Below are 222,824 nucleotides of genomic sequence, written 5' to 3' on the forward strand. Positions count from 1 at the left end.
ACGCCCGGTTACATTCCGAACCCGGAAGCTAAGCCTTTCAGCGCCGATGGTACTGCAGGGGGGACCCTGTGGGAGAGTAGGACGCCGCCGAACAAATTGTGAAGCCGCAGGCCCTGAGTCTTTGACTCGGGGCCTGCGGCATTTTTGCGTTCAGGGCCCGTCATGCCAGCCGATCGAGGTCCTCTCTCCGCACCTCGCCCCGTAGCCGATGACCGCGCGCCCAGCGTTCTACCTCCTCCACCGCGTACGCGCCCAGCCGGCGGACCTCGCTGCCCTGTGCCCCGGCAATATGCGGGGTGATCAGCACGTTCGGCAGTCCGAACAGCGGATGTTCTGCCGTGAGCGGCTCGGGGTCGGTGACGTCCAGAAGGGCGTCCAGGCGCCCCGAGGCGCATTCCCGCGCCAGGGCCTCCGTATCCACGAGCGTGCCCCGTGCGGTGTTGATGACTGTGCCGCCGTCCGGAATGAGAGCCAGCCGTGCGGCGTTCAGCAGCCCTCGCGTCTCCGGCAATTCCGGTGCGTGGAGAGTGACGATCGAGCTGTTGCCGCACAGGGTGTCGAGATCGACCGCCGTGGCCCCCAACTGCGCCGCATCCGCTGCCGATACGTATGGGTCGTACAGCAGAATGCGATATCCGGCATCCGCCGTGCGCAGGCGGTCGATCACCAGGCGGCCGATACGCGAGGCTCCGACGACACCGACCGTACGGGCATCGGCGCCCGTACGTTCCCCGAACGCCGGCCACCGGGACCTGGTGGAGTACGCCGCTGCGCTGGGCAGGGCCTTTTTCGAGGCGAGGACGATCAACGCGTAGGTGTAGTCCGCGACCGGGCCCGCGTTTGCGGCGGCGGCAGCGGAGACGATGATTCCCCGCTCCCAGGCAGCCGGCGTGAGCAACCACTTGACCGAGCCCGCGGCGTGAAAGACGGCTCGTAGCCGGGGAGCCCCGGCGAGGAATTCCCCCGTGAGCCGGGGGCTTCCCCAGCCCGTGAGGAGGGCGTCGGCCCGGGCCAGTTCGTCCTGTCCGGCCACGACGCCGAATTCCGCGAGCCGGGCCCGTAGATACGGGGGGAGCACGGCTGCGGCCTCGTCCGTACGCATGGCGATCACGATGGTCCGGGCATCGTCCGTCATGCGCTGCCCTCTGCCCGCCGCGTGATGAGCGGAAACACCGCGAGCACACGTTGTCCGCGCCCTACTGACAAGCGACGATCGGTGAATGCACGAAACGCACCACACCGTCACGGCCGTTCGGGCCGTTCGGGCCGTCCGGCCTGTTCGGGTCGTCCGGTCGCCGAGGGCCTGATGCCGCCTTCGATACTCCGGCTCCGGCCTTCCCAGCCCTGGGCCGTCGACGCCCTGATCGCGGCCGTCGTTCAGTGTGCGGTGACGATTCCGTTCGTCGTGCCGCGCTCGGCCGATGTCCCGCCCGCCACCTGGCTCACGTACGGCATGACCACACTGATCGTGCTGCCTCTGCTCTGGCGTACGCGCGCGCCGTTCACGGCGCTGATATGCATTACGGCCGCCGGTTTCGCGTATCTGCCGCTGGACGGGCCGGGACAGCCGCTGCCGTACAGCCCGGTGGTGGCAATCTTCAGCGTTGCCGCCCACGCCGGGCTGCGACAGCGGCGATTCACCCTCGCGCTCGGCATTCCGCTCGTCGCGGTGGCCGTGGCCCTCCGGACGAACACGGCACGCGAGTACCTCTTCTCCTACTTCCTCTTCAGCATGGTGTACGCACTGGGGGTGCTGGCCCGTACCCGTCAGGCCTATACGGAGACGGTCGAACTGCGGGCGGCCGAGCTGGAGAAGGCACGGCAGGTGGAGGCGGAGCGGGCGGCGGAGCGCGAACGGGCGCGGATCGCACGCGAGATGCACGACATCCTGTCCCACGCCGTCAGCCTGATGATCGTGCAGGCGGAGGCCGGGCCGCTGGTCGTACGGTCCGATCCCGAACGGGCGGAGGCGGCCTTCGACGCCATCGCGGGGGCGGGCCGGGACGCGATGGTGCAGTTGCGCCGGATGCTCGGGGTGCTCAGGGACGATCCACCGGCCGGGGGCGCACCCGGCGCGTCGCGCAGCCCGCAGCCGACGCTGGCCGGCATCGAGGACCTGGTCGAGGCGGTCCGGCGCACCGGGCTGCCGGTGGACCTCGTGGTGGAGGGGAGCCCCCGGCCCTCGGCCCCGGACGTCCAGGTGACGGTGTACCGGGTCGTGCAGGAGGCCCTCACCAACGTGCTCAAGCACGCCGACGCCTCATCCGTCTCCGTACGCCTCACCTGGACGCCGGACGGTCGCCTCGGCGTCTGCGTCGAGAACGACACCGCCGGCCCGAGGGAGCGGCAGGCGGAGGCCGGCGCGGGCGCCGGGCCGGGCGCCGGCGGCGGCCGTGGGCTGATCGGCATCCGTGAGCGTGCCACGGCCCATGGCGGGACGGCTTCCGCGGGTCCCGGGCCCGGGGGCCGGGGGTTCCGCGTTGCCGTGGACCTGCCCGTCGTGTTCTCCTCTGGCGCGGAGGTATCAGGGTGACGATCCGTGTGGTGGTGGCCGACGACCAGGAGCTGGTGCGTGGCGGCTTCGCGATGATCCTGGCGGCGCAGCCGGACATCGAGGTGGTCGCGGAGGCCGGCGACGGGGCCGAGGCGGTCGCAGCGGTGCGGCGCCATGCGCCGGATGTCGTGCTGCTCGACATCAGGATGCCGCGCATGGACGGCATCGAGGCGGCCCGGACGGTGTGCGCGGAGACCGCGACCAAGGCGGTCATGCTCACGACGTTCGATCAGGACGACTATGTGTACGAGGCGTTGCACGCCGGCGCGAGCGGCTTCCTCCTCAAGGACGTGCGCCGTGACGACCTCGTGCACGCGGTACGGGTCGTGGTCGCCGGTGACTCGCTGCTGGCCCCCTCGGTGGCCCGGCGCCTGGTCGCCGATTACGTCGGGCGTGGTCCGCGGCGCGGGCCGGCGCCCGAGCTGGGGGCGCTGACCGCGCGGGAGAGCGAGACGCTCGTCCTGCTCGGTCGGGGGCTGTCCAACGCGGAGATCGCGGCCGAGCTGGTGGTCAGCGAGCACACCGTGAAGACCCATGTGAGCAATGTGCTGTCGAAGTTGGGTCTGCGCGATCGGATACAGGCGGTCATCTGCGCGTACGAGACCGGTCTGATCGCGCCCGGTCGGATCTGATCCGGCTGCGCCGGTGGGGGCGCGGGCGATGGCGATGTGCTTGCGCCCGTATCCCTCGCGCGGGGGATACGGACCGGCCGCAGGACCGCTCGCGTCGGCGATTCGCCGGGTGCCGCCGGTCTTCAGGATGGAACACGTCAGCAAGTGCTCCATCGAGACCTGGGGGAACCGCCGTGCACCGAAGCACCGGGAGAGCCGTCGTCATCGCCGCCGCAGTCGTCGCCATGAGCGCCGGTGCGGTCACTCCGTCCCTTGCCGCGCAGAGCGCGGGACGAGCGCCCGGGTACGCGCCCGGTTACGCTCCCGCGCACGCGCAGAAGTTCGCTCCGTCGGCCGCCGATGCCGATGCCGCCGCCGATGCGGATGCCGATGCGTTGCGGAAGGCCATAGCCGGGCTCCCGGACCCGGCTGTCGCCACCGCCGCGCAGGTCCGGCTCGGCGGTAGGGAGGCGAGCTGGCGGGGGACGTCCGGCGAGGCCGACATCCGGACGCACCGCGCTCCGGAGGGGGACGAGCGCTTCCGGGCGGGCAGCATCACCAAGACGTTCACGGCGGCCGTCGTGCTTCAGCTCGTGCACGAGGGGAAACTGAGCCTGGACGGCACCGTGCAGCAGTACCTGCCGGGCCTGTTGCCCGCCCACTACCCGGACGTCCGGGTCCGGCACCTGCTGAACTACACCAGCGGCCTGCCGAGCGCCGACGGCTCCACGGTCTCCGACTTCGCGCACCGGTTCACCAGCTGGGACCACCGGGAGCTGGTCCGGCGCGGCTTCGGCAAGCCCATGGAGTTCACCCCCGGCACGCGCCAGCACTACTCCAACGTCGGATACAACGTGCTGGGCCTGCTGATCGAGAAGGTCACCGGCCGCTCGTACGAGAGCCAGATACGGGACCGCGTCGTACGCCGTGCCGGTCTGACGGACACGTACAGCCCGGGCTACGACCCCACGATCCGCGGACGGCACACGCGCGGCTACCAGATCGTGCGGACCGGGAGCGGACCTGACGCCTCCGCATCCGCCCACCGGCTCGTCGACGTCACGGAGTGGAACCAGTCGATCACCTGGGCCTCGGGCGATCTGATCACGACCGCCTCCGACCTGGAGCGCTTCACGTCCGCGCTCTTCCGGGGCCGTATCGTGCCGAAGCCCGAACTGAGGCTGATGTTCACCGTTCCCGACGTCCCGTCGTACGAGGACGGGGGGAAGGCGTCCCACTCCAGCGGCATGAGCCGCATGGAGATCGGTGACAGGGTCGTCTGGGGCAAGTCGGGCGGCCGCTACGGCTACGTCAACGGGTTCGGTGCCACCGAGGACCTCTCCCGCACGCTCGTCTACTCGGTCAACGCTACGGACGCGAAGGGCGAGGGGCGGAATCCGGTGGTCGATCGGATCATCGCCGCGGCGGGGTTCTGACCGACGCGGGCGGGACCGTGGTGTGGCCGTGGTCAGGGGCCACGCCGGGTCCCGGCCGCGGACCGACCCTCCCCCAGGCCGGGAGCCCCCCCCAAAGCCGGTTCCCCCAGCCCGTCAGCTCCCTGCCCGATCCGACCGTGGGCCTGGATGCGCTCCCCCGCCGTGCATCCGGGCCTGATGGCCGCTCAGAGGCCACTCTCTCCCGGTTCCCCGTGTGCCGGGTAGTGGCATATCCAGGGGCAAGATGGGTTCTGTGGTGATTGGAGAGCTCATCAGGGACCTGCGCACGGCACGGGGGTGGAGTCAGGGCCAGGCTGGCGACGGAGATCAATGACGCGTTCGCGTCGAACCTCACGCGGGAGTACATAAGCGGCTGGGAACGGTCCAAGGTCCGGCCCGGGCCGTTCTATCTGCGTTGCCTGTCGACGGTGCTGGACGTGCCGCTCGCCGTCCTGGAGGGGGAGGCGGGGCAGGCGGGCGTGCCGAGCGGCGCTGCCACTGTCCTGGCGCCGTCGGTGGCCGCCGATCTGCTCAGCGTGGGCTTCGCGGTCCGGCTGCGGGGCGGGCCGTCGGTGGACGACTGGGAGGCCAAGCTGGCCTCCTACGGCGCCGATTACATGTCCGTAGCGGCAGCCGACATCCAGCGCAGGGTGGTCGGGGACCTGATCGTCGTGCAACAGCAGGTCGACGATCCCCGGATGTGGTCCGTGACCGCGCGGCTGATGACTCTGTACGCCACGACCTTTCCGCGGGCGGAGGCGGCGAAGGCCGTCACCTGGTTCCGGACGGCCGCCGAGGCGGCGGACCGGTCGGGGGACCGTGTCGTCCGGGTGTGGGTACGGGGCCGGGCCGCCCTCTCGCTGGGCTACGGAGGCACGTCGCTGGGGCTTGCCGAGATGCTGGCCGACCAGGCCGTGGCGATCAGCGACAAGCCGTCCATGGGGCTGCTGGGCGCCACGCTGGGCAAGGCCTATGCGGCCGCCATCCGCGGCGACAAGGCCACGGCCCTGCGGCTGGCCGAGCACGGGCGCCGGGTGTTCGACGCCTCCGGTCCGGGCGGCCCGGTGGGTACGGCGGGTACGGCGGGTTCCGGCGGCCCGGCAGGCTCCGGTGCCGCTGCTGAGCGGGTGAGCGACTACGTGATTCCCGCCTGGCGCATGAACGGCTTTCTGTCCCTGCTGTCGGCGCGGGTCGGCGACGAGACGGGGGCGCTGCGGGCCCATGAGGAAGCCCGCCGCGAGCTGCCCGAGCGGCTGCCGCGGTTCGCCGCGCATCTGGAGATGCACAAGGGGCTCATGCTGACCCGGGCCGGCGACAAGGCGGGGGGTCTGGCCCATGCCAGGGCCACCCTGGAGGCGCTGCCTGTGGAGAAGCAGTGCAGCACGCTGCACATGCTCATGGACGAGATCAGGGCATAGGCGGGGGCATGGGCGTAGGCGTCGGCTCGGTCGGGGCGTCGGGGGTGCATGCCTCGCCGATCGCGTAGCTGTCCTCGTAGAGGTGGTACCGCGTGATCAGCCCGTCCTCGACCGTCAGCCGCACCGCGAACGGCGACCGGAAGGTCTTGCCGGTCGTCTGCACGGCACCCGCGAGGTGCCCCGTCAGCACCGCTTCGGCGCCGTCCACCACGAACGCCTCGATCACGAGTCCGCTGTCCACCGGAACCATGCCGTCGGTCAGTTCGCGGAAGTGCCGCTCGACGTCCGCGCGCGTGGAGCGCGGTCGTAGCCAGGGGACGACGGGGTTCCCGGCGATCATCCAGTCGACCGTTTCCGCGAACAGGGCGGCGATGCGGTCCGGAGCCCCTTCCCCGAAGCGGGTCAAGAACTCCCGCACGACAGCACGTGTGTCGTCGCTGGGGCTGCCCATCCGTATGTCCGCCCTTTCTGCCATTTTCCGGAACGCGTCCATCCAAATTAGCTTGCCGGGGGCGTCTACCGGGTCATGAGGGTGTGGCGGGGCCAACGGGCGCGGGCCTGTTCCTCGGAGCGCATCAGGGCGAACGTGCGCAGCCCCTGCGCGTCCCCGCTCTCCAGCAGCTCCGGGAGGGCGGGGAGCGGGGCCACGGCCGCCACGTCGTCGAGGACGAGGGTGAGTGGTGGGTCGAGCCGGCCGGAGGATGACCGTTCGGCCATGCGGCGGCCGCGCTCGACCACGCTCGAGGCGAGTGCGGTGAGCAGCGGCATCGCACCCGGGCGGGTGCGGGGATCCTCAATCGCCTCACCCACCACGTACAGCGTTCCCCCTTCGGCGATGAATGATTCCGATGCCGCTGAATTGGCTCGATTGGGGTTGCACGCGTCGCGGATGTGGACGGAGGCGAGCGCGCCGAGGGCCCGGGCGGCCAACTCCTGGGCCATGTCGCGCCGCTCGGGGTGGCCGGTGAGGGCCGACTCCAGTTCGCCGGCCGTGCCGCCGGTGGCCTTGGGGTTCGTACGGAGGATGCGGACGGGCTCATGGGCCGACGTTCCCTGCGCCCAGCGGTGCACCTGGCGGAAGGGACGGCCGTCCACGGCGGCGGCGTGCAGCCAGCAGCGCAGCAGGGTCTCGGCCGTGTCGGCGGTGGCCGAGTCCAGGGCGCTCGGCGGGCGTACGGGCGTGAGCAGGGCCGCCGCGCGGGAGGCGGCCACCCCCCGGGACTCGCAGCCGGCCACCGGGTTCCAGCGGAGGCGGTCGGGGGTGTCGAGCCGGTGGGTCGGGTCGAAGACGTGAACCGGGCCCAGTTTGCCGCGGGGCGCCTTGGTGTCGGCCCAGAGGCCGGGGTCGCTGGTGACCACGAGCACGGGTCCAGTGGCTTCGAGGACCGCGCGGGTGGCGGGACCGCGGCGATCGGTGGTGTAGACGAGGCGCTGGGGGGCTTCGGGGGTCTCGGGGGCGGTGGGGGCTTGCGCTTGGGGCTGGGGCTGGGGCTGGGGCTGGGGCTGCGGCTGTAGCTGTGGCGTGGGTTGGCCGGGAATCGGGGCTGCCGGTTCCTGAGACGCGGCCGCAACCGGCACTGCTGCTGCGGCCGCCGCTGCCGCCGTCGCCGCGGTCGGCGCGTGCCACGGGCCCGGGGCTGCCGGGGCCACCGCCATCGGGGCCGGGCCCGCGGCCAGTCGGCTCTGGCTTTGGTCCGTGGCTTGGCTCTGCCCTTGGTCCGGCCCCTGCCCGTGCCCCGGCCCCTGCCCGAGCCCCAGTCCCGGACCCTGCTGTCCCTGCTGACGCGCCCGCACCCCGCGCCACCGCGCCACCGTCCCGATCACGAAGGTCATCAGGACCACCGTCACCAGTACCTCGCTGACGAGGATCCCCCAGAACAGCCCGTACCCCGACAGCGCGTCCGGCGAGGTCTCCGGCCAGGCGGCGGGCAGGTCGCGCGGCTGGGTCATGAGGTGCCGCAGTGCCTGGGGCGTACGGGTGAGGGAGATGCCCTCCGGCCAGGCGCCGTGCGCCAGGAGGGCCGCGAGGCCGGTCGCCGTCCAGACCAGCAGGGTGAGGCCGAGCAGGAAGGCGATGATGCTGACCAGGAGACCGTCCGAGATTCCACGTTCCGGCGCCGGCTCCCGGTCCCGTATGGGGGCCATGTCACGCCACCGTCGGCTCGGACGAGGAAGGGGAGGAGGAAGGGGAAGCGGAGTGGGAGGAGCCGTACGGTTCCTCCGCCGACCGCGCGTCCAGGGCCGCGGCCGCCCGCTCCGCGGCGGCGGCCTCCGCCGCGAGCTCGCGTGCGAAGTCGCCGTCCTCCGTCATGGCGCGGTCGGTGTAGACCAGCGGGCGCTCGGCGTCCGTGATGAGGTGTTTGACGACCTGGACGTTGCCGTTGACGTCCCAGACGGCGATGCCCGGCGTGAGCGTCGGAATGATCTCGACCGCCCACCGGGGCAGACCCAGCACCCGGCCCGTGGCCCGGGCCTCGTCCGCCTTCTGGGCATAGACCGTTCGCGTCGAGGCCATCTTGAGGATCGCCGCGGCCTCCCGCGCCGCCGCCCCGTCGACGACGTCGGACAGGTGGTGCACCACCGCGACGAAGGACAGGCCGAGCCGCCGTCCGAACTTGAGCAGTCGCTGGAAGAGCTGGGCCACGAAGGGCGAGTTGATGATGTGCCAGGCCTCTTCCACCAGGAAGATGCGCTTCTTGCGGTCCGGCCGGATCCAGGTGTGCTCCAGCCAGACGCCGACGATCGCCATCAGGATGGGCATGGCGATGGAGTTGCGGTCGATGTGGGAGAGGTCGAAGACGATCAACGGGGCGTCGAGGTCGATGCCGGCCGTCGTCGGGCCGTCGAACATGCCGCGCAGGTCACCGTCGACCAGCCGGTCCAGCACGAGCGCCACGTCCAGGCCCCAGGCCCGTACATCGTCTATGTCGACATTCATCGACTCGGCGGACTCGAGCTCGGGGTGGCGCAGCTGCTCGACGATGTCCGTCAGGACCGGCTGGCGGTCGAGGATGGTGTCGTTGACGTAGGCGTGTGCCACCTTCAGGGCGAAGCCGGCCCGTTCGTCGAGGCCGCGGCCCGTGGCCACCTCGATGATCGTGCGGAGGAGGGCGAGCTGGCCGGTCGTGGTGATCGCCGGGTCGAGCGGGTTGAGCCGGATGCCGCCGTTGAGGGCGGCCGTCGGGTCCAGCCGGATGGGGGTTATGCCCAGCTGCTGCGCGATGAGGTTCCACTCGCCGACGCCGTCCTCGCCCTGGGCGTCCAGGACGACGACCTGCCGGTCGCGGAAGCGCAGCTGCCGCAGGACGTACGTCTTCTCCAGCGCGGACTTGCCGTTGCCGGACTCGCCGAGGACGAGCCAGTGCGGGGCGGGCAGTTGCTGACCGTAGAGCTGGAACGGGTCGTAGATGTAGCCCTTGCCGGAGTAGACCTCACGCCCGATGATCACGCCCGAGTCGCCGAGGCCGGGGGCCGCGGTGGGGAGGTAGACGGCTTGCGCCTGGCCCGTTGAGGTACGGACGGGCAGCCGGGTGGTTTCGACCTTTCCGAAGAGGAAACTGGTGAACGCGTCGGTGACGGCGGCGAGCGGATCGAGCACGGCATTGCCCCTATCGTCGGATGCCGGTCGCGAACGGCAGCGTGTTGACGAACGCCCGGTGGTGCTCGCGGTCGCACCACTCGAGCTTGAGGTAGCTCTTGCCTGCCGACGCTCTGATGGTCCGCTTGTCGCGCGCCAGCGCCTCCGGTGAACGCGACGAGACGGTGATGTACCCGACGAGGTTGACGCCGGCCGCGCCGCTGGCGAGGTCCTCGCCGCGCTGGTCGACGCGCGAGTGGTGGGCGACGTCGCGCGGGTCGACGACCCGGTTCATCTTGGCGGCGCGGGAGGCGTCCGCGTCGTCGTTCGTCTTCTCGGTGAGCATCCGTTCGATGGCCACATCGGTCGGTTCGAGGTCCATGCAGACCGCGACCGTACGGATCACGTCCGGGGTGTGGACGAGGAGGGGGGCGAGGAAGTTGACGCCCACGGGAGTCATCGGCCACTCCTTCACCCACGCAGTGGAGTGGCACCAGGGTGCGCGGGTGGACGACTCGCGCGTCTTCGCCTGGAGGTAGGTGGGTTCCATGGCGTCGAGTTCGGCCGGCCAGGCGTTCCGTTTGGTCATCGCCTGGATGTGGTCGATGGGGTGGTCCGGGTCGTACATGGAGTGCACGAGCGACGCCAGCCGCCCCTGCCCCAGCGGCTGGCGCACCCGGATGTCCGCCTCGGCCAGGCGCGCGCAGATGTCCGTCAGTTCGCGCGCCATGACGACGGCGAGCCCGGCATCGCGGTCCAGCCGGCGCTTGCCGGCCTCCTGCCGGGACGCGCGGGCGATGGCCTGCGCCTCGGCGGCCAGCTCACGGCCGTAGTGCATGCAGGCGACGAGATAGGCGCGGTGCTGCTCCGAGGACGTCGACACCATCGACTGCAGCTGGTCGTACGAATCCTTGAGCCACTCCGGTGCCGTCCCGTCGCCGCGCCGCTCGACGTCCTTGGCGTGCGCGTCGGGGTCGGCGGGGAGCGTACGGGCGAGCATCTGGATGCGGGTGACGTAGCCGTCCCCGTTGGCGACGTGCTTCAGGAGCGTGCCGAACCGCTCGACCAGTGCCTCCTGGTCCTCCGAGTCGCGCAGCCCGACGCCAGGGCCCTCGATCTCGATGGCGGCGGTGACGGTACGGCGGTCGGCGTGCAGCAGCACGGCGATCTCGTCGGGCCCGAAGGGCGCCGAGAGCCAGTTGATCCGTCCGATGCCGGGCGGCGGCCCGACCTCGACCTCCCGCCCGTCCAGGCGGGTGCCCGCCTCCATGGTGCCGGAACGGTACGCCGTACCCCGACGCAGCGTCCGTTTGTACGACCGGTTGATTTCAAACCACTTGTAGAACGTGCGGTTCTTGTACGGCACGTAGACGGCGGCCAGCGCCAGCGCCGGGAAGCCGGTGAGGGTGATGATCCGCAGGGGCAGGATCGGCACCAGCAGCCCGGACATCATGCCCAGGAACGCGCCCGCGATGATCAGCGCGATCTCGCCGGTCTCGCGGTTCTTGCCGACGACCGCGTTGGGACGCGCGCGGCCGATCAGATACGTACGGCGGGCCGCGATCGGCTGGGACTGGGCCGGGACCGTCAACTCCGCTCACCTCCGGATGAATTGCTCGTGCTGTTGTTCTGCGCGCGGGGCGCGGGGGCCGGTGCTGCGGAGGGAGCGCTTCCATTGCCGCCGTGGCCGCCGCCGGTGGCGGCGGGGCGGGCACTGTGGGCGGCGACACCGCCGGAGACGGGGTTGGCCGGTCGGGCCTGCTGGGGTGCGCCGCCGTTGCCGCGTGCGCTGTGGGTGGTGATGCCCTGCTTGACGAGGGCCGCGGGGGAGGAGATCACGGCGGCGGCCTGGCGGGACGCCGCGTCGTTGCTGGCGTTGCGGCTCTTGACGATCTCGTCGCCGAAGCCGGGGACGAAGCGGTAGATCATCGCGCTGGCGAAGATCGCGAGGATGATGATCGCGAGCCCGGACACGACGGCGGAGAAGGCGGTCGGCCCGTCACCGGAGGAAAGCGCTCCGGCGAGCCCGAGCACGATCATGATGATGGGCTTCACCAGGATCACCGCGATCATGATCCCGGCCCAGCGGCGCACGTGCCCCCACATGTTCTTGTCCACGAGCCCCGCGTACACGGCCGTGCCGAGCAGCGCGCCGACGTAGAGCAGGGCGGCCCTGATGACCAGCTCCAGCCAGAGCACGCCGGCGGCGAGGACGGACACCAGGGAGACGACGATCAGCATGATCGGCCCGCCGCCGATGCCCTCGCCCTTCTTGAGGGCCTCGGCGAAGCCGCCGAAGAAGGCGTCGTTGTTGACCCCCGAGCCGCTGGCGATGACCTCGGTGACGGCGTCGGTCGCCGATACGACGGTGTAGAGCACGAGCGGGGTGAACGCGGACGCCAGCACCGTCAGCCACAGGAACCCCACGGCCTCGGTGATCGCCTCCGTCATGGGCACGCCGCGCACGGCGCGCTTGGCCACGGCCAGCAGCCACAGGATGAGCGTCAGGATGGTGGAGGCGGCGAAGACGACGGCGTACTGGCGGAGGAAGGGCGCGTTGGTGAAGTCGACATTGCCGGTGGAGCGGATGGCTTCGGAGAGCTTGCCGATGATCCAGGCACCGGCGTCGGCACACCCTTTGGCCAGGGAGGCGAGGGGGTCGAGGGCGGCTTGGTCGGCGGGGGGCGTGTTCTTCGCGTTGCCGCTGCCGTTGCTGCCCTTCTGGCCTGTGCAGTACTCCTTGGCCAGCCCGACGATCAGGTCACAAGGGTCGTTGCCCTTGGACGCCGAAGGGCTGGGGCTCGCCGAAGCCGATGGGCTTGGCGTGGTGGAGGGGGCAGGCGTGGGTGTTGGCGAGGGCGCGGCAGTTGCCCGGGAGGCCAACGCGATGACAGCCACCTGAATGGACACGGCGATCGCCGTTGCGGAACAGGCGCGCGGGCGGCGGCTACCTGGCATAAGTGAACCCTCCGTATCCGCTTACCGCGTTCGAGATCTCGTCTGCTGTCGACGCGCGGTTGTCGCCGCCGACCGGCGTCGGCCCCTGCTTCTGACTGGACGACACGATCTTCCAGTCGTCGTTCACCCAGCTGAGCTTCTCGGTCACGGTGAACCAGGTCTGGGCAACCGGCTTCGTCGAGCCTTCTCCGGCAAGGCCCACGAGGCCCGTACACCAGACCTCGACGGTTGCGGCGTCGTTGGTGTACGCCGTGGTCTTCGACCCCACCGGTACGGAGCGCGAGACGAAGGTCAGGCCTTTGGGAGCCGAGCCGTCAGGCTGCAGCCCGACGTTCTTGAGGAAGTCGGCGGAGTAGGCCTTGTCAAGGTCGCCCTTGAGGCCGGCAGCGGCCTCCGGTGTGTGGGTCGCGTCCACGATCGCGTGCCGACTGCTCGCCTTGAACATGCCGTCACCGCCCAACGCCACCGCGAAATTCGCCGCGGCGGACTGCGCCCCCTGCTCCGTGTGAGCGAACCCGGAAGCGATTCCTCCGGTCTTGCCGTCCACCGGCTTCACGCCCGACGGCGCGGTCGCCTCGCTGCGGGGGCCCTTGCCGGTGTCGCCGCCGGCATCCGTGCCGTCGGAACCGGAGCCGCCGTCTCTGTTGGCGAAGGCGATGGCGGCGATGAGCAGCACGACGACGCCGACGACCGTCATCAGGCTCCGGCTGGAGGACCGCCCCGCCCGGCCGCCGCGGCCGGCGCCGCGGCGAGGTGGTGCGTACGGGTCGACCTCACCCTCGGGAAGCCGCGTACGCGTCACGTGCTGATCGCCACCACTGCCGTATCCGTCGTCGCCGAGACTCATCGCTCGCCTGCTCCCTCATACGTCGTGGCTGGCTTGCCGCCCGTATATGACGGTAGCGGTGTGAAGGGATTCCGGGGGGAGGATGAGGGGGTGTGAGGGGGCATCAGGTGGCTGCCTCGGTGCGGGGGGAATCGGGGGCGAGGGGGTCTGCGCGGGGATGATGCGCGGCGGGGCAGACGGGGGCGGAAGGGGGGCGCGTGGGGCGGCTCAGACGGCCATGCCGTAGACGATGGTGAACAGCGTGCCGAGTGATCCGATGATGAACACACCGGTGAGACCGGCGACGATCAGGCCCTTGCCCTGTTCCGCGCTGAAGGTGTCACGAAGCGCCGTGGCGCCGATCCGCTGCTTCGCCGCTCCCCAGATCGCGATCGCCAGGCACAGGAGGATCGCTGCTGCCATGATGACCTCGATCATCACGCGGGCCTCCTGGCCGAGTTGGCCAAATGGACCCCATTTCGGGGCGATTCCCCCAATGATGAGGTTGATGTCGCCCTTGCCGGCAGCCAAAAACATTTCTAACTCACCGCCCCTTATGGGTAGTTGTATCCCCTCTGCCGCACGGCAAAGGTCAGGACCTATCTTCGCCGACGATGCCGCCCTCGGATGTCGATTTGGCGGCAATTTTTGTCGGAACCCGTATGGGTGAGCGGTGGTACCGCTCTGACCTGCGGCGAAGCCCGTTGTCAGTGGGGAGCCCTAGGGTGACTCTGTGTATCACGCGTATGGACGCCGAGCAATGTTCGGTGGGGCAGGGGGGCGCGGAGATGTTCAAACGACAGTGTGTTCGGTGGGTACTCTTCCTGATCGGCGCATGGGTCGAGATCAAGGGTGGTTCGGGTGCTGGTTGCCGGTCGTTACCGGTTGGGGGAGCCGCTCGGCCGGGGCGGAATGGGCGAAGTCTGGCAGGGCCACGACGAGGTGCTGGGCCGTCAGGTGGCGGTCAAGCTGCTGCTGGGCGACGACGGCGACGAGTCGGCCGCGATGCGCTTCCGGATGGAGGCGCAGACGGCCGCCCGCCTGAACCACCCACAAGTCGTCGCGGTGTACGACTTCGGCGAGTGGGAGGGCCGCTTCTACCTGGTCATGGAGCTCGTCCAGGGGCCGAGCCTGGCCGCCGAGCTGTCCGCGCAGGGCATGCTCCCCGTGTCCCGCGTCGCCGACCTGGCCGCTCAGACGGCCTCCGGTCTGGCGGCGGCCCACCGGCAGGGAGTGGTCCACCGGGACGTGAAGCCCGGCAACCTCATGGTCGACGCGTCGAGCGGCGCGCTGAAGATCGGCGACTTCGGCATCGCCCGCTTCGTCGACGAGACCTCCGCCGGGCTGACCCGGGCGGGCCAGATCGTCGGTACGAGCACGTACCTCGCTCCCGAACGGGCCCTGGGTCGGACCGCGGGTCCGGAGTCGGACGTGTACGCGCTGGGATGCGTGCTGTACCAGCTGCTGGTCGGCCGGCCGCCGTTCTGGTCGGACAGCCCGACCACGTTGCTCTACATGCACGTGGACACCCCGCCCGAGTCGCCGCGGCTGCGGCGGGGCGAGGTGCCGTACGCCTTCGAGGCCTATCTGTTGCGGATGCTGGCAAAACAGCCGGAGGAACGCCCGTCGGCGCAGGAAGTGGCGGACTTCTTCGCGGGCACGTCCTGGCAGGACACCCCCCAGCCGCTGCCGCCGCCTGTCGCACCCGTCCCGGTGCCGCAGGCGCCGTTCACCGCACCGGTGGCGGCGCCCCCGCGCCCCGTGGTGCCGCCGCCGGCGGCGCGGCAGGAGAGGACGACGACGTACGCGGCGGTGCCGGCGGCGAAGCGGAAGAAGAAGGTACTGCTCGGCGCCGTCGCGGGGGCGGTGGCCTTCGTGGCGGCGGCACTGATCGGCGCGTCCCTGTTCGCGTCGGACAGCGGCGCCGGCGGCCCAGGACCGGTCCCGGGACCGAGCACCGCTCCGCACGCCGACCTCGACCCTGGCGCCGATCCGGCAGCCGGCCCGGCAAAGGAGACGAGGCGGCCCAAGCCGGGGGCGGTGTCACCGTCGCCGAGCAAGCTCAGGAAGCCGTCGAAGTCACCGAAGTCGTCGAAGTCCCCGACCTCGTCGAAATCGCCGAAGCCGTCCAAACCACCGAAGCGGGAGGACGACGATGACGACGACTGACGCCGCTGGGTCGACTCAGTCGTCGATGCCCTCGACGAAGTGGTCGAACTCCCCGGCCTTCACGCCAAGGACGAAGGCGTCCCACTTGGCGTCCGTGGTCACGACGACCTTGCCGGGATTGATGTTCTCCCGGATGTAGACATTGCCGTCGTCACCGAAGGCGACCTCCAGATACTCGGTGACCGTCTCGTCGTCGGTGGCCGGGATCCAGTTGAGCTCGGGCACGTAACGCCCCCTCGTGGGATGGGATGTTCGGATGAACGCCGCTGCTCACGATAGTGGGGGAGCCTGTGTCCGGGGGTGGATCACCGGATCTGATCCGTCGGGCCCCGGCCCCGCATTCGTACCCAGGACCGGCGGCGGACCCGCTCGAGTCCGCCCCCGAGAATGGGATCATCGGTGGCTGTGAACAGAAACGGATTCCTGGCCTGCGCGTCGCAATACTCGACCACTGGCGAGCTTCTGTCGGCCGCCGCGCGGCGGCGAGGCATGGATGTGGAGGTGCTTCCCGCCCGTGGAGGTGCGCGCGCTTGGAGGGGAAGACCGGGAGGCCACTACTTCGGTGGGCCACTGTTCGCGACGGGAGTCGTCGACGATCTCGAAGTCTCTCTTCTGGAGCCCGAGGATGACTGGCTTACGTCCCTGCCTTACGAGTGGGTCCTGAGGAACATCCAGTCCTCCACCCTGGGCGAGGCACGGCGCCTGTCCCGCCCCGCATTCGTAAAGCCGCCCACCGACAAAAGCTTTCCCGCTGCGGTCTACGCCGATGGCGTCCGGCTGCGAGCAGAGCCGGGACTGCCGTCGGACACACCGGTGCAGATCAGCGATGTCGTCACCTGGGTCAGGGAGTTCCGCCTGTTCGTGCTGGACGGGGAATGCCGCACGGGAAGTCAGTACGCCGTATTCGGCCACCTGGACTCCGCCCCGCTGCAAGGCCATCCGGACGAGGGCGCTGTCCGGGAGTTCGCAGGGGCCTTCCTCTCCGCCCAAGGGAGCACCCTGCCCAGCGCCGTCGTACTCGATGTGGGCCTCTCGGCGGCACCCGGGAGCGGCACGGAGGACTGGGCCGTGATCGAGGCCAACCTGGCCTGGTTCGCGAACTGCTACGCCGCAGATCCGGACCGCGCCCTGGACGTGGTGCTCCGTGCGGCGGGGCCACGGACGCGGATGGCAGAAGCAGATCTCCGTTTCTGCCGCCATCTCAATGACGTCCGAGCGGGTTAGTCGAGTACCGACTCCAGCCAGTCGGAATCGTCTTCGCCCCGTGCCACGCGAGTGGTGAACGACAACGGGACGCCCAACTGCTGAACAAGGGCCAGGGTGCTGGCCTCCAAACTGCACACGGAATTGGTTTTCACGAAGCCGGAGATTTCCATGCGCATGTGGTATCCCTGCCCGAGGAGCTCCTCCAGTGCACCTCGCATTGGGAGCAGCTCGTTGGCGAGGTCGAGGAGTTGCCGTTCGACCGCCGGGGACTTCTCGAGTGGCTGATAGACCCGAGTGCTTTCATCGGTGGAAACCGCTTCCACTCGGAGCATGTCCACGGCCTTTCCCCTCACTTCGAGTGCGGCGTCGACTACTTCGGGTGCGAGGTCCGGCTTGGTGACGATGAGTGAAGCGCGTGGCGATTCCCAGCCCAGTTTCTTATGAGGCATCAGTCGTTCACCTGTGTGTCCGTCGGGTTCATCCGGTCAACGCTCATTAACGTTCGGGATCACCTTGAGCGGAATGTTCAAGTGCGTGATCCGGGTGAGAAGGGCGTGGGGGATCACGAGTGTCGCGCCGTCGCCTGCGTATCCGCGAATTTCGAGAGAGACCCGATGGCCGCATGTCTGGAGGGCTGCCAGCTCGGCCGATTTGGGTTCGACCAGCGACAGCACATGGCTCAGCTGCTCCACGGGATCCTCTGCGGTGCGTCGATCGCATTCCAGCATCCACAGGCCATCCGTATCGTCGGCAGGACGCCAGCGGCTCGGCCCCGGCATGCGAGTGCAGGTCGGCTTGATTCCGAGTGCCGAAGTGACGGTGCCGGGGTCGAGGTCTGGCTTCTCGATCGTGAGAGAAGCTACGGTCAACACCCAAGGCCCCTCGACGCGTGCCGCATTGCTCTCACAGTCGTGGACTTCTCAAATACACTGAACCCGCCGCCCATACCTGCGGCCGGTGCGTCCAGAGTGTAGTCAGGAATGCGCTGGCCCGGGTGGAACGTCTCCACATAACCCCCGGGGTAGATGCCGGCCTCGACCGTCAGACCGTTGGGGCCCGGCAGCATATCCGCATGCGGAACATAGAAGGAGATTGTTGTGCCGGGCGGTACCGTCATCTCACCAGATCCCCTTCGCAGGTAGCCGTGACCCGCGAAAACCGTTTCACCGTCGGGGCGACCGCCCTTGAAGACGCGAGTCGCGTAATAGTGTCCGTCCTCAGGTGTGTAGCGAGCCTTTTCGATCATCTGAGGCCGGAGATTCATGATCGCCTGCTTCACGTCCTCCGGTGCGGGCATCGCGTCTCCTGTGCCGCGGTGCCCGTCCTCGACTTCGTGGCCGTGGTGACCGGCGTCGTCCGCGTGACGGCCGACATCGTCTCCGTGTGAGCCCGAGTGGGCGTGGCCGTGGCCGCCAGCAGGGTGGCCGTCGGCGCCGTGTCCGCTCGAACCAGTGCCCGGGGTGTCATGGCCCGGATGGGCCGAGGCGCCGTGGCCGTGATCAGTGGCCGGGGTGTGCGTACCGCTGCCGTGACTGCCGATACCGGTGCCGTCCGCGGGGCCGTCTGTGCTTCGGGCAGCCGTGGACGGGGCCCCTTCCGATACTCGGCTGACCATCTGGCTAGCGGCGCCGCCAGCTCTTCCATCAATGGAATGAGCGGCATTGTCCGTACCACCGCCTGCATGGACATGGACCCTGTGCTCCTGCGAAGTCCTCGCCAACTCGTGCTTGCTGGGCTCCTTCAGGGCCTGCGTGCCGGGCTGTTCCACCTCGTGGCGGGAGCGGCGGATCGTGCCGTCCAGGTCCAGGTATCGGGTGGTGCCGTTTGGCATGGGGAGTTTGACGGAGTTCGGGGTGTGGTCGGTCGGGCGGACCAGGTTTTTCAGTTCGGATGCGAGGTCGCCCACCCTCGTTGCCGCGAATTTCGTCGCCTCCACGCCGAGGCCGGTGGCCTTCGATACGTACGTCACCGGGTCGGCGAAGAGGCCCACCTTGCCGAGCGTCGTGGCTGCCTTCGAGCCCAGGCCGGTCTTGCCCACCGCGCCCGCCTTCAGGAAGGCGCCGGACGTGATGGTGATGGCGTTGAAGCTGACCGCACCGAGCGCGCGACCGGGGTTCTTCTGCCATTCGTCGTAGGCGACGAATGCCTTTCCGAATTCTCTGGCCGCCTTCTTCGCCCGGACCTCGTCAGCGCTGTCCTTGTCCTTCATGCCCATGGAGTCCATGGCCCAGTCGAAGGGCTTGGCCGTGTAGATGCCGACACCGGTGACCGTGTCGCCGAGCTTGCCCCATGCCTCGCCGGCCTTGTCCTTGCCGTCCCAGCCGAAGAGCGTGGCCAAACCCCGGGCGCCCGCATACGTGCCGTCGATCACGAAACCCTTGACGAAACCCGTGGCGAAGTTCGACACCGTGTGCCAGGCCGCTTCCGCCCCCTCGTACTCACGTGCTTCGACCTCGCCCCACGGCGTCTTCGTGGCCTTCGCCGCGTCGCTCGGCTTGTAGCCGTACATCCCCTTCTTGTGGCTGCCGTCGTCCACGACCAAGGCGAGGCTCTTGTCGAACAGGCCGGTAATTTTGTTGAACGCGGTGCGTTCCGCCGCGTGGAACTTCTCCTGTGCGGCCGCCACCGCCTGGATAAGGTGCCTGTTGCGGTCGACCTTGCCCTGGTCCTTGAGCCAGCGGTCGCTGTCGCCTATCTCCGCGCGGAATGCCGTGGCCTGTTCCCGGAGGCGGTCCAACTCCTCCACGATCGGGCGGATTTCCGACGCGTACGGGGACAGCGCGGACTTCACCTTCTCCAGGTTGTCCGCGAAATGGTCCGCCCGTTGGCGCACAGGGGGGTGGAGTCCAGCAGCTGCTTGGCCTCGGGGGCCTCGTAGCAGGCCGACAGACCCTGGAAGGTGGAGTGGGTGTCGGCGCCCGTGGTGCGGATGGCGGAGGCGTCTTTCGCCAGGGCAAGGGGCTCATGTTCCGTGAGTGGACCGGCACATGGGTCGGCCCGGCGGCGCCTGTGGCACAGTCTCACCCCGTGGAAGCACTACGTCCTCAGGACCCCGCAAGCATCGGTACGCACACTGTCCTCGCCCGGATCGGGGCCGGGGGGATGGGGCAGGTGTATCTGGGGCGGTCGCCCGGGGGGCGGCAGTTGGCTATCAAGGTCATCAGGGAGGACTTCGCCGAGTCGCCCGAGGCCCTGGCGCGCTTCCGGCGTGAGGTCGAGACCGTACGGGCGGTGCGCAGTGCGTTCACCGCGAATCTGATCGACGCCTCGCTGGACGTGGCGCCGTACTGGCTCGCCACCGAGTACGTGCCCGGCCCGACGCTGGTCGAGGCGGTGCGTGAGCGGGGGCCGGTCCCGGCCGCCACGTGTTTGCGGCTGTTCGCCGCGCTCGCCGAGGCGCTGGCCAGTGTGCACGCGTACGGCGTCATGCACCGGGATCTCAAGCCGCACAACATCATTCTGTCCTCGGTCGGGCCCAAGCTCATCGACTTCGGCATCGCGCGCGGCGCCGAGCAGACCGCGCTGACCCAGGCCGGCACCGCGCCGGGTACCCCCGGCTACACCGCACCCGAGATCATCACCCGCAATGACGTCACGGCCGCCGCCGACGTGTTCGCGCTGGGTGCGACCATCGCCGCCGCGGCGACCGGGCGGCCACCGTACGGCGAGGGCTCGTCGGAGTCCGTCACCTACCGCGTGGTGCACGGCGAGGTCGATGCGGCGGGTGTGGAGCCGGAGCTCGCCGCGCTCATCGCGGCGTGCGTGGCCGCGGATCCGGGGCAGCGGCCCGATCCGGCCGAGATCATCCGGCGCTGCGCGGTGACCTCGGCGCTGGTCGACGACCCGGTCTACCAGGCGCTCAGCGGGGCGGGCGGCATTCCGTCCGCGCCCCCCGGACCCGTGGCGACCCCCACCTACATACCCACCCTCATACCTTCGGCGCCCACCGCCACACGCTCCCGCTCCAAGGTCGCCCTCACGGTCGGCGCGGCCGCCGTGGCCCTCGCCGTCACCGTCGGTCTGATCGCCCTGTTCGACGGGGACTCGAAGGGCGGCGCCGCCTCGGCCGGCGGCGGCAAGGATGCGGCCGGACCCGCGGTCACCCCCTCAGCCGCTTCTTCCTCAGCCCCCTCCGCCGCCCCCTCCGGCAAGGAGCCCGCCCACCTCGAGGCGACCGCTCCGAACCGTGACTACTGGACGCCGCAAGAAGGGTCCACCCATGGCGAGGGCGCCTGTCAGCTCCCTGCGGAGGAGCGCGCCGAGCAGTTCCAGTTCTCGGTCGTGAACGCCGAGAACCCCAATGCCGGTGAGATGTCCGGCAAGGTGAACATCTCATTCCGTTTCAAGTACGCCACCCCCGCGCCCGGCAAGCCCTACTACGTCTCCGTGGCCGTCAAGCCCCCGCACGAGATCGACGCGAAGACCGGCAAGCCGTTCGAGGGGCTGCGCCAGCAGAACCTCGACCTGGGCTACACCAGCAAGCCCGTGGACCTGATGGCCAGGACCGACGGCTACGGGTCGTCGTACGTCGAGCTGACCTACCCCGACGACTTCCAGCAGTACGTCCAGGGCAAGCCGTACGCGGCGGGCATCCCCGTCACCAACGACCCGGGGAACTGGACGGTGCTCTTCGAGCACGTCAAGGGGCCGAAGGAGTATGCGAGCATCGCCTGTTACGGCTTCACCGCGAAGTAGAAGGAGAAGTAGAAGGAGAAGTAGGCGAGTGGGGCCGGGAACACAGGACATTCCGGAAACGGCAGTGCACCGGCCCCGCGGTGGGGGAAAGTTGACGGGTGCGGAAGTTCTGGGTGGGCGTGGGTGTCGGCATCGGGATGTGCCTGTGTTTCCTCGGGCTGCTCGTGGTCGGGGTGTACGTGGCCGCTGGGAACATCATGGGCGGCGGTGGCGGGGGAACGGTCGGGCTGGCCAAGGGCGCGGTGCCGGACCAGTACCGGGCGCTCGTCGCCAAGTGGGGCAATCTCTGTCCCGCCCTCAATCCCGCCATCCTCGCCGCACAGCTGTACACCGAGAGCAACTGGGACCCGACGGCGGAGAGTCACGCCGCGGCACAGGGCATAGCGCAGTTCATCCCCGAGACGTGGGCGTCGCAGGGCATGGACGGCAACGGTGACGGCAAGCGGAACGTCTGGGACCCCGCCGATGCCATTCCGTCAGCCGCCTCGTACGACTGCCAGTTGGCCAAGGACGTCAAGGGCGTGTCCGGTGATCTGACGGACAATATGCTCGCCGCGTACAACGCCGGCCCGTACCGGGTCATCAAGGCCGGCGGTGTGCCCGCCATCAGCGAGACCCAGGGCTATGTGAAGTCCATCCGCAGCCTGGAGAAGAGCTTCGCCCGGCCCGTCGGCAGGGTGGCGCCCTCGCAGGCGGCGGCCGGGGCGATCTACTTCGCCCAGGAGAAGCTCGGCACCCCCTACCTATGGGGCGGTGACGGGACGAAGGAGGACGGCGGGCGGTTCGACTGCTCGGGGCTGACCAAGGCCGCGTACGCCTCGGTCGGGATCGAGTTGCCGCGCGTGGCCAACGACCAGTGGAACGCCGGAGCGCATCCCAAACGGGAGGAACTGCTGCCGGGGGACCTGGTCTTCTTCGCGCACGACCTGAAGGATCCGCGGACCATTCACCACGTGGGGCTGTACGTCGGGGGCGGATACATGATCCATGCGCCACGTACGGGAGCGGTGATCCGGTTCGAGAAGATCGACGCGCAGCCGGACTACATGGGGGCGACCCGGGTGACGGCTGACGGTGCGAAAGCTCTCCCGAAGCCGGACAGGGCCTGAACCGCGGACCCTGGGCCCGGTCGATCGGTCACCCTTCGGTAACGTCCTGGTGATCATTGGGTGGAGAGTGGAACGGCCGGCTGGAGTCGGGCGTTCCATGGAAGTGTCGAAGCAGCGCCGCGGCTGCGGCGCACGGACCACGGGGGTCGGTAGCTGGACGTAGTGACGGGCGACAGATAGGGGCCGGGGCGATGGCTGGACTCGTGACGGGAGACTCCATGCCGACGGCCGGGGGTGAGTCGAACCCCGACGTCAGCCTGCTCTACGAAATCAACGGCATCGCCAGGTCCGCGCCGAACTGGGCGGACCGGACGATGGAGTTCATCGGCGAGTACGGGATCGTGTTCGGGCTCGCCGTCCTCATGCTCTGCGCCTGGTGGAGCGTGCGGAAGACCGCGGACGCCCCCGCGGGCGTCGCCGCGCTGCTGTGGGCGCCGCTCGCGGCCGGCATCGCGCTGCTCGTCAACATCCCCATCCGGGACTTCGTCCGGCGGCCACGGCCCTTCCTGGACCATCCGGGGCTGGAGGTCCTGGTCGACGGCAAGAAGGACTACTCCTTCGTCAGCGACCACGCCACCCTGACGATGGCGCTTGCCGTCGGCTTGTTCGTAGCAAACCGGAAGTACGGGTTCATCGGCATCGGCCTGGCGCTCCTGGAAGGCTTCTGCCGCGTCTACATGGGCGTGCACTATCCGACCGACGTCGTCGGCGGGCTCGCCCTGGGCACGGCCGTGGCGCTGCTCCTCGCGCCGCTGGCCATGATGCTGCTCACCCCGCTGACGCGGATGATCGCGGTCTCCCGCGCCGGCCGGCTCGTACGGTCCTCCGACGCGCCCCTGCCCGTGGTGCCGGCCGCCGGGGACCAGGCGCTGCCCGGTCAGCAGTCCTTCCACCACGACCGCGACCTCGCCGCCTAGCCGGGCCGGGGCCTAGACCGGCGGCGGCGTCGCCCGGCGCCGGACGGGCAGGCCGCCGCCCGCCGTCGTCACATGGTTCTCGGCGTCCTCGCGGGCCAGCGAGCGGGCCCGGCGCGCCGGGCCGTACCAGCCGCAGCTGCAGCGGGCCGTGCAGAACGAGCCGCGCTCGTTCGTCGTCGTGCTGTGGTCGGCGCCGGACGGCGCGCGGGCTGGTTCGGACACGGGACCACGCTACCCCGGCCGTGACGGCGACCCCGGGGCGGTCGTTGAAGAGAACGGGTTCCACTAGCGTGCGGCAGGGGGCTTTCCTTTATGGCGGTGCAGCGGCACAAACGCAAAGGCGCGGTCGTCGCCGGCGCGGTGGCGGGCGGCCTGGCCCTCGGGCTGCTCGTGGTGTCCGGCTGCGCGGAGCCGCCGCAGGGCGAGGAGGGCCGCGGCGCGGGCGCCGCCCACGGGCGCGGCAGCAGCCAGGTGCGGCAGGTCCGGGAGGCGGCGGGGCCCGCGGCCGCCGACCCCACCCGGGCGCTCGCCGCCGTGCGGCACGCCCCGCGGGCCCTGGCGCGGGTGGGCGGGGCGCGGGTACGTACGTCCATGGAGACCGTCAGCGGCGGCACCCGGCTGACCATCCGCGGCAAGGGCGTCTACGACTTCGACCGGCCGGTCGGGCGGCTGACGGTGATGCTGCCGGAGGACGCGGCCGGCCGGGCCGGACACCGCCCGATCACCGAGGTCTTCGCGCCCGGCGCCCTGTACATGAAGAACCGCGGCGCCGGCGTGCCCGCCGGCAAGTGGGTACGGATCGACACGGGCGCCCTCCCCGACGGCGATCTGCTCACCAGCGGGGCCACCGACCCCCTCGCCGCGGCCGAGCTGCTGGGCGGCGCGCGCGAGGTCGCGTACGCGGGGGACGAGCGGATCGGCGGCGACCGGGTGACGCACTACTGGGGGACGATCGATCTCTCCCGGGCCGCGCGCACCGCGCCCGCACGGGACCGGGCGGCGCTGGCTGCGGCGGCGAAAGGGTTCTCCAGCGGGACGGTGGGTTTCGACGCGTATCTCGACGAGCGGGGCAGGCCGCGCCTGCTGCGCTACCGCTTCGGGGTCGCGGACCGGGTCGCCGGCCGTGAGAGGACGCCGGTGAACGGCCACCGGCCGGTGACGGCCGCGCCCCCGGCGATGGCGCCGGCCGCGTCCGTCTCCCCGGCCGCGTCGTCGGCCGCCGGGGCCCCGGCCGCCGCCGGTTCGGCCCCGCCGTCACCCATGACGGTGGTTTCGACCGTGGAGCTGTTCGCCTTTGGATTCCGTCCGGTCATCGCGCTGCCCGCACCGGCCGAAATCTATGCGGGCACGGTCGCTTCGCCGCAGAAATAGCGCGGCAGGGCGTAGTTGGCCATGGAAATGGTCCTTCTGTGCCATGCGCGGAGTGTGTACCGATCACTACGCTGGAAAGCCGTGGGCGAGGTGACCCGAGGAGGTGAATCACGTGGTTTCGCGACGCGGTTCGTCCGGCGGGCCGGACCCCGTGGCCCTCATCGAGATCGATCTCTACGGGGATTTGATGATCGCGGCGTCCAGTGCGGTGGAGGAGCGGCTGAGCTTCGACCGCATCGATGAGGTTTTGCGGGTTCGGCGTGGCGGGACCGGCGTGGAGGCGGCTGAGCCCGACGGGTGAGGGTGCGGGTCCGCTGTTCCGTTGTGCCCACCCGTTCCGCCCTGCGGAACGATTGCCCACAACGGGGCGCTCAGGTCCTCAGCAGGCGGGCGATTGCTGCGCTGGCCTCTTCTACCTTGGCGTCGATCTCCGTGCCGCCCTTCAGGGCCGCGTCGGCCACGCAGTGGCGCAGGTGTTCCTGGAGGAGTTGGAGGGCGAAGGACTGGAGGGCCTTGGTGCCGGCCGACACCTGGGTCAATATGTCGATGCAGTAGACGTCCTCCTCGACCATGCGCTGCAGCCCCCGGATCTGTCCCTCGATCCGGCGCAGTCGCTTGAGGTGCTGGTCCTTCTGCTTGCTGTAGCCGTGGGGGCCCGGATGGGCGCTTGCCGCCCCCTGAACGGCGGTGTCGCCGTGGCAGGAACCGCCCGCCGGGTCAGTGGCGCTGGTCACTGTGGCGTCCGTGGGCGTCATGGCGTCCTCCGTAGTCCCTGCCGGCGCCTCCGCGCGCTGGTCATCAGCCCGTGGCCGGGGCGTCGCGGCGCGTGGTGGCCGCATGTCGGCTATCCGTCATTCGTATACCCCCGGCGGGTATATGGTACCGAAATTTATCGCCGGAGGCCCGTACCGCCTTCATGAGCACTCTGCCCGATGGGCGACACTGATGGAATGCCAGTTAGCTGTGGCTGGATGATGCGCCTAGCATCAACGAGACCGAATCCGCTGCACCCCGAGGATCCCACGTGCGCTTTCGTCTGACCCCCAGGGAGACGAGCTTCTACGACATGTTCGCCGCCTCCGCGGACAACATCGTCACGGGCTCCAAGCTCCTGATGGAACTGCTCGGAGCGGAGACCTCCGCCCGGGCTGAGATCGCCGAGCGGATGCGTGCAGCGGAACACGCCGGAGACGACGCGACGCACGCGATCTTCCACCAGCTGAACTCCTCTTTCATCACGCCGTTCGACCGCGAGGACATCTACACCCTCGCGGGCTCGCTCGACGACATCATGGATTTCATGGAAGAGGCGGTCGACCTGGTCGTCCTCTACCAGATCGAGGAATTGCCGAAGGGCGTCGAGCAGCAGATCGAGGTCCTCGCGCGGGCCGCGGAGCTGACCGCCGAGGCGATGCCGAATCTGCGGACCATGACGAACCTCACCGAGTACTGGATCGAGGTGAACCGGCTCGAGAACCAGGCCGACCAGATTCACCGCAAGCTCCTTGCCCAGCTCTTCAACGGCAAGTACGACGCCATCGAGGTCCTCAAGCTCAAGCAGATCGTGGACGTGCTGGAGGAGGCCGCCGACGCGTTCGAGCACGTCGCGAACACGGTCGAGACCATCGCGGTCAAGGAGTCCTGACCCCCGGTGGATACGTTTGCGCTTGTCGTGACCATCGGGGTCGCGCTCGGATTCACCTATACGAACGGCTTTCACGACTCCGCGAACGCCATCGCCACCTCGGTCTCCACGCGGGCGCTGACCCCGCGGGCGGCCCTGGCGATGGCGGCGGTGATGAACCTCGCCGGTGCCTTCCTGGGCAGCGGGGTCGCCAAGACCGTCAGCAAGGGCCTGATCGAGACGCCGGTGGGCGACAAGGGGATGGGCATCCTCTTCGCCGCGCTGGTCGGCGCGATCGTCTGGAACATGGTCACCTGGTACTTCGGCCTGCCCTCGTCCTCCTCGCACGCCCTGTTCGGCGGCATGGTGGGCGCGGCGCTCGCGGGCGGTACGACGGTGATCTGGTCGGGCGTGATCGAGAAGATCGTCATCCCGATGTTCCTGTCGCCGTTCGTCGGCCTGATCATCGGCTATCTGGTGATGGTCGCGATCATGTGGATGTTCCGTAAGGCCAATCCGCACAAGGCCAAGCGCGGCTTCCGCATCGCCCAGACGGTCTCGGCCGCCGGCATGGCGCTCGGCCACGGTCTGCAGGACGCCCAGAAGACCATGGGCATCGTGGTGATGGCCCTGGTCATCGGCGATGTGCAGGACAAGGACGCCGCGATCCCGCTGTGGGTCAAGCTCGCCTGCGCGATCACGCTGTCGCTCGGTACGTACGCGGGTGGCTGGCGGATCATGCGGACGCTCGGCCGCCGCATCATCGAGCTGGACCCGCCGCAGGGCTTCGCCGCCGAGACGACGGCCGCGTCGGTGATGTACACGGCCTCGTTCATGTTCCACGCGCCGATCTCCACGACGCATGTCATCACCTCCGCGATCATGGGCGTCGGCTCCACGAAGGGGCCGCGCGCCGTGCGCTGGGGCGTGGCGAAGAACATCGTGATGGGCTGGTTCATCACCATGCCGGCCGCGGCGATCGTCGCCGCGTTCAGCTTCTGGATCGTGAACCTGGCATTCGGGTGACCTGCCCGGATCCCGTCCGTTGAACAGATCGGGCCCGCCCCCTGGTACGAACAGGGGGCGGGCCCTTCGCCTTGCGGCGGCACCGCCATGCAGCACCGCAAGGCGGCTGGGGGAGGCGGCTCAGCCGAAGCGGCCCGAGATGTAGTCCTCGGTGGCCTGGACGGAGGGGTTGGAGAAGATCCGCTCCGTGTCGTCGAGCTCGACCAGCTTGCCCGGCTGGCCGACGCCCGCCAGGTTGAAGAAGGCGGTGCGGTCGGAGACGCGGGCCGCCTGCTGCATGTTGTGGGTCACGATGACGATCGTGAACCGCTCCTTCAGCTCGCCGATGAGGTCCTCGATGGCGAGGGTGGAGATCGGGTCGAGGGCCGAGCAGGGCTCGTCCATCAGCAGGACCTGGGGCTCGACGGCTATCGCCCGGGCGATGCACAGGCGCTGCTGCTGGCCGCCGGACAGGCCCGCGCCCGGCTTGTTCAGGCGGTCCTTGACCTCCTTCCAGAGGTTGGCGCCCTTGAGGGACTTCTCCACGATCGCGTCCAGCTCGGCCTTGCGGATGCGGCCGCCGTTGAGGCGGACGCCGGCGGCGACGTTCTCGTAGATGGACATCGTGGGGAAGGGGTTCGGCCGCTGGAAGACCATGCCGACCGTGCGGCGCACGGAGACGGGGTCCACGCCGGCGCCGTAGAGGTTCTCGTCGTCCAGCATCACCTTGCCCTCGACGCGGCCACCGGGGGTGACCTCGTGCATGCGGTTCAGGGTGCGCAGGAAGGTGGACTTGCCGCAGCCGGAGGGGCCGATGAAGGCGGTCACGGAGCGGGGCTCCACGGTCATCGAGATGTCCTCGATGGCCTTGTGGGAGCCGTAGAAGGCGGTGAGGCCGCTGACGTCGATTCGCTTGGCCATGGGGATCACTACTTCTTTCGGAAGAAACCGCGTCAGCGGCCGGTCTTGGGGGCCTTCCAGCGGGCGATGCCGCGGGCTCCCAGGTTGAGGATCATGACGAAGGCGATGAGGACCAGGGCCGCCGCCCAGGCGCGGTCGTAGCTGGCCTCGTTGCCCGCCGCCCACTGCTCGTAGATGTAGTACGGCAGGGAGGACTGGGCGCCTTCGAAGGGGTTGTTGTTGATCAGCTGGGAGCCGAAGACCAGCAGGACGATCGGGGCGGACTCGCCGGCGATGCGGGCCACCGCGAGCATCACGCCGGTGACGATGCCGCCGATGGCGGTCGGCAGGACGACCTTGAGGATCGTGCGCCACTTCGGCACGCCGAGGGCCAGGGACGCCTCGCGCAGCTCGTTCGGCACGAGCTTGAGCATCTCCTCCGTGGAGCGGACGACCACCGGCATCATCAGGATCGCCAGGGCCATGGAGCCGGCGAATCCGGAGTAGCCGTTGTCCAGCATCAGGATCCAGAAGCTGAGGATGAACAGGCCCGCGACGATCGAGGGGATGCCCGTCATGACGTCGACGAAGAAGGTCACGGCCTTGGCGAGCCGCCCGCGCCCGTACTCCACCAGGTAGATCGCCGTCAGCAGGCCGATGGGGGCCGCGATGGCGGTGGCGATGCCGACCTGCTCCAGGGTGCCGATGATGGCGTGGTAGACGCCGCCGCCGGGCTGGATGGTCAGGACGCCGTTCATGGAGTGGCCGAGGAAGGCGCCGTCGAGGACCTTGCTGCCGCGCGCGACCGTCTCCCAGATCAGGGAGACCAGCGGCACCACGGCCAGCAGGAAGCAGACCCACACCAGGCTGGTGGCCAGGCGGTCCTTGGCCTGCCGGCGGCCCTCGACGCGGGCCGCGAGCACGTACATCGCGGCGACGAAGAGCACGGCCGCGATCAGGCCCCACTGGATGCGGCTGCTGAGCTCGGCGGCCAGGCCGGTGCCCACGCCGACGGCGGCCGCGGCGGCCGCGAGGGCGGCCGGCGCCCAGCGGGGCAGGCGGGGCTGGCGCAGGCTGTACGAGGGCTGGGGGGCGCGGTCGGCGACGGCCGGCTTGTCCAGGGTCATGGGGCTCATGCCGTGTACTCCTTGCGGCGCGCGATGATCAACCGTGCCGCGCCGTTGACCAGCAGGGTCAGGACGAACAGCACCAGGCCGGAGGCGATCAGGGCGTCCTTGCCGATCTCACCGGACTCCTTGAAGCTGCTCGCGATGTTCTGAGCAAACGTTCCGCCGCCCGGGTCCAGCAGGCTCGTGCCGATCTCGAAGCTGGGGGAGAGGACGGTGGCGACGGCCATCGTCTCGCCGAGCGCGCGGCCCAGGCCCAGCATCGAGGCGCTGATGACGCCCGAGCGGCCGAAGGGCAGCACCGACATCCGGATGACTTCCCAGCGGGTCGCGCCGAGCGCGAGCGCCGCCTCCTCGTGCATCTTCGGGGCCTGCAGGAAGACCTCGCGGCTGACGCTGGTGACGATCGGCAGGATCATGATCGCCAGCAGGATGCCGATGGTGAAGAGCGAGCGGGCGGCACCGTCGTGGTAGGCGAAGAGGCCGGTCCAGCCGAAGTAGTCGTCCAGCCAGCTGTAGAACCCGCCCAGGTGCGGCACCAGGAACAGGGCGCCCCACAGGCCGTAGACGATGGACGGCACGGCGGCGAGCAGGTCGATGACGTACGACAGCGGCGTGGACAGCTTGCGCGGCGCGTAGTGCGAGATGAACAGCGCGATGCCGATCGCCACCGGCACGGCGATGACCATGGCGATGAGCGAGCTGACGATCGTGCCGAACGCCAGCACGGCGATGCCGAAGACCGGCGGGGTGGCGTTGGCGCGCCACTCGAAGGTGGTGAAGAAGTCGCCCTCGTTGTGGGAGAGGGCGTTCGCGGCCCGGATGGTGAGGAAGACCGCGATGGCGGCCATGATCACCAGAAGCAGGATGCCGGAACCGCGGGAGAGCGCGAGGAAGATCCGGTCACCGGGGCGGGTGGCCGCCTTCGCCGGGTCGGCGGGGGCCGGGGCGCTGCCCTGCGGGGGCGGCGGTGCGGCTGCTGTGGCTGGGGTTATGTCCATGGGTTTCTCCGGTCTGCGGAGCGGCCCCCGCCGGGGGGTGGCGCTCCTGGCGCGGCGGTGCACCGGATGGTGCGGCCGGGCCCCCTGCCGGGGTGGGCGGGGGCCCGGCCGCACACGGTCAGGAGAGGTTCGCGATGCTCTCGCGGACCTTCTTGGCGATCTCGGCCGGCAGCGGGGCGTAGCCGAGGTCCTTCAGGACCGACTGGCCGTCCTCGCTGGCGATGTAGGTGAGGAAGGACTTGGTGGCGGGGAGCGTCTCGGCCTTGTTGCCCTTGTCGCCGACGATCTCGTACGTCACCAGGGTGATCGGGTAGGCGCCCTCGGCCTTGGTGGCGTAGTTGAGCTTGAGGGCGAGGTCCTGGCCGGTGCCGGTGATCTTCGCCTCGGCGATGGCCTTGGAGGCGTTGTCGGAGGTGGCCTCGACCGGGGCGGCGGCACCGGTGTTGAGCTTCACCGTGTCGATCTTGTTGGCGGTGGCGTAGGACAGCTCGAAGTAGGAGATGGCGCCCGGGGTCTGCTTGACCTGCGAGGACACACCGGCCGAGCCGTCGGCCGACTGGCCGCCCTTGGCCGCCCAGGCCTTGGCGGGGGCGTAGGGCCAGGACTTCTCGGCGGCGGCCTTGAGGTACTTGGTGAAGTTGTCCGTGGTGCCGGACTCGTCGGAGCGGTGGAACGCCTGGATCTTGAGGTCCGGGAGCTTGGCGTCCGGGTTGAGCTTCTTGATCGCCTCGTCGTTCCACTTCTCGATCTTCGAGTCGAAGATCTTGGCGAGGGTGTCCGCGTCCAGGACCAGGTTGTCCACGCCGGGGACCTTGTAGCCGATGGCGATCGGGCCGCCGAGCAGCGGCAGGTTGATGCCCTGGCCGCCCTTGACGACCTCCTTGGACTTGGTGACCTCTTCCGGCTTGAGCACCGAGTCGGAGCCCGCGAAGGCGGTCTTGCCCTGGAGGAACTCCTGGATGCCGGCGCCCGAACCGGTGGGCTTGTAGTTGACCTGGATGTCCTTGCAGGCCGCCATGAAGTTCTTGACCCACAGGTCCATGGCGTTCTTCTGCGCGGACGAGCCGGAGGCCAGCAGCTGTCCCTTGCCCTCGCACTTGATGTTGCCCGCGGCCTTGGTCGAGCCGCTGCCGCCGCCGGAGCCGTTGCCGCTGTTGTCGTCCGAGCCGCACGCCGTGAGGACCAGGGCGCCGGAGACGGCGATGGCGCCGAGGGCGACGGTGCGAAGCCGGTTGGTGCGCTGAAGCTTCACTTTCGGGTGTTCCTTCCGGGAGCCGCCGCGCGGGCGGCGTGCGAGAGGTGGGATGAGGCTGTTCCGCTGCATGCGGGCGGGGACCGTTCGGACGGCGTGGCCCGCACCCTCTACGGCCGAAATTAGGCAGATGAGATGAAGCGGTCGATGGGTCAGAGTGAACGGAGGGTGAACCTCGGCCGTCAGGGTGGTGGCCCCTGGAGGGGCCGGTTCCGACCGAAGTGTGACGCAGCTCTCTGTCGATTTGCGAGCGGACATGACAGCATCCGATCCTTGCGTGACGGCGCGTCAGGCGCGGGGGCGGAGTGGTGGAGGTGTCCTGTGGGGTGTCCTGAGAGGCGGACCGGCGGCGTCGGCGGAGCGATGGTGGGCAGACGGTGGCGGCTGGCCGCCGCGACCGCGCTCGCGAGCGCGGTCATCGGTGTCCTGGGCGCCCCGGGCGTCGCGTACGCGGACCCCGGACCCCCCTCGCCCGGCCCCTCGCAGAGCGCCTCGCGGAGCCTGGAGGACGTGCACAGGGAGGTGGAGAGCCTCTACCGCAAGGCGGAGGCCGCCACGGACGCGTACAACGCGGCCGGTGAGCAGCTGCGCCTGCAGGAGAAGTCGGTCGCGGAGATCACCCGGCAGATGGCCGCCGCGCAGGAGCGCATGGACCGGCTCCGCAACCAGGCCGGGGCCCTGGCCCGCGCCCAGTACCGCAGCGGCGGGCTGACCCCGCAGACCCAGCTCTTCTTCAGCGCCTCGCCCGACACCTTCCTCAACGGTGTCGCCCTGGCCCGCAAGGGCGAGCAGGCCACGCGCGGCGTGCTGGCCCAGGTCGAGGCGCTGCGCGGGGAGCTGCAGGGGCATGCCAAGGCCGCGGACGAGCGCCGGAAGGCGCTGGACGCGGAGCGCGGGAAGAAGGAGGCCGCGAAGAAGGAGATCGAGGCCAGGCTGGAGGCCGCGAAGAAGCTCGAGTCCCGCCTGGAGGAGAAGGAGCGGGAGCGGCTGCGGCAGCTGGAGGAGGAGCGGGCCCGCCGGGCGCAGACGGCCTGGCTGGCCTCCGACGCCGGCAAGGGCCTGGCCGGGCAGGGCTCGGCCGCCACGGGCGAGGGCAAGCGCGCGGTCGACTTCGCGACCGCCCAGATCGGCAAGGACTACGTCTGGGGCGCCGAGGGCCCGCAGTCCTTCGACTGCTCCGGCCTGACGCTCAAGGCGTGGGCGGCCGCCGGCCGCGCGATACCGCGTACCTCGCAGGAGCAGTGGCGGCAGCTGGCGAAGGTCGACGTCAAGGACATGCGCGCCGGGGACCTGGTGATCTACTTCTCCGACGCCAGCCACGTGGGCATGTACGTGGGCGACGGAAGGATCGTGCACGCGCCCCGGCCGGGCCGCCAGGTCACGCTCGCGGGCGCCGGTTCGATGCCGATCCTCGGGGTCGTACGGCCGGGGTAGGGGCCGGCCGGCGCGCGGACCGCCGCGCCGGGCATCCGGGGCGGCGGCCCGGGAACCGGTCGGCCACTGATCGGCTACAGCGCGTTTATTCATACGCTTGTACGATGTGACGCTCGTCATCGCGCGGTCCCCCGTCCGGGGGTATTCCGCCGCCAATTCCCTTTGTGGCTAGGGCATATGACAGAGGCGGGTGGCTCCGTACCATTCCGTTGGGCCGGGCTCTGGCGCTAGGGTCACCCTCGGTGCCCGCCCCTCGGCGAGGTGCCGTGCCCCTCGGGGGGTGGGGGCACCGCCCAGCGGTAGCTGGGGGAGGAAGGAAGCCGACGTGATGCCCGTACCCGCGCCGAGGCAGGCGGAGCCGCCCGCCGCGCTGCCCGACGGCGGGCTGACGCTGCTGGTGATCGAGAACGACCCCGGCGGCTCGCTGTCCGGCCCGGACATGGCGGAGATGACCGGAGCGGCCGGCCGGCCCGTACGCATCCGTACCGCCCGCAACCTCACCGAGGCGGAACGGTTGCTCACCGACGACGTGCAGTGCATCCTCCTCGACCTCGCCCTGCCGCCCATGGACGGCCCGCCCGGGAAGCCGCCGCGCGGCGCGGACGGGCCGGGCGGTACAGGCGGGCCGGACGAGATGGACGGGCCGGATGAGATGGACACGCTGCGCCAGGTGCTGCGGCTCGCCCCGCACCACGCCGTCCTCGCCCTGACGGCCCGGGCGGACGCCGAGCGGGCCGCGGAGGCGGTGCGCGTCGGGGCGCAGGACTACCTCTCCCGCGACGAACTCGACGGACGGGTCCTGAGCCGGGCCATCCGTTACGCCGTCGAGCGCAAGCGCGCGGACTTCGCGCAGCGGCAGCTCACCGAGACGCGGCTGCTCACCCAGGAGAACGCCCGCCTGGAGCGCGGCCTGCTGCCGCACCCCCTGCTGGCCGGCTCGGAGCTGCGGTTCGCCGCCCGTTACCGCCCCGGGCGCAGCCGCGCCCTGCTGGGCGGGGACTTCTACGACACGGTCCGCACCGAGGACGGCACGGTGCACGCGATGATCGGCGACGTGTGCGGTCACGGCCCGGACGAGGCGGCCCTGGGCGTCGAACTGCGCATCGCGTGGCGGGCCTTGACGCTGGCCGGGCTGTGCGGCGACGAGCTGCTGGCCACGTTGCAGCAGGTGCTGGAGCACGAGCGGGCGGACGAGGAGATCTTCGCGACGCTGTGCACGGTCGACATCGCCCCGGACGGCCGCACCGCGGCCCTGTGCCTGGCCGGGCACCCGGCGCCGCTGCTCGTGAGTCCCGGCCGGCCGCCCGCGCTGCTGCCCCAGGGCGACGGGGGACCGGCGCTGGGCCTGCTGTCGCACGCCCGCTGGCCGCACCGCGAGGTCGAACTCGGCGACGCCTGGAGCCTGCTGATGTATACGGACGGCCTGATAGAGGGCCGGATCGGGGCGGGGACGCGGCGGCTGGGCCAGGAGGGCATGATCGAGCTGATTGCCCGTCAGGTGAAGGAGGGTCTGGGCGGCGAGGACCTGCTGGACGCGGCCGTCACGGAGGTGCGGGCGCTCAACGGCGGGGAGCTCACGGACGACTTGGCCGTGATGCTGCTGGACCGCGGCTAGGCGCCGGGGCGTCCGACGGCCGGCCGGTCGCGCTACCGGCCGCCGTTGTACGGACCGTAGGGGCCGTCCGAGCTGGAGCCGCCGCGCCGGCGGGGGCCGCCGCGACCGGTGACCTGCCGCAGGGCGGGGCGGACGTCGACCATGTAGACGATCGTGGCGATCAGGCCGAGGACCGGCAGGAAGGCCAGGATGCCGAAGAAGAGGTTCACGGCGACCGCGATGGCCAGGATGATCAGCCAGAAGCCCTTGCTCTGCTTGTCGGCCGCCCGGTAGGCGTCCTCGCGCCGGACGGCGGCGTCGACCAGCGCGACCGCCGAGAAGACGAGCAGGCCGATCGAGACCCAGGACAGGACTTCGCCGAAACCTTCAACCAGCATGCCGTCCACCTCTTGTCAGTGCGTCTGCTGACCACCGTACCGGGAGAACGATCCGGGCACGCGAGGCGTGCCCGGATCGCCCGTGGTCGCCGGCCCGGCATCCGCCGGGTCCGGCCCCTTGCTACTGGTCGCCGGTCTTGGCGTCCGCCTTCTTCGCCGCCGCGGGCTTGCGGGCGGCCGGCTTGCGGGCGGCGGCGGGCTTGCCGTCGGCGTCCGCGTCGGAGGTGCCGGCGTCGGCCGGCCGGTCCTCCTCCTTGGCCTTCGGCTCGTCCTTGGCCGCGGTCTTCTCCGGCTCCGGGTCCGGCTCGACGGCGACGGCGATCTCGGAGATCTCCTCGGCGGCCTCGCCGCGCCAGGTCTTCACGGCCGTACGGCCGCGCTCGACCAGCTCCTCGAACTTCTCGCCGGCCTGCGCCGCGACGGTCAGGACCTGCCCGACGCCCTGGCCCGCCAGGTCCTGAGCGGTCTGGCCCAGCTTCTTGGCGTCGGTGTCGATCGTTCCGACGATCTCGGTGAACTTGGCGGTGACCTGCGTCTGGACCTGCTTGGCCTGCCTGCTCACCCGCTCGCCCAGGACCTTGGGGTCGGTGTTGCGCAGCTGCTCGAGGCGCTCGGGGGCCTCGGTGACGAACTGCCCGATCTTCTCGGCCGCCAGGTCCGCGGCGCCCGCGGCGGCGTAGGCGGTGTCGGTGGCGGTCTTACGGATGTCTTGGGTGATGGCCATGTCGATGGGTCTCCCGGATCAGCTCGAAGGTGTGCTGCTCGAAGATTTGCCGTGGTCGTCCGGTACGTCCGTCGCGAGCGCGTTCTCCTTGCGGAAGGACTCGTAGATCTGGAGCAGCACCTGCTTCTGCCGCTCGTTGATCGAGGGATCGGCGAGGATCACGCTGCGGACCTCCGCCTCGTCCCGGTCCCGCTCGTCGAGGATCCCGGCCTGTACGTACAGCGTCTCGGCGGAGATCCGCAGCGCCTTGGCGAGCTGCTGCAGGATCTCGGCGCTCGGCTTGCGCAGGCCGCGCTCGATCTGGCTGAGGTACGGGTTGGACACTCCGGCGGCATCCGCGAGCTGCCGCAGGGTCAGCTGCGCGGTGCGCCGCTGCTCACGCAGGTACTCGCCGAGATTGCCGACGTTGAGTGATGCCATGGGGGCGATGCTGCCCCATCCTGCTAACTTTTGCAAGCAGGTGCTTGCAAAAGTTTGAGCCAGGCGGGTGTCAGCTCCGGAGAGCGCTCAGGTCGATGCGGGCGAGGCGCTCGGGGTCGGTGAGGATGTCCAGGGCCGTGACCCTGGCGTTGTGGATGGTGAACGCCATGACCGAGAGCACGCGGCCCTCCGCCACCGCGACCACGCCGGGGGAGCCGTTGACCAGGGCCGGGAGCGCGGCTTCGGCGAAGCGGGCGAAGGTGATCGCCTGGGCGGCGACGGCGGCGGCGCCGTGGCGGATCAGGCCGGGGCGCAGCACGCCACCGTCGGAGCGGGCCACGATTCCGGGGTCGAGGACGGCGACGAGGGCGTCGAAGTCCCCGCCGCGGGCCGCGGCGAGGAAGGCGTCGACGACCGAGCGCCGGGCGGCCGGGTCGGAGTCGGGTGCGGGCGCCGCGCCCTGGACGCGGCGGCGGGCGCGGCTGGCCAGCTGCCGGGTGGCCGCGGGGGTGCGGCCGAGGACGGCGGCGATCTCGTCGAAGGGCACGGCGAACATGTCGTGCAGGACGAAGGCGAGCCGTTCGGCCGGGGCGAGCGTGTCCAGGACGACGAGCAGGGCGAGGCCGACCGCGTCGGCCAGGAGTATCTCCTGCTCGGGATCGAGGCCGTCCGGGCCGCTGACGACCGGGTCGGGGAGGCGGATCCGCCCGTCCTGGTCGTGCAGCGGATCCTCGCGCCGCGTGGTGCGCGAGCGCAGCATGTCCAGGCAGGTCCGGCCGACCACCGTGGTCAGCCAGCCCCCCAGGTTCTCCACCGCGCCGGCGTCGGCGCGGCTCAGCTTGAGCCAGGCTTCCTGCACGGCGTCCTCGGCCTCGCCGAGCGACCCCAGCATCCGGTAGGCCACCGCCCGCAGATGGGGGCGGTGCTCCTCGAACCGCCGTGCCAGCATTTCCTCTTCGCTCACGGTCACATCCCCGCGTTCTGGTCCGTCGCCGCGCTGACGGACGCTCCTGACGACGGAGATTACGATCAAGAACGCCCGGGCGGCGGAAAATGCCTGGCCATCCGCGCGATCTGCCGTGATGATGCGGTTATGTCGCACACCTTCGAAGAGCTCGTGGCCGAGGCCGAAGCGGTGTCCGTGGAGGGGTGGGACTTCTCCTGGCTGGAGGGACGGGCCACCGAGGAGCGCCCGTCGTGGGGGTACCAGCGGCTGATGAGCGAGCGGCTGGCGACCGTGTCGGCCGCGCTGGACATCCAGACCGGCGGCGGCGAGGTGCTGGCCGGGGCGGCGCGGCTGCCCGCCACGATGGTCGCCACCGAATCGTGGCCGCCGAACGTGGCCAAGGCGACCAGGCTGCTGCACCCGCTGGGCGCGGTGGTCGTCGCCGACCCCGACGAGCCGCCGCTGCCGTTCGCCGACGCGGCCTTCGACCTCGTGACGAGCCGGCACCCGGCGACCGTGTGGTGGCCGGAGATCGCCCGCGTGCTGCGGCCCGGCGGCACCTACTTCGCCCAGCACGTCGGCCCCGCCACCGTCTTCGAGCTGGTCGAGTACTTCCTCGGGCCGCAGCCCGAGGCGCGCCGCAAGCGCCACCCGGACGACGAGTGCGCGCAGGCCCGGGCGGCGGGCCTGGAGATCGCCGACGTCCGCTCGGAGCGGCTGCGGATGGAGTTCCGCGACATCGGCGCCGTCGTCTACTTCCTGCGCAAGGTGATCTGGACCGTGCCCGGCTTCACCGTGGACCGCTACCGCGACCGGCTGCGCGACCTGCACGAGCGGATCGAGCGGGAGGGACCCTTCGTCGCCCACTCGTCCCGGACCCTCATCGAGGCCCGCAAGCCCGCCTGAGGGCGTACGGACACACCTGAGGGCGTACGAGCGCCTGAAGGCGTGCGCGCTGCTACGCCGCCGGGGCGCCCTCGCGCGTCCAGTGCGCGGGGCGGGTGAGCGCGGGCGGCAGCTTGGTGGCGGCGTCGCCCTTGGCGGAGTTGAGCTGGGGCTGGGTGAGGAAGAGGGACCCGGTGAGGTCCGCGCCGCTCAGGTCGGCGTCCCGGAAGTCGGCGCCGATGAGGTCGGCGTCCCGCAGATCGGCGCGGCTGAGGTCGGCGGCGATCAGATAGGCCCCGCGCAGATTGGCGCCGCGCAGGTCCGCGCCCTTGAGGCGGGCCCCCATGAGGTCGGCGCCCCGGCGGTCCTTCTGCTTGCGGCCGGCCGCGGCCTTGGCCCGGACGAGTTCGCTCGTGCGCAGCAGCAGGGTGTTGACCTGCTGCCGGTGTGCCGCCACGTCCACGTCGGCGAGCTGCCCGGCGTCGAGGAGGGTCAGGCGCTCGGTCTCGTCGAGGGCGCGGCGCAGGTCCGCGTGGACCGGGCGGGCCGGGGCCAGCGTGAGGGCCTCGCTGAGGTACCAGAGCAGCTCGTGCAGCTGTCGTACGACCGGGAACACGTCGAACATCAGCTGTGCCGTCTCCGGGGCCTGCCGCCAGTCCCGGCCGCCGAAGGTGACCTGCGAGACCTTCTGTCCCGCCCCGAAGCAGTCGTACACGGTGCAGCCCCGGAAGCCGCTCTTGCGCAGGCGGGTGTGGATGCCGCAGCGGAAGTCGGTCCGGAGATTGGCGCAGGGCTTGCCGGCGTTCTTGTCGGCCGCGAAGTCCGCTGACGCGGCGAAGGGCAGTGCGACGCAGCAGAGGCCGAAGCAGTTCTCGCAGTCGCCCAGCAGGTCGAGGTGGCGGCGGCCGCCGGTGCTCGCGTTCGCGCCCTGGCCCGCGCCCGCGCCTGCGTTTCGGTCTTTCTCGGACACGGTGTGCCGCTCTCCCCGCGCCCGAGGGCGACTCGACTGCTTCTCCTACAACGACGTAGCAGTCTAACGTTCCGGGCATATGGAGTGACCAGGCATTTTCGACCGGCCCACGGGCGGCCGGACGCTACGCCGCCGCGAGCCCCAGCGCCTCGCCCTCCGCGAACGCGGCCCCGAACCCCGCCGCGCCCAGCGCCGTCCGCGCCACCGCGCCGATCCGCTCGACGTCACCGCGCTCGGCCGGCGGCAGGGGCGCGCCCGCCGAGGCGCGGGCGGCGGCCGCGGCGCCGAGCAGGCGGGCGGCCCGCGCGGGGTCGCCGGACAGGGCCGCGGCGCCGGCGAGCCCTTCCAGTGACAGGGCCGCGGCCCGCGGGTCGCCGAGCTGCCGGGCCACCTCCAGGGCATGCTCGTGCCGGGCGCGGGCGGCCCCGGCTTCGCCGCGCAGCTCCGCGACGAAGCCCAGCTCGGCCAGGACCAGGGAGTTGCAGGACTCGGAGGAGACCTCGGCGTACCAGGCGTGTATGCGCAGCAGCAGGGCCTCGGCGCCGGAGAGGTCGCCCTCCCGGCGGGCGGCCAGGGCCAGGCCCAGCTCCGCGTGGATCTCCCCGAACTTGAAGCCCTGTTCGGCCGCGATGCGCCGGGCTTTCTCGTGCAGCTCGCGGGCCCGGGCACCCTGTGCTGTCAGCAGGGCGAGCCTGCCGAGCCGGGAGAGGACGACGGAGACCTCGGTGGCCAGGTCCAGCTCCTCCGCGATCGCCAGGGCGTCGCGCAGCAACCGCTCGGCGCGGGCGTAGTCGCCCCTGATCTCGGCGAGCGCCGCCAGGGGCCATGTGCCCTGCAACTGTCCCCAGCGGTCGTCCAGTTCCCGGAAGAGGGCGACGCCGCGCTCGCCGTCGCGCTCGAGGGCGGCCAGGTCGCCGCGGATCAGCGCGTGCGTCGCCCGCAGCGCGAGGGCCGCCGCGACGCCCCAGCGGTCGCCGTGCTCCCGGAAGCCGGCCAGCGCACGGCCGGTGAGCTCCTCGCTCGCGGCCACATCGCCGGTGTTGAACAGCGCGTACGCCCGGAACCACCGCGTCCTGGCCCGTATGCCGGGATCGGCCGCCTCCGCCCTCTCCTCGGCCGCCGGCTTGGCCCGATGGCCCGTCAGGAGGGCGAAACCGTCGTACAGGGCGCGCACTTCGCCGCTCTCGCCAAGGGACAGCGCGGCCTCGGCGCGGCGGCGGGCCTCGCCCAGCCGGCCGCGCAGCAGCCAGTACCAGGACAGGGCGGCCACCAGCCGCAGCGCCTCCCCGGCCGCGCCGTCGCACACCGCCGTGTCCAGCGCGGCCCGCAGATTGCCGCTCTCCGCGTCCAGCCGCCGCAGCGCCTCGCCCTGCCCGGGCCCGTGCAGCAGCGGGCGGCAGGCTTCGGCGAGGGCGGTGTAGTACCGCAGGTGCCGCTGCCGGACGCGGGCGGCGTCCTCCATCTCGTGCAGGCGCTCGGTCGCGTACGCGGCGACCGATTCCAGCAGCCGGTAGCGGGGGCCCCGGGGGCCGTCGGCCATGACGACCAGGGACCGGTCGACCAGGCGGGACAGCAGGGCCGGCACATCCTCCGCGGCCACCCCCTCGCCCGCGCACACCGCCTCCGCCGCGCGCAGCGTGCAGCCGTCGGTGTGCGTGGCGAGGCGGCGCAGCACGATGCGCTCGGGAGCGCTGAGCAGCTCCCAGCTCCAGTCGATGACGGCCCGCAGCGTCTGCTGGCGCCGCGGCGCGCCCCGGCGGGGGCCCGACAGGACGCGGAAGCGGTCGTCCAGCCGGTCCGCGAGCGCGCGCACGCCCAGGGCCCGTACGCGCGTGGCGGCGAGTTCGAGGGCGAGCGGCAGTCCGTCGAGCCTGCGGCACACGACCTCTACGGCCGCCTGGGTGGCGTCGTCCAGGACGAAGCCGGGCGCCGCGGCCGCCGCGCGCGCCGCGAACAGCCGCACCGCGTCCTGCGGCGGCAGCGGGTCGACCGGCCGCACCGTCTCGGCGGCCAGCGCGAGCGGCTCCTGGCTCGTCGCCAGCACCCGCAGGCCGGGGGCGGCCCGCAGCAGCCGGCCGGTGAGCTCGGCGACGGCCTCGACGACGTGCTCGCAGTTGTCGAGGACGAGCAGGGCCGAGCGGTCGCGCAGCGCCGCGGCCAGCCGCTCGGCGGCCGTCAGCGGCGCCCCGGGCGCACCGTCGTCGCGCACCCCCAGCGTTTGCGCGACGACCTCGGCCAGGGCATCGGCGTCGCCCTGCCGGCCGGCCAGCTCCACCAGCCACACCCCGTCGGGGCACTCGCGGGCGAAGCGGCCCGCGACCTCGCCCGCCAGAACCGTCTTGCCGACCCCGCCCGGGCCGGTGAGCGTCACCAGCCGGCCCGCCCTCAGGAGCGCGGCCGTCTCCTGTGCCGCCCGCTGCCTGCCGATGAGCTCGGTGAGCGGCGCGGGCAGGTTCGTGCGGCCGGCGGCGGGGCGGGGGCGGGCCGCCAGCTGGGGCGACTGGGTGAGGATCGCCTGGTGGAGCGCGGTCAGCTCCGGCCCCGGGTCCAGGCCCAGCTCCCGCGCCAGCCGCTCGCGCAGCTCGGCGTACGAGGCCAGGGCCTCGCTCTGGCGGCCCGCCCGGTACAGGGCGCGCAACTGGGCGGCGCGCAGCCGCTCGCGCAGCGGGTGCCGGGCGACGAGGGCGGTGAGCTCACCGGCCAGGCGGCCGTGCTCGCCCAGCTCCAGCCGGGCCTCGGCCTGGTCCTCCAGGGCGGTCAGCCGCAGCTCTTCCAGGCGCAGCGCGGCCGCGCGGACGGTCTCCTCGCCGGCGGGCTCGGAGAGGCCGGAGGGACCGGAGGAGTCGGTGAAGTCGGCGTAGGCCGGGCCGCGCCACAGGCCGAGCGCCTCCGCGAGGAGCCCCGCCCGCTCGCGGGGGTCCGCGGTGGCGCGGGCCCGGGTCACCAGGGCCTGGAAGCGGTCCGCGTCGGTCTCCCCGGCGGCCAGCCGCAGGCGGTAGCCGGGCGGCTGGTGCGGGACGCGGTCGTGGCCGAGGGCGCGGCGCAGCTGGGAGACCTTGGACTGGAGGGCGTTGGCGGGCCGGCCGGGCAGCGCCTCGCCCCACAGGTCGTCGACGAGCCGGGCGGTGGAGACCGGCCGGCCTTCGTGCACGAGAAGCAGGGCCAGCAGCGCCCGGACCTTCGTCTCGCGCACCCTGACCGGATCCCCCGCCTCGTCCCACACCGTCAGTGGGCCGAGCATCCCGAACCGCATGCCCAGACGGTAACCCGGCCCACTGACAACGGCCGCCGGCCCCGGGGTGCGAAGGGCCACGGCAAACCGTCAGCACACCCCCAGCGAACCGTCAGCGCCGCCTCGCAGAGTGCGGGGCATGACGAAATACACGAACAAGAAGGCCGTGGTCATCGGCGGCACCATCGGCATGGGCCTCGCCATCGCCAAGCGCCTCGTCGAGGGCGGCGCCGAGGTGCTGCTGACGGGCCGTAACGAGAAGAACCTGCGGGACGCCCGCGACGAACTGGGCCCCGCCGCCCACGCCGTACGCTCCGACATCACCAGCCTCGAGGACATCGCCGCGCTGGGCGACACGGTCCAGGAGCGGCTCGGGCACGTGGACTATCTCTTCGTCAACGCCGGCATCTCGGAGCTGGGTCCGGTGGCGGAGGTCACCGAGGAGTCCTACGACCGGCAGTTCGCGGTCAACACCAAGGGCGCCTTCTTCACGGTGCAGCGGATGCTCCCGCTGCTGCGCGAGGGCGGGTCCATCGTCTTCACCAACTCCGTCGCGGACGAGATGGGTTACCCGGGCATGTCGGTCTACTCGGGTTCGAAGGCGGCCCTGTGGTCGTTCGCACAGGTGCTGGCCTCCGAGTTGGTGGGCCGGGGCATCCGCGTCAACGCGGTCTCGCCCGGCTTCATCGACACCCCGACGATGGGCGTCGTCTCCTTCACGCCCGAGGAGCAGGCGCACTTCCGGGCCGTAGGCGACGCCTCCACCCCGATGAAGCGCCACGGAACCAGCGACGAGGTGGCGCGGGCGGCCCTCTTCCTGGCCGCCGACGCCACGTTCACCACCGGGGTCAAGCTGGCCGTCGACGGCGGCCTGGGGCAGCACGTGGCCGTACCGGAGTAGGTCAGGCGGCGGAGCCGGCCGCCGCCCGCAGCCGGGCGAGGCGGCGGCTGCCCCAGGCGCCCAGCGGGGCCAGGGCCCGGTGCAGGTCGTGGCCGTCCCCGGTGAGGGAGTACTCCACCTTGGGCGGCACCACGTCGAACACCTCGCGGTGCACGATGCCGTCGGCCTCCAGCTCCCGCAGCTGCTGGGCCAGCACCTTCTCGCTGATGCCCGGCAGCAGCCGCCGCGTCTCGCCGAAGCGGCGCGGACGCTCGTGCAGTGCCCACAGGATCAGCACTTTCCACTTGCCGTCGATGACATCGACGGCGGCGTCCAGTCCACATTCGTACGACGGCTGTTTGTTCATGTCCCCACGGTAAACGGGTTACTTGCCGTACGGGCGGGCCGCGCGCGCCTCGCGCAGGGACAGGGCCCACCAGCCGAGCTGGTCGAGCATCGCCTTCGCGGCGCCGGCGGCGGAGGTGCCCGCCTCCTCGTCCAGGTGGCGGCCGGACTCGTCCAGCTTGCCCCACGGGCTGTGGAAGCTGACGGTCTCGCGAATGGTGACGGCGTGCAGCTCGGCGAAGACCGGGCGCAGGTGCTCGACCGCGCGCAGGCCGCCGGAGAGCCCGCCGTAGGAGATGAAGGCCACCGGCTTGGCCTGCCACTGGGTGTAGTGCCAGTCGATGAGGTTCTTCACCGACGCGGGGTAACTGTGGTTGTACTCGGGGGTGATGATGATGAAGGCGTCCGCCTCCGCCAGTCGCGGGGTCACGGTGGCGAGGGCGGCCGTCTCCTGCGGGCCGGGCTCGCTGCTGAGGTTGACCGGCAGCGGGTGGTAGGCAAGGTCGATGACGTCGACGTCGATGTCGTCGCGCTGAGCGGTCTGTTCGGCGAGCCACTTGGCGACAGTGGGGCCGAAGCGGCCCTCACGGGTGGAGGCGACGACGACGGCGAGGCGGTACGGGGACTCGGACATGACGGAGCTCTCTCCTCGGCAAGGGATGGCAAGAGGTGTTCGTGACGTCCCCGGTCCGTGGACCGCGGGGCCGTTGGGAAGAACCCTCTTACCTCAACCGCACTTGAGGTCAAGGGCGGGCCGGCGAGCACGGAGAGAGCCCGTACCGGCGGGCCTCAGAAGTGGTCCGGGCACCATGGCCGGCGCGCCGTGCGCAGCATGAGCTCCGCGCGCTGCGCGGCGCCGGCCCGCTCCTCGTCGATCCACCCCAGCGTCGCGAGCCGCACCGCCGACTCGTCCCCGAGGTAGAGGGCGGCCAGTTCGGCGACGCTCAGGGAGAGTTCGGCCGGCCGCTTCGAGGGCGTACAGCTCGTACCGCCCGGGTCCACCTCCAGCAGGAAGCGCCCGCCGGCGTGGCCTGCCGGGTCCGTGACGTCCAGGACGAGGGAGCCGGGGCAGGCGTACGTACGGGCCTCCAGCAAGGCCGGCACGTCGAGGGGGCGCAGCCACAGGTAGTCGGAATGCAGGGTGAGCTTGGCGGCGCGCGGGTCGGGCAGCAGCATCGGCAGGAGGTCGTCGGGGGCGCGGCGGCCGGAGGCGACCTTGGTGACCCAGTCGACGGACAACAGGAAGTGCCACAGGGCGCGTTCGGCCTCCGTAGAGACCGCTATCAGACCGTGCACCGTGGCGGTGTTCTGCGGCCTCTTGCCGTCCCACACCTCGTCGGAGGTGTACGTCAGCAGCCCGTCGACGCTGCCGCCGGGGGAGCGGTAGAGGGCGTAGTAGGGCTCTGTCCACGGGGGCAGGCCGGGCTGGGGGATGTCGCCGGTGGCCAGCCGCCACCAGCGCTCGGTGCGGTCGACGACGCCGTGGCGGACGGCCCGCAGCCGCTCGTGCAGCGGGGGCCCGAGCCGCCGCACGGTCTCGGCGTCCACGAAGTCGACACGGCCGCCGTCCGCCGGGCCCGCGTAGCGCTTGTCCAGCCCGGCGCGGGCCACCTCCACCTCCCACTCGCAGACCCAGGCGGCCGGCCCGAACCCGTACCGGCCGTAGATGAGCCACTCGGACGCCAGGAGCGTGGCGGCCACCTCGCCACGGTCGCGGGCTTCCCGCAGGTCGCGCTCCATCATGCGGCTGAGCAGGCCGCGCCGGCGGTGGGTGGCCGAGACGGTGACGTTGGAGATGCCGCTCGCGGCGACCGCCGCCCCGCCGGGCACGGTGATCCGCTGCGGGAAGCTGCGGAACGTTCCGACGCACTGTCCGGCGTCGAAGGCCCCCTGCACGCGCTCGAGGTCCATGCCCGCGCGGCGGGTCTCTATCTCTTCCTTGGCCACTGCGGGAGGCCGCAGGAAGCCGGTGTGCATGGCTCGGATCCAGTCGGGCAGGTCGGGGTCGCCGATCGTACGCACCTCGAGGCTCATACGAGCACGCTAGGGGCCCTGCCCGGCCGGACGCATGCCATTTGTGAGGGCTATCGGCTCCTTACGGGCGTCAGCGGTACGTCACAAGGATTGCTGTCTCCGGCGCCCGTCGGCGGTCACGAGAGGAGGTCGTCCACTTGCGCTTCTCCTTCACGGTACCTGCGGGCGATCTCCGCACTGCAGTCGTCCGCCGTGTGCTGCAGCCCCGCACGCCGTACGGAGACCTGCCGCTCGTACGCCTCCAGGCGCCCCATGCCCTCGCGCAGCTCCCGGTCCGTGCGGGCACCCAGATCCGACAGCTCGACCTCCGAGAGCATGTCCTCCGCCAGCCGCCGGTACTCCTCGCTGTGCGGCGTCCCCACCGTCACATGGCGGGCGGACGAACGGTGCGCGGAGGGGCCGTCCGCGAGGATCTCCGACAGCCGCTCCACCAGCAGCCGCTCCACCACCGGCGACCCCGGGGCCGCCCGGCGCGCCAGCTCGGCCCGCAGGATGTCGATGCGGCCCTGCAACAGCCGCCGCACATAGCTGAGGTCGGCCTCGTCCCGCTGGGCGTCCCGGCGCAGCGCCCGCAGCTCCGCCAGGCGCAGCTCGTTCAGCCGCCGCCCGGGGACGTCCGCCATCCGCCCGGAGCGCTGGCTCGGGGGTCTGGCGTGCAAGCTGTCCACTGCCTTGAGGTCCTTCAACTTCTTGAGGTCCTTCAGCTCCGTGGCCGTGCGGTCGGCCGCCGTGAGCATGGGGCCATCCTCGGTGGGTGTGGTCATGCGGTTCCGTCCCCTCGGGCGGTGTGCGGCCGGATCACGTTCCCCTTGCCCGCATAAGGCACCGCCTGCACGCATCGTGCCATTCGGTGCGCCCCGGGCGCAGGGTCTCTCCACCCGAACAGCCCCTTATGGCCGCAGGGCATCATGGTCCGTATGCGTGCAGTGGTGCAGAGGGTGAACGGCGCGAGCGTCGCCGTGGACGGCCGGGTGACGGGCGAGATCGTCGGCGAGGGCCTGTGCGTGCTCGTCGGTGTGACACATGACGACACGCCGGAGCGCTGCGCGCAGCTGGCCCGCAAGCTGTGGTCCCTGCGGGTGCTGCAGGACGAGAAGTCCTGCAGCGACGTGGGCGCACCGCTGCTGGTGATCTCCCAGTTCACTCTCTACGGTGACGCCCGCAAGGGGCGCCGCCCGACGTGGAACGCGGCCGCGCCGGGCCCCGTGGCCGAGCCGCTCGTCGACGAGGTCGTCGCGCAGCTGCGCGCCCTGGGCGCGCACGTGGAGACGGGCCGCTTCGGAGCGGACATGAAGGTCTCGCTCACGAACGACGGCCCGTTCACGGTGTTGCTCGAGGTCTGAGGGCCTACGGCTCGACGACCGTCTCCTGCGAGGCCGCCGTGGCCTCCCCCACCAGCAGCGGCGCGTCCACCGGCACGTTCCGCTTCACCAGGGCGAGGGCGATCGGCCCCAGCTCGTGGTGGCGGGCCGAGGTGGTGACGAAGCCCAGCTGACGGCCCTCCGGGCCGTCGGAGGCCAGCCGCACGGCGGCGCCGTGGCCCGGCAGGCTCACCTCGCTGCCGTCGAGGTGCAGGAAGACCAGGCGGCGCGGCGGCTTGCCCAGGTTGTGGACGCGGGCGACGGTCTCCTGGCCGCGGTAGCAGCCCTTCTGGAGGTGCACCGCCTCCCCGATCAGGCCCAGCTCGTGGGGGATGGTGCGGTGGTCGGTCTCCAGGCCGAGCCGGGGCCGGTGGCCCTCGACGCGCAGGGCCTCGTAGGCCAGGACGCCCGCCGCCGGGCCGTGCGCGGCCGCGAAGTCCGCCAGCCGCTCGCGCGGCAGGAACACATCCCGCCCGTGCGGCGTCTCGCGCACGGTGACGCCCTCGGGCACCTCGGCGATCGAGCCGGCGGGCAGGTGCACGACCGCGATGTCCGCGCTGCGGTCGGCGACCTCGACCTTGTAGAAGAACTTCATGCTCTCCAGGTACGCGATCAGCGCGTCCTGGGTGCCGGGCTCGACGTGCGCCCACGTCGTCTCCCCGTCGTCGACCAGGTACAGCGCGTGCTCGATGTGGCCGTGCGGGGAGAGGATCAGCGCCTGGGTGGCCCGGCCGGGCGGGAGGTCGCTCACGTGCTGGGTGAGCAGCAGGTGCAGCCAGCTCAGCCGGTCGGGGCCGGTGACGGTGACGACCCCGCGGTGCGAGAGGTCCACGAAACCGGTTCCGTCGGCGAGCGCGCGCTGCTCGCGGAAGGGGTCGCCGTAGTGCGCGGCGACGCCTTCGTCCGGGCCCTCGGCGGGTACGGCTCCGGGCAGCGACAGCAGCGGGCTTCTCGAATGACGCTCCATGGCGACCAGCCTAAGGGGCCGTGGCAGGTGCGTTCGAGGAAGCCTTCGAGGAGCACTGTGCGCACCGGCCGAAGATCGCGAAGTGCTTCATGTCGGTCTCGAACCCGAAGTCCTCGCGCAGCTTCGCGGTGAAGTCCGCGGCCACCGACAGATCTGCCTCGATGACCCCGGTGCAGTCCCGGCAGACCAGGTGTATGTGGTGGTGCCGGTCCGCGAGGTGGTAGGTGGGCGCGCCGTGCCCGAGGTGGGCATGGCTGACCAGGCCCAGCTCCTCCAGCAGCTCCAGCGTCCGGTAGACCGTCGAGATGTTCACCCCGCCCGCGGTCTTGCGGACCTCGGTGAGGATGTCGTCCGGAGTGGCGTGCTCGAGGCGGTCGACCGCCTCCAGCACGAGCTGGCGCTGCGGGGTCAGCCGGTAGCCGCGTTTACGGAGGTCGCTCTGCCAGTCGGTGTCCACCACGCTCCCAGTCTAGGCAGCGTCAGCGGTTGCGGACCCCCTTCAGGTAGTCGGCGAGGGCGGCGACGGCCGCGGGGTTGCGGGGGCTCTCGACGAGGTCGACGTAGTCGAGGACGAAGACGCGGTCGTTCTTGATGGCGGAGACGCCCGCGAGCGGCGGGTAGGACATGAGGAACTTCTTCTTCTCCTCGGCGCTCACGTCCCCGTAGTTGTTGATGACGATGACCTCGGGATCGCGCTCGACGACGGTCTCCCAGCCGACGGTCACCCACGAGTCCTTGAGGTCCTTCATCACGTGGTCGCCACCGGCCTTGGTGATGATGTCGTGCGGCCCGGCGAAGGCGCCCGCCGTCAGGGGCTTGTCCCGGCCGTCGTCGTAGAGGAAGACGCGGGGCGCCCTGCCGTCCTTGGGGACGCCGGCCTGGGCGTCGGCGACGCGCTTCTTGAAGCGCTCGACGAGGGCGCTCGCCCGGTCCTCGACGTCGAAGATCTTCCCCAGGGTCTCCAGGTCGGTGTAGAGGGCCTCCAGCGGCGGCATGACCCCGCGGGACTTCCCGCTGCCGCCGTTGTGGCAGGACTCGGTGAGGACGTACGAGCCCACGCCGAGCTTCTTCAGCGCCTCGGGCGTGAAGGCGTTGCCCTCGCCGAAGCCGTAGTTCCAGCCCGCGAAGACGAGGTCCGCCTTCGCGTCCAGGACCAGCTCCTTGTTGATCTCCTTGTCCGACAGCCGCTTCACCTTGTCGTAGCCGGTCTTCCAGGGCGCCTCGCCCTTGTCGTCCCGGCCGGTCTTGTAGCGGGGGGCCACATAGCCGGCCATGTGGTCCTCCAGGCCGAGCGCGAACATGATCTCGGTGATACCGACGTCGTTGGTGACCACGCGCCGCGGCGCCTTGTCGTACGTCGTCTTCACGCCGCAGTTCTCGATGGTCACCGGGTAGTGGCCCGAGGCCGCCCCGCTCTGCTTGCCGTCCTGTTTGTCGCCGGAGGCATCCGAAACCTTCGCGCCGCAGCTCGTGAGGGTGACGGCGGCGAGCAGGGCGAGGGAGATACGCGCGGTACGCATGGGGGTCCTTAACGGAGGCGGTCGAAGAGCAGTTGCGGGGCGCCGGAGGCCGGGTGCGGCACCCGGTGCGCCCGTACGCCGAAGACCTCGGCGAGCAGCTCGGCGGTCAGTACGGAGTGCGGCGGGCCACTGGCGACGATGCGGCCGCGCGCGATGACGTACAGGACGTCGCAGTGGGTGGCGGCGAGGTTGAGGTCGTGCAGCGCGGCCAGGACCGTCAGCCCGGAGGAGCGCACCAGGGCGAGGACCTCCAGCTGCTGGGCGATGTCCAGGTGGTTCGTCGGCTCGTCCAGCACCAGCACCTTCGGCTGCTGCGCCAGCGCCCGGGCGATCAGCACCCGCTGCTTCTCGCCGCCGGACAGGGTCAAAAACCCCCGCCCGGCGAGGTGGGCCGCCCCCACCCGCGCCAGGGCGCTCGTGCACGCCTCGGTGTCGGCCGCCGTGACGCGCCCGGCGGCGCTCTGGTGCGGCAGCCGGCCCATCGCCACGACCTCGAAGACGGTGAAGTCGAACTCACTGGCCGACTCCTGCGGCAGCGCCGCCAGCCTGCGGGCGCCCTCGCGGGCGCCCAGGGCGTGCAGGTCGTCGCCGTCCAGCAGCACCCGCCCGGCGGCCGGCCGCAGCGCGCGGTAGGCGCAGCGCAGCAGCGTGGACTTGCCGCTGCCGTTGGGGCCGACCAGGCCCACGAACTGCCCGGCGCCGGCCCGCAGCGCGATGTCCTCGATGAGGCGCGTGCCCGCGATGTCGACCGCAAGGCCCTCGATGTCGACGCGCATCACGAACCTCCGAAGGTGTAGCCGCGCCGCCGCATCAGCAGCACGAAGCACGGCACGCCGATGAGCGCCGTGATGACGCCGACCGGCAGCTCCACCGGCGCGAGCAGCAGCCGGGAGACGACGTCCACCCACACCAGCAGCACCGCGCCCAGCAGCGGGGCCACGGCCAGCACCCGGCGGTGGTCGGCGCCGACGATCATGCGGGTGATGTGGGGGACCATCAGTCCCACGAAGCCGATCGCCCCGCTGACGGCGACGACGGCCCCGGTGACGGCGGCCGTCACGACGAACAGCACCCGGCGCAGCCGCTCGGCGTCCACGCCGAGCGAGGCGGCGGTCTCGTCGCCCATGGCGAGGGCGTTGAGGCTGCGCGCGGACCACAGCAGCGCGCCGATGCCGGCCAGGACGACGGCGGCGGCGATGGGCAGGGACGACCAGGTGGCGCCGCCGAGGCTGCCGAGCAGCCACATCATCGCCGAGCGGGCGGCCTCGCCCCTATCGGCGCTGAAGACCATGAGCGTGGTGATGGCGGAGAAGCCGTAGTACATGGCGCTGCCGGTCAGCACCAGGCGCAGCGGGGTCAGCCCGTGGGCGGTGCGTGCCGCCGCGTAGACCAGGGCCATGGCGGCGAGCGCGGAGACGAAGGCGGCGCCGGAGAGCGCCCACACGCCCAGCGAGGCGAAGGCGCCGAAGAGCAGGACCGCGTTGGCGCCGACGGCGGCGCCGGAGGAGATGCCGAGGGTGAAGGGGTCGGCGAGGGCGTTGCGCACCATGGCCTGGGCGCCCACGCCGATGGCGGACAGCCCCGCCCCGACGACGGCGGCCAGCAGGGCGCGCGGGAAGCGCAGCTCCCACACGATCGTGTAGGCGGAGACCTCGTCCGGTGCGATGCCCCCGCCGGTCAGCCCCGCCCACAGGTAGCGCAGCGTCCCGCCCCACCCGACGCCGGCAGAGCCGAGGGCCACACAGCACAGCAGCGAGGCCAGGAGGGCGAGGAGGAGCCCGGCCATGAGCGGGGGCAGGGGGAGCCTGCGGGGCGGTGGTGCGGCGGAGCCGGGCGGGCCCGGCGTCCTCGTGACCATTGCCAGGGGATCGATCGCCACGGGCAGTACGCCTTCGCCTCGGGCCGCTTCCGTACGTACCGAGGAGCGGCCCGCGGCGGGCTCCGCCGGGGTGTCCCCTCGCAGTCCACGGCGAGTTGTGCTGGGAGCAGCGCGCCGCGGGCGATCGGGCTCGCGGAGAGGGCCCCGGGGGGCCGCTTCCGCCTACCGTTGCGGGTCAGCGCCGGATTTCGACCGGACTTCCCCCGCGGGGCGCTCGGGTGGTGATTTACGGCTGGTAGGGCGTGCCGTCCTCGCGGAAGAAGGAGACGCCGTCCGGCAGGTCCTCGGGCAGGCTCTCGGCCCACTCCTGCAGGCTCTGCTGCGTGGCGACCTTCTTCAGGTGCGCGGACATGTACGGGCGCAGCGGCACCTCGGGGGTGGCCTTCTCGCCGACCCACATCAGGTCGCCCTTGACGTAGCCGTACAGGCGCTTGCCGCCGGTGTAGGGGCCGGAGGCCGCGGTGCGGGCGACGGCGTCGGTGGCCAGGTCGATCTGCGGCTTCTTGTCGGCCAGCTCGCCGTACCAGACCTCGGCGACGCCCGAGTCGCGCGTCATGACGATCTCGACCTTGCGGTCGGCGTCGATGCGCCAGTAGCCGCTCTCGGTCTCCAGCGGGCGGACCATCTTGCCCTCGCTGTCGAGCACCCAGGTGTGCGAGGTGTACTCGAGGAAGTCGCGGCCGTCGTGCGAGAAGGTGACTTCCTGCCCGAAGTTGCACTTCTCGGCGCCGGGGAAGTCCGCGACGCCCGCGCCCTCCCACTTGCCGAGGAGGAAGACCAGGGGCACCAGGTCACGGTGGAGGTCGGACGGAATCTCGATCATGAGCTCAGGCGATCTGTAGGGGGTGCGGACAGGGGGGTCAGCGCTGGCCCTGGTACAGCTTCTTCCAGGTCAGGCCCGCGAAGGCGAGAACGCCTACGGCGACCAGGACGAGCAGGGTGGTGAAGACTGCCTCAAGCACGAGCGCGCTCCTCGGTCGGAGTGAGGGTGTACGGACCGTGGACGAGTCTAGTCGGCCGTCCCGGGAGCGGCGCTGTGAGGTGGATCGTCGCCGGGTGTCCGGCCGCGCGGAGTGGCGGGGTCCTAGAGTGGCCGTATGGCGAAGAGGCTCGTGATCAAGGTGACGGCGGGTGCCGACGCGCCCGAGCGGTGCTCCCAGGCGTTCACGGTGGCGGCCGTGGCGGCGGCCAGCGGCGTCGAGGTGTCGTTGTGGCTGACCGGCGAGTCGTCGTGGTTCGCGCTGCCGGGGAGGGCGGCGGAGTTCGAGCTGCCGCACGCGGCGCCGCTGCCGGACCTCATCGACGGGATCCGGGCCGCAGGCGGGATGATCACGGTCTGCACGCAGTGCGCCGCCCGCCGCGACATCGAGGAGAAGGACCTGATCGAGGGGGCGCGCATCGCCGGGGCGCAGGTCTTCGTCAGCGAGGCCATGGCCGACGGCGTGCAGGCGCTCGTCTACTGATCGCGTGATTCCGGGCGGCGCTTGCCGTCCAGCTCGTCCCACCACTCGTCCGACTGCGGGTCCCCCGACGGGTCGTCCCACCAGCGGTCGTCGGGGCCGCGGCGGTTGGCCACGACGGCCGCGACCGGGGGGATGACCATGGCGAACAGGCACATGCCGACCGCCGCCGGCACCGACCACAGGCGCACCACGGACCACGCCAGGACGAACATGCCGATGCAGGTGCCCATCATGGCGAAGTACAGATGGCGTCGCCGCGCGTACACACCTTTACCGTACGACCGCGCCACGGGTAGCGCGAAGGGCCGTACCCCACCATCAAGGCGTCCAACCCCGGGGTACGGCCCTCCGGCCGTTCTCATCTCCGACGCGGTGCGTCAGACGGCGATGGCGACGTCCGCCAGCGCGCCCTGCTGGGCGACGACCGTGCGGTCGGCCCCGCCGCCCGGTACGAGCGCCCGCAGCGTCCAGGTGCCCTCGGCGGCGTAGAAGCGGAACTGTCCGGTCGCGGACGTGGGCACCTCGGCGGTGAACTCGCCGTTGCTGTCCAGCAGCCGCACATAACCGGCGACGGGTTCGCCGTCGCGGGTGACCGAGCCCTGGATGGTCGTCTCACCGGGCTTGGCGGTCGAGGCGTCGGGACCGCCGGCCTTTGCTCCACACATGGGTGATCCTTCTCGTTGCGGTGGTCGGGAGGTCAGTTGGCGCCGAGCTCGATCGGCACGCCCACGAGCGAGCCGTACTCGGTCCAGGACCCGTCGTAGTTCCGCACGTTGGACTGGCCGAGCAGCTCGTGCAGCACGAACCAGGTGTGCGCGGAGCGCTCGCCGATGCGGCAGTAGGCGATGGTGTCCTTGGCGAGGTCCACGCCCGCGCCCTCGTAGAGCTCCTTGAGCTCGTCGTCGGACTTGAACGTGCCGTCGTCGTTGGCCGACTTCGACCAGGGGATGTTGCGCGCGCTCGGCACGTGGCCGGGGCGCTGCGACTGCTCCTGGGGCAGGTGCGCCGGGGCGAGCAGCTTGCCGCTGAACTCGTCGGGGGAGCGCACGTCGATCAGGTTCAGCGAGCCGATGGCGGCGATGACGTCGTCGCGGAAGGCGCGGATCGAGGAGTCCTGCGGGGTGGCCGTGTACGTGGTGCGGGCGCGCTGCGGCACCTCGGCGACCAGGTCGCGGGAGTCCAGCTCCCACTTCTTGCGGCCGCCGTCGAGGAGCTTGACGTCCTGGTGGCCGTAGAGCTTGAAGTACCAGTAGGCGTACGCCGCGAACCAGTTGTTGTTGCCGCCGTAGAGGACGACGGTGTCGTCGTTGGCGATGCCCTTGTCGGACAGGAGCTTCTCGAAGCCGGCCTGGTCGACGAAGTCGCGGCGGACCGGGTCCTGGAGGTCGGACTTCCAGTCGATCCGGATGGCGGTCTTGATGTGGTTCTTGTCGTACGCGGAGGTGTCCTCGTCGACCTCGACGATGACGGTCTTGGGGTCGCCTGCGTCGATGCGGGCCTGTACCCAGTCGGCGTCCACCAGGACGTCACTGCGGCTCATGTGTTCTCCTCCGGGGCAGTTGCGGATGTGCGCGGCGGGTGTGCGCGGCGCCGCGCAGTAGGGGGAGCGATGGTGCGGGGAGGCGGCCGGAGACGGCCGGAGGGAGCGCTGAGCGGTCCCTGTCAGACACGGCGACAGAGCATGGCGGCAACGCGGCACAGGTCTACTGCCCGCCGCTTGGTGAGATCCGCCTGTCGCTTCATGGGGCGATCGTAGGGAGGGACCTGGAGCCCTGTCACCAGTGAGCCGAATGCTGAGACGAAAAGTCTCGAATGCTGGGACCGGCGGGCCGGGTCGAGGCCCTCGTCCGCCCGCCGGGGCCCGTACGGACTGACCTGCGGACGGCCGCGTCTCGCAGCGTGGACCCCGTGTCCGCCGGAGGGCGTCCGGGGTGCGGGCCGGTCAGCCGGCCAGGTTGACGTCGGTGCCGGTCAGGGTGATGTCGACGCCGCTCGGCGTCGTGACGACCTTGTCGAGCTTGATGCCCTTGGGCAGGCCCGAGATCTGCCGGTCGAAGTCGGTCTTCTCGCGGATCTTGCGCTCCAGGCCGGGGATGCCCTGCGCGGGGACCTCGTCCGCCCGCACCCGGATCGTGTGGCCGTCCACCACGCTCACCGTGGAGACCACGCTGCGTTCCACGGGCTGGCCCATGACCGTGACCTTGCCGGTGACCTTCACCTGGCTGCGGCCGGCACCGTCCTGGCCGCCGTAGGCCACGGAGACGCCCGGGTCACCGGCGGCCTTGGTGAGCTCCTCGTACGACAGGTGGGCGGTGCCCGTGGCGCGGCCCGCGACGGCCGAGGAGAAGCTGCTGTCGATGCGCACGTCGTGCAACTGGGCGTCGAAACCGCTGACCTTCACCGAGCGGTCGCCGGCGCCCGCGGTGATGCCGTCGAGCTTGACGTCGACCTGCTCGAGCTCGGAGGCCGCGACCTGGGTCAGGAAGGGGAAGCCCTTGATCGAGACGTCGGGGGTGCCGGAGAGGCCCTGGCTGCTGCGGATCTTCTCGGCGGCCTGGTTCTCGGCGAAGTAGACGGCGGCACGGTCCGCGGCCACGAAGAGGCCCGCCAGGACCACGGCGACGATCACTATCGTCCGTATCGCACGCATCGGCTGTCGATCCCCACTCTCGGTCAGGCTTTCCCGTGAGCCTAACCGGACCGTTCGGGTGAACGGGGCGTCGCGTACGTCACCGGTCTGTAACCGATGGGCTCCTGCCCGGGGCCGGGGCCCCGGGCAGGAAGCGCCCTATCCCAGCGCCCGGCCCAGCACGTAGACCGCGGGCGCGGCGAGGGTCAGCGGCAGGGCCACGCCCGCCGTCATGTGCACGAACCGCGAGGGGTAGTCGTAGCTGGCCACCCGCAGCCCGACCAGGGCGCAGACGCCGGCGGCCAGGCCCAGCAGCGCGGCCGACGCGCCCATGTCGGTCAGCCGCCCGCCCGCCACGCCCGCGCCCGCCGCCGCGATCAGGGCGACGACGGGGGAGGCGAGGGACGGCAGCGGCAGCGCCCGCGCCAGCACGGCCGCGGCCACGCCGATGGAGCCGACGACGACCGCGTCGGAGTCCGCCGCCAGATGACCGCCCGCCATGACCGCCAGGGCGGCCGAGGCGGTCGCCGCGGTCAGCCCGTACAACCGCTCGTCGGGCGAGGCGTGGCTGCGCAGCTGGAGCACCACGACCAGCAGAATCCATACGCCGAGCGTGCCGAGCAGGACGGTCGGAGCGTTCGCCGTGTCCGTGGCCAGCAGGCCGATGTCGGCGACCACGCCGCCCAGGAACGCCAGCGCGATGCCCTGCCGGGCCGGCCACATGCCGTTCAGCCGGAACCAGCCGGCCGCCGTCACGGCCTGCAGCAGCACCAGCGGCACGGCCAGCGCGGGCCGCGCCAGCGGCGCCGTGACGGCCAGCAGGACGGCGAGGAAGGAGGTGATCAGCGCCGGCCGGAGGCCCGGGGAGAGGATCTGCGCCCGGCCCTCGGCCTTCGCCTTCTCGGCGGCGGTCATCGGCCGCTCCGCCTCCGGCGCGGGCTGCTCCGCCACGACCGGCGCGTAGCCGTCCGCCAGGGACACGTGCGCCGCGGGCACGGGCGCGGCCGGCGCCTCGTGGCCCGCCTGCTCCTGCCGGGCCCAGTCCGCGGCGCCGGCGGCACCGCCGACGGGCCACGGCGAGTCGTACGCGGGCCCGTCGGCCGGGGCGGGCTGCTGCTGCCAGCTCTGCGCGTCCCAGGTCTGGGTCTGCCAGGTCTGGGTGGCCGGCCCGTCCTGATCCGGATAGGCGTGCTGCGGCCAGGCGGCGGCCTGCGGCTGATGTGGCTGCTGCGCCGGGGGCTGCGGTTCGTACGGGTAGTCGTACGCCGGTTGTCCCGTCTGTTCCTGGTGGTCGGTACGAGGCTCGTATGGTCCGTAGGGCTCATAGGGCCGGTACGGATCGTACGAATTGTGGTGATGCTGATCGCTCATGCTGGCGGGGTCACCCTCCTGCGAAGGGCGGGAGCACCTCGACGGTGCCGCCCTCGGCCAGTTGGACCGTCGAGTGGTCGCGTGTGCCGACGGGGTCGCCGTCCACGAGGAAGGAGCAGCGGATGAGCACCCGCGCGAACTCCGGCTCGTCCTCGTGCAGCCGCCGTGCCGCGGCCAGCGCCTCCGCCAGGGTCCGCGCCGCGTACGGCTCTTCGGCCGTACCGGCGGCGGCCTTGGCCGCGGCCCAGTACCGGATCGTGCCGGCCGGCGGTTCCGGCGGCCCCGGCTGTGCCGGCAGCCGCGCCGGGTGTGTCGTCGCCACGGCGACCCCTCTTTTTCGGTTCCGTTCTTTCCGGCTTCTTGCCGCCCTCCATGATGACGGGTGCCGGACGGAGCACGGTCCCCAGCCGGTAAAGGAGAGGCCGTGTGGAGGGGTGCTCGCATAGGCTGCCTTTGTGCTGGTACGACTTCTCAGGGTCCATTTGCGGCCCTACTCGGGGGCCATCGCGACGGTCGTGCTGCTGCAACTCGTGCAGACGCTCGCGACGCTCTATCTGCCCACCCTGAACGCGGACATCATCGACAAAGGCGTCGTCAAGGGCGACACCGGTTACATCCTGAAGACCGGCTCCCTGATGCTCGCCGTGACCCTGGCCCAGGTCGTGTGCGCCATCGGTGCCGTGTACTACGGCGCCCGCACGGCCATGGCGGTCGGCCGCGACCTGAGGGGGGCGGTCTTCGACCGGGTGCAGTCCTTCTCGGCGCGCGAGATGGGTCACTTCGGCGCGCCCTCGCTGATCACCCGTACCACCAATGACGTCCAGCAGGTCCAGATGCTGGCCCTGATGACGTTCACGCTCATGGTGTCCGCGCCCATCATGTGCGTCGGCGGCATCGTGATGGCGCTCAACCAGGACGTCCCGCTGTCCGGGCTGCTGCTGTTCATCGTCCCGGCCCTGGCGCTCATCGTGACGCTGATCGTCCGGCGGATGCGGCCGCTGTTCCGCAGCGTGCAGGAGCGCATCGATACCGTCAACCGGGTGCTGCGTGAGCAGATCACCGGCATCCGTGTCATCCGCGCCTTCGTCCGCGACACACATGAGCGGAAACGATTCACGGGCGCCAACGCGGACTTGATGGACGTCTCCCTGCGGGCCGGACGGCTGATGTCGCTGATGTTCCCGTCCGTGATGCTGGTCGTGAACGTCTCCTCCGTCGCCGTCGTCTGGTTCGGCGGCCACCGCATCGACGACGGCGGCATGCAGATCGGCGCGCTGACCGCGTTCCTCGCCTACCTCATGCAGATCCTGATGGCCATCATGATGGCCACCTTCATGTTCATGATGGTGCCGCGCGCCGAGGTATGCGCCGAGCGCATACAAGAGGTCCTCACCACCGACTCCAGCGTGGTGCCCCCCGCCGCGCCGGTCACCGAGCTGCGCGGGCGCGGCCATCTGGAGCTGCGCGGTGTCGCCTTCGGCTACCCGGGCGCCGAGGAGCCGGTCCTCAAGGACGTCTCGTTCGTCGCGCGGCCCGGCGAGGTCACGGCCGTCATCGGCTCCACGGGCAGCGGCAAGTCGACCCTGCTGGGCCTGATCCCGCGCCTGTTCGACGCCACCGCCGGCTCGGTCCTCGTCGACGGCGTGGACGTACGGGACCTGGACCCGGCCGTCATGGCCGAGGCCGTGGGACTCGTGCCGCAGAAGCCGTACCTCTTCAGCGGCACCGTGGCCTCCAACCTGCGCTACGGGCGCCCCGACGCGAGCGACGAGGAGCTGTGGCAGGCGCTGGAGACCGCGCAGGCCCGCGACTTCGTCGAGGCGATGGAGGGGCAGCTGCAGGCGCCCGTGGCCCAGGGCGGCTCCAACGTCTCGGGCGGCCAGCGCCAGCGCCTGGCGATCGCCCGCGCCCTGGTCCGCAAGCCGGAGATCTACCTCTTCGACGACTCCTTCTCCGCGCTCGACTACGCCACCGACGCCCGGCTGCGGGCCGCCCTCGCCCGGGAGACCGGCCAGGCGACGGTCCTGATCGTCGCGCAACGCGTGTCGACCATCCGCGACGCCGACCGCATCGTGGTCCTGGACGAGGGCCGGGTCGTCGGCACGGGTACCCACACCGCATTGATGGGGACGAACGAGACGTATCGGGAGATCGTGCTCTCCCAGCTCACCGAGGAGGAGGCGGCGTGACGCCCCCCGAAAAGCCCGGCGGCCCCGCCGCCGGCGGCACAGCGGCCGAGGACGCCGCCCCCGGCGGCGGCCAGGGCGCCGGCGCCACGCGCAGAGGCCCGGCGCCGGCGGCCGGCATCGGGCGCTTCATGGGCGGACAGCCCACCGAGAAATCCATGGACTTCGGCCGCTCCGCCCGCCGGCTGCTGGCGCAGCTGCGGCCGGAGCGGGCCGTCATCGCCGTGGCCCTGGCCCTCGGCGTCGTCAGCGTCGCGCTGACCGTCATAGGCCCGAAGATCCTCGGCCACGCCACCGACCTGATCTTCGCCGGCGTCGTGGGGCATCAGGTCCGCTCCGGCACGTCGAAGGCCGAGGCCATCGAGCACCTGCGGAACCAGGGCGACGGCCGCATCGCCGACGTGCTCAGCGGCGTCGACTTCACCCCCGGACAGGGGATCGACTTCGACGCGGTCGGCACGGTGCTGCTGTGGGTGCTGCTGATCTACGTCGGCGCCTCGCTGTTCATGTTCGTGCAGGCCCGCATCGCCACGAACGTCGTCCAGCGGGCCGTCTTCCGGCTGCGCGAGGAGGTCGAGGAGAAGCTGGGGCGGCTGCCGCTGAGCTACTTCGACAAGCAGCAGCGCGGCGAGGTCCTCTCCCGCGCCACCAACGACATCGACAACATCGCCCAGACGCTGCAGCAGACCCTGAGCCAGATCATGGCCTCGGTGCTGACGATCGTCGGCGTGCTGGCCATGATGTTCTGGATCTCCTGGCTGCTGGCGCTGGTCGCCCTGATCACCGTGCCCGTCTCGGTGCTGGTCGCCACGAAGGTCGGCAAGCGCGCGCAGCCGCAGTTCGTCGCCCAGTGGAAGTCCACCGGCAAGCTCAACGGCCACATCGAGGAGATGTACACCGGCCACTCCCTGGTGAAGGTGTTCGGCCGGCAGAAGGAGTCCGCCGAGACGTTCCGCAAGGAGAACGAGGAGCTCTACACCGCCGGCTTCAAGGCCCAGTTCATATCGGGCCTGATCCAGCCCGCGATGATGTTCATCGGCAACCTCAACTACGTGCTCGTCGCCGTCGTCGGCGGCCTGCGCGTGGCCAGCGGCTCGCTGTCCATCGGTGACGTGCAGGCATTCGTGCAGTACTCGCGCCAGTTCAGCCAGCCGCTCACCCAGGTGGCGTCCATGGCCAACCTCGTCCAGTCCGGCGTTGCCTCCGCCGAGCGCGTCTTCGAGCTGCTGGACGCCGAGGAGCAGTCCCCGGACGCGGCCGAGGCGCTGCGGCCCGCCCACGTCAGCGGCCAGGTGTCCTTCGAGAAGGTCTCCTTCCGCTACGAGCCCGACAAGCCGCTCATCGAGGACCTCTCCCTGACGGTGCGGCCGGGCCAGACCGTCGCCATCGTCGGCCCGACCGGCGCCGGCAAGACCACGCTGGTCAACCTGCTGATGCGGTTCTACGAGGTGGGCGGCGGCCGCATCACGCTCGACGGCGTCGACATCGCGGCCATGCCCCGCGAGGAGCTGCGCTCCCACATCGGCATGGTGCTGCAGGACACCTGGCTCTTCGGCGGCACCATCGCCGACAACATCGCCTACGGGGCGCCCGGGGGCACCTCACTGGACAAGATCGTCCAGGCGGCGAAGGCCACCCACGTGGACCGCTTCGTACGCACCCTCCCCGACGGCTACGACACCGTCATCGACGAGGAGGGCGCCAACGTCAGCGTCGGCGAGAAGCAGCTGATCACCATCGCCCGGGCGTTCCTGGCCGAGCCGGAGATCCTGGTGCTGGACGAGGCGACGAGCTCCGTCGACACCCGCACCGAGGTGCTCATACAGCAGGCGATGGGCCGGCTGCGCACGGGCCGCACGAGCTTCGTGATCGCGCACCGGCTCTCCACCATCCGCGACGCGGACGTGATCCTGGTGATGGAATCCGGCCGCATCGTGGAGCAGGGCACCCACGAGTCGCTGCTGGCGGCGGACGGCGCGTACGCCCGGCTGTACGCGGCACAGTTCGCCCAGCCGGTGGCGGTGGACGAAATATAGGGGCATAGCAGGCGGTCCGGCAGAGAAGAGAGGCGCGAGGGTGCGCCCGGGGGCGTGCCGGCGCATGCTCCGGCGCATGCCCCGGTGCGCCCCTCGTGCCGCACCACGTGGTCCGCGCGCGCGGAGGGCGCGGGCCGTGTGCGGCGCGGCAGACTGGAACGTAAAGGGCGTTCACGCAGTCCCTGCCCGCACACGGTCCTGTGTCAAGAGCGCAGTGCGATGACCACTCGAAGTGATCGACGAAACACAAGCTCGTGCAAAATCGTCCGTCCCTCCGAAAGTCATCTGGGCTATTCTGCTGGGCAGAGAGGATCCGGGCAGAGTAGCCCCCGGGTCCTTTTGTGCATTCGGACGACGAGCAGTGCCCCACCGTCCTCGCAGGGACCGAGGAGGAACCGACGCAATGGGCGAGCGAAGCGCACGAGAGAAGAGCAAGAGCCGGACACGGCGCACGACGACCGAGGCGGGAGGCGGCCGATGAGCTCCTTGCTGCTCCTGACCAATGCCCTCCAGCCGTCGACCGAGGTGCTGCCCGCGCTCGGCCTGCTGCTGCACAGCGTCCGGGTGGCCCCCGCGGAGGGCCCGGCCCTCGTGGACACCCCGGGCGCCGACGTCATACTGATCGACGGCCGCCGTGACCTGCCCCACGTGCGCAGCCTGTGCCAGCTCCTGCGCTCCACCGGCCCCGGCTGTCCGCTGCTGCTCGTCGTCACCGAGGGCGGTCTGGCCGCCGTCACCGCCGACTGGGGCGTCGACGACGTGCTCCTGGACACCGCGGGCCCGGCCGAGGTCGAGGCCCGGCTGCGGCTGGCCATGGGCCGCCAGCAGATCACCATGGACGACAGCCCCATGGAGATCCGCACCGGCGACCTCTCGGTGGACGAGGCGACCTACAGCGCCAAGCTCAAGGGCCGGGTCCTCGACCTGACCTTCAAGGAGTTCGAGCTCCTGAAGTACCTCGCCCAGCACCCCGGCCGCGTCTTCACCCGGGCGCAGCTCCTGCAGGAGGTCTGGGGCTACGACTACTTCGGCGGTACGCGTACGGTGGACGTCCACGTACGGCGGCTGCGCGCCAAGCTCGGCCCCGAGCACGAGTCCCTGATCGGCACGGTCCGCAACGTCGGCTACCGCTTCGTGCTGCCGGAGAAGACCGAGCGCCCGGCGGAGGAGACCAAGCCCAAGGAGGCGCCCGAGCCGGGCGCGAAGCAGGGCCGGCCGGCGCGGAAGGAGCAGTCGCAAGCTGTCGAAACCGAGACCGTACGCCCGGTGAAACGGTAGGTGGACCCGCGTAGACTGCCGCGCGTGGCCAAGGTGACGCGGGACGATGTGGCGAGGCTTGCGGGGACGTCGACCGCGGTCGTCAGCTACGTCATCAACAATGGACCGCGCCCGGTGGCACCGGCGACGCGGGAGCGGGTGCTGGCCGCGATCAAGGAGCTGGGGTACCGGCCGGACCGGGTCGCCCAGGCGATGGCCTCCCGACGGACGGACCTCATAGGCCTGATCGTCCCGGACGCGCGCCAGCCCTTCTTCGCGGAGATGGCGCACGCGGTCGAGCAGGCGGCGGCCGAGCGCGGGAAGATGGTCCTCGTCGGGAACTCCGACTATCTCGACGAGCGCGAAGTGCACTATCTGCGGGCCTTCTTGGGCATGCGGGTCTCCGGCCTGATCCTGATCAGCCAGGGCCCCAGCGAGCACGCGGCGATCGAGATCGACGCCTGGGACGCCCGCGTCGTGCTGATGCACCGCAGGCCCGACGCCATCGACGACGTGGCCGTCGTCACGGACGACATCGGCGGCGCCCAGCTCGCCACCCGCCACCTCCTGGAGCACGGCCATCCCTACGTGGCCTGCCTCGGCGGCACGGAGGAGACCCCGACCATAGGCGACCCGGTCACCGACCACGTCGAGGGCTGGCGGCGCGCCATGCGCGAGGCCGGCAAGTCGCTGGAGGGCCGGCTCTTCCAGGCCCCCTACAACCGCTACGACGCCTACAAGGTCGCGCTCGAGCTGCTCGCCGGCCCCGACCGTCCCCCGGCGCTGCTCTGCGCCACGGACGACCAGGCCATCGGCGTGCTGCGCGCGGCCCGCGAGCTGCGCATCGACGTGCCGGGCGAGCTGGCGGTCGCGGGCTTCGACGACGTCAAGGAGGCGGCCCTCACGGACCCGCCCCTGACCACCGTCGCCTCCGACCGCCAGGCCATGGCCCGCTCGGCGGTGGACCTGGTCCTGGACGACGGCCTGCGGGTCGCCGGGTCCCGGCGGGAGCGGCTGAAGCAGTTCCCCTCCCGGCTGGTGGTCCGCCGCTCCTGCGGCTGCGGCGGCTGAGCGCCGGACCGTCCGGGGGCCGGGGGCACATTTCCCGTCCTTACGTGAAGCGAACGCGCTTCTGTACCCCTTCTCAGTGCGTATTCAGACTGTTCTCATCTGCGCGGAGCACAGTCATACCCATGACGGAAAACCAGCCCCAGTACCCGGCGCCCCCGGTCCACAGCCCCTACGCCCACTTCGAGGAGCAGGCGCAGGCGCCGGCCCCCGCGCCGGCCCCCGGGCACCGGGCCGAGGGCAGGCCCAGGGCGAAGCGCCCGGTGGCGCTGCTCGCGGCCGTCGCCCTCGTGGCGGCCGTCGCCGGCGGCGGCGCCGCGGCCCTCGTGGGCGAGCTGGCCGGCGGATCGCACGGCACCAGCCAGTCGACCCCCGTCCAGAACGCCTCCGCCAAGGGCACCGGCGTGGCGGCGGTGGCGAGCGCGGTCGGCCCCAGCATCGTGGAGATCAAGGCGGCCACCTCCTCCGGCCAGTCCACCGGCTCGGGCGTGATCATCACCGGCGGCGGTGAAGTGATCACCAACAACCACGTCGTCGCCGGCGCCGACACCGTCAAGGTCACCCTCAGCGACGGCAGCACCAAGACCGCCAAGGTCGTCGGCACCGACCCCGACAAGGACCTCGCCCTCATCAAGATCCAGGACGCCAAGGGGCTGAAGGCCGCCGCCCTCGGCGACTCCGGCAAGGTGCGGGTCGGCGACCAGGTCGTCGCCATCGGCTCGCCCGAGGGCCTCACCGGCACCGTCACCAGCGGCATCGTCTCCGCCCTCAACCGCGACGTCACCGTCTCCAAGGAGCAGGGCCGCGCCCAGCAGGAGCGCGGCGTCCCCCAGTGGCCCTTCGAGTTCGGCGGCAACCAGTACAACGGCGACACGGGCTCGTCCAAGACCACGTACAAGGCCATCCAGACCGACGCCTCCCTCAACCCCGGCAACTCCGGCGGCGCGCTCATCAACATGAACGGCGAGATCATCGGCATCAACTCGGCGATGAAGCCGGCCGGTTCGGCGAGCGGCGCGGGCGACGCGGCGGGCAGCATCGGCCTCGGCTTCGCCATTCCGGTCAACACGGTCAAGGCCGACCTGGCCAAGCTGCGGGCGGGCGGCGGCAGTGGCAGCTGAGCCCGGCACGCGGGTCGGCGTGCGAGGCTGAGAACGTCCGCCGTCACCGATGTACACCCGTGAGGTCAGCAGATGAGTCCCGCCGAGCACGGCGACCAGCCCGCCCGCATCCTGATCGTGGACGACGAGCCCGCCGTCCGCGAGGCGCTGCGCCGCAGCCTCGCCTTCGAGGGCTACGGCACCGAGCTGGCCGTCGACGGCCTGGACGCGGTCGAGAAGGTCGCCGCGTACGACCCGGAGCTGATCGTGCTCGACGTCCTGATGCCCCGCATGGACGGCCTCACCGCCGCCCGGCGCCTGCGCGCCTCCGGCGTGCGCGTGCCCATCCTGATGCTGACCGCCCGCGACACCGTGGGGGACCGCGTGACCGGCCTCGACGCCGGCGCCGACGACTACCTGGTCAAGCCCTTCGAGCTGGACGAGCTGCTGGCCCGCATCCGCGCGCTGCTGCGTCGCAGCTCCTACGCCACGGCGGCCACCGCCGCCCCCTCCGACACACAGGCCCTGTCCTACGCCGACCTGCGCATGGACCTCGCGACGCGCGAGGTCACGCGCGGCGACCGCCGGGTGGAGCTGACGCGGACGGAGTTCACCCTGCTGGAGCTGTTCATGGCGCACCCCCGGCAGGTGCTGACGCGGGAACAGATTCTGAAGTCCGTATGGGGGTTTGAATTCGAGCCTTCGTCCAACTCGCTGGACGTCTACGTGATGTACCTGCGCCGCAAGACCGAGGCGGGCGGCGAGCCGAGGCTGGTGCACACGGTACGCGGCGTGGGCTACGTCCTACGGGCCGAGGGCGGCGCCGAGTGATCACCAGGTTCCGCCGGCTGCCGCTGCGCTCGCGGCTGGCGCTGCTGACGGCGGCGGCCGTCGCGGTGGCGGTGGCGCTCGCTGCGGGGGCGTGCTGGCTGGTCACCAAGCAGCAGCTGAGCCAGCAGCGGGACACCACGCTCACCAGCCAGCGCGTCGACGAGCGATCCGTCCAGGGGCTCGTCCAGACCTGCGGCACCAACCCCTCCGGGCTGCCGCCGGCCCCCGGCTCGTACACCATCCAGGTCGTCACGGCGGGCGGCCTGGTCTGCACGACGCCGGGCAAGGCCGCGATCCGGGTGACCGAGGACGACCTGGCGGTCGCCGCGGGGCGGGTGGACGGCGTGGTGCTGCACGACAGCCGGGCGGCCGACGGTCAGGAGATGCGCGTCGCGACGTACCGCAGCGAACGGCTGCCGAACACGGCCGTCTCCATCGCCCAGCCCGTGAGCGAGATCGACAAACCGCTCAACGCCCTGGCCCTGGTGCTGGTGATCACGGCCGGGGTGGGGGTGCTGGGCGCGGCGACCGCCGGCCTGTGGATCGCCCGGGCGGCGCTGCGGCCGGTGGACCGGCTGACGGGCGCGGTGGAGCACATCGCCCGCACCGAGGACCTGGCGGTGCGCATTCCGGTGGAGGGCGACGACGAGATCGCCCGCCTCTCGAGCTCGTTCAACTCCATGACGGCCGCCCTGGCCTCGTCCCGCGACCGGCAGCAGCAGCTCATCGCCGACGCGGGCCATGAGCTGCGCACCCCGCTGACGTCCCTGCGGACGAACATCGACCTGCTGGTGCGCAGCGAGGAGACGGGCCGCGCGATCCCGCCCGAGGACCGCAAGGAGCTGCTGGCGAGCGTCAGGGCGCAGATGGCGGAGCTGGCCGCGCTGATCGGCGACCTGCAGGAGCTCTCCCGTCCCGACGGTCCGGGCACGGGCGGCCCGCTGCAGGTGATCGCGCTGCACGAGGCGGTCGAGCGGGCGGTGGGCCGGGCCCGGCTGCGGGCCGTCGGGGCCGGTCTGTCGATCGACGCGGAGATCGACACCTGGTACGTACGGGCCGAGCCGGCCGCGCTGGAACGGGCGGTGGTGAACCTGCTCGACAACGCGGTGAAATTCAGCCCGCCGGGTGGTGTGATCGAGGTCCGTCTGGTGAAGGGCGAGCTGACCGTACGCGACCACGGGCCGGGCATCCCGGCCGAGGAACTCCCGCACGTATTCGACCGTTTCTGGCGCTCGCCGACCGCCCGCAGCCTGCCGGGCAGCGGCCTGGGCCTGTCGATCGTGGCCCAGACCGTCCAGCAGGCGGGCGGCGAAGTGGCCCTCTACGCGGCGGAGGGCGGCGGCACGGTGGCGAGCGTCCGGGTGCCGGGCGCGGCGACGGAGCCTCCGGCCCTCACCTTACGCCGTTCCGCCCGACCGCGAGATCGGTGGCCGACAGCTCCACCCGGATGCCGTCCCGCTGGACCGTGACCTCGCTCAGGTGCAGGTCCCGGGCCTGTGGGGGGAGGCGGAAGGAGAGGGAGAGACGGTCGGTGAGGGCGGGCGGCTGGAGCTGGGTGAGGGCGGTGAGCAGCTTGGGGTCGAGACCGAGCTTCTCCAGCAGCCAGGGGTGCTCGAGGACGACGTCGACCAGATTGATACGCGTCAGCTCCTCCACGAACCGGGGCGCGCCGGTGATCTCGCGCAGCCGCTCCTCGCTGCGCAGGGCCGTGGCCAGGTCCTCCTCGCTCACTCCGAGCCGGGCGGCGACGGCCGGCACGGACAGCAGCTCCTTCACGTGGGCGGCGTCGCGGCTGATCCGGTCGGCGGCCTCGCGGTGCAGGGTGAGGCTTCGGCCGGCCCCGGAGCCGGCCCCGGAGTCGTCACCAGTCCCGGCGCCGGGTCCCGGGCGGTATGTCGCGACGCGCGGGATGTCCACGCTCACGCCGTCGATCCGCGTGGAGACGGCCCGGTCGCCGTCGCGGCGCAGCTGGGCCTGGGCCCGTAGCCGCAGTTCCTGCCCGGCGAGGGAGAGCCGGCCGTCGGCGCTGATGGCGTTGCCGCCACGATCGCTGAACCGTATCTGCGAGGCGCCCAGTTCGCGGCTCATGTCCTCGAACGAGAGCAGCACGCTGCCGCCGAGATCGCCCACGACGGCACCCTTGACGCCAGTCGGCAGGCTGCCGGTGAGCCGGATGTCGCGGGCGCTCGCCCGTACCTTCGCGAGCGACACCCGGTCGGCGGCCACGTCGAGCACGGTGACGTCCACCTCCTGCAGGCGCTTGGCCAGCACCTGGGTGAGGAACGGGAAGCCGTGGATGTCCACCTGGGGCTCGGCGGCCAGGTGCAGGGCCTGCTGCAACTGCTGCTGCGCCTTCTTCTCCGCGTACATCACCGCGCAGCGGTCCGCGAGTACGAGGAACGCCGCGCCGGCGACCAGGACGAACAGCCACTTCGCGGCCCGGCGGTACGTGCGCAGGGGACTGGGCGGCCGCCGCCGTCCTCTGCCGCGCTGCCGGCGGCCACGGGCGCGCCGGTGGCGGCGGTGGTCGGGCGGCGACCAGGGTTCGTCGTCGCCCGTGGCTAAGAGGGGCGGCTCCGCCGGCTCGTCGTAAGCCTGGCCGGCGTGGAGGGGGTCCGGGTCGGCGAGCGCGGCCAGTTCTTCGTAGGGGTTGGCGGGACGGGATATGCGCGTGGGGGTTCGCATCGCCACATCCCACCATGCGTGCCGCCCCCGGACGCAAGGGCTACCGCGAGTACCCGACAAAATTCTGACACGCTGTTCGAACGCGAGTCTTAGCACTGATACGCGCAAAAGGCGGGATGGTTTTCGGCCGTTGTGCCGGGGATTTTCATGATGGCCGACGTCGCGCTCTAGCGTGGTGCCCATGAAACGCGCTCGGGGGAGTCGCGACGATCACGCGACGTGTGCCGTACGGATGCCGGGGCCTGGCCCGCTACCAGCGCACCGCGGTGAAGTCGACGGGACGGGGCTGTAGCCGCCGGGTCCGCACCGCCAGGTTCCGTATCCGCTCACTCATCTCCTGGGCGGGCAGCCGCTTGCGGTCGCCGTGGCCCGGAAGGACCCACTGGAAGCGCAACAGGCCCGCGGTACGGGCCAGGGAGGCGCCGAGCTCGTCGATCGAGTACCAGGTGACGCTGTCCGCCACCTCCAGGTCGTCCGTCGCCCGCGACCAGTAGAAGCTGTCCCCGGCGAAGCAGTACCGCTCGTCCGCGACGTAGACCACGCTGCCGCGGGTATGGCCGGGGAACGGGTGGGCGATCAACCCTTCGGTGATCTCGGCCGGATCCGTTCCGCGCAGGACGCGGTCGGCGTCCGCGGCGGCGTCGAGATCGCCTTCGTGAACCCACAGCCGCGCACCGAAGCGGTCGGCGTACTGGCGGCCGTGTGCGGTGTGGTCCCTGTGGGTGAGCACCACATCGGTGACGGGGCCCAGCGCTTCGTACCGTGCGGCGAGCGCGGTGCTCCACCGGGGGGTGTCGATCATCACCAGGGCGCCGGAACGGCGGCGCACGAGGTAGGAGTTCGCGGCCGCGGTGTGCGGCGAATTGTGCCCGCAGAGCCAGACGTCGGCGTCGAGCGCGAGCGGGAAGGGGTCCAGCGCGGGGTCGAGGCGCCGGTCCGTGTGGCGGATGGAGCGGGTGTGGCAGGCGTAGGCGGCCGCGTGCAGCTGCCGCACTTCCGCCTCGTCGCGAGGCTGCCGGACCACTTCGGCGCGTCCGTCGACCTCACGGATGAGGTCCGGGGCGAGCTGCCGGGCGACGTCGCAGTTGGTGCATCGGGAGTCGACGTACCAGTGGGGTTCTCCGGCCGGTCGGGCCGACTGGGGGCTTTCCATGGGGTGGCTCCTTCGGCGGGCGCGGGGCGGGGAGTGCCGCCCGGATCCAGTGATAACCCGCGCGAATCGGAAAGTGGAAGGGGTGCGTGACCTTGTGGTTTGGCCCGGAATCGCATCGAAGGGCGGGGTAGGGAGGCGGTCCTAAATATCCAGAACTGTCCCGTAATATGCGTCCCGTGCCCGGCCTCACGCCGCCACGCCGAGCGAGCCCGACCGGGGGCTCACCTCGCACCACAACAACTTCCCACCCACGCCTGGAAGCGACTCCCGCAGCGCCCAGCTGCCCCAGCTTTCGGCGCACAGCCGCACGATCGACAGCCCACCACCGCTGTCTTCGACGTTCGCGGTTCGGGGTGTGGCGTACTTGCCCCTGCGCCCAGGGCGCGCGAACTCCGCCGGAATCGCCGGGCTCGTGTCCCAGACGCTGATACGGACCCGGCCGTCGCCGACCTCTTTCAGCCGGACCTCGGTGGGCCCGTCGGCGGACAGGTAGGAGTGCGTGACGAACTCGCTGACCACGAGCTCGGCGACGTCGGCCAGTTCGTCCATGCCGTGGCTTTCGAGCACGCCGCGCAACGTCAGCCGGGCGATCCGGACGGATCGCGGGTCATGCGGAAGGATGAGCGAGTAGGACCAGCGGTTCTCCGGCGATACGGTTGCCATGGGTGGCTCCTTGAGGGGAAGTTGTCGCGCTGCCGCGCACCGACGGTGTCAATGCCGCGCCCTTTGCCGGTGGGCAGGGCGGGGTGCGCTTCCGCGGGGCGGCGGGGCGTGTGGGGAGTGGCTTGGCTCACACGGTAGGGCCGCCGATGGCCTATATTCCACCCGTCGGTTGAAATAAGGGCCAACCCCCCTCGTGTGGGTGATGGTTGGCGACCAAGGAGGGTGCCGGTGGCTTCGACAACCAGCCCAACCTTGCGCCAGCAGAGGCTGGGCACGGAGCTGCGGAAACTCCGCGAGAGAGCGGGACTGAACACATCGGCTGCGGCGGGTCTGTTGGGTGTCAACCAGTCGCGGATCAGCAACATCGAGGCCGGTCGCTACGCGGTGAGCGCCGATCGCGTGCGGGCGATGGCCAGGATGTACAGCTGTGCGAACGATGCGCTCGTCGATGCTTTGGCGGCGATGACCGGAGGCAGGACACGTGGCTGGTGGGACGAGTACCGCGAACATCTACCGGCGAGCTATGCGGACCTGGCCGAGTTGGAGCACCACGCTTGCGGTTTGCGCGTCGCCCTTGTGCTCCACATCCCGGGCCTGCTTCAGACCCCCGAGTACGCCCGCGCGGTGATCCGAGAAGCTGTGCCCGCGTTTCGCTCCTACGAAGTGGAGCATCGCCTATCCCACCGGATGAAGCGGCAAGGGATCCTTCACGCCGCTGATCCCGTTCCCTACACCGCAGTCGTGCATGAGGCGGCGCTGCGCATGCAGTTCGGTGGCGCGTCGACTGTCCGTGCACAGCTGCGACACCTGCTTGAAGTGAGCGAGATGGACAACGTGACGGTCCGGGTGATTCCGTTCGCCGGTGGCGGGACGTTCCCTGGAACGGGGCAGTCGTTCGACTACGTACTCGGCCCGGTGCCTCAGCTTGACACGGTGCAGCGCGACGTCGCACCGGGAAGTCAGTTCGCCGACGCTGATACCGAATTGGCCAAGTACAGGGCTGTCGTGGACCGGATGGAGGCGACTTCGCTCAGTTCGCCTGAGTCGCGCGACTTCATCCACAACGTGTTGAGCAGCATGTGAGAGGTGAAGAGGGTGCCTACTGATACATGGCAGAAGTCCTCCTTCAGTGGCGACGGGGGCAATTGCGTGAATGTCGCCGCCACGGGCGCTGGCGCGGTGTGCTTACGCGAGAGCGATGACCCTGGCAATATCTTGACCGTTGCGCCTGCGGCGCTGCATGGGCTGATACGAGCCGCCAAGGCTGGGCAGCTACCAAGCCGTGGGGGAGGGCGACCGTGATCGCTTGGCAGAAGTCTTCGTACTCCGCAGATGCGGGGAACTGCCTCAACATTGCCACCGCATACCCCGACGTCCGCCTCATCCGCGAAAGCGACGACCCCGACGCGATCCTGACCGTGACGCCTGCGGCGCTGCACGGGCTGATACGAGCCGCCAAAGCAGGGCGGTTCTCGTGATCGGTGGACGAGGCCGGCGCACCGCCTAATGGCAGACGAACCGCTTCACGTTGTTCCGGATCTCCGTGATGGGGCTGCTGCATCCCATGGGGCACGGAGCGGGCATGGCGGCGGCATTGATCTTCCGCTCTGGCGGGTGATTGCACGCCGAGCAGTACCAGGAGGGCGGTTGGCCCGGTGTCGTGTCCCACCACATGGGGTTGTGGCAGCGATTGCAGCGGACGAGAGGCGCGGACTGGCCGCTGTGCGGGTTTACCGGCATGCCGTCATCGTCCCCGGGGCCTCTGATTGGCGCCTCACCTTCGGTCCCGTTCCACTCGTACAGGTGCCTGCCGCCCCCGAAGCCGCGTAGCGGCGTAGCGGTGCTTCGGGGGCGGCCGCCGGGGTCAGTCGAGGGCGCCGCCCACGGGGTTCTGGGCGTGGACGAGGTTGATGCCCGCGACGCTCGCGTCAACGACCTGGTTGAGCTCGCCCGTGACGAGGTCGCCCACATTGAGGTGGACGTCCGCCTGGGCCGGCGTCGCCAGGGCGGCCGTACCGCCCAAGGTCAACAAGAGCGTGGCGGCGGCGGTTGCCAGGGTGCGGGGAAAGCGCTTCATCGCTGACTCCTTGTGCGGGGGAGGGGGTGTGATCGCCAGCTGATCTACCGTTCCGGGAGGCGGGCCATGCCCGCCATGCGCGCGTGCGCCACCCCGCACCACCGTGCGCTCAACGGCGCGTGGCCGCCACCCCGACATCAGGGCGGCGGCCACGCGCGGCTCGTACGCGGCGAGCTACTTCACGATCGTGATCCGCTCGGCCTTCGGCGGCGCCAGCGGCGCCTCCTTCGTCGAGTGGGCCTGGAGGTACGCCACGAAGACGTCCAGGTCCGACGCGCCCACGTGCTTGTTCGTGCCTTCCTTGAAGGCCGGGAAGCCGTCGCCGCCGCCCATGAGGAACTCGTTCCCCGAGACGCGGTAGGTCTTGCCCGCCTCGATCGGCGTGCCGCTGAGCTTGACCGAGGAGGCGACGATGCGGTCGGCGCCCTTCTTCGTCAGGTCCAGGGTGTAGGTCAGGCCCTTGCTGACCTGCAGGATCTTCGGCTGGGCCTCGTTGGGGCCGCTGACCTGCTGCTGCAGGACCGCCAGGAGCTGGGCGCCGGTGAGGGACTTGGTCTGCATCATGTTGGTGAACGGCTGGACGGTGAACGCCTCGCCGTAGGTCACCACGCCGTCGCCCTCGCCGCCGGAGGCCTTGTGGGCCAGGTCCGAGCGGATGCCGCCGGGGTTCATGAAGGCGATCTGGGCGCCGCCCTTGTCCGGGGCCGCGGTGCCCTCGAGCTGGGCGTCCGTGATGACGTTGCCGAGCGGCTTCTCGTAGTCCTCGGAGCCGCGGCCGTTGATGTCGGCGGAGATGTAGCCGACCGGCTTGTTGGCGACCGGGGCCGCCAGGGTCTTCCAGCGGTCGATGAGCTTCGTCATGTCCGCGGCCTTGGGCTGCTCACGGTTCACGACGTGGTTCGTGGCGCGCGGGCCCTTGACGCTGGTGCGGACGATGTCCTTGGTCCGGCGGTCGTAGGTGAGCGTCGTGTCCGTGTACAGGCGGCCGAAGGAGGCCGCCGAGGTCACCGTGCGCGGGGCGCCCGAGGGGTCGGGGATCGTGCACGCGTAGGCCTGGTGGGTGTGGCCCGTGACCAGGGCGTCCACCTTGGGCGTGACCTTCTTCGCGATGTCGACGATGGCACCGGAGATGCCCGCGCCCGCGCCCGGGGTGTCGCAGTTGTAGTTGTACGAGCCGGACGCCGGCAGGCCGCCCTCGTGGATGAGGGTGACGATCGACTTCACGCCCTGGCGGTCGAGTTCCTTGGCGTACTTGTTGATCGTCTCGACCTCGTCGCGGAACTTCAGGCCCTTGACGCCCTCCGCCGTGACGACGTCCGGGGTGCCCTCGAGCGTGAGACCGATGATGCCGATCTTGACGCCCTTGTGCTTCCAGATCGTGTACGGCTTGAGGATCGGCTTGCCGGTCTTCTCGTCCGTGACGTTGGCCGCGAGGTAGGGGAAGTCGGCGCCCTGGAAGGTCTTGCCCTTCTCGTAGCAGCCCTCCTTCGGGTGGCAGCCGCCGCGCTGCATGCGCAGCAGTTCGGCGCGGCCCTCGTCGAACTCGTGGTTGCCGACCGAGCTGGCGTCCAGCTTGATCTTGTTGAGCGCCTCGATGGTCGGCTCGTCGTGGAAGAGGCCGGTCATCAGCGGGCTGGCGCCGATCATGTCGCCGGCGGCCGCCGTGATCGAGTACTCGTGGCCCTTGCGGGCCGTGCGCAGCGAGTTGGCGAGGTACTCCACGCCGCCGGCCGGAATGGCCTTCGTCGTGCCGTCGGCCTGGGTCTCCGTCACGGTGCCGGAGGAGCCCTGCGGCGGCTCGAGGTTGCCGTGCAGGTCGTTGAACGAGAGCAGCTGTACGTCCACGGTGCGGCCCTGGTCGCGGGCGCCCGCCGGGGCCGCGGAGACGGCCAGGGTCCCCGCGGTCGCGGCGAGTACGGCGGCGGTGGCGGTCAGCCGCGTGAGGGCGAGGCGCTTGCGTCGAGGCAGCGTCTTCGCGGGCATGCGTTCCCCTTTTTGAGAAGGTGCTTGGGGGTTTATCAGGTCGGGCGCAGCATACGGTCGACGCGCGTAGCTCGGCAGGTGGGGAGAGGTAACGGAAGGGTGACGTGCCGGGGCCGTAGGCTCGCAGCATGAGCGACGTGGTGAATGACGTGAGCGGACAGCGGCGGATCGCGGTGCTGGACGAACTGGCGCCCGAGCAGGTGCGGGACGTGCTGCGGCTGATCGGGGAGGCCGCGGCCGTGGACGGTCAGCCGGCCGTTTCGGAGCAGGGGCGTCTGCAGCTCAAGGGGCGGCGCGAGGGGGTGCGGCACGTGCTGCTGAGCGACGCGGACAAGGCGCTGGTGGGCTACGGCCAACTGGAGGACAGCGATCCGGTGGAGGCCCCGGCGGGGGAGCTCGTGGTCCACCCGGACCACCGCGGGCGCGGGCACGGGCGGACCCTGGGGGTCGCCCTGTTGACCGAATCCGGCAAGCGGCTGCGCGTGTGGGCGCACGGCGGCCACCCCGCCGCCCGGCACCTGGCCCAGGTGCTGGGCCTGAGCCTGTTCCGCGAACTGCGGCAGATGCGGCGCACGCTGCACGATTTGGACCTGCCCGAGCCCGTACTGCCCGAGGGTGTGACGGTGCGCACCTTCCGGCCCGGCGAGGACGACGCGGCCTGGCTCGCGGTGAACGCGGCGGCCTTCGCGCACCACCCCGAGCAGGGCTCGCTGACCCAGCGCGACCTGGACGACCGCAAGGCCGAGCCCTGGTTCGACCCGGAAGGCTTCTTCCTGGCCGAGCGGGCGGGGGAGATCATCGGCTTCCACTGGACGAAGGTCCACGCCGAGGAGGGCCTCGGCGAGGTGTACGTGCTGGGCGTACGGCCCGGGGCCCAGGGCGGCGGCCTCGGCAAGGCGCTGACGTCGGTGGGCCTGCGGCACCTCGCGGCCCGGGGGCTGCCGACGGCGATGCTCTACGTGGACGCGGACAACCTGCCGGCCGTGGCGGTGTACGAGCGGCTCGGGTTCGCCACGCACGAGACGGACCTGATGTACCGGACCGAGAGCTGACGCCCGTCGCGGGCGGCTGACGCCGGCGGTTGACAGGGGCCGGGCCGCCCCATCACCCTTTCACTAGTCAATTAGTGGAAGGGTGATGCGCATGGTCGAGTTCCGCATCGACCGGCGCAGCGGTGTCGCCACCTATCTGCAGATCGTCCGCCAGGTCGAACAGGCCCTGCGGCTCGGTCTGCTGGGCCCCGGCGACAAACTGCCCACGGCCAAAGAGGTCGTCGCGGCCACCGCCATCAACCCCAACACCGTCCTGAAGGCCTACCGCGAGCTCGACCGCGCGGGCCTGGTCGAGGCGCGCCCCGGCCTGGGAACGTTCGTACGCCGCTCCCTGGCACGCCCCGGCGCCGCCCCCGATTCGCCGCTGCGCGCCGAACTGGCCGCCTGGATGGCCCGGGCCCGCACCGCCGGCCTCGACCGCGAGGACGTGGCCGCGCTGGTCGCCGCCGTCCTCGACGAGACCTGTTTCGAGGAGCGGGGCGACGACCGTAGCGGTGGCCGGGGCGACGACCGGGGCCGGGAGCCGGGGCGATGACCGGGGCGGGGGCCCCGCGGCGGCCCGGGACCGGCATTACGTGAGCGAGGGGACCGCATGACCGACCTGACCTTTCTTCCTGACCGGACCGCTCTGGAGGCGGTCGGCCTGGGGGTGAAGTACCGGCGTGGCTGGGCGCTGCGCGACTGTTCGTTCCGGCTGCCCGCCGGGCGGGTCTGCGCGCTCGTGGGGGCCAACGGCGCGGGCAAGTCCACGCTGCTGGCCCTGGCCGCCGGGCTGCGCCGGCCCACCCGGGGCCGGCTCGGCGTGTTCGGCGGCGGGCCGGGCGACCCGGGTGTGCGGCCCCGCGTGTCCTACCTCGCCCAGGACAAGCCGCTGTACCCGAACCTCACGGTGGCCGAGACCCTGCGCCTGGGCCGCGAGCTCAACCCCGGCCGCTGGGACCAGGCCGCCGCGGAGCGCCTCGTCCGGAGCGGAAACCTTTCGCCGGATGCGCGCGTCGGCACCCTCTCCGGCGGTCAGCGCACCCGCGTGGCCCTCGCCCTCGCCTTCGGCAAGCGGCCCGGGCTGCTGCTCCTGGACGAGCCGATGGGCGACCTCGACCCGCTCGTGCGCCACGAGATGATGGCCGCGCTGATGGCCGAGGCCGCCGAGAACTCCACCACCGTCGTCATGGCCTCCCACGTCCTGGCCGAGCTCGAGGGCGTCTGCGACTACCTGCTGCTGATAGCCGAGGGGCGGGTGCGCCTCGCGGGCGAGGTCGAGGACCTCCTCTCCGCGCACCGGCTGGTCATGGGCCGGTACGAGGAGGCCGGCACGCCGCGCGAGTTCGCGGCCCACACGATCGTCGAGGCGCGCACCACGGGGCGTCAGCTCACCGCGCTCATACGGCCCGACGGGCCGGTCCGGGGCCACTGGGAGACCGCCGAACCGTCCCTGGAGGAACTGATCCTCGCCCACCTGCGCGCCCCCGGCGCGCCCGCGCTCATCGCGCCCTCCGCCGAGCCGCGCGACCCCTCCCCGAAGGCGGCGGCATGACGGCCACGACGACGGAGACGGCCCCGGACACCGGCGCGGTGCCACGCGGAATCAGGCCGCGCGGCATGGCCTGGCTGGTGCTGCGGCAGCACCGCTTCACGGCGTGGGCGGCGCTGGGCCTGCTGATCGCCTTCGTCGCGGCGCTGGTGGTGCTGCGCTCCGAGCTGGTCGACTACATCCGCGCGCACGACCTGAAGAACGCGTGCACGACGACCGAGGACTGCAGGGCCCCGGACAGGACGCTTGACTACTTCCGCGAGAACCTCGCCGATCCGCTGCGCTACGGCGGCATCGTCATCGAGTTCCTGCCGCTGATCGTCGCGGCGTTCGTCGCGGGGCCCCTGATCGCCCGCGAGCTGGAGAGCGGGACGTACAAGCTGGCGTGGACGCAGTCCGTCTCGCCGCTGCGCTGGCTCGCCATGAAGCTCGCCGTACCGGGCGCGGCGATCCTGGCGGGCGTCTCGCTGCTGTCGGCCGTCTACACCTGGACGTGGCGGCAGCTGCCCGCGCTGATGGTGCCCGGACAGTGGTGGTTCCGGTCGTACGAGATGATCGGGCCCGTGCCGGTCGCTCAGTGCCTGCTCGCGCTGTCCGTCGGAGCCGTCACCGGCCTGCTGCTGCGGCGCACGGTGGCGGCCATGGGCGCGGCGGCCCTCGCCACCTCCCTGGTGACCGGTGCGGTGCTGGCACCCCTGCGGGAGAGGCTGACCGGCCCGGTCACGGAGCTGTCCAAGGAGATGCCGGGGCTGATCAGGGGAGCCGACGACTGGATCACCGAGCGCGGCATGATCGGGCTGGGCGGCGGGCGGATCCCCGAGCCGGACTGCAAGGTGGGGGTCAGCCCCGAGGACTGCGTGACCCAGCACCACGCCACCGGCTGGTACCTCGACTACCACCCGGCGTCGAACCTGTGGCCGATGCAGTGGGCGGAGACCGGGATCACGGTGGCGCTGGCCGCGCTGGTGGCCGCTCTCGCGTTCCGGCTGGTGCGCCGGCAGTGCCCCTGAGGGGGCTCCGGCAGTGCCCTGAGCGGCGCCCTGGCGGTGCCCCTGAGCGAGGGGCTCCGACCGTGCACCTGAGCGGCGCGCTCCGGTGCCGTCCCCGGGCGGCCCCGGTGGTCCTGATCGGTGGCCGGACCCCGGGGCGTCACGTGCGCGTTACCCCTGATTCAACCTCGGTTGCGAGCCTTGCCCAATGCAGCCCGCCGCGCCTCGCGCAACCGAACGAAGGCTACGCGCCGCCCCCGCGTCCCTTTCCGACGCGGCCGTACCGGACCCGGCGCGGAACAATGGAGGTATGAGCCAGTCGTCCGGCGCGAGCGCCCAGGCCCGCGACGCCACCGATCCGGTGGGGTTCATCGCAGCCCACCGGCCGAAGGCGGCTGTCGTGGCGGGCGTGCCGGACCTGGAGGAGGGCCTGGCGGCCTACGACGGCGAGAGCGCGGTGGAGGCGGAGCCGCTGCCCGAGGGGCGCTTCCTGGACCGCGAGCGCAGCTGGCTGGCGTTCAACGAGCGGGTGCTGGAGCTGGCCGAGGACCCGGCCACGCCCCTGCTCGAACGAGCGAACTTCCTGGCGATCTTCGCCAGCAACCTCGACGAGTTCTTCATGGTCCGCGTCGCCGGCCTCAAGCGCCGCATCGCCACCGGCGTCGCCACCCGCTCCGCCTCCGGGCTCCAGCCCCGCGAGGTCCTGGAACTGATCTGGACCCGCTCGCGCGAGCTCATGGCCCGGCACGCGGCCTGCTACCAGCAGGACGTCGCCCCCGAGCTGGCCGAGGAGGGCATCCACCTGATCCGCTGGCCGGAGCTCACGGAGAAGGAGCAGGGGCGGCTCTTCACCCTCTTCCGGCAGCAGATCTTCCCCGTGCTGACCCCGCTCGCCGTCGACCCCGCCCACCCCTTCCCGTACATCTCCGGGCTCTCCCTCAACCTCGCCGTGGTCGTGCGCAACCCCGTCAGCGGGCACGACCACTTCGCGCGCGTGAAGGTGCCGCCGCTGCTGCCACGGTTCCTGGAGGCGTCCCCGCAGCGCTACGTCCCGCTGGAGGACGTCATCGCGGCGCATCTGGAGGAGCTGTTCCCCGGTATGGAGGTGCTCGCGCACCACATGTTCCGGGTGACGCGCAACGAGGACCTGGAAGTCGAGGAGGACGACGCGGAGAACCTGCTCCAGGCACTGGAGAAGGAGCTCATGCGGCGCCGCTTCGGCCCGCCCGTGCGGCTGGAGGTCGAGGAGACCATCGACCCGTACGTCCTGGACCTGCTCGTGCGCGAGCTGAAGATCTCCGACGCCGAGGTCTATCCGCTGCCCGGCCCGCTCGACCTCACCGCGCTCTTCGCCATCGGGGCGCTGGACCGGCCGGAGCTGAAGTACCCGAAGTTCGTGGCCGGCACGCACCGTGACCTCGCCGAGGTCGAGTCCGCCTCGGCGCCCGACATCTTCGCCGCGCTCCGGGAACGGGACGTGCTGCTGCACCACCCGTACGACTCGTTCTCCACCTCCGTCCAGGCGTTCCTCGAACAGGCCGCCGCCGACCCGGACGTGCTGGCGATCAAGCAGACGCTGTACCGGACCTCCGGCGACTCCCCGATCGTGGACGCGCTCATCGACGCGGCCGAATCCGGCAAGCAGGTGCTCGTCCTCGTCGAGATCAAGGCGCGCTTCGACGAACAGGCCAACATCAAGTGGGCCCGCAAGCTGGAGGAGGCCGGCTGTCACGTCGTCTACGGGCTGGTGGGCCTCAAGACGCACTGCAAGCTGTCGCTGGTGGTCCGCCAGGAGGGCGAGACGCTGCGCCGCTACGCCCACGTGGGCACCGGCAACTACCACCCCAAGACGGCCCGCCTGTACGAGGACTTCGGGCTGCTGACCGCCGACCCCCAGGTGGGCGCCGACCTCTCCGACCTCTTCAACCGGCTCTCCGGGTACTCGCGGCGCGAGACCTACCGGCGGCTGCTGGTCGCCCCCAGATCGCTGCGCGACGGGCTCATCTCGCGGATAGCCAAGGAGACCGCGCACGCCCGGGCCGGGCGCCCCGCCTCCATCCGCATCAAGGTCAACTCGATGGTCGACGAGGCCGTCATCGACGCCCTGTACCGCGCGGCGCAGGCCGGCGTGCCGGTCGACATATGGGTGCGCGGCATCTGCGCGCTGCGCCCCGGAGTGGCGGGACTGTCGGAGAACATCCGCGTGCGCAGCGTCCTCGGCCGGTTCCTGGAGCACTCGCGGGTCTTCGCGTTCGGCAACGGCGGTGAGCCCGAAGTGTGGCTCGGCAGCGCCGACATGATGCACCGCAACCTCGACCGGCGCATAGAGACGCTGGTGCGCGTCGCCGACCCCGGGCACCGGGCCTCGCTCAGCAAACTTCTGGAGCTCGGGGTGTCCGACCGCACCGCCTCCTGGCACCTGGGCCCGGACGGCAACTGGACGCGGCGGGCCACGGACGCCGACGGGCAGCCGCTGCGGAACGTGCAGGAGATGCTCATAGACGCCCGGAGGCGCCGGCGTGGCCCGGCGACCCCATGATCCACCGGTTACGGTCACCGCGCCCGGGGGGCAGGAAACGATGATGACAAAACGATCCGGGGCACCCGCGGTGGGCGTGCCCGCCCCGGAGGGCGGCTCCACGACGGCGGCGAACGTCCTCGCCGGCTATCTGCAAGGGCGCGCCACGGAGTTCCTGCGGAGCCTGCGGCTGCACGCGGAGAGCGGCTCCGACGCCGAGGACGCGGGCGAGGCGGCCCGGCTGCTGCGCCGCTCGGCGCGCCGCATCGCCGGGACGCTGCACGTGTACCGGCCCCTGACGGACGCCGCGTGGACGGATCCGCTGCGCGGCGAACTGGTGTGGCTGACCGATGTGCTGGGGCGCGAGTACGCGTACGCGGCCCGGCTGGCGCGGCTGCGGGGAGCGCTGCACCGGCTGTCGGGGGCGGACGGTACGGAGCCCGCGCCGGGTGCGGCGGCCGGCGCGGGGCTGACGGTCGGCGCGGCCCGGGCCGGCGCGCTGCTGGACCGGCAGCTGACCCTGGCCCGTACGCGCGCGCACTCAGCGGCGCTGCAGGCCCTGGGCACCTCGCGCTTCCACGCGGTGGCGGACGCGGTCGCCGTGCTGGCCTCCGAGGTGCCGCTGGACCCCGCCGCGCACGATCTCCTCGCCCGGGAGGCGCTGCCCTGCCTGGCGGAGCAGACGCACCGGCGGCTGATGGACGCGGTGGACGCCCTGCCGCTGTCGGTGGCGGGGCTGCCGTACAACGCCGAGGCGCTGGCCTGCGGCCTCGCCGCGACGCCGGCCGCCGACGCCCCGCCCGCGGAGGGCCGGCAGGACGCGCCATGGCACCACGTGCGCCGGCTGGTGCGGCTGAGGCGGTACGCGCAGGAGGTGCTCGACGAGCAGCACCAGGACGAGGCGGAGCCCTCGCTGTCCGTACGGCTGCTGGGCGCGGGCCAGGCCCTGGACCGGCACCGCGAGGCCGCCGAGGCGGCGGCCGCCGCCGCGACCGCCGCCCGTACGCCCCGCATCGCCCCGGCGACGGCCTACGCGCTCGGGGTGCTGCACGCCGACCAGCGCCACGAGGTGGAGGCGGCGCGCTACGCCTTCGGGCGCATCTGGCAGCGGCTGACGGTGGCGACGCCGTGACCGGCCCCGCGGAGACGCCCGTGCTGGCCGCGGGGTGCGTGCTGTGGCGGATGCGCGAGCGGGTCGAGATAGCGCTCGTCCATAGACCGAAATATGACGACTGGTCGCTGCCCAAAGGCAAGCTCAAGCGCGGCGAGAGCCCGAGGGCGGGCGCGGTGCGCGAGGTGCTGGAGGAGACGGGCATGCGCTGCGTGCTGGGCGCGGTGCTGCCGACCGCCCGCTATGTGGCGGAGGGGCGCGCCAAGGAGGTGCACTACTGGGCGGCGGAGGCGCTCGGCGGCTCCTTCGAGCCCAGTCGTGAGGTGGACCGCCTCCTGTGGCTGCCGCCCGCGGAGGCCCGGGCCCGGCTCAGCCATGACCGGGACCGCCCGCTGGTGGACGCGTTCCTGGCGGCGCTGGGCTGAGGCGCCCTTTCCCCTACCCGCCCTTTCACCGTTTCTTGTCCTCAAACGCCGGACGGGCTCAATTTGAGCCCGTCCGGCGGAAACTCAGCCGTTCGGCGCCAGCGCCGACCAGGCCAGCGTCAGCTCGCCCTGCCGCCAGCGGCCCGGCCCGTCCGTCACGGGCCAGTCCGCCCGGAGCGCGGCCGCCGTCCGGATCCACCGCTGCCGCGCACTGAGCGCACCGTAGGGCGCGAACGCCGCCCACGCCCGGTCGAAGTCGCGCAGGAACGCGTGCACCGGCTCGCCCGGCACGTTGCGGTGGATGAGCGCCTTCGGCAGGCGCTCGGCGAGATCGGACGGGGTGCCGAGCGAGCCCAGCCGGGCCGCGAACGTGATCGTGCGCGGCCCCTCCGGCCCCAGCGCGACCCACACGTGCCGGCGGCCGATCTCGTCGCACGTGCCCTCGACGAGCAGCCCGTCCGGGGCGAGCCGGCCGCACAGCCGCTCCCAGACCTCCTCGACCTGGCCCTCGTCGTACTGCCGCAGGACGTTCGCGGCACGGATCAGCAGCGGACGGCGGCCCCCCGGCAGCGGCACCTCGAAGCCGCCGTGCGCGAAGGACAGGCCCTGTCGTTCGTAGGGCCGGGCCGCCGCGACCCGCGCCGGGTCGATCTCGATGCCCACGACCCGCGCGTCGGCCCGTACGGTCCGCAGCCGCTCCAGCAGCTCGACGGCCGTCCACGGCGCGGCGCCGTAGCCGAGGTCCACCGCGACCGGGTCCGCGCTGCGCCGCAGGGCGCCCGCGTGGGCGGCGGCGATCCAGCGGTCCATGCGGCGCAGCCGGTTGGGGTTGGTGGTGCCGCGCGTCGCCGAACCGATCGGGCGGTGGGGCGGGGTGGTACGGGCGGCCATGGGCATAGAGCCTAAGCCCGGCCGGGTGCGGACTGTGCCGCCGGAGCGGCGCTGACCAGGCGGTGAAGGGGTCGGTGAGGCGTCGGTGAGGGAAGGAAGGGCGCTGGGTCACTGTTTGGCAAAGGCGGGAAGGGGAGCCCGCCTCCGCGACGTTCACACTGGTTGACAGGCGGTGAGCGCCCCCAGGGACGGACCCTCGGCAGACGGAGGACACACGGTGAGCCAGTACGCAGCCAGGCTCGGCGCCCGCCGGGGCCGGACGCTCGGCACGTTCCCCAAGGCCCAGCTGCGCCGCCTCGGCAGCACCCGCCGCCCCCGCCGGGTGGCGATGCTGAGCGTGCACACCTCCCCGCTCCACCAGCCCGGCATGGGCGACGCCGGCGGCATGAACGTCTACATCGTCGAGCTCGCCAGGCGACTGGCCGACCTCAACATCGAGGTCGAGATCTTCACCCGCGCCACCACCGGCGCCCTCCCGCCCAGCGTCGAGCTGGCCCCCGGCGTGCTGGTCCGGCACATCGACGCCGGCCCCTACGAGGGCCTGGCCAAGGAGGAGCTGCCCGCGCAGCTGTGCGCCTTCACGCACGGCGTGATGCAGGCGTGGGCCGGCCACCGGCCCGGCCACTACGACCTCGTCCACTCCCACTACTGGCTCTCCGGTCACGTCGGCTGGCTCGCCGCCGAACGCTGGGGGGTGCCGCTGGTGCACGCCATGCACACCATGGCCAAGGTCAAGAACGCCGCCCTCGCCGAGGGCGACACGCCCGAGCCCGCCGCCCGCGTGATCGGCGAGACGCAGATCGTGCGGGCCGCCGACCGGCTCATCGCCAACACCGACGGCGAGGCGCGGGAACTGGTCCACCACTACGAGGCCGACCCCGCCAAGGTCGCCGTCGTCCACCCGGGCGTCAACCTCGACCGCTTCCGGCCTTCCGACGGCCGGGCCGCGGCCCGCGCACGCCTGGGCCTGCCGGCCGACGCCCTGATCCCGCTGTTCGCCGGCCGCATCCAGCCCCTCAAGGCCCCCGATGTCCTCCTGCGCGCCGTCGCCGAGCTCCTGGACCAGCGGCCCGCCCTGCGCTCGCGCATCGTGGTGCCCGTGGTCGGCGGTCCCAGCGGCAGCGGCATGGCCAAGCCCGAGGGGCTGCAGAAGCTGGCCGCCCGCCTGGGCATCGCCGACGTCGTCCGCTTCCGCCCGCCGGTCGGACAGGACCAGCTCGCCGACTGGTACCGGGCGGCCTCCGTGCTGGTGATGCCGTCCTACAGCGAGTCCTTCGGCCTGGTGGCCATCGAGGCCCAGGCATGCGGCACGCCCGTCGTCGCGGCATCCGTCGGCGGCCTGCCCGTGGCCGTACGCGACGAGGTCAGCGGCTTCCTGATAGAGGGCCACGACCCGGTCGGCTACGCCGCCGCGCTGCGCCGCTTCGCGGAGGAGCCGCGGCTCGCGGACCGCATGGGCGCGGCCGCCGCCCGGCACGCCCAGTCCTTCGGCTGGGGCGCGGCCGCCGCCGCGACCGCCGAGGTGTACACCGCGGCGATCGGCGAGCGCCGCCGTCGCCTACGCTCGGCACATGTCTGACGCGAAGACCACCGTCGAGCGGACCCTCGACGAGGCGGGCCTCGAATGGGAGAGCCCGTCCGACGGCACGTACGTCGTGAAGCTCCCCGGCACCCGCAAGCTGTCGACCACCGTCTCGCTGGTCGTCGGCAACCACTCCCTGTCGGTCAACGCCTTCGTCGTACGGTGCCCCGACGAGAACCACGGGGCGGTGCACCGCTGGCTGCTGGAGCGCAACACCAAGCTCTACGGCCTGGCCTACGCCGTCGACCGGCTCGGTGACGTCTACCTCGTGGGCCGGCTGCCGCTGGCCGCCGTGACGCCGCAGGAGGTCGACCGGATCCTCGGCACGGTGCTGGAGCACGCGGACGGCAGCTTCAACACGCTGCTGGAGATGGGCTTCGCGAGCGCGATCCGCAAGGAGTACGCGTGGCGCACGTCGCGGGGGGAGTCGACGCGCAACCTCGACGCGTTCACGCGCCTGACGCGGGAGGAGTGACCGGAGTCCCGCTCCCTCACGCCGCCGCCGGCTCCGTCTCCTTGGGGGCCGGCCCCGGGGCTGCCGCCCCCTCGGTGGCCTCCGCCGGCAGCCCCCGCATCAGCAGCCAGTAGCCGGCCGCCGCCACGGTGCCCACCACCGCGCACATCCCCCACAGCATGTCCGGCCCGAAGCGGTCGATCACCGTTCCGCCCACCAGCGGGGCCACCAGCGCGGCCACGGACCACGACATGGTGTACATCCCCTGGTAGCGGCCCCGCCCGTGAGCCGGTGACAGGCGCACCACGAGGCCCATCTGGGTGGGGGAGTTGACGATCTCGGCCAGGGTCCAGACGACGACGGTCAGCATGTAGACGCCGATCGACCCGGCGAACGCGGTGAGCCCGAAGCCGTAGCCCGCGAACAGCGCGGAGAGCGCCAGCAGCGAGCGGGGGTCGCGGCGCTCGATGAGCCGGGTGACGGGGATCTGCACGGCCACGATCAGCACGCCGTTGACGGCGATGACGGTGCCGTAGTCGGCCGGCGAGAAGCCGTCGGCGCCCATGGCCACGGGCAGGGCCACCGAGTGCTGCATGAAGATGAAGGCCATCAGGAAGGACAGGCCGACGACGGCCATGAAGCGCCGGTCGCGCAGCACGGTCAGGAGGCTGACGGCGGGCTCGTCCGCCGCCCCCGCGCCCTTCGCGCCCGTCGGCTCCGGCCGGGACTCGGGCAGCTTCCAGAAGACCAGCACGGCGCACACGAGGGTCAGCGCGCCCTCGCCGAGGAAGCCGATCAGATAGCTGTGCTCGGCGATCAGGCCCGCGGCGAGCGAGGAGAGGGCGAAGCCGACGTTGATGGCCCAGTAGTTGAGGGCGAAGGCGCGGACACGGTCCTCGGCCGGGACGATGTCGGCCATCATCGCCTGGACGGCCGGCCGTGAGGCGTTGGAGGCCATGCCCGTGACGAACGCGACGGCGGCGATGGCCAGGGGCTGCTGCATGAAGCCGAGGAGCGCCACCGACAAGGCGGTCGAGACCTGGGAGATCAGCAGCGTGGGCCGCCGCCCGAGCCGGTCGGCCATGACGCCGGCACCGAGGGAGGAGATCACTCCGCCGAGCCCGTGCAGGGCCGCGACCAGCCCCGCGAAGGAGGCCGAGTAGCCACGGTCGAGGGTGAGGTAGAGGGCCAGAAATGTGGCGACGAAGGAACCCAGCCGGTTGATCAGCGTCGACGTCCACAGCCACCAGAACTCCCGTGGCAGTCCCGAGACGCTCTGCCTCGCGGCCCTTCGTATGCTGGCGATCGACATGCGGTGGCCCCCGTGCGTAAGTACCGAATCTCTGATTCGCAACTTACTTGGCTGATCTTGTGCATGCCAATGAATTGACGTTCACCGTCAAACGTCCGGGGCGCGAGCCGCTCGCGCGGTCGATTACGCTCATGGGCATGGCCGACGCACCGTACAAGCTGATCCTCCTCCGCCACGGCGAGAGCGAATGGAACGCGAAGAACCTGTTCACCGGCTGGGTGGACGTCAACCTCAACGAGAAGGGCGAGAAGGAGGCAGTCCGCGGCGGTGAGCTGCTCAAGGACGCCGGCCTGCTCCCCGACGTGGTCCACACCTCCCTGCAGAAGCGCGCGATCCGCACCGCGCAGCTCGCCCTGGAGGCCGCCGACCGCCACTGGATCCCCGTCCACCGCTCCTGGCGGCTGAACGAGCGCCACTACGGCGCCCTCCAGGGCAAGGACAAGGCCCAGACCCTGGCCGAGTTCGGCGAGGAGCAGTTCATGCTCTGGCGCCGCTCCTACGACACCCCGCCGCCGGCGCTCGAGGACGGCACCGAGTTCTCGCAGAGCGACGACCCGCGCTACGCCTCGATCCCGAGCGAGCTGCGCCCGCGCACCGAGTGCCTCAAGGACGTCGTCGTCCGCATGCTGCCGTACTGGTACGACGGCATCGTCCCGGACCTGCTGGCCGGCCGCACGGTCCTGGTCGCCGCGCACGGCAACTCCCTGCGCGCCCTGGTCAAGCACCTCGACGGCATCTCCGACGCCGACATCGCGGGCCTGAACATCCCCACCGGCATCCCGCTCGCCTACGAGCTCGACGCCGACTTCCGCCCGGTCGTCCCCGGCGGCACCTACCTCGACCCGGAGGCCGCGAAGGCCGCCATCGAGGCCGTGAAGAACCAGGGCAAGAAGAAGTAACCGCCCTCACGCGCGCAGAACGTCGGCCCCCGTCCGGTAGCTACCCGGACGGGGGCCGACTTCGTACGTGTGAGTGACGTGCGGGAGCGTCAGCCGCAGCCGCCGCACTGGCAGGGACCGCCGCTCTGGCAGCCGCACGAGCACCCGGGACCACACTGACAGCCGCTCATTCGGTTCCTCCTAGAAGGGTGTCTGCCTTCCCGTCCAGTCAAGGACCGACCGGGCGGACCGTCAATGCCTCTCGCGTACATATGTACGGGCGCACGGGGGCGCATCGGGGCATTCGGAGCGGAGGGACGCGGCGGAGCGCCGGCGCTACGGAGCCTCCGGCGTGCCCTGCCGCCCCTCGGACTGGGTCAGCTCGTCCGCGTGCTCGCCCGTCACCAGATAGACCACGCGCTTGGCCACCGAGACCGCGTGGTCGGCGAAGCGCTCGTAGTAACGGCCCAGCAGCGTCACGTCGACGGCCGTCTCGATGCCGTGCTGCCAGCGGTCGTCCATCAGGTGCTGGAACAGCGCCCGGTGCAGCAGGTCCATCGCGTCGTCGTCCTGCTCCAGCTGCAGCGCCAGGTCCACGTCCTTGGTGATGATCACCTCGGCGGCCTTCGCCATCAGCCGCTGCGCCAGCTGGCCCATCTCCAGGATCGTGGCGTGCAGGTCGCGCGGCACCGCCGTCTCCGGGAAGCGCAGCCGGGCCAGCTTGGCCACGTGCTGGGCGAGGTCCCCGGAGCGCTCCAGGTCCGCGCTCATGCGCAGCGACGTGACGACGATCCGCAGATCGGTGGCCACCGGCTGCTGCCGGGCCAGCAGGGCGATCGCCCGTGCCTCCAGGTCCCGCTGCAGATCGTCCACCTTGGTGTCCGCCGCGATCACGGACTCCGCCAGCTTGAGGTCCGCGTCCAGGATCGCCGTGGTGGCGCGCCCGATCGCGGAGCCCACGAGCCGGGCCATCTCGACCAGGCCCTCGCCGATCGAATCCAGCTCCTCGTGGTACGCGTCCCGCATTGCCTGACCTTCTCTCGCCTTGGGTACTACCGGTGGCCGGGGTGTCTCCGCCCGCTCACACTGCCACGTTCCGGCCGGAACGCGACGGCCGCCGACCGGCGGAGTGAACCACCACCGACGCCAAGGTGAACTCTCGGCAACGTATGTTCGAGACGGCCCCCATTTGGCTGTGGCCGTGTCGGCGCACCCGCATAACCTGGACACATGAACCTGGACGCGGCCGTCGCCGCAGCAGCAGCGATCGCCGGAGTGTGCACCGGCGTCATCGCCATGCTGGCGTTCCGCTGGAGCGAGCGCGACCAGGCCCGCCCCACCCGCAGCTCCCTGCACACCGACGCCGTGCTGCCGCCCGGCGTCGACACCGTACTGTCCGTGCTGCGCTCCTCCGCCGTCGTCCTCGACGAGGCCGACGCCGTCGTCAAGGCCAGCTCGGCCGCGTACGCCCTCGGGCTCGTGCGCGGCGGCAAGCTCGCCGTCGAGCCCATGCTCCAGATGGCCCGCGACACCCGCCGCGACGGCGAGATACGCCAGGTCGAGCTCGACCTGCCCCGGCGCGGCACCGGCCGCGGCGACGCGCTCGCGGTCTCGGCCCGGGTCGCCCCGCTCGGCTCCCGGCTCGTGCTGCTGCTGGTGGAGGACCTCACCGAGGCCCGCCGCATCGAGGCCGTCCGCCGCGACTTCGTCGCCAACGTCAGCCACGAGCTCAAGACGCCGGTCGGCGCCCTGTCCCTGCTCTCGGAGGCCGTCATGGACGCCTCCCAGGACCCCGAGGCGGTCACCCGCTTCGCGGGCCGCATGCAGATCGAGGCGACCCGGCTCACCAACCTGGTGCAGGAGCTCATCGACCTCTCCCGGGTGCAGAACGACGACCCGCTGGAGGACGCCGAGCCGGTCCCCGTCGGCGAGCTCGTCGCCGAGGCCATCGACCGCTGCCGCCACCAGGCCGGCACCAAACAGATCACCATCGCCGCCGGGGGCACCTCCCATCGGCTGCCCGGCGGAGGCACCGCCGACCTGCACGTCTGGGGCAACCGCGGCCAGCTCGCGGCCGCCCTCGGCAACCTCGTCGAGAACGCGGTCAACTACAGCCCCGCCCGTACGCGCGTCGGCATCGCCGCCCGCCGCGTCGCCGCACCCGGCGGCGACCTCATCGAGCTGGCCGTCACCGACCAGGGCATCGGCATCTCCGAGAAGGACCGCGAGCGCGTCTTCGAGCGCTTCTACCGCGTCGACCCCGCGCGCTCCCGCGCCACCGGCGGTACGGGCCTGGGCCTGTCCATCGTCAAGCACGTGGTCGCCTCGCACGGCGGCGAGGTCAGCGTCTGGAGCGCCGAGGGCCAGGGCTCCACCTTCACCCTGCGCCTGCCCGAGGCCGGTGCCGTCCGCGACCGCGAGCGGGACCAGCGCGAGCGCAATGGCCCACTGCTCGGCCCCGGCGACCCGGGTGCCGACGAGGCCGAGGGCGAGCTCGACGACGAGGCGTACCCCGACCCCGCACTCCCCACCAGCCCCACCCCTCCGGCCCGCCCCACCCGGCAGGCCCTTCCGTGACCCTCGTCGCCGTGGACGAGACCGCCGCCCGTATCCCCACCGCGCTGTGTACCCCAAAGACCCGACCGGAGGTCATCCCGTGACCCGAGTGCTCGTCGTCGAGGACGAAGAATCCTTCAGCGACGCGTTGTCCTACATGCTCCGCAAGGAAGGGTTCGAGGTCGCCATCGCGACCACCGGGCCCGACGGGCTGGACGAGTTCGAACGCAACGGCGCCGACCTGGTCCTGCTCGACCTGATGCTGCCGGGCCTGCCCGGCACCGAGGTCTGCCGGCAGCTGCGCGGCCGCTCCAACGTGCCCGTGATCATGGTGACGGCCAAGGACAGCGAGATCGACAAGGTCGTCGGCCTGGAGATAGGAGCCGACGACTACGTCACCAAGCCCTTCTCGTCCCGGGAGCTGGTGGCCCGCATCCGTGCCGTCCTGCGCCGCCGCGGCGAGCCGGAGGAGGTCACCCCGGCCGCACTGGAGGCCGGCCCCGTCCGCATGGACGTCGACCGGCACGTCGTCACCGTCTCCGGCGCCAAGGTCGACCTGCCCCTGAAGGAGTTCGACCTCCTGGAGATGCTGCTGCGCAACGCCGGGCGCGTACTGACCCGCATGCAGCTGATCGACCGCGTCTGGGGCGCCGACTACGTCGGCGACACCAAGACGCTGGACGTCCACGTCAAGCGCCTGCGCGCCAAGATCGAGCCCGACCCGGGCGCGCCGCGCTACCTGGTCACGGTCCGCGGCCTGGGGTACAAGTTCGAGCCGTAGACCGTGGAGCGCGGACCGTGTCGCGGCCCGTATGCGGAAGGGGCCCGGAAGCCGAAGCTTCCGGGCCCCTCGCCCGTTCTCAGTGACCGGCGCCGTGCTGCGGGGCGGCCGGCTGCGTCGACGGCTGGCCGGCGGCCGGGGTGGCCGGGGTGGCGAGGCCGTTCTGGCCGTTCGGCTGGCCGTTCAGGCCCTGCTGGCCGGCGGTCTGGCCGGTCTGACCCTGCTGGCCGCCGGTCTGGCCGTTCTGCTGGCCCCCGTCCACGCCGGCCGGGCTCGTGGCGACGCCGTTGCCGGGCTTGGCGGGCTTGCCGCCCGGCTTGCCCTGGGCCGGCATCTCCTCCGGGCCCCACTCCTTGAAGTAGCTCGTCGCGGGCACGACGAACGCCGAGATCTTCACGTCGCCCGTGGAGCTGAGGTTGAACACCAGCGGCTGCGACTCGCCGTCCTTGAGGCCCTCACGGCCCTTGGGCAGCACCGCGGACGCGTTGTCCTTGCCGCCCAGCAGCACCGAGCCGCCGGCCGGCACCACGATGTCGCCGGACTTGCCCTTGGCGGGCGTGAGCTTCACGTCCACGTTCTTGCCGGGCAGCTTGATCGAGCGGAGCGTCTGGTCCTTGCGGCCGTTGTTGAAGATCTGGCCGGTGATCACGGCGGGACCGGTGGCGTCCTGCTTCGGCTGGGTGATCACGTTGATGTTCTGGAGCTTGACGTCACCCACCGAGGTGGCGGCGTTGTCCGGCTTGACCTCCAGCGTCTGCGCGCTGTTGCCCGCCGCGCAGGCGGTGAGCGAGGCGATCGAGAGCACGAGGGCGGAAGCGGCGAGAGCGCCGCGTCGAAGGCTGCTGCTCACGGCGGCGGCATCTCCTTGACGAAGTACGAGTACGAGGTACGCACGAGATAAGGGTCTGTGTCAGCGGGCTTAGGTTACCGAGCCGCCGTGCGGGCGCCGCACCCGACCCGCCCCCATGGTCAACTCGCTCCTCCGGCGGCGCCGCGGCCGAATATGAACCACCGGTCGATCACGCGCCTCGGGGAAGGTCCGGGAAGCCCCCGCGTCGGATTATCGGCACGGAATGCGGGGCGGATGGGGAACGGGAAGGGAAGGGGAAGGGAAGACGACCGGGAACGGGAAGGGAAGGGGAAGGGAAGGGGAAGCGAAGGCGCACAGGAAGGATCCGCCGAGGAGTTCCGGAATTGATCAAGTTCGGCTTGATCAATTCCGGATTACCCGCACGGAAGGCGGGCGCGCCCCGAACGGAGTACCGGAAGTCCGCCGACCGGACCCCGGCAAAACGGGACGTTCGGCCGCTCGCGGGGCCTGTCCGACACGTGTAACGTGTGGCTTTCGCCTTGCCCGGACAACCGCTCCGACCTGCGAATACCCGCTTCCGGAAGGCTCCCGCAGCACGTTCCGGTTGCTGTTGTCAAGCCCCGAGATATGCCCTGACCTGCGGAAACGCCATTCAGAACAGGCTCTGCCCGTGTTAGACTGGATAGCCACGGAAGGGGTACCTGTCACATGACGTTCAAGGTTGGCGACACCGTGGTCTATCCCCATCACGGGGCCGCGCTGATCGAGGCCATCGAAACTCGCCAGATCAAAGGCGTGGACAAGACCTACTTGGTGCTGAAGGTCGCCCAGGGTGACCTGACGGTTCGGGTGCCGGCGGACAATGCGGAGTTCGTCGGTGTTCGCGATGTGGTCGGCCAGGACGGGCTTGACCGGGTCTTCGAGGTGCTGCGCGCACCGTATGCGGAAGAGCCGACGAACTGGTCCCGTCGCTACAAGGCAAATCTCGAGAAGCTCGCGTCCGGCGACGTGATCAAGGTTGCCGAGGTCGTCCGCGACCTGTGGCGCCGCGAGCGTGAGCGCGGTCTTTCCGCAGGTGAGAAGCGCATGCTCGCCAAGGCGCGACAGATCCTGGTGAGCGAGCTGGCCCTGGCGGAGAACACCAACGAGGACAAGGCCGAGGCCCTGCTCGACGAGGTTCTCGCGTCCTGACGCACAGGTGTCGGTGTCCGGCCGGGACGGGGACGTCTTCGGCCGCCGGAGGCCGGCCCCAACCGGACGTATAGAAGTGCCGCGGTGCCCGCGTGATGACGTCAGTCATCCGCCGGGCGCTGCGGCATCTCTGCTCTGGCATCCCCGCTGTGGTGCATATCGTCCGTATCGCCGTACTTGGCGTGCCGGGCCCGGGCAGCCGTCCCGGCCAGTCGTCACGGAAGGGGCTGGTCGGGGCATCGTGCCCGGCACGCTGAGGCCATACCCAATTCGGCCGAGGAAGCAAACCTGAACGCGAACGCAATGTCTGATCGAGCCGCCGCACCGGTCACCCCCGTCCCATCGGGGCCCCCTCCGCGCACCGCCGCCGTCATTCCGGCGGCGGGCAGGGGCGTACGGCTGGGGCCGGGCGCCCCCAAGGCGCTGCGCGCCCTCAGCGGCACGCCCATGCTCGTCCACGCGGTCCGGGCCATGACGGCCTCCCGCGCCGTCTCGCTCGTGGTCGTGGTGGCCCCGCCCGACGGCGCCGCCGAGGTCCGCAACCTCCTCGACGAGTACCCGCTCGCCGACCGCGACAGCACCCGCACCGACGTCGTGGTCGTCCCCGGCGGACAGACCCGCCAGGAGTCCGTCCGGCTGGGCCTCGCGGCCCTCCCCGACGACATCGCCGCCGTCCTCGTCCACGACGCCGCCCGCCCGCTGGTGCCCGTCGACACCGTCGACGCCGTCGCCGCGGCCGTACGGGCCGGAGCACCCGCCGTCGTACCGGCGCTGCCGCTCGCGGACACCGTCAAGCAGGTCGAGCCCCGCACCGGCGAGCGCGCCGGTGAGCCGGAGCCCGTGGTGGGCACGCCGGAGCGCTCGCTGCTGCGCGCCGTCCAGACCCCGCAGGGCTTCGACCGCGCCACGCTCGCCGAGGCGCACGAGAAGGTCGTCCTGGAGGGCGAGGGCGCCACGGACGACGCCGGCATGGTCGAGCGGCTCGGCGTCCAGGTGGTGGTCGTCCCCGGCCACGAGGAGGCGTTCAAGGTCACCCGGCCGCTGGACCTGGTCCTGGCCGAGGCCGTACTCGCCCGCAGGAGGGCCAACGATGGCTTCTGAGCCCCACCGCCCGGTGCTGCCCCTGGTGGGCGTCGGCACGGACGTCCACGCCTTCGAGGAGGGCCGCGAGCTGTGGTGCGCGGGCCTGCTCTGGGAGGGCGCGACCCACGGCCTCGCCGGTCACTCCGACGGCGACGTCGCCGCGCACGCCGCCTGCGACGCGCTGTTCTCGGCGGCCGGCGTCGGCGACCTCGGCGCGCACTTCGGCACGGACCGGCCCGAGTGGTCGGGCGCGGCTGGCGTCACCCTGCTGGCGGAGGCCGCCCGCATCGTGCGCGCCGCCGGCTTCGAGATCGGCAACGTCGCCATCCAGGTGATCGGCGTGCGGCCCAAAATCGGCAAGCGCCGCGAGGAGGCCCAGAAGGCCCTCTCCGCGGCCGTCGGCGCCCCGGTCTCCGTCTCGGGCACCACGACGGACGGGCTGGGCCTGACGGGCCGTGCGGAGGGCCTCGCGGCCATCGCCACCGCCCTGGTCTACCCCTCCGTCGTCCAAGGCGGCTGAGGCAGCGCGTCCCGCGCACCGTATCCCCGTCGCCGGGAATACGGTGCTGCGTGAACATGGTGTCCGCGAAGTCAGCGACGGAAGGACCGACCGTGCCAGCCGAGCTCTCCGAAGACCTGAAGAAGTACATCGACGACAACCCCGTCTTCGCCACCGTGGCGACCATCCAGCCCGACGGGAGCCCCCAGCTGACCGTCACGTGGGTCAAGCGCGACGGCGGCGACCTGCTGGTCTCCACGACGCTGGGGCGGCGCAAGGAGAAGAACCTGCGCCGCGACCCGCGCGTGACCGTCATGATCAACCCGCCCAACGCGCCCTACACCTACGCCGAGGTGCGCGGCACCGCCGACATCACCTTCGAGGGCGGCGACGCGCTCATCAACGAGCTGTCACGCAAGTACACGGGCAAGGACTACGCCGACTTCAACCCGGCCGCTGCCCAGGACGCCGAGCGCGTGGTCGTCCGCATCACGCCGCACAAGGTCGTCGGCTCCCTGTAGGGGACCGCGGCCTGTCCCTTCGTCGTCCGTTCGTCTCAGGCGCCGTCGGAGGACTTGGCGGCGCCGACGCGGTCCGGCTCGGGCTGGTCGTAACGGCGGGGCTCCTTCAGCAGCGGCAGGCTCTCGCGCAGCGCGGCGGGCCCCTTGCTCCGGCCGGCGCCGGGGGCACCGGGGGCGGCGGACTCGCGGCGCATCTCCTCCATGCCCTTGAGCAGCGCCGTGCGCAGCCGCTTGCCGAGCGGCCGCTCCACGCAGCGGTGCATCAGCCAGGCGGCCCCCAGCATGACGGCCATGAGCGCGCCGACGAGCAGCGTGGCCGGCACATGGTCGCGCAGCCCGTAGATGATCGTCATGCCGATGTACTGGTGCAGCAGGTACAGCGGGTACGTCAGCGCGCCCGCCGTGGCCAGCCAGCGCCACTGCACCCGGTCCAGGGCGCCGTTCGCGATCAGGGCCATCAGGACGAAGGCGAAGACGATGATCAGCGTGGCGGGCCAGGTCGGCACCACTCCGTCGGCGTTGTCCGCGACCCGCTTCGGGACCCCGTGCAGGGCGAGCAGCAGGGACAGGCCCACGATGCCCCACAGCAGGGCCGTGGGTTTGAAACGGTGCATCAGGTAAAAGGCGATGCCGGCGATGAAGTACGGCGAGAACAGCGGCATCGCCCAGATGTCGAGCAACTTGATGTGGGCGGAAGGCGCGATGACCGACGCCACCGTCCACAGCCCGCAGAACAGCACGCACTTGCGGTAGGTCACGCCGCTCGCCACGACGATCGCGAAGAGGACGTAGAACTTGAGCTCGGCGAACAGCGTCCAGTAGACGCCGTCGACGTCCCAGACGCCCATGCCCTGTTGGAGCATCGTGAGGTTGGTGAGGACGACGTCCCAGTTCTTCACGCTGCGCACCTGTGGCCACAGCGCGACGACACCGGCGGTCAGCAGGACCGCGACCCAGTAGGCGGGATAGATGCGGCAGGCCCGCGACACCACGAAGTCGCCCAGCGAGCGGCCCCATGTGCTCATGCAGATGACGAAGCCGCTGATGAGGAAGAAGACCTCCACGCCCGTCCACCCGTAGCGGGTGACGATCTCCAGGTGGGGGAAGACTTCGTGAGCGGGCCGGCCCCAGCCGCCGCGCAGGGCGGTGTAGTGAAAGGCGACGACCATGAGGGCCGCCAGAAGGCGGAGCCCGTCCAGGACGTACAACCTGGGTCTGGGGGTGGACTGCTGTCGGACGGCTGTCCGGCCGCCATCGAGTTGGCCTCGGCTGGCGAAACGCATGTCGTCCTCTCCGGTTGCCTTGTCGGCTCATCCTATGCGGGGCCGTCGCGCTGGCATGCTGACACAGAATGGGCTCGCGCGGGCCGTGACGGTTGTCTCCTCCAGGTTTCCCTTCCCTCCCCCTTACCCGGTCCGTACCGCCGTGTCGGCCGTCCGGGCCTGCGTCATCGCCCGTTGGAGGCCGCGCGTGAGCAACCGGGCCAGCGGGCGTTCCACGTGGCGGTGCACCAGCCAGGCGGCCAGCAGCATGGCCGTCACCAGGGCGGGCAGCAGCACATACCGCGGCATGTGGCCCTCGGCCCGGTGGATGACGGCCCAGCCGATGCGCTCGTGGATCAGGTAGAGGGGATAGGTCAGCACTCCGGCCGTGGACAGCCACCGCCCCCGCACACGGTGCGTCCAGCCCAGCGCGACGGCCGCGAGGGCCAGGAAGAACAGGGCCAGCAGCAGCGTCGTGGGCCAGCGCGGGACGTGGTGGCCCATGTAGCCCTCGGCCCGCGCGTGGGCGCCCAGCAGATCGTGCTGGGCGATCAGCAGACAGCCGGCGACGATCAGCCAGAGCACCGGGTCGGGCCGGAAGCGGTACATCAGGTAGAAGGCGATGCCCGCGATGAAGTACCAGCAGTCGTGCGGCATGAGGAGCAGGGCGAGCGCGCGGTCGTCGGCCGCCTTCGCGACGACCGCGGCGAAGGCCCAGACCGCGCAGAAGCCCACCGCCCGCCGGTACGTCAGTCCTTTGCGGAGGACGAGCGCGAAGAGAAGGTAGAAGCGCAGCTCGACCCAGAGGGTCCAGTAGACCCCGTCGACCGGCTCCACCCCCAGGGGGTCCTGCAGCATCGTCAGGTTGACGGCGACGTTCCGCAGGGACGGCACCGCGTTCACCGGCGACCGCCAGAGGGAGACCACGAGCGTGACGGCCAGCACGGCGAACCAGTAGGCGGGGTAGAGCCGGGTGACGCGCGAGACGGCGAAGTCGCCGACGCTCTTGCCCCAGCAGCTCATGCAGATGACGAAGCCGCTGATCAGGAAGAACAGCTGGACGCCGAGCCAGCCGTAGGCGGCGGGCAGGTGCGCCACGGGGAAGAGCGTCTGCGCGGGCCGCGGCCAGGCGCCGCTGTCGAAGGCGATGTAGTGGTAGGCCACCACCATCAGCGCCGCGCACAGCCGCAGCCCGTCCAGCGCCGCCAGCCTCCCGCCCCGCCCGGCGGGCCCGGCGCCGGCGCCGCCGGGCGGGGCGGGGGCCGGCGGCGGGCGTCGTTCCGGATGCTCCTGCTGTACCGGCAGAGTGGAGTGCAACGCCCCTCCTGGGTCCGCGGCGTCTCGCCGGGAGGTCGGGAAAGCCGAAGTCGAGGTGTGCCCGGGAAGCTACCAGAAGTGATCGTACTTATGGTGCATAAAGAAGATAAGGGACAAAGCGCGCCGTTCCCTGTGCGCGGAGCGTATGCGGAGGGTGGCGGTGGCGTCGGCTCCGTTTATCCACGCCCGGGCTTTGCCCTGGGCACCCCTCGCGGCCCACTACCCTGGTGCCGTGACCATTCGCCTGTACGACACCAGCGCCCGGCAGATCCGCGACTTCTCCCCGATCGTTCCGGGCTGCGTCTCGATCTACCTGTGTGGTGCGACCGTGCAGGCCGCGCCGCATATCGGACACATTCGCTCGGGTCTGAACTTCGACATCATGCGCCGCTGGTTCACCTACCGCGGCTATGACGTGACCTTCGTGCGCAACGTCACCGACATCGACGACAAGATCATCGCGAAGGCCGCCGACCAGGGCCGCCCGTGGTGGTCGATCGGCTACGAGAACGAGTGCGCGTTCAACGCCGCCTACGACGCCCTCGGCTGCCTGCGCCCGACCGTCGAGCCCCGTGCCACCGGCCATGTGCCGGAGATGATCGAGATGATGCGGGGCCTGATCGAGCGGGGCCACGCCTACGCGGCCGACGGCAACGTCTACTTCGACGTGCGCTCCTTCCCCGGCTACCTGAGCCTGTCGAACCAGGAGCTGGACAACCTGCTCCAGCCCTCCGGCGAGGGCGAGACCGGCAAGCGCGACCCCCGCGACTTCGCCATGTGGAAGGCCACCAAGCCCGGCGAGCCCTCCTGGGAGACCCCCTGGGGCCGCGGGCGCCCCGGCTGGCACCTGGAGTGCTCGGCCATGGCCCACAAGTACCTGGGCGAGTCCTTCGACATCCACGGCGGTGGCCTGGACCTGATCTTCCCGCACCACGAGAACGAGATCGCCCAGGCCAAGGCCTTCGGCGACAGCTTCGCCCAGTACTGGGCCCACAACGCGTGGGTGACCATGAGCGGCGAGAAGATGTCGAAGTCGCTGGGCAACTCCGTCCTCGTCTCGGAGATGGTCAAGCACTGGCGGCCCATCGTCCTGCGCTACTACCTGGGCACCCCGCACTACCGGTCGATGATCGAGTACAGCGAGGAAGCACTGCGCGAGGCCGAGTCCGCCTTCGCGCGGATCGAGGGTTTCATCCAGCGGGTCGTGGAGAAGGCCGGAGCCGTGGAGCCCGCCGCCGAGGTGCCGCCGGCGTTCGCCGAGGCGATGGACGACGACCTGGGCGTCCCGCAGGCGCTCGCGGTCATCCACACCACCGTCCGGCAGGGCAATTCCGCGCTGACCGCCGACGACAAGGAAAGCGCTGTCGCCCGGCTGGCCGAGGTCCGTGCGATGCTGGGTGTGCTGGGTCTGGATCCGCTGGACGAGCAGTGGGCCGGCGCCGCGGGTCGTGGTGACGATCTGCACGGCGTGGTGGACTCGCTGGTCAGGCTGGTGCTCGAGCAGCGTGAGGCGGCCCGGGGCCGCAAGGACTACGCGACCGCGGACGCGATCCGTGATCAGCTCCAGCACTCCGGACTCGCGATCGAGGACACCCCGACCGGACCGCGCTGGTCCCTGTCCTGAGGGACACTTTTCGTACGTACGTTTACTGAGCCTCTGTCCCAGAGGCTCTGAGCAGTAAAGAAACAGGTGACCCCATGGCCGGCAACAGCCAGCGCAGGAACCGCCGCACGTCCAACAAGAAGGGCGCGACGGTCGGCAGCGGCGGCAAGCGGCGCCGAGGCCTGGAGGGCAAGGGCCCGACCCCGCCCGCCTCCGAGCGCAAGGGGCACAAGAAGAACCGCCTCGCCAGCGCCCAGGCCAAGCGGACCGCCGCCCGGCGGCCCGCGCCGCGCCGCGGCGGCCCCAAGGGCACCAACGAGCTCGTCGTCGGCCGTAACTCGGTCGTCGAGGCGCTGCGCGAGGGCGTCCCCGCGAACACGCTCTACGTCCAGCAGTTCCTGGACAACGACGAGCGGGTCCGCGAGGCCCTCCAGCTCGCCACGGAAAAGGGCCTCAACCTCATGGAGGCCCCCCGCCCCGAGCTCGACCGCATGACCAACGGCCTCAACCACCAGGGCCTCGTGCTCTCGGTGCCGCCGTACGACTACGCGCACCCCGAGGACCTCACCGCGGCCGCCTACGACGACGGCGAGGACCCGCTGATCGTCGCCCTCGACGGCATCACGGACCCGCGCAACCTCGGTGCCGTCGTCCGCTCCGTCTCCGCCTTCGGCGGTCACGGCGTCGTCGTCCCCGAGCGCCGCGCGGCCGGCATGACCGCCAGCGCCTGGAAGACCTCGGCCGGCACGGCCGCCCGTACGCCCGTGGCGCGCGCCACGAACATGACGCGCATGCTCGAGGCGTACCAGAAGGAGGGCCTGATGGTCGTCGGCCTCGCCGCGGACGGCGACGTCGAGCTGCACGAGCTGGAGGCCCTGGAGGGCCCGGTCGTCATCGTCGTCGGCAGCGAGGGCAAGGGCCTGTCCCGCCTGGTCGGCGAGACCTGTGACTTCCGGGTGCGGATCCCGATGCCGGGCGGTGCCGAGTCGCTCAACGCCGGTGTCGCCGCGGGCGTCGTGCTCTACGAGGCGGCGCGCCGCCGCGCCTGACGCGAACCGTTTCGCCCGGCGGCCAGGGATGATCTTCCCTGGCCGCCGGGCGTTTTGTTGATGATCTTGACGGGTCTCGGACACATCGAACCGGTCAAGGCAGTGTCCTAATCTCCGGTCACTCGGTTAGATGAGTGTGGACACCAGAACACCCCGCACACCTACGGGGGGAAGCTCTTCGGGTTACGACGACCAGCCCGTGCTGAGTACGGTGAAGGTCCCGTCCGACCCCGCGCAGGTCATCGTCAACCACCTGAGCTTCCGGGTGCAGCTTGCCCGGCCCCCACGCGCCGTCCGGCCGTTCGCCGGAGGAGTGGAGACGGCGCGGCTGCCCTCCGTCAAAAGCGGCGCGGCCAAGCGCCGCGCCCCCGTGGTGTGGAGCGGGCGGACCGGTCCGGGCGACTCGGCCTCCACCCAACTCCTGGAGGCCGTCCGGGACTCCGGCGGCGCCGGGCCCGGCCATCCGGCCGCCGGGGACGCCGGAGCCACCCAGGTGCTGCCGCGCATCAGTGCGGACGACGGCCCCCCGACCACCGTCATCGGCCCCCGCTCGCCCGCCGAGGCCGCCGCCCCGGACGGCCCGGGCACCCAGCTGCTGCACGGCGTGCGCCCCACCGGGAGCGCGTACGACGAAGAGGGCTACGACTACCCCGAGTTCGACGAGCAGGACCCCGACGAGGACGACGAGCTCGAGCAGGACCGCACCGACTCCGTCCGTCACGCCTACTACCCCGGGCGCCGGATGAACCTCGGCGTCGTCCTGCTGCCGCTGCGCATCTTCCTCGGCCTCATCTCGATCTACGCCGGCATGGGCAAGCTGTGCGACCCGGTGTACTTCGACGGCGGCAAGCGCGGCTCCATGGTCGGCTGGCTCACCCAGCTCCACCCGTGGCCCGTCGCCGAGCCCCTGCGGGACCTCGCGCTCAGCCACCCCGTCGGCGCCGGGCTCACCGTCGCCTTCCTCCAGGTCGTCGTCGGCATCCTGACCATCTTCGGCCTCTGGCAGCGGCTCGCCGCCGCCATCGGCGCCCTGCTGTCCGCGGTCCTCCTCGTCACGGTCAGCTGGCAGAGCGCCCCCGCCTACGACGCGCCCGACATCATCTACCTCGCCGCGTGGAGCCCCCTGGTGATCGCCGGGGCGCCCTTCTACTCGGTCGACGGTCGGCTGGCCGGCGAGGCATGGCGGCGGCTCGGCCCGCGCGCCGCGCTGTGGGACCTGCGGCGGCGCGTGCTGCGCCGGGGCACCGTCATGGCGACGGTCCTCATCGGGATCTCCCTGCTGGCCGGCTCGATGCTCGGCGGGGCCGTCCGGTCCTCCCGGGTCGCCGAGGCGCCCGGGACGCCCGCCCCGCCCGCCAACAGCCTCCCCGGCTCACCGCTCCCGCAGCGGCCCTCCTCGTCCACCCCGCGCGGCTCGCACGGCCCCGCGGTCGCGGGCACCCCGCGGCCCAGCGCCTCCAACCGGAAGCCGACACCGGCCGCCACCCCGTCCGCGCCCGGCGCGGCACGGACGCCCGCGAGCTCGGCGGGCACCGCGGGCCGGCCCGGCAGCACCGGCAGCGTCCGCCCCGCCCCGCAGACCCCGCGTCAGGCCCCGGCGCCGGCGGCCCCGCCGAACAGCTCCTCGGGCGCCTCGACGGGCACCTCCACCGGAGGCGGTACGGGCGGCTCGGGCGGCACGTCCAGCGGCTCCACCTCGGGCAGCTCACGCGGCGGAGGCGCCCTCGGCGGCCTCCTCGGCTGAACCGCCTTCCCACCCCCCACACGCCGGCCGGGCTGGATCTCCAGCCCGGCCGGCGTTCGGCGTACGGGGGCGTGGCCGCTTGCTAGCGGGCGAGCTCCTTGGCGGCCTCGGTCAGGTCCTTGGCGGTGTCGATGGCGCGCCAGTAGGCCCCGTGCGGCAGCGGGTAGCCGGCCAGCCGGCGCTCGCGCGCCAGCCGCGGGAACGTGGTCCGTTCGTGGTCGCCGCGCTCGGGCAGCAGATCGGTGAAGCCGGGCGAGAACACGTACACGCCGGCGTTGATCTGGTACGGCGAGGGCGGCGACTCGATGAAGTCCAGGACGTGCCCGAACTCGTCGGTCTTCACCGCACCCCACGGGATGCGCGGCCGGGCCAGCGCCAGGGTGGCCGTGGCGTCGCGCTCATGGTGGAAGGCGGCCATCTCCCGCAGCGAGAAGCGCGTCCAGATGTCGCCGTTCGTGGCGTACCAGGGCTCGTCGGGGCGGGGCAGGGACGCGGCCGCGTACTTGAGCCCGCCGCCCCGGCCGAGCGGCTCCTTCTCGACCACGGTGGTCACCCGGAGCGGCAGATCGGCCGACACGAGCCAGTCCTGCAGAACTTCGGCCAGATGGCCGCATGAGACCACGGCGTCCGTGACGCCTTCGGCGGCCAGCCAGGCGAGCTGATGGCCGATGATCGGGACTCCCGTGCCGGGAATCTCGACCATCGGCTTGGGACGGTCGTCGGTATACGGGCGAAGCCGTGACCCCTGGCCTCCGGCCAGGATCACGGCTTGCGCGGGGTACGGGTAGGGATGCGCGGCGGTCATGCCCCGCACGATATGCGGTGCCGCGAGCGGGGACGCCGCCGGTGGGCCTGCCCGTAGCCATGAGGGCGGCCGTGGGGCCGCCCGGAGCCCCCTGGGGAGGCTCGGAGCCGGCCCCGGGGCCGAAGGGGCCTGTCGGGGGCCGTCAGTGGCTCTGGACGCCCGAGGCGAAGGCCGTGTCGCAGACGGGCCGTGCGTAGGACTGGGCCTGCTTGACCGAGTGGTACTTGGCGACCGCCGCACGCCCCAGCGCACGGGCGATGTCCGCGCAGTGCCGGGCCAGCGACGGGCGGCCGTTGGTCGCCTCCTGCAGATGCGTGAGCGCGACGCCGGGGTTCTTCTCCTGCAGCTCACGCATCAGCCGGTCGCGCAGCAGCTCGTGCGGCGCGCGCACCTGCGCGACGGTGGAGGCGTTGTCGGAGGATGCGGTGAGCACCTGCGACTCGGCGTTCGGTGCCGCCCAGGGGACACGCGTTACCGCGAGAGTCCCCGAGAGCACAAGAACGACCGGAAGGACGAGAGCGAGGGTTCTGCCGATGCGGCGGGCGGCCTGGTTCATGCCGGAGATGGTAGCGAGGGGTAATGATGCGGCGACATTTAGTCACCCGGTCGGGTGACGCGGCTGCGCACAGGTGCGGTTATTGCGTTGACACAGCGGGCTCGAAATGAGGGATGTGTCGGGGATTTTGCCGACAAGGCGGCGCCCCGGGCCCGTACACGACGTGCCCGGGGCGCGGGGCGTGTTCCGCGGGCTCAGTCGCTGAGGCGCTCGCCGGTGGACGTGGAGAAGACGTGGAGCTCGCCCGCGCGGGGGACGACGTGCAGGACGGAGCCCTTCTCCGGTACGCGCCGGCCGTTGACGCGCACGACGAGGTCCTTCTGCTCGCCGCCGACCTCGGCGGTGCCGTACACGTAGCCGTCGGCGCCGAGCTCCTCGACGACGTTGACGGTGACGGCGAGGCCGGCCGGGGCGTCCTTGCTGAGCGAGCCGGCGGAGCCGGCGCCCTGCTCGACCACGTCGAAGTGCTCGGGGCGCACGCCCACGGTGACCGTGCGGTCGCCCTTGTCGGCGGCGGTCGTCAGCGCCTCGCGCGAGACCGGCACGATGCTGTTGCCGAACTTCACGCCGCCGTCGGTGATCGGGACCTCGACCAGGTTCATGGCGGGCGAGCCGATGAAGCCGGCGACGAAGAGGTTGGCGGGGCGGTCGTACATGTTGCGCGGCGAGTCGATCTGCTGGAGCAGCCCGTCCTTGAGCACCGCCACGCGGTCGCCCATGGTCATGGCCTCGACCTGGTCGTGGGTGACGTAGACGGTGGTGATGCCGAGGCGGCGCTGGAGCCCGGCGATCTGCGTACGGGTCTGCACGCGCAGCTTCGCGTCGAGGTTGGACAGCGGCTCGTCCATGAGGAAGACCTGCGGCTCGCGGACGATGGCGCGGCCCATGGCCACGCGCTGGCGCTGGCCGCCGGAGAGGGCCTTGGGCTTGCGGCCCAGGTACTCGGTGAGGTCCAGGATGCGGGCCGCGTCCTCGACCTTCTGCCGGATCTCGGCCTTGGGCACTCCCGCGATCTTCAGGGCGAAGCCCATGTTGTCGGCCACGGTCATGTGCGGGTACAGCGCGTAGTTCTGGAACACCATCGCGATGTCCCGGTCCTTCGGCGGCAGGTGGGTGACGTCGCGGTCGCCGATGCGGATCGATCCGCCGTTGACGTCCTCCAGTCCCGCCAGCATGCGCAGCGAGGTGGACTTGCCGCAGCCGGAGGGGCCCACGAGGACCAGGAATTCCCCGTCCTCGATGGCGATGTCGAGCTGGTCGACGGCCGGCTTCTGGGCGCCCGGGTAGATGCGGGTCGCCTTGTCGAACGTGACTGTGGCCATGGTGATGCGTCCCTTCACCGGCAGGAACGTGCCGGACGATCCGAGTAGAGGGAGTGGTCCAGTCCAATTGGACGGGATCGCCGGTGACGCTACCCGGGCGGGGGACGGTTGTCAGCAGTCGGCGGGTTACGAAATTGATGGCCTGTGCATGGTCGGAGTCCGGTTAGACTGCCTCTCGCAAGCCGACTTAGCTCAGCTGGTAGAGCACCGCTCTTGTAAAGCGAAGGTCGTCGGTTCGAACCCGACAGTCGGCTCCACGACAGAACCGCAGGCCCCCGGGAGGGGACCTGCGGTTCTGTGCGTTTCACGGGCCGTGGCGGCTAGCGCCGGACCTGCTCACTCTCCCAGTGGGGAGCGGTGCCCAGGGCGTCCGCCGGGGCGGCGGTGGCCTTGGGGGAGTCCTGGTGGCCCGGCCACCACGCCTTGTGGCCCAGCAGGGACGTGACCGTGGGCACCAGCAGCATGGCCATGACGAAGGCCGTGAGCAGGATGCCGAAGGCCACCGCGAAGCCCATCTGCTGGAGCATGGAGTTGTCGGCGAGCATCAGGACGCCGAAGGTGCCGGCGAGGATGATCGCCGCCGCGCTGATGGTCGGGGCGGACTGGGCGACCGCGGTGCGGATGGCCTCCCGGGGCGGGACGCCGCGCTGCACTTCCTCGCGCAGGCGGGCGACCATGAGGATGTTGTAGTCGGTGCCGATGGCGACGACGAAGAGATAGACGATGACCGGCAGCATGAACAGCAGGCCGTTCTCGCCCTTGTAGTCCTGGAAGAGCCAGACGGTCGAGCCGAGGGTGGCGCCGAAGCCCAGGGCGACGGCGATCATCAGGTACAGGGGCGCGACGAGGCTGCGGAGCAGCAGGCCGAGGATGATCATGATGGCGAGGCCGGCGACGGGGAAGACCAGCCGGTAGTCGTGGCCGACGGCGTCCTGGATGTCGGAGAGCACGGCGGAGGTGCCGCCGACGAGGGCTTCGCTGCCGCTGGGCGCGGCGGCGTGGGCCTTGTCGCGGAGTTCGCCGCCGGCGAGCTCGATGGCCTTCTCGTTGGAGGGTGCGTACTTGAGGACGACGCTGTACTGGGCGACGGAGCCGTCGGGGTTGGTGACGGCGGGTGCGGCCTTGGCGACGCCGTCGACGGTCTCCAGCTTGCCGCGGAAGGTCTCCAGGCCGGCCTTGTCGAGCGGGGAGCCGTCCTTGGACTTGAGGTAGACCATGGCCGGGTCGGACTGGCCGGCCGAGAAGCCGCGCTGCATGTCCTTCATGGCCTGGACGGACTCCAGCTTCTGCGACATCTGGCTGGAGGTGTCGAACTCCGCCTTGAAGCCGAACGCGCCCACGGCCAGCACGGCGAGCACGGCGGTGGACAGCACCGCCATGATGCCCGGACGGCGGGAGACGAGGTTGCCGACGCCGTTCGCGAAACGATTCTTCGACTGCTTCTTCCACGCCTTGGACGGCCAGAAGGCCTTGGTGCCCAGCAGCGAGAAGACGGCGGGTACGAGCGTGAGGGCGGCCACGAGCGTGACGGCCACGGAGATGGCCAGCGACGGGCCCATGGCGCGCATCATGCCCATCGTGGAGAGCAGCAGCGCGAGGAAGGCCACGATGACGGCACCGGCGGCCGAGGCGATGGTCTCGCCGACCTTGGCGACCGCGTCCTCCAGGGCCTGCTTGGGCTCCTGCCCGGCCCGCAGGTGCTCGCGGTAACGGAAGAGCAGGAAGAGGATGTAGTCCGTTCCCACGCCGAAGAGCACGACGATGAGGATCGCGGATATGGAGGCGTCGGCCTTGAGGCCGCCGAGTTCGGCGGCGGTGCCGATGAGCCCGGTCGCGACGACCGAGACGACGGCGATGATGAGGACCGGCAGGATGGCGATCAGCGGGCTGCGGAAGATGACCAGCAGCAGCACGATGATGAGCAGCAGCGTCGCCGACATGATCATTGCGTCGGTGTCGCCCGAGGACTCCTGCGAGTCCAGGGTCGTCGCCGCCTGACCGGTGATTCCCACCTTCAATTGCGTGCCGTCGAGCAGCTGTTTGGCGTCTTCGCGCAACTGCTTGACCGACTTGGGCAACTGCTCGTCGTAGGCGTTCTTGGTGGTGGCGATGATGTTGGCAAGGGCTATTTCCCCGTTCGGGGAGACGGCCTGCGGTCCGGTGACGACCTTGGCGATCTTCTCCCGGTGCTTGCCGTCGAGCCCGCCGGCCACCTTGATGACGTCACGACGGTCGGCGTCGGTGAGTTTGCCGCCGTCGGTCCGCTGGAAGACGGCTATGGCGGCGGGCTGTTCGGTCTTGGGGAAGGCCTTTTCCTGGAGGTTGCCCACCTGTACGGATTCGTAGTGGGACGGCAGGAACTCGGTTTCATCGGTGGTGGACTTGAGTCCTGGGGCCAACAGGGCGAGGGCCACGGCTGCGATGATCCAACCCGCGATCGTGAGCCAGGGCCGGTGGACGGCGAACCGCCCGACTCGACGGAACATGGTGCTCCTTCAACGTTTTTACCTTGACATCGCTGCGTCGCTGTATCTGTGCGGCCGGCAGCGGATTCGACTGCGGGGGTGTTCATACGGGCGTGCAGCACGGGCATGAACACGCTAGGCAGCCGAGTTCCCCGGACACAATGATTTCCGGGGGGAATCAGGGGGAAATCGACCCAGGGGTCGGGAGGATCTCCACCCTGGGGAGGAGGGCCTCTCACCCGTGGGGTAGAGACCGCCCTGCCGAGCGCCTTCGTGGGGATTACTCTGCCCCCATGAGCGATGTCGACTTCTATGCCGCGCGCATGGACCGCGCCGCCCGGGCGGCCACTCAGGAAGGGCTGGCCGGACTGATCGTCACGCCGGGCCCCGACCTCGTATGGCTGTGCGGTTACGGTCCGCCGGCGGCCACCGAACGGCTGACCGCCCTGCTGCTCGCGCCGGGCCGCCGTCCGCAGCTCATCGTGCCCCAGCTGGAGCGCCCCGACGCCGAACGCGCCCCCGGTGCGGGAGCTTTGGCCATCATCGGCTGGACGGACGGCGAGGACCCCTATGCGGCGGTCGCCAAGCTCCTGGACGGGCACGGCCGTTACGGCGTCTCGGACAGTACCTGGGCGCTGCACCTGCTCGCCCTCCAGCGCTCCTGCCCGGGCACGGCCTACGGCGCGCTCACCGAGGCCCTGCCCATGATGCGGGCGGTGAAGGACGCCTACGAGGTGGAGCGGCTCGCGGCGGCGGGAGCCGCGGCGGACGCCACGTACGAGGAGATCGTCGACCTGCGGTTCGCGGGCCGCCGGGAGAGCGAGGTGGCCGCCGACCTGGCCAGGCTGCTGCGCGAGAACGGGCACAGCCAGGTCGACTTCACGATCGTCGGCTCGGGCCCCAACGGCGCCAACCCGCACCACGAGGCGGGCGAACGCGTCATCGAGGACGGCGACATGGTCGTGCTCGACTTCGGTGGGCTCAAGGACGGCTACGGCTCCGACACGACCCGCACCGTGCACGTGGGCGAGCCGTCCTCGGAGGAGCGCAAGGTCCACGATCTGGTGCGCGAGGCGCAGCAGGCGGCGTTCGAGGCGGTGCGTCCCGGCATCGCCTGCCAGGAGATCGACCGGGTGGCCCGGCAGGTCATCCGCCGGGCGGGGTACGGCGAGTACTTCATCCACCGCACCGGCCACGGCATCGGCGTCACCACGCATGAGCCCCCCTACATGGTGGAGGGTGAACATCTGCCCCTCGTACCCGGAATGTGTTTCTCCATCGAGCCGGGCATCTATCTGCCGGGCCGTTTCGGCGTCCGCATCGAGGACATCGTGCTCTGTACGGAGACCGGGGGGCGGCGGCTGAACAACACGGCGAGGGAGCTGCGGATCGTGGCCTAGCCGCGGCTATGCGAGCGGGCGGTGCATGATGTGCAGCCCCGTGTACGAGCCGTCGGGGAGCCGGAAGCCGTCGGGGACCGTGCCGAGGACCGTGAAGCCCAGGGAGCGCCAGAGGCCGACGGCCCGGGTGTTGGCCTCGACGACGGCGTTGAACTGCATGCCGCGGTAGCCCTCGGCGCGCGCCCACGCGATCGCGTGCTCGCCGAGGGCCCTGCCGACGCCGCGGCCCGCGTGCCCGGGCGCCACCATGAAGCTGGCGCTGGCGATGTGGGAGCCGCCGCCCATCTGATTGGGGTTCATCTTGGCGCTGCCGAGCACCGTCCCGTCGTCGTCCACCGCCACGACCGTCCGGCCCGGAGCCGTCAGCATCCACCACTCGCGCCCCTGTTCGAACGTCAGGTCGCGGGGGTAGGTGTACGTGTCGCCGGCGGCGGTGATGTCCCGGAAGAACGGCCAGATGGCAGGCCAGTCGGCGGGGTCGGCGTCTCTGATCGGCATGGGCGCCACAATGACGCGGACGGGCCCCGCGCGCCACCGAATATCGCGGCGTCAGACGGCCCGCATGCGGTGGGGATCGTAGGCGGGCGCGTACGCGGGGGCCGCCGTCCCGTGCTTGGGCGCCCGCGCGGTGATCAGCAGCCAGGCGGCCGCGGCCGCGAGCAGCATGATGCCCGAGCCCCAGGCGATGGCGACACCGAAGCCGTGCACGACGCCCTCCTTGGTGACCCGGTCCGTCACGGCCGGGGTGAGGCCGCCCGTGACGGCCGCGGTCTTCAGGTGCGCGGTGATGTACGTGGCGCTCGTCGAGGTCGCGATGGTGTTGAGCAGCGCCGTCCCGATGGAACCGCCCACCTGTTGCGCGGTGTTGACGGTGGCGGAGGTGACGCCCGAGTCGTGGACGGCCACTCCCGAGGTCGCGACGTCCATGACGGGCATGAAGATCAGGCCCATGCCGAGGCCGGCCAGGATCATGGCCGGCAGGACGTGCGAGGCGTAGGCGGGCTCGACGGTCAGGAACGTCAGCGCGAACAGCCCGCCGGAGGCGAGGACGGCACCGGGCGTCATCAGCAGGCGCGGCGGCAGGTGGTTCATCAGGCGGGCGGAGATCTGCGTGGAGGCGAAGATGATGGCGGCCGTCAGCGGCAGGAACGCCAGCCCCGCCCTGAGCGGCGAATAGCCCAGCACCGTCTGCAGGTAGTAGGTCATGAACAGGAACATCCCGAACATCCCCATGACGGCCAGCGCCAGCGTCAGGAACGCACCGCCGCGGTTGCGGTCGCGGACGATGTGCGGGGGGAGCAGGGGGTGCCGCGACCGCGTCTGCCACCACGCGAAGGCGCCCAGCAGCGCCACGCCGCCGCACAGCAGACCCAGCACGAGCGGGTCGCTCCAGCCGAGCGGCTGCGCCTCGCTGCAGCCGTAGACGACCGCCACCAGGCCCCCGCAGCCCAGCATCACACCGCGGAGGTCCAAAGACGGCCGTCCGGCGCGGTCCGGGCGGGGCTCGCGCATCAGCCACAGCGCGCCCAGCAGGGCGACGAGGGCGATCGGCACGTTCACGTAGAGGCACCAGCGCCAGTCCAGGTACTCGGTCAGCAGCCCGCCCGTGATCAGCCCGATAGCCGCGCCGCCGCCCGCGAGCGCGCCGTAGATGCCGAACGCCTTGCTGCGCTCCGTGAGGTCGGTGAACGTCGTCGCCAGCAGTGACAGCGCGGAGGGCGCCAGGGCGGCCCCGAAGGCCCCCTGCAGGGCCCGGGCGGCGAACAGCAGCCCCGAGGTGTGTGCGGCCCCGCCCAGGGCGGAGGCGGCGGCGAAGCCGACGAGGCCGATGAGGAAGGTGCGCTTGCGCCCGACGACATCGGCGATCCTGCCCCCGAGCAGCAGGAGCCCGCCGAAGGCGAGGGTGTAGGCGGTGATGACCCATTGCCGGTTGCTGTCGGACATGTGGAGCTCGCGCTGCGCGGAGGGGAGCGCGATGTTCACGATGGTCGCGTCGAGGACGACCATGAGCTGTGCGAGGGCGATCACCACCAGTCCCCACCAGCGGCGCGGGTCCGGCTGGGGGGAACGGGTGGGTCGAGAGGGACGAGAGGGAGGGGTCACGGGAGGCTGACTCGTCGAGCTCATGAATACCTGCTCTCGCGGCCGGCTGCGGCAAGCGGCCGATGGCGTGCAGAAGCTCGCAGTCCAGCGTAGGCCCGCCGGGTGACATCCGCGCGTCAGCCTTGGATCAGGGGATCAGGACGACCTTGCCGACCGTTCCGCGCGTCTCCAGCGCCCTGTGCGCGGCGGCGGCCTCGGCGAGCGGGAAGCGATGGACGGCCGGTACGACCTTGCCGGCGGCGGCCTGCGCCAGGGACTCCTCCTCCAGCCGCCGCAGCCCCTTCTGGCCGCCGCCGAAACGGTCCAGCATGGCCGGGCCGAGCACGTTCCGCGAGGTGATGGCGCGTTCGGCGAGCCAGGCCGGGTCGAACTCCGGCGGGCCGCCGCCGGTGATGCCCCGCGCGGACCAGCCGAAGACGAGGTGCGTTCCGCCGGGCCCGAGCAGCTCGACGGCGGCGCGGGCGGCCGGGCCGCCGACGCCGTCGAAGACGACCGTGGCGGCCTTCCCCCACAGGGCGGTACGGGCCCGCTCGGCCCACTCGGGGTCGTTGTAGTCCAGCGCGTGGTCGGCGCCCAGCGCGCTGACGTGCCGGACCTTGGCCGGCCCGCCGGCGAGCCCGACGACCGTGGCGCCCGCGTTGCGGGCGTACTGCACGAGCAGGGAGCCGATGCCCCCGGCGGCCGCGGTGACGATCACGACGTCGTCGCCGGTCAGCTCGGTGAAGCCGAGGATGCCGAGCGCGGTGCGGCCCGTACCGATCATGGCGATGGCCTGGTCCTCGCCCAGCCCCCGCGGTATCTCGTGCAGCCGCTCGGCGTCGGTGACGGCCCGTTCGGCGTAGCCGCCGCCCGGTGCGGCGGCGCCCAGGTGGGCGACGACGCGGCGGCCGAGCCAGGCCGGGTCGGTGCCCTCGCCGAGCGCGTCGACGGTGCCGGCGACCTCACGGCCGGGGATGGCCGGCAGTTCGGGGAGGGGGTACGGGCCGTTGGGGTCGCCCGCGCGCAGGGCGGTGTCGACGAGGTGGACGCCGGCGGCCGTCACGGCGATCCGGACCTGGCCGGGGCCGGGGACGGGGGCTTCGGTCCGCTCGTACGTGAGGTTCTCGGCGGGGCCGAAGGCGTGCAGCCGGACGGCGTGCATGGCGCTCATGGAGGCTCTCCTCGAAGATCGTCGCTGGAACGGTCCCGAGTCTTCAGCCTCAACCATGGTTGAGGTCAAGGCGTTGTCAGTGCCCTGTGTCACGGTGGGATGCGTACGGAGCGTGACGGCGACGGCGGGGGAGACGGGCATGGGTGGCATGGGCGACAGGAGCGGGACGACGGCTCGTGGGACGCGGGGCGGCGGCAGCGGGCGCAAGGCCCGGCAGCCGCTGGCCCGGCTGCCCGAGGTGCGGCTGCCGGAGCTGCTGCCCTTCGGCGGGCCGGAGCTGGAGTCCGAGGGGGATCACGACGGCCTGGAGTTCGCCGACGCCGACTTCGAGGGGCAGGACAGCCGCAGCGCCTACTTCGTGGACTGCGGGTTCCACCGCTGTGCCCTGGACGGGACCCGGCTGAGCCGGTCGCGGTTCGTGGACTGCGTGCTCGACGGGGTGCGCGGGGTGGGCACGGACCTGGCGGAGGCGTCGCTGCGCGACGTGGAGGTGCGCGACGCGCGGTTCGGCGGGTTGCAGGTGCACGGCGCGGGTCTGGAGCGGGTGCTCTTCAAGGGCGGCAAGATCGACTATCTGAACGCCCGGAAGGCCGTGCTGAAGGACGTGACGTTCGAGGGCTGTGTGCTGGACGAGATCGATTTCGGCGGGGCGCGGCTGGAGCGGGTCGTCTTCCGCGACTGCGTCCTGCGCGGGGCGGACTTCAGCGGGGTGCGGATGCAGGATGTCGATCTGCGGGCGGTCACGGAGCTGCGGATCACCGGGGGGATCGAGCGGCTGTCGGGCGCGATCGTCAGCCCGGCCCAACTGTTCGAACTGGCCCCGGCGTTCGCGGCGTCGATCGGTCTGCGGGTGGAGGCGCCGATGGGCGAGTGACGACGGCCCGCGCGTGCCCGGAGCCGCTCAGAGGCGGGGGAAGCGGCTCTGCAGGTCCCAGACGACGGGGTTGTCGGCGAGACCCTCGTGCATGTCGGCCAGGTCGGCGATCAGGTCGTGCAGGAAGTCACGGGCCTCGCGGCGCAGCGCCCGGTGGTTGAAGGTCAGCGGGGGCTCGTCGGGCGCCCAGTCGGCGGTGACGTCCACCCAGCCGAAGCGGCGCTCGAAGACCATGCAGTCGGTGGACTCGGTGAAGTCCAGCTCGGCGAACTGGGTGGCCGACGAGCGGTTGCCCCGGGGATCGCGGTCGATCTGCTCGATGACGTCGCACAGGGCCCAGGCGAAGTCGAGCACCGGCACCCATCCCCAGGCTGTGGACAGCTCCCGGTCCGCCTTCACGTCGGCGAGGTAGACGTCGCCGCAGAACAGGTCGTGCCGCAGCGTGTGGACATCCGCGGTGCGGTAGTCCGTCTGCGGGGGGTCCGGGAAGCGGCGGGAGAGGGAGTAGCCGAGGTCGATCACGCTTCGATGGTACGGAACGGACGAGTACGGAACGGCCGGGCGCGGGGGAGGGGGGCTGCACGAGCGTCGGGGCCCGCGGCCCCGGCCACCGGGCGGGTGGCGGGAGCGCGGGCCCCGCAAGGCTCCGGGAGGCTGCCGGAGGGCTCCGGACGCCTCGGGAGGTGCTGCGGAAAGTCGGCTACGTCACTACTTCACGTTGATCGCGGCCCAGGCGGCGTTGACCGCCTTGTACTCGGCGCTGGTGGCGCCGTAGAGGTCCGCCGTGGCCTTCAGGGTGCCGGTGCGGGCGGCCTTGTAGTTCGTGGTGGAGGTGAAGTACGTGGTCAGGGCCTTGTACCAGATCTTGGTGGCCTTGTCCCGGCCGATGCCCGCGACCTTGCTGTTGTTGTAGGTCGGGCTGTTGTAGGTCACACCGCCGATGACCTTGCTGCCGCTGCCCTCGGAGAGCAGGTAGTAGAAGTGGTTGGCGGGACCGGAGGAGTAGTGGACGTCGACGTTGCCCAGGGAGGAGGACCAGTAGTCGCGCGAGGAGCCGTCCTTGCTCGGCTTGTCCATGTAGCGCAGCGGGGTGCCGTCGCCGTTGATGTTGATCCGCTCGCCGATGAGGTAGTCACCGGGGTCGGTCGAGTTGTTGGCGTAGAACTCGGCGGCGGTGCCGAAGATGTCGGACGTGGCCTCGTTCAGGCCGCCGGACTCACCGCTGTAGCGCAGGTTGGCGGTGGCGGAGGTGACGCCGTGGCTCATCTCGTGGGCGGCCACGTCGAGCGAGGTCAGCGGGTTGGCGTTGTTCTCGCCGTCGCCGTAGGTCATGCAGAAGCAGTCGTCGTCCCAGAAGGCGTTGACGTAGCCGTTGCCGTAGTGGACGCGGGAGTAGGCGCCCTTGCCGTCGCCCTTGATGCCGCTGCGGCCGAGCACGTTCTTGTAGAAGTCCCAGGTGACGGCCGCACCGTAGTGCGCGTCGACGCCGGCCTTCTGGCGGGCCGCGCTCCACACGTCGCTGGAGTTGGTGAACAGCGTGCCGGTGCCGGACTCGCTCTGGTTGAGGTCGTACGTCTTGTGGCCGCCGCGCGCGCCGTCGGTCAGCGTGTAGCCCGAGCCGGACTGCGTGGTGGTCAGCGGGACGGTGCCGCTGTAGGTGCTGGTGCCCGTGCCGGTGTGGACGGTCTCGTTCTGGAAGAGCTTCTTGCCGGTGTTCGCGTCGGTGATGACCTGCAGCTTGCTCGGCGTGCCGTCCTTCTGGACGCCGGTGACGGTCGTCTCGTACGCCAGGACCGGCTTGCCCTGCGCGGCCCAGATCACCTTGCGCGGCGCCTGGCCGGCGTCGGCCTTGGCCGTCTTCTCGTCGGCGGCGGCGCTGAGCGCGCTCTTCTTCGCGGCGGAGGGCGCGAGCGAGGGCTTCGTGCTGGGCACGGCTATCTCGGCGTCGGTCGCCTTCGTGACGTCGCGGGCGCCGCTCTTCTTCTGGTGCACGACCAGGTCGCCGCCGAGCACCGGCAGACCGTCGTACGTACGCTCGTAGCGCGTGTGCACCGTCCCGTCCGCGTCCTTGATGACGTCACGGACGACCAGCTTCTCCTTGCCGTCCAGGCCGATCTTCGCGGCGGTCGAAGAAGCCTCGCCCTGCGCGTCTCTGATCGCGGAGGCCTTCTGCCCGGCGGAGAGCGCGAGCTGCTGCCCGCCGCTGCTCTTGTCGGCCGAGGCGGTCGCCGAGCCGGTCTGCACACCGATGACGACCATCGTGGCGGAGGCGACCAGCGCGGCGGCGCGGAGAGTGGTCTTGCGGGAGGTGGAGGTGTTGCTGCTCAACTCTGTCTCCTATGAGGGGGGTTACAGGCCGACTGGTCAAGACGGCCCGCTGATGCAGGAGTGGTGCAGGAGTGAAGTGAGGAGAGCGTGCCATCAAATGAGCGTGTTTGACAGGGGCGCAACAAGGATTTGATCTGTTGGTAAACGATGAGCGGTGAATTGCGTCCGATATGCGGTGAGTTGAGCAAAAACAAGCAAGGGTTCAACTGTCCGTCATGTGAACGCGGGCATGCAGAAACGATCGAGACAGATCAGGAGTGCCCCGACTCGCATACAAGTGGCGCGGTCCGTACGGCGGATGAAGAGGGAGAAAGCGGACGTGAAGGTGTTGACCTATGCGGACCCTGAGGTCCCGTCAGCGCTACGCGCGCAGGCGACGGCCCTGCGCGAACAGGCATGGCCCGGCCTCGGCGACAGCCCCCACGACCGCGCGCTCAACCCGGTCGTCATGCTGCTCGTGTCGCCCGGAGGCGAAGTGACGGCGGCCCTCGACATCCTCTCCAAGGACATCGCGCACGCCGGCCACACCTACCGCGCCGCCGGCCTGAGCTCGGTCGCCACGGCCGAGGCGCACCGGGGCAAGGGACACGGGCGGCAGCTCGTGGCTGCCGCCCGTGAGGAGATCGCGCAAAGCGGCGCGGACGTGGGCCTGTTCACCTGCGACCGCCCGCTGCGCGCCTTCTACGAAAGCGCCGGCTGGTCAGTGCTCGAGGGCGCCGTCCTGGTCGGCGGCACGCCCCAGGAGCCCTTCCCGAGCGACCGGCCGGGATTCGACAAGATCACCATGGCCGGTTTCTTCACGGAGAGGGCGCGGCGCGACGCGGACGCGTTCCGGCACAGCCGCATCGGGCTGTACCCGGGGGAGATCGACCGTCTGCTGTGAACCGGACGCAGCCCGGGGCCGGGGCCCCGGGCTGTCGAAGGAAACCTCAGCGGTCGTCGGTCGGCGGGCGCTCGCGGTCCGCGCCGAGCTGCTCGTTCAGCTTCTGCTGAGCGGTGTCGACCTGGCTCTGGTACTTGTTCCCCGTCCTCGCGTCGAACGCGTCCCCGGCCTTCTCCACGCCCTTGCGGGCCTGGTCGGGGTGGCCCTTGATGAGGCCCTTGAGCTTGTCGAGCATGGACATGGCCGTCCTCCTTATGGAACGCCTGACCTCCTCAGGATCGCGGTGTTCCAGCCCGCCCGCATCCCAGGACGGGGGCGCTCGGGGGCCATCGGGGGGCGTACCCGGCGATAAATATGTAGAGCAAGATCGACTGTTTGTGATGGGCTCTGGTCGCATGCGTGTCTGCGCACTTGCGTCGCCATCTCAAGGGAGAGAACCCGATGAACGCAATGAAGCTGCCCCGCACCACCCGACTGACCGGCGCCGCCGTGGCCGCCCTCATGGTCACCGCCGGCGCCGTGGCCGTCGCCTCCCCTGCCGCCGCGAAGACCCACAACGTGGTCATCGACAAGGTCGCCCTCGGCTCGACGAACCAGTCCGTCGAGACCGACGTCACCTACACCTGCGACAAGGGCTCCGACCTCGACCTGAAGGTCACCGTCAGAGGCCCCGGCCGTGTCTTCGGCCTCCCGGCCATGGGCACCGCGACCATCCCCAACAAGGACCTGACGTGCGACTACCAGCCGCACGCCCTGCACCTCAAGCTCATATCCCACACGGGCGGCACCTTCAAGAAGGGTGACCTCGTAGGCGTCACCGCCGGCTACCCGCTGAAGAACGGCGACTTCCTCGGCGAGCAGAAGTCCTTCTTCCTCTAAGTCGCTGCCGCGGCGGCCGTGCGACGACCGGGCCCACCCCGGCGCACGGCCTCCGCCACCCGGCGGGCCGCCTCCCGGTCCGCCGCGCGCGCCGCCTCGGGCGACGGCGTGATCACCTGCGGCAGTCCCGGGGGCCGCAACGAGCCGTAGTCCGGGAAACGCCGCGTCCCGCACCGGTCGCAGCGCGCCTCTCCCGCGGAGTTCTGAGTCCATCCGGTGTGGTGCCGGCACTCGTCCACGAGGCGGCCGGTGCCGTACGCGGTGCGCCGGGTCACGAGACCCTCACCGACGGCAGCAGATGAGCCGACCGGAAGTGGTCACGCACGGCCACCGTCGCGTCCGCGGTCGCCTTCTCGTCGCCGCCGGCCGCGGCCTCCCGCCGTGCCGCCTCCAGCGCCGTGCAGTCGGCGCACCCCCGCGGCGACGCCGACGGGCTGACCCGGAGGCCGGCCGCCTCCCGCTCCTGCCGCGTCGCCAGCCGCAACGCCTGTGCCGGAACCTCCCACTCCCGGCCTCCACCGGGTCGCCTCACCTGAACGCGCGGCCCCTCGCTGCCCATCACTTGCGCGAGCGTTTCGCTACGCGTGTCCACCACGTATGCGCCTTCGCGGTAGGTCACGGAATTTCCCCTTCGGGTTGTGCTTACTGCGTGTGCGTTCAGGGTTGCGGTTTGGAGCTACGCTCAACAGGGGGGAGCGCTCTACAACAGCGTTGTTGTGAAGGGGAGTTAGGTTGTGGCCAATGGTTCTGGCGGTGTGGGGCGGTTCGGTCAGCCCAAGCTGGGGTGGGAGTTCTTCGGCTCCGAGCTGAAGCGGCACCGCGAGGCCGCCGGGCTTACGCAGCAGGAGCTGGGCAGACGCGTGATCTGTTCCGGCTCGTACATCGGACAGTTCGAGACAGCGATGCGGAAGCCGCAGCTCGATGTGGCGCAGCGGGTAGATGTGGAGCTGAAGACCGACGGGCTCTTCGGGCGCATGTGCGAGCAGTTGATCAACAACTCGCCGTTCACGAGCTACTTCGCAGAAGCGGTGTATCTCGAACGGCTAGCGACCTCGGTCCGGGAGTACGCGCCAACGTTCGTCCCAGGATTGCTGCAGACGGCGGCCTACGCTCGTGCCGTATTCCTTGCCGGTCTGCCCTTCGCGTCCGACGATGAAATCGATTCGAGGGTGGCCACGCGGCTGGAGCGTGCTCGGCTGCTGGACCATCCAACAAGGCCTCTGTTGTGGGTGGTGCTCGACGAGACCGCCCTTCGGCGCAAGGTCGGCGGTGCCGCCGTGATGCACCAGCAGCTGACGCACATCGCATCTCTGGTGAGTAGGCGTCGGGTCGTCATGCAAGTGCTGCCATTTGAGGCGGGGGCTCCGGCGCTTGGCGGAATGCTTACTCTCATGGCTTTCGAGGACGCCCCGTCAGTGGCGTATGAGGAAGGCCATGGTCACGGGGGATTGGTGGACGACCCGGCCCTGGTAGCCCGGGCGAAGCAGTCGTACGACCTTGTCAGTGCTGCCGCTCTGTCGCCGGAAGAGTCCCTGCGTCTGGTCCAATCCATGGTGAAGGAGTACGTAGATGATCAGTGACCGCGACCTGAGCGCAGCGGCATGGCGCAAGAGCAGCTACAGCGGGGCCGGTGATGAGAGCGGCCAGAACAGCTGCCTCGAAGTTGCCGACCACATACCCGGCTTAGTTCCGGTCCGGGACAGTAAGAACCCCCACGGCCCCGCCCTCGCCTTCCCGGCATCGGCCTGGGCCGCGTTCGTAGCCCGGCTGCGTTCGTAGGTGCAGTCACCCGTTAGGCGTAATGCGGACCGGGGGGTGACGCCGCCCCGCGTGCATGGTTCCGGGCCGCGTGCTGGCATGGCGGTAGGGAAATGAACCGTCATGCAAGGAGCACACCATGATCCGGAAGCTGCTGAGCAAGGTCCGCGCCCCCCGCTCCCACGGCGCCTACCCCCTTTACTGGGAAGACTGATCTCCTGACCTGAGGTGGGGCGCGGTCCGCGTGGTCGCGTGCCCACCTCCCGTGCGTGACCGACAGGTGAGAGGCGCACATGGGGCAGGAACGGCAGCCTCCGCGGCTGCCCGGTGACGTCGGGGGCGCGGCCGCATGGCGGCGTGACCGGCTCGGGGTGGCGGTGCGGGCGGCGCGGGAGTGCGGGGAGGTATGGCAGCTGCGGCGCGGTGTCTATGTGGCGGCCACGGCGGGCCCGTGCGAGACGGTGCTGCGGCGCACCACGTATGAGTACGGCACGCTGCCGGGGACTTTCCGGCCGGCGCCGCGCCCTGACGGCAGCCGCCCCGGCCCGCAGGAGCGGGCACACGGCCATGCGGCGAGGATGCGGGCCCTGCGGCCGAAGGCGGTGGCGGAGCGGATCGGGGTGATCGCGCCCGGGACCGCGCAGTTCGCCCAGGAGTGGCCGGTGGGCCGGGATGTGGACGTGCTTCCCCGTGTCCAGGGGGCGCTGGCCGCGATCGGCGCCCGGTACGTGTTCGACGCCGACGCCGATGCCCTGATCGGCCTGGCGGCCCGGCTCGCCGAAGCCCGCGAGCGCATCATCCGCTCGTTTCCCCTGCCCGGATGGGTCCCCACATCCGCACGACGGTTCCTGGCCTGCCAGCAGGCCGGGTTCGCCGAGGAGCTGCGCCGCGTCATCGCCCGGCGCCGCTCGACCGGCCGCCTGGGGGACGATCTGCTGGGACAGATGCTGCGGCCGTCCTCACAGTACGGGCAGCTGCCGGACGCCGCGATCATCGACAGTCTGACCGGGTTGATCGTCGCGACGGCCGAGACACCCACCCGCGCGGCCGGCTGGATCCTGCTCACCCTCGCCCGTCACCCTCGGGCAGCCGACCGCGTCGCGAGCGAGGCCGGGGCGCTCCCCACCGATCCCCGGACGATCACCGGCGCGGATTTCGACGCCCTGCGCTACACCCAGGCCGTGGTCCGCGAGGTGCTGCGGCTTCACCCGCCGAACTGGCTGCTGGCCCGGCGGGCCGTAGAGCCCACGGAGCTGGCCGGTTACCGTGTCGCGCCGGGCACCACGGTCCTGGTCTGCCCCTACACCGCGCACAGAGACGCCCGCGAACACCCCGATCCCGAGGTGTTCCGGCCCGAGCGCTGGCTCGCCGACCCCGGCTCCCCGGTCACCCCGAGTGTCTTCCTGCCGTTCAGCCTGGGGCCGCGCAGCTGTGAGGGAAGCGCGATGGCCATGGCCGAGCTCACCCTCATCACCGCGGAGACCGCTCGCCGCTATCACCTCCACGAGCCACCGGGGCCCGGCCCCAGCCACCAGGTCACCACCGACGGCGCCCTCGTCCCGGCCGGCCTGCGCCTGCGCGCCACTCCCCGCCCCAACGCCCCGTCCTGACCTATGCCGCTGCCGCTGCGAACATCGCGCCTGCTTCTGCGAGCCCCGTTGCTTTCCGACGTCGACGCCTTCCTCGCCATCTACGCCGACCATGAAACGCTGCGTCATATCGGCACCCACGCGCGATGGACCGGCGACCTGGTACGTCGCAGAAACGAACAGGGAATCCGCGTCCTGGAGGACCGCGGTTACACGGTGTATACCGTCGAACGCCGCAGTGACGAGGCGATCATCGGCCAGTGCGGACTGTGGCCGGCCGACGACGGAACCCCCGAGCTGGCATGCGTCCTGAGCAGGGAAGTCTGGGGCCGGGGATACGGCCTGGAGGCCATTCGCGCGGTGGTCCGCCATGCCTGCGGTGAACTCGGGCTGGCGCGGATGACCGTACGCTTCGAGGTCGCGAATACCGCGATGGCCAAACTGTGGGAGAACCATCCGGAACTGGGATTCACCTTCTCCCAGGAATATGTCTGCGAACGAAGCGGACAACGGATGCGCCAGTACACCAGGCTCCTTGACCTCAAGCGCAGTTGAGCTCCTAGCGTCATCGGCGACGAAAGGAACGCGACTGTGACGACACTGGTTACGGGTGCCACCGGGAACACTGGCCGGCATGTTGTGGCGGAGCTGGTCCGCCGGGGAGAGCCCGTGCGGGCGCTGACGCGGAATCCGGCTGCGGCTGCGGGAAGGTTGCCGGCCGAGGTGGAGCTGGTGGCCGGGACGCACACGGTGCCGGAGGGGTTGGATGCCGCCCTCGACGGTGTCAGCCGGTTGCACATCACCGTGACGGCGGGGCTCGCCGAGGCCGGCCCCGAGTTGGTGCGGCGGGCGGTCGGCGCGGGGGTGCGGCGCATCACCGTGGTGTGGGGTGGCTGGGTGGGGCCGGTCGAGCAGGCCGTGGCGGACTCGGGGGTGGAGTGGACACGCCTGGAACCGCAGGAGTTCATGTGCAACACGTTGAGCTGGGCCGAATCGATCAGGGCCGAGGGTGTCGTGCGCGAGCCGTACGACTTTCCCAGCGCGCTCGTCCATGAGGCGGACATCGCGGCAGTCGCGGCAGTCGCGCTGCTCGATGACGGCCATGCCGGGCGCGCGTACAACATCACCGGTCCCGAGTCGCTGACGCCGCGTGAACGGATCGCCATCCTGTCCCGGACCATCGGCCGGGACATCGATTTCGTGCCGATCACGCATGAACAGGCCCTCGACAGGCTGATGGCCACCGGCGTGCCCCGGGCGGACGCCGAATACGTCATCGGCTGGTACGCCGCTTCCAGCGATGACTCCAAGACCGTCGTCGACACCGTCGAGCAGGTGACCGGCCGCCCGGCGCGCACGTTCGCGCAGTGGGCGGCCGAGCACGCGGAACGCTTCTAAACCGGCACCGCGCGTACCCACGTGCGGTCGTCCGTCAAGTAGGACTCCACGGCCAGGCCGGCCTCGGACAGGGCGCGTTCGAAGGCTTCCGGGGTCAGGGGGCGGGACAGGAACGTCTGGGTCCAGTGCGCGCCCGGGAAGATGTACTCGGCGTGGACGGACCGGACTCCGGGGCCGACCGGGTCGGAGGACACGATCCGGATGATGCCGTCGGCGATCCGTCCCTCCCTGGGGAGGTTGTCGTGCCGGTCGGCGGCTTCGCGCTGGATCAGTACGCAGCCGTCGTCCGCGACGTGGCGTCGGCAGGTCCGTAGAAGCCCGTGGCTGACCTGTGGGTCCCCGGCGTGGACGAGGAACGAACCCAGGAGGACCGCGTCGAAGCGTTCGTCGAGCTCCAGTTCCTCGATCGGGCAGCAGACGGTCCGGGCGCCGGTCACCCGCTCCAGCATCTGCGGGGACTCGTCGACGGCGGTCACGGTGAAGCCCCGCTCGATCAGAGGGTGGGTCACGCGGCCGACGCCCGACCCCAGTTCGAGGATGCGGGCCCCGGGCGGGACCGCTCGTTCGATGATGTCGGGTTCGTCGCCCACGGGCAGCCGTGTGTACAGCTCGACCGCGCAGCCGTCCGGCGTGATCGCTCCCGGCCCGGTCCCGCGGTATCCCTCGCGCATCCGTTCGCTCATGCCTCATCGGAACACGGGGAGGGCGGCCTGTGAAGGGGTTACCCGCGACACCGGCGCCATTACCGCTCACACCTGTCGGTGGATTCGGCACGCCACAGCACAGCGTCACTACCCCCCGAAAGCTTTCAGGCTGTTCAGGACCTGGTTGAACACGTCGGTACGGGCCGCTGCTTCCTCATCCTGTTTTGCCTGGTAGAGAAAGGGGTTTGTGGCCGCCGTACAGGTGAGCCCGCTGTTGCCGCAGTGATTCCGTGGCAGCCCGAGCGGCAGCTGCCCGGCGTTGCCCGACACCGTTCCCGTGCCGGAGCGCGTCGCACCCGCTGCTCGCGGCCCGTCCGCGTTGGCGCAGACGTTGCCGGACGTGGCGTTTCCGATGCCGATGACCGCGTGCGCCGGCGCCGCCGACAATGCCACCGCGCCCAGTCCCGCACCGACCAGTACCGCACGCTCCCGCATCCACTTGGCACATGTCGCCGCACCCATACGCCACTCCTCCGACCGTGTATCCGGAACCCGAACCCCCAGTCCATTGACCCAAACAACGATGAATCGCCATAAATGACACGGCCCCCACTGCCAGGCGCATGGGGTCGCCCGACGGCGTGTGGACGCACTGCCGGATTGGGCCCCCGGCCGAGTGGTAGCTCTCTCGCCGGGCCGGCGATCCGAGCAGGCAGGTCATGAGAGGCGGAACCGCATGCGCAAGACGCTGTTCGCTGCGTCGATGGTCTTGATGGTGTCCGGCACCGGGCTGGTGGCGCTCGCTCCGGCCGGCGCCCAGCCGACGCGGAGCCCCGGTCTCCCCGTGGCTGCCGATGTCACTCTGACGTACACCTCGCCCTCGAAGGACGGGCGGGGCCACATCACCTGGCACTGGACGGCGCGCAACACCGGCGACAGCCCGGCCTCCAAGGTCGTCGTCACCCACCGGGTCACGCCCTCGGCGCCCGTGACGTACAGCAGGCCCTGCGAGGGCACCGCGGAGAAGATCACGTGCAAGGTGGGCGATCTTCGGGCGGGTCAGCAGTTCGAGGGTGAGGTCGTGGCCGAACTGCCGCCGGGCCAGGACGGCGACGCGCGGATCCAGGGGAGGGTCACCTGGCAACGGTGACGCACAGCGCGGTCGTCGGGGCAGCTCTCACTCGGCGGGCGGCAGCCCCAGGTCGACGATGACGAGCGTGCCGTGGCTGCCTGGGCGGACCGCGTGCGGGGTGCCGGCGGGGATCAGGTAGAGCTCGCCCTGGCGTACGGACACCGGGTGGCCGGCGACGTCGAGTGCGAGGTGTCCGTCGAGGACGAGCAGGGCCTCGGGGGCGTCGTGGCTCTCCTCCTCCATGGGCGACTCGTCCATCCGCAGCACCTTCAGGCAGGCGCCGCCCACCTGGCCGAGGGCGAGGGAGCGCCACTCCTGGGGGAGGGCCGCGGCGGTTTCCGGCAGGTTGATCAGGCTCAAGGCGCACTTCTCCTATGCGGTCGGGCAGGGGGGAATGGATGCTCAGAGGCTAGGTGACCCGAGCCGGCCCCAGGGCGACCGTTGGGTAAAGGATCACGAGCGCCGGCGCGGCCGTCACTTGACCCTCGCGCTCTCCAGGACCGTGTCGACGGCCTGGCGCTCGGCCGGGCCGGCCGGCTGGGCGATGCCGAGGAGGAAGGACGAGCGGTCGTCGGGTTCCGCGATGAGGGTGAGGCGGAGGTGACCGATCTTGCCGTGGCCGTCGTTCACCTTCAGGGCCACGGTGTGGGCGGGGCGGCCGCTGACGCGTGTCGGCCGGGACTCCTCGGGCGTCGAGCTGCCGTCCGGGTAGAAGAACACGGCGTTGGAACGGGCCGCCCTCTCGGCCCGCTGCTGCAGTGCTGCCTCCGGGACGGTTCCGGCGCGGCCGGCGAGGACGACGCTGCCGCCCTTGCCGTCGGCGTGCTCCGTGCTGATCGTCGAGGTGAACGCCTTGATCAGCCCGCCCTCGTCCTTGTGCTTCCACCCTTCGGGGATCGCGTAGGAGAGGCCGGTCGCGTGGTCCACGACGCGCGGCCGCCCGGCCAGCGGGGAACCGTCCCCGCGCGTCACCCACCATGCGGCGCCGCCCACGCCCGCCAGGACGAGGATCACTGCCGCCATGACCCCGGCCACCGCGGCACGGCGGTTTCCCGGTGGGGCGACCGGCGCTGGGGGCGGATAGCCCGGGCCGGGCGGATACGGCGGCGGGCCGGCAGGGGGCGGTGTGATCATGTGTCCAGCATGCTGCCCGGGCCCGGTCCGGCCGTGAGCGCGCGTACTCAGTCCGGACCGGTCCGGTACTCAGATCCGCCGCGGACGCGCGATGCGCCCCCGGACATGCCGGAGAGGGCCACGCCCGCGCACGGGGTGGCCCTCTCTCGCTGCTGCGACGGCGCTACGACAACGGCGCGACTACGACGTCGCGACTCTTACGGCGCCGACCGTCAGACGTTGACGCCGAAGTCCTGCGCGATGCCCGCGAGGCCCGAGGCGTAGCCCTGGCCCACGGCGCGGAACTTCCACTCGGCGCCGTGGCGGTACAGCTCGCCGAAGACCATGGCGGTCTCGGTGGCGGCGTCCTCGCTGAGGTCGTAGCGGGCGAGCTCGGCGCCGCCGGCCTGGTTGACGATGCGGATGTAGGCGTTGCGGACCTGGCCGAAGTTCTGCGAGCGCGTGGTGGCGTCGTAGATGGAGACCGGGAAGACGATCTTGTCGATGTCGGCCGGGAGGGCCGCCAGGTTGACGTTGATCTGCTCGTCGTCGCCCTCGCCGGCACCGGTGACGTTGTCGCCGGTGTGGACGATGGACTGGTCCGGGGTGGACTTGTTGTTGAAGAAGACGAAGTGGGAGTCGGAGTACACCCGGCCGCCCGCGTTCACGGCGATGGCGCTCGCGTCGAGGTCGAAGTCCGTACCCGTGGTGGTGCGGACGTCCCAGCCGAGGCCGACCGTGACGGCCGTCAGGCCCGGGGCCTCCTTGGTGAGGGAGACGTTGCCGCCCTTGGACAGGCTTACAGCCATGGGAATGTCCCTTTCTTGTGGGGTAGTGCCACGAAGCTCGCGCCCGAAGCTACCGTCACCCCAGTTAACGCCGACCTAGGGACGCAGGGTTCCAGCCTTCTTTACTTTCTTTGCCAATTCCTGATGGCGGCCGCGTCCCGGTTCGCCGCAAAACGAGGTGACGTGGGCGCCGGCGGCAAGGGAACATGGGACGCATGTCCGGTCCCCACGTCATCCGCGGCTCCGTCTTTCTGCCCGAGGCCGAGCTCATGTGGCGTTTCTCGCGTTCGTCCGGGCCGGGCGGGCAGCACGTCAATACCAGCGACAGCCAGGTCGAGCTGCGGTTCGATCTCGCGGCGACCGACGCGCTGCCGCCGGTGTGGAAGGAGCGCGCCCTTCAGCGGCTCGCCGGCCGGCTGGTCGACGGGGTCGTGACCGTACGGGCCTCCGAGCACCGTTCCCAGTGGCGCAACCGCGAGACCGCCGCCGTACGGCTGGCGTCGCTGCTGGCGGAGGCCACGGCGCCGCCGCCGAAGCCGCGGCGGCCCACGAAGATCCCCCGCGGTATCAACGAGCGGCGGCTGCGGGAGAAGAAGCAGCGCGCCGACACCAAGCGGGGCCGGTCGGGCCGGGACTGGTCCTGACACCGGGCCCCTTCATGCCAGGAAGCGGTACCGCCCCCGGAAGTACGTCAGGGGGCCGCTCTCCGTGCTCGGGGTCCCGGCCCGCAGGACGCGGCCGATGACCAGCGTGTGGTCCCCCGCCACCACCCGCTGCTCCGTGCGGCACTCCAGCAGGGACAGCGCGCCGCGCACGAGCGGTGCCCCCGTGACCTCGCCGCGCTCGTAGGCGATGTCCTCGAAGAGGAGCCGGTCGCTGATGCGGCCCTTCATCGCGAAGCGGCCGGCGATGTGGCGCTGGCTCTCGGAGAGGATCGAAACCGCCCACAGCGGATGGCGCGCCAGGAGATCGTCCATCCGGGAGTCGTTGCGAACGCTCACCATCACCAAGGGTGGCTCCAGCGAGACGGACACGAACGCGGTCGCCGTCATGCCGACGTCCTCGCCGCGCGGACCGTCCTCCGGGTCGTGCGCGGTCACCAGCACGACGCCCGCGGCGAGGCGGGAGAGGGCTGCGCGGAATTCGTCGGCGGTCACCCCATCAGGATGAGCTATGCCGGTCTCAGGGGGCGAAGTCGTCTGCAACACGCCCCGCACGCTAGCCGTCCCGGGGGATGAGCCGCATCGGGCTTCGGGACCAGACGGGTCCTAGGCCGAAAGCGCCTCGAAACCGCCGTGAAAGCGTCCCGAAAACGATCCTGCGATGTCTTCGAATTTGCGTTCACGAAGCATAGGGGCGCACTCGAACGCCAGTAGTAGGACTTCATCACACTTTGTGACTTGAGTCACAGAGGGCAGTAATTGTTGACCCTGTGTACCGGGTGGTCAGCTCGCTGTGATTCAGTGGCCCGGTAAACGGACGAACAAGAAGCCTGGAGTTGCTGTCGAGGTCTCGGGGGAGAGCGAGCTATGGAGACCGAGTCGGAGCCGTATGTCCGCCTGGCGACCTTGAGACAGGTCCATCAGGCGATCGCGGAACTGAACACCGCGCGCAGCCTCGCGGACACCTTGCAGACCGTCGCCGACGGCATCGTCGCCGGGCTCGGATATGAGCTCTCGGCCGTCAACCTCGTACGCCCGGACGGCGATCTCGTCGTGGCCGCGGTGGCCGGAAGCGCCAGCGCCGAGGCGCTCATGGCCGGCCGCGTCGGCTCCCGCGTGTCCTGGGAACGACGGCTGTCGATGGGCGACCACTGGGGCGGGCTGCGCTTCATCCCGTACACCGAGGGCTGGGTTCTCGACGAGGACGACGTGCCCCAGTGGCACACCGCCGGGCCCGCGCCGCGCTTCGCCGACGAGTGGCACCCGATGGACCGGCTCTTCGCCCCGATGTACACCGCCGGGCCCTCCGGCGGGGAGCTGCTCGGCGTCATCTCCGTGGACAAACCGCGCAACGGGCGCCGGCCCGGCCCCTGGGGCCGTGAGGCGCTCCAGATGTACGCGTCCCAGGCCGCGATTGCGATCAGTAATGCTCGTCTACGCGCAAATATGCAGCGCGCCCTGGTCCGGCTCGAACGCGAACAGCAGGCCCTGCGGGCCAGTGAGGAAAGCTTCCGCCAGGCATTCGAGTACGCCCCCAGCGGCATGGCCATCGCCGAGATGGGCGGCGACCAGCACGGCCGGCTGCACCGCACCAACGACGCGCTGTGCCGGCTGCTCGGCCGCTCCGCGTCGCAGATGCGCCGCTACTCCTTCTCCGACCTCGTCCACCCCGACGACATCGGCACCCTCCTGCGCACCTCCGCCGAGGGCGGCCGCGCCGAGCTGCGCCTGGCCCGGCGCGACGGCACGTTCGTGTGGGTGTCGCTGCGCAACTCCGTCGTGGCCGACGCCGCCGACGGGCCGCGCTTCCTGCTCACGCACGTCGAGGACATCGAGGAGCGCAAGCGGCACGAGCTCCAGCTCGCCCACCGCGCCAGCCACGACTCCCTGACCGGCCTGCCCAACAGCGCCGAGCTGCGCGCGCGCCTCAGCAGCAGGCTGTGCGGCCGCCCGCCCGGCAGCGAGACGCACGCCGCCGCGGCGGTGGGTCCCTACGGCTCCCTCGAGGGGTTCGCCGAGGTCGAGAGCACGGCGAGCGCGGCCGTGGGCGCCGCGGCGGGCGCGCTCGGCGCCGTGGACCTGCCGGGCGCCGCGGGCGCGGCCGGCGTGATGAGCGCCGCGCACGGCTTCGGCTCCGACACCGGGCCCGACTACGCGCCGGACTTCACGCCCGACGACTACGGCGGCGTGCCCGAGAGCCCGTACGGCCACCACGAACACCACCACGAGCACGCGATAGCCCCCGACGAGGACGTCGACGACGGCACGAAGGGCCTGGCCGTCCTCTTCTGCGACCTCGACGGCTTCAAGTCGATCAACGACCGCTTCGGCCACCACACCGGCGACGCCGTCCTCATAGAGGTGGCCCGGCGGCTGAGCAACGGCGTCCGCGACGGCGACACGGTCGCCAGACTCGGCGGCGACGAGTTCGTCGTCCTGGCCGACGGGCTGGCGCCGGCCGACGCCGAGGATCTCGCGGTCCGGCTGCGAAATGCGATCATTCCCCCGATAAGGGTTGATGGCCGTGCGGTGCGGGTAGGGGCGAGTTTCGGAATCGGCTGGGCGGGCTGCGGGATGTCCGCGGACGAGGTCCTGCACTCCGCTGACCAGCGCATGTACGTGGAAAAACGCTCTCGTGCCAAGGCCGGCCGACGGGCCGGTTGAGCCCCCTTGCGCCCCTCCCGGAGGGGTTGGGGCGCGGCGTGAAACCGCCCTGTCGGGGTAGGCTGCGCCGATGCGGCACCGCCGCCGACCGTGGTGGCCGCCCCGGCCTCGACAGCCGCGGTTTTGGCGCGTACGAGCGTGGGCGCCGATGGGCACACCATGTGGGGAGTGACAGGGGATGACGGCCGGTAACAACGGCACCGGTACGCCGGAGAACGACGACCCGTTCGGTTACCTGTACCGAGGCGGCGAGGGATCCACCGAGGGCGGTGGTTCCGCCACCCATCAGCCGGGCGTCCCCCGAACGTCGCACCACCAGGTACGCCCGGTCGGCTCCCGCACCTACGGCGGCCAGCAGGGCGCCGCTGCCCAGCGCCCCGCCCCGAACCCGCACTACGCCGCCCCCGAGACCCTCCCGGGCGGCATGCCGCCCTCGGCCCCCCAGCAGGGTGGCCACGGGTCCCAGGGCGGCGGCGCCCGGCCGAACCGGCGCGGCCTGCTCATAGCGGCCATAGCCGTGGTGCTCGTGGTCGCGGGCGGCATCGGCGTGGCGATCATGACCAATGGCTCGGACAAGGGCGACGACAAGCAGAACAGCGCGAGCGGCGGGGAGAACCCGGGCGGCGACGCGGACGACTCCGATTCCTCTTCGAAGAAGAAGGAAAAGGACAAGAAGGAAGAAGAGCCCAAGAACCCCTCGGCCAACGGGCAGAAGAAGCGCGACGCGGCGAGCCTGCGGCTCATCGGTGGTGCCACGACCGAGAAGTCGGTCTCGGGCGCGAAGGCGAACGACGGCGCTTACGTCACCGGCATGAACCAGCAGGGCGCGGGCGTCGAGTGGACGGTGGAGGTCCAGAGCGCCGGCCGGTACCGGTTGAACCTCTCCTACGGTGTCCCCGGTCAGGACGCGAATCTCACCATCACCGCCAACGGCAAGCGTGAGAGCAGGTCCATCGACATGAGGGACCACATCCACACCAAGCCGGGTGAGTGGTCGAGCAACTGGATGAGCACCTGGTCCGAGATCAGCCTCAACAAGGGGACGAACGTCATAAAGCTCTCCTGCGAGCCCGGCAACAAGTGCGACACGCACCTCGACCAGGTGTGGCTCAGCGGGGCCTGACGTTCCGTAGGTAGGCCGCCACCGTCTCCGCCATCGCCCCCCGTGCCGGGGCGAGGTACTTCCGGGGATCCACCGTCGACGGGTGGGCCTCCAGGAAGGCTCGTACCGTGCCGGTGAAGGCCGTGTTCAGGGCCGTGCCCACGTTGATCTTCGTCATGCCCGCCGCCACCGCCGCGCGGAGTTCGGGGTCCGGTACGCCCGAGGAGCCGTGCAGGACCAGGGGGACCGGGACCGCTTCGCGGAGGGCCGCGATCAGGGTGTGGTCGAGGGTGGCCGTGCGGGCGGTCATGGCGTGGGTGCTGCCGACGGCCACGGCCAGGGCGTCCACGCCCGTGTCGGCGACGTAGGCCGCCGCCTCGGCGGGGTCCGTGCGGACACCGGGCGTGTGGGCGTCGCCCGCCTTGCCGCCGACGCGGCCCAGTTCCGCCTCCAGCCACAGGCCGCGCTCGTGCGCCCAACGGGCCGCCTCCGCCGTGGCCTTGACGTTGTCTCCGTAGGGCAGCTTCGAGGCGTCGAACATCACTGACGTGAAGTCATGCGCCGACGCGGCGTGGAGGAGGGCGGTGCTCTCGACGTGGTCCAGGTGCAGTGCCAGGCGGGCGGTCGAGGAACGGGCGACCGCCGCCGTGGCGGCGGCGATGGGGGCGAGGCGGCCGCCGTGGAACTTCACGGCGTTCTCGGAGATCTGCAGGATGGCCGGGGCGCCGGCGGATTCGGCGCCGGCGGCGATGGCCTCGGCGTGTTCGACCGTGATGACGTTGAAGGCGGCTACGGCGCGGCGGGCTGCCTGAGCCGCCGACATGAGCTCACCGGTGTGGACGAGTGGCATGCGGGCTCAGCCCTCCTGTGGGTAACCGTGGCTCCGGCCGGTCCTGACGGTTCGGCACCGCCGGGCCGGCCCGTCCGGGCTCGGCGCCGTTGCGGCGGGAAGAAAGCCCCGGCCCCGCCCCTTCCCGAAACCGGGGCTTCGCCCCGGACCCCGGAGCTCGGCCAAGGCCCCTGCGGGGTAAGGCCGGCCCGTGCCTCACAGCTCCCTCACCCGTACCCGCGGCAGCGTCTCCTCGTACGTCGCGCGGTCGAACTCGCCCGCGGCCGGGGCGCGGACCGTCGCGGCCGACAGGGCCACGGCGCGGGTCAGGCGGTCGGGCCAGGGCAGGCCCTCGGACCAGGCGGAGAGGAGGCCGGCCACGGCGGAGTCGCCGGCGCCCGTGGGGTTGCCGGGCAGGGGCTCGGGCGGGGTGGCGTGCCAGGTGCCGTCCGGGGTGACGGCGAGGATGCCCTCGGGGCCCAGGGAGGCGGCCACCGCGTGGGCGCCGCGGCGGCGGGTGTCGAGGGCGGCGCGCAGGGGTTCGGTGGAGCCGGTCAGGGCGGCCAGTTCGGCGGCGTTCGGCTTGACCACGTCCGGGCGGGCGGCGACGCCGCGCCGCAGCGGCTCTCCGCTGGTGTCGAGGAGGACGGGTACGTGCCGGGTGCGGGCCTCGCGCACGAGGTGGGCGTACGCGCCGACCGGTACGCCCGGCGGCAGGCTGCCGCACAGGGCGACGGCCCGGGCGTCGCGCAGGAGGCGTACGTAACGCTCGTCGAAGGCGGCCCACTCGTCGGGGGTGACGTCCGGGCCGCCCTCGTTGAGCTGCGTGGTGTCGCCGGTGGAGTCGTCGGCGACGCCGACCGTGCGCCGGGTGTCGCCGGTGATGGGCACGAGCGCGTCCGTCAACGGGCCCGGGCACTCCGCGAGGAGCCGGCGCAGGGTGTTGCCCGTCGGGCCGCCCACGAAGCCGGTGACGACGCTCTCGTGGCCCAGTGCGGCCAGGACCCGCGCGACGTTGAGGCCCTTGCCGCCGGGGCGTTCGGCGGCCCGGGCGACGCGGTGCGAGGCGTGCGGGAGCAGGCGCGGGACGCGGTAGGTCAGATCGAGCGCGGCGTTGAGCGTGACCGTGAGGATCATCGGCGCCTCTCTCTCACGACTGCGTGACTTCCCCCATGACGGATGCGCGAGCGATCATGCCAAAACAGCGGCGGCAGGCCCAGACCTCGGGCCCCGCCGCCGCTGTTCAAATCGGGGGAGAATCACCCCACTTCGGGCCGAACCAGCCATTCGCCCTTGCGCATGACGCCGGCCACGTCGTACGAGGCGTCCAGCACGACCAGGTCCGCGTCCTTGCCGGGCTCCAGCGAGCCGACCCGGTCGGCGACGCCCAGCAGGCGCGCCGGATTGGCGGAAAGGGCCCGCACGACGTCCTCCACGGGCAGCCTGTCGACGGTCACCGCGCGCTTGAAGGCCGTGTCGAGCGTGAGCGTGGAGCCCGCGATCGAGCCCGCCGTCGGGCCGTCGGCGATGCGGGCCACACCGTCCTTGACCTCGACGCGCATCGGGCCGAGCGGGTACATGCCGTCGTTCATGCCCGCCGCGCCCATCGCGTCGGTGATGAACGCGACCCGGTCCGCGCCGGCGCGGGCGAACGCCAGCTCCAGGACGGCCGGGTGCAGATGCGTACCGTCGTTGATCAGCTCGACGGTGACCCGCTCGTCCTCCAGCAGCGCCGCGATCGGGCCGGGCGCGCGGTGCAGGAGCGAGGGCATGGCGTTGAAGAGGTGGGTGGCGACGGTCGCGCCGGCGTCGATGGCCGCGAGCGTGGCCTCGTACGTCGAGTCGGTGTGGCCTACGGCGGCGACGACACCGCTGTCGGCGAGCAGGCGTACCGACTCCAGGCCGCCTTCCAGCTCCGGCGCCAGCGTCATCATGCGGGCCGCGCCGCGCGCCGCGTCGACGAGCTTGCGGACGTCCGCCGGGTGCGGGGCGCGCAGCAGCTCCGGCTGGTGGGCGCCGCAGCGGTGCGGGGAGATGAACGGGCCCTCGAAGTGGATGCCGGCCAGGTCGCCCTGCTCGGTGAGCTCGGAGAGGACCGCGGCCTGCCGGGCCAGGTCGTCCAGGTCACCGGTGACCGTGGAGGCGACCATCGTCGTGGTGCCGTGCGCGCGGTGCGTACGGATCGCGGTGAGCGCCTCCTCGGCCGTGCCGGCGGAGAAGGACGCGCCACCGCCGCCGTGGACGTGGACGTCCACGAAGCCGGGGACGATCCAGTGCCCCGTCAGGTCGATGGTGGGTGCCTCGTGCGGCACGTCGTCCGCGATGCGGCCGCCCTCGACCGTGACGCGGCCCCCCTCCGCCACGCCGGTCGGCAGCACCACGCGGGCGCCGGTGAGAACCGTTCGTTCGACCATCAGGCGGATACCTCCGAGGGTTGCGTGGATTGCTTGGCGAGCAGGTCCCAGGCGAGCAGACCCGCGCCCAGGCAGCCGGCGGCGTCCCCGAGGGCCGCCGGGACGATGAGGGGGAGCTTCTGGAACGTCACGCGCCGCGCGACCGCCGCGCGCAGCGGTGCGAAGAGGGTGTCCCCGGCCTCCGCCAGCCCGCCGCCGATGATCAGCGTGCGGGGGTCGAGCAGGGTGAGGCCCATGACCAGGCCGTCGGCGAGGGCGTCGACCGCGTGCTGCCACACGGCGCGGGCGCGCGGGTCGCCGGCCTCGACGGCGCGGGCGCAGTCGGCGGCGTCGGCGGTCGCGTCGCCGCTCGCGGCGGCCCAGGCGCGGCCGACCGCCGAGGCGGAGGCGACCGTCTCCAGGCAGCCGCGGCCGCCGCAGCCGCACTCCGGCCCGTCGGGGCCGGGGCGCACGGCGATGTGGCCGATCTCGCCGGCGTAGCCGTGGGCGCCCTCCTCGATGCGGCCGTCGATGCCGATGGCGCCGGCTATGCCGGTGCCGAGGGGGACGAACAGGAAGCGGTCGGCGCCCCGGCCGGCGCCGATGCGGCCTTCGGCGAGGCCGCCGGTGCGGACGTCGTGGCCGACGGCGACGGGGGTGGTGCCGCTCTCCCCGCCGAGGCGGCGGCTCAGCAGGTCCCGGAGGGGGACGTCCCGCCAGCCGAGGTTGGCGGCGTAGACCGCGACCCCCTGGGCGGCGTCCACGATGCCGGGGACGGCCACGCCCGCCGCGGACGCGGGTTCGCCGAAGCGCCGCAGGCCGAGGTCGCGCAGCTCGGCGGCGAGGTCGAGGATGCCGGTCACGACGGCGCCGGGGCCCTCGGTGCGGCCTGTGGGGCGCCTGGTCTCGTGCAGGAGCGCGTGGTCGGCGCCGATCAGCGCGGCCTTGATGGCGGTGCCGCCCACGTCCAGGGCGATGACGTGTTTCACGCGTGTAGTTTTGCGCGTCCGGGCACGAAAGGTCTAGTCCACTCGCCGGGGGCCCTCACCCGCGGGCCCCCGACCCCACGTCCTCATTCGCCACATTCGTTCTATTCGTCGTCCAGAATCACGCTCCGCGTCAGGTTCCGGGGCGCGTCCGGGTTCAGGCCCCTCGACTCCGCCACCGCCACCGCCAGGCGCTGGGCGCGGACGAGGTCCGCCATGGGGTCGCGGGCGGGGTCCGTGGGGACGAGGGTGCCGCCCGCGCGGGTCACGTCGGTGGCCAGGCCCTTGGGGAGGGGGCCGAAGTGCCAGGTCGCGCGGCCCGGGGCGGAGATCGAGAGGGGGCCGTGGCGGTACTCCATGGAGGGGTACGACTCCGTCCACGCGCCCGCCGCCTCGCGCATCTTCAGGGCCGCCTCCTGGGCCAGGCCGTACGTCCAGCCGCTGCCCAGGAACGTCCACTGTTCCGCCTCCAGCACCTCGGGCGGCAGCGGGTCGGTCAGGGCCCACCCGGCGTCCGCCGCCGCGGCGGTGACGGGGCCTATGCCCTCCAGGGCCGTCCGCAGATAGGCCAGGGCCGTGGTCGCGAAGCGGGTCTGGACCACGGACTCCTCGTCCGCCCAGTCCAGCACCGCCACCTCGTCCGCCACGTCCGTCACCGGCGTCTTCGCGTCCGCCGTGATCGCCAGCGTGGGCGTGGGCCCGTGGACTGCCTCCAGCAGGCGCAGCACCTCCGTCGTCGTGCCCGAGCGGGTGATCGCCACGATGCGGTCGTACGCGCGCGTGAGCGGGAACTCCGACGCGGCGAAGGCGTCCGTCTCGCCCTGGCCCGCGGCCTCCCGCAGGGCCGCGTACGACTGGGCCATGAACCACGACGTGCCGCAGCCGGTCACCGCCACGCGCTCGCCCGGCCGGGGCAGGCCCGCCGCGCTCGCCGCGGCCTCGGCGGCGCGCCGCCAGCAGTCGGGCTGGGTGGCGAGTTCACGACCGGTGAGGGAGCCAAGGGAAGGGGAGGGCTTCATGCGCTGCTGCTCCTTGCGGGGTGCGGTGAGCGGTCATCCTGTGGATAGCAGCCCTCTGTGACCTGGGGGAAGAGCGCTACGGCGATACCGAAGCGCAACGCCGCAGCCGTAGACCGTAAGGTGGCGCGCGGGAGAAACTCACGGTCTCCACGGGACTCACGAATCCCAGGGGGGAGATTCACGGTCCTCCACAGGGCGAACACGAACCACAAGGTGGGTAGCAGTAGTGCAGCGGCGGCGGTTCTTGGGCATGACGGCGGCGGGTGCCGCGACGGCGGCGTTGGCGCCCGCGCTGACGGCGTGCGGGAGCGAGGGCCCCGGCGGCGACAAGAAGCTGAAGCTGATCGCTGCTGACTATGGCGACAAACCGGGCAACTCCTCCAAGAAGTACTGGGACTCGCTGGTCCGCGAGTTCGAGAAGGAGCACGGCGGCATCAAGGTCGACGTCGAGGTCTACAGCTGGACCGAGGTCGACAAGAAGGTCGCCGACCTGGTCGCCGCCGGCAAGGCGCCCGACCTCGCGCAGATCGGCGCGTACGCCGAATTCGCCGCGGACGGCAAGCTCTACAGCGCCGAACAGATGATCTCCATCCCCACGCAGGCGGAGTTCATCTCCTCGATCGCCAAGGCGGGCGAGGTGCACCGCGTGCAGTACGGCCTGCCGTTCGTCGGCAGCACCCGGCTGCTCTTCTTCAACAAGACGCTCTTCCGCCGGGCCGGCGTCGCCAAGGCCCCCGAGAGCTGGGACGAGCTCCAGGCCGCCGCCGTCAAGCTCAAGGCGGCCGGCGTGAAGATACCTTTCGGCCTGCCCCTCGGCCCCGAGGAGGCCCCGGCCGAGACCATGCTGTGGATGCTGGGCGGCGGCGGTGGCTACACCGACAACACCGGCGCGTACACCATCGGCTCGCCCGAGAACGTCAAGGCCTTCACCTGGCTGCGCGACGAGCTCGTCGGCAAGGGCCTCACCGGCTCCGGCGATCCGGCCCGCACCAACCGCCAGCAGGTCTTCGACGCGTTCGCCAAGGGCGAGGTCGGCATGCTGCACGGCCACCCGACGCTGATGCAGCAGGCCAAGGCCAACAACATCGAGTTCGACATGGCGCCGCTGCCCGGCGTCAAGGGCAAGGCCCACTCGACCATGGGCGTCGCCGACTGGATGATGGCCTTCAAGCGGAACGGCCACCGCGAGCAGATCGGCACGTTCCTCGACTTCGTCTACAGCAAGAACAACGTGCTCAACTTCACCGGCCAGTACGAGCTGCTGCCGGTGACCCACTCCGCGTCCACCGCGATGCAGGGCGACCAGCGGTACCACCACCTGTGGCAGTTCCTGGAGCAGCTGCAGAACGCCGAGTTCTACCCGGCCGACAAGACGTCCTGGGCGAAGGTCAGCGCGACGATCAAGGAAAAGATCGGCGCCGCCGTGCAGAAGGGCGGCGACCCGTCCGCCATCCTCGGCGAGATCCAGCGCGAGGCGGAGGCGACGGAGCTCGCGGACCGTTAGGTTGGGAGACGTGAACGAGGACCGGGGCGAGCCGCCGCAGGGCGGTCCCTCCGCGCACGGACTGTCCGGGCGCGATCTGGCCGTGCTCGCCCTGGAACGGCAGTCCTGGCCCGGCCCGGGCGCCAAGGAGCGGGCCGTGCGCGAGCGGCTCGGCATCACCCCGACCCGCTACTACCAGCTCCTCAACGCTCTCCTGGACGACCCGCGCGCCCTCGCCCACGACCCCGTCACGGTCAACCGGCTGCGGCGGCTGCGCGACGCCCGCCGCGAGCGCCGCTGACGCGGTCCGGGGCGGGCGTCCGTACGTCCCGTACAAGTGCCCGCCCCCGTGGCGGTGGCACCGGTAGGGTCGCCGTATGGGCAGCCACCCCCTTCCGGAACCCGTGACCGCCGCCGGCCGCGACGGCCTGGCCCACCTGCTGGCGCGACCCGAACGCGCGGTCGTCGCGCTCGACTTCGACGGCACGCTCGCCCAGATCGTGCCGGACCCCGAGCAGGCCCGCGCCCACCCCGGCGCCGTGCCCGCCCTCGCCCGGCTCGCGCCGCGCCTCGGCTCCGTCGCCGTGATCACCGGCCGCGCGGCCGGCGTGGCGGTGCGCTACGGCGGCTTCGCCGGAGTCGCCGGCCTGGAGCACCTCGTGGTGCTCGGCCACTACGGCGCCGAGCGCTGGGACGCGGTCACCGGCACCGTGCACGCCCCCGCGCCGCACCCGGGCGTCGCCGCCGTCCAGGCGGAACTCCCGGGCGTACTGGACGAATCGGGCGCCTGGCAGGGGACCTGGGTCGAGGACAAGGGCCGCGCCATCGCCGTCCACACCCGGCGCGCCGCCGACCCGCAGGCCGCCTTCGACGCCCTGCGCGAACCGCTCGCCGCGCTCGCCGCGCGCCACGGCCTCATCGTCGAGCCCGGCCGGCTGGTGCTGGAGCTGCGCCCGCCCGGCATGGACAAGGGCGTCGCCCTCGCCGAGTACGTACGCGAAGTCGACGCCTCCTGCGTCCTGTACGCCGGTGACGACCTCGGTGACCTCGCCGCCTTCGCGGCGGTGGAGAAACTGCGCTCCGAAGGGGTGCCCGGCACCCTCGTGTGCAGCGGCAGCGCCGAGGTCGCGGTGCTCGCGGAGCGGGCGGATCTCGTGGTGGACGGGCCGGCGGGCGTGGTGGAGCTGCTGACCGCGCTGGCGGCGAAGCTCGGCTGAGGCGTCCGGGGCCCCGCCCCGGCCCCCTCACCCCGTCACGGGACCAGCGCCGCCAGCTGTGCCGCGAACCAGCGGCCCGGCGGCAGGGCCGTGGCCGCCGCCGCGAGCCGCTTCGTGCGCTCGGCGCGCTCGCCGGGGTCCATCAGCAGGGCCAGATGCAGCGCGCGGGCGGTGGCCTCGATGTCGTACGGGTTGATCGTGAGGGCCTCGTCGCCCAGCTCCGCCGCCGCGCCCGCCTCGCGGGAGAGAACCAGCACGCAGCCGTGGTCGGAGACCACCGGGACCTCCTTGGCGACCAGGTTCATGCCGTCGCGGATGGGGTTGACCAGGGCCACGTCCGCCAGGCGGTAGGCGGCCAGGGAGCGGGGGAAGTCGTCCTCCAGATGGAGGGCCACCGGCTCCCAGTCGTCCGTGCCGAACTCGGCGTTGATCTCGCGGGCCAGCCGCCCGACCTCGGCCATGTAGTGGCGGTAGACGGCGAGGTCCTGCCGCGAGGGGTAGGCGAAGGCGATGTGCACCACCCGGCCGTGCCACTGCGGATGGTCCTGGAGCAGCCGCCGGTACGCGCGCAGGCCGCGCACGATGTTCTTCGACAGCTCCGTGCGGTCCACGCGCACGATCGTGCGCCGCCCCGGACCGATGCGCTCCCGCAGCGCCGCCAGCCGCTCCTCGACGTCCGGCCGGTGCGCGCGCTCCCGCAGGAAGTCCGCGTCCGCGCCGAGCCCGTGCACGCCGAGCCGGGTCGTGCGGCCCTCGAAGCGCACCGCCGTGACCACGCCGTCCTCGCGCACCGTCTCCGCCCCGAGCGTGCTCGTACAGCACGCGGCGAACGCCTCGGCCCAGCGGCGGGTCAGGAACGCGGCCCGGTCGCCGCCCAGGACACCGCGCAGCACCTGCGCGGCCACGTCGTCCGGAAGCAGCCGGTAGTAGTCCGGCGGGGCCCAGGGGGTGTGCGAGAAGTGCCCGATCCGCAGGTCCGGGCGGCGCTCGCGCAGCAGCCCCGGGACGAGCGTCAGGTGGTAGTCCTGCACCAGTACGGAGGCGCCCTCCGCGGCCTCCTCGGCGATCGCGTCCGCGAAGGCGGTGTTGTACGCCTCGTACGCCGCCCACTCGGCGCGGAAGCCGGCGTCGAAGGAGGGCTCCAGCGGGGTCTGCCAGAGCATGTGGTGGACGAACCACAGCACGGAATTGGCCACGCCGTTGTAGGCGGCGGCGAAGGTCTCCGGCGCGATGTCCAGCATCCGCACCTGGAGGCCGCCGGTGTCGGCCGCCGCGAGTCTTCGGCCCGCGCGCCCGGCCGCCTCACGGTCGCCCGCGCCCAGCGCGGCACACACCCACACGGCCGCCGCCCCCTCGGGGTCCCGCCCGATCTCGCTCAGCCCGGAGACCAGACCGCCGCCGCCCCGCCCGGCCACGAGCGAGCCGTCCTCGCGCAGCTTGTACGAGACGGGCCCCCGGTTGGAGGCCACGACGATCGGCGCGGCGGCGATCGGCGCGGCGGCGATCGGTACGTCCGGCGTGTGCTCAGCGACCATGACCGCAGCCTTGCCCCTGAGGGAACCGCTCAAACGTACGCTTACGCGGCGCGCCGCCGTGCGTACTCGGGTATGCCGGCCATCGGCGGCCGCTCCTCGGTGTCCACCGCGTACGTGCGCGGCACGAATCCCCGCTCCGTGCGCTCGAACTGGGTGAGCGCCGGGCGCACCAGATGGCCGCGCGCCAGCCGCAGCTGGGCGGTGCGGTAGATGGCGGCGGCCATACGGCCCAGGGCGCGGCCGTCCTGGTGCCGGTGCACCCGCACCCCGACGTCCACCTGGGCCAGCGCGTCCAGCCCCACCGTGTGCAGCGCGTCCACCAGCAGGCCCAGCTCCACGCCGTAGCCCACCGGGAACGGCAGTCGCTCCAGCAGCGAGCGGCGGGCCGCGTACTCGCCGCCCAGCGGCTGGACGAAGCCCGCCAGCTGCGGCCAGTGCAGGTTCAGCAGCGGGCGCGCCACCAGCTCGGTCACCCGGCCGCCCTGGCCGGAGACCTCGCCCAGCGGACGGTCGTACATGCCCTTGACGAAGTGCACGTCGGGGTCGGTCAGCAGCGGGCCGACGATGCCGGAGACGAAGCCGGCGGAGAAGTCCTTCAGGTCCGCGTCGATGAAGCAGACGATGTCACCGGTGGTCGCCAGCAGCGACCGCCACAGCACCTCGCCCTTGCCGGGCAGCGCGGGCAGCCGCGGCAGGACGTCGTCGCGGTGCACCACGCGCGCCCCGGCCGCCGCCGCGACCTCGCCCGTACGGTCCGTCGAGCCGGAGTCCAGCACCACCAGCTCGTCCACCAGCGGCACGGCCTCGGACATCAGCTCCCGGCGGATCGTGGCCACGATGGCCCCGACCGTGGCCTCCTCGTTCAGCGCCGGCAGCACGACGCTGACCGTGGTGCCGGTTGCGGCCTTCGCGGCGAGGAGCCGGTCGAGCGGGCGGTCTGCCGCGGACCAGGACCGCCGGGCCAGCCAGCGCTCCACCTCTTCCAGCACGTGTGCCACTCCTTGCGTCTGCGCGTCCTGTGACGCATCTCGCGGTGCGGACGGCCCTCTCAAGCGGCCATCCCTTCCGTTACAGTCTTGAACAACGCGGACGGCCGCCCTATGTCGGGGTCGTCGTGCGGACAAACGCCTGGGCCCCGCCCAGTGCCATACCGCTCATCCAGAGGGGCAGAGGGACACGGCCCGTTGAAGCCCCGGCAACCCTCCAGCCGGTCTCGGTCACACGACGCGAGGCTCCCGGCGGGGAAGGTGCCAAATCCGTCTCGTGGTGACGTCCGCCGCGAGGAAGATGAGGAGAAAGGGCCTCGCCTCCATGGCTGTGCAAGCCGTTGAAAGCGTTACTACTTCCGTAGCCTCCCCCGCCTTCGGTCCCGCCGTGGCGCTCTCCTGCCGCGAGTGCGGCGAGCGCTGCGACCTCGGTCCGGTCTTCGCCTGCGCCGTCTGCTTCGGGCCGCTCGAGGTGGCCTACGAACTGCCCGCCGGCGACCCGGAGGAGCTGCGCCGGCGCATCGAGGCCGGACCCGCCAGCATCTGGCGGTACGCCCCGCTGCTGCCCGTCCCCGCGGACGTCGCCGGCAAGCCGAACCTCAACCCCGGCTTCACCAAGCTCGTCAAGGCCGACAACCTCGCCCGCGAACTGGGCGTCACCGGCGGCCTGTACGTCAAGGACGACTCCGGCAACCCCACGCACTCCTTCAAGGACCGCGTCGTCGCCATCGCCGTCGAGGCCGCCCGCGCCTTCGGCTTCACCACCCTCTCCTGCTCCTCCACCGGCAACCTCGCCGGCGCGGTCGGCGCGGCGGCGGCCCGCGCGGGCCTGAAGTCCTGCGTGTTCATCCCGCACGACCTGGAGGCCGGCAAGGTCGTCATGGCCGCGGTCTACGGCGGCGACCTCGTCGGCATCGAGGGCACCTACGACGACGTCAACCGCTTCTGCTCCGAGCTCATCGGCGACCCGCTGGGCGAGGGCTGGGGCTTCGTCAACGTCAACCTGCGCCCGTACTACGGCGAGGGCTCCAAGACGCTCGCGTACGAGATCTGCGAGCAGCTGGGCTGGCGGCTGCCGGACCAGATCGTGGTGCCGATCGCCTCGGGCTCCCAGCTGACGAAGATCGACAAGGGGCTCCGGGAGCTCATCGCGCTCGGGCTGGTCGAGGACCGCCCGTACAAGATCTTCGGCGCCCAGGCGGAGGGCTGCTCGCCGGTCTCGCGGGCGTTCAAGGACGGGCACGAGGTCGTACGGCCGGTGAAGCCGGACACCATCGCGAAGTCCCTCGCCATCGGCAACCCCGCGGACGGACCGTACGTGCTCGACATCGCACGGCGGACGGGCGGCGCCGTCGAGGACGTCACCGACACCGAGATCGTCGACGCCATCAGGCTGCTGGCCCGGACGGAGGGCATCTTCGCGGAGACGGCGGGCGGGGTGACGGTGGGCGTCACCCGCAAGCTGATCGAGGCGGGGGTGCTCGATCCGGCGCTGACCACGGTCGTGCTCAACACGGGGGACGGGCTCAAGACGCTCGACGCGGTGGCGGCGGGGCCGACGGCGACGATCCGGCCGTCGCTGGAGGCGTTCCGCGCCGTCGGCCTCGCCGGCCGCTGACAGCACACGACTTCGTTCCCACGTCCCCCAGCTTTCACCAGAGGTGATCCCATGAGCGTCAGCGTCCGTATCCCCACCATCCTTCGCACCTACACCTCCGGCCGGGCCGAGGTCAGCGCCGAGGGCGCCACCCTCGCCGAGGTCATCGCGTCCCTGGAGGCCGACCACCCCGGAATCGCCGCCCGTGTCCTCGACGAGAGCGGCAAGCTGCGCCGGTTCGTCAACGTGTACGTCAACGACGACGACGTGCGGTTCGAGGGCGGCCTGGAGGCCGCCACGCCCGACGGGGCGGGGGTCTCGATCATTCCGGCGGTGGCCGGCGGCTGACGGGTCAAATCATTGGCCTGAGCTTTCCGAAGGGTTCCTGAGCATTTCCCCGGAATCGCCCCGCCCGTTAAACGGACGGGGCGATTCCGTCTGTTGAAGCGCGATACAGTTGGGGCGTTCCCCCTCCGGCGTCACCGCCGAACGCATATGAGAACCCGTCAAGTTGTGCGCGTAACGTGTGCACGAATTGTCGGGTTGGCTGTGTTATGCCCGGCCCGACTTGCCCGGGAAGCGGTGGAAATCGGTGCTAATAAGCACTCGGCCACGCCCGGAATTCTCGTCCGACTGACCTGTTGCAGACGGCATCCGTGCAGATACATTCAGCCGCGGTCGACGCGTTCCGGCGCACACCTCCAACCTGTCTGGGGGTGAGGTCTGACCCGGGTCCGCGAGGTGCGGTCCTGCGCAAGGGCCAGTAATAGGGGAGTTAGGCATGGCTCAGGGCACCGTCAAGTGGTTCAACGCGGAGAAGGGGTACGGCTTCATCGCGGTCGACGGTGGTGCGGATGTTTTCGTCCACTACAGCGCGATTCAGATGGACGGCTACCGCACCCTCGAGGAGGGGCAGCGAGTCGAGTTCGAGATCTCGCAGGGCCAGAAGGGGCCTCAGGCGGACATGGTGAGGCTGGCCGCCGGCTGATCACGTCGCATCGACCACCGGCTCATACGGCTCACCGTCGAGGGGTCCGCACCTGTTACGGGTGCGGGCCCCTCGCGTGTGCGCGGGCGCGGGGATGGGCAGGGTTGCGGACGGCGGGGTGATCCCACCGCTCCGGGGTGGATACACGCCAGACCGCTTGCGCCCCCGGCTAACGCCGGGAGGTGCCCCCCTGCCACCTAGGGTGGATACGCGCCAGACCGCTTGCGCCCCCGGCTAACGCCGGGAGGTGCCCCCCTGCCACCTAGGGTGGATACACGCCAGACCGCTTGCACTCGTGGGGGTCGAGTGCTAATCATTGGGCTTAGCACTCTCCGGGTGAGAGTGACAGATTTGGACCGTCGGTGAGGTCGGCGAGCCAAGCGGGGCAAGGAACCGCGGGGCACGCAGGCCGTCCGTCGCGGGCGCCAGCGCGGTCCGGAGCAATCCACCCCGTCCTGGGAGGACCACTTCACATGGCCAAGATCATCGCGTTCGACGAGGAGGCACGGCGCGGTCTCGAGCGCGGGATGAACCAGCTCGCCGACGCCGTCAAGGTCACCCTCGGCCCCAAGGGCCGGAACGTCGTCCTCGAGAAGAAGTGGGGCGCCCCCACGATCACCAACGATGGTGTTTCCATCGCCAAGGAGATCGAGCTCGAGGACCCGTACGAGAAGATCGGCGCCGAGCTGGTCAAGGAGGTCGCGAAGAAGACGGACGACGTCGCCGGTGACGGCACGACGACCGCGACCGTCCTCGCCCAGGCGCTGGTGCGCGAGGGTCTGCGCAACGTGGCCGCCGGTGCCAACCCGATGGCGCTGAAGCGTGGCATCGAGAAGGCCGTCGAGGCCGTCTCCGCCGCCCTGCTCGAGCAGGCCAAGGACGTGGAGACCAAGGAGCAGATCGCCTCCACCGCCTCCATCTCCGCCGCCGACACCCAGATCGGCGAGCTCATCGCCGAGGCGATGGACAAGGTCGGCAAGGAAGGCGTCATCACCGTCGAGGAGTCCCAGACCTTCGGTCTGGAGCTGGAGCTCACCGAGGGTATGCGCTTCGACAAGGGCTACATCTCGGCGTACTTCGCCACCGACATGGAGCGTATGGAGGCGTCGCTCGACGACCCGTACATCCTGATCGTCAACTCGAAGGTCGGCTCGGTCAAGGACCTGCTGCCGCTCCTCGAGAAGGTCATGCAGTCCGGCAAGCCGCTGCTGATCATCGCCGAGGACGTCGAGGGCGAGGCCCTGTCGACCCTGGTCGTCAACAAGATCCGCGGCACCTTCAAGTCCGTCGCGGTCAAGGCTCCGGGCTTCGGCGACCGCCGCAAGGCCATGCTGGGCGACATCGCCATCCTCACCGGTGGCACGGTCATCTCCGAGGAGGTCGGCCTCAAGCTGGAGAACGCCGGTCTCGACCTGCTCGGCCGCGCCCGCAAGGTCGTCATCACCAAGGACGAGACGACCATCGTCGACGGTGCCGGTGACAGCGACCAGGTCCAGGGCCGCGTCAACCAGATCCGCGCCGAGATCGAGAACAGCGACTCCGACTACGACCGCGAGAAGCTGCAGGAGCGCCTGGCGAAGCTGGCCGGCGGCGTGGCCGTCATCAAGGCCGGTGCCGCGACCGAGGTCGAGCTCAAGGAGCGCAAGCACCGCATCGAGGACGCCGTCCGCAACGCGAAGGCGGCCGTCGAGGAGGGCATCGTCGCCGGTGGTGGCGTGGCCCTGCTGCAGGCCTCCCAGGTCTTCGAGAAGCTCGAGCTCGAGGGCGACGAGGCGACCGGCGCCAACGCCGTGAAGCTGGCCCTGGAGGCCCCGCTCAAGCAGATCGCCGTCAACGGTGGTCTCGAGGGCGGCGTCGTCGTGGAGAAGGTCCGCAACCTCACCGTGGGTCACGGCCTGAACGCCGCGACCGGCGAGTACGTCGACATGATCGCCGAGGGCATCATCGACCCGGCGAAGGTCACCCGCTCCGCCCTGCAGAACGCCGCGTCCATCGCCGCGCTCTTCCTGACCACCGAGGCCGTCATCGCCGACAAGCCGGAGAAGGCCGCCGCGGCCGCTCCGGGCGGCATGCCCGGCGGTGAGATGGACTTCTGATCGACCACTGACGGTTGATCGCCTGTCCTCAAGGACACCGGGGCGGCACTCCCTCACGGGAGTGCCGCCCCGGTGGCGTTTCCGGGGGGAGCCCCCGGGAGCACCCGGCTCCCGCGAACCCCGCGCCTCGCACCAGGCATGCGGCATACTAGAAGTTTGGCTTTTACCGAAAGGGTGCAGGCGTGAACGGACCCCTCATCGTCCAGAGCGACAAGACCCTGCTGCTGGAGGTGGACCACGAGCAGGCGGACGCGTGCCGCCGTGCCATCGCGCCGTTCGCCGAGCTGGAGCGGGCGCCCGAGCACATCCACACGTACCGGGTGACGCCGCTCGGGCTGTGGAACGCGCGGGCCGCCGGCCATGACGCCGAGCAGGTCGTCGACGCGCTCGTCACGTACTCCCGCTACCCCGTGCCGCACGCCCTGCTCGTCGACATCGCCGAGACCATGGCCCGCTACGGGCGGCTCAGGCTGGTCAAGCACCCCACGCACGGGCTGGTGCTGGAGAGCACCGACCGGCCGGTGCTGGAGGAGATCCTCCGCTCGAAGAAGATCCAGCCGCTGGTCGGCGCCCGGATCGACCCCGACACCGTCGGCGTCCACCCCTCCGAGCGCGGGCAGATCAAGCAGACGCTGCTGAAGCTGGGCTGGCCGGCCGAGGACCTGGCCGGGTACGTCGACGGCGAGGCACACGCCATCGAGCTGCGCGAGGACGGCTGGGCGCTGCGCCCGTACCAGCGGCAGGCCGTCGAGGGCTTCTGGCACGGGGGCTCGGGCGTGGTCGTGCTGCCCTGTGGCGCGGGCAAGACGCTCGTCGGCGCGGGCGCGATGGCGCAGGCCAAGGCGACGACGCTGATCCTGGTCACCAACACCGTCTCGGCGCGGCAGTGGAAGCACGAGCTGGTCAAGCGGACCTCGCTGACCGAGGACGAGATCGGCGAGTACAGCGGGACGAAGAAGGAGATCCGCCCCGTCACCATCGCCACCTACCAGGTGCTGACGACGAAGCGGAAGGGCATCTACCCGCACCTGGAGCTGTTCGACTCCCGCGACTGGGGCCTGGTCGTCTACGACGAGGTGCACCTGCTGCCCGCGCCGGTCTTCAAGTTCACGGCCGATCTGCAGGCGCGGCGCCGGCTGGGGCTGACCGCCACGCTGGTGCGGGAGGACGGGCGGGAGTCCGACGTCTTCTCCCTCATCGGGCCCAAGCGCTTCGACGCGCCCTGGAAGGAGATCGAGGCCCAGGGCTACATCGCCCCGGCGGACTGCGTAGAGGTGCGCGTCAACCTCACCGACTCCGAGCGGCTGGCGTACGCGACGGCCGAGACGGAGGAGAAGTACCGCTACTGCGCGACGACCGCCACCAAGCGGAAGGTCACCGAGGCGCTGGTGCGCAAGCACCAGGGGGAGCAGACGCTGGTCATCGGCCAGTACATCGACCAGCTGGACGAGCTGGGCGAGCACCTGGACGCGCCCGTCATCAAGGGCGAGACGACCAACGCCCAGCGCGAGAAGCTCTTCGACGCCTTCCGGCAGGGCGAGATCTCCGTGCTGGTCGTCTCCAAGGTCGCGAACTTCTCGATCGACCTGCCGGAGGCGACGGTCGCCATCCAGGTGTCGGGCACGTTCGGGTCGCGGCAGGAGGAGGCGCAGCGGCTGGGGCGCGTGCTGCGGCCGAAGGCGGACGGCCACGAGGCCCGCTTCTACTCGGTGGTCGCCCGTGACACGGTCGACCAGGACTTCGCGGCGCACCGCCAGCGCTTCCTGGCCGAGCAGGGCTACGCGTACCGCATCGTCGACGCGGACTCGCTGCTGGCGGAGGAGGGCGCCTGAGCGTGCTGCCGCTCAGGCCCGGCGCTTGTCGGCGTACTCGCCGAGGACGACGACGCTGACGGCCGCGCCCGCGAACGCCTTGAGGGCGCGGAGGGCGGTGGCCAGCGGGGAGGCGGCGGGGGTGACGGATGCTGTGGTCATGTCTTCCATGATGGTTTCCGGCCGTGCCCCGGGCATCGGCCTGGCGGTGTAAACGGGCGGGTGCGGCCGTACGACCGGAGGATCATGGCGTCCCCTACGGGAGATGGACGGCAACCCTGAGGGCCATCCGGGGGCGCGCGAAAATCGTTCGCGCGCCCCCGTTTTCGCTGGCTACAATCCACCCTTCCCGCCGCCTCCCGCCACGCTTACGGGAGCGCCGCCGTCCGGTCGGTAACCGGCGGCTTCCACTCGTTCCCCCGTACGCCTGGAGGCCCCGCCGTGCCCGCGCCGCAAGTGACCCACGCGACCGACCCCCTCGAGTGCGAGCGCGCCCATCTCGCGTCGTCCCGCGCCGCCCTGCGCGCCATGCGGGTCGACGTCGAGGCCCTCGACATCAAGGACGTCACCGCCAACTGGGTCAACGCCGCCGTCCTGGAGCGGCAGATCGACGAGCGGATCACCGCGCTCGCCGACCTCGCGCACACCCCGCTCTTCTTCGGCCGTCTGGACTATCTGCACGCGCCCGGCGCGGAAGCGGCCGAGGGGGCGGACGGCGAGCAGTTCTACATCGGGCGGCGGCACGTGCACGACGCGGCCGGCGACCCGATGGTCGTCGACTGGCGCGCGCCCGTGTCGCAGCCGTTCTACCGGGCCTCCAAGAAGGAGCCGATGGACGTCGGGCTGCGGCGCCGGTTCGGCTACACCGGCGGGGAGTTGACCGCGTACGAGGACGAGGACCTGACGGACACGGCGAGCGGCGATCAGACGAGCCGGCTGCTGCAGAGCGAGATCGAGCGGCCCCGCGTCGGGCCGATGCGCGACATCGTCGCGACGATCCAGCCGGAGCAGGACGAGATCGTACGGTCCGCGATCGGTGGCACCGTGTGTGTCCAGGGCGCCCCCGGCACCGGGAAGACGGCCGTCGGCCTGCACCGGGTCGCGTATCTGCTGTACGCCCACCGCGAGCGGCTCTCCCGCACCGGCACGCTGGTCATCGGGCCGAACCGCTCGTTCCTGCGGTACATCGAGCAAGTGCTCCCCGCGCTGGGTGAGTTGAACGTACGGCAGGCGACCGTCGCCGACCTGGTCGCCCACGTCGAGGTGCGCGGTACCGACTCGCCCGCCGCCGCCCGCGTCAAGGGCGACGCCCGCATGGCCGAGGTGCTGCGGCGCGCGGTGCGGTCCGGGGTGACGATGCCCGTCGAGCCGGTCGTCGTGGTGCGGGGCTCGCGGCGCTGGCGGGTGCCGGCGTACGAGATCGAGGAGATGGTGCGGGAGTTGCTCGCCCGCGACATCCGCTACGGCGCCGCGCGGGAGGCGCTGCCGCAGCGGATCGCGCACGCCGTGCTCGTACGGATGGAGGAGGCGGGCGAGGCCCCCGACGACCGGGTGCAGGACGCGGTGGCGCGCAACGCCGCCGTGAAGGCGGCGGTCAAGGTGCTGTGGCCGGCCGTCGACCCGGTGAAGCTGGTGCTGCGGCTGCTCTCCGACGCGGAGTTCCTCGCGGAGCACGCCGACGGGGTGCTGTCGCAGGACGAGCAGCGGGAGATCCTATGGGCACGCCCCGCCCGCGGCGTGCGGTCCGCCACGTGGTCGGCGGCGGACGCGGTACTGATCGACGAGGCCGCCGACCTCGTGGCGCGCACGCCCTCGCTGGGGCATGTGGTCCTCGACGAGGCGCAGGACCTGTCGCCCATGCAGTACCGGGCGGTGGGGCGCCGTTGCACGACCGGTTCGGCGACGATCCTGGGCGACCTGGCGCAGGGCACGACGCCGTGGGCCACGGACAGTTGGGAGGAGGCGCTGGCGCACCTGGGCAAGCCGGAGGCCGCCGTGGAGGAGCTGACGCAGGGCTTCCGGGTGCCGCGCGCGGTGATCGCGTACGCGTCGCGGCTGCTGCCGGCCATCGCGCCGGGGCTGGCGGAGGCCACGTCGGTGCGCGAGTCGGAGGGCGACTTCTCGGTGCGGGCCGTGGCGGCGGACGCGCTGGACGCGTCGGTGGTGGGCGCGTGCCGCGAGGCGCTGGAGCGGGAGGGATCGATCGGCCTCATCGCGGCCGACGCGCGCGTTCCCGTGCTGGCCGCGGCACTGGCGGCGGCCGGCCTGGCGTTCCTCGCCCCGGGCGAGGAGACGTCGGCGGACGCGCGGCTGACGCTCGTACCGGCGTCGCTCGCCAAGGGCCTGGAGTACGACTACGTGGTCCTCGACGAGCCGGCGACGGTGGTCGCCGGCGAACCGGACGAACGGACCGGCCTGCGGCGGCTGTACGTGGCACTGACGCGTGCGGTATCGGGACTGACGGTGCTGCACGCCCAGCCCCTGCCGGGGCTGCTGGCGTAGCGCCGGGGGTGTGCCTTGCGGCGCGGCCTGGCCTTGCAACGCAGCCCGGCCTGGCGGTGGCAATAGCCCGACGGTCCCGCCCGGCCCTACCGATCCGCCCGGACGAAGACCCCCGCCCGGGCCGCCGCGGTCGCGGCTTCGGCGGCGCGGTCCGCGGTGGGGTCGTCGAGTGGTTCGCCGGTGGTCAGCAGGCGGTAGTAGAGGGGGGCCGAGACCGCGCGGATGACCTCGTGGGTGTCGGTTCCTTCGGGGACCTCGCCTCGTTCGACGGCCTGGTGGACGCACGGGGCCCACTCCTCGACGCGGAGGGCGTAGAAGCGGTGGAGGGCCGCGGCCGTCTGTTCGTCGCAGGCGGCCGCGGCGATGACCGCCTTGAACAGTGCGCCCTGGCGCGCGTCGGCCAGCGTGCGCTGTACGAGTCGGGCGTTGGCGCGCAGGTCGCCCAGCAGTGTCCCGGTCCCCGTGCGCGGCAGGGACTGCTCGGCCATGTCCGCGAGCAGGTCGGCGACGAGGTGGGCGGGTGTTCCCCAGCGGCGGTACACGGTGGTCCTGCCGACCTCCGCGCGGCGGGCGATGTCCGCGAGGTCGAGGTGGGCGAAGCCGTGCTCCGCCAGTACGTCGCCGGCGGCCCGCAGGACCGCGGCCCGTACGCGCGCCGTGCGTCCGCCGGGCCGCACGCTGCCCGGGTCCACACTCTCTACTGGCATAACGGGACTCCTGTTCCATTAAGGGGGTGGACTCTGCTACGGTAAGCCCATCCTAACGGGACGAGAGTACCGTTAAAGCGGGAAGGGGAACGGCTGTGGAATACAGAAGGCTGGGCGCGTCGGGGCTCATGGTTCCGGCGCTGAGCTTCGGGGCGGGGACCTTCGGCGGGCAGGGGCGGCTGTTCGGCTCGTGGGGCACCACCGACGCGGACCAGGCGCGGCGCCTGCTGGACATCTGCCTGGAGGCGGGGGTCACGATGTTCGACACCGCCGACGTCTACTCCGGGGGCGCCTCGGAGGAGGTGCTCGGCGCCGCGATCAAGGGCCGCCGCGACCAGGTGATCCTCTCCACCAAGGCCGGCCTGCCGATGGGCGACGGCCCGGCGGACGCCGGCACCTCCCGGTCGCGCCTGGTCAAGGCCGTCGAGGACGCGCTGCGCCGCCTCGGCACGGACTACATCGACCTCTTCCAGCTGCACGCCTTCGACGCGGGAACGCCCGTCGAGGAGGTGCTCTCCACGCTCGACGACCTCGTACGCGCCGGAAAGCTCCGCTACACCGGCGTCTCGAACTTCGCGGGCTGGCAGCTGATGAAGTCGCTCGACGCCGCCGACCGGCACGGCCACCCGCGCTACGTGGCGCACCAGGTCTACTACTCCCTCGTGGGCCGCGACTACGAGTGGGAGCTGATGCCGCTCGCGCTCGACCAGGGCGTCGGCGCCGTCGTCTGGAGCCCGCTCGGCTGGGGCCGGCTCACCGGCAAGATCCGCCGCGGGCAGCCGCTCCCGGCCGGCAGCCGGCTGCACAACACGGCGGACGACGGCCCTCCGGTGGCGGAGGAGCTGCTGTTCCGCGTGGTCGACGCGCTGGAGGAGATCGCGCAGGAGACGGGCAGGACCGTGCCCCAGATCGCCCTCAACTGGCTGCTGCGGCGCCCGACCGTCTCGTCCGTCATCATCGGCGCCCGCGATGAGGCGCAGCTCCGGCAGAACCTCGGCGCCGTCGGCTGGAGCCTGACCGCCGATCAGGTGGCGCGGCTCGACGCCGCCAGCGCCACGACGGCTCCCTACCCCTACTACCCCTACGAGCGCCAGGAGGGCTTCGCCCGCCTCAACCCGCACCCGCTGCGTGGCGTGCGGGGCTGAGGCCGCCTACGCGTCCAGCGCCTCGCGCCAGGTGCGTACCGCGTCGGCGGAGACCGGGGCGTCCCAGCCGGCCGGGCGGGCCGCGCCGCCGATGTGGAAGCCCGTGATGCCCGCCGCGCGCAGCACGGGGACGTGCTTGAGCCGCAGGCCGCCGCCGACCAGGATCTGCGGTTCGTAGCCGGGCTCGTCGCAGCGGGCGGCCTCGGCGAGCAGGGTGGCGATGCCGTCGTCGACGCCCGAGGCGGAGCCGGCGGTGAGGTAGGTGTCCAGCCCCGGCTGGTCGGCGAGCTGCTTGCGCAGGGCGTCGCGGTCCGCCGCCCGGTCGATGGCCCGGTGGAACGTCCACCGGGCCCGCGGCCCGACGGCCTCGGCCAGGTCGGTGACGGCCGCCAGGTCGGCGCGTCCGTCGTCGGTGAGGAAGCCGAGGACGAACTCCCGCGCGCCCTCCGCGCGCAGCGCCCGCGCCTCCTCGCACAGCGCGGCGAGCGCCGCGGCGCCCCCGGCCGAGAAGCCGTCCGTGGCGCGCAGCATCACCCGTACGGGGATGTCGACGGCGGCCCGCACCGCGGCGAAGGTCTCCCGGGCCGGGGTGAGACCGTCGGCGGCCATGTCGCTGACCAGTTCGAGCCGGTCCGCACCTCCGGCCTGCGCCGCCACCGCGTCCGCGGGGCCGAGCGCGATCACCTCAAGAATTGGTCTAGACATGTAGTCAAGCCTGCCACACCCGCCGCTCGTGGTTAAAGCGGTACTCCACAATTGGACCCATGGCACTCACGCCCGAGCACCCGTCCGGCCTCCTGCACGAGGGGCTGCGCGCCCGCTGGCGGCAGACCGTCCGGCAGGTTCGCACCGTCGAGGAACCGGATCCCGGCCCGTACGCCGACGATCTTCTGGCCCGCTGGTCGGAGCCGCAGCGGCGCTATCACACCGTCGATCACCTCGCCGCCGTCCTCGGGCACCTCGACACGCTGGCCGCGCACGCCGACGACATCGAGACCGTGCGCCTGGCCGCCTGGTTCCACGACGCCGTCTACCGCCCCGACCGCTCCGAGAACGAGGAGCGCAGCGCCCACCTGTGCGAGCGGGCGCTGCCCGAGCTGGGGGTCGACGCGGCCCGTACGGCCGAGGTCGCCCGCCTCGTGCGACTCACGGTCAGTCATGATCCGGGCGCCGGGGACCGTGACGGCGAGACGCTGTGCGACGCGGACCTCGCCGTTCTCGGTGGGACACCGCGGGAGTACGCGGCGTACGCGGCGGCGGTACGCGAGGAGTACGGCTTCGTGCCCGACGAGGCGTTCCGCGCCGGGCGCGCCGAGGTGCTGCGGCACCTGCTGGGGCTGCCGCGGCTGTTCCGTACGCCGCTGGGGCACGACCGATGGGAGCTCCTGGCGCGCCGCAACCTCGCCACCGAGCTGGAGTTGCTCACCGCCTGAGCAACGGCCCGCGGATCTGGGGGATTACGTCCGCGGGGGCGCCTAGGGTCAGCCGGTATGCCGAACGCCAGCCCGAGCCGGACCGCACCCGCTCGTACACCCATGCCCCTCGCCGTCTACGTCCTCGGCCTCGCCGCCTTCGCCCTGGGCACCTCCGAATGCATGCTCTCCGGGCTGCTGCAGCCGCTCGCCCGCGACATGGGGGTCTCCATCCCCAAGGCGGGGCTGCTGGTCTCCGCCTTCGCGATAGGCATGGTCGTCGGCGCGCCCCTGCTGGCCGCCGCGACGCTGCGGCTGCCGCGCCGTACGACGCTGGTCATCCTCCTGATCGTCTTCGGGCTCGGGCAGGTGGCGGGGGCGCTCGCGCCCTCGTACGAGGTGCTGTTCGCGTCCCGGGTGGTGAGCGCGCTGGCGTGCGCGGGGTTCTGGGCGGTGGGCGCCGCGGTGGCCGTGTCGCTGGTGCCGGCGGGCGCCCGGGGACGGGCCATGGCGGTGATGGTCGGCGGGCTGTCGGTCGCCAACATCGCGGGCGTGCCGGCCGGGGCCTTCCTCGGCCAGCACGCGGGCTGGCGCGCCGCGTTCTGGGCGGTGGCCGCGCTCTCGGCGGTGGGCCTGGCCGGCGTCGTGGCGCTCGTACCGGCCACCGAGCCGCCCACGGGCGCGGACGCGCCGCGCCTGCGCAAGGAGCTGACGATCTACCGCGACCCGCAGGTGTGGCTCGCGCTGGCCACCACCGCGCTGAACGCCGCCGCCGTCTTCTGCCTCTTCTCCTACCTCGCCCCGCTGCTCACCGAGACCGCCCACCTGGACGAGAGCTGGGTGCCGACCGTGCTCGCCCTCTTCGGGGTGGGGGCGCTGATCGGCACCGCCGTCGGCGGGCGGATCGCCGACGCCCACCTCTTCGGCACGATGTACGGGGGGATCGCGGCCTCGGCCGTCATCCTCGCCGCCCTGGCGCTGACCGCGCAGTACCCGGCCGTGGCGGTCGTGCTGGCGCTGCTGCTGGGCGTCACGGACTTCCTCACGTCCCCGGCCCTCAACGCGCTGATGTTCGACGTCGCGCACGCCGCGCCGACGCTGGCCGGGGCGACGACGACGGCCGCCTTCAACATCGGCAACACGCTCGGCCCCTGGCTCGGCGGCCTCGTCATCACCGCCGGCTGGGGCTACCCGGCCGTCGCCTGGACGGGTGCCGTGCTGGCCGCGCTCGCGGTGGGCACGACCGCCGCGTCGTCCTGGCTGCGGCGCGGACCCTCCCGCGTGGTGGCGGGCGGCCCCGCGGCCGTACCGGAGGCGGCGCGGGCCCGGGCGGGGGACTGAGCGCGTACGGCCGGCGTCCCGGTCAGCGGCGCTTGGGCCTGCGCAGGCCCGCCGTCCGCAGCAGCCGCACCACGTCCTTGCTGCCCACCTCCACCGCGCCGAGCCGCACCGCCGCCTCGTACGACGTCGAGGGGATGTCGTAGTGGTCGCCGTCGAAGGCCCGCCCGGGGGCGCCCAGCAGGCCGGCGAAGGCGTGCAACTCCTCGAAGGAGACGTCGCTGATCAGGTGTGACCACATGCGACCATGACCGGCCCAGTTCGGCGGGTCGATGTAGAGGGTCATCGAGTCACCGTCACGCGCTCACCGGTGCAGGGCCGTTGCCAGCAACCCCACCGGTGCCACGAACACCGCCTGCTTCGTGCAGGCCCAGTGCGGGTCGGGGCCCAGCTCCGGCTCGACCTCCAGCGCGTGCGGGTCGCCCGAGTCCGTGCAGATGGGGCACAGCGGCCAGCGGCCGTGCCGCTCCAGCAGGGCGTCCTGGACGTCCTGGGCGACGAGGCCGGGGAGGAAGTCGACGCCCTCCGGCCACTGCTCGACCCACCACCGGCGGTGCGCGACCGCGTCCTCGACGAGCGAGACGACGTCGGCCTCGGCCACCTCACCCGCCACAAGGTCGGCGAGGACCAGCGCCCGTGCCGCATGCAGTGCCTGTTCGAGCTCCATATGACCCATTGTCGGTGGCCCGGAGGGTTGACGGCACACCGGGCCGAAAATACCTTTCGGAAGGTGAGCAGCAAGGTGAAAGAAACTTCCGGCTCCTCCCGTCCCCCGGGTCCTGTGCCCACCCCGACGCCCCCCGCGGCGCTGGCGGCCAAGGTCCGTACGCTCGCCCCGTCCATGACCCGCTCCATGCAGCGGGTGGCGGAGACCGTGGCGGGCGACCCGGCGGGCTCCGCCGCGCTCACCGTCACCGGCCTCGCGGAGCGTACGGGCACGAGCGAGGCCACCGTCGTGCGCACCGCCCGCATCCTCGGCTACCCCGGCTACCGCGACCTGCGGCTCGCGCTGGCCGCGCTGGCCGCCGAGCGGGCGGCCGGCCGGGCCCCCGCGGTCACCGCTGACATCGCCGTCGACGACCCGCTGGCCAGCGTCGTCGCCAAGCTCGCCCAGGAGGAGGCACAGTGCCTGGCGGACACCGCCGCCGGGCTCGACACCGCCGCGCTGGAGGCGGCCGTCGGCGCGCTCGCGGGCGCCCGGCGCATCGACGTCTACGGCATCGGCGCCTCCAACCTCGTCGGCCAGGACCTCGTGCAGAAGCTGCTGCGCATCGGCCTGATCGCGCACGCGCCTTCCGACCCGCACCTGGCCGTCACCAACGCCGTCCAGCTGCGCTCGGGGGACGTGGCGATCGCCATCACCCACTCCGGGCGCACCACCGACGTCATCGAGCCGCTGCGGGTCGCCTTCGAGCACGGCGCGACGACGGTGGCGATCACCGGCCGGCCGCAGGGGGAGATCGCCCAGTACGCGGACCACATCCTCACCACGTCCTCCGCACGGGAGAGTGAGCTGCGGCCTGCGGCCATGTCGAGCCGCACCAGCCAGCTTCTCGTGGTGGACTGCCTGTTCATCGGCGTCGCCCAGCGCACGTACGAGAGCGCGGCGCCCGCCCTGTCCGCGTCGTACGAGGCGCTGGCGCACCGGCACGACCCGCGCGACCGGCGCTGAACGGCCCGGACAGCCCGGCCCGCGCGGGCCGACAGGGCCCCATCGACACGGATCGAAACGGTGCGACACGGATCGACTCGGATCGACCCGGACCTCTACGGAACCGCCACGGACATCGACACGGAGAAGAGCCGCCAGCCATGACCTCGACCGCTGCCTTCGCCGCCCTCCGCGCCCAGCTCGCGACGCTCACCACCGAGGCGTTCCGCGCCGACCTCGCCGACATCGACCAGCTGCCCACCCAGGCCATCGCCAAGATCATGAACGCCGAGGACGCGACGGTGGCCGGCGCCGTCGCCGAGCGGCTCCCCGAGATCGCGGCCGCCATCGACGCGACCGCCGCCCGGATGGCCCGCGGCGGGCGCCTGATCTACGCGGGCGCCGGCACCGCCGGCCGGCTCGGGGTGCTGGACGCCAGCGAGTGCCCGCCGACCTTCAACACCGACCCCGAGCAGGTCGTCGGCCTGATAGCGGGCGGTCCGCACGCCCTGATCTCGGCCGTCGAGGGCGCCGAGGACAGCGACGGGCTGGCCGCCGCGGACCTGGACGCGCTGAAGGTCACCGCCGACGACACCGTCGTCGGCGTCTCCGCCTCCGGCCGCACCCCCTACGCCGTCGGCGCCGTCCGGCACGCCCGCACGATCGGGGCGCTCACCATCGGCCTGTCCTGCAACGCCCGCTCCGAGCTGGGCGCGGCCGCCGAGCACGGCATCGAGGTCGTCGTGGGGCCCGAACTGCTCACCGGGTCGACGCGGTTGAAGGCCGGCACGGCACAGAAGCTCGTCCTCAACATGCTCTCGACCATCACGATGATCCGGCTGGGCAAGACCTACGGAAACCTGATGGTCGACGTCCGCGCCTCGAACGAGAAGCTGCGCGCCCGCTCGCGGCGCATCGTCTCCCTCGCCACGGGCGCGGCGGACGCGGAGATCGAGGCCGCGCTGGCCGCGACCGACGGCGAGGTGAAGAACGCCATCCTCGTCCTCCTCGGCGACGTCGACGGCCCCACCGCCGCCCGCCTCCTGGCGGAGTCGCACGGCCACCTGCGCGCGGCCCTGCGCGCGTCCGCACCCGACTGACGTACCGTCACGCACCCGAGAAGCAAGGCCCCATGCCGGCACCCGACGACAGCGACGACAGCGACCACAGCGACGACAAGTACGGCGCCACCGCCGCCGCGCTCCTGCCCCTCCTCGGGGGCGCCGCCAACCTGCTCTCCGTCACCAACTGCATGACCCGCCTGCGCGTGGAGGTCCGGGACCGCTCCCTGGTCCGGGGCGACGCGCTGCGGACGCTGCCGGGCGTCCTGGGCGTGGTGGAGGACGCGCGGGCGTACCAGATCGTGCTCGGCCCGGGCACGGTCGCACGGGTGGCCCCCGAGCTGGAGCGGCTGACCGCCGCCACCGGGCTGAGCGCCGAGGCGCTGGCCGAGCGCGGCGCGGAGCTCAGGCAGGGGCGACGGGAGCGCAACGCCACGCCCTTCAAGCTGTTCCTGCGCCGCGTCGCGCACATCTTCGTGCCGCTGATCCCCGCCCTGATCGGCTGCGGCATCATCGCCGGCGTCGCGGGCCTGCTCGCCAACCTGCACTGGCTGCCCTCGCTCGTTCCGGCGCTGAACGCCATCGCCTCCGGCTTCATGTCGCTCATCGCGGTCTTCGTCGGCTACCAGACGGCCAAGGAGTTCGGCGGCACGCCCATCCTGGGCGGCGCGGTCGCGGCCGTCGTCGTCCACCCCGGCGTCACGCAGGTCGACGCCTTCGGCCAGAAGCTCTCACCCGGCCAGGGCGGGGTCCTCGGCGCCCTGGCCGCGGCGCTGCTGGCGGTGTACGTGGAGCGGGCCTGCCGCCGCCTGGTGCCCGAGGCCCTGGACGTCCTGCTCACGCCGTTCCTCACCGTGCTGCTGCCGGGCCTGGTCACGCTGTACGGGCTGATGTCCGCGGCCGGCGAGGTCTCCTCGGCCATCGGCCGCTTCGCGGACGGGCTCCTGGCCCACGGCGGCGCGGCGGCCGGCTTCGTCCTGGGCGGCCTCTTCCTGCCCCTGGTCATGCTGGGCCTGCACCAGGCCCTGATCCCCATCCACACCACCCTGATCAGCGAGCAGGGCCACACCGTCCTGCTGCCCATCCTCGCCATGGCCGGCGCCGGGCAGGTCGGCGCGGCCCTGGCCGTCTACGTCCGCCTCTCCGGCAACACCTCGGTCCGTAAGATCATCCGCTCGGCGCTGCCGGCCGGCGTCCTCGGCATCGGCGAGCCCCTGATCTACGGGGTGTCGCTGCCGCTGGGCCGGCCCTTCGTCACGGCGTGCGTGGGCGGCGCGTTCGGTGGCGGCCTGGTCGGGCTCCTCCACCAGTACGGCGCCACCTGCGGCGCGACGGCCATCGGCCCCTCCGGCTGGGCCCTCTTCCCGCTGCTCAAGGGCGCCCACGGGCTCGCGGAGGCGGTGGCCGTCTACGGCGCGGGGCTGCTGGTGGGGTACGTGGTGGGGTTCGCGGCGACGTACTTCTTCGGGCTGAGCGCGCGGCTGCGGGCGGAGGCGGGGGCCGGCCCCTGAGCGGGCAGGCCCCGTCAGACGACGTCGTCCGCCAGCTCCGCCACGCCCGTGATGCGGTGCAGCGGATAGGTGCGCACCTCGTCGGCCGTGTGGTCGTACGCGGTGACGAAGCCGCCCTCCACGCGGATGGGGGCGATGACGCGCTGGCTGGCGGCGCCGTCGGCGTTGACGTAGCCGATCCACACCGCCTCCCCGGTCAGCACGGCCGCCTGGACCGTGGCCAGGGTGTCGGCCGACGTCGTGCGGGGCAGTCCGCCGGCGGTCGGGGCGGCGGCCGGGGCCGGCTTGCGGGGCGTGGTGGAGGCCAGGTCGCCGGCGCGGATCGCGCGGACGGCGGCGCCCAGGAGGGTGGCGTCCGGGACGGGCGGGCCGTCCGGGACCGGCGCGGGAGCCGTGCGCGGGGGCGTGCGGTGCACGTCGGCGCGGGTGACGACCACATCGCCCTCCGCCGACTCCGCCGCCGGGGCGTAGCCCATCGCGCGCAGGCCCTCCAGGAGGGTGTCGGGGGCGACCTGGGCGGCCAGGACCGTCGCCGCCAGGCGGCGCAGCCGCAGTGGCGCCGAACGGCGGTCGGCGAGGATCTCGGCCAGCACCGCCTCGTCGTCGCAGCGCAGGTACGAGGAGGCGGCGCCCACCCGCAGTCGGCCGTGGCGGCGGGCCACGTCGTCGATGAGGTAGGCCAGCGGCTGCGGCACGGGCGTACGGGAGTGCTCGGTCAGGAACGCCCGCAGGTCCGCGGCCGTGCGGCCGGCGTCCAGGGCGCGGCGCACCGACTCGGGCGTGAAGCGGTAGACCGTCGCACCGCCCTTGGACTCGATGTCCGCCAGCACCGACAGGGTCTGCGCCAGCGGGCGGCGCAGCGGGCCGGGCGCCACGGCGGTCAGGTCGGCCTGGAGCAGGATGTGGTCCAGGGGCTGGGGCAGCAGCGGTGCCAGCACCCCGCCCGCGGCCGGCGGGTCGAGCAGGAGCGCCCGGCCGTGGCCGGACAGCGCGCCCCGGCTCGTCACGCCCAGCTGTTCCGCCTCCGCCAGCGTCCACAGCGCCAGCCGCGAGCGGAGGTCGTCCGTCGCCGTGCGCGGCGGGCGCTCCCACTGCAGCCGGGCCAGCAGCGTGTCCGCCGAGACGGACGCCCCTTCGGGCAGCTCGGCGAGCAGGGCCAGCACCCGGCGGCGCACCTCGGGGGCCGGGCCGCGGTCCAGGTCCGGTCCCAGCGCCGCCAGCGTGCGGCCCTTCGCGTCCCGCTCGCCGGCCAGGCCCGGGGTGCGGGTGGTCGCCAGCCACGCGCCGGCCAGCCGCGTCCAGCGCTGCTCGGCCGGCAGCAGCAGCCAGTCGTCGTAGGCGGGGGTGGGCGCGTACCGCTCGTCGACGTCGCCGTCGGAGGCCAGCAGCCCCGCCGCGTAGGCGAGCTCCGCCCAGAAGGCGGCGGCCGGCTCGGTCGTCTCCAGGACGGCCGCGGCGCGCTTGAGGTCACGGACGCTCAGGCCGCCCGCGCGCAGCACGAGCGGGCCCGTGCCCTCCCACTCCTTGAGCAGCTCCTCCACGGTCGACAGGGCCGTGAACGCCTGCCCGGCGGCCGTCGCGTCGACCACCCGCGCGGAGTGCTCGGTGACGGGCGCGAGCTCCGGGGCCACCGGCTCGGGGGCGCGGTGCGCGCGCCCGGCGCGCAGATGCAGGGCCGCCTCACGGGGCAGCACCACGTTGCCCGGACCGGTGGACAGCAGCAGACCGCGGTCCATCAGCCAGCGCAGATGCGGGGCGGGCTCGGCGGTGACCGTGCCGTACGGCGGGCCCCACACCAGCTTGCCGAGGACGGCGGTGGCCTCGGCCGGGGCCCCGGCCAGCAGCGCCGCCATGCGCGTACGGTCGCCGAACAGCCCGGTCAGGGCGGCGACGGCCGTCACCGGATCGTGGGTGGCGGGCAGCCCCGCCGCCGCGATGATCTCCTGCAGCCGGCCCGGCGACATCCCGGCCGTGGCCTCGGCGACCGTCGGCCCCAGACCCGTGGGGGAGGGGTGCGCCGGGCTGGGCGCGAGCAGCTCACGGGCGGTGCGCACCAGCCGCAGCCGCTCCTCGCCGCCCCACACCAGCGCCTGCTCGCGCAGGGCCGCGAGGGCACGCGGCAGGGCGGCGGCGATGCGCGGGTCGGCGCCCTCCGCGCCCGGGTCGCCGGTCATGAGCGCGGCGAGCGTGTCGTACGAGCAGGGGTCCGGGGCCACCGCGAGCGCCTCCGCGACCTGCAGCGCGAACCGGTCCAGCCGGTCCAGCGCGCGGACCACCGAGGCCCGGGTGGAGGCCCGGGTGGCGAGCTGGGTGAGGTCGCCGGGCACGGGGTTGAGCAGGTCGGGCCGCGCGCGCAGCAGGCCCGCCAGCGCGTCGTCGGGCCGCGTGCGCAGCTCTTCCGCGAGCGTGCGCGGTGCGCTGCCGCTGCCGGCGGTGCTTCCGGTCTCCCGCGAAGTGGTCATTCTGCTTACGGTACCGGGTCCGCGCCGGCCGGCCCCGGCTTCGGCCCGCGCCTGCCCCGCTTGGCTCCCCGCTTGCCCCGTGCCCCACGACCGGTGGGCGCGGACCCGGTACCTTCGGTGGGGTTCGACGGCTCGTGCGGTCTTGGGGGTTCCGGTGGGGATCGAGAGCGATCAGCTCGTTTACGACTATCTGAGCAGGGTCGGGGACCTCGCCCAGAGACAGTCCCTCACCTCGGGCGACCGCATGCGCCTGGTCTCCCGGCTGCGCGCCGAGATCGAGCGGCGCCGGGCGGCCGAGGGCGCCGACACCCCCACCGCCGTCCAGCGCATCCTCGACGGGCTGGGCACCCCCGCCGAGGCCGTCGCCGGCGCCGACGGCATCCTCGACGGCCTGGGGGCCGCCGCCGAGACGGGCCGGGTGCCCGTGCAACGACGGAACGACCAGACGCCCGCCCCCGCCCGCGCGTCCCGCACCGCCGGGGCGCTGCCGCCGCACCTGGCGACGGAGGAGGAGCTGCGCCCGCACGGCGGCGACGTCCCGGAGGGCTGGGGGCTGGAGCCCGGACCGTTCGTGGGCGGCGACGAGGTGCACGGCTTCGTCGGCGGCATCGAGATCCCCGACATGCTCAGGCCACCGGAGGCGGCCCGGCGGGCGGCGGACCGGGAGGCGGCCCCGGCCGCGCCGGAGAAACAGCAGGACAAGCACCAGGGCGACCAGGCGGACCAGCAGGCGGCGAAGCGGCCCGAGGACGAGCCGGCCGATACCGAGGGCCGCCGCTTCAGCTTCTGGCGCTCGCGCGCCGGCGTGCCCATGAGCCCGCTGCTCCTGCTGGTCGCGGTCCTGCTCGTGACCGGCGCCGTCATCGGCAACTGGATCGTGCTCGTCGCGGGCTGGGCCCTGGCCTACGTCACGCGCCGCCTCACCCAGACGGAGTCGAAGCTGGCCGTGCTGGGCGTGCCCGGGCTGGTGGTCGCGGGCGGTCTGGTGTGGCTGTGGGGACGCGTGAACGGACGCTGGGGCGACCCCATACCGCAGGGGGAGATGGGGGCGGCGCTGGCCGACACGCTCCCGGTGGTGGTGAAGGTGGCGGCGGTGGCCTCGGCGGCGTTCGTGCTCTGGCGCGCGCGCAAGCCGGGCTGACGTCAGCCGCCGGAGCCCTCCCGGGGCGGCCCCCACGGCCGCCCCGGCACCACCAGCGGGCTGCCCGTCACCGGGTCCGGCACGACCACCGACTCCAGGCCGAACACCTCGCGCACCAGATCCGCCGTGACGACCTCGGCCGGCCGCCCCTGGGCGACGATCCGCCCCGCCTTCATCGCCACCAGATGATCCGCGTAGCGCGCCGCCTGGTTCAGGTCGTGCAGCACCGCCACCACCGTCCGCCCCCGCTCGTGGTTGAGCTGCCGGATCAGGTCCAGGACCTCCACCTGGTGGGAGATGTCCAGATACGTCGTCGGCTCGTCCAGGAGCAGCAGATCCGTCTCCTGCGCCAGCGCCATCGCGATCCACACGCGCTGCCGCTGGCCGCCGGAGAGCTCGTCCACCGGCCGGTCGGCCAGCGCCGAGACGTCCGTACGGGCCATGGCGTCCGCCACCGCCCGCTCGTCGGCCTCCGACCACTGCTGCCACCAGCGCTGGTGCGGCTGCCGGCCGCGGGCGACCAGATCGGCCACCGTGATGGCCTCCGGCGCCACCGGCGTCTGCGGGAGCAGGCCCAGCGACCGGGCTATGCGGCGCGTGGGCATGTGCGCCAGCTCCTCGCCGTCGAGGAGGACCGTGCCCCGGGCCGGCTTCAGCAGCCGGCCCAGCGCGCGCAGCAGCGTCGACTTCCCGCACGCGTTGGGGCCCACGACGACCGTGACCTCGCCGTCCGGAACGGCCAGGTCCAGCCCGTCCACGACCGTGCGGTCCTCGTAGGAGAGGGTCAGGTCGCGCGCGGTGAGGCGGCTCGCCGCCAGGACGTCGGTCGTGCTCACGCTCTTCCTCCGGTGCGGCTGCGGACGATCAGCCAGATCAGGTACGGGGCGCCCACGGCGGCGGTCAGCACGCCCACCGGCAGCTCCGTCGGTTCGAACAGCTTGCGGCCCAGCAGGTCCGCCGTGACGACGATGAACGAGCCCGTCAGCGCCGAGCACACCAGCGGGATCTGCGCCGTACGCGTCATACGGCGGGCGATCTGCGGGGCGAGCAGCGCCACGAAGTCCACCGGGCCGGCCGCGCCCGTGGCCACCGAGGCGAGGACGACGCCCAGCAGCGCCAGCCCGAGCCGCACCCGGTCCAGCCGTACGCCGAGCGCGGTCGCGGTGTCGTCGTCCATGGACACCGTGCGCTGCGCCCGCGCCGCCCAGCACACGAACGGGGCCAGCAGGAGCAGGGTCCAGGCCAGCGGGGCCGCCTCGTCCCAGCCGCGGGCGTTGAGCGAGCCGGTCATCCACACCTTGGCCTGCTGGGCGACCAGGTAGTCGCCCTTGGTGAGGAAGAGGTGGGTGACCGAGCGCAGCGCGACCGCGAAGCCGATGCCGATCAGGACGTAGCGGGCGGCCTGCAGTCCGCCGCGCCAGGCGAAGACGTAGCCGAGCGCCGCCGCCAGGAGCCCGCCGGCCACGGACAGATAGGGGAGCGTGGCGTAGGAGGTCACGCCGAAGGTCATCGCGCCGACCGTCAGCGCGCTCGCGCCCTGGCTCACGCCGATGATGTCGGGGCTGGCCAGCGGGTTGCGGGCCACGGTCTGGATGAGGGCGCCGGCGATGCCGAAGGCCGCTCCGGCCAGCAGGCCCACCGTCATCCGGGGCAGCCGGAAGGTGCCCACGGTGAGCTCCTCCGGGGACGGCTGCCCGAACAGCACCTTCAGCGCCTCGCCGGGCGCCGTCCACGTCTTGCCCGTGCACAGGTACAGCAGGCACACGGCGGCCAGCAGCACGGCCAGGCCCAGCGCGACGGCCGCGGCCCGGCGGTGGACGAGGAAGGAGCTCCGCCCGGCCCGCACCAGCGCGTACCCGGCAGGCCGGGCACCGTGGGATATCGCGCTCACGCCGCCACCGCCTTGCGGCGCACCAGCGTGACGAGGAACGGCAGGCCGATCAGCGCGGTCATCACACCGGACGGCACCTCGCTGTTGGCGTAGATCACGCGGCCGGCGACGTCGGCGCCCAGCAGCAGGACCGGGCCGACGAGCGCGGCCATCGGCAGGATCCAGCGGTGGTCGTTGCCGACGATCGCGCGGGCGATGTGCGGCACGGCCAGCCCCAGGAAGACGATCGGGCCCGCGGCCGCGACACCGACGCCGGTGAGCACCACCGCGCCCAGCCCGCCGACGACGCGTACGAGCGCCACGTTCTGGCCCAGCCCCGTGGCGACGTCCTCGCCCAGCGCGAGCGCGTCCAGGCCGCGCGCCACCGACACCACCATCACGGCGCCCACCAGCAGGAACGGCCAGATCTGGCCCACGATGTCCGCGTCCCGCCCGGCGATCGAGCCGACCTGCCAGAAGCGGAACTCGTCCAGCGCCGACGCCTTGGTGGTCAGGACGCCGGAGATGACGGAGACCAGCAGCGCGTTGATCGCGGCACCGGCCAGCGCCAGCTTCACCGGCGAGGCCCCGCCCCGCCCGCGCGAGGCGACCGCGTAGACGCCCACGCCGGCGACGGCGGCCCCGACGAACGCGAACCACACATAGCCGCTCAGCGTGTGCAGGTCGGCGACGGCGATCGCCAGCACCACGCCCAGCGAGGCGCCCTGACTGATGCCCAGGATGCTGGGGTCGGCGATCGGATTGCGGGTGATGCCCTGCATGACCGTCCCCGCCATGGCGAGGGCCGCGCCGACCATCACACCGATCAGCGTGCGGGGCAGCCGCATGCTGCGCACGATGACGGTCGCCTTGTCACTGCCGTCATGCAGTAGCGCGTGCAGGACCTGGGACGGTGCCACGGGGCGGCTGCCCACGGCGAGGCTGAGCAGGACCGCGACCAGCAGGGCGGCGACCGCGGCCGCCGTCCAGCCGACGCGGCGGCGGACCGGGGACGGTCCGGGGCTGCTGATAGGGACGGCGGCTGACATCGTTTCCACTTCGGCGGGCGGCTCGGGGCGAGCCTCGGCTGCTGGATCCGGCCGGATCCTGCCCGCCCTGGCCGGATACAGCCCAGGTCAGGCGACGCTCAGTGTACGGGTGGGGGCAGCGGCACAATGTGGGGCATGACCTCAGCCCCGCGCACGGACCACCGGCTCACGGTCGGCTTCGACCTCGACCTGACGCTGGTGGACTCCCGACCCGGCATCAGGGCCGCCTACGAGACGCTGGCCGCCGCCACGGGCACGTACATCGACATCGACCTCGTCGTCAGCCGGCTCGGCCCGCCGCTGACCCACGAGCTGCGCAACTGGTTCCCGGCGGAGCAGGTCGACAAGGCGGCCGAGATCTACCTGGCCGCCTACCCCTCCCACGCGATCGCCCCCTCGCCCGCCATGCCGGGCGCCCGCGAGGCCGTGGCCGCCGTCCGCGAGCTGGGCGGCCGGGCCATCGTCGTCACCGCCAAGTTCCCGCGCAACGCCCGCCTCCACCTCGACCACCTGGGCATCGAGGCCGACGAGCTCATCGGCGGCCTGTGGGCCGAGGGCAAGGCCGTGGCCCTGCGCGAGCACGACGCCGCCGTCTACGTCGGCGACCACGTGGGGGACGTACGCGGAGCGCGCACCGCGGGCGCGCTGTCCGTGGCCGTGCCCACCGGGCCCTGCGCCGCGGAGGAACTGCGCGCGGCCGGGGCGGACGTGGTCCTGCCCGGCGGCCTCACCGACTTCCCCGCCTGGCTGCGTGGCTTCTACGGCGACTACACAGCTGAGCTCGCCTCGCGGGCCTGACGGCGCTGCTCGGCGATCGACCGCAGCACCCCGGCCGCGGCGACGACGAAGCCGACGCCCATCAGCATGCAGACGAAGTACGCCGCGGGCGGCAGCGGATCCGCGCCGAGGAACAGCGGGGCCACCGTGGCCAGCGTGGCCACAGCGCCGACCAGAAAGACAATGGCTCCGGTCCGTACCAGCAGATCCCCGGCTCGGGGCGTTTCGCTACTCACCTGACCAGGGTAGATCCCTGTGCGGCGGTATGGCTGCCGGATGACCACGAACAGATCGGACGCGCAGAGGTACGACCCGAGGACGTCTTGTCACCGGGCCCGGGACCATTAGCCTTGGGGGTAGCGGGTCTTGCGGCCCGCTGTAGTGCTATCCAGAGCTGTTTTTTCTGTTGTCGATTGATTGCAGATTTTTCGGTTTTTCGGTATCCGACGAGACACGAGGACGAGGACAGACGTGCCTACCGGCAAGGTCAAGTGGTTCAACAGCGAGAAGGGCTTCGGCTTTCTCTCCCGCGACGACGGCGGAGACGTCTTCGTGCACTCCTCGGTGCTCCCGGACGGGGTCGATGCCCTCAAGCCCGGCCAGCGCGTGGAGTTCGGCGTGGTGGCAGGCCAGCGTGGTGACCAGGCGTTGACGGTGACGCTGCTCGACCCCACCCCGTCGGTCGCGGCCGCACAGCGCCGCAAGCCCGACGAACTGGCCTCCATCGTCCAGGACCTCACCACACTCCTGGAGAACGTCACCCAGCAGCTCGAGCGCGGCCGCTACCCCGACAAGGCGCACGGCTCCAAGATCGCGGGCATGCTGCGCGCGGTGGCCGACCAGCTGGACGTCTAGACGGCGGCGGGCGTGACGGGCCGCTAGACGAAAGCGAGCGCGTCCGGGCCGAGGGGCGGTACGAGCCCCTCGGCCGCGGCGCGCGTCAGCAGCCCGCGCACCGCGGCGTAGCCGGCCTCGCCCAGGCCGGCCGTGAATTCGTTGACGTACAGCCCGATGTGCTGGTCCGCGACCGCCGGGTCCATCTCCTGCGCGTGCTCCAGCACGTACGGGCGCGAGGCCGCCGGATCGTCCCACGCCATCCGCACCGACGTGCGCGCCGCCTCGGCCAGCTCCCGCAGCAGCGGGGCGCCCAGCGACCGCTTGGCGATGATCGCGCCCAGCGGGATGGCCAGCCCCGTGGTGTCCTCCCAGTGCTCGCCCATGTCGGCGAGGCAGCTCAGGCCGTAGTCGTGGTAGGTGAACCGCGCCTCGTGGATCACCAGGCCGGCGTCCACCTTGCCGTCGCGCACCGCCGGCATGATCTCGTGGAACGGCAGCACGACGACCTCGCCCACGCCGCCCGGCACCTCGGTCGCCGCCCACAGCCGGAACAGCAGGTACGCCGTCGAGCGCTCGCTGGGAACCGCCACCGTCCTGCCCGCCAGGTCCGCCGGCCGCCGCGCCTGCTTGGTCAGCACCAGCGGGCCGCAGCCCCGGCCCAGCGCCCCGCCACAGGGCAGCAGCGCGTACTCCTCGAGCACCCACGGCAGGACCGCGTACGAAACCTTCAACACGTCGAAAGCGCAGGACTCGCCGCGCTCGGCCATCGCGTTGGTGACGTCGATGTCCGCGAACGTGACGTCCAGCCGGGGCGCCCCGGGGACGCGGCCGTGCGCCCAGGCGTCGAAGACGAACGTGTCGTTCGGACAGGGCGAATAGGCGATCTTGATCGGCTTGCTCACGCGGACACCTCGGATTCGTCGGTCAGTGCTGTGGCGAGCTTGCGGAAGGCACCCGAGAGCGCGGCCAGCGCCTCGCCGATGCGCCAGGCGTCCTTGTCGCGCGGACCGATCGCGTTGGAGACCGCGCGCAGCTCCAGCGCGGCCACGCCGTGCGCCCGCGCCGCCTCGGCGACCCCGAAGCCCTCCATGCCCTCGGCCACCGCCCGCGGGTGACGCTCCACGAGCTCGGCGGCCCGCCCGGCGGTGCCGGTCGCCGTCGAGACGGTCAGCACCTCGCCGCGCAGCGCGCCCGTCGCCTCGACGACCCGCCGCACCAGCGCCTCGGGCACCTCGTGCGTGACCGTGCCGAAGCCCAGCTCCGCCACGGACAGAAAACCCCCGGCACCGGACTGCGCGCCCAGGTCCGCGGCGACGATCGCGTCGGAGACGACCACGGAACCCACCGGCACGCCCGGCGCGAAGCCGCCCGCGATGCCCGTCGAGACCACCAGGTCGTACCGCTCGCCCGCCAGCGCCGCGGCCGTCAGCGCCGTCGCCGTCCCGGCCGCCGCCGCTGCCGGACCGACACCGGCCGCCAGCACGTCGAACACCGGGCCGCCGGGACCGCCCGGGACGGCCCGGCGCAGCACCGCGCCGGGCAGGGCGATCTCCGTCGTGTCCGGCCAGGCGGCCGTCACGACATCGCGTTCCGCCGTGACGGCGGCGACGATCAGGACGCGCATCGGCGACATCGGCGAAGGGGCCACGGTGCGTCAGGAATCGCGCTCGAGGGTGAAGTTCCAGATGCCCAGGGCCTTGCCCGAGGACGCCTCGACGATGCTGATCTGGGTCTTCTTCACGGCCGCGCCCTGGCCGGCGGAGAAGAAGGCGCTGGCCGGGATCGTGCGGTACGTCTTGGTGTTCGGCTCCTGCTCGGCCGGCTGGCCGTTGATGAAGAGCGTCCAGCCCTCATCCGCGATCTTCGGGTCGACGCCGAAGCGGACCTTGTCCTCCATCGACGCCTTGACGGTCTTGCCGGAGCCCTCCTTCAGGCACGCCAGGACCTTCTCGTTGGCGAGGGCCTCGCCGTCGTTGTAGCAGGCGGCCTCGGAGGTCACCGTGGTCGAACCGACGGTCACGGTCGCCAGGGGCGTCGGCTTGTCGCAGGCGGAGAGGGCGACGAGCCCGAAGGTCACGGCACCGACGGCGGCAGCGGCGCGGCGGCGCTTGCCCCGGAAAATCGCAGCGGTCATGCGGGCAGGCTATCGGGCCCCCCGGCTCAGGCCACGCGCGGGTGCGGCGAGCCGCGCCGGGCGGCCGTCAGCAGGCCCCGTACGGCTGTGACCGCGCCCAGCGCCAGGAAGCCGGCGGCCACCGACATGCCCACCACGCCCTGCAGCGGCAGCAGGATGCCGATGGCCCCACCGACCACCCAGCACATCTGCAACAGCGTCTCCGAACGGGCGAACGCCGACGTCCGCACCTCCTCCGGCACGTCCCGCTGGATCAGGGAGTCCAGCGACTGCTTGCCGAGCGCCTGCGAGATCCCCGCCACCGCCGCCACCACGACCACGAAGAGGGCGTTGTAGAGCACCGCCGTGACGATCGTGGTCCCCAGCGTCACCGTCAGCACCAGCGCGATCATCTTCTCCGGCCCGCGCGAGCGCAGCAGCGCCCCGATCGCCGTGCCCAGGGCGTTGCCGGTGCCCGCCGCCACCGCCACCACGCCCAGCGAGAACGCCGGGCTCAGGCCGCCCAGCGGATGCACCCGCAGCAGGAAGGCCAGGAAGAAGGTGAGGAACCCCGACAGCATGCGCAGCGCGCAGTTCGCCTGCAGGCCGTGCAGCACCGAGGCGCCCACCGTGCGCAGCCCCGGCGCCTTCCGGCGCCGCTGCTTCGTCAGGTGGTGCCGGGACTCGGGCGAGGTCAGCCGGGCCCGGGCCTCGCCCTTCGCCGAGTCGACCTTGTGCGGCAGCGACAGCGACAGATACGTGCCGAACGCGAAGACCGCGCAGGCGCCGTACAGCGGCCAGGCCGGGCCCAGCTGGTGCAGCCCCGCGCCCAGCGGGGCCGCCACGCCCGTGGCCAGCAGCCCGCCCAGCGTCACCCGGGAATTCGCCTTCACCAGCGCGATCCGGGGCGGCAGCAGCCGGGGCACCACCGCCGACCGCACCACGCCGTACGCCTTCGACGCCACCAGCACCCCGAGCGCCGCCGGATACAGCTCCAGCCCGCCCGTCGCCACCGCACCCGACATCGTCAGCGCCAGCAGCGCCCGCGTCAGCATCGCGCTCGCCATCGCCGCCCGGCGGCCGTGCGGGATCCGGTCCAGCAGCGGGCCGATCACCGGCGCCAGCAGGGTGAAGGGCGCCATCGTCACCGCCAGGTACAGGGCCACCCGGCCGCGTGCCTGGTCCGTGGGGACCGAGAAGAACACCGTCGACGCCAGCGCGATGGTGATCATCATGTCGCCGGCGGAATTCACCGCGTGCAGCTCGATCAGCCGGCCCAGCCCGGACTCGCCGGCGCCGTGCGCGTTGGTGGCCTTCCGGACGCCCCGGGCGGCCCCGCTGAAGGGGGCGCGCAGCAGACGGCCGGCGCCCCGGGCCGTACGGCGGAGCGGACCGCCTTCGGCTGACCGGATGGCTCCCACCACGCCATACTGCCCCAACTGGCACCGCGCATGGCACTTTCGGCGCACGAGCGGGGCGCGCACACCAGGTTGCCGGGGGCACGCCGTGGCCCGGGTATCCCCCGGGCGGTCGCGCGGGGTAGCGTGCGTAGCGCGCCACCGGCCGCCACTCTTGGCCGCACCCCGAGTCCCCATCCCGCAGAATGGGTGATGACAGGTGCGCCCGAGGCCGTTCGGGCGCGGACGTCGACGCGGTCCAACGGTCCGCTCCGTCCGCCGCCCCGACCGTTCGGCTGGCGCACTCGTGAGACGGCGTGGAAGAGAGAATCGATTCTTGTGAGTGCTGCGATGCGAAGCCGTACCCCGGACCGCCTGTGCGCCGAGGCGGTCGAACTCGCCCGTGCGGCGGCCGAGGAGGCCGCGCTGCCCGGGAAGGTCGGTGACCACGTCGAGGTCGTCGCCGACGGGGACCGCGTCGTCACGCACTACTTCGCCTGCGAGGACCCCGCCTACCGCGGCTGGCGCTGGGCCGTGACCGTGGCGCGGGCCTCCCGCGCCAAGAACGTCACCCTCGACGAGACCGTCCTGCTGCCCGGTGCGGACGCGCTCATGGCCCCCGAATGGGTGCCGTGGAGCGAGCGGCTGCGCCCCGGCGACATGGGCCCCGGCGACCTGCTGCCCACCGAGGCCGACGACCTGCGCCTGGAGCAGGGCTGGACCGGCGAGGACGTCCCGCCGCCGAACTCCGCCATCTCGGAGGAGATGGCCCAGCTCGCGGAGGCGGAGGATGCCGACGTCGCGGCCGGGCCGCCGTCCGCGCAGCCGGTCGCGCCCGTGCGGGGTTCGATCTCCGCCCTGGCGGAGGAGCTGGGCATGCGCCGGGCGCGGGTGCTCTCGCGCTACGGCCTGCACACGGCGGCCGACCGCTGGGACGAGACGCACGGCTCCAAGACGCCGATGGCACAGGCGGCGCCGGCGTCCTGCGTCACCTGTGGCTTCCTGGTGCCGATCGGGGGCTCTCTCGGGCAGGCGTTCGGCATCTGCGCGAACGAGTTCGGGCCGGCGGACGGGCACGTCGTCTCGCTCTCGTACGGGTGCGGGGGGCACTCGGAGGCGGCGGTGATGCCGAAGGCGCCGCGGCCGGCGCCGCCCGTGGTGGACGAGACGCTGGTGGATCCGATGCCGTTGCGTGCCTCCGACGAGGCGGCGGCCGGGGCCGAGTCCGAGGACGATCTCGGGCACGCCTGACGCCGTGGGTGGTGCGGGCGCCGGGGGCTCCGGAGGGTATTCCGGAATCGGATATTTACGGGCCCGTGGCCGTCCCTCGCTTTCGTACCCCCGCATTGGGCCCACAAATATCCGGCAGCATTCCGGAACACCCTCCTCCGCCCCCGTCACCCTCCCGTCACCGATTCCTCCGCCCCCGCCTCGTCCCCCATGTGCCGTAGCGGGGCGGGGCCTGAGGGAGCTCCCATGGCACTGCCGGGTCGCGGGGCGTAAATAATGCAGCCCCAGAAGGGCCCGTCCCATCCCGGCCCCGACCCACCCACAGGGAGACCACGACGTGAGCGGCACGGAAACGGATCCTTTCGGCACCACACGGCTGCGCCGCGGCGTGCTGGACGCGTGGGCGGCCTCACCCGCACGGTTCCGGGAGGACGCCAACGCCGAGGAGGACCTCGCCCTCGGCGGCTACCGCGACCGCCTCGTCGTCGAGCTCGCCCAGAACGCCTCCGACGCCGCGGCCCGCGCCGGGGTCCCCGGGCGGCTCCGGCTGACGCTGCACGCCGCCAACGCCGGCGCCCCCGCCACCCTCGCCGCCGCCAACACCGGCGCCCCCCTCGATGCCGCGGGCGTCGAGTCGCTCTCCACGCTGCGGGCCTCCGCCAAGCGGGACGGCGAGCAGGACACCGCCGGCCGCTTCGGCGTCGGCTTCGCCGCCGTCCTCGCCGTCAGCGACGAACCCGCCGTCCTCGGCCGCACCGGCGGCGTGCGCTGGTCCCTCACCGAGGCCCGCGCCCTCGCGGAGGAGGCGGCGCTTGGCGCGGCCGGGCTCGCCGAGGAGATCCGCCGCCGCGAAGGCCACGTCCCCCTGCTGCGGCTCCCGCTGCCCGCCGAGGGCGCCGCCCCCGACGGGTACGACACCGTCGTCGTGCTGCCCCTGCGGGACGGTGCCGCCGAGGACCTGACCGGGCGTCTGCTCGCCGGCATCGACGACGCGCTGCTGCTGACGCTGCCCGGGCTCACCGAGGTCGTCGTCGAGATGCCGGACGGTGCCGAGCGGGTCCTGACTCGTCGCCAGGATGGTCCTTATGTTGTGATCGAGGACTCGGCCCGGACGCCGGTACCGGCTATCCGCTGGCGCGTCGAGCGTCGTGGTGGGGTGCTGGAGGCTCGCTTGCTTGCCGACCGGCCCGTCGAGGAGCGGCTGCGGCCCCACTGGTCGGTCACCTGGGCGGTGCCCGTGGGCGCCGACGGCGCGCCTGTACGGCCCGCTACCGCGCCCGTCGTGCACGCCCCGACGCCCACCGACGAGCCGCTGGGCCTGCCGGCGCTGCTCATCGCCAGCTTCCCGCTGGAGCCGACCCGCCGGCACACCGCCCCCGGCCCCCTCACCGACTTCCTCACCGCCCGCGCCGCCGAGTCCTACGCCGCACTGCTGGGGGACTGGCACCCGGTCGGCACCGGAACGCTCGACCTCGTGCCCGCCCCGCTGGCCCGGGGTGCCCTGGACGCGGAGCTGCGCCGCCAGGTGCTGGAGCGGCTGCCGCGCGTGGCGTTCCTGCCGAGCGCGGCCGGCACCGCCGGTGAGCCGGAGCCCACGCCGCCGGGCGGGGGTGTGGAGGGGATTCCGTGGACCCAGGGCCCGGACGCCTCCACGCAGACGCCCGGGCCGGCCGCCGCCGCGGACACCGGTGGTGCCCCCGCGTGGGACGACCCCTTCGCACGGAGCGGCCCGGCCGGCGAGGCCCTGGCGCTGCGGCCCGTGGAGGCCGAGGTCGTCGAGGGCGCGGGCGCCGACACCGTCGCCGTGCTGGCCGAGCTGTTCACGGGCCTGCTGCCCGCCGGCCTGGAGCGCCGCCAGGAGCTGCGCGCGCTGGGCGTGGCACGGGTGCCGCTCGGTGAGGCCATCGACCGCCTCGCCGGCGCCGAGCGGCCCGCGGACTGGTGGTGGCGGCTCTACGACAGCCTGGCCGGCGTCGACCCCGACCGGCTGACGGGCCTGCCCGTGCCGCTGGCGGACGGCCGTACGGTCATCGGGCCCCGCCAGGTGCTGCTCCCGCCCGCCGACACCACCGGTTCGGAGCGGCTGTCGCGGCTGGGCCTGAAGGTCGCCCACCCCGATGCCGCGCACCCGCTGCTGGAGAAGCTGGGCGCGACGCCCAGCTCGCCCCGGGCGGTTCTGACGACCCCGCAGGTGCGGGCGGCGGTGGCGAACTCTCTTGATGCCGAGGAGACGTGGGACGAGGAAGGGCTCGACAGCGACACGCTCGTCGAGGTGATCCTCACCCTGGTCCGCGACGCCGAGCTCGCCCCCGGCGACGAGCCCTGGCTGGCCGCCCTGGCCCTCCCGGACGAGGACGGCGAACTCGCACCGGCCGGTGAACTCGTCTTCCCCGGCAGCGCGTTCGAGCGCGTCATCCGGCCCGGTGAGCTCGCCGCCTGTGACCCCGAGCTGGCCGGCCGCTGGGGCGAACAGCCGCTGACGGCGGTGGGCGTGCTCGCGGACTTCGCGCTCGTACGCGCCACGGACGTGGTCCTCGACCCGGACGAACTCGAGCCGCGCGACGGCGACTTCGCCGAGCCCGACGACGTCGGCCTGCTGGACGCGGTCGACGTCTGGTGCGAGGACGTCCTGGACCGGCTGCCCGACACCCCCGTCCCGCCGGTCGCCACCGAGATCGTGGCGGTACGGGACCTGGACCTGGTCGACGACGACGCCTGGCCCGAGGCCCTCGCGCTGCTGTCCCGCCCGCCCCTGCGCGACGCGCTGACGGCACCGGTGCGCGTGCTGCTGCCGGACGGCACGACCGAGTCCGTACGCCCGTACACCGCCTGGTGGCTGCGGGGACACCCCGTCCTGGACGGCCGCCGCCCCGCCGGACTGCGGGCGCGCGGCGGCGATCCGCTGCTGGCCGGCCTGTACGAGGCGGCGGACGCGGCCGGTCTCGCGGACGAGCAGGTGCTGCGGGCCCTGGGCGTACGCACCTCCGTGGCCGCCCTGCTGGAGGAGCCCGGCGGCGCGGCCGAGCTCCTGGCCCGGCTGGCCGACCCGGAGCTGGAGGTGGGCGCCGCCCAGCTGCACGGGCTGTACGGGGCGCTGTCCGCCCTCGACCCGGACGAGGTGACGCTGCCGGAGGAGCTGCGCGCCGTCGTCGACGGCGAGGTGCGGGTCGTGGACGCGGCGGACGCGGTCGTCGCGGACGCCCCGGACCTGCTGCCCCTGGCGGCGGGCTGCGCCTTGCTGCCCGTACGCCCCGACCGGGCCGACGAGCTGGCGGACCTGTTGCAGGTGCGGCGGCTGAGCGGAGTGGTCACCTCCTCCGTCCTCGCCGACGAGGGCGAGGTCCGGCAGGTGCCGGAGGGCGTGCGCGCCCTGTTGCCGGGCGCGCCCGGGACCTACGTCGAGCACGAGGAGCTGGTGGCCGACGGCATCGAGCTGGACTGGCGCTACGGCCCCGACGGCGTCCTGCACGCCGCCACCCTGGAGGGCGTCGCCGCGGGCCTGGCCTGGGCGGCCGGCGCCTGGTCGCGTCGCTTCGAGGCGGCGGCCCTGCTGGAGGACCCGACCAGGACGGAGGAGCTGGCCCGGGCCCGTTGGTTCGATTAGACGGGGCCAAGAACCAGCCCGTCCGGCGTTTGAGGACCGGGGGTCCGGGGGCGGAGCCCCCGGCACCACCGGCCGTCACGGTGGAAAGCGTCGGCTCACCCAGCGCCAACTGGATTCCAAGGCGACAGCCGCTACGGCTGCGATGGCCACCGCCGCCCACGGCATGGTCGTACCGACGAGCTTCAGCGCGAAGAAGCGCTGGAGCCACGGCGTCACCAGGACGATCAGGAAGCCCGCCCCCATGGCCGCCACCAGCGCCACCCGCCACCATGTGTAGGGCCGCGCGATGATCGCGAGCACCCACATGGTGATCAGGAACAGCGTCAGCGTGGCCACGCTGGTCTCGGCGTCCAGGGCGCCCGCCCCGGAGTAGTGGTGGCGGGACAGCAGGTACGTGGCGAAGGTCGCCCCGCCCGCGATCAGCCCGGACGGCACGGCGTAGCGCATCACGCGGCGCACGAAGTGGGGGCGGGCGCGTTCCTTGTTGGGCGCGAGGGCGAGGAAGAAGGCCGGCACGCCGATGGTCAGCGTCGACAGCAGGGTCAGGTGGCGTGGCAGGAACGGATACGGCACCCGTGTGCAGACGACGAGGACGGCGAGCAGCACGGAGTAGACGGTCTTGGTCAGGAACAGCGTCGCCACGCGCGTGATGTTGCCGATGACGCGCCGCCCCTCGGCGACGACGGACGGCAGGGTGGCGAAGCTGTTGTTCAGCAGGACGATCTGGGCGACGGCCCGGGTGGCCTCGGAGCCGGAGCCCATGGAGACGCCGATGTCGGCGTCCTTGAGGGCCAGGACGTCGTTGACGCCGTCGCCGGTCATGGCGACGGTGTGCCCGCGCGACTGGAGGGCGCCGACCATGTCGCGCTTCTGCTGCGGGGTGACGCGCCCGAAGACCGCGCCCTCGTCCAGGGCCTCGGCCATCGCGTCCCGCTCGGCGGGCAGCCGGCGGGCGTCCACGGGGGCGCCGGCCCCGGGGAGGGCGAGCTTGGCGGCGACGGCGCCGACGGAGACGGCGTTGTCGCCGGAGATGACCTTCGCGGAAACGTTTTGCTCGGCGAAGTAGCGCAGCGTGTCGGCGGCGTCGGAGCGCAGCCGCTGTTCGAGGACGACGAGCGCGGTGGGGCGTACGCCCTCGGCGACGCGGGGATCGGCCAGCTCGCGGTCGGCGCGGGCGAGGAGCAGCACGCGCAGCCCCTGGGCGTTGAGGTCCTCGATCTCGGTGAGCGTGGCGTGGCCGGAGGGCAGCAGGACGTCGGGGGCGCCCAGCAGCCAGTTGCCGCTCTCGGCGCCGGGGCCGTCGAGGGTGGCGCCGCTGTATTTGCGGGCGGAGGAGAAGGGCAGGGACTCGGTGCAGCGCCAGCCGGTGCCGTCGGGGTAGGCGTCGATGATGGCCTGGAGGCTGGCGTTGGGGCGCGGGTCGGACTCGCCGAGCGCGCCGAGCACCTGGCGTACGTACCGCTCGTCGGCGGGGGCCTCGGGCAGGACGCGTAGTTCGCTGACGTCCATGCCGCCCTCGGTGAGGGTGCCGGTCTTGTCGAGGCAGACGACGTCGACGCGGGCCAGGCCCTCGATGGCGGGCAGCTCCTGCACCAGGCACTGCTTGCGGCCGAGCCGGATGACGCCGATGGCGAAGGCGACGGAGGTGAGCAGCACCAGGCCCTCGGGGACCATGGGCACGATCCCGGCGACCATCCGCCGGACCGCCTCGCGCCAGTCGTTCTCCTCGACGACGAGCTGGCTGACGATCAGACCGATCGCGGTCGGGATCATCATCCAGGTGACGTACTTGAGGATCTGGCTGATGCCGGTGCGCAGCTCGGAGTGGACGAGCGTGAAGCGGGACGCCTCCTCGGCGAGCTGGGCCGCGTAGGCCTCGCGGCCGACCTTGGTGGCGGTGAAGGCGCCGCCTCCGGCGACCACGAAGGAGCCGGACATGACCTGGTCGCCGGGCCGCTTGAGCACGGGGTCGGCCTCGCCGGTGAGCAGCGATTCGTCGATCTCGAGGCCGTCGCTCTCCAGGACTTCGCCGTCGACGACGCACTTGTCGCCGGGGCCCAGTTCGATGACGTCGCCGAGGACGATCTCGCCCGTGGCGACGGGGGTGGGGGTGCCGTCGCGGCGGACGGTCGGCCTGGTCTCGCCGATGAGGGCGAGGGAGTCGAGGGTCTTCTTCGCGCGCAGTTCCTGGACGATGCCGATCGCGGTGTTGGCGATGATCACGAAGCCGAAGAGGCCGTCCTGGATCGGGCCGACGACGAGGATGATCAGGAAGAGGACGCCGATGATGGCGTTGAACCGGGTGAAGACGTTCGCCCGGACGATGTCCGCCGTGGAGCGGGAGGAGCGGACCGGGACGTCGTTGACCTCACCGCGAGCCACGCGCTCGGCGACCTCGCGGGCGCTGAGCCCGGGGTGCGGATCGCTCATGGTCCGACGGTAGCCGGTGGGTGGGCCCGGGGCTGGCGGTGCCGGGCAAACGGGCGCCGGGTCGGCCGGGCGTCAGGAGCGGGTCATGTCGTCCGCGCGGCCTTCGGCCGCGTGGCGGCGGATGGCCGCTTCGCGCCGGCGGACGTACCAGACGCCGATGAGGCCGAGGCCGCCGCCGGCCAGGCAGGTCCACAGCCACCACAGGAGGCCGTGGTCGGAGTACCAGCCGTAGAACGGCAGCTGGCCGAGGAAGAGGACGAACCACAGGATCGTGCCGCCGGTGATCGTGGCGACGACAGGGCCCTCCAGGGGCTCGGGTGCCTCGTGGGTGGGTGTCCACTTCGTCATGGCGCCAGCCTAGTGCGTCTTCGTTCATGAAGGGGCGGCGGAGCCCTTGTCCCGCAGGGGTCTACGCGCGGAGATAGCAATTCGGCGTTTGTTTATTCATACTGAATCGAACCGGATTTGACTGAACGCTTTTGTTTGATCACCCAAAGAGCGCTCAGTTCTTGATCCTTTTTGTTTGTCTCCCGGCCACCCCAGGCCCGTACGACTGAGGTCCCCCATGCCCACCTCGGCCACCTCCACGGTCGACGACGCCCAGCAGTCGTCGCCCGTGCCGCCCGCCGGAAAGAACGCCCTCGACCGCTACTTCCGGATATCCGAGCGGGGCTCGTCCGTCGCCCGTGAGCTGCGGGGCGGACTGGCGACCTTCTTCGCGATGGCCTACATCATCGTGCTGAACCCGATCATCCTCGGGGCAGGCCAGGACAAGTTCGGCCACCAGCTGGACAACGCCCAGCTGGTCACGGCCACCGCTCTGATGGCCGGCCTCACCACCGTCCTCATGGGCGCCATCGGCAACGTCCCCATCGCCTGTGCCGCCGGCCTCGGCATCAACGCCGTCGTCTCGCTCCAGCTCGCGCCCAAGATGAGCTGGCCCGACGCGATGGGCATGGTGGTGCTCGCCGGCCTGGTGCTGATGGTCCTGGTCGCCTCCGGCCTGCGCCAGCGCGTCATGGACGCCATCCCGGGCGGCCTGCGGCGGGCCATCGCGATCGGCATCGGCCTGTTCATCTCGCTGATCGGCCTGGTCGACTCCGGCTTCGTCACCCGCAACCCCGACGCCGCCCACACCACCGTCCCGCTGGGCCTCGGACAGGGCGGGCAGCTGCAGGGCTGGCCGGTGCTGATCTTCGTGGGCGGCCTCGCCCTGACCTTCGTCCTGCTCGTCCGCAAGGCGCGCGGCGCGATCCTCATCGGCATCGTCGCGATGACCGTCGCCGCGATCGTCATCAACGCGCTCGCCGACATCCCCGACGCGAGCTGGGGCCTGAGCGTCCCGAAGATGCCCGACAGCGTCGTGGGCGCCCCCGACTTCGGCCTGATCGGCGACGTCAGCCTCTTCGGCGGGTTCCAGGAGGTCGGCCTGCTCACGGGCTGCCTGTTCGTCTTCACCGTGCTGCTGTCCGGCTTCTTCGACGCGATGGGCACGATCATCGGCGTCGGCGAGGAGGCCGGGCTGACGGACAAGAACGGCCAGCTGCCGAACATGGGCCGCATCCTGATGATCGACGGCGTCGCCGTCGCGGCGGGCGGCGCCGGCTCGGCGTCCGCCAACACCTGCTTCGTGGAGTCCACGGCGGGCGTCGGCGAGGGCGCCCGTACGGGCCTGGCCAACCTGATGACCGGCGGGCTCTTCCTGCTCGCCCTCGTCTTCACCCCGCTGGCCACCGTCGTGCCCGCCCAGGCCGCCACCCCCGCGCTGGTCGTCGTGGGCTTCCTGATCATGGCCTCGAACGTCAAGGAGATCGACTGGAGCGACTTCACGATCGCGATCCCGGCGTTCCTGACGATCATCGCGATGCCGTTCACGTACTCGATCACCAACGGCATCGGCGTCGGCGTCCTGGCCTTCATCCTGCTGCGCGTCGCGGACAAGCGGGCCCGGGAGATCCCCTGGCTGCTGAACGTGGTGGGGCTGTGCTTCCTCGTGTACTTCATGCTCGACCCGATCGAGCAGCTGCTGGGCGTGAAGTAGGCACGAAGCAGGAAACCACCGCGAGGGCGGCCGGGCGTGATGCCCGGCCGCCCTCGTGTGCTTCCGTCCGCCCCACTGCCCACTTTTATTAGTTCAGGTAATGAGTTAATCTAATGAACATGCCGGATCAGTCCCGCACCTCCCATCCCGACGACGACGCCGCGGTGAACGCCCTGCGCTCCGCCGTCATGCGTCTGTCGCGCAGGCTCAAGCACCAGCGGGTCGACGAGTCGCTCAGCCCCGCCGAGATGTCGGTGCTCGGCACGCTCGCGCGCTGCGGCGAGGCCACCCCGGGCGAGCTCGCCCGCAAGGAGCACGTCCAGCCTCCGTCGATGACCCGCATCGTCGCGCTGCTGGAGGCGAAGGACCTGGTCAGGCTGGAGCCGCACCCCGAGGACCGCCGCCAGAAGGTGGTCCGGCAGACCGAGCGGGCCGAGGCGATGCTCGAGGAGAGCCGCCGCAAGCGCAACGTCTGGCTCGCCGAACTGGCCGGGCAGCTCGACGAGGACGAGTGGGCGACGCTGCGCGCCGCCGCGCCCGTCCTCGAAAAACTCGCGCATCTGTAGGCCATCCGCAGGCGCGGCGCTTCCGACACGGCCGTACGCGGCGGGTGGGTGAGCGACGGCCGCAAGCGGCGCATGTGAACACCCCCGCCGGCACCCCGGCGGGGACCCGCACCAGAAGGAGGCGAACGCACCTTGAGTACGGGACACGGAGCAGACTCCGCACCCGCACCGAACCGCCACGACGACGACACCCGCACCACCTCCCTGCCGCGCGCGCAGCGCACCACCAAGGGGGGCACCTTCAGCTCGCTCCGGGTCCGCAACTACCGGCTCTTCGCCACCGGACAGGTGGTCTCCAACACCGGCACCTGGATGCAGCGCATCGCCCAGGACTGGCTGGTCCTCGGCCTCACCGGCTCCTCGGCCGCCGTGGGCATCACCACGGCACTGCAGTTCCTGCCCATGCTGCTGCTCGGCCTCTACGGCGGCGTCATCGCCGACCGCTGCCCCAAGCGGCCGCTGCTGCTGATCACCCAGGGCGCCATGGCCGTCACCGGCCTCGCGCTCGGCGTGCTCACCCTCACCGGACACGTCCAGGTCTGGCACGTCTACCTGACCGCGCTCGCGCTCGGCCTCGTCACCGTCGTCGACAATCCCGCCCGGCAGGCGTTCGTGGTGGAGATGGTCGGCCCGGACGACCTGCGCAACGCCGTCAGCCTCAACTCCGCCAACTTTCAGACCGCCCGCCTCGTCGGCCCCGCCGTCGCCGGTGCGCTGATCACCGCGGTCGGCAGCGGCTGGGCGTTCCTGCTCAACGGGCTGTCCTTCCTCGCGCCCATCGCCGCGCTGTCGCTGATGCGCGCCGCCGAGCTGCACAAGGTCGACCGCGCCCCGCGCGGCAAGGGCCAGCTGCGGGAGGGTCTGCGCCATGTGGCCGGCCGTCCCGAGCTGATCTGGCCGATCGTGCTGGTCGGCTTCATCGGCACCTTCGGGTTCAACTTCCCCATCTGGCTCACGGCCTTCGTGGGTGACGTCTTCCACGGCGGCGCCAGCACGTACGGCCTGCTCAACACCCTGATGGCGGCCGGTTCGCTGGTGGGCGCGCTGCTCGCGGCGCGCCGGGGCACCTCGCGGATGCGGATGCTGGTCGGGGCGGCCGCCGCCTTCGGGGTGCTGGAGATCGCCGCGGCGCTGGCCCCGTCCTTCTGGGTCTTCGCGGCGCTGCTGGTGCCCATCGGCATGTGCGGCCTGACGATCAACGTCACCGCCAACTCGGGCCTGCAACTGGCCTCGGACCCCGCCCTGCGGGGACGGGTGATGAGCCTGTTCATGATGGTCTTCATGGGCGGCACGCCGCTGGGCGCGCCGCTGGTCGGCTGGGTCACCGACGTGTACGGGCCCCGGCTCGGCTTCCTCGCCGGCGGCGTCGTCTCGTTGCTCGCCGCGACCGGGATCGGTCTCGCGCTGGCCCGCGCGGGCGGGCTGCGGCTGAAGATCGACCTGCGGCGCGGGCGCCGGCATGTGGCGTTCGTCCCGCGCGAACCGGCGGCCGCCCGGGCCGAGCTCAGCCCGTCCGGCGTGTGAGGACACTGCCGGCCCGTCCGGCGTGTGAGGACACTGCCGGCCCGTCCGGCGTGTGAGGACACCGCGCGCGGCGCGGGAGGGACCAGGGCGAGCTCCCCCGGTCGGGGGGAGACTGGCCCCATGCGACTGTTCGCCGCGGTGGTCCCTCCTGCGCCCGCGATCGACGAATTGGCGGCCGAGGTGGCGCGATTGCGCTCAGCCCTCCCGGAGCGGCACGGCCGGCTGCGCTGGACCGAGCCCGCCATGTGGCACTTCACGCTCGCCTTCCTCGGCGAGGTCGACGAGGCCCTGCTCCCGGAGCTGGGCGAGCGCCTCGCCCGCGCCGCCCACCGGCACCCCGAGCACCAGCTGCGGTTCGCCGGGGGTGGCCGGTTCGGCGACCGGATCCTGTGGGTCGGCGCGACCGGCGCGCTGGAGACCCTGGGCGGCCTGGCCCGCTCCGCCGCCGCCGGCGCCCGGCGGGCCGGGGTGCGCATGGACGACGCCAAGCCCTTCCGCCCGCACCTCACCCTCGCCCGGGCCGTCGGACACGTGAACCTGCGCCCGTACGCCGAGGAACTGGCGGAGTTCCGGGGCCGCCGCTGGCAGGTCGAGCGCCTGGAGCTCGTCCGCAGCCGGCTGCCCGCGTCCGGGATCGCCGGAGAGCGCCCCCGCTACGAGACGGTGGCCGCCTGGCCCCTGGGCACCCGGCGGGCCGGCTGAGCGGGCGGTTACGCTCAAGGGGTGGACCCGAAGACCAGGAACCGGATCATGTCCGGTGCGCTCGTTGTCATGCTCGTCGTCGTCGCCGTGGTGGCCGCGGTGAAGTGACGACGGTGCCGCGCACCCGTACGGGTGACGTGGCGGAGGGTGACCGGCGGCGTGTGGTTCCTGCTGTTGCAATAGGCGGCCATGACGCTCATAGCCGCGGAGTGGTACGAGTCCGGCAGCTTCTACACCTTCGTCGTCGGTTCCCTGCTGACCGTGGCGGTCGGGGTCCTGGCGGCATGGGCCGCCCTCCGGGCCGCGAACCCCAGGTGCCGGCTCTTCTACGCGATGACCACCGACCAGCGCCTGCTGAACGATGCCGAGGCGGTCCGCAACAGACTGGTCGTGAGCTACGAGGGAGAGGACCTCCACGACCCCCACCTCGTCCAGCTGCAACTCGTCAGCGACGGCAGCCGGGACATCCTGGACCAGCAGTTCGCGGACGCGGAGCCGTTCGTGCTGGACGTCTCGGCGACCGTCGTCGCCGTCCTCGACGTCGAGAGCCGGCCCGCCGCACTGCGCCGACCCCGCCTGGACGTCGACGGCACCACGCTGCGGATGCGCCCCGGCCACCTGTCGCGGAAGCAGGAGATCTCGGTCTCCCTCCTCGTCAACGGTGAGCCGAAGCTCGAGGTCGAGCACTCGCTGGTCAACGTCGATGTGCGGCAGGGCACGCCACGCGGGACCGGTGTCCGGTCCGGGCTGGCGGAGGTCGCCTGGTGCGTCGGCGCGGTGGTCGCCTTCGTGGGCTTTCTCATCCTGCTGAGGGGCGCGGGCATCGTGCTCGACAAGCTGTTCACGTGGCTCGGCTTTCTCTGACCCCCTGGCCGCGCGGGTCCCCTTGCCTCGAGCGGACTCCAAGGCGTTGGCTAAAGCGCATGGAGTACACGCAGCTCGGACGCACGGGACTCAAGGTCAGCCGACTCGTCCTCGGCACCATGAACTTCGGCCCGGAGACCGGAGAAGCCGACAGCCACACCATCATGGACGCCGCCCTCGACGCGGGCCTGAACTTCTTCGACACCGCCAACGTCTACGGCTGGGGCGAGAACAAGGGCCGTACCGAGGAGATCATCGGCAGCTGGTTCGCCCAGGGCGGCGGCCGCCGTGACAAGGTCGTCCTCGCCACCAAGGTGTTCGGCGGAATGAACCCCGAGGGGGAGCCGTGGCCCAACGAGGACCGGCTCTCCGCGCTCAACATCCGGCGGTCCGTCGAGGCCAGCCTCAAGCGGCTGCGCACGGACCACATCGACCTCTACCAGTTCCACCACATCGACCGCCTGACCCCCTTCGAGGAGATCTGGCAGGCCATCGACGTCCTCGTCCAGCAGGGGAAGATCCTCTACGCCGGTTCCTCGAACTTCCCCGGCTACAAGATCGCCCAGGCGAACGAGCTCGCCGCCCGGCGCGGCACCGTCGGCCTCGTCAGCGAGCAGTGCCTGTACAACCTCGCCGAGCGCCGTGCCGAGATGGAGGTCATCCCGGCCGCGCGGGAGTACGGCCTCGGCGTCATCCCCTGGTCGCCGCTGCACGGCGGCCTGCTCGGCGGCGTGATCAGGAAGGAGGCCGAGGGCGGGCGCCGCGCATCCGGCCGCTCGGCGCAGGCCCTCGCCGACACGGCCGTCCGCGCGCAGATCCAGGCGTACGAGGACCTGCTCGCCAAGCACGGCATCGAGCCCGGTGAGGCGGCGCTGGCCTGGCTGCTCGCCCAGCCCGGTGTCACCGGCCCGATCGTCGGCCCGCGCACCCTGGACCAGCTCAAGAGCGCGCTGCGGGCGCTGGAGCTGGAGCTGGGCGAGGAGGTCCTGACCTCGCTGGACGAGATCTTCCCGGGGCCGGGTCCCTCGCCGGAGGCGTTCGCGTGGTGAGCGCCGGCTGAGGCAGAGACTGAGGCAGAGGCAGCGCTCCGGTTCGGGTCGGGGCCCGGCGTACGGCCGGGCCCCGGTGCCTCAGGGGGCGGCGGGAACGTACGGGCCGCCCACGTCCCACGCCTGGTGCAGCGCGGCGGCGAACGCGGCGGCGATGCGGTGCTCGCCGCTGACGCCGGGGTGCGTCCCGTCGTAGGTGTCGCGGTCGATGTCCCAGTCCTCGGGGTGGGAGGCGAGCAGCAGCGGCGAGCCGGGTTCGTCGAGGTCGGCCACGGCCTTGCCCAGCAGCTCGTTGAAGCGCTCGCACTCGGCGGCGAAGGACGGCTCGGTGAAGGCCCGGATGTTGGGAATCACCGGCATCAGCACGGCCCGCAGCCGGGGATTGGCCTCCCGGGCCTCCGCGAAGAAGCGCCGGACGTTGGCGGCGGTCTGCTCGGCGTCGGTGTAGAAGCCGAGGTCTATGAGGCCGAGGGAGATCAGCAACGTGTCGGCCTTCCCCTGCCGCACGGCGTCCCCGACGAGCGGCGCCATGTGCAGCCAGCCCTCGCCCCAGCCCGCCAGGTGCGCGCGGGAGCGCTCGGGGAAGCCCGGGTCGCCGTAGTCGAGCGAGCCGGCGGCACCGGTGGCGGGGTCGTACAGCTCCCGGCGCGGCCCGACGATCTTGTACGGCCCGCCGTAGGAGGCGTTGAGGTGCTGCCACATGCGGTAGCGCCACGTGTAGTCGCCGGCGCTACCGACAGTCATCGAGTCGCCGACGAACATGATCCGCATACCCCCATCTTCCCAGGTCGCCCGCGGACGCGGGTACGTGACGGTGGCCACGCTCGGTGAGGTCCGGGCCGGTTGTCAGTGGGGTGCCCTAGGTTGATCAGCAGGTCGCGGGACGTCCTGGTGGGGCGTCTGCCGCAGTGCCGTCGTGTCGTTGTGTTGGTGTGTTGGTGTGCCTTGGGGGTCGCAATGAGCAAGATCGTCGCGCTGGTCTATCTGTCGCTGGACGGCGTCATGGAGAACCCGGCCTGGACCGGCCCGTACTTCGACGAGGAGCACGGCGCCTACCAGCGCGAGCGGCTGTTCGCCTCGGACGCCCTGCTGCTGGGCCGCGAGACGTACGAGGGCTTCGTCAAGGCGTGGCCGGGCATGACGGACGAGGACGGCTTCGCCGACCGCATGAACTCCATGCCCAAGCACGTCGTCAGCACCACGCTGGAGACGACGGAGTGGAACGCGACCCTGGCCAAGGGCGGCGATGACCTCGCCCAGGAGGTCGCCGCCCTCAAGGAGCGGTACGAGCGGGACGTCCTCGTCTACGGCAGCGGCGCTCTGATCCGCTCGCTCGTGGCCGAGGGCCTGGTGGACGAGCTGAAGCTGTGGATCCACCCGGTCGTGGTCGGCGAGGGCAAGCGGCTCTTCCCGGAGGGCACGGGGATGTCGCAGTGGACGCCGGCCGGGACGAGGACGTTCAGCTCCGGCGCGCTGATACTCGACTACCGCCCGAGCGGCGCGTAGTCGGGCCCGAGGGGGGAGCCGGTCGGGGGGCCGGGGCCCGAGGGGGGATCGGGGGGAATCGGGGGATCAGGGGGGGGCGGCGGTGGGGTCGGTTCTCCGCCGTGCGGGGGAGGTGGGGGTACGGCCGGGGGACCAGGGGGAGGTCCCGGAATCCGGCCGGACGGCGGACGGCTCCCGTGCGGACGGAGGACGCCCGGGGGCCGGCCCGCCGGCCATGATCGTGGAGCAGATCACGCCGCTCCCGATCGGAGAACCGCCGTGCGGAACAAGCCCCTTCGCGCCGCCGCCCTCATCGCCCTCGCGACCGCGCTGACCGTCCCGGCCGGTGCCGCGGTGGCGGACGCCACGCCGCCGCCCCCGCCCAGGGCGGAGCGGACGACCCACTCGTCCCTCCAGGGCACGGCCAGAATGGACTACCCGGTGGCCGAGGAGGACGTCCGGGTCTCGGTCGACGCCCACAGCACCTTCGACCAGGGCAACAAGCCCCTCACGTCCCGGGGTACGTTCCGGATCTCCCACAAGCAGGCCGGGCCGGACGGCAAAGTGCGGGACTACTGGGGCGAATTCAAGGTCGACTGCCTGACCACCGGCGGCCCCACCGCGACGGTGACCGGCACCCTCGAACGCACCAGCCCGGGCCACCCCTGGCGGACCCACCTCGACCCGAACGTCCGCATGGGCGTCAGCTTCTACGTCCCGGAGCCGGGCAAGGGCGGCGGCCCCGCCCGCATCGGGCTGTCCGGGGCCGCGTTGAAGGCGGAGAAGAAGCCGCCGCTCACCCCGTGCATGGCACCGGCGGCCGACTCGGCGGTCATCGCCGGCGGCTACACCCTCAAGGACCGGCGCTGAGGCGTGTCCGACGGACCGCGCGACCAGGAGGCCACCCGCAGCACAATGGCCCGGCCGTAATTCGCTTGCCCTGGCCACGTACCGACGCTGCACTGTGGCGGGACACCACGAGTCGTGGTGCCGGCATCCCGCGGAGGCAGTGGCAGCAATGGAGATCCGTCCCACGACCGACAAGGACCTCGACGTCTTCGTCGACACACTCCATGCCGCGTTCGGGCTCTTCCCGGAAACCCCGGCCGAGGACGGCGGCGGGGTCTGGTGGGCGGCCCTCGAAACGGACCGCAACCTGCTCGCCATGACGGCGGACGGGCGGCCCGTCGGCACCGCCGGCGCGTACTCCTTCGAGCTCACCCTGCCCGGCGGGATCGTCGTCCCGGCCGCCGGGGTCTCCTGCGTCGGCGTCCTGCCCTCGCACCGACGCCAAGGCGTGCTGCGCGCGATGATGCGACATCAGCTCCACGAGCTGCGGGCCCGAGGAGAGTTCCTCTCCGTACTGCTGGCCTCCGAGGCCGTGATCTACCGCAGATTCGGGTACGGACCGGCGACTTACACGCAGCGGCTGACCGTGCCGCGCCACCAGGCCGCCCTCGCCCGCCCCCGGGCACGTGGAACGGCCGACACCCCGGCGACCGGATCGGACACCGGCTCGGTCGAGCTGCTGCGGCGTGCCGAGTGCGGCGAGATCCTGGAAGAGGTCTACGACCGGTACCGCCGCGCGCAGCCCGGCGCGCTGTCCCGGCCGCACCGCTGGTGGGCCCTCGGCGCGGGGCAGCCCCCGGTCTCTCCGGCACCGCGCTACGTCGCCGTCCACCGTGACACCGACGGCGTCCCCGACGGATACGCCAGCTACTCCGTCGAGTCCGGCACCCTGACGGTCGACGAGACCATCGCCACCGACGACGCCGTCTCCACGGCCCTGGCCCGGTTCGTGCTCGGCCACGACCTGGTCACCCAGGTCGTGTTCAAGCACGTCCAGCCCGAGCACCCGCTGCGCTGGCAGCTCGCGGACTTCCGCACCGGCCAGGTGAGCGACGACACGGACTGGCTCTGGGTGCGGCTGCTGGACGTCCCGCGTGCGCTGACCGCGCGCGGCTGGTTCACCGACGGCGCGCTCGTCCTCGACGTCGACGACCCGTTCCTCGGCGAGCACGGCCGCTACCTGCTGACCGTCCGGGACGGCAAGGCCGACTGCGTCCCGACGGGCCGGGAGCCCGACCTGTCCCTGGACGTGAGCGACCTGGGCTCGGTCTACCTCGGCGGCACCGCCCCCAGCACGCTCATACGCGCCGGACACATCCGGGCCCACCGCCCGGGCGCGGCCACCCTCGCCGACGCCCTCTTCCGCGCCGACCGCCCCCCGCACTGCCTGCACTGGTTCTGACCGCGGTCGGTGCCTTGGCCCTCCACACCAACCAGGGTCATTTTTCATGCCTTGTACCGCTTCGCCGGTCCAGACGTTAGGCTCGTACCAGCTGATATCACGTTATTCCCGTCGAATGGCGGCGGATCTCCGCCCCTTCGGGAGGCTCCCATGGCCGATCGCGTCGAACCCGTGACGTGCCCCTTCGACTTCAGTGAAAGCCTCGACTTCGACCCTCTCTTCCGGCAGCTCATGGCGCTCGGACCGGTCGTCCGCGTCCGCCTTCCGTACGGCGAGGACGCGTGGCTCGTCACCACCTTCGACGGGGTGAAGAAGGTGACCACGGACCCCAGGTACAGCCGCGCCGCCATCGTCGGCCTCAACTACCCACGGCTGACGCCCGAGCCCATCGTGTCACCCGAGTCCATCAACGTGATGGACCCGCCCCGCAGCACCCGGTTGCGCCGCCTGGTGACCAGCGCCTTCACCACCCACACCGTCGAGCGCATGCGACCCGCCGTCCAGCGCGTCGTCGACGACCTGCTGCTGCGGATGGCCGAGCACGGGCCTCCCCTGGACATCGCGCGCCACTTGTCCGAGCCGCTGCCTCACCACACCATCTGTGAACTGCTGGACATCCCGTCGGCGGACAGGGCCGAACTCCAGCACAAGACGCATCAGATGCTCGCCATCGCCCCCGAGGCACGGGAGACCTCCGCACGGGCCAAGGCCGACCTGCGGGCCTACTTCACCGACCTGGCCACCGCCCGGCGCCGCACGCCCGGCAGCGACCTCATCAGCACGCTCGCCACCGCACACGACCGAGGCGACCGGCTGACGGACCAGGAACTGGCCGTGATGGCCGTGACCCTCATCCTCAGCGGCCACGACACGGCCAGCTGCCAGATCAGCAACATCGTCTACGTACTGCTCACCAACCCCCAGCTCACCGCCCTCCTGCGCGACCAACCGGAAACGCTGCCCCGGGCCCTGGAAGAGCTGCTGCGCATCATTCCCTTCCGCAAGGGCATCGGCATCCCGCGCGTGGCGATGGAGGACACCGAGCTGGCCGGCGTTCCCATCCGCGCGGGGGAGTTCGTGCACGTCTCCTACCTCACCGCCAACCGCGACCCGGCCGCGTTCACGAGCCCCGACGTCCTCGACCCCCACCGACCGCCCCATCCGCACATGACGTTCGGATGGGGCGGTCACCGCTGTCTCGCGGCACCACTGGCCAGGACGGAACTGGAGATCGCGATCCGCTCCCTCCTCGACCGCTTCCCACGGCTCGCTCTCGCCGTCCCCGCCGACGAACTGCGGTGGGACACCCGGACCATCCGGCGCTTTCCCCTAGAACTCCCCGTGCGATGGTGACGTGAGCAAGGGCCCGTGCTCACGCTCCGCCGCGGCGAATCGTCGCCTCTCCGCCGGCTCGGGGGCCCGCAGGTTCGTGGCGTGCGCCCGCCAGCTGTAGCCGTTGGGGTGCTGGAGCCGGACGAGACCGTCGGCCGACTCGGTCACCGCGCCGACCCCACCACTGAACGTATCCACGGCGACGGTCCCCAACTCGACGCGCAGCACACTCATTTGCCCCACCGCCCCCGCGTGTTGACCGCCCGCACCTTCGCGCTGAGCCGCTCGGCATCGGTGAGGGTCCGTACGGCCCCGACTTCCGCCGCGGGCTGCTGCTGTGACCACATGCCGCTGGTGTGCGGCAGGGAGATGACGGCGGGTTGGGGTGGACGCGGTGGCGTGGGCCGGGGAGGGGGCGCGGTCTTCGTCAACCGCGCTCTCGTCCACGCGAGGAGTCGGGCGATACGCTCGTGCATGTCATCAGCTCCTTGCAGGCTGGTGGCCATGCCCCGGGGCTGTTGCTGCAGCCGCCGGGGTTTTGGTTGGGTCATCCTAGAGCCCCCTTGAGGCACCTGTCTACACCTAGCTGACTAGAGTAGGCTCTATGTTCGGTTGCATACTCCTGCTTACAGTCAGCGGCGTGATGGAGTTTGACCCGACGCGGCCGAAGTGGATGCAGATCGCCGATGTGATCCGTAAGCGCATCGCCGATGGCGAATACGCGCCCGACCACCTCATCTCCGAGGTGCGGATGGAACAGGAATTCGGCGTCGCACGGACCACCGTGCGCAAGGTGACCGCCGCCCTCCGCGAAGAGGGCCTGATCGTCACCACGCCCGGCATGGGCTCGTTCGTCGCCCGGCGGTAGCCCCGAGACGACGCGCCGGGGGTATGGCGAAGTTCCCCTGGCAACACCTCCGTTGCGGTGGCTTGCCCCCCTGTGGACACGGGGGAGCGGCCCATGGGCCGCAGCGGCGGGGGCTTCTAGCTTCGGGGCATGAGAAAACGCACTGTGCTCACCGCCCTCGCCCTTTCCTTCAGCACCGTCGCCACGGGGACCGGCTTCGCCGCGAGCTCCGGGGCGTCCGCGAAGGGGGCATCGGAGCAGCGGGACGGGTTGGAGCGGTTCAGGCAGCAGAAGGTCGGCTGGGGTGAGTGCCGGGACAAGCAGCTGGCCCGGAGCGGGACCGAGTGTGCGCGGGTCGTCGTGCCGCTGGACTACAGCGACCCTGGCGGGCGGACGTTGGAGATCGCGATCTCGCGGATCAAGGCGAAGGCCGGCAAGGACGGCAAGGCCCGGGCGCGGCGCGGGATCCTGCAGACCAACCCGGGCGGGCCCGGCGGGCCGGGTCTGTCCATGCCGGCCGAGCTGCGCGAGCGGCTGAGCCCCGAGGTGGCGGCGGCCTACGACATCATCGGCATGGATCACCGCGGGGTCGGTGAGAGCACCCCGTTGGACTGCGGGCGGGTGCGGGCGACCTGGATACGGTCGTCCGGAAGCGACCGGGCCGGGTTCGAGGAGAGCGTACGGCTGGCGCGGCAGGACGCCCGGAAGTGCGCGGAGAAGTACTCCGGCAGCCTGCGCCACTACTCGACCCGCAACATCGCCCGCGACGTCGATATCGTCCGCGCCGTGCTCGGCGAGCGCCGGACGTCCTGGTTCGGCCAGTCGTACGGCACGGTGCTCGGCGCGACCTATGCGCAGATGTTCCCCGGGCGGGTCGACCGGCTGGTGCTGGACAGCGCGCCCGACCCGGCCAAGTACGGCACCATGCGCATCATCCAGGACTTGGGGCCCGCCAATGAGAAAGCCCTGGACGAATTCGCCGCGTGGGCCGCGCGCCGCCACGAGCAGTACCGTCTCGGCGCCACGCCCGCCGCGGTCCGCGGCACCGTGGAGGGGCTCGTGCGGCGGGCCATGGCGGAGCCGGTCAAGGTCGGCCCGTACCGGCTGGACGGGTACGCCGCTCTGCCCCTCCTGCTCTTCGACCTGGTCGTGGACGCCCACAACGACGAGCGGCTGGCCGAGATCGTGCGGTATCTCCTCGACGCCGCCGACGGCAAGCCGGGCAGGCCCCATCCGTACGTGCTGGACATACTCAAGACGCTGTCGGATCCGGTGGGCAGCGGCAGGAGCTCCGGGATCTCCGGTCAGCTCGCGGTGCTGTGCGCCGACAGCGCCCTGCCCCGGGACCCCGAGTGGTACTGGAAGGCCATTGAACGCTCCCGCGCCGGGCAGCCGGTCTTCGGCCCGGTCCTCAACGGCCCGTTACCGTGCGCCTTTTGGAAGGACCGCTCCCGCGAGAAGCCGACGGAGATCAACAACAAGGTGCCGGCGCTCCAGCTTCAGGCGACCGTGGACACCCGCACCCCGTACGAGGAGGGGATCGGCATGCACCGGGCCATGCGCGGCTCGGTCCTGGTGACCGTTCCGGCCCGTACGCACGCTGTGGTCGTCTCCCGCCCCGGCACCTGCGCGGACAAGGCGGTCGACGACTACCTGCTGCGGGGCGCCCTGCCCGCGCGGGACATCACCTGTCGGCCGGCGGCCTGAGCGCCGCGGCCGGTCAGGAAGCGGCGTTGGAGGGGGCGGCGGGCGGGAGCTGGGGGACGGGAGGGGTGTGCAGGGCGGGGGGTTGCAGTTCGGCCAGGACCAGGGCGCTGGAGGGGATGGCGGCGCGCATCTCCAGCAGGCCGACGAGAGCGGTGTAGAGCCGGTCGACGCCCTCGTACGTCTCGTGGGCGAGGACCAGGCGGGCGCGGGTCTCCAGGTTCTGCCACGCGTAGCGCCGGCGCAGGTTGGCCATCTGCCGGGCGTCGGCGCGCAGGAAGCCCGATCCGGCCGAGAAGCCCGCCGCCAGCAGCGCCAGGACGGCCGCCGGTACGCGGGCCCCGGCCGAGGCCAGTCCGGCGGCGCCGGAGATCCCGGCCAGGACGGCCGCAGGGAATCCCAGAAAAAGGAAGGTTGCGTTCCATAACTTGCTGCGCCGCTGGGCGCGCCGGGCCCCGATGCGCGCCTCGTCGGCTATCTTCTCGACTTCCGCCCTGAGGTGGCGCACGCGCTCGGCCGTGGTGTCGGGTGGGGGTGTGGTCGGCGTGTCAGCGTTGTCCGGCACGGATTCCCTCGCGAGTCGGTAAGTGGTCCGATTCCGCCGGAGTTTAGGGCAGCGGCGCCGGACGCGGGGTCAGGCCGGTGCCGACGCCCGGAACGTACGGCGGTAGGCCCCCGGGGAGACGCCGATGGCGGCGTGCAGGTGCTGCCGGAGCGTGGCGCCGGTGCCGAAGCCGACGCGTTCGGCGATGCGGTCCACCGGCAGGTCGCTGCTCTCCAGCAGGTGCCGGGCCATGTCGACGCGCTGCTGCGTGAGCCACTGCCCCGGGCTCAGCCCGACCTCGGCCCTGAAACGCCGGGTGAACGTGCGGCGGCTCATGCCCGCGTGGTCCGCCAGGTCGGCCAGCTGGAGGGGCTCGTGGAGGCGGTCGAGTGCCCAGGCGCGGGTCGCGGACGTCCCGGTGCCGGTGCTCGGCGGCACCGGCCGTTCCACGTACTGCGCCTGGCCGCCCTCGCGCTGCGGGGGGACGACGCAGCGCCGGGCCACCTGGTTGGCGACCGCGCTGCCGTGGTCCAGCCGGATCAGGTGCAGGAGCAGGTCGATGCCCGAGGCGGCACCGGCCGAGGTCAGCACGCGGCCGGCGTCGACGAACAGCACGTCGGCGGCGAGGTCCACCCGGGGGTACAGCCGTCGGAACCGGTCGGCGTAGTGCCAGTGCGTGGCCGCGGTGCGGCCGTCCAGCAGGCCGGCCGCCGCCAGGAGGAACGTGGCGATGCAGATGCCCACGATCCGGGCCTCGGGGCGGATCAGGGCCAGCGCCTCGGCCGTGCGGCGCGGGAGCGCGTCCCTGTCGACGATCTCGGTGAACCCCTCGGAGGCCGGGATCACGACGGTGTCGGCGCCGGCCAGCGCCGACGCGTCGCGTTCCACCGAGATCGAGAAGTCGGCGGAGGTCCGGACGGGCCGTCCGTCGACCGAGCAGGTGACCACCTCGTAGAGCGGCCGGTCCGCGGAGTCGGTGGCGACCCCGAACAGCTTCGACGCCAGGCTCAGCTCGAACGGGATGACTCCGTCCAAGGCCAGGACCACTACACGACGCATGGCCCAATGCTTGCACATCATGGCCGTCGGGCCACTGTCGGTGCAGGTGGGCGCAGGCTGATCCTGAACGCATGACCAAGATGAAGGCGATCAGCCAGAACACGTACGGCGGCCCGGACGTCCTGCACGAGGTGGAGATCGACCGCCCGGCCCCCGGCCCGTCCGAGGTGCTCGTCCGCGTCCGGGCGGCGGGCATGAACCCGACCGACTGGAAGCACCGCCGGTTCAGCGGCTTCCTGGACCGCCTGCCGCTCGTGCTCGGCTGGGACGTCTCCGGTGTCGTGGAGGAGGTGGGGACGGGCGTGACCATCCACCAGGCCGGCGACGAGGTGTTCGGCATGCTGCCCTACCCGTACGGCGTCGGCTCGTTCGCCGAATACGTGGTCGCCCCGGCACGTGCGCTGGTCCGCAAGCCGGAGGCCATCGACCACGTCCAGGCGGCCGCGCTTCCCCTGGCCGGTCTGACCGCCTGGCAGACCCTGGTGGACGCCGGGGACGTGCGGCCGGGCCAGCGCGTCCTGATCCATGCCGCGGCGGGCGGCGTGGGCCACCTCGCGGTGCAGATCGCCAAGGAGCGGGGCGCGTACGTGATCGGCACGGCCAGCGCCCCCAAGCACGCGCTCCTGCGCGAGCTCGGTGCCGACGAACTGATCGACTACCGCACCCGGGACTTCACCGGGATCGCCCCCGTCGACCTGGTCTTCGACACGATCGGCAACGACACGGCCGTCCGCTCGCTCGACGTCCTCAAGCCGGGCGGTCAGCTGATCTCCATCGCGATCAGGGAACTCCCCGAGGACCTCCCCGAGCGGGCCGCGGCCCGCGGAGTACGGGCCTACCCCCTCCTCGTCGAGGCCGACCAGGCGAGCATGCGGGCGATCCGCGACCTGGCCACCGCGGGCAAGCTCAAGGCCGTCATAGAGGCCCACTTCCCGCTCACCCGGGCCGCCGAGGGCCACACGCTCGGCGACACCGGCCGGGTCACGGGGAAGGTCGTCCTCACGGTGCCCGAGTAGGGGGCGTTGACCCGGTCTTCAGGTGGTCGTCAGACTTGTCGCCCGCGGCCCTGGGCAACGGCGCCCGCGGCCACCTCATGACCGGGGAGCATCGTGACAGGACAGGTCATTCCGTACGAGGTACAGGGCAGCGGCTCCGGGCGTGCGGTCGTGCTGCACAACTGGTTCGGGGACCGGACGAGCTTCGCGCCGATGCGGGAGCATCTGGACGGGGAGCGGTTCAGCTACGCGTTCGTGGACTGCCGGGGGTACGGAGAGGCGATCGACGCCGACGGCGACTTCACCATGGAGGAGGTCGCCGGGGACGCCCTCGCCGTGGCCGACCGCCTGGGGTGGGAGACGTTCTCGGTCATCGGCCACTCCATGGGCGCCAAGGCCGCCCAACTCATGCTGCTGGACGCGCCGTCGAGGATCCGCTCGGTCGTCGGCATCTCACCGGTGGCCGCGTCGGGCTTCCCGCTCGAAGGGGAGGTGTGGGAGCTGTTCGCCGGTGCGGCGAAGGACCCCGGGAGCCGCAGGGCCATCATCGACAACACCACCGGCGGGCGGCGCGACGACGCCTGGCTGGACGCCATGGTGAGCCGCTCGATGCGCCACTCCTCGCCCGCCGCCTTCCGCGCGTACCTGGACTCGTGGGCGCGCACCGACTTCCACGAGCGGGTGGCGGGCAACCGGACCCCGGTCCTCCTGGTCGTCGGCGCGCATGACCCGGCGCTGGGGGCCGAGGCCATGCGGGCGACCTGGTTGCAGTGGTACCCGAACGCCGAGCTCGAGGTGCTGCCGGACGCGGGGCACTATCCGCCGGAGGAGTCCCCCGGGGCGCTCGCCGCGGCCATCGAGGGGTTCCTGGGCCGCTGACGCGCGTCAGCCCCCGGTGGCGGCGCGTTCCGCCGCGCTGCGCTCGAGGCAGAACTCGTTGCCGGCCGGGTCGGCGAAGACCACCCAGCCGGTGCCGTCGGGGTTGCGCCGGTCGTCGAGGACGGTCGCGCCGAGCGCCGTCAGCCGCTTCACCTCCTCCTCCCGCGGCCCGTCGGGCTGCAGGTCCAGGTGCACCCGGTTCTTGAGCGTCTTGGCCTCGGGCACCCGCAGGAACAGCAGGCCCGGCTGCCCGTCGGGCGTCGTCAGGGCCACTTCACCGTCACCCGGCCGGTACTCGGGGTCGACCGGATGGCCGGTCACCCCGCTCCAGAACACGGCCAGGTCGTACGGCTCGTGCGGCGGCGCGCAGTCGAAGCTGATGTTGCGGACGAGGGATGTCACTCGATCTCCTTGGGGGCGCGTGCGGTCCGCGCCGGACTGTACCGGGGCCGCGTCACCGACGCGGCCCCGGCGATCAGCCAAGTGGTGCCGTCAGCACGGCCTGACGTACCAGATCGGCTCCCAGTAGTAGGACGGGTTGTACGAGGGCGCCCCCACCGTGGTGGTGACGACATTGCGGTTGCGGTCCTTGAGCCTGGCCTGGGTGCCGGGGGTCTGGTTGTTGAGCCAGGAGCCGTAGCCGCGCCAGTTGGAGAGGGCGTGGTCCTTGCAGTAGTACAGGTCGAGCTGGTCACCGGTGAAGTTCTGGCCCCGGAACATGCAGAACCGTTCGTAGCGGCACTCGGCGAACTTCGCGTTCGCGGAGCTCAGGTCGCGGGCCTTCTTCTCGCCGGGCAGGGCGAGCGTGAGGCTGGCGCCGTCCAGCTCTATCTTGTTGGCGGCCACCTGCCTGCCGCCCCCGCGGGCGAGGTAGTCGTCGACTCTGCTCTGCAGCTCCTTCGCCTGCGCGCCGCTCAGGCCCGCCTTCTTCGCCTGGGCACCGAAGTCCGCGGTGCCGGCGGCCGAAGCCGTGCCGGACGTGCCGATCAGTGAGCCCGCCAGTGCCGTCGCCGCGAACACCATCGCGGCCGATGTGCGGAGTGCCATTCGAGATTCCCCCTCATGGATCCCGAGCCGGCACCCACCGCCCTTGCGGTGGGCATGCCAGCAGTGTCCACAGGGCGGTCGCCATGTCCAAGCCGTTCGGCGGTGTTCGAAACGCGCTGGTGGCGCCCGTCCGTCAGTCGTCCAGCGCGTCGTCCAGGATCCGCACCCACTGCTCCACCACGCGCCGGCGCCGCGCCCGGTCGTCCGTCAGGAGCGTCGCCAGCCCCAGCCCGCGCGCCATGTCCAGCAGACCCTGCACCGTCTCCCGCACGCCGGGCACCTTCTCGTCCGCGCCCAGCAGCTCCACCGCCATGCGGTGGGTCTCCCGGCCGACGCGCGCCTCCAGGTCCGTCACGCGCGAGCGCAACTGCGAACGGTCGTGGGAGGCGGCCACCCACACCTGCAGCGCGGCCCGGAACAGGGGACCGGTGTACAGCTCGACCAGCTCGGTGACGACGACATACCGGCGCGCCGGCCCCAGCACGGGCGACGCCGCCACCACCAGCTCCCGCAGCGCGGCCGACCGCTCCTCCGCCACGTACTCGACCGCCGCCGTGAAGAGGTCCTCGCGGGTGGGGAAGTGGTGCTGTGCCGCGCCCCTGGACACACCCGCCCGCTCGGCGACCACGGACACCGTCGAGCCCGCCCACCCGTACTCCGCCAGGCACGCGATGGCCGCCTCCAGCAGACGCTGCCGCGTCGCCCGGCTCCGGTCCTGCTTGGGCCCGGTCAGCGCACCCACGACGGGTCCCTCTTCGCCAGGAACGCCGCCATGCCTTCCCGCGCCTCCGCCGACGCGAACAGCTGCCCCGACCGCTCGACCAGCTCCTCCGTATCCCGGTCGAAAGCACGCAGCACCTCCGCCGTGACCAGCCGCTTCGACGCGGCGAGCCCCTGCGGGGAACCGCGGCGCAGGCCCTCGAGCATCGGCCGCAGCGCCTCGTCCGGGCCCGCCCCGCCGGCCGCCAGCGTGATGAGGCCGATCCGCGCCGCCTCCTGCGGGCCGAAGCGTTCCCCCGTGAGGTAATAGCGCGCAGCCGCCCGGGCGTCGAGGCGCGGCAGCAGCGGCAGGGAGATGACGGCCGGGGCCAGCCCCAGCCGCGCCTCCGTGAAGGCGAACGTCGAAGCCCCGCTCGCCACCGCGATGTCGCACGCGCCCAACAGCCCCAGGCCCCCCGCCCGTACATGGCCGTCCACGCGCGCGACCACCACGGTGGGCAGCTCCACGATCGTCCGCAGCAGCCGCGCCAGCTCCAGCGGTCCCGTGGGCGCCGGCTCGCTCAGGTCCGCGCCCGCGCAGAAGGTGGTGCCGGAGTGGGTGAGAACCACAACACGGGTGCCGGCGTCGTCGCCGGCCCTCTCCAGGCCCTCCAGCAACTCGCCCACGAGACGGGACGAGAGGGCGTTGCGATTATCCGGCGAGTCCAGGGTCAACGTGGTGACGCCGTGCTCGTGCGAGCTGCGGACCAGCATGGCCAACCTCCTTCGGTCAGTAGGACTTGGGCAGGCCCAGCGTCTGATGCGAAACGTAGTTGAGGATCATCTCCCGGCTCACCGGCGCCACCCTCGTCACCCGTGCCGCGGTGATCAGCGAGGCCAGCCCGTACTCCGTGCTCAGCCCGTTGCCGCCGAGCGTGTGGACCGCCCGGTCGACGGCGTGGACCGCGGCCTCGGCGGCGGCGTACTTCGCCATGTTGGCGGCCTCGCCGGCGCCCGCGTCGTCACCGGCGTCGTAGAGGCGCGCGGCCTCGTACGTCATGAGCCGCGCCAGCTCGATCTCGATGTGCGACCGCGCGAGCGGATGGGCGATGGCCTGGTGCGCGCCGATCGGCTCGTCCCACACCTGGCGGGTACGGGCGTAGTCGACGGCCCGCGCGATCGCGTACCGGCCCATCCCGATCGCGAACGCCGCCGTCATGACGCGCTCCGGGTTGAGCCCGGCGAACAACTGCAGCAGCCCGGCGTCCTCGTCGCCCACCAGCGCGTCCGCCGGCAGCCGCACCTCGTCGAGGACGAGCTCGAACTGCTTCTCGGGGGACGCGACGTCCATGGGGATGAGGCGGCGCGTGAAACCGGGCGTGTCCCGGCCGACGACGAAGAGACAGGGCTTGAGCTTCCCACTGCGGGCGTCCTCGGTGCGGCCGACGATCAGCGTCGCGTCGGCGACGTCCACGCCGGAGATGAAGACCTTGCGGCCGGTGAGGATCCAGTCGTCGCCGTCGCGACGGGCCGTCGTGGCCAGGCGGTGGGAGTTGGAGCCGGCGTCGGGCTCGGTGATGCCGAACGCCATCCGTCGCGTGCCGGCGGCCAGACCGGGCAGCCAGGCGCGCTTCTGCGCCTCCGTGCCGAAGCGGGCGATGACGGTGCCGCAGATGGCGGGCGAGACGACCATGAGCAGCAGCGGACAGCCGGCCGCGCCCAGCTCCTCCAGGACGATGGCCAGTTCGGTGATCCCGCCGCCCCCGCCACCGTACTCCTGGGGAAGGTTCACGCCGAGGTAACCGAGCGCGCCGGCCTCGGCCCACAACTCGTCGGCATGTTCCCCCTTGCGAACGGCGTCGGCGAAGTACGCACGCCCGTAGCGCCCCGCGAGGGCGGCGACGGCCGCGCGCAGGGCACGCTGTTCGTCGGACTCGACCAGAGGGATCACGAGACTGTCTCCTCGAACTCGACGATGACGGCGAGCAATTCCCCAACCAAGACCTGGGCGCCGGGCACGGCGTGCAGCGCGGAGAGGGTTCCCGAGGCCGGCGCCACGACCCGGTGCTCCATCTTCATGGCCTCCAGCCACAACAACGCCTGCCCGGCCCGTACGGAAGCCCCCACGGCGACCCCGTCGGCCACCCGCACGACGGTGCCGGGCATGGGGGCGAGGAGAGAGCCGGGGTCGGCGGGCCCGGCGGGGTCGGGAAAACGGGAAAGAGGGGTGAGGGCGTACGAGCCGGCGTGCGGGGTGTCGACGTACACGACATCACCCCCATATGAGGCCACTTCGACGGCACGACGAACACCGTCCACCTCCAGCACCACCTGATCCCGGCCGGCGTGCAACAGCCGGACGCCAGGAAACCCCTCGGCCTCCAGCCCGTCACGGCCGAGGCGGTAGCGGACGGTATGAAGCCCCCCGGCAGCGCAGCGATAACTCTTGATCTGCGGCATGGAGAAAACATTGCGCCAGCCACCGAACCGATGACGACCCTGCGCGTCGGCGACGGCGGCGGCGAGGGCCGCCAACGGGGCGCCCTCGGCGGGCACGGTCAGCGCGGCCAGGTGGCGCGAGTAGAAGCCGGTGTCGGGCGCGCCCCGGGCGAACTCGGGGTGGCGCAGGGAACGAACCAACAGATCCCGATTGGTGACAGGCCCATGGATGCGAGCGCGCTCCAGAACAAAGGCAAGCTGACGAACAGCCTCAAGACGAGTGGGCGCCCAGACGACGACTTTGGCGAGCAGAGGATCGTAGTGAACGCCGACGAGGTCACCGTCAGAGAAACCGGAGTCGACGCGCAGACCGGCACGATCGTACGGACGGGAGGCGACGGGGCCGGAGGGGTGGGGGTCCGGGACGCTGTCGTGTATTTGCGGGCCCAAGGAGGGGGTGGGCGAAGGACGCCGGGTTCCGGGCCCGTAAATATACGGTCCCGGACCCCCACCCCGGAGGTCCCGGCGCCGGCCCCACGACGCCTCGGCCCCCACGGCCAGCCGGTGCACCACGCCCGTCTGCGGCAGCCAGTCGCGGGCCGGGTCCTCGGCGTACAGGCGGGCCTCCACCGCGTGCCCCGAGGCCGGCGGGGGCGAGCCCAGTGCCGCGCCCTCCGCGACGCGCAGCTGCAGCGCCACCAGGTCGACGCCGTACACGGCCTCGGTCACCGGGTGCTCGACCTGAAGACGCGTGTTCATCTCCAGGAAGTAGGACCGCCCGTCGACGACAAGAAACTCTGCTGTTCCCGCTCCCAGGTAACCGATCGCACGGGCAGCCGAAGTGGCGGCGTCACAGAGCCCGAGCACCACCTGCTCGGGCAGCCCCGGAGCCGGGGCCTCCTCGATCACCTTCTGGTGCCGTCGCTGCAGGGAACAGTCCCGGGTGCCCAGCGTCCACACCGTGCCGTGCGCGTCCGCGAGGAGCTGCACCTCCACGTGGCGCGCCCCCTGGAGGTACGGCTCCACAAAGACGTCACCGTCCCCAAAAGCACCCACAGCCTCAGCCCGCGCCGAAGCCAACGCCTCGTCCAGACCGGCCAGTTCCCGCACGACCCGCATCCCCCGCCCGCCCCCGCCCGCCGCGGCCTTGACCAGCACCGGCAGGTCGGCGGCGGTGACGGCCGCCGGGTCGAGGGGCGCGAGCAGCGGCACCCCGGCCCGCGCCATGACGCGCTTGGCGCGCGTCTTGGAGGCCATCGCCTCGATGGCCTCCGGCGGCGGCCCGATCCACACCAGTCCCGCCTCCCGCACCGCCCGCGCGAAGCCGGCGTTCTCGGACAGGAACCCGTACCCCGGATGCACGGCGTCGGCTCCTGCCGCCCGCGCGGCGGCGATCAGCAGGTCGCCCCGCAAGTACGTGTCCGCGGCCGCGCCCCCCGGCAGCCGCACCGCCGCGTCCGCCTCCCGGACGTGCCGGGCTCCGGCGTCGGGGTCGGAGTACACCGCCACCGTCGTGACGCCCAGCTCCCGGCAGGTACGAAAGACGCGGCAGGCGATCTCGCCCCGGTTGGCGACGAGCACCGAGGAGATGGCGGTCTCCTTCGCAGAAGAGAACACGGAACCCTCACATCCGAAAGACACCGAAACCACCCCGAGCCCCCTGCACGGGCGCGTTGTGCACCGCGGAGAGGCACAGCCCCAGCACCGTCCGCGTGTCCCGGGGGTCGATGACCCCGTCGTCGTACAGCCGCCCGGAGAGGAACACCGGCAGGGACTCCGACTCGATCTGCCGCTCCACCGCGGCGCGCAGCGCGGCGTCGGCCTCCTCGTCGTACGGCTGCCCCTTCGCCGCCGCCGACGCGCGGGCGACGATGGACAGGACCCCGGCGAGCTGCTGCGGGCCCATGACGGCGGACTTGGCGCTGGGCCAGGCGAAGAGGAAGCGCGGGTCGAAGGCCCGTCCGCACATGCCGTAGTGCCCGGCGCCGTAGGAGGCGCCCATGAGCACCGACAGATGCGGCACCTTCGAATTCGACACGGCGTTGATCATCATGGCGCCGTGCTTGATGATGCCGCCCTGCTCGTAGGCCCGGCCGACCATGTACCCGGTGGTGTTGTGCAGGAAGACCAGCGGGATGTCGCGCTGGTTGGCCAACTGGATGAACTGCGCGGCTTTTTGCGATTCCTCGCTGAAGAGGACGCCCTGCGCGTTGGCGAGCACGCCCACGGGATAGCCGTGGAGCCTCGCCCACCCGGTCACAAGGCTCGCGCCGTAACAGGGCTTGAACTCGTCGAAGTCGGATCCGTCCACGATCCGGGCGATGACCTCGCGGGGGTCGAAGGGTTCCTTCAGATCGCCGGGGACGATGCCGAGGAGTTCGTCCTCGTCGTACAGGGGCGGCTCGGCTCGCTCGGCGGGGCCCGGATCGGGTTGGGCCTTGCGCCAGTTGAGGCGGGCGACCACGCGCCGGGCCAGGCGCAGCGCGTCGAGTTCGTCGACGGCGAAGTGGTCCGCGAGGCCGGAGACGCGCGCGTGCATCCCGGCGCCGCCGAGCGACTCGTCGTCGCTCTCCTCGCCGGTGGCCACCTTCACCAGCGGCGGGCCGCCGAGGAAGACCTTCGCCCGCTCCTTGACCATGATGACGTGGTCGGACATGCCGGGGACGTACGCGCCTCCGGCCGTGGAATTGCCGAAGACGACGGCCACGGTGGGGATGCCCGCCGCCGAGAGCCGGGTCAGGTCGCGGAAGAGCCCGCCGCCGGGGATGAAGATCTCCTTCTGGCTCGGCAGGTCGGCTCCCCCCGACTCGACGAGCGAGATCACCGGCAGCCGGTTGGCGCGGGCGATCTCGTTGGCGCGCAGGGCCTTCTTCAACGTCCACGGATTGCTGGCGCCGCCGCGCACGGTCGGGTCGTTGGCGGTGATGACGCATTCGACGCCCTCGACGACGCCGATGCCGGTGACGAGGGAGGCGCCGACGGTGTACTCACTGCCCCAGGCGGCCAGCGGCGACAGTTCGAGGAAGGGGGTGTCGGGGTCGAGCAGCGACTCGACGCGTTCCCGGGCCGTCATGCGGCCCCGCGCCCGGTGCCGGGCGGTGTACTTCTCGCCGCCGCCCGCCACCGCCTTGGCGTGCTCGGTCCCGAGGTCGGCGAGCTTGGCCAGCATGGCGGCCCGGTTGGCCGCGTACCCGGGGCCGGCGGTGTCGAGCGCGGACGGCAGCACGGTCACAGCAGGACCTCCGGTATCTCCAGATGCCGGGCGCGCAGCCACTCGCCCATGGCCTTGGCCTGCGGGTCGAAGCGTGCCTGGGAGGCGACGCCTTCGCCGAGGATGCCGTCGACCACGAAGTTCAGGGCCCGCAGGTTGGGCAGGACGTGCCGGGTGACGGCGAAACCGGCGGTCTCCGGCAGGAGTTCGCGGAACCGCTCGACGGTCAGTGCGTGTGCCAGCCACCGCCACGCGTCGTCCCCGCGCACCCATACGCCGACGTTCGCGCTGCCGCCCTTGTCGCCGCTGCGGGCGCCCGCGACGAGCCCGAGGGGGGCCCGCCGCGTGGGCCCGGCGGGCAACGGCGGCGGCAGAACGGGGTCCTCGACCGCGAGCGGCTCCCCCACCGCGGCCGGCTCCCCGGCCCGTACGGCCGCCGGCAGCACCGGCACCCGGGTGCCGTCCGGCAGCACGGCCACGTGCCGCACCGTGCCGGCGTCCACGTACGCGGCCTCGAACACGCCGTAGGGCGTCGGCTTCGCCGGGGGCGTCGCCACGTGGAAGCCGGGGTAGCTGGCCAGCGCCAGCTCGACGCAGGCGGCGCCCACGGCCCGGCCCACCTCCGGGTCGTGGTCGCGCACGACCAGCCGCAGCAGGGCGCCGGCCTCCTCCTGTACGGGCGCGTCGGCCCGGTCGGTGCGGGCCAGGCTCCAGCGGGCCTCGGCGGGGCGGCGGGCGGCGAGGACGCCGTCGAGCTGGGCGCGCACGAGGCGGGCCTTGGCGTCGATGTCGAGGCCGGTCAGGACGAAGGCGACCTCGGTGCGGTGCCCGCCCAGCCGGGTGAGGCCCACCTTGAGCGTGGGCGGCGGGGGCTCGCCGCGCACCCCGCTGATCCGCACCCGGTCCGGGCCGTCGGCCGCCAGCCGCACGGTGTCCAGCCGGGCCGTGGTGTCCGGTCCCATGTAGCGGGCGCCGGCCGTCTCGTACAGCAGCTGTGCCGTGACCGTCGAGACGGTGACGGCGCCGCCCGTGCCGGGGTGCTTGGTGACGACAGCCGAGCCGTCGGCGTGGATCTCGGCGAGCGGGAAGCCGGGCCGGCGCACGTCGTGTTCGCCGAAGAACGCGTAGTTGCCGCCCGTGGCCTGCGCCCCGCACTCCAGGACGTGCCCGGCGACGACCGCGCCGGCGAGCGGGTCGAGGTCCTCGGCGGTCCACCCGAAGTGCGCGGCGGCGGGCCCGGTGACGAGCGCGGCGTCGGTGACCCGGCCGGTCACGACGACGGTCGCGCCCGCGCGCAGGCATTCGGCGATGCCCGCGCCGCCGAGGTAGGCGTTGGCGGTGAGCACGCCCTGGCCCCACCGGTCCTCGCCGAGGAGGTCGTCACCGGTGACGTGGGCGACGCGCGCGGGCACGCCGAGGCGGTCGGCGAGGCCGGCGACGCGCTCGGCGAGGCCGGCGGGGTTGAGCCCGCCGGCGTTGGTCACGAGCCTGACCCCGCGGTCGGCGGCCAGGCCCAGCCCCTCCTCCAACTGGCTCAGGAATGTGCGGGCGTAGCCGCGGCCGGGGTCCTTGAGGCGGTCACGGCCGAGGATCAGCATGGTCAGTTCGGCGAGGTAGTCACCGGTCAGGACGTCCAGGGGGCCGCCGGTGAGCATCTCGCGCAGGGCGTCGAACCGGTCGCCGTAGAAGCCGGAGGCGTTGCCGATGCGGAGAACGGGCGGCGCGGGCAGGGGCGCGGGCATGGCACCGGAGGGTGGCACCGGCGGGCAAAACAAGCAAGCGTGCTTGCATTAATTCCGGCCGCGATTCCGGCCGCCCGGCGGTGCCAGTGCGCTGGCGAGGACTTCCGCGACGTGCCGGCCCTGTTTTCCCGTGAGTTGGGTGATCTGGGTGCGGCAGGAGAAGCCGTCCGCGAGCACTTCGGCGCCCTCAGGTGCCGCGCTCAGCGCCGGCAGCAGCTGCTCCTCCGCGCAGGCCACGGACACCTCGTAATGGCCGGGCTCGAAGCCGAAGTTGCCCGCCAGGCCGCAGCAGCCGCCGCTCAACGCGCCGGTGAGCCCGGCACGTTCGCGGAGCCGGTGCTCGGCGGCGTCACCCAGGACGGCGTGCTGGTGGCAGTGGGTCTGGCCGGCGACGGGCCGGTCCACGCGCGGTGGGCTCCAGTGCGGGGCGCGGTCCTCCAGCACCTGGGCGAAGGTGCGGACGGAGGAGGCGAGGCGCCGGGCGCGCGGGTCGTGGGGCAGCAGCTCGGGCAGGTCGGCGCGCAGGGCCGCGGTGCAGCTGGGCTCGAGGCCGACGACGGGCAGGCCGGCCGCGAGGGCGGGCTCCAGGACGTCGAGGGTGCGACGTGCGACGGCCCGGGCGCGCGTCAGCTGGCCGGTGGAGATCCAGGTCAGACCGCAGCAGACCGGCCGGGGCGGTACGACCACGCGCAGGCCGGCGTCCTCCAGCACGGCGACCGCGGCGCGGCCGGCAGAGGGCGTGAAGTAGTTGGTGAACGTGTCGGGGAACACCACCACGGCCGTACCGGAGGCCCCCGCTCCGGCCCGCCCCGCTCCGGCCGGGTCCGCTCCGGCCTGCCCCGGTCCGGCCTGGTCCGCTCCGGCCCGGTCCGCACCGGCCCGCCCCGCTCGGGCCTGCCCCGCTCCGGCCCGCCCCGCTCCGGGCAGGGGCGCCGCCGCGGCTGTACGGGCGGCCGTACGCCGGCGCCACCACCGGGTGAACGGCTCCGGTGCGAGCCGCGGGAGATCCCGCTCGGGTGCGATGCCCGCCAGCCGCTTCACGGCAGCGGCCGACGGGCCGCGCGGGGCCACCCGGCCCAGCAGCGGCGCGGCCGGCTCCGCCAGGCGCAGCCACAGCGGCAGCCACCCCATCGTGTAGTGCGCGGCGGGCCGCATCCGGCCCTGGTAGTGGTGGTGGAGGAACTCCGCCTTGTACGTGGCCATGTCCACCCCCACCGGGCAGTCGCTGCGGCAGCCCTTGCAGGCCAGGCACAGGTCGAGGGCCTCGCGCACCTCCGGGGAGCGCCAGCCGTCCGTCACCACCTCCCCGGCCAGCATCTCGTGCAGCAGCCGGGCCCGGCCCCGCGTGGAGTGCCGCTCGTCGCGCGTGACGCGGTAGGAGGGGCACATGACGCCGCCCGCCGGATCGGGCCGTGTCTCACGGCACTTGGCGACGCCCACGCATCGGCGGATCGCCGCCGTGAAGTCGCCGCCGTCACCCGGATAGCCGAACTCCACGTCGACGGGCCGCCGGGGCAGCACGTCGAACCGCAGGTTCTCGTCGAGCCGGTACGGGCGCACGAGCATGCCCGGATTGAGGCCGCCCGCCGGGTCCCAGAGGTCCTTGAAGCGCTCGAAGAGCCGCACCACCTCGGCGCCGTACATGCGGGGCAGCAGTTCGGCGCGCGCCTGGCCGTCGCCGTGCTCGCCCGACAGCGAGCCGCCGTGCGCGACCACCAGCTCCGCCATGTCCCCGGAGAACTCCCGGTACCGGCGCACCCCTTCGGCGCTCAGCAGGTCGACGTCGAGCCGTACGTGCACACAGCCCTCGCCGAAGTGCCCGAAGGGGGCGCCGCGCAGCCCGTAGCGTCGCAGCAGGGCCCGGAACTCGCGCAGGTACGGCCCCAGCCGCTCCGGCGGAACCGCACAGTCCTCCCAGCCGGGCCAGGCTTCCCCGCCGCCGGGCAGCCGGGTCGCGGTGCCGGCGGCGTCCTCGCGCACCCGCCACAGCGCGCGCTGGGCGAGGGGGTCGGCGACGACGGCGGAGCCCGTGACGGCCCCGTCGGCGGCCGCCGCGCGGCACAGCTCCCGGGCCCGCGACCGGGCCTCGCCCTGCGTGGCGCCGCCCGTCTCGACGAACAGCCAGGCGGCCCCCGCGGGCAGCGCGCCGACGCCCTCGCCCACCAGGTCGGCGGCCATGCCCTCCACCGTCAACGGCCCCAGCGGCAGCAGCGGAAGCGCCGCCTCGGCCGCCGTGCTCTCGTCCGGGTACCCCAGCACCGCCAGCACCCGCGCCGCGGGCGGCTCGACGAGGCGGACCGTCGCCCGCGTCAGCACCCCCAGCGTGCCCTCGCTGCCGGTGAAGGCCCGCGCGAGGTCGGTGCGCCGCTCGGGCAGGAGCGCGTCGAGGGCGTAGCCGGAGATGCGCCGGGGCAGGGCGGGGAACCCGGTGCGCAGCAGGGCGAGGTGGTCGTGGACGAGGGCCCGTACGCCGTCCGCGAGCAGTTCGGGGAGCCCGTCGTAGCCCTGCCCCAGCCGGGCCTGTTCGCCCTCGTACGTCAGGACGTCCAGCGCGTGGACGTTGTCGGCCGTCGTGCCCCAGGCCACCGAGTGGGCGCCGCACGCGTTGTTGCCGATCATCCCGCCGAGCGTGCACCGGCCGTGCGTCGAGGGATCGGGGCCGAACGTCAGCCCGTACGCGCCCGCCGCCGCCCGCAGGTCGTCCAGGACCGCTCCCGGCTGGACGACGGCGGTGCGGGTGTCGGCGTCCACGGCCAGGACCGCGTTCATGTACCGGGTGAAGTCCAGGACCACGCCCTCGCCCGTGGCCTGGCCCGCGATCGAGGTGCCGCCGCCGCGCGGCACCACCGGCACGCCGTGCTCGCTGCACACCGCCAGGGCGGCGGCGACGTCGTCGGCGTCGCGCGGGGCGACGACCCCGGCCGGGACGCGCCGGTAGTTGGAGGCGTCCATGGTCACCAGGGCGCGGGCGGAGGCCGTGAAGTCGACGTCGCCGCGCACGTGGGCCCGTAGTCGCGCCGCCAGGGCCGGGGGCGCCGGCCGGGCGGCTGCCGCGTCCTCGCGGCCGATGTGATCACCCATGGGCCCAGCCTGCCCACAGAACCGCCGGATACCGGCACAGTTGGCACATCCATCCTGTCGTTTCCGTCTCATCGAGTGGACGTACGGCCATGACGCGCGGAGCGGCGATTAGGCTGCGGACGTGGCTGATATCCAGATTCCCGCTGACATCAAGCCCGCCGACGGTCGCTTCGGCGCGGGCCCGTCCAAGGTGCGTACGGAGGCGCTCGCCGCCCTGGCGGCCACCGGAACCTCCCTGCTCGGCACGTCCCACCGCCAGGCCCCGGTCAAGGACCTGGTCGGCAGGGTGCGCGACGGCCTGCGTGAGCTGTTCTCCCTGCCCGAGGGCTACGAGATCGTCCTCGGCAACGGCGGGTCGACCGCGTTCTGGGACATCGCCACGCACGGTCTGATCGAGTCGAAGTCGGAGCACCTGAGCTTCGGCGAGTTCTCCTCGAAGTTCGCCAAGGCGGCGCAGAAGGCGCCGTGGCTGCGGGAGCCGACGGTCATCTCCTCCGCGCCCGGCACCCACCCCGAGCCGCGCGCCGAGGCGGGCGTCGACGTCTACGCCTTCACCCACAACGAGACCTCCACCGGCGTCGCCGCGCCCATCCGGCGCGTCGCGGGCGCGGACGAGGGCGCGCTGGTCCTGGTGGACGCCACGTCCGGCGCGGGCGGCCTGCCCGTGGACATCGCCGAGACGGACGTCTACTACTTCGCCCCGCAGAAGTCCTTCGCCGCCGACGGCGGGCTGTGGCTGGCCGCGTTCTCCCCGGCCGCCCTGGAGCGCGCCGCCCGGATCCACGCCTCGGGCCGGCACATCCCCGAGTTCTTCTCGCTGCCGACGGCCATCGACAACTCCCTGAAGAACCAGACCTACAACACCCCCGCTCTCGCCACCCTGTTCCTGCTTCAGCAGCAGGTGGAGTGGCTCAACGGCCAGGGCGGCCTGGACTGGGCGGTGCGCCGCACCGCGACGTCCGCGCGGGCGCTGTACGGCTGGGCGGAGGCGTCCAAGTACGCGACGCCGTTCGTGGCCGACCCGGCCCAGCGTTCGGCCGTCATCGGCACGATCGACTTCTCCGACGACGTGGACGCGGCGGCCGTCGCCAAGGTCCTGCGCGCCAACGGCATCGTGGACACCGAGCCCTACCGCAAGCTGGGCCGCAACCAGCTGCGGGTCGCGATGTTCCCGGCGATCGACCCGGCCGACGTCGAGGCCCTGACGGCGTGCGTCGATCATGTGATCGAGCGGCTGGCCTGACCCGCCCGCGGCCCGCCGGCCCTAGCGGGGCCGGGGGCCGCGCCGCAGCTCGTCCCAGGTCTCCGGGCCGACGACCCCGGTGGCGGTCAGCCCGCGGTCGGCCTGGAACTCCCTGACCGCGGCCTCGGTCTCCTCGTCGAACTCACCCGACGGGTCGTGCCGGACCTCCAGGTGGCCCCAGAAGCCCAGCAGGCACTGGGCCTCCTTGACCGCCGGGCCCTCGCTGCCCAGCCGGACCGTCGGCGGCTTGTGCGCGAAGCCGCACGAGAGGCCCTCGACCGGGACCTCGTCGGCCGACGCGGTGCCGGCGGTGAGCGCGCCGGCACCCACGAGCAGGGTGGCGACGAGCGTCGCCGATGCCGCTAAGCGTCTGCAAGATTTCATGATTGATCCACCTCTTTCACCCGATGTCCCGTTGTGGGACGGGCTTTGAGCCTACGGATCAACGGCCGCCGCGACCAAGCGATTTACGTACCGTCCGCCCGCCCGCGGAACAGCTTGCGCAGGACGATGATCAGCAGGGCCGCGACCACGACGGTCCCCGCTCCTATGGCGAGATTGCGGTCCCGGTCGTCGCCCGTGGTGGCGGCCTCGTCGTCCGGCGCGTCCCCGCCCTTGCCGGAGTCGCCGGGCTTGCCCGTGCTGTCGGGCAGCAGATCGCCGTCGAGCCCGACCGGGGTGACGCGGCTGGAGGCGCCCTCCGTCCCGTACATCAGGGTCCGGCCGTCGGGGGTGAACGTGACGGACTCGCCCTGCCGCTGCAGCGGGACCGTGGGCCGGCCGATCTCCTTGGGCCGCCCGTCCCGCCAGCGGTACGCGCGGGCCTCGAAGTAGCCCCGGACGACCAGCCGGGAGCCGTCCGGGGAGAACGCCCCGTCCGTGGCCCAGACGTTGATGTCGGCGACGCGCCGGAAGGTGTTCACGCCGGACGCCGACAGCCGCTCCGGCCCCTCGTACAGGGCGCCCTTGCCCGAGCGCTTCTTGCTGGCGATGTAGGCCCGGCCCGTCGTGGGGTGCACCATCAGCGACTCGGCGTCGCGCGGGCCGTCCTCGTAGCGGACGGTGAAGCGCGTCGGGGTGACGGTCGCGTCCCGCAGCGTCCTCGGCTCGGGGAAGCGGTAGATCCACACCTCCGGCCAGGTGCCGCCGAGGTTGTCCCCGATGTCGCCGACGTAGATGTTCCCGTCGGGGCCGATCGAGACGGCCTCGACGTCCCGGGCGTCGATGCCGCCGAGCCGCACCGTCGCGACCGTACGACCCGTACGGCTGTCCACCGCGAAGATGTTCGCGACGTCGCCGCTGTCGTTGTGGGTCCAGTAGACGCCCGGATGGGTGCGGCTGGCCGCCAGCCCGCTGGACTCCTTGATCCTCGGGTCCTGGATGGTGAAGCCGGAGGGCGCATCACCCTCCGCCGCCGGTGCCGCCACCGCGGGCGGGGCGGCGGGCAGCGCTACCAGCACGGCGATTCCGAGGGCGGCGAGGAATGGACGCATGGGCCAAGCCTGCCATCAGCGCGTGGCGGAGGGGCGCTTGCCACCCTTCGCCACGCCCTGACGTGTTGGTCGGCTCAGCCGACGATGTCCGCGTACCCCTCCACCTCGCGCGGGTCGCGCGGGCCCGGGCCGACGTAGCGGGCCGAGGGGCGCACCAGGCGGCCCGTGCGCTTCTGCTCCAGGATGTGCGCGCTCCAGCCCGCCGTACGGGCGCAGGTGAACATCGAGGTGAACATGTGCGCCGGGACCTCGGCGAAGTCCAGGACGATGGCCGCCCAGAACTCGACGTTGGTGGCCAGCACCCGGTCCGGGCGGCGGTTGTGCAGCTCCTCCAGCGCCGCCTTCTCCAGGGCCCGGGCGACCTCGAAGCGCGGCGCGGCCAGCTCCTCGGCCGTGCGGCGCAGCACGCGGGCGCGCGGGTCCTCGGCGCGGTAGACGCGGTGGCCGAAGCCCATGAGGCGCTCACCACGGTCCAGGGCGCCCTTGACGTAGGCGACGGCGTCGCCGGTGCGCTCGATCTCCTCGATCATGCCGAGGACGCGCGAGGGCGCGCCGCCGTGCAGCGGGCCGGACATGGCGCCGACCGCGCCCGACAGGGCGGCCGCCACGTCGGCGCCCGTGGAGGCGATGACGCGGGCGGTGAACGTGGAGGCGTTCATGCCGTGCTCGGCGGCCGAGGTCCAGTAGGCGTCCACGGCCTTGACGTGCCGGGGGTCGGGCTCGCCGCGCCAGCGCTTCATGAAGCGCTCGACGACGGTGTCCGCCTTGTCGATCTCCCTCTGCGGCACCATCGGCAGTCCCTGGCCACGGGCCGACTGGGCGACGTACGACAGGGCCATGACGGCGGCCCGCGCGAGGTTGTCACGGGCGGTGGCCTCGTCGATGTCCAGCAGCGGCTTGAGGCCCCACACGGGAGCGAGCATCGCCAGCGCGGACTGCACGTCGACGCGGATGTCACCGGAATGGACGGGGATGGGGAACGGCTCGGCCGGCGGCAGCCCGGGGTTGAACGAGCCGTCGACCAGCAGCCCCCAGACGTTCCCGAACGAGACGTCGCCCACCAAGTCCTCGATGTCGACGCCTCGGTAGCGGAGCGAACCGCCTTCCTTGTCGGGTTCGGCGATCTCCGTTTCGAACGCGACGACTCCTTCGAGTCCGGGTACGAAGTCGGACATCAGGCGGCTCCTCATGATGTGTTCGACAAGCGGCTGCCAGCCGCGCGGGCGGGGTCCGGGGTCCTGAAGGTTCCGGCCGGGCGGCCAGAGGGATTGCTGCTGCGGGTGTGCTTCGGGGCAGGTGTGTCCGGGTCGGCGCCGGAGCGGTTACGCGGCAGCATGTGCGGCTCGCGGTCCGTTCCGGTCAACCCGGTCATGCCCCGTGCGGCAATACTTCACCCGGTACTTCACCCGGCCTCCGCAGAGGCCGTTCCGGGGCCGGACACGATAGCCGGTGGATACGGGTGCCACAGCCATCCACCCGTGATTTTGGGGTGTCCCGCACAGGTGGGGGAAGGTGATGTCCGGCACACCGCGCTTTTCACCGGCGAGGGGATTACCGGCCGTCGCCACGGGGCAGAGGAAGGGATCAGCGGTTTCGCGCCCGCGGGGACCGACTCGTGCCGGGGTCCGGATCTTTTCCTCGGGCCCGCCGCTCCTGCAAGATGTGGCCGTGGCCCACTCCGACAAGTACGCGTTCGAGCACGACCTCGCCGCCATGCGCCGCCACTACCAGTTCGAGGGCCTCGCCGAGGCGGACCTGGCGGCCGGCCCGTACGAACAGTTCGCACGCTGGTTCGGGGAGGCGGCCGCGGGCTCGCTGTACGAGCCCAACGCCATGGTCCTGTCCACCGCGGACGCCGCCGGACGGCCCAGCTCCAGGACCGTCCTGCTCAAGGGCTACGACCCGCGCGGCTTCGTCTTCTACACCAACTACCGCTCCCGCAAGGCCAGGGAGATCGCCGTCAACCCCCGGGTCTCGCTGCTCTTCCCCTGGTACCCCCTCGCCCGGCAGGTCGTCGTCACCGGTACGGCCGAGCGGGTGGACCGGGAGGAGACCGCCGCCTACTTCCGCTCCCGCCCCTACGGCTCGCAGATCGGCGCCTGGGCGAGCGAGCAGTCGACGCCGGCGGCCGGCCGGGCCGAGCTCGACGCGGCGTACGAGAAGATGACGGCCCGCTACCCCCAGGGCGAGCACGTGCCCGTACCGCCGCACTGGGGCGGCTTCCGGGTGACCGCGGAGACGGTGGAGTTCTGGCAGGGGCGCGAGAACCGGCTGCACGACCGGCTGCGGTACGTGCGCACGGGCGAGGACTGGCGGGTGGAGCGCCTGTGCCCGTAGAAGGGCGCTGAACGCAGACGATCCGTGGGCCCGCTACCCCGCGCCGCACAAGCGGCGCGGGGTGCCGAGCGGACGACTCGGCGGCCCACGGATCGGGTGACTGCCTGGGATTGGCCGGCGGAGCCGGCGTTGCGCTGTACGCGACGACGGGCGCTAGCCCGCAGTCACCTCACGCGTCCGGAAAGAAATCATGTCCCGAACCACCTCCCTTCTCGTGTACGCCCCAGCCTAGGAAGCGGTTTCGGTGACGACAACAGAATTTCCGTGGGCACCGATTTCGCCGAAGACGGTGTGGTGTCAGCCAGGGTCGAGTTGAATGCCGCTCGTGCAGGACATGCAGGGCATGCTCCACCCGCAGACGCGTTCAGCAGGGGGTACCCGGTGACCGCTCCACACCAGTCCGGCCCGGCCCGTCACGAGGCGGCCGCGGACAGCGACGACCACGTCCTCCTCGCGGCTCTCCTCGACGGCATGGACGCCGCGCTGTGCGCGTTCGACGCGGACGGCACGGTCACCCACTGGAACCGCGAGGCCGAGCGGATACTCGGCTGGTCCGCGAAGGAGGCCGTCGGCCGGCACGGCCTCGCCGGCTGGGCCCTGCGCGAGGCGGACGCGGAGGAGGTCACCGGGCGGCTGCTGGGCGCGATGAAGATCCCGGGCCGGCAGGTCGACGAGTTCGCGCTGCTCACCAAGGACGGCGGACGGGTGCTCGTGCGCATCCAGTCCTGCGCCGTGCCCGGTGGGGACGGCCGTCCGGCGGGGGTCTACTGCGCCTTCAGCGAGGTGCACACGCAGATCGACCTGGAGCGCTCGGTCGCGCTCAGCGAGGCGCTGTTCGGCGAGGCGCCCTGGGGCGTGGTGCTCGTCGACGCCGACCTGCGCCCGGCCCTCGCCAACGCCCACGCCGCCCGCGCCCTGCGCACCAGCCGCACGGCCCTGCTGGGCCGGCCCCTGGGGGAGCTGCTGGACCAGGGCGTGGAGGAACTCGAGGGCGCCTTGCAGCACGTCCTGGCGGCCGGCGCGCCGCCCGCGCCCACCGAGCTGTGGGTGACCGTACGGGACCAGGGCACCGGCGTCGCCCTGCCGGAGCGGCGCTGCTGGCGCTCCGGCTTCCTGCGGCTGGCCACGCCCCTGGTGGAGGAGCCCGTGCCGCTGGGGGTGGCCTGGCTCTTCCTGGACGTGACGAAGACGCGCCTGGCGGAGCAGGAGAGCGCGCGGCTGCGGTTCCGCGGCAGCCAGCTGCACCGGGCGGGGCGGGCCGTCGCCGAGTGCGAGGACCCGATGGAGGCGGCGGCGCTCTACATGGACTTCGCCCTCGCGGGCTTCGCCGACCACGCCCTCATCGACCTGCTGCCCGACCCGGATCCCGCGCCGGAGGCGCCGATCCGGCTCGTCCGCGCCGCCACGACACCCGCCGGGGCCCCCGGCCAGGCCCCGGTGCCCACGGGCGGCGGCCTTCCGGTGCCGTACATGGCCGGGCACCCGGCGCTGCAGGCGGTCGAGCGCTGCGGCTCGGTGCGGGCGGCCACCGACCGCACGGAGGGCTGGGCGGCGGCCCGCAAGTGGCCGGACGGCACGCGGCACGCCCTGTCGACGGCGCTGCGCAGCCGGGGGCGCACGGTCGGGGTGGTGACGTTCCTGCGCGGGCCGTCGCGGCGGCCCTTCGACCGGGCGGACGCGATCTACGCGGAGGACATCGCCACGCGGGTGGCGGCGTCCATCGATCTGGCGGTGGCGGTGGCGCGGTAGCGGCGCGGGGGCCGCCGGTCGGTCTAGTGCCGGAAGAAGATCCGGTCGCCGTACTCCTCCAGGAGGCGGCCGTTCCACTCGTGGCCGCCGTCGATGTTGCCCGAGCGCAGCATGGGCGGGTCGATGCCGCGGGAGGCCAGCTCGGTGGCCGCCGAGGCGACGACGGCCTGCATCAGGGCGCTGGTGACGACGGTGGACGCCGGGCCGAAGGGTGCCGCGATGCCGTCGGCGGAGAGCTCCGCGTCACCGGTCGCGATCTTGTTGTCGAGGACGAGGTCGCAGTGGTCCTTCAGGAAGGTGCCGGAGGTGTGCCGCGAGCGGGTCTCCCGCGCGTAGGCGAGGGAGGTGACGCCGATGACCTTCAGGCCGAGGGCGCGGGCGTTCATGGCCATCTCGACGGGCAGGGAGTTGCGCCCGGAGAGGGAGATGACGATCAGGACGTCGCCGGCCCGGGCGGGGCTGGTGTCCAGGACCGCCCCGGCGAGGCCGTCCACGCGTTCCAGGGCGCTGCCGAGCGTGGCGGGCATGATGTCGACGCCGACGGTCCCGGGCACGGCGAGCAGGTTCATCAGGGCCAGGCCGCCCGCCCGGTAGACGACGTCCTGGGCCGGGAGCGAGGAGTGGCCGGCGCCGAAGACGAAGATCCGGCCGCCGTCCGCGACGGCGTCGGCGAGCAGGGACCCGGCGGTGGCGATGCGGCCGGCCTCCTCGTCGCGGACCCGGCGCAGCAGGGCGATCGCGGCGTCGAAGAACTGCCCGGCAGGCTTGTTCTCGCTCATCGCTGCGGGACTCCTTGGGCTCGGTCGGGCGCGCGGGGGCGGAGCGGGCCGCCCGGCGCATTCTCTCGCGGCGCCGCTCGCGGCGCGGATCACGTTGCGGTGTGGACGGCCGGGCTGTCAATACGGCGGGGGAGGCCGGTGGCGTACGCGGTCCTGTTGTCGCCGGTATGCGTCAGAATTGAGTCCAGGGCCAGCGCACGACTTATCGAGGGGCACGGCATGTCCGGACTGATCGACACCACGGAGATGTATCTCCGCACCATCCTTGAGCTTGAAGAGGAAGGTGTGGTTCCCATGCGCGCCCGCATCGCCGAGCGGCTCGACCAGAGCGGCCCGACGGTGAGCCAGACGGTGGCCCGCATGGAGCGGGACGGGCTGGTGTCCGTCGCCGGGGACCGGCATCTGGAGCTGACCGAGGAGGGCCGCCGGCTGGCCACGCGCGTGATGCGCAAGCACCGCCTCGCGGAGTGCCTGCTGGTCGACGTGATCGGCCTGGAGTGGGAGCAGGTGCACGCCGAGGCCTGCCGCTGGGAGCACGTGATGAGCGAGGCCGTCGAGCGGCGGGTGCTGGAGCTGCTGCGCCACCCGACCGAGTCGCCGTACGGCAACCCCATCCCGGGCCTGGAGGAGCTGGGCGAGAAGGCCGAGGCGGACCCGTTCCTGAACGACGGCATGGTCAGCCTGATGGATCTGGAGCCCGGCACCGACGGCAAGACCGTGGTCGTACGCCGCATCGGCGAGCCGATCCAGACGGACGCCCAGCTCATGTACACGCTGCGACGTGCAGGAGTCCAGCCGGGGGCCGTGGTCAGCGTGACGGAGTCGCCCGGTGGGGTGATGGTGGGCAGCAGTGGCGAGGCCGCCGAGCTGGCCTCGGAGATCGCCTCCCACGTCTTCGTCGCCAAGCGCTGACCGGCCTCGACGCCGGACGCGCGGTGCCCGCGCCGGGTACGTATACCGCGTTACGTAAAGCTGCCGAGCCGCTGTGGAAACGGCGCGCCCGGGCCCGGGCCGTGCGACGCTGGCGCTGAGTGCTGAACGCATATGCGCGCGCCGCCGACCGGGGAGGGGTTCGGATGAGGCCAGCGGGCCGCACGGCCGCCCCGTGCCCGGGGGCCGGCAGCTCCGTCGCCGACGGTGGTGCGCGCGGCGCGCACGCCATGAGCGTGCCGAACGCGAGGGACGAGACGAGCGAGACGAACGAGATGAAAGGGCCCCGGCGCCCTCACGGGCAGCCGGGGCCCCACCTCCCCGTTTTCCCCCGTGGCGCCCCGGAGCCCCGAGCTCCCAGGGTGCGCCTCGCGGACCTTCTTCCCCGAGCGGTCCGCGCCCAGGTCGATTTCTCCCCTGGGCACAGACGGTCAATCCTTCCGCCCGGTCACTCGAACGAGGGGTGTTGCGCGCGACAACGGTTCATTCGAATGGAAGTTCCATAAGGTGGAGCTGCTCGGGGGAGACGAGGGGGTGCCAGGGCTCATGGTGCGGCGTATCGAAGTGACCGGAAGCGGCGGAGTGCGGCTTGCCGCCTGGGAGTTCGCCGAATCACCGAAAGCGGGCGGCGGCCGGTACGGCGGCATGGCCGGCGGCCGCGCGGTGGGCCGGGGCGCGGGCTGCGGTGCCGGTCACGGCCGGGGCCGCAACGGCGCACAGGCTTCCGGCGGCGGGGTGTTGCTCCTGCACGGCCTGCTGGGCCGCGCCGCGCACTGGGCGGAGACCGCCCGCTGGCTCTCCGCGCGCTACCGCACGGTGGCCCTCGACCAGCGCGGCCACGGCCGCAGCGGAAAGCCCGTCAGCGGCCCCTACGCCCGGGAGGCATATGTCGCCGACGCCGAGGCCGCCGTCGAACAGCTCGGCCTGGCCCCCGTCACCCTCATCGGTCACGCCATGGGCGCCCTCACCGCCTGGCAGCTCGCCGCCCGCCGGCCCGACCTCGTCCGGGCCCTGGTCATCTGCGACATGCGCGCCTCGGCCCTCGGCGCGGCCACGCAGCGGGAGTGGAGCGAGTGGCTGGGGTCCTGGCCGGTGCCGTTCGCGACGCTCGCGGACGTGCGCAAGTGGTTCGGGGAGGACGATCCGACGCTGGAGCGGCCCGCACCGGCCCGCGGCGACTTCTACGCCGAGGTGATGTCCGAGCGCGCCGACGGCTGGCGCCCGCTGTTCTTCCGCCGCCAGATGCTGCAGGCCCGCGAGGGCTATGCCCATGACGCGCACTGGGAGGAGCTGGCGCAGGTGGAGTGCCCGGCGCTGGTCGTGCGGGGCCTGGACGGCGCGCTGGGCCGGGCCGAGGCGCAGGAGATGGTCCGCGTCCTGCCGCGCGGCCGCTACGCCGAGATCCCGGACGCCGGCCACCTCGCGCACTACGACCAGCCGGACGGCTGGCGGCGGGTCGCCGAGCCCTTCCTGGAGGCGTCCGTGCCGGCCTGAGGGCGGGCGGCCGGGGCCGGGTCCACGCCGGCCGATTTAATTCAACGGCCGTTGACATAACTGGGGTGCCGGGTGTGCACTGGGCATGAGAGCGCGGTCCACGCCAGGCCGGCAGTGCACCGTCACGCCGCAGCCAACCACCGGGAGCTGTCATGTCCCCTCACCCCGACTTCACCGCGGACGTCCTGGTCGTCGGAGCCGGCCCCACCGGCCTGCTGCTGGCCGGTGATCTCGCGGCGTCCGGCGTGCGCGTCGTCGTGCTGGAGAAGCGCACCCAGGAGTCCAACCTCACCCGTGCCTTCGCCGTCCACGCCCGCACCCTGGAGGTCCTCGACGCCCGGGGGCTCGCCGAGCAGCTGATAGCGACCGGCAACTTCATCGGCCGCCTGCGCCTCTTCGGCCGCACCCACATCGACCTCAGCGACCTCGACACCCGCTTCCCGGGCGTGCTGATGACCCCGCAGTACCACACCGAGCGGCTGCTGGAGGAGCGCGCCCTCAAGCACGGCGCCGAGATCCGGCGCGGCGCCCGGGTCACCGGACTGACCCAGGACGCCGAGGGCGTCGACGTGCGCGTACAGCCCGCGGGGGAGGACGACGCCCCCGCGGCCCCCACCACCGTGCGCGCCCGCTACGTCGTCGGCACGGACGGGGTGCACAGCGCCGTCCGCGAGGCGATCGGCATGCCGTTCCCGGGCCGGTCCGTCCTGCGGTCGGTCATGCTCGCCGACGTCCGCCTCGACACCAGGCCCGGCCAGGTGCCCGCCTTCAACGGCGTCGCCGAGGGCTTCGCCTTCATCGCCCCCTTCGGCGACGGCTGGTACCGCGTCATCGCCTGGGAGCGGGGCAGCGACCTGCCCTCGGGCGCCCCCGTCGACTTCGACACCCTCCGCGCCGTCACCCGCGCCGCCTTCGGCACGGACTTCGGCATGCGCGAACCCCGCTGGACCTCGCGCTTCCACAGCGACGAACGCCAGGTGCCCCGCTACCGCGACGGCCGCGTCCTCCTCGCCGGCGACGCCGCCCACGTCCACTCGCCCGCCGGCGGCCTCGGCATGAACGCCGGCCTCCAGGACTCCGCGAACCTCGGCTGGAAGCTCGCCGCCGTCCTGCAGGGCCGGGCCGACGACCGGCTCCTCGACAGCTACCACGACGAGCGCCACCCCGTCGGCACGGCCGTCCTGCGGGCCAGCGGGGCCATCGTGCGGGCCGTCCTGGCCACCACGCCCGTCACCCGGGGCCTGCGCAACGCGGCGGCCGGAGCCGCCTTCCTCGCCCCCTTCGCGCTGCGCCGGGCCGCCCTGTTCATCTCCGGCATCGGCATCCACTACCCCGCCCCGCCCGGCGCCCACCCCCTCACCGGCCGCCGCGCCCCCGACCTGGCACTGGCCGAGACCGACGACGGCCCGATCCGGCTGTACGAAGCACTGCGCGCCGGCACCTACGTACGGGTCCTGCCGCGCGGTGCCGAGGTGAAGCGGGAGGCCGGCGTCACGACGGTCACCCGCGCCGACGCCGGCACCACCACGCTGCTCGTACGGCCCGACGGCTATGTGGAAAGGGCCGTCGACCGCTAGCCCTTGCTCACCGCCGTCAGGATCTCCGGCAGCCGGCCGGCCGCCCGCGGGGCCGCGAACCGCAGCCCCGCCCAGGCCACCAGCAGCCCATAGGCGGCACCGGCCGGCACCAGCACCCACAGCAGCCCCGGCGAGCCCAGCGAGTGCAGCCATATCGCCACCCCCACCAGCGGGGCGCACAGGGCCGCGCTCGCCAGCCCCCCGAGGACCAGGCTCATCCAGGCGATGCCGGCCTGGCCGGGCGCGACGCTCTTGAACGCCCCTTCCTGCGGGATGGAGTAGGGGTACTTCGCGGAGACCAGGCCGCTCGTGGCGAACAGCGCACCCACCAGGGCCAGGCACAGCCCCCACACCATCGGCATGTCGCGCCAGTTGTGCGAGAGCGCCGCCGAACCGAGCACCACCAGCGTCACATACGGCACCGCTATCAGCGACAGGGCCAGCGCGCGCGAGCGCATCTCGGCATAGGCATCACGCGGCGAGGAGATCGTCTGCAGCACCATCCAGAACGCCGAACCGTCCTGCCCGAACTGGTTGTACATCTGCATGCCCAGCATCGTGGCCGAGAAGAAGGCGTAGTAGATGCTGCCGTTGTTCTGCGCGGCGTTGACGACGGGCAGGACGATGCCGATCAGGAGCGCGGAGGCCCACGCCATCCGCGTCTTCGGGTCGCGGCCTATGTAGCGCAGCGAGCGGAGCATGACCGCGCCCGTGCGGCCGGCGGGCAGCAGCCGGGCGAGGCCGGAGCTCTGCCGCGCCCCACGGCCGTCGGCCCCCTTCGGCGCGGCGGCCACCACGGTGGAGGCGTCCGCCGAGATCATCACCTTGGTCAGGCTCCGCTGCCACCACCACAGCACGGCCACGAGCACGACGACGGTCAGCGCCAACTCGCCCGCCGCCAGGCCGTAGGAACCCTCGCCGGCCGCCCGGACGGCGTCCAGCGCCGAGCCCGGCGGCACCCAGCGCAGGACGTCCGCCGCCGGCTCCAGCCGGGCGAGGCCGCCGATGGTGTTCAGCTTCGTCATGCCGAGGTTGACGAACTGCAGTCCGACGGCGATGAGCAGACCGCTCAGCAGGGCCATCTCGCGGCCCTTGCGGCTGGTCAGCAGCCGGACGTTCGCGGTTGCGACGGCTCGCACCAGCGCCAGGCAGAGCAGCAGGGACAGGGCCGAGGCGAACACCCCGACCACCGCCGCCACGACGCCGTGCGCCGTCGCCAGCACCGAACCGATGAAGATGACGAGGGTGAAGGCCGGGCCTATGCCGATCAGCGACGCCGTCAGCAGCGCCACCACCAGCCGCGAGGGGCGCAGCGGGAGCATCGCCAGCTTCGTCGGGTCCAGGGTCTCGTCCCCGCCGGGGAAGAACAGCGGCACGACGGCCCAGCCGAAGGCCATCAGCGCCGCCAGCGGCACGGTCAGGGCGGCGGCGTGCTCATTGCCGCGCAGGGCGAGCAGGCCGAGGAGCTGGAGCGCCCCGAAGAGCGCGGTGAGGACGAGCGAGGTGATGTAGACGGCCTTGCGGCCGGAGGACTGACGCAGGCCGTTGCGCAGGAGGGAGAGCTTCAGCCGGGCGAACGTGGCGGGGAGGGAGGGGGTCGTGGCGCTCATCGGGCCCCGCCGCCCAGCCAGTCGAGGCTCTCGCCGCCGGCTTCCGCGCGCCCGCCGACCAGTTCGAGGAACGCGTCCTGCAGGGTGGGCGCCGCGCCCCGTACGTCCGCGAGCGGTCCGTGGGCCCGGATGCGGCCGCCGGCGAGCACCGCGACCCAGGAGCACAGCGACTCCACCAGCTCCATGACGTGGCTGGAGAAGACGACCGTGGCGCCCGAGGAGGTGTAGCGCTCCAGGACCTTGCGGATCGTCTGGGCGGAGACCGGGTCGACGCCTTCGAAGGGCTCGTCGAGGAATAGGACCTGGGGGTTGTGGAGCAGGGCGGCGGCCAGCCCGATCTTCTTGCGCATGCCGGTGGAGTAGTCGATGACCAGCTTGTTCTGCGAACCGGCGAGGTCGAGGACGTCCAGGAGCTGGGTGGCCCGCTTGTCGACCTCGTCGCCGGGCAGGCCGCGCAGCCGCCCGGTGTAGGCGAGGAGTTCGCGGCCGGTCAGGCGCTCGAACATCCGGAGCCCCTCGGGCAGCACCCCGATGCGGGACTTGACGGCGGCCGGGTCCTGCCAGACGTCATGCCCGCCGATCTCGACGCGGCCGGCGTCGGGTCGGAGCAGTCCGGTGACCATGGACAGGGTGGTGGTCTTGCCGGCGCCGTTCGGCCCCACGAGGCCGATGAACTGTCCGGCCGGTATCTCCAGATCGATGCCGGCGACCGCCGCCTGTTCACCGAAACGCTTCCACAGTCCCTCGATGCGGACCGCGGGCATGGTGTCCTGTGTCACTGCGCTCTTCCTCTTCCCCGTGACGTGGTGCTCGAGGGGGTGCGGGAGATCGACTCCAGGACGACTCCGCCCCCTCGAACACCACCGTAAGGGGGATGTGAGGGGGCGGACAGTGAGGTTTGTCAGCAGTTCTCAGCGGCTGCGGGACAGCGAGGCCTCCCGGCCGCAGGCGTAGGCCAGGGCGCTGACCAGCTCCTCCGCGTCCGGCAGCCAGCGGTTGGCGGCCGTGGGCTGGCGCGCCCACTGGACCGGGCCGCGGTTGCCGATGCGGGTGGGGGGCGCGATGACGTAGTCGCCCTCCCCGCGGGCGACGAGGTCGAGGGTGGAGGGCGACCAGCCGAGCTTGCGGGCGTGGTCGGCGACCTTCAGCGCGCCGCCCGGCAGGACGAAGAACTGCATCCGGCGGAACGGCGTGCACGTGATCGGCCCCAGCTGGATCTCCATGCGTTCCATGCGGGCCAGCGCCAGGAAGCCGGCGGACTCGGAGACGTCGAGGGCGTCGAAGGTGCGACCGGTGGGCAGCAGGATCGAGGCGCGGGGCTGCTTGGTCCACATGCGCCGTGCCGTGGACGCGCTCCCCGTGGCCTGGGTGGCCCAGTCGGGCCGGGCCGGGTGGGCGCCCGGCGCGGGGCAGTCGAGATCGCCGCACGAGCAGCGCTCCCGCCCGTCCACGGCCTCAAGCCAGGTGCCGGCGAATACGTCCCAATGCCGATCCTCCGCGTACCTCGCCGCGGCGTCGAGCACGCGCTCGCCGCGTTGTTGGGGGATATGCGGGGCTCCTACTCCGATGGTCTCTTCCACGTTCAACTCAACTCCCCTTGTCACCAGGGGTTACGGCTCTGGCGCAGGCTTGTGGCAACTGCCGGTAACAGCACGTGGGGCGCACGGATGCATGTACGGGGGCGCAGGCGAAGGTTCGCCGCCGCGAAGGGGTAGCCACCTGGGCGCGGGCGCTGACCTAGGTCATTGCCGCGATTGATGCCAATACCGGCAAGTCCTGCATTCTCCGGATATCCAGGGGGCAAAGATCACGGGAGAAGGCGTTCACAGCTGTATCGGCACTTCCGCGATGCGCGGAGCGCATCGCGAACGCATAGCAGTCTCAGGGGGTAAAGCATGGCCGCACGGCCACTCGTGGCGCGGCAGCCGAACGAACGGCTGCAAGCGCTGATTCAGGAAGCCGGCTGTTCCAATGCCGGGCTGGCGCGCAGGGTCAACATGTGCGGCGCCGAGCACGGTCTCGACCTGCGGTACGACAAGACGTCCGTGGCCCGCTGGCTGCGCGGCCAGCAGCCCCGGGGCCGGGCCCCGGCCGTCATCGCCGAGGCCCTCGGCCGCAAGCTGGGCCGGTCGGTCACGATCGACGAGATCGGCATGGCCAACGGCAAGAACCTCGCCTCGGGCGTCGGCCTGCAGTTCTCCCCGACGGTCCTCGGCGCGATCGAGCAGGTCTGCGAGCTGTGGCGCAGCGACGTCGGCCGCCGGGACTTCCTCAGCGGTACGTCGGTGGCGTCCTCGGCTCTCGTCGAGCCCAGCCGCGACTGGCTGATCACCGCCGCCGACGCGCAGGTGGCGCGGAGCGCCGGGGCGCGCGTGGGCCCGTCGGACGTCGAGGCGGTGCGCGCCACCACCGAGGCGCTGGTCGAGCTCGACCACCGGTACGGCAGCGGCCATGTGCGGCCGGTCGTCGTCCACTACCTCAACAGCGTCGTCTCCGGGCTGCTGGCCGGCTCGTACCGGGAGGCGGTCGGCCGCGAGCTGTTCGCGGCGGTCGCCCGGCTGACGGAGCTGGCGGGCTACATGGCCGTCGACACCGGGCAGCCCGGCCTCGCCCAGCGCTACTACATCCAGGCCCTGCGGCTGGCGCAGGCCGCCGGGGACCGTGGCTACGGCGGCTACGTCCTGGCCGCCAGCATGAGCCACCTCGCCGCCTCCCTGGGCAACCCCAGGGAGATCGCCCAGCTCGCCAAGGCCGCGCAGGAGGGGGCGCGGGGGCATGTGACGCCCCGGGCGGAGGCGATGTTCTACGCCGCCGAGGCGCGCGGTCACGCGCTGCTCGGCGACGCGCGGTCCTGCCAGACGGTCGCCTCCCGGGCGATCTCCCGGCTCGAGGCCGCCGAGAACGGGCAGGACTCCGGTGACGACCCGCCGTGGATCCGCCACTTCGACCGGGCCTACCTCTCGGACGAGCTGGCGCACTGTCACCGTGACCTCGGCCAGGCCGAGCCCGCACGCCGGCACGCGGAGGACGCGCTGACCACGCATCCGACGGGCCGGGTGCGGCGCCGCGCCATCGACCTGCTGCTGCTGGCCACGGCCCACGTCCAGCAGCGCGAGGTGGAGGAGGCCTGCGTCACGGGCACCCGGGCCCTGGAACTCCTGGGCACCCTGCGCTCGAACCGGGGCGCGGAGTACCTGGACGACTTCCGGCAGCGCCTGGAGCCGTACCGGGAGGAGCCGGTGGTGCGGGAATTCGGCGCCCGCCTGGAGCTGCAGGCGGCGTGAGGGAGCGGCCCCAGGGCCCGGACCGGCGGCCGCTCACCGCCGTCCGGGGCCTGGGGCGGGACCGGGGACGGAAGGGTACGGACGGGGCGAAGCGGCCGCGCATGGCCGACCGCGTGTGCGACCCGGTAGCGTGAGCCGCCGGTTACGCAAGTCCCGTTACAGCCTGAGGAGTCCCCGGTGACGCAGAGCGGACAAGGAAACGAGCCGCAGCCTCCTGCGGCGCCGCCCGCGCCGCCCGTACGGCCCGCTTCCGACGCGAGCGGGTCCTGGGGGCCGGGCGCCCCTCGCGCGCCCCTCCCGCCGGAGAACCCGCCGGGCGACTCCGACGCCACCCAGTACCTCCCGCCGCTGGGCGGTGCCCCCATGCCGGGCGCCCCGCTGCCGCCTCCGCCGTACGCGGCGCCGTCCGGATTCGACGCGTCCACGCAGTACTTGCCGCCGGTGCGCGGGGACGCCGGGCTGCCGGGC

At 72.1% G+C, this 222,824-nt stretch carries 217 protein-coding genes, 1 tRNA gene, 1 rRNA gene and 2 riboswitches (1 of these 221 running past the window's edge); of the genes, 105 read left to right on the forward strand and 114 right to left on the reverse strand.

Features of this window, described 5'->3' with window-relative positions; genetic code table 11:
• Positions 1-93 (forward strand): 5S ribosomal RNA (rrf, locus tag ABZ956_RS17920); the annotation flags it as partial.
• A 67-nt stretch (positions 94-160) separates the two neighbouring features.
• Here rrf and ABZ956_RS17925 read toward each other — a convergent pair.
• Positions 161-1,135: a hydroxyacid dehydrogenase gene (locus ABZ956_RS17925; RefSeq protein ID WP_361893939.1), complete on the reverse strand. Its 975-nt coding sequence runs from the start codon at positions 1,133-1,135 to the stop codon at positions 161-163.
• 252 nt (positions 1,136-1,387) lie between these two features.
• Between ABZ956_RS17925 and ABZ956_RS17930 the strand changes: the two genes are divergently transcribed.
• The 4 genes from ABZ956_RS17930 to ABZ956_RS17945 all read left to right on the forward strand — a co-directional run bounded on the left by ABZ956_RS17930 (position 1,388) and on the right by ABZ956_RS17945 (position 6,019).
• Positions 1,388-2,533: a histidine kinase gene (locus tag ABZ956_RS17930; protein WP_361893942.1), complete on the forward strand. Its 1,146-nt coding sequence runs from the start codon at positions 1,388-1,390 to the stop codon at positions 2,531-2,533.
• Positions 2,530-3,186 (forward strand): response regulator transcription factor, encoded by a 657-nt coding sequence (locus ABZ956_RS17935; protein WP_361893945.1) that lies wholly within the window; start codon positions 2,530-2,532, stop codon positions 3,184-3,186. Before ABZ956_RS17930 ends, ABZ956_RS17935 begins: the two co-directional genes overlap by 4 nt.
• A 173-nt stretch (positions 3,187-3,359) precedes the next feature.
• Positions 3,360-4,601 (forward strand): serine hydrolase domain-containing protein, encoded by a 1,242-nt coding sequence (locus ABZ956_RS17940; protein ID WP_361893948.1) that lies wholly within the window; start codon positions 3,360-3,362, stop codon positions 4,599-4,601.
• Positions 4,602-5,029: 428 nt separating this feature from the next.
• The gene (locus ABZ956_RS17945) at positions 5,030-6,019 is read left to right on the forward strand and encodes an XRE family transcriptional regulator (protein WP_361893951.1); all 990 of its coding nucleotides are present in this window, start codon (positions 5,030-5,032) and stop codon (positions 6,017-6,019) included.
• Here the strand turns inward: ABZ956_RS17945 and ABZ956_RS17950 are convergent.
• The 7 genes from ABZ956_RS17950 to ABZ956_RS17980 form a co-directional block, all read right to left on the reverse strand.
• Positions 6,009-6,470: a nuclear transport factor 2 family protein gene (locus tag ABZ956_RS17950; protein WP_361893954.1), complete on the reverse strand. Its 462-nt coding sequence runs from the start codon at positions 6,468-6,470 to the stop codon at positions 6,009-6,011. The genes ABZ956_RS17945 and ABZ956_RS17950 overlap by 11 nt on opposite strands.
• A 65-nt stretch (positions 6,471-6,535) precedes the next feature.
• Complete coding sequence (locus ABZ956_RS17955; protein WP_361893956.1) at positions 6,536-8,164, reverse strand: type VI secretion protein; 1,629 nt, start codon at positions 8,162-8,164, stop codon at positions 6,536-6,538.
• A gap of 1 nt (position 8,165) precedes the next feature.
• The gene (locus ABZ956_RS17960; RefSeq protein WP_361893958.1) at positions 8,166-9,617 is read right to left on the reverse strand and encodes an ATP-binding protein; all 1,452 of its coding nucleotides are present in this window, start codon (positions 9,615-9,617) and stop codon (positions 8,166-8,168) included.
• 10 nt (positions 9,618-9,627) lie between these two features.
• On the reverse strand, positions 9,628-11,187 hold the full coding sequence (locus ABZ956_RS17965; RefSeq protein WP_361893961.1) for an SCO6880 family protein: 1,560 nt from the start codon (positions 11,185-11,187) through the stop codon (positions 9,628-9,630).
• Positions 11,184-12,554, reverse strand: coding sequence for a hypothetical protein (locus tag ABZ956_RS17970; protein WP_361893964.1), 1,371 nt, complete (start codon positions 12,552-12,554; stop codon positions 11,184-11,186). The genes ABZ956_RS17965 and ABZ956_RS17970 overlap by 4 nt, the downstream gene beginning before the upstream one ends.
• Positions 12,544-13,401, reverse strand: a complete 858-nt coding sequence (locus ABZ956_RS17975) for a hypothetical protein (RefSeq protein WP_361893967.1) — start codon at positions 13,399-13,401, stop codon at positions 12,544-12,546. The genes ABZ956_RS17970 and ABZ956_RS17975 overlap by 11 nt, the downstream gene beginning before the upstream one ends.
• Positions 13,402-13,608: 207 nt before the next feature.
• On the reverse strand, positions 13,609-13,917 hold the full coding sequence (locus ABZ956_RS17980; RefSeq protein WP_071965919.1) for a hypothetical protein: 309 nt from the start codon (positions 13,915-13,917) through the stop codon (positions 13,609-13,611).
• A gap of 324 nt (positions 13,918-14,241) precedes the next feature.
• Between ABZ956_RS17980 and ABZ956_RS17985 the strand changes: the two genes are divergently transcribed.
• Positions 14,242-15,549, forward strand: a complete 1,308-nt coding sequence (locus ABZ956_RS17985) for a serine/threonine-protein kinase (protein WP_361893970.1) — start codon at positions 14,242-14,244, stop codon at positions 15,547-15,549.
• Between the two features lie 15 nt (positions 15,550-15,564).
• Here the strand turns inward: ABZ956_RS17985 and ABZ956_RS17990 are convergent, their stop codons facing one another.
• Positions 15,565-15,774 carry a DUF397 domain-containing protein gene (locus ABZ956_RS17990; RefSeq protein WP_361893973.1) on the reverse strand — a complete coding sequence of 70 codons (210 nt, stop codon included), beginning with the start codon at positions 15,772-15,774 and terminating at the stop codon, positions 15,565-15,567.
• Between the two features lie 180 nt (positions 15,775-15,954).
• Here ABZ956_RS17990 and ABZ956_RS17995 point away from each other — a divergent pair, with 180 nt between their 5' ends.
• Positions 15,955-16,773, forward strand: coding sequence for an ATP-grasp domain-containing protein (locus ABZ956_RS17995; RefSeq protein WP_361893976.1), 819 nt, complete (start codon positions 15,955-15,957; stop codon positions 16,771-16,773).
• Here ABZ956_RS17995 and ABZ956_RS18000 read toward each other — a convergent pair.
• Genes ABZ956_RS18000 through ABZ956_RS18010 form a run of 3 tightly spaced genes read right to left on the reverse strand, consistent with a single transcriptional unit; the run spans position 16,770 to position 19,546 of the window.
• The gene (locus tag ABZ956_RS18000) at positions 16,770-17,204 is read right to left on the reverse strand and encodes a hypothetical protein (RefSeq protein ID WP_361893979.1); all 435 of its coding nucleotides are present in this window, start codon (positions 17,202-17,204) and stop codon (positions 16,770-16,772) included. The genes ABZ956_RS17995 and ABZ956_RS18000 overlap by 4 nt on opposite strands.
• A 36-nt stretch (positions 17,205-17,240) precedes the next feature.
• Complete coding sequence (locus tag ABZ956_RS18005; protein ID WP_361893981.1) at positions 17,241-17,627, reverse strand: DUF4279 domain-containing protein; 387 nt, start codon at positions 17,625-17,627, stop codon at positions 17,241-17,243.
• Positions 17,621-19,546: a putative adhesin gene (locus ABZ956_RS18010; RefSeq protein ID WP_361893984.1), complete on the reverse strand. Its 1,926-nt coding sequence runs from the start codon at positions 19,544-19,546 to the stop codon at positions 17,621-17,623. The genes ABZ956_RS18005 and ABZ956_RS18010 overlap by 7 nt, the downstream gene beginning before the upstream one ends.
• A 236-nt stretch (positions 19,547-19,782) precedes the next feature.
• On the opposite strand from ABZ956_RS18010, the gene ABZ956_RS18015 reads away from it, so the two are divergent.
• From ABZ956_RS18015 to ABZ956_RS18025, 3 genes are all read left to right on the forward strand, one after another.
• On the forward strand, positions 19,783-21,450 hold the full coding sequence (locus ABZ956_RS18015) for a protein kinase (RefSeq protein ID WP_361893987.1): 1,668 nt from the start codon (positions 19,783-19,785) through the stop codon (positions 21,448-21,450).
• A 98-nt stretch (positions 21,451-21,548) separates the two neighbouring features.
• Positions 21,549-22,559 (forward strand): bifunctional lytic transglycosylase/C40 family peptidase, encoded by a 1,011-nt coding sequence (locus tag ABZ956_RS18020; protein WP_361893990.1) that lies wholly within the window; start codon positions 21,549-21,551, stop codon positions 22,557-22,559.
• Between the two features lie 191 nt (positions 22,560-22,750).
• Entirely contained in the window at positions 22,751-23,476 is a 726-nt protein-coding gene (locus ABZ956_RS18025; protein ID WP_361893993.1) for a phosphatase PAP2 family protein, read from the forward strand.
• 12 nt (positions 23,477-23,488) lie between these two features.
• On the opposite strand, the gene ABZ956_RS18030 is transcribed toward ABZ956_RS18025, so the two are convergent.
• On the reverse strand, positions 23,489-23,698 hold the full coding sequence (locus tag ABZ956_RS18030) for a hypothetical protein (RefSeq protein ID WP_361893996.1): 210 nt from the start codon (positions 23,696-23,698) through the stop codon (positions 23,489-23,491).
• A 90-nt stretch (positions 23,699-23,788) separates the two neighbouring features.
• Between ABZ956_RS18030 and ABZ956_RS18035 the strand changes: the two genes are divergently transcribed.
• Together ABZ956_RS18035 and ABZ956_RS18040 are read left to right on the forward strand one after the other, a co-directional pair.
• The gene (locus tag ABZ956_RS18035; protein WP_361893999.1) at positions 23,789-24,847 is read left to right on the forward strand and encodes a hypothetical protein; all 1,059 of its coding nucleotides are present in this window, start codon (positions 23,789-23,791) and stop codon (positions 24,845-24,847) included.
• Between the two features lie 112 nt (positions 24,848-24,959).
• Positions 24,960-25,148, forward strand: a complete 189-nt coding sequence (locus ABZ956_RS18040; protein WP_361894646.1) for a hypothetical protein — start codon at positions 24,960-24,962, stop codon at positions 25,146-25,148.
• 70 nt (positions 25,149-25,218) lie between these two features.
• Here the strand turns inward: ABZ956_RS18040 and ABZ956_RS18045 are convergent, their stop codons facing one another.
• The gene (locus ABZ956_RS18045; RefSeq protein WP_361894002.1) at positions 25,219-25,602 is read right to left on the reverse strand and encodes a metal-sensitive transcriptional regulator; all 384 of its coding nucleotides are present in this window, start codon (positions 25,600-25,602) and stop codon (positions 25,219-25,221) included.
• Between the two features lie 269 nt (positions 25,603-25,871).
• Here ABZ956_RS18045 and ABZ956_RS18050 point away from each other — a divergent pair, with 269 nt between their 5' ends.
• On the forward strand, positions 25,872-26,492 hold the full coding sequence (locus ABZ956_RS18050) for a DUF47 family protein (protein ID WP_361894004.1): 621 nt from the start codon (positions 25,872-25,874) through the stop codon (positions 26,490-26,492).
• Positions 26,493-26,498: 6 nt separating this feature from the next.
• Complete coding sequence (locus tag ABZ956_RS18055) at positions 26,499-27,497, forward strand: inorganic phosphate transporter (protein WP_361894006.1); 999 nt, start codon at positions 26,499-26,501, stop codon at positions 27,495-27,497.
• 120 nt (positions 27,498-27,617) lie between these two features.
• Here the strand turns inward: ABZ956_RS18055 and pstB are convergent, their stop codons facing one another.
• The 4 genes from pstB to pstS all read right to left on the reverse strand — a co-directional run bounded on the left by pstB (position 27,618) and on the right by pstS (position 31,756).
• The gene (gene pstB, locus ABZ956_RS18060) at positions 27,618-28,397 is read right to left on the reverse strand and encodes a phosphate ABC transporter ATP-binding protein PstB (RefSeq protein WP_361894009.1); all 780 of its coding nucleotides are present in this window, start codon (positions 28,395-28,397) and stop codon (positions 27,618-27,620) included.
• Between the two features lie 32 nt (positions 28,398-28,429).
• The gene (gene pstA / locus ABZ956_RS18065) at positions 28,430-29,512 is read right to left on the reverse strand and encodes a phosphate ABC transporter permease PstA (RefSeq protein ID WP_361894012.1); all 1,083 of its coding nucleotides are present in this window, start codon (positions 29,510-29,512) and stop codon (positions 28,430-28,432) included.
• Positions 29,509-30,504 (reverse strand): phosphate ABC transporter permease subunit PstC, encoded by a 996-nt coding sequence (gene pstC, locus ABZ956_RS18070; RefSeq protein WP_361894015.1) that lies wholly within the window; start codon positions 30,502-30,504, stop codon positions 29,509-29,511. Before pstC ends, pstA begins: the two co-directional genes overlap by 4 nt.
• A gap of 118 nt (positions 30,505-30,622) precedes the next feature.
• Positions 30,623-31,756, reverse strand: coding sequence for a phosphate ABC transporter substrate-binding protein PstS (pstS, locus tag ABZ956_RS18075; protein ID WP_361894018.1), 1,134 nt, complete (start codon positions 31,754-31,756; stop codon positions 30,623-30,625).
• Between the two features lie 363 nt (positions 31,757-32,119).
• On the opposite strand from pstS, the gene ABZ956_RS18080 reads away from it, so the two are divergent.
• Both ABZ956_RS18080 and ABZ956_RS18085 read left to right on the forward strand, forming a co-directional pair.
• Positions 32,120-33,190, forward strand: coding sequence for an NlpC/P60 family protein (locus tag ABZ956_RS18080; protein WP_361894021.1), 1,071 nt, complete (start codon positions 32,120-32,122; stop codon positions 33,188-33,190).
• Between the two features lie 328 nt (positions 33,191-33,518).
• On the forward strand, positions 33,519-34,805 hold the full coding sequence (locus ABZ956_RS18085; RefSeq protein WP_361894024.1) for a fused response regulator/phosphatase: 1,287 nt from the start codon (positions 33,519-33,521) through the stop codon (positions 34,803-34,805).
• 32 nt (positions 34,806-34,837) lie between these two features.
• Here the strand turns inward: ABZ956_RS18085 and ABZ956_RS18090 are convergent, their stop codons facing one another.
• The 4 genes from ABZ956_RS18090 to ABZ956_RS18105 all read right to left on the reverse strand — a co-directional run bounded on the left by ABZ956_RS18090 (position 34,838) and on the right by ABZ956_RS18105 (position 37,290).
• Positions 34,838-35,182, reverse strand: a complete 345-nt coding sequence (locus ABZ956_RS18090) for a DUF2516 family protein (protein WP_361894026.1) — start codon at positions 35,180-35,182, stop codon at positions 34,838-34,840.
• Between the two features lie 121 nt (positions 35,183-35,303).
• Positions 35,304-35,906, reverse strand: coding sequence for a hypothetical protein (locus tag ABZ956_RS18095; RefSeq protein ID WP_361894029.1), 603 nt, complete (start codon positions 35,904-35,906; stop codon positions 35,304-35,306).
• A gap of 18 nt (positions 35,907-35,924) precedes the next feature.
• On the reverse strand, positions 35,925-36,326 hold the full coding sequence (locus ABZ956_RS18100) for a helix-turn-helix transcriptional regulator (RefSeq protein ID WP_361894032.1): 402 nt from the start codon (positions 36,324-36,326) through the stop codon (positions 35,925-35,927).
• Positions 36,327-36,396: 70 nt separating this feature from the next.
• Entirely contained in the window at positions 36,397-37,290 is an 894-nt protein-coding gene (locus tag ABZ956_RS18105; RefSeq protein ID WP_361894034.1) for a sigma-70 family RNA polymerase sigma factor, read from the reverse strand.
• 129 nt (positions 37,291-37,419) lie between these two features.
• Here ABZ956_RS18105 and ABZ956_RS18110 point away from each other — a divergent pair, with 129 nt between their 5' ends.
• Positions 37,420-38,178, forward strand: a complete 759-nt coding sequence (locus tag ABZ956_RS18110) for a methyltransferase domain-containing protein (protein ID WP_361894037.1) — start codon at positions 37,420-37,422, stop codon at positions 38,176-38,178.
• Positions 38,179-38,230: 52 nt separating this feature from the next.
• Here the strand turns inward: ABZ956_RS18110 and ABZ956_RS18115 are convergent, their stop codons facing one another.
• Together ABZ956_RS18115 and ABZ956_RS18120 are read right to left on the reverse strand one after the other, a co-directional pair.
• Complete coding sequence (locus tag ABZ956_RS18115; protein WP_361894649.1) at positions 38,231-39,046, reverse strand: pentapeptide repeat-containing protein; 816 nt, start codon at positions 39,044-39,046, stop codon at positions 38,231-38,233.
• Positions 39,047-39,251: 205 nt separating this feature from the next.
• A complete protein-coding gene (locus tag ABZ956_RS18120; protein ID WP_361894040.1) occupies positions 39,252-42,380 on the reverse strand; it encodes a BTAD domain-containing putative transcriptional regulator in 3,129 nt (1,042 codons plus the stop codon).
• A 118-nt stretch (positions 42,381-42,498) separates the two neighbouring features.
• Between ABZ956_RS18120 and ABZ956_RS18125 the strand changes: the two genes are divergently transcribed.
• Positions 42,499-43,260 carry an SDR family oxidoreductase gene (locus tag ABZ956_RS18125; RefSeq protein ID WP_361894043.1) on the forward strand — a complete coding sequence of 254 codons (762 nt, stop codon included), beginning with the start codon at positions 42,499-42,501 and terminating at the stop codon, positions 43,258-43,260.
• Between the two features lies 1 nt (position 43,261).
• Here the strand turns inward: ABZ956_RS18125 and ABZ956_RS18130 are convergent, their stop codons facing one another.
• The 4 genes from ABZ956_RS18130 to ABZ956_RS18145 all read right to left on the reverse strand — a co-directional run bounded on the left by ABZ956_RS18130 (position 43,262) and on the right by ABZ956_RS18145 (position 46,241).
• Entirely contained in the window at positions 43,262-43,606 is a 345-nt protein-coding gene (locus ABZ956_RS18130; protein WP_361894046.1) for a helix-turn-helix domain-containing protein, read from the reverse strand.
• Positions 43,607-43,624: 18 nt separating this feature from the next.
• Positions 43,625-44,218 carry an NAD(P)H-dependent oxidoreductase gene (locus ABZ956_RS18135; RefSeq protein WP_361894049.1) on the reverse strand — a complete coding sequence of 198 codons (594 nt, stop codon included), beginning with the start codon at positions 44,216-44,218 and terminating at the stop codon, positions 43,625-43,627.
• A gap of 155 nt (positions 44,219-44,373) precedes the next feature.
• The gene (locus tag ABZ956_RS18140; protein ID WP_361894052.1) at positions 44,374-45,618 is read right to left on the reverse strand and encodes a GNAT family N-acetyltransferase; all 1,245 of its coding nucleotides are present in this window, start codon (positions 45,616-45,618) and stop codon (positions 44,374-44,376) included.
• A 116-nt stretch (positions 45,619-45,734) separates the two neighbouring features.
• On the reverse strand, positions 45,735-46,241 hold the full coding sequence (locus tag ABZ956_RS18145) for an aerial mycelium formation protein (RefSeq protein WP_361894652.1): 507 nt from the start codon (positions 46,239-46,241) through the stop codon (positions 45,735-45,737).
• A 294-nt stretch (positions 46,242-46,535) separates the two neighbouring features.
• On the opposite strand from ABZ956_RS18145, the gene dtd reads away from it, so the two are divergent.
• Positions 46,536-46,961, forward strand: a complete 426-nt coding sequence (dtd, locus tag ABZ956_RS18150; RefSeq protein ID WP_361894055.1) for a D-aminoacyl-tRNA deacylase — start codon at positions 46,536-46,538, stop codon at positions 46,959-46,961.
• A gap of 4 nt (positions 46,962-46,965) precedes the next feature.
• On the opposite strand, the gene ABZ956_RS18155 is transcribed toward dtd, so the two are convergent.
• From ABZ956_RS18155 to ABZ956_RS18180, 6 genes are all read right to left on the reverse strand, one after another.
• Complete coding sequence (locus ABZ956_RS18155; protein ID WP_361894058.1) at positions 46,966-47,946, reverse strand: folate-binding protein; 981 nt, start codon at positions 47,944-47,946, stop codon at positions 46,966-46,968.
• A 10-nt stretch (positions 47,947-47,956) separates the two neighbouring features.
• A complete protein-coding gene (locus tag ABZ956_RS18160; RefSeq protein WP_361894060.1) occupies positions 47,957-48,406 on the reverse strand; it encodes a transcriptional repressor in 450 nt (149 codons plus the stop codon).
• 19 nt (positions 48,407-48,425) lie between these two features.
• Complete coding sequence (locus ABZ956_RS18165) at positions 48,426-49,466, reverse strand: ABC transporter substrate-binding protein (RefSeq protein WP_361894062.1); 1,041 nt, start codon at positions 49,464-49,466, stop codon at positions 48,426-48,428.
• A gap of 8 nt (positions 49,467-49,474) precedes the next feature.
• Positions 49,475-50,242, reverse strand: a complete 768-nt coding sequence (locus tag ABZ956_RS18170) for an ABC transporter ATP-binding protein (RefSeq protein ID WP_361894065.1) — start codon at positions 50,240-50,242, stop codon at positions 49,475-49,477.
• On the reverse strand, positions 50,242-51,324 hold the full coding sequence (locus ABZ956_RS18175) for an iron ABC transporter permease (RefSeq protein ID WP_361894655.1): 1,083 nt from the start codon (positions 51,322-51,324) through the stop codon (positions 50,242-50,244). Before ABZ956_RS18175 ends, ABZ956_RS18170 begins: the two co-directional genes overlap by 1 nt.
• Positions 51,325-51,463: 139 nt before the next feature.
• A riboswitch (cobalamin riboswitch) is annotated at positions 51,464-51,549 on the reverse strand.
• Between the two features lie 22 nt (positions 51,550-51,571).
• Positions 51,572-52,168 carry an FABP family protein gene (locus ABZ956_RS18180; RefSeq protein WP_361894068.1) on the reverse strand — a complete coding sequence of 199 codons (597 nt, stop codon included), beginning with the start codon at positions 52,166-52,168 and terminating at the stop codon, positions 51,572-51,574.
• Between the two features lie 274 nt (positions 52,169-52,442).
• Between ABZ956_RS18180 and ABZ956_RS18185 the strand changes: the two genes are divergently transcribed.
• Positions 52,443-52,808, forward strand: a complete 366-nt coding sequence (locus ABZ956_RS18185) for a DsrE family protein (RefSeq protein ID WP_361894071.1) — start codon at positions 52,443-52,445, stop codon at positions 52,806-52,808.
• Here ABZ956_RS18185 and ABZ956_RS18190 read toward each other — a convergent pair.
• The 6 genes from ABZ956_RS18190 to ABZ956_RS18215 all read right to left on the reverse strand — a co-directional run bounded on the left by ABZ956_RS18190 (position 52,802) and on the right by ABZ956_RS18215 (position 57,130).
• The gene (locus ABZ956_RS18190) at positions 52,802-53,074 is read right to left on the reverse strand and encodes a DUF3099 domain-containing protein (protein ID WP_361894074.1); all 273 of its coding nucleotides are present in this window, start codon (positions 53,072-53,074) and stop codon (positions 52,802-52,804) included. The two genes, ABZ956_RS18185 and ABZ956_RS18190, sit on opposite strands and share 7 nt — an antisense overlap.
• A gap of 111 nt (positions 53,075-53,185) precedes the next feature.
• Positions 53,186-53,473: a DUF1416 domain-containing protein gene (locus ABZ956_RS18195; protein WP_361894077.1), complete on the reverse strand. Its 288-nt coding sequence runs from the start codon at positions 53,471-53,473 to the stop codon at positions 53,186-53,188.
• A 32-nt stretch (positions 53,474-53,505) separates the two neighbouring features.
• Positions 53,506-54,348, reverse strand: coding sequence for a sulfurtransferase (locus ABZ956_RS18200; protein ID WP_361894079.1), 843 nt, complete (start codon positions 54,346-54,348; stop codon positions 53,506-53,508).
• Between the two features lie 402 nt (positions 54,349-54,750).
• A complete protein-coding gene (locus ABZ956_RS18205; RefSeq protein WP_361894082.1) occupies positions 54,751-55,458 on the reverse strand; it encodes a DUF2993 domain-containing protein in 708 nt (235 codons plus the stop codon).
• 138 nt (positions 55,459-55,596) lie between these two features.
• Positions 55,597-56,808 (reverse strand): hypothetical protein, encoded by a 1,212-nt coding sequence (locus ABZ956_RS18210; protein WP_361894085.1) that lies wholly within the window; start codon positions 56,806-56,808, stop codon positions 55,597-55,599.
• Between the two features lie 10 nt (positions 56,809-56,818).
• Positions 56,819-57,130, reverse strand: coding sequence for a MoaD/ThiS family protein (locus ABZ956_RS18215; protein ID WP_361894088.1), 312 nt, complete (start codon positions 57,128-57,130; stop codon positions 56,819-56,821).
• Between the two features lie 133 nt (positions 57,131-57,263).
• On the opposite strand from ABZ956_RS18215, the gene ABZ956_RS18220 reads away from it, so the two are divergent.
• From ABZ956_RS18220 to ABZ956_RS18250, 7 genes are all read left to right on the forward strand, one after another.
• On the forward strand, positions 57,264-58,997 hold the full coding sequence (locus ABZ956_RS18220) for an ABC transporter ATP-binding protein (RefSeq protein ID WP_361894090.1): 1,734 nt from the start codon (positions 57,264-57,266) through the stop codon (positions 58,995-58,997).
• A gap of 128 nt (positions 58,998-59,125) precedes the next feature.
• Entirely contained in the window at positions 59,126-61,030 is a 1,905-nt protein-coding gene (locus ABZ956_RS18225) for an ABC transporter ATP-binding protein (protein ID WP_361894658.1), read from the forward strand.
• Positions 61,031-61,507: 477 nt separating this feature from the next.
• On the forward strand, positions 61,508-62,308 hold the full coding sequence (locus ABZ956_RS18230) for a response regulator transcription factor (RefSeq protein WP_361894093.1): 801 nt from the start codon (positions 61,508-61,510) through the stop codon (positions 62,306-62,308).
• A 24-nt stretch (positions 62,309-62,332) separates the two neighbouring features.
• Positions 62,333-63,358: a LacI family DNA-binding transcriptional regulator gene (locus ABZ956_RS18235; protein WP_361894096.1), complete on the forward strand. Its 1,026-nt coding sequence runs from the start codon at positions 62,333-62,335 to the stop codon at positions 63,356-63,358.
• Positions 63,359-63,480: 122 nt separating this feature from the next.
• Positions 63,481-64,476 (forward strand): trypsin-like peptidase domain-containing protein, encoded by a 996-nt coding sequence (locus tag ABZ956_RS18240; protein ID WP_361894099.1) that lies wholly within the window; start codon positions 63,481-63,483, stop codon positions 64,474-64,476.
• Positions 64,477-64,548: 72 nt separating this feature from the next.
• Positions 64,549-65,286, forward strand: coding sequence for a response regulator transcription factor (locus tag ABZ956_RS18245; RefSeq protein ID WP_361894102.1), 738 nt, complete (start codon positions 64,549-64,551; stop codon positions 65,284-65,286).
• On the forward strand, positions 65,283-66,755 hold the full coding sequence (locus ABZ956_RS18250) for a HAMP domain-containing sensor histidine kinase (RefSeq protein WP_361894104.1): 1,473 nt from the start codon (positions 65,283-65,285) through the stop codon (positions 66,753-66,755). Before ABZ956_RS18245 ends, ABZ956_RS18250 begins: the two co-directional genes overlap by 4 nt.
• On the opposite strand, the gene ABZ956_RS18255 is transcribed toward ABZ956_RS18250, so the two are convergent.
• The 3 genes from ABZ956_RS18255 to ABZ956_RS18265 form a co-directional block, all read right to left on the reverse strand.
• Positions 66,679-67,971 (reverse strand): DUF2993 domain-containing protein, encoded by a 1,293-nt coding sequence (locus ABZ956_RS18255; protein WP_361894107.1) that lies wholly within the window; start codon positions 67,969-67,971, stop codon positions 66,679-66,681. The genes ABZ956_RS18250 and ABZ956_RS18255 overlap by 77 nt on opposite strands.
• 250 nt (positions 67,972-68,221) lie before the next feature.
• Entirely contained in the window at positions 68,222-69,124 is a 903-nt protein-coding gene (locus tag ABZ956_RS18260; protein ID WP_361894110.1) for an MBL fold metallo-hydrolase, read from the reverse strand.
• A gap of 186 nt (positions 69,125-69,310) precedes the next feature.
• Entirely contained in the window at positions 69,311-69,787 is a 477-nt protein-coding gene (locus tag ABZ956_RS18265) for an ATP-binding protein (protein ID WP_361894113.1), read from the reverse strand.
• A 228-nt stretch (positions 69,788-70,015) separates the two neighbouring features.
• Between ABZ956_RS18265 and ABZ956_RS18270 the strand changes: the two genes are divergently transcribed.
• Genes ABZ956_RS18270 through ABZ956_RS18280 form a run of 3 tightly spaced genes read left to right on the forward strand, consistent with a single transcriptional unit; the run spans position 70,016 to position 71,265 of the window.
• Positions 70,016-70,870, forward strand: a complete 855-nt coding sequence (locus ABZ956_RS18270; RefSeq protein ID WP_361894116.1) for a helix-turn-helix transcriptional regulator — start codon at positions 70,016-70,018, stop codon at positions 70,868-70,870.
• A gap of 12 nt (positions 70,871-70,882) precedes the next feature.
• Positions 70,883-71,089 (forward strand): DUF397 domain-containing protein, encoded by a 207-nt coding sequence (locus ABZ956_RS18275; RefSeq protein ID WP_361894119.1) that lies wholly within the window; start codon positions 70,883-70,885, stop codon positions 71,087-71,089.
• On the forward strand, positions 71,086-71,265 hold the full coding sequence (locus ABZ956_RS18280) for a DUF397 domain-containing protein (protein WP_361894122.1): 180 nt from the start codon (positions 71,086-71,088) through the stop codon (positions 71,263-71,265). Before ABZ956_RS18275 ends, ABZ956_RS18280 begins: the two co-directional genes overlap by 4 nt.
• A gap of 386 nt (positions 71,266-71,651) precedes the next feature.
• Here ABZ956_RS18280 and ABZ956_RS18285 read toward each other — a convergent pair whose 3' ends face one another.
• Positions 71,652-71,864, reverse strand: coding sequence for a hypothetical protein (locus ABZ956_RS18285; protein ID WP_361894125.1), 213 nt, complete (start codon positions 71,862-71,864; stop codon positions 71,652-71,654).
• Positions 71,865-72,038: 174 nt separating this feature from the next.
• Positions 72,039-73,847, reverse strand: a complete 1,809-nt coding sequence (locus ABZ956_RS18290; RefSeq protein WP_361894128.1) for a bifunctional metallophosphatase/5'-nucleotidase — start codon at positions 73,845-73,847, stop codon at positions 72,039-72,041.
• 128 nt (positions 73,848-73,975) lie between these two features.
• Between ABZ956_RS18290 and mshD the strand changes: the two genes are divergently transcribed.
• The 7 genes from mshD (at position 73,976) to ABZ956_RS18325 (ending at position 81,473) form a co-directional block, all read left to right on the forward strand.
• Complete coding sequence (gene mshD, locus ABZ956_RS18295) at positions 73,976-74,899, forward strand: mycothiol synthase (RefSeq protein ID WP_361894131.1); 924 nt, start codon at positions 73,976-73,978, stop codon at positions 74,897-74,899.
• Between the two features lie 91 nt (positions 74,900-74,990).
• The gene (locus ABZ956_RS18300) at positions 74,991-75,434 is read left to right on the forward strand and encodes a GntR family transcriptional regulator (RefSeq protein ID WP_361894133.1); all 444 of its coding nucleotides are present in this window, start codon (positions 74,991-74,993) and stop codon (positions 75,432-75,434) included.
• Between the two features lie 57 nt (positions 75,435-75,491).
• On the forward strand, positions 75,492-76,433 hold the full coding sequence (locus ABZ956_RS18305; RefSeq protein ID WP_361894135.1) for an ABC transporter ATP-binding protein: 942 nt from the start codon (positions 75,492-75,494) through the stop codon (positions 76,431-76,433).
• On the forward strand, positions 76,430-77,440 hold the full coding sequence (locus ABZ956_RS18310) for a hypothetical protein (RefSeq protein WP_361894138.1): 1,011 nt from the start codon (positions 76,430-76,432) through the stop codon (positions 77,438-77,440). Before ABZ956_RS18305 ends, ABZ956_RS18310 begins: the two co-directional genes overlap by 4 nt.
• Positions 77,441-77,729: 289 nt before the next feature.
• On the forward strand, positions 77,730-79,958 hold the full coding sequence (locus ABZ956_RS18315) for an RNA degradosome polyphosphate kinase (protein WP_361894140.1): 2,229 nt from the start codon (positions 77,730-77,732) through the stop codon (positions 79,956-79,958).
• Positions 79,959-80,001: 43 nt separating this feature from the next.
• On the forward strand, positions 80,002-81,069 hold the full coding sequence (locus ABZ956_RS18320; RefSeq protein ID WP_361894143.1) for a CHAD domain-containing protein: 1,068 nt from the start codon (positions 80,002-80,004) through the stop codon (positions 81,067-81,069).
• On the forward strand, positions 81,066-81,473 hold the full coding sequence (locus ABZ956_RS18325) for an NUDIX hydrolase (RefSeq protein ID WP_361894146.1): 408 nt from the start codon (positions 81,066-81,068) through the stop codon (positions 81,471-81,473). The genes ABZ956_RS18320 and ABZ956_RS18325 overlap by 4 nt, the downstream gene beginning before the upstream one ends.
• Positions 81,474-81,557: 84 nt before the next feature.
• On the opposite strand, the gene ABZ956_RS18330 is transcribed toward ABZ956_RS18325, so the two are convergent.
• Positions 81,558-82,364: a class I SAM-dependent methyltransferase gene (locus tag ABZ956_RS18330; RefSeq protein ID WP_361894149.1), complete on the reverse strand. Its 807-nt coding sequence runs from the start codon at positions 82,362-82,364 to the stop codon at positions 81,558-81,560.
• A gap of 286 nt (positions 82,365-82,650) precedes the next feature.
• Here ABZ956_RS18330 and mshA point away from each other — a divergent pair, with 286 nt between their 5' ends.
• Both mshA and ABZ956_RS18340 read left to right on the forward strand, forming a co-directional pair.
• Entirely contained in the window at positions 82,651-83,943 is a 1,293-nt protein-coding gene (gene mshA, locus ABZ956_RS18335) for a D-inositol-3-phosphate glycosyltransferase (RefSeq protein ID WP_361894661.1), read from the forward strand.
• Positions 83,936-84,421, forward strand: a complete 486-nt coding sequence (locus tag ABZ956_RS18340) for a YbjN domain-containing protein (RefSeq protein ID WP_361894152.1) — start codon at positions 83,936-83,938, stop codon at positions 84,419-84,421. The genes mshA and ABZ956_RS18340 overlap by 8 nt, the downstream gene beginning before the upstream one ends.
• A gap of 16 nt (positions 84,422-84,437) precedes the next feature.
• On the opposite strand, the gene ABZ956_RS18345 is transcribed toward ABZ956_RS18340, so the two are convergent.
• The gene (locus ABZ956_RS18345) at positions 84,438-85,712 is read right to left on the reverse strand and encodes an MFS transporter (protein WP_361894155.1); all 1,275 of its coding nucleotides are present in this window, start codon (positions 85,710-85,712) and stop codon (positions 84,438-84,440) included.
• 137 nt (positions 85,713-85,849) lie between these two features.
• Between ABZ956_RS18345 and ABZ956_RS18350 the strand changes: the two genes are divergently transcribed.
• A complete protein-coding gene (locus ABZ956_RS18350; RefSeq protein WP_099199152.1) occupies positions 85,850-86,611 on the forward strand; it encodes a phosphoglyceromutase in 762 nt (253 codons plus the stop codon).
• A 315-nt stretch (positions 86,612-86,926) separates the two neighbouring features.
• Here ABZ956_RS18350 and phoU read toward each other — a convergent pair whose 3' ends face one another.
• Positions 86,927-87,616 carry a phosphate signaling complex protein PhoU gene (gene phoU / locus ABZ956_RS18355; protein ID WP_360917015.1) on the reverse strand — a complete coding sequence of 230 codons (690 nt, stop codon included), beginning with the start codon at positions 87,614-87,616 and terminating at the stop codon, positions 86,927-86,929.
• Between the two features lie 204 nt (positions 87,617-87,820).
• On the opposite strand from phoU, the gene ABZ956_RS18360 reads away from it, so the two are divergent.
• Both ABZ956_RS18360 and ABZ956_RS18365 read left to right on the forward strand, forming a co-directional pair.
• Complete coding sequence (locus tag ABZ956_RS18360; RefSeq protein WP_361894159.1) at positions 87,821-89,167, forward strand: ATP-binding protein; 1,347 nt, start codon at positions 87,821-87,823, stop codon at positions 89,165-89,167.
• A gap of 79 nt (positions 89,168-89,246) precedes the next feature.
• A complete protein-coding gene (locus ABZ956_RS18365) occupies positions 89,247-89,927 on the forward strand; it encodes a response regulator transcription factor (RefSeq protein WP_361894162.1) in 681 nt (226 codons plus the stop codon).
• A 79-nt stretch (positions 89,928-90,006) separates the two neighbouring features.
• Here ABZ956_RS18365 and ABZ956_RS18370 read toward each other — a convergent pair whose 3' ends face one another.
• Positions 90,007-90,777 carry a DUF461 domain-containing protein gene (locus tag ABZ956_RS18370; RefSeq protein ID WP_361894165.1) on the reverse strand — a complete coding sequence of 257 codons (771 nt, stop codon included), beginning with the start codon at positions 90,775-90,777 and terminating at the stop codon, positions 90,007-90,009.
• A gap of 669 nt (positions 90,778-91,446) precedes the next feature.
• On the opposite strand from ABZ956_RS18370, the gene ABZ956_RS18375 reads away from it, so the two are divergent.
• The 4 genes from ABZ956_RS18375 (at position 91,447) to ABZ956_RS18390 (ending at position 94,032) form a co-directional block, all read left to right on the forward strand.
• The gene (locus ABZ956_RS18375) at positions 91,447-91,929 is read left to right on the forward strand and encodes a CarD family transcriptional regulator (protein WP_003953493.1); all 483 of its coding nucleotides are present in this window, start codon (positions 91,447-91,449) and stop codon (positions 91,927-91,929) included.
• 303 nt (positions 91,930-92,232) lie between these two features.
• Complete coding sequence (gene ispD, locus ABZ956_RS18380; RefSeq protein ID WP_361894168.1) at positions 92,233-93,030, forward strand: 2-C-methyl-D-erythritol 4-phosphate cytidylyltransferase; 798 nt, start codon at positions 92,233-92,235, stop codon at positions 93,028-93,030.
• Positions 93,020-93,532, forward strand: a complete 513-nt coding sequence (gene ispF / locus ABZ956_RS18385) for a 2-C-methyl-D-erythritol 2,4-cyclodiphosphate synthase (RefSeq protein WP_361894171.1) — start codon at positions 93,020-93,022, stop codon at positions 93,530-93,532. The genes ispD and ispF overlap by 11 nt, the downstream gene beginning before the upstream one ends.
• Before the next feature lie 92 nt (positions 93,533-93,624).
• Positions 93,625-94,032, forward strand: a complete 408-nt coding sequence (locus tag ABZ956_RS18390) for a PPOX class F420-dependent oxidoreductase (RefSeq protein ID WP_361894174.1) — start codon at positions 93,625-93,627, stop codon at positions 94,030-94,032.
• Between the two features lie 35 nt (positions 94,033-94,067).
• Here ABZ956_RS18390 and ABZ956_RS18395 read toward each other — a convergent pair whose 3' ends face one another.
• Both ABZ956_RS18395 and ABZ956_RS18400 read right to left on the reverse strand, forming a co-directional pair.
• Complete coding sequence (locus tag ABZ956_RS18395; protein ID WP_361894177.1) at positions 94,068-95,201, reverse strand: acyltransferase; 1,134 nt, start codon at positions 95,199-95,201, stop codon at positions 94,068-94,070.
• 237 nt (positions 95,202-95,438) lie between these two features.
• Complete coding sequence (locus ABZ956_RS18400) at positions 95,439-96,611, reverse strand: acyltransferase (RefSeq protein ID WP_361894180.1); 1,173 nt, start codon at positions 96,609-96,611, stop codon at positions 95,439-95,441.
• 232 nt (positions 96,612-96,843) lie between these two features.
• Between ABZ956_RS18400 and cysS the strand changes: the two genes are divergently transcribed.
• The 3 genes from cysS (at position 96,844) to ABZ956_RS18415 (ending at position 101,007) form a co-directional block, all read left to right on the forward strand.
• Positions 96,844-98,235, forward strand: coding sequence for a cysteine--tRNA ligase (gene cysS / locus ABZ956_RS18405; RefSeq protein ID WP_361894183.1), 1,392 nt, complete (start codon positions 96,844-96,846; stop codon positions 98,233-98,235).
• A gap of 74 nt (positions 98,236-98,309) precedes the next feature.
• Entirely contained in the window at positions 98,310-99,263 is a 954-nt protein-coding gene (rlmB, locus tag ABZ956_RS18410) for a 23S rRNA (guanosine(2251)-2'-O)-methyltransferase RlmB (RefSeq protein WP_361894186.1), read from the forward strand.
• A 130-nt stretch (positions 99,264-99,393) separates the two neighbouring features.
• Positions 99,394-101,007, forward strand: a complete 1,614-nt coding sequence (locus tag ABZ956_RS18415) for a DoxX family membrane protein (protein WP_361894189.1) — start codon at positions 99,394-99,396, stop codon at positions 101,005-101,007.
• Between the two features lie 82 nt (positions 101,008-101,089).
• Here ABZ956_RS18415 and ABZ956_RS18420 read toward each other — a convergent pair whose 3' ends face one another.
• The 3 genes from ABZ956_RS18420 to ugpC form a co-directional block, all read right to left on the reverse strand.
• Entirely contained in the window at positions 101,090-101,812 is a 723-nt protein-coding gene (locus ABZ956_RS18420; protein WP_361894192.1) for a nucleotidyltransferase family protein, read from the reverse strand.
• Between the two features lie 142 nt (positions 101,813-101,954).
• Positions 101,955-102,368 carry a hypothetical protein gene (locus tag ABZ956_RS18425; RefSeq protein ID WP_361894195.1) on the reverse strand — a complete coding sequence of 138 codons (414 nt, stop codon included), beginning with the start codon at positions 102,366-102,368 and terminating at the stop codon, positions 101,955-101,957.
• Positions 102,369-102,562: 194 nt separating this feature from the next.
• On the reverse strand, positions 102,563-103,690 hold the full coding sequence (gene ugpC / locus ABZ956_RS18430; RefSeq protein ID WP_361894198.1) for a sn-glycerol-3-phosphate ABC transporter ATP-binding protein UgpC: 1,128 nt from the start codon (positions 103,688-103,690) through the stop codon (positions 102,563-102,565).
• A 181-nt stretch (positions 103,691-103,871) separates the two neighbouring features.
• On the opposite strand from ugpC, the gene ABZ956_RS18435 reads away from it, so the two are divergent.
• Positions 103,872-103,947: transfer RNA gene (locus ABZ956_RS18435), tRNA-Thr, on the forward strand.
• Between the two features lie 63 nt (positions 103,948-104,010).
• On the opposite strand, the gene ABZ956_RS18440 is transcribed toward ABZ956_RS18435, so the two are convergent.
• Positions 104,011-106,176: an MMPL family transporter gene (locus ABZ956_RS18440; protein WP_361894201.1), complete on the reverse strand. Its 2,166-nt coding sequence runs from the start codon at positions 106,174-106,176 to the stop codon at positions 104,011-104,013.
• 272 nt (positions 106,177-106,448) lie between these two features.
• Here ABZ956_RS18440 and ABZ956_RS18445 point away from each other — a divergent pair, with 272 nt between their 5' ends.
• A complete protein-coding gene (locus ABZ956_RS18445) occupies positions 106,449-107,555 on the forward strand; it encodes an aminopeptidase P family protein (RefSeq protein ID WP_361894204.1) in 1,107 nt (368 codons plus the stop codon).
• A 6-nt stretch (positions 107,556-107,561) separates the two neighbouring features.
• On the opposite strand, the gene ABZ956_RS18450 is transcribed toward ABZ956_RS18445, so the two are convergent.
• From ABZ956_RS18450 to ABZ956_RS18460, 3 genes are all read right to left on the reverse strand, one after another.
• Positions 107,562-108,053: a GNAT family N-acetyltransferase gene (locus tag ABZ956_RS18450; protein WP_361894207.1), complete on the reverse strand. Its 492-nt coding sequence runs from the start codon at positions 108,051-108,053 to the stop codon at positions 107,562-107,564.
• Between the two features lie 51 nt (positions 108,054-108,104).
• Positions 108,105-109,682 (reverse strand): MFS transporter, encoded by a 1,578-nt coding sequence (locus ABZ956_RS18455; protein WP_361894209.1) that lies wholly within the window; start codon positions 109,680-109,682, stop codon positions 108,105-108,107.
• A 103-nt stretch (positions 109,683-109,785) separates the two neighbouring features.
• Positions 109,786-110,799, reverse strand: a complete 1,014-nt coding sequence (locus tag ABZ956_RS18460) for a zinc-binding dehydrogenase (RefSeq protein ID WP_361894664.1) — start codon at positions 110,797-110,799, stop codon at positions 109,786-109,788.
• Positions 110,800-110,947: 148 nt separating this feature from the next.
• Here ABZ956_RS18460 and ABZ956_RS18465 point away from each other — a divergent pair, with 148 nt between their 5' ends.
• Positions 110,948-111,682 carry a pentapeptide repeat-containing protein gene (locus ABZ956_RS18465; RefSeq protein WP_361894212.1) on the forward strand — a complete coding sequence of 245 codons (735 nt, stop codon included), beginning with the start codon at positions 110,948-110,950 and terminating at the stop codon, positions 111,680-111,682.
• A gap of 27 nt (positions 111,683-111,709) precedes the next feature.
• On the opposite strand, the gene ABZ956_RS18470 is transcribed toward ABZ956_RS18465, so the two are convergent.
• The gene (locus ABZ956_RS18470) at positions 111,710-112,204 is read right to left on the reverse strand and encodes a hypothetical protein (RefSeq protein ID WP_361894215.1); all 495 of its coding nucleotides are present in this window, start codon (positions 112,202-112,204) and stop codon (positions 111,710-111,712) included.
• 186 nt (positions 112,205-112,390) lie between these two features.
• The gene (locus ABZ956_RS18475) at positions 112,391-114,010 is read right to left on the reverse strand and encodes a M4 family metallopeptidase (RefSeq protein WP_361894218.1); all 1,620 of its coding nucleotides are present in this window, start codon (positions 114,008-114,010) and stop codon (positions 112,391-112,393) included.
• Between the two features lie 319 nt (positions 114,011-114,329).
• On the opposite strand from ABZ956_RS18475, the gene ABZ956_RS18480 reads away from it, so the two are divergent.
• A complete protein-coding gene (locus ABZ956_RS18480; protein ID WP_361894220.1) occupies positions 114,330-114,893 on the forward strand; it encodes a GNAT family N-acetyltransferase in 564 nt (187 codons plus the stop codon).
• 46 nt (positions 114,894-114,939) lie between these two features.
• Here the strand turns inward: ABZ956_RS18480 and ABZ956_RS18485 are convergent, their stop codons facing one another.
• A complete protein-coding gene (locus tag ABZ956_RS18485; protein ID WP_361894223.1) occupies positions 114,940-115,134 on the reverse strand; it encodes an antitoxin in 195 nt (64 codons plus the stop codon).
• A 200-nt stretch (positions 115,135-115,334) separates the two neighbouring features.
• Here ABZ956_RS18485 and ABZ956_RS18490 point away from each other — a divergent pair, with 200 nt between their 5' ends.
• Complete coding sequence (locus ABZ956_RS18490; RefSeq protein ID WP_361894226.1) at positions 115,335-115,772, forward strand: hypothetical protein; 438 nt, start codon at positions 115,335-115,337, stop codon at positions 115,770-115,772.
• Here the strand turns inward: ABZ956_RS18490 and ABZ956_RS18495 are convergent.
• Together ABZ956_RS18495 and ABZ956_RS18500 are read right to left on the reverse strand one after the other, a co-directional pair.
• Positions 115,769-116,047: a DUF6255 family natural product biosynthesis protein gene (locus ABZ956_RS18495; RefSeq protein WP_361894229.1), complete on the reverse strand. Its 279-nt coding sequence runs from the start codon at positions 116,045-116,047 to the stop codon at positions 115,769-115,771. The genes ABZ956_RS18490 and ABZ956_RS18495 overlap by 4 nt on opposite strands.
• Positions 116,044-116,367, reverse strand: coding sequence for a hypothetical protein (locus ABZ956_RS18500; protein WP_361894232.1), 324 nt, complete (start codon positions 116,365-116,367; stop codon positions 116,044-116,046). Before ABZ956_RS18500 ends, ABZ956_RS18495 begins: the two co-directional genes overlap by 4 nt.
• Before the next feature lie 139 nt (positions 116,368-116,506).
• Here ABZ956_RS18500 and ABZ956_RS18505 point away from each other — a divergent pair, with 139 nt between their 5' ends.
• The 5 genes from ABZ956_RS18505 to ABZ956_RS18525 all read left to right on the forward strand — a co-directional run bounded on the left by ABZ956_RS18505 (position 116,507) and on the right by ABZ956_RS18525 (position 120,517).
• Positions 116,507-117,352 (forward strand): helix-turn-helix transcriptional regulator, encoded by an 846-nt coding sequence (locus ABZ956_RS18505; protein WP_361894234.1) that lies wholly within the window; start codon positions 116,507-116,509, stop codon positions 117,350-117,352.
• Positions 117,342-117,551 carry a DUF397 domain-containing protein gene (locus tag ABZ956_RS18510; protein WP_361894237.1) on the forward strand — a complete coding sequence of 70 codons (210 nt, stop codon included), beginning with the start codon at positions 117,342-117,344 and terminating at the stop codon, positions 117,549-117,551. Before ABZ956_RS18505 ends, ABZ956_RS18510 begins: the two co-directional genes overlap by 11 nt.
• Positions 117,552-117,823: 272 nt before the next feature.
• On the forward strand, positions 117,824-119,140 hold the full coding sequence (locus tag ABZ956_RS18515; protein WP_361894240.1) for a cytochrome P450: 1,317 nt from the start codon (positions 117,824-117,826) through the stop codon (positions 119,138-119,140).
• A 3-nt stretch (positions 119,141-119,143) separates the two neighbouring features.
• On the forward strand, positions 119,144-119,674 hold the full coding sequence (locus ABZ956_RS18520; protein ID WP_361894243.1) for a GNAT family N-acetyltransferase: 531 nt from the start codon (positions 119,144-119,146) through the stop codon (positions 119,672-119,674).
• A 36-nt stretch (positions 119,675-119,710) separates the two neighbouring features.
• Positions 119,711-120,517, forward strand: coding sequence for an NmrA family NAD(P)-binding protein (locus ABZ956_RS18525; RefSeq protein ID WP_361894246.1), 807 nt, complete (start codon positions 119,711-119,713; stop codon positions 120,515-120,517).
• Here ABZ956_RS18525 and ABZ956_RS18530 read toward each other — a convergent pair.
• Positions 120,514-121,200, reverse strand: coding sequence for a class I SAM-dependent methyltransferase (locus tag ABZ956_RS18530; RefSeq protein WP_361894249.1), 687 nt, complete (start codon positions 121,198-121,200; stop codon positions 120,514-120,516). The two genes, ABZ956_RS18525 and ABZ956_RS18530, sit on opposite strands and share 4 nt — an antisense overlap.
• Before the next feature lie 108 nt (positions 121,201-121,308).
• Positions 121,309-121,683 (reverse strand): chaplin family protein, encoded by a 375-nt coding sequence (locus tag ABZ956_RS18535; RefSeq protein ID WP_361894252.1) that lies wholly within the window; start codon positions 121,681-121,683, stop codon positions 121,309-121,311.
• 214 nt (positions 121,684-121,897) lie between these two features.
• On the opposite strand from ABZ956_RS18535, the gene ABZ956_RS18540 reads away from it, so the two are divergent.
• Positions 121,898-122,311, forward strand: coding sequence for a hypothetical protein (locus tag ABZ956_RS18540; RefSeq protein WP_361894255.1), 414 nt, complete (start codon positions 121,898-121,900; stop codon positions 122,309-122,311).
• 27 nt (positions 122,312-122,338) lie between these two features.
• Here ABZ956_RS18540 and ABZ956_RS18545 read toward each other — a convergent pair whose 3' ends face one another.
• The 3 genes from ABZ956_RS18545 to ABZ956_RS18555 all read right to left on the reverse strand — a co-directional run bounded on the left by ABZ956_RS18545 (position 122,339) and on the right by ABZ956_RS18555 (position 124,215).
• Positions 122,339-122,653, reverse strand: coding sequence for a cupin domain-containing protein (locus ABZ956_RS18545; RefSeq protein ID WP_361894258.1), 315 nt, complete (start codon positions 122,651-122,653; stop codon positions 122,339-122,341).
• A gap of 114 nt (positions 122,654-122,767) precedes the next feature.
• Positions 122,768-123,316, reverse strand: coding sequence for a hypothetical protein (locus tag ABZ956_RS18550; RefSeq protein WP_361894261.1), 549 nt, complete (start codon positions 123,314-123,316; stop codon positions 122,768-122,770).
• 323 nt (positions 123,317-123,639) lie between these two features.
• Positions 123,640-124,215, reverse strand: a complete 576-nt coding sequence (locus ABZ956_RS18555; RefSeq protein ID WP_361894264.1) for a TerD family protein — start codon at positions 124,213-124,215, stop codon at positions 123,640-123,642.
• Positions 124,216-124,409: 194 nt separating this feature from the next.
• Here ABZ956_RS18555 and arfB point away from each other — a divergent pair, with 194 nt between their 5' ends.
• The gene (arfB, locus tag ABZ956_RS18560; protein WP_361894267.1) at positions 124,410-124,838 is read left to right on the forward strand and encodes an alternative ribosome rescue aminoacyl-tRNA hydrolase ArfB; all 429 of its coding nucleotides are present in this window, start codon (positions 124,410-124,412) and stop codon (positions 124,836-124,838) included.
• A 12-nt stretch (positions 124,839-124,850) separates the two neighbouring features.
• Here the strand turns inward: arfB and ABZ956_RS18565 are convergent, their stop codons facing one another.
• Positions 124,851-125,351, reverse strand: coding sequence for a flavin reductase family protein (locus tag ABZ956_RS18565; RefSeq protein ID WP_361894270.1), 501 nt, complete (start codon positions 125,349-125,351; stop codon positions 124,851-124,853).
• A 372-nt stretch (positions 125,352-125,723) separates the two neighbouring features.
• Between ABZ956_RS18565 and cdgB the strand changes: the two genes are divergently transcribed.
• Both cdgB and ABZ956_RS18575 read left to right on the forward strand, forming a co-directional pair.
• Positions 125,724-127,520 (forward strand): diguanylate cyclase CdgB, encoded by a 1,797-nt coding sequence (cdgB, locus tag ABZ956_RS18570; protein ID WP_361894272.1) that lies wholly within the window; start codon positions 125,724-125,726, stop codon positions 127,518-127,520.
• Between the two features lie 178 nt (positions 127,521-127,698).
• The gene (locus tag ABZ956_RS18575; RefSeq protein ID WP_361894275.1) at positions 127,699-128,643 is read left to right on the forward strand and encodes a carbohydrate-binding protein; all 945 of its coding nucleotides are present in this window, start codon (positions 127,699-127,701) and stop codon (positions 128,641-128,643) included.
• Here ABZ956_RS18575 and ABZ956_RS18580 read toward each other — a convergent pair.
• The 5 genes from ABZ956_RS18580 to ABZ956_RS18600 all read right to left on the reverse strand — a co-directional run bounded on the left by ABZ956_RS18580 (position 128,630) and on the right by ABZ956_RS18600 (position 133,849).
• Positions 128,630-129,472, reverse strand: a complete 843-nt coding sequence (locus ABZ956_RS18580) for a class II fructose-bisphosphate aldolase (RefSeq protein WP_361894278.1) — start codon at positions 129,470-129,472, stop codon at positions 128,630-128,632. The genes ABZ956_RS18575 and ABZ956_RS18580 overlap by 14 nt on opposite strands.
• 195 nt (positions 129,473-129,667) lie before the next feature.
• Positions 129,668-130,588 carry a 1-phosphofructokinase family hexose kinase gene (locus tag ABZ956_RS18585; protein WP_361894281.1) on the reverse strand — a complete coding sequence of 307 codons (921 nt, stop codon included), beginning with the start codon at positions 130,586-130,588 and terminating at the stop codon, positions 129,668-129,670.
• Between the two features lie 122 nt (positions 130,589-130,710).
• Positions 130,711-131,865, reverse strand: coding sequence for an N-acetylglucosamine-6-phosphate deacetylase (nagA, locus tag ABZ956_RS18590; RefSeq protein ID WP_361894284.1), 1,155 nt, complete (start codon positions 131,863-131,865; stop codon positions 130,711-130,713).
• On the reverse strand, positions 131,865-132,833 hold the full coding sequence (locus ABZ956_RS18595; RefSeq protein ID WP_361894287.1) for an ROK family protein: 969 nt from the start codon (positions 132,831-132,833) through the stop codon (positions 131,865-131,867). The genes nagA and ABZ956_RS18595 overlap by 1 nt, the downstream gene beginning before the upstream one ends.
• Before the next feature lie 101 nt (positions 132,834-132,934).
• Positions 132,935-133,849, reverse strand: coding sequence for a sugar isomerase (locus ABZ956_RS18600; RefSeq protein ID WP_361894290.1), 915 nt, complete (start codon positions 133,847-133,849; stop codon positions 132,935-132,937).
• Positions 133,850-134,099: 250 nt separating this feature from the next.
• Between ABZ956_RS18600 and ABZ956_RS18605 the strand changes: the two genes are divergently transcribed.
• The 3 genes from ABZ956_RS18605 (at position 134,100) to otsB (ending at position 136,549) form a co-directional block, all read left to right on the forward strand.
• On the forward strand, positions 134,100-135,353 hold the full coding sequence (locus ABZ956_RS18605) for an extracellular solute-binding protein (protein WP_361894293.1): 1,254 nt from the start codon (positions 134,100-134,102) through the stop codon (positions 135,351-135,353).
• Positions 135,354-135,363: 10 nt separating this feature from the next.
• Complete coding sequence (locus tag ABZ956_RS18610) at positions 135,364-135,633, forward strand: DUF3263 domain-containing protein (protein WP_361894296.1); 270 nt, start codon at positions 135,364-135,366, stop codon at positions 135,631-135,633.
• A 76-nt stretch (positions 135,634-135,709) separates the two neighbouring features.
• Positions 135,710-136,549, forward strand: a complete 840-nt coding sequence (gene otsB, locus ABZ956_RS18615; protein WP_361894299.1) for a trehalose-phosphatase — start codon at positions 135,710-135,712, stop codon at positions 136,547-136,549.
• Between the two features lie 35 nt (positions 136,550-136,584).
• On the opposite strand, the gene ABZ956_RS18620 is transcribed toward otsB, so the two are convergent.
• Together ABZ956_RS18620 and ABZ956_RS18625 are read right to left on the reverse strand one after the other, a co-directional pair.
• Positions 136,585-138,084: a trehalose-6-phosphate synthase gene (locus ABZ956_RS18620; RefSeq protein ID WP_361894302.1), complete on the reverse strand. Its 1,500-nt coding sequence runs from the start codon at positions 138,082-138,084 to the stop codon at positions 136,585-136,587.
• A gap of 41 nt (positions 138,085-138,125) precedes the next feature.
• Positions 138,126-139,073 carry a glucosyl-3-phosphoglycerate synthase gene (locus ABZ956_RS18625; RefSeq protein ID WP_361894305.1) on the reverse strand — a complete coding sequence of 316 codons (948 nt, stop codon included), beginning with the start codon at positions 139,071-139,073 and terminating at the stop codon, positions 138,126-138,128.
• A 162-nt stretch (positions 139,074-139,235) separates the two neighbouring features.
• Positions 139,236-139,378: riboswitch (SAM riboswitch) on the forward strand.
• 17 nt (positions 139,379-139,395) lie between these two features.
• Between ABZ956_RS18625 and thrC the strand changes: the two genes are divergently transcribed.
• From thrC to ABZ956_RS18650, 5 genes are all read left to right on the forward strand, one after another.
• The gene (gene thrC, locus ABZ956_RS18630) at positions 139,396-140,688 is read left to right on the forward strand and encodes a threonine synthase (protein WP_361894307.1); all 1,293 of its coding nucleotides are present in this window, start codon (positions 139,396-139,398) and stop codon (positions 140,686-140,688) included.
• A gap of 51 nt (positions 140,689-140,739) precedes the next feature.
• Positions 140,740-141,015 carry a MoaD/ThiS family protein gene (locus ABZ956_RS18635; protein WP_361894310.1) on the forward strand — a complete coding sequence of 92 codons (276 nt, stop codon included), beginning with the start codon at positions 140,740-140,742 and terminating at the stop codon, positions 141,013-141,015.
• A gap of 433 nt (positions 141,016-141,448) precedes the next feature.
• The gene (locus ABZ956_RS18640) at positions 141,449-141,655 is read left to right on the forward strand and encodes a cold-shock protein (RefSeq protein WP_005486335.1); all 207 of its coding nucleotides are present in this window, start codon (positions 141,449-141,451) and stop codon (positions 141,653-141,655) included.
• Positions 141,656-142,128: 473 nt separating this feature from the next.
• Positions 142,129-143,751, forward strand: coding sequence for a chaperonin GroEL (gene groL / locus ABZ956_RS18645; RefSeq protein ID WP_071961765.1), 1,623 nt, complete (start codon positions 142,129-142,131; stop codon positions 143,749-143,751).
• A gap of 182 nt (positions 143,752-143,933) precedes the next feature.
• Positions 143,934-145,583 carry a DNA repair helicase XPB gene (locus ABZ956_RS18650; RefSeq protein WP_361894313.1) on the forward strand — a complete coding sequence of 550 codons (1,650 nt, stop codon included), beginning with the start codon at positions 143,934-143,936 and terminating at the stop codon, positions 145,581-145,583.
• A gap of 12 nt (positions 145,584-145,595) precedes the next feature.
• On the opposite strand, the gene ABZ956_RS18655 is transcribed toward ABZ956_RS18650, so the two are convergent.
• Positions 145,596-145,724, reverse strand: coding sequence for a hypothetical protein (locus ABZ956_RS18655; RefSeq protein WP_361894316.1), 129 nt, complete (start codon positions 145,722-145,724; stop codon positions 145,596-145,598).
• 279 nt (positions 145,725-146,003) lie between these two features.
• On the opposite strand from ABZ956_RS18655, the gene ABZ956_RS18660 reads away from it, so the two are divergent.
• The gene (locus ABZ956_RS18660; protein WP_361894319.1) at positions 146,004-148,064 is read left to right on the forward strand and encodes an ATP-binding domain-containing protein; all 2,061 of its coding nucleotides are present in this window, start codon (positions 146,004-146,006) and stop codon (positions 148,062-148,064) included.
• An 86-nt stretch (positions 148,065-148,150) separates the two neighbouring features.
• Here the strand turns inward: ABZ956_RS18660 and ABZ956_RS18665 are convergent, their stop codons facing one another.
• Complete coding sequence (locus tag ABZ956_RS18665) at positions 148,151-148,771, reverse strand: TetR/AcrR family transcriptional regulator (protein ID WP_361894322.1); 621 nt, start codon at positions 148,769-148,771, stop codon at positions 148,151-148,153.
• Positions 148,772-148,866: 95 nt separating this feature from the next.
• Here ABZ956_RS18665 and ABZ956_RS18670 point away from each other — a divergent pair, with 95 nt between their 5' ends.
• The gene (locus ABZ956_RS18670; RefSeq protein ID WP_361894325.1) at positions 148,867-149,916 is read left to right on the forward strand and encodes an aldo/keto reductase; all 1,050 of its coding nucleotides are present in this window, start codon (positions 148,867-148,869) and stop codon (positions 149,914-149,916) included.
• Between the two features lie 6 nt (positions 149,917-149,922).
• Here ABZ956_RS18670 and ABZ956_RS18675 read toward each other — a convergent pair whose 3' ends face one another.
• Positions 149,923-150,621: a copper homeostasis protein CutC gene (locus ABZ956_RS18675; protein WP_361894328.1), complete on the reverse strand. Its 699-nt coding sequence runs from the start codon at positions 150,619-150,621 to the stop codon at positions 149,923-149,925.
• 59 nt (positions 150,622-150,680) lie between these two features.
• On the opposite strand from ABZ956_RS18675, the gene ABZ956_RS18680 reads away from it, so the two are divergent.
• Positions 150,681-151,349, forward strand: a complete 669-nt coding sequence (locus tag ABZ956_RS18680; protein ID WP_361894331.1) for a hypothetical protein — start codon at positions 150,681-150,683, stop codon at positions 151,347-151,349.
• Between the two features lie 102 nt (positions 151,350-151,451).
• Positions 151,452-152,669, forward strand: coding sequence for a Cmx/CmrA family chloramphenicol efflux MFS transporter (locus ABZ956_RS18685; RefSeq protein ID WP_361894334.1), 1,218 nt, complete (start codon positions 151,452-151,454; stop codon positions 152,667-152,669).
• A 22-nt stretch (positions 152,670-152,691) separates the two neighbouring features.
• On the opposite strand, the gene ABZ956_RS18690 is transcribed toward ABZ956_RS18685, so the two are convergent.
• Positions 152,692-152,952 carry a DUF4031 domain-containing protein gene (locus ABZ956_RS18690; RefSeq protein WP_361894337.1) on the reverse strand — a complete coding sequence of 87 codons (261 nt, stop codon included), beginning with the start codon at positions 152,950-152,952 and terminating at the stop codon, positions 152,692-152,694.
• 18 nt (positions 152,953-152,970) lie between these two features.
• The gene (locus tag ABZ956_RS18695) at positions 152,971-153,333 is read right to left on the reverse strand and encodes a hypothetical protein (RefSeq protein ID WP_361894340.1); all 363 of its coding nucleotides are present in this window, start codon (positions 153,331-153,333) and stop codon (positions 152,971-152,973) included.
• Between the two features lie 75 nt (positions 153,334-153,408).
• Between ABZ956_RS18695 and ABZ956_RS18700 the strand changes: the two genes are divergently transcribed.
• From ABZ956_RS18700 to ABZ956_RS18710, 3 genes are all read left to right on the forward strand, one after another.
• A complete protein-coding gene (locus ABZ956_RS18700) occupies positions 153,409-154,338 on the forward strand; it encodes a MurR/RpiR family transcriptional regulator (RefSeq protein ID WP_361894667.1) in 930 nt (309 codons plus the stop codon).
• A gap of 140 nt (positions 154,339-154,478) precedes the next feature.
• Positions 154,479-155,417, forward strand: a complete 939-nt coding sequence (murQ, locus tag ABZ956_RS18705) for an N-acetylmuramic acid 6-phosphate etherase (RefSeq protein ID WP_361894343.1) — start codon at positions 154,479-154,481, stop codon at positions 155,415-155,417.
• 32 nt (positions 155,418-155,449) lie between these two features.
• A complete protein-coding gene (locus ABZ956_RS18710) occupies positions 155,450-156,889 on the forward strand; it encodes a PTS transporter subunit EIIC (RefSeq protein WP_361894346.1) in 1,440 nt (479 codons plus the stop codon).
• Positions 156,890-156,903: 14 nt separating this feature from the next.
• On the opposite strand, the gene ABZ956_RS18715 is transcribed toward ABZ956_RS18710, so the two are convergent.
• Positions 156,904-159,351 (reverse strand): helicase C-terminal domain-containing protein, encoded by a 2,448-nt coding sequence (locus ABZ956_RS18715; RefSeq protein ID WP_361894348.1) that lies wholly within the window; start codon positions 159,349-159,351, stop codon positions 156,904-156,906.
• A gap of 154 nt (positions 159,352-159,505) precedes the next feature.
• Between ABZ956_RS18715 and ABZ956_RS18720 the strand changes: the two genes are divergently transcribed.
• Complete coding sequence (locus tag ABZ956_RS18720) at positions 159,506-160,492, forward strand: hypothetical protein (RefSeq protein ID WP_361894351.1); 987 nt, start codon at positions 159,506-159,508, stop codon at positions 160,490-160,492.
• A 2-nt stretch (positions 160,493-160,494) separates the two neighbouring features.
• Here ABZ956_RS18720 and ABZ956_RS18725 read toward each other — a convergent pair whose 3' ends face one another.
• Genes ABZ956_RS18725 through ABZ956_RS18735 form a run of 3 tightly spaced genes read right to left on the reverse strand, consistent with a single transcriptional unit; the run spans position 160,495 to position 163,411 of the window.
• Complete coding sequence (locus tag ABZ956_RS18725; protein WP_361894353.1) at positions 160,495-161,328, reverse strand: ABC transporter ATP-binding protein; 834 nt, start codon at positions 161,326-161,328, stop codon at positions 160,495-160,497.
• Entirely contained in the window at positions 161,325-162,383 is a 1,059-nt protein-coding gene (locus tag ABZ956_RS18730; RefSeq protein ID WP_361894356.1) for an iron chelate uptake ABC transporter family permease subunit, read from the reverse strand. The genes ABZ956_RS18725 and ABZ956_RS18730 overlap by 4 nt, the downstream gene beginning before the upstream one ends.
• Positions 162,380-163,411 (reverse strand): iron ABC transporter permease, encoded by a 1,032-nt coding sequence (locus tag ABZ956_RS18735; RefSeq protein ID WP_361894359.1) that lies wholly within the window; start codon positions 163,409-163,411, stop codon positions 162,380-162,382. The genes ABZ956_RS18730 and ABZ956_RS18735 overlap by 4 nt, the downstream gene beginning before the upstream one ends.
• A gap of 135 nt (positions 163,412-163,546) precedes the next feature.
• Between ABZ956_RS18735 and ABZ956_RS18740 the strand changes: the two genes are divergently transcribed.
• Entirely contained in the window at positions 163,547-164,209 is a 663-nt protein-coding gene (locus tag ABZ956_RS18740) for a haloacid dehalogenase-like hydrolase (protein ID WP_361894362.1), read from the forward strand.
• Here ABZ956_RS18740 and ABZ956_RS18745 read toward each other — a convergent pair.
• Entirely contained in the window at positions 164,179-164,424 is a 246-nt protein-coding gene (locus ABZ956_RS18745) for a hypothetical protein (protein ID WP_361894365.1), read from the reverse strand. The genes ABZ956_RS18740 and ABZ956_RS18745 overlap by 31 nt on opposite strands.
• A 235-nt stretch (positions 164,425-164,659) precedes the next feature.
• Between ABZ956_RS18745 and ABZ956_RS18750 the strand changes: the two genes are divergently transcribed.
• Positions 164,660-165,043 (forward strand): cold-shock protein, encoded by a 384-nt coding sequence (locus tag ABZ956_RS18750; protein WP_190064580.1) that lies wholly within the window; start codon positions 164,660-164,662, stop codon positions 165,041-165,043.
• Positions 165,044-165,066: 23 nt separating this feature from the next.
• Here ABZ956_RS18750 and ABZ956_RS18755 read toward each other — a convergent pair whose 3' ends face one another.
• Genes ABZ956_RS18755 through ABZ956_RS18770 form a run of 4 tightly spaced genes read right to left on the reverse strand, consistent with a single transcriptional unit; the run spans position 165,067 to position 168,559 of the window.
• Positions 165,067-165,927 carry a 1,4-dihydroxy-6-naphthoate synthase gene (locus ABZ956_RS18755; RefSeq protein WP_361894368.1) on the reverse strand — a complete coding sequence of 287 codons (861 nt, stop codon included), beginning with the start codon at positions 165,925-165,927 and terminating at the stop codon, positions 165,067-165,069.
• Positions 165,924-166,649, reverse strand: coding sequence for a futalosine hydrolase (locus ABZ956_RS18760; RefSeq protein WP_361894371.1), 726 nt, complete (start codon positions 166,647-166,649; stop codon positions 165,924-165,926). Before ABZ956_RS18760 ends, ABZ956_RS18755 begins: the two co-directional genes overlap by 4 nt.
• Before the next feature lie 30 nt (positions 166,650-166,679).
• Complete coding sequence (locus tag ABZ956_RS18765) at positions 166,680-167,159, reverse strand: DUF2771 domain-containing protein (RefSeq protein ID WP_361894374.1); 480 nt, start codon at positions 167,157-167,159, stop codon at positions 166,680-166,682.
• A gap of 26 nt (positions 167,160-167,185) precedes the next feature.
• Positions 167,186-168,559: an MFS transporter gene (locus ABZ956_RS18770; protein ID WP_361894377.1), complete on the reverse strand. Its 1,374-nt coding sequence runs from the start codon at positions 168,557-168,559 to the stop codon at positions 167,186-167,188.
• A gap of 327 nt (positions 168,560-168,886) precedes the next feature.
• On the opposite strand from ABZ956_RS18770, the gene ABZ956_RS18775 reads away from it, so the two are divergent.
• Positions 168,887-169,786, forward strand: a complete 900-nt coding sequence (locus ABZ956_RS18775; RefSeq protein WP_361894380.1) for a DUF3027 domain-containing protein — start codon at positions 168,887-168,889, stop codon at positions 169,784-169,786.
• Between the two features lie 316 nt (positions 169,787-170,102).
• Complete coding sequence (locus tag ABZ956_RS18780; protein WP_361894383.1) at positions 170,103-173,369, forward strand: molecular chaperone Hsp90; 3,267 nt, start codon at positions 170,103-170,105, stop codon at positions 173,367-173,369.
• A 75-nt stretch (positions 173,370-173,444) separates the two neighbouring features.
• Here ABZ956_RS18780 and ABZ956_RS18785 read toward each other — a convergent pair whose 3' ends face one another.
• Together ABZ956_RS18785 and ABZ956_RS18790 are read right to left on the reverse strand one after the other, a co-directional pair.
• On the reverse strand, positions 173,445-175,799 hold the full coding sequence (locus ABZ956_RS18785) for an HAD-IC family P-type ATPase (protein ID WP_361894386.1): 2,355 nt from the start codon (positions 175,797-175,799) through the stop codon (positions 173,445-173,447).
• 72 nt (positions 175,800-175,871) lie between these two features.
• Positions 175,872-176,147, reverse strand: a complete 276-nt coding sequence (locus ABZ956_RS18790; RefSeq protein WP_361894389.1) for a DUF2530 domain-containing protein — start codon at positions 176,145-176,147, stop codon at positions 175,872-175,874.
• Positions 176,148-176,364: 217 nt separating this feature from the next.
• Here ABZ956_RS18790 and ABZ956_RS18795 point away from each other — a divergent pair, with 217 nt between their 5' ends.
• The 4 genes from ABZ956_RS18795 (at position 176,365) to thpR (ending at position 180,632) form a co-directional block, all read left to right on the forward strand.
• On the forward strand, positions 176,365-177,840 hold the full coding sequence (locus ABZ956_RS18795) for an NCS2 family permease (protein ID WP_361894392.1): 1,476 nt from the start codon (positions 176,365-176,367) through the stop codon (positions 177,838-177,840).
• Positions 177,841-177,959: 119 nt separating this feature from the next.
• Complete coding sequence (locus tag ABZ956_RS18800; protein ID WP_071965477.1) at positions 177,960-178,406, forward strand: MarR family transcriptional regulator; 447 nt, start codon at positions 177,960-177,962, stop codon at positions 178,404-178,406.
• A 132-nt stretch (positions 178,407-178,538) separates the two neighbouring features.
• Positions 178,539-179,930, forward strand: a complete 1,392-nt coding sequence (locus ABZ956_RS18805) for an MFS transporter (RefSeq protein WP_361894395.1) — start codon at positions 178,539-178,541, stop codon at positions 179,928-179,930.
• 120 nt (positions 179,931-180,050) lie between these two features.
• Positions 180,051-180,632 (forward strand): RNA 2',3'-cyclic phosphodiesterase, encoded by a 582-nt coding sequence (thpR, locus tag ABZ956_RS18810; protein ID WP_361894397.1) that lies wholly within the window; start codon positions 180,051-180,053, stop codon positions 180,630-180,632.
• A 14-nt stretch (positions 180,633-180,646) separates the two neighbouring features.
• On the opposite strand, the gene ABZ956_RS18815 is transcribed toward thpR, so the two are convergent.
• On the reverse strand, positions 180,647-180,832 hold the full coding sequence (locus tag ABZ956_RS18815) for a hypothetical protein (RefSeq protein WP_361894400.1): 186 nt from the start codon (positions 180,830-180,832) through the stop codon (positions 180,647-180,649).
• Here ABZ956_RS18815 and ABZ956_RS18820 point away from each other — a divergent pair.
• Together ABZ956_RS18820 and ABZ956_RS18825 are read left to right on the forward strand one after the other, a co-directional pair.
• Positions 180,822-181,496, forward strand: a complete 675-nt coding sequence (locus ABZ956_RS18820; RefSeq protein WP_361894403.1) for a hypothetical protein — start codon at positions 180,822-180,824, stop codon at positions 181,494-181,496. The genes ABZ956_RS18815 and ABZ956_RS18820 overlap by 11 nt on opposite strands.
• Positions 181,497-181,555: 59 nt before the next feature.
• Positions 181,556-182,545 carry an aldo/keto reductase gene (locus tag ABZ956_RS18825; RefSeq protein WP_361894406.1) on the forward strand — a complete coding sequence of 330 codons (990 nt, stop codon included), beginning with the start codon at positions 181,556-181,558 and terminating at the stop codon, positions 182,543-182,545.
• Positions 182,546-182,626: 81 nt separating this feature from the next.
• On the opposite strand, the gene ABZ956_RS18830 is transcribed toward ABZ956_RS18825, so the two are convergent.
• Positions 182,627-183,316, reverse strand: coding sequence for a GDSL-type esterase/lipase family protein (locus ABZ956_RS18830; RefSeq protein ID WP_361894409.1), 690 nt, complete (start codon positions 183,314-183,316; stop codon positions 182,627-182,629).
• Between the two features lie 186 nt (positions 183,317-183,502).
• Here ABZ956_RS18830 and ABZ956_RS18835 point away from each other — a divergent pair, with 186 nt between their 5' ends.
• The 4 genes from ABZ956_RS18835 to ABZ956_RS18850 all read left to right on the forward strand — a co-directional run bounded on the left by ABZ956_RS18835 (position 183,503) and on the right by ABZ956_RS18850 (position 187,634).
• The gene (locus ABZ956_RS18835) at positions 183,503-184,051 is read left to right on the forward strand and encodes a dihydrofolate reductase family protein (protein WP_361894413.1); all 549 of its coding nucleotides are present in this window, start codon (positions 183,503-183,505) and stop codon (positions 184,049-184,051) included.
• 258 nt (positions 184,052-184,309) lie between these two features.
• Positions 184,310-184,900 (forward strand): hypothetical protein, encoded by a 591-nt coding sequence (locus tag ABZ956_RS18840; protein ID WP_361894416.1) that lies wholly within the window; start codon positions 184,310-184,312, stop codon positions 184,898-184,900.
• Between the two features lie 148 nt (positions 184,901-185,048).
• Positions 185,049-186,281 carry a GNAT family N-acetyltransferase gene (locus ABZ956_RS18845; protein ID WP_361894419.1) on the forward strand — a complete coding sequence of 411 codons (1,233 nt, stop codon included), beginning with the start codon at positions 185,049-185,051 and terminating at the stop codon, positions 186,279-186,281.
• Positions 186,282-186,431: 150 nt separating this feature from the next.
• On the forward strand, positions 186,432-187,634 hold the full coding sequence (locus tag ABZ956_RS18850) for a cytochrome P450 (protein WP_361894422.1): 1,203 nt from the start codon (positions 186,432-186,434) through the stop codon (positions 187,632-187,634).
• Here the strand turns inward: ABZ956_RS18850 and ABZ956_RS18855 are convergent.
• Positions 187,611-187,847, reverse strand: coding sequence for a hypothetical protein (locus ABZ956_RS18855; RefSeq protein ID WP_361894425.1), 237 nt, complete (start codon positions 187,845-187,847; stop codon positions 187,611-187,613). The two genes, ABZ956_RS18850 and ABZ956_RS18855, sit on opposite strands and share 24 nt — an antisense overlap.
• On the reverse strand, positions 187,844-188,089 hold the full coding sequence (locus ABZ956_RS18860) for a hypothetical protein (protein ID WP_361894428.1): 246 nt from the start codon (positions 188,087-188,089) through the stop codon (positions 187,844-187,846). The genes ABZ956_RS18855 and ABZ956_RS18860 overlap by 4 nt, the downstream gene beginning before the upstream one ends.
• 164 nt (positions 188,090-188,253) lie before the next feature.
• Here ABZ956_RS18860 and ABZ956_RS18865 point away from each other — a divergent pair, with 164 nt between their 5' ends.
• Positions 188,254-188,481, forward strand: coding sequence for a GntR family transcriptional regulator (locus tag ABZ956_RS18865; RefSeq protein WP_361894431.1), 228 nt, complete (start codon positions 188,254-188,256; stop codon positions 188,479-188,481).
• A gap of 129 nt (positions 188,482-188,610) precedes the next feature.
• Positions 188,611-190,167: an alpha/beta hydrolase gene (locus ABZ956_RS18870; protein ID WP_361894434.1), complete on the forward strand. Its 1,557-nt coding sequence runs from the start codon at positions 188,611-188,613 to the stop codon at positions 190,165-190,167.
• A gap of 13 nt (positions 190,168-190,180) precedes the next feature.
• On the opposite strand, the gene ABZ956_RS18875 is transcribed toward ABZ956_RS18870, so the two are convergent.
• Both ABZ956_RS18875 and ABZ956_RS18880 read right to left on the reverse strand, forming a co-directional pair.
• On the reverse strand, positions 190,181-190,729 hold the full coding sequence (locus ABZ956_RS18875; protein ID WP_361894437.1) for a hypothetical protein: 549 nt from the start codon (positions 190,727-190,729) through the stop codon (positions 190,181-190,183).
• Positions 190,730-190,798: 69 nt separating this feature from the next.
• Entirely contained in the window at positions 190,799-191,767 is a 969-nt protein-coding gene (locus tag ABZ956_RS18880) for a helix-turn-helix domain-containing protein (protein WP_361894440.1), read from the reverse strand.
• Positions 191,768-191,838: 71 nt separating this feature from the next.
• On the opposite strand from ABZ956_RS18880, the gene ABZ956_RS18885 reads away from it, so the two are divergent.
• Positions 191,839-192,783: an NADP-dependent oxidoreductase gene (locus tag ABZ956_RS18885; protein WP_361894443.1), complete on the forward strand. Its 945-nt coding sequence runs from the start codon at positions 191,839-191,841 to the stop codon at positions 192,781-192,783.
• Positions 192,784-192,876: 93 nt separating this feature from the next.
• Entirely contained in the window at positions 192,877-193,641 is a 765-nt protein-coding gene (locus ABZ956_RS18890) for an alpha/beta hydrolase (RefSeq protein WP_361894446.1), read from the forward strand.
• 6 nt (positions 193,642-193,647) lie between these two features.
• On the opposite strand, the gene ABZ956_RS18895 is transcribed toward ABZ956_RS18890, so the two are convergent.
• From ABZ956_RS18895 to ABZ956_RS18935, 9 genes are all read right to left on the reverse strand, one after another.
• Entirely contained in the window at positions 193,648-194,043 is a 396-nt protein-coding gene (locus ABZ956_RS18895; RefSeq protein WP_361894449.1) for a VOC family protein, read from the reverse strand.
• A gap of 90 nt (positions 194,044-194,133) precedes the next feature.
• Positions 194,134-194,688, reverse strand: coding sequence for a hypothetical protein (locus ABZ956_RS18900; RefSeq protein WP_361894452.1), 555 nt, complete (start codon positions 194,686-194,688; stop codon positions 194,134-194,136).
• Positions 194,689-194,821: 133 nt separating this feature from the next.
• Entirely contained in the window at positions 194,822-195,430 is a 609-nt protein-coding gene (locus tag ABZ956_RS18905; RefSeq protein ID WP_361894455.1) for a TetR/AcrR family transcriptional regulator, read from the reverse strand.
• Positions 195,418-196,161: an enoyl-CoA hydratase family protein gene (locus ABZ956_RS18910; RefSeq protein ID WP_361894458.1), complete on the reverse strand. Its 744-nt coding sequence runs from the start codon at positions 196,159-196,161 to the stop codon at positions 195,418-195,420. The genes ABZ956_RS18905 and ABZ956_RS18910 overlap by 13 nt, the downstream gene beginning before the upstream one ends.
• Positions 196,162-196,177: 16 nt before the next feature.
• Positions 196,178-197,338: an acyl-CoA dehydrogenase family protein gene (locus ABZ956_RS18915; RefSeq protein ID WP_361894461.1), complete on the reverse strand. Its 1,161-nt coding sequence runs from the start codon at positions 197,336-197,338 to the stop codon at positions 196,178-196,180.
• On the reverse strand, positions 197,335-199,443 hold the full coding sequence (locus ABZ956_RS18920) for a biotin carboxylase N-terminal domain-containing protein (protein ID WP_361894464.1): 2,109 nt from the start codon (positions 199,441-199,443) through the stop codon (positions 197,335-197,337). The genes ABZ956_RS18915 and ABZ956_RS18920 overlap by 4 nt, the downstream gene beginning before the upstream one ends.
• Positions 199,444-199,450: 7 nt before the next feature.
• The gene (locus ABZ956_RS18925; protein WP_361894466.1) at positions 199,451-201,058 is read right to left on the reverse strand and encodes a carboxyl transferase domain-containing protein; all 1,608 of its coding nucleotides are present in this window, start codon (positions 201,056-201,058) and stop codon (positions 199,451-199,453) included.
• Positions 201,055-202,779 carry an acyclic terpene utilization AtuA family protein gene (locus ABZ956_RS18930; protein ID WP_361894468.1) on the reverse strand — a complete coding sequence of 575 codons (1,725 nt, stop codon included), beginning with the start codon at positions 202,777-202,779 and terminating at the stop codon, positions 201,055-201,057. Before ABZ956_RS18930 ends, ABZ956_RS18925 begins: the two co-directional genes overlap by 4 nt.
• Positions 202,780-202,827: 48 nt before the next feature.
• Complete coding sequence (locus tag ABZ956_RS18935; RefSeq protein ID WP_361894471.1) at positions 202,828-205,860, reverse strand: FAD-binding and (Fe-S)-binding domain-containing protein; 3,033 nt, start codon at positions 205,858-205,860, stop codon at positions 202,828-202,830.
• 121 nt (positions 205,861-205,981) lie between these two features.
• On the opposite strand from ABZ956_RS18935, the gene serC reads away from it, so the two are divergent.
• On the forward strand, positions 205,982-207,103 hold the full coding sequence (gene serC, locus ABZ956_RS18940) for a phosphoserine transaminase (RefSeq protein ID WP_361894474.1): 1,122 nt from the start codon (positions 205,982-205,984) through the stop codon (positions 207,101-207,103).
• A 21-nt stretch (positions 207,104-207,124) separates the two neighbouring features.
• On the opposite strand, the gene ABZ956_RS18945 is transcribed toward serC, so the two are convergent.
• From ABZ956_RS18945 to ABZ956_RS18955, 3 genes are all read right to left on the reverse strand, one after another.
• Entirely contained in the window at positions 207,125-207,487 is a 363-nt protein-coding gene (locus ABZ956_RS18945) for a peptidoglycan-binding domain-containing protein (RefSeq protein ID WP_361894477.1), read from the reverse strand.
• Between the two features lie 83 nt (positions 207,488-207,570).
• Positions 207,571-208,596 (reverse strand): hypothetical protein, encoded by a 1,026-nt coding sequence (locus tag ABZ956_RS18950; RefSeq protein ID WP_361894480.1) that lies wholly within the window; start codon positions 208,594-208,596, stop codon positions 207,571-207,573.
• A gap of 74 nt (positions 208,597-208,670) precedes the next feature.
• The gene (locus ABZ956_RS18955; protein WP_361894483.1) at positions 208,671-209,771 is read right to left on the reverse strand and encodes a citrate synthase 2; all 1,101 of its coding nucleotides are present in this window, start codon (positions 209,769-209,771) and stop codon (positions 208,671-208,673) included.
• Between the two features lie 493 nt (positions 209,772-210,264).
• Between ABZ956_RS18955 and pdxH the strand changes: the two genes are divergently transcribed.
• Both pdxH and ABZ956_RS18965 read left to right on the forward strand, forming a co-directional pair.
• Positions 210,265-210,933: a pyridoxamine 5'-phosphate oxidase gene (gene pdxH / locus ABZ956_RS18960; RefSeq protein WP_361894486.1), complete on the forward strand. Its 669-nt coding sequence runs from the start codon at positions 210,265-210,267 to the stop codon at positions 210,931-210,933.
• A 381-nt stretch (positions 210,934-211,314) separates the two neighbouring features.
• The gene (locus tag ABZ956_RS18965; protein WP_361894489.1) at positions 211,315-212,682 is read left to right on the forward strand and encodes a PAS domain-containing protein; all 1,368 of its coding nucleotides are present in this window, start codon (positions 211,315-211,317) and stop codon (positions 212,680-212,682) included.
• A gap of 23 nt (positions 212,683-212,705) precedes the next feature.
• On the opposite strand, the gene ABZ956_RS18970 is transcribed toward ABZ956_RS18965, so the two are convergent.
• Positions 212,706-213,461: an SIS domain-containing protein gene (locus ABZ956_RS18970; protein ID WP_361894492.1), complete on the reverse strand. Its 756-nt coding sequence runs from the start codon at positions 213,459-213,461 to the stop codon at positions 212,706-212,708.
• A gap of 219 nt (positions 213,462-213,680) precedes the next feature.
• On the opposite strand from ABZ956_RS18970, the gene ABZ956_RS18975 reads away from it, so the two are divergent.
• The 3 genes from ABZ956_RS18975 (at position 213,681) to ABZ956_RS18985 (ending at position 217,462) form a co-directional block, all read left to right on the forward strand.
• A complete protein-coding gene (locus ABZ956_RS18975; protein ID WP_071962581.1) occupies positions 213,681-214,373 on the forward strand; it encodes a metal-dependent transcriptional regulator in 693 nt (230 codons plus the stop codon).
• A gap of 564 nt (positions 214,374-214,937) precedes the next feature.
• A complete protein-coding gene (locus ABZ956_RS18980) occupies positions 214,938-215,885 on the forward strand; it encodes an alpha/beta hydrolase (protein ID WP_361894495.1) in 948 nt (315 codons plus the stop codon).
• 152 nt (positions 215,886-216,037) lie between these two features.
• Positions 216,038-217,462, forward strand: coding sequence for an FAD-dependent monooxygenase (locus ABZ956_RS18985; RefSeq protein WP_361894498.1), 1,425 nt, complete (start codon positions 216,038-216,040; stop codon positions 217,460-217,462).
• Here ABZ956_RS18985 and ABZ956_RS18990 read toward each other — a convergent pair.
• From ABZ956_RS18990 to ABZ956_RS19000, 3 genes are all read right to left on the reverse strand, one after another.
• Positions 217,459-219,072 carry a transporter gene (locus tag ABZ956_RS18990; RefSeq protein WP_361894501.1) on the reverse strand — a complete coding sequence of 538 codons (1,614 nt, stop codon included), beginning with the start codon at positions 219,070-219,072 and terminating at the stop codon, positions 217,459-217,461. The two genes, ABZ956_RS18985 and ABZ956_RS18990, sit on opposite strands and share 4 nt — an antisense overlap.
• Positions 219,069-219,836, reverse strand: a complete 768-nt coding sequence (locus ABZ956_RS18995; protein ID WP_361894670.1) for an ABC transporter ATP-binding protein — start codon at positions 219,834-219,836, stop codon at positions 219,069-219,071. The genes ABZ956_RS18990 and ABZ956_RS18995 overlap by 4 nt, the downstream gene beginning before the upstream one ends.
• A 147-nt stretch (positions 219,837-219,983) precedes the next feature.
• Entirely contained in the window at positions 219,984-220,652 is a 669-nt protein-coding gene (locus tag ABZ956_RS19000) for a bifunctional DNA primase/polymerase (protein ID WP_361894504.1), read from the reverse strand.
• Positions 220,653-220,967: 315 nt separating this feature from the next.
• Here ABZ956_RS19000 and ABZ956_RS19005 point away from each other — a divergent pair, with 315 nt between their 5' ends.
• Together ABZ956_RS19005 and ABZ956_RS19010 are read left to right on the forward strand one after the other, a co-directional pair.
• Positions 220,968-222,356 carry a transcriptional regulator gene (locus tag ABZ956_RS19005; RefSeq protein WP_361894507.1) on the forward strand — a complete coding sequence of 463 codons (1,389 nt, stop codon included), beginning with the start codon at positions 220,968-220,970 and terminating at the stop codon, positions 222,354-222,356.
• A gap of 177 nt (positions 222,357-222,533) precedes the next feature.
• On the forward strand, positions 222,534-222,824 hold the start of the coding sequence (locus ABZ956_RS19010) for a hypothetical protein (RefSeq protein ID WP_361894510.1). The gene runs 1,593 nt beyond the window's last position; only the first 291 of its 1,884 coding nucleotides appear in the window; it begins with the start codon at positions 222,534-222,536; its stop codon lies off the right edge, out of view.

It is taken from the genome of Streptomyces sp. NPDC046261 (assembly GCF_040646235.1).
Classification (GTDB): domain Bacteria; phylum Actinomycetota; class Actinomycetes; order Streptomycetales; family Streptomycetaceae; genus Streptomyces.

What these genes read in the sequence shown, in the direction of transcription:
- ABZ956_RS18710 (WP_361894346.1), top strand. Translation starts at nt 155,450, where the DNA reads ATGCCGGCACCCGACGACAGCGACGACAGCGACCACAGCGACGACAAG.
- ABZ956_RS17925 (WP_361893939.1), bottom strand. Translation starts at nt 1,135, where the DNA reads ATGACGGACGATGCCCGGACCATCGTGATCGCCATGCGTACGGACGAG.
- ABZ956_RS18985 (WP_361894498.1), top strand. Translation starts at nt 216,038, where the DNA reads ATGTCCCCTCACCCCGACTTCACCGCGGACGTCCTGGTCGTCGGAGCC.
- ABZ956_RS18200 (WP_361894079.1), bottom strand. Translation starts at nt 54,348, where the DNA reads ATGAGCCGCAGTGACGTCCTGGTGGACGCCGACTGGGTACAGGCCCGC.
- ABZ956_RS18265 (WP_361894113.1), bottom strand. Translation starts at nt 69,787, where the DNA reads ATGGCAACCGTATCGCCGGAGAACCGCTGGTCCTACTCGCTCATCCTT.
- ugpC (WP_361894198.1), bottom strand. Translation starts at nt 103,690, where the DNA reads ATGGCCACAGTCACGTTCGACAAGGCGACCCGCATCTACCCGGGCGCC.
- ABZ956_RS18350 (WP_099199152.1), top strand. Translation starts at nt 85,850, where the DNA reads ATGGCCGACGCACCGTACAAGCTGATCCTCCTCCGCCACGGCGAGAGC.
- ABZ956_RS18330 (WP_361894149.1), bottom strand. Translation starts at nt 82,364, where the DNA reads ATGGCCGCCCGTACCACCCCGCCCCACCGCCCGATCGGTTCGGCGACG.
- ABZ956_RS18185 (WP_361894071.1), top strand. Translation starts at nt 52,443, where the DNA reads ATGGCGAAGAGGCTCGTGATCAAGGTGACGGCGGGTGCCGACGCGCCC.
- ABZ956_RS18535 (WP_361894252.1), bottom strand. Translation starts at nt 121,683, where the DNA reads ATGGGTGCGGCGACATGTGCCAAGTGGATGCGGGAGCGTGCGGTACTG.
- thpR (WP_361894397.1), top strand. Translation starts at nt 180,051, where the DNA reads ATGCGACTGTTCGCCGCGGTGGTCCCTCCTGCGCCCGCGATCGACGAA.
- ABZ956_RS18080 (WP_361894021.1), top strand. Translation starts at nt 32,120, where the DNA reads ATGGTGGGCAGACGGTGGCGGCTGGCCGCCGCGACCGCGCTCGCGAGC.
- ABZ956_RS18510 (WP_361894237.1), top strand. Translation starts at nt 117,342, where the DNA reads ATGATCAGTGACCGCGACCTGAGCGCAGCGGCATGGCGCAAGAGCAGC.
- ABZ956_RS18465 (WP_361894212.1), top strand. Translation starts at nt 110,948, where the DNA reads ATGGGTGGCATGGGCGACAGGAGCGGGACGACGGCTCGTGGGACGCGG.
- ABZ956_RS18635 (WP_361894310.1), top strand. Translation starts at nt 140,740, where the DNA reads ATGAGCGTCAGCGTCCGTATCCCCACCATCCTTCGCACCTACACCTCC.
- ABZ956_RS18855 (WP_361894425.1), bottom strand. Translation starts at nt 187,847, where the DNA reads ATGAGTGTGCTGCGCGTCGAGTTGGGGACCGTCGCCGTGGATACGTTC.
- ABZ956_RS18025 (WP_361893993.1), top strand. Translation starts at nt 22,751, where the DNA reads ATGGCTGGACTCGTGACGGGAGACTCCATGCCGACGGCCGGGGGTGAG.
- ABZ956_RS18575 (WP_361894275.1), top strand. Translation starts at nt 127,699, where the DNA reads ATGACGGCCGGTAACAACGGCACCGGTACGCCGGAGAACGACGACCCG.
- ABZ956_RS18775 (WP_361894380.1), top strand. Translation starts at nt 168,887, where the DNA reads ATGCGAAGCCGTACCCCGGACCGCCTGTGCGCCGAGGCGGTCGAACTC.
- ABZ956_RS18675 (WP_361894328.1), bottom strand. Translation starts at nt 150,621, where the DNA reads ATGTCTAGACCAATTCTTGAGGTGATCGCGCTCGGCCCCGCGGACGCG.
- pstA (WP_361894012.1), bottom strand. Translation starts at nt 29,512, where the DNA reads ATGAGCCCCATGACCCTGGACAAGCCGGCCGTCGCCGACCGCGCCCCC.
- ABZ956_RS18760 (WP_361894371.1), bottom strand. Translation starts at nt 166,649, where the DNA reads ATGCGCGTCCTGATCGTCGCCGCCGTCACGGCGGAACGCGATGTCGTG.
- ABZ956_RS18315 (WP_361894140.1), top strand. Translation starts at nt 77,730, where the DNA reads ATGAGCCAGTCGTCCGGCGCGAGCGCCCAGGCCCGCGACGCCACCGAT.
- ABZ956_RS18555 (WP_361894264.1), bottom strand. Translation starts at nt 124,215, where the DNA reads ATGGCTGTAAGCCTGTCCAAGGGCGGCAACGTCTCCCTCACCAAGGAG.
- ABZ956_RS18420 (WP_361894192.1), bottom strand. Translation starts at nt 101,812, where the DNA reads ATGACCGCCGCGCATCCCTACCCGTACCCCGCGCAAGCCGTGATCCTG.
- ABZ956_RS18170 (WP_361894065.1), bottom strand. Translation starts at nt 50,242, where the DNA reads ATGCGCGTCGACATCGAGGGCCTTGCGGTCGACATCGCGGGCACGCGC.
- ABZ956_RS18240 (WP_361894099.1), top strand. Translation starts at nt 63,481, where the DNA reads ATGACGGAAAACCAGCCCCAGTACCCGGCGCCCCCGGTCCACAGCCCC.
- ABZ956_RS18130 (WP_361894046.1), bottom strand. Translation starts at nt 43,606, where the DNA reads ATGAACAAACAGCCGTCGTACGAATGTGGACTGGACGCCGCCGTCGAT.
- ispF (WP_361894171.1), top strand. Translation starts at nt 93,020, where the DNA reads ATGGCTTCTGAGCCCCACCGCCCGGTGCTGCCCCTGGTGGGCGTCGGC.
- mshD (WP_361894131.1), top strand. Translation starts at nt 73,976, where the DNA reads ATGAGCGACGTGGTGAATGACGTGAGCGGACAGCGGCGGATCGCGGTG.
- ABZ956_RS18935 (WP_361894471.1), bottom strand. Translation starts at nt 205,860, where the DNA reads ATGGGTGATCACATCGGCCGCGAGGACGCGGCAGCCGCCCGGCCGGCG.
- ABZ956_RS18665 (WP_361894322.1), bottom strand. Translation starts at nt 148,771, where the DNA reads ATGCCAGTAGAGAGTGTGGACCCGGGCAGCGTGCGGCCCGGCGGACGC.
- ABZ956_RS17950 (WP_361893954.1), bottom strand. Translation starts at nt 6,470, where the DNA reads ATGGGCAGCCCCAGCGACGACACACGTGCTGTCGTGCGGGAGTTCTTG.
- ABZ956_RS18415 (WP_361894189.1), top strand. Translation starts at nt 99,394, where the DNA reads ATGAGTGTGGACACCAGAACACCCCGCACACCTACGGGGGGAAGCTCT.
- ABZ956_RS18945 (WP_361894477.1), bottom strand. Translation starts at nt 207,487, where the DNA reads ATGAAATCTTGCAGACGCTTAGCGGCATCGGCGACGCTCGTCGCCACC.
- ABZ956_RS18975 (WP_071962581.1), top strand. Translation starts at nt 213,681, where the DNA reads ATGTCCGGACTGATCGACACCACGGAGATGTATCTCCGCACCATCCTT.
- ABZ956_RS18910 (WP_361894458.1), bottom strand. Translation starts at nt 196,161, where the DNA reads ATGCTGGTCCGCAGCTCGCACGAGCACGGCGTCACCACGTTGACCCTG.
- ABZ956_RS18440 (WP_361894201.1), bottom strand. Translation starts at nt 106,176, where the DNA reads ATGTTCCGTCGAGTCGGGCGGTTCGCCGTCCACCGGCCCTGGCTCACG.
- ABZ956_RS18450 (WP_361894207.1), bottom strand. Translation starts at nt 108,053, where the DNA reads ATGCCGATCAGAGACGCCGACCCCGCCGACTGGCCTGCCATCTGGCCG.
- ABZ956_RS18550 (WP_361894261.1), bottom strand. Translation starts at nt 123,316, where the DNA reads ATGGCGGCAGTGATCCTCGTCCTGGCGGGCGTGGGCGGCGCCGCATGG.
- ABZ956_RS18540 (WP_361894255.1), top strand. Translation starts at nt 121,898, where the DNA reads ATGCGCAAGACGCTGTTCGCTGCGTCGATGGTCTTGATGGTGTCCGGC.
- ispD (WP_361894168.1), top strand. Translation starts at nt 92,233, where the DNA reads ATGTCTGATCGAGCCGCCGCACCGGTCACCCCCGTCCCATCGGGGCCC.
- ABZ956_RS18950 (WP_361894480.1), bottom strand. Translation starts at nt 208,596, where the DNA reads ATGCGTCCATTCCTCGCCGCCCTCGGAATCGCCGTGCTGGTAGCGCTG.
- ABZ956_RS18290 (WP_361894128.1), bottom strand. Translation starts at nt 73,847, where the DNA reads ATGCCCGCGAAGACGCTGCCTCGACGCAAGCGCCTCGCCCTCACGCGG.
- ABZ956_RS18830 (WP_361894409.1), bottom strand. Translation starts at nt 183,316, where the DNA reads ATGCGGATCATGTTCGTCGGCGACTCGATGACTGTCGGTAGCGCCGGC.
- ABZ956_RS18320 (WP_361894143.1), top strand. Translation starts at nt 80,002, where the DNA reads ATGACAAAACGATCCGGGGCACCCGCGGTGGGCGTGCCCGCCCCGGAG.
- ABZ956_RS18680 (WP_361894331.1), top strand. Translation starts at nt 150,681, where the DNA reads ATGGCACTCACGCCCGAGCACCCGTCCGGCCTCCTGCACGAGGGGCTG.
- ABZ956_RS18880 (WP_361894440.1), bottom strand. Translation starts at nt 191,767, where the DNA reads ATGCGTCGTGTAGTGGTCCTGGCCTTGGACGGAGTCATCCCGTTCGAG.
- ABZ956_RS18045 (WP_361894002.1), bottom strand. Translation starts at nt 25,602, where the DNA reads ATGACGCCCACGGACGCCACAGTGACCAGCGCCACTGACCCGGCGGGC.
- ABZ956_RS18445 (WP_361894204.1), top strand. Translation starts at nt 106,449, where the DNA reads ATGAGCGATGTCGACTTCTATGCCGCGCGCATGGACCGCGCCGCCCGG.
- ABZ956_RS17975 (WP_361893967.1), bottom strand. Translation starts at nt 13,401, where the DNA reads ATGAGTCTCGGCGACGACGGATACGGCAGTGGTGGCGATCAGCACGTG.
- ABZ956_RS18340 (WP_361894152.1), top strand. Translation starts at nt 83,936, where the DNA reads ATGTCTGACGCGAAGACCACCGTCGAGCGGACCCTCGACGAGGCGGGC.
- ABZ956_RS18735 (WP_361894359.1), bottom strand. Translation starts at nt 163,411, where the DNA reads ATGTCAGCCGCCGTCCCTATCAGCAGCCCCGGACCGTCCCCGGTCCGC.
- ABZ956_RS18245 (WP_361894102.1), top strand. Translation starts at nt 64,549, where the DNA reads ATGAGTCCCGCCGAGCACGGCGACCAGCCCGCCCGCATCCTGATCGTG.
- ABZ956_RS18520 (WP_361894243.1), top strand. Translation starts at nt 119,144, where the DNA reads ATGCCGCTGCCGCTGCGAACATCGCGCCTGCTTCTGCGAGCCCCGTTG.
- ABZ956_RS18345 (WP_361894155.1), bottom strand. Translation starts at nt 85,712, where the DNA reads ATGTCGATCGCCAGCATACGAAGGGCCGCGAGGCAGAGCGTCTCGGGA.
- ABZ956_RS18490 (WP_361894226.1), top strand. Translation starts at nt 115,335, where the DNA reads ATGAACGCAATGAAGCTGCCCCGCACCACCCGACTGACCGGCGCCGCC.
- ABZ956_RS18285 (WP_361894125.1), bottom strand. Translation starts at nt 71,864, where the DNA reads ATGAAGCGCTTTCCCCGCACCCTGGCAACCGCCGCCGCCACGCTCTTG.
- rlmB (WP_361894186.1), top strand. Translation starts at nt 98,310, where the DNA reads ATGGCCGGCAACAGCCAGCGCAGGAACCGCCGCACGTCCAACAAGAAG.
- cdgB (WP_361894272.1), top strand. Translation starts at nt 125,724, where the DNA reads ATGGAGACCGAGTCGGAGCCGTATGTCCGCCTGGCGACCTTGAGACAG.
- ABZ956_RS18765 (WP_361894374.1), bottom strand. Translation starts at nt 167,159, where the DNA reads ATGACCGCTGCGATTTTCCGGGGCAAGCGCCGCCGCGCCGCTGCCGCC.
- ABZ956_RS18695 (WP_361894340.1), bottom strand. Translation starts at nt 153,333, where the DNA reads ATGGAGCTCGAACAGGCACTGCATGCGGCACGGGCGCTGGTCCTCGCC.
- ABZ956_RS18580 (WP_361894278.1), bottom strand. Translation starts at nt 129,472, where the DNA reads ATGCCACTCGTCCACACCGGTGAGCTCATGTCGGCGGCTCAGGCAGCC.
- nagA (WP_361894284.1), bottom strand. Translation starts at nt 131,865, where the DNA reads ATGGTCGAACGAACGGTTCTCACCGGCGCCCGCGTGGTGCTGCCGACC.
- groL (WP_071961765.1), top strand. Translation starts at nt 142,129, where the DNA reads ATGGCCAAGATCATCGCGTTCGACGAGGAGGCACGGCGCGGTCTCGAG.
- ABZ956_RS18685 (WP_361894334.1), top strand. Translation starts at nt 151,452, where the DNA reads ATGCCCCTCGCCGTCTACGTCCTCGGCCTCGCCGCCTTCGCCCTGGGC.
- ABZ956_RS18460 (WP_361894664.1), bottom strand. Translation starts at nt 110,799, where the DNA reads ATGCACGCCGTCCGGCTGCACGCCTTCGGCCCCGCCGAGAACCTCACG.
- ABZ956_RS18455 (WP_361894209.1), bottom strand. Translation starts at nt 109,682, where the DNA reads ATGAGCTCGACGAGTCAGCCTCCCGTGACCCCTCCCTCTCGTCCCTCT.
- ABZ956_RS18155 (WP_361894058.1), bottom strand. Translation starts at nt 47,946, where the DNA reads ATGGAGCGTCATTCGAGAAGCCCGCTGCTGTCGCTGCCCGGAGCCGTA.
- ABZ956_RS18180 (WP_361894068.1), bottom strand. Translation starts at nt 52,168, where the DNA reads ATGATCGAGATTCCGTCCGACCTCCACCGTGACCTGGTGCCCCTGGTC.
- ABZ956_RS18790 (WP_361894389.1), bottom strand. Translation starts at nt 176,147, where the DNA reads ATGACGAAGTGGACACCCACCCACGAGGCACCCGAGCCCCTGGAGGGC.
- ABZ956_RS18785 (WP_361894386.1), bottom strand. Translation starts at nt 175,799, where the DNA reads ATGAGCGATCCGCACCCCGGGCTCAGCGCCCGCGAGGTCGCCGAGCGC.
- ABZ956_RS18230 (WP_361894093.1), top strand. Translation starts at nt 61,508, where the DNA reads ATGAGCTCCTTGCTGCTCCTGACCAATGCCCTCCAGCCGTCGACCGAG.
- ABZ956_RS18835 (WP_361894413.1), top strand. Translation starts at nt 183,503, where the DNA reads ATGAGCAAGATCGTCGCGCTGGTCTATCTGTCGCTGGACGGCGTCATG.
- ABZ956_RS18225 (WP_361894658.1), top strand. Translation starts at nt 59,126, where the DNA reads ATGGGCGGACAGCCCACCGAGAAATCCATGGACTTCGGCCGCTCCGCC.
- ABZ956_RS18995 (WP_361894670.1), bottom strand. Translation starts at nt 219,836, where the DNA reads ATGCCCGCGGTCCGCATCGAGGGACTGTGGAAGCGTTTCGGTGAACAG.
- ABZ956_RS18605 (WP_361894293.1), top strand. Translation starts at nt 134,100, where the DNA reads ATGACGGCGGCGGGTGCCGCGACGGCGGCGTTGGCGCCCGCGCTGACG.
- ABZ956_RS18820 (WP_361894403.1), top strand. Translation starts at nt 180,822, where the DNA reads ATGACGCTCATAGCCGCGGAGTGGTACGAGTCCGGCAGCTTCTACACC.
- ABZ956_RS18035 (WP_361893999.1), top strand. Translation starts at nt 23,789, where the DNA reads ATGGCGGTGCAGCGGCACAAACGCAAAGGCGCGGTCGTCGCCGGCGCG.
- phoU (WP_360917015.1), bottom strand. Translation starts at nt 87,616, where the DNA reads ATGCGGGACGCGTACCACGAGGAGCTGGATTCGATCGGCGAGGGCCTG.
- ABZ956_RS18140 (WP_361894052.1), bottom strand. Translation starts at nt 45,618, where the DNA reads ATGAGCCTCGAGGTGCGTACGATCGGCGACCCCGACCTGCCCGACTGG.
- pstB (WP_361894009.1), bottom strand. Translation starts at nt 28,397, where the DNA reads ATGGCCAAGCGAATCGACGTCAGCGGCCTCACCGCCTTCTACGGCTCC.
- ABZ956_RS18515 (WP_361894240.1), top strand. Translation starts at nt 117,824, where the DNA reads ATGGGGCAGGAACGGCAGCCTCCGCGGCTGCCCGGTGACGTCGGGGGC.
- ABZ956_RS18860 (WP_361894428.1), bottom strand. Translation starts at nt 188,089, where the DNA reads ATGCACGAGCGTATCGCCCGACTCCTCGCGTGGACGAGAGCGCGGTTG.
- ABZ956_RS18800 (WP_071965477.1), top strand. Translation starts at nt 177,960, where the DNA reads ATGCCGGATCAGTCCCGCACCTCCCATCCCGACGACGACGCCGCGGTG.
- ABZ956_RS18135 (WP_361894049.1), bottom strand. Translation starts at nt 44,218, where the DNA reads ATGTCCGAGTCCCCGTACCGCCTCGCCGTCGTCGTCGCCTCCACCCGT.
- ABZ956_RS18090 (WP_361894026.1), bottom strand. Translation starts at nt 35,182, where the DNA reads ATGCTGGTTGAAGGTTTCGGCGAAGTCCTGTCCTGGGTCTCGATCGGC.
- murQ (WP_361894343.1), top strand. Translation starts at nt 154,479, where the DNA reads ATGACCTCGACCGCTGCCTTCGCCGCCCTCCGCGCCCAGCTCGCGACG.
- ABZ956_RS18125 (WP_361894043.1), top strand. Translation starts at nt 42,499, where the DNA reads ATGACGAAATACACGAACAAGAAGGCCGTGGTCATCGGCGGCACCATC.
- ABZ956_RS18165 (WP_361894062.1), bottom strand. Translation starts at nt 49,466, where the DNA reads ATGCGTACCGCGCGTATCTCCCTCGCCCTGCTCGCCGCCGTCACCCTC.
- ABZ956_RS17955 (WP_361893956.1), bottom strand. Translation starts at nt 8,164, where the DNA reads ATGGCCCCCATACGGGACCGGGAGCCGGCGCCGGAACGTGGAATCTCG.
- otsB (WP_361894299.1), top strand. Translation starts at nt 135,710, where the DNA reads ATGGGCAGCCACCCCCTTCCGGAACCCGTGACCGCCGCCGGCCGCGAC.
- ABZ956_RS18795 (WP_361894392.1), top strand. Translation starts at nt 176,365, where the DNA reads ATGCCCACCTCGGCCACCTCCACGGTCGACGACGCCCAGCAGTCGTCG.
- ABZ956_RS18000 (WP_361893979.1), bottom strand. Translation starts at nt 17,204, where the DNA reads ATGCCTCATAAGAAACTGGGCTGGGAATCGCCACGCGCTTCACTCATC.
- ABZ956_RS18900 (WP_361894452.1), bottom strand. Translation starts at nt 194,688, where the DNA reads ATGGCACTCCGCACATCGGCCGCGATGGTGTTCGCGGCGACGGCACTG.
- ABZ956_RS18425 (WP_361894195.1), bottom strand. Translation starts at nt 102,368, where the DNA reads ATGAACCAGGCCGCCCGCCGCATCGGCAGAACCCTCGCTCTCGTCCTT.
- ABZ956_RS18195 (WP_361894077.1), bottom strand. Translation starts at nt 53,473, where the DNA reads ATGTGTGGAGCAAAGGCCGGCGGTCCCGACGCCTCGACCGCCAAGCCC.
- thrC (WP_361894307.1), top strand. Translation starts at nt 139,396, where the DNA reads ATGGCTGTGCAAGCCGTTGAAAGCGTTACTACTTCCGTAGCCTCCCCC.
- ABZ956_RS17970 (WP_361893964.1), bottom strand. Translation starts at nt 12,554, where the DNA reads ATGCCAGGTAGCCGCCGCCCGCGCGCCTGTTCCGCAACGGCGATCGCC.
- ABZ956_RS18205 (WP_361894082.1), bottom strand. Translation starts at nt 55,458, where the DNA reads ATGCGTGCGATACGGACGATAGTGATCGTCGCCGTGGTCCTGGCGGGC.
- ABZ956_RS17980 (WP_071965919.1), bottom strand. Translation starts at nt 13,917, where the DNA reads ATGTTTTTGGCTGCCGGCAAGGGCGACATCAACCTCATCATTGGGGGA.
- ABZ956_RS18740 (WP_361894362.1), top strand. Translation starts at nt 163,547, where the DNA reads ATGACCTCAGCCCCGCGCACGGACCACCGGCTCACGGTCGGCTTCGAC.
- ABZ956_RS18600 (WP_361894290.1), bottom strand. Translation starts at nt 133,849, where the DNA reads ATGAAGCCCTCCCCTTCCCTTGGCTCCCTCACCGGTCGTGAACTCGCC.
- ABZ956_RS18885 (WP_361894443.1), top strand. Translation starts at nt 191,839, where the DNA reads ATGACCAAGATGAAGGCGATCAGCCAGAACACGTACGGCGGCCCGGAC.
- ABZ956_RS18715 (WP_361894348.1), bottom strand. Translation starts at nt 159,351, where the DNA reads ATGACCACTTCGCGGGAGACCGGAAGCACCGCCGGCAGCGGCAGCGCA.
- ABZ956_RS18120 (WP_361894040.1), bottom strand. Translation starts at nt 42,380, where the DNA reads ATGCGGTTCGGGATGCTCGGCCCACTGACGGTGTGGGACGAGGCGGGG.
- ABZ956_RS18845 (WP_361894419.1), top strand. Translation starts at nt 185,049, where the DNA reads ATGGAGATCCGTCCCACGACCGACAAGGACCTCGACGTCTTCGTCGAC.
- ABZ956_RS18825 (WP_361894406.1), top strand. Translation starts at nt 181,556, where the DNA reads ATGGAGTACACGCAGCTCGGACGCACGGGACTCAAGGTCAGCCGACTC.
- ABZ956_RS18850 (WP_361894422.1), top strand. Translation starts at nt 186,432, where the DNA reads ATGGCCGATCGCGTCGAACCCGTGACGTGCCCCTTCGACTTCAGTGAA.
- ABZ956_RS18305 (WP_361894135.1), top strand. Translation starts at nt 75,492, where the DNA reads ATGACCGACCTGACCTTTCTTCCTGACCGGACCGCTCTGGAGGCGGTC.
- ABZ956_RS18815 (WP_361894400.1), bottom strand. Translation starts at nt 180,832, where the DNA reads ATGAGCGTCATGGCCGCCTATTGCAACAGCAGGAACCACACGCCGCCG.
- ABZ956_RS18375 (WP_003953493.1), top strand. Translation starts at nt 91,447, where the DNA reads ATGACGTTCAAGGTTGGCGACACCGTGGTCTATCCCCATCACGGGGCC.
- ABZ956_RS18100 (WP_361894032.1), bottom strand. Translation starts at nt 36,326, where the DNA reads ATGGCATCACTCAACGTCGGCAATCTCGGCGAGTACCTGCGTGAGCAG.
- ABZ956_RS18360 (WP_361894159.1), top strand. Translation starts at nt 87,821, where the DNA reads ATGAACCTGGACGCGGCCGTCGCCGCAGCAGCAGCGATCGCCGGAGTG.
- ABZ956_RS18585 (WP_361894281.1), bottom strand. Translation starts at nt 130,588, where the DNA reads ATGATCCTCACGGTCACGCTCAACGCCGCGCTCGATCTGACCTACCGC.
- ABZ956_RS18955 (WP_361894483.1), bottom strand. Translation starts at nt 209,771, where the DNA reads ATGTCCGACTTCGTACCCGGACTCGAAGGAGTCGTCGCGTTCGAAACG.
- pstC (WP_361894015.1), bottom strand. Translation starts at nt 30,504, where the DNA reads ATGGACATAACCCCAGCCACAGCAGCCGCACCGCCGCCCCCGCAGGGC.
- ABZ956_RS18980 (WP_361894495.1), top strand. Translation starts at nt 214,938, where the DNA reads ATGGTGCGGCGTATCGAAGTGACCGGAAGCGGCGGAGTGCGGCTTGCC.
- dtd (WP_361894055.1), top strand. Translation starts at nt 46,536, where the DNA reads ATGCGTGCAGTGGTGCAGAGGGTGAACGGCGCGAGCGTCGCCGTGGAC.
- ABZ956_RS18175 (WP_361894655.1), bottom strand. Translation starts at nt 51,324, where the DNA reads ATGGTCACGAGGACGCCGGGCCCGCCCGGCTCCGCCGCACCACCGCCC.
- ABZ956_RS19005 (WP_361894507.1), top strand. Translation starts at nt 220,968, where the DNA reads ATGGCCGCACGGCCACTCGTGGCGCGGCAGCCGAACGAACGGCTGCAA.
- ABZ956_RS18530 (WP_361894249.1), bottom strand. Translation starts at nt 121,200, where the DNA reads ATGAGCGAACGGATGCGCGAGGGATACCGCGGGACCGGGCCGGGAGCG.
- ABZ956_RS18110 (WP_361894037.1), top strand. Translation starts at nt 37,420, where the DNA reads ATGTCGCACACCTTCGAAGAGCTCGTGGCCGAGGCCGAAGCGGTGTCC.
- ABZ956_RS18870 (WP_361894434.1), top strand. Translation starts at nt 188,611, where the DNA reads ATGAGAAAACGCACTGTGCTCACCGCCCTCGCCCTTTCCTTCAGCACC.
- ABZ956_RS18930 (WP_361894468.1), bottom strand. Translation starts at nt 202,779, where the DNA reads ATGCCCGCGCCCCTGCCCGCGCCGCCCGTTCTCCGCATCGGCAACGCC.
- ABZ956_RS18655 (WP_361894316.1), bottom strand. Translation starts at nt 145,724, where the DNA reads ATGACCACAGCATCCGTCACCCCCGCCGCCTCCCCGCTGGCCACCGCC.
- ABZ956_RS18395 (WP_361894177.1), bottom strand. Translation starts at nt 95,201, where the DNA reads ATGGTCGTCGCCTTTCACTACACCGCCCTGCGCGGCGGCTGGGGCCGG.
- ABZ956_RS18300 (WP_361894133.1), top strand. Translation starts at nt 74,991, where the DNA reads ATGGTCGAGTTCCGCATCGACCGGCGCAGCGGTGTCGCCACCTATCTG.
- ABZ956_RS18485 (WP_361894223.1), bottom strand. Translation starts at nt 115,134, where the DNA reads ATGTCCATGCTCGACAAGCTCAAGGGCCTCATCAAGGGCCACCCCGAC.
- ABZ956_RS18620 (WP_361894302.1), bottom strand. Translation starts at nt 138,084, where the DNA reads ATGGTCGCTGAGCACACGCCGGACGTACCGATCGCCGCCGCGCCGATC.
- ABZ956_RS18095 (WP_361894029.1), bottom strand. Translation starts at nt 35,906, where the DNA reads ATGGCCATCACCCAAGACATCCGTAAGACCGCCACCGACACCGCCTAC.
- ABZ956_RS18260 (WP_361894110.1), bottom strand. Translation starts at nt 69,124, where the DNA reads ATGGAAAGCCCCCAGTCGGCCCGACCGGCCGGAGAACCCCACTGGTAC.
- ABZ956_RS18970 (WP_361894492.1), bottom strand. Translation starts at nt 213,461, where the DNA reads ATGAGCGAGAACAAGCCTGCCGGGCAGTTCTTCGACGCCGCGATCGCC.
- ABZ956_RS18640 (WP_005486335.1), top strand. Translation starts at nt 141,449, where the DNA reads ATGGCTCAGGGCACCGTCAAGTGGTTCAACGCGGAGAAGGGGTACGGC.
- ABZ956_RS18255 (WP_361894107.1), bottom strand. Translation starts at nt 67,971, where the DNA reads ATGCGAACCCCCACGCGCATATCCCGTCCCGCCAACCCCTACGAAGAA.
- ABZ956_RS18085 (WP_361894024.1), top strand. Translation starts at nt 33,519, where the DNA reads ATGCCCGTACCCGCGCCGAGGCAGGCGGAGCCGCCCGCCGCGCTGCCC.
- ABZ956_RS18690 (WP_361894337.1), bottom strand. Translation starts at nt 152,952, where the DNA reads ATGACCCTCTACATCGACCCGCCGAACTGGGCCGGTCATGGTCGCATG.
- ABZ956_RS18310 (WP_361894138.1), top strand. Translation starts at nt 76,430, where the DNA reads ATGACGGCCACGACGACGGAGACGGCCCCGGACACCGGCGCGGTGCCA.
- arfB (WP_361894267.1), top strand. Translation starts at nt 124,410, where the DNA reads ATGTCCGGTCCCCACGTCATCCGCGGCTCCGTCTTTCTGCCCGAGGCC.
- ABZ956_RS18990 (WP_361894501.1), bottom strand. Translation starts at nt 219,072, where the DNA reads ATGAGCGCCACGACCCCCTCCCTCCCCGCCACGTTCGCCCGGCTGAAG.
- ABZ956_RS18210 (WP_361894085.1), bottom strand. Translation starts at nt 56,808, where the DNA reads ATGAGCGATCAGCATCACCACAATTCGTACGATCCGTACCGGCCCTAT.
- ABZ956_RS18145 (WP_361894652.1), bottom strand. Translation starts at nt 46,241, where the DNA reads ATGGCGGACGTCCCCGGGCGGCGGCTGAACGAGCTGCGCCTGGCGGAG.